The following is a 230,686-nucleotide window of genomic DNA, read 5'->3' as shown; positions in this document are numbered from 1 at the left end:
TTCTATGAATGCAACATCTATTACACAATCGGTTCAGACGCTAAAATCTAATATTCTTCAGCATGTTCATCATAGAGCATTACTTCAAAATGTTGGACAACCGACCTTACAGGAAGAACAGCTTTTTTTCATTCAGCTCCCTTTTTTAAATGGCGCTCTTATGACTGATGAACACCAAATAAGTGCGGTCACAGTCGGGATTGTACATGCTTCACTTACAGAGCACGAAAAAGTGAAGGAAGTGGAAGCGACGAGTAAAGAACAGCAGCTGCTTGTCCTTTCCGGTGATTATTATAGTGGTCGGTATTATCAGTTACTCGCAAAAACGGGCAATATTTTCTTAATCCATAAGTTATCGGAAGGAATCGTAAAGCGCTGTGAGCATCAAATCCGTATTTACGAGGACCAAAAACGGTCACTTGAACAGTGGATTGAGAGTTTAATGACGATAGAAAGCGAATTGATTGCCCAATATTATGATGTATACGGTTTCACATCCTATACAGAACTGATGCAGCAAACTTTAACATATATTCGATTGAAAAAAGAGCTGGATTTATTGAAAAAGGGGCAGCAAAGCTTTTTAAATAAGGCGTTTGCAGCTGATTTGACTATGATGAATTCTATTATTGAAGCCTTCCAGGATCATTTATATGACATGGAGCGACAATTGAGAGGAAATTTGACGAATATTGATTTAACAGATGAATTAAAACATTCCATTGAGCAATACATCACTTTTTAGTGGATTTAGAAAGGTCTTGAAAAAAATGGCGAAATCGAAAGAACAACATGTTCATGAAGTGTTTGAAAGCATTTCAGAGAGCTACGATAAAATGAACTCGGTCATTAGTTTCCAAATGCATGTTGGATGGCGTGAAGATACGATGAAACGTATGGCAGTAAAAAAAGGTTCGAAATGCCTTGACGTATGCTGCGGTACAGCTGATTGGACAATCGCTTTATCGAAGGCAGTCGGTGAAGAAGGGGAAGTAAAAGGGCTTGATTTCAGTGAAAATATGCTGAAAGTCGGTAAGCAGAAAACCGAAAATATCCCGAATATTGAACTGATTCACGGAAATGCAATGGAACTACCATTTGAGGATAATACATTTGATTATGTAACAATTGGCTTTGGCTTACGAAATGTACCGGATTATATACAAGTTTTGCGTGAAATGAACCGGGTCGTTAAACCAGGCGGAATGGTTGTATGTCTGGAAACTTCTCAGTCCGAAATTCCGGTATACCGCCAACTTTTCCGTTTTTACTTTAATCATATTATGCCGCTGTTCGGAAAGATTTTTGCGAAAAGCTATAAAGAATATTCTTGGCTGCAAAAGTCGGCGAATGATTTTCCTGGCATGAAAAAATTAGCGCAAATGTTCCGGGAAGCCGGATATGAGAATGTCACATATAAACCATATAGCGGTGGGGCAGCAGCTATGCACATGGGTTTTAAGAAGAAATAAAAGTGGGAGTAGGTTTTGACGCGTGGAAAAGATGAAAATCAAAATGCTATATGCCGATATTAAATCAGATATAGAAGTCATCGAAAACGAATTGGAACAAGCGTTGAATTCATCTTCACACTTATTGAATGATGCCTCAGTCCATTTACTGCAAGCTGGTGGAAAACGTATTCGACCAGTATTTACGTTACTAAGTGCCAAGTTTGGTGACTATAATATTGACCGAATGAAAAACATTGCCGTCCCCCTGGAATTAATTCATATGGGTTCATTGGTGCATGATGATGTAATTGACAATTCGGATATGCGCCGTGGCCGGGAGACGGTGAAAGCACAGTGGAACAACCGTGTGGCGATGTATACAGGTAATTTTATATTTGCACGTGCATTACAATATGTAACAAGCATAGAAAATCCAAGAGCCCATCAAATATTAGCAAAAACAATGGTTGAGCTAGTAAATGGTGAAGTCATTCAAATTGAGGATAAGTTTCGTTTAGATCAAAGTTTGAAAGATTACTTCCGACGTATTAAACGTAAAACAGCTTTACTGATTGAATCGAGTTGTGAACTTGGAGCAGTCGTAAGTGGTGCCGATGAAAAAACAGCAAGGCATTTAAAGCGTTACGGCTATTTTGTAGGAATGAGCTTTCAAATAGTAGATGATATATTAGATTTTACAGCGACAGACAAACAGCTCGGGAAACCGGCTGGCAGTGACTTAATGAACGGGAATGTCACATTGCCGATATTGTTGATGAAAGATGATCCGCAGCTTGCCCCTTATTTGACGAAAGTGGCAGAGGCAGGATTAACGGAAGAAGAGCGTCAAAGTATGCTGGCACTAGTTCGGAATTCGGAAGCAATAAAAGAAGCAACCCATATTAGTAATTTGTATTTAAAAAAGGCTTTAAAAGAGGTCGAGGCATTGCCGAAGCACCCAATGAAGAAAAAATTGCGTGATATTGCGCTGTTTATGGGTAAGAGAAAATCTTAAAATAATCTAGCCAATTTATGGGCAAATCTAATATTTGTTGCAGTATGAGTAGGATTTTGGTAATATTTATCGGTAGGTGTAAAACCTTTTACTCAAATTTAAGGAGTGTTTATAATGGCAATCGAAAAAACATTTTTAATGGTTAAACCAGACGGCGTAGAACGTCAAGTAATCGGAGATATCGTTGATCGTTTTGAGCGTCGCGGTTTCGTAATGCGCGGAGCAAAATTAATGGTACCAACTCGTGATTTAGCTGAAAAACACTATGCAGAGCACGCTGAGCGTCCTTTCTTCGGTGAATTAGTAGACTTCATCACTTCAGGCCCAGTATTCGGTATGGTTTGGGAAGGCGAAAACGTTATCCAATTATCTCGTATCATGATGGGTGCTACAAAGCCAGAAGAATCAGCTCCTGGTACAATCCGCGGTGACTACGCTGTAACTTTATCACACAACGTAATCCACGGTTCTGACTCTTTAGCTTCTGCTGAGCGTGAAATCGGTTTATGGTTCCCAGAAGGAATCGCTGAATAATTAAACTTACAGAAAAGCTATCACTTTTAAGTGATAGCTTTTTTTATATGGAACAGGAAAAAGATGGACTATTAATGGTATAATAAATCGGAATAATGAAACTATTTTTGGAATACATACGTATAAAAAGTACTGATTGAAATTAGGGGGATGTATATGTGGGTTTTGGCCGTTATTTCAGTTATGGCAGTAGGGGCGATTGCAGTCATCACCGATGCACGCAATGAAAGTAAACGGATTGAAGTAAATAAATTAACAAAAGAAATTGAGCTGGAACAATTACGTCTTGAAAATTACGATAAAGAAACAGAAAAAATGAGACTGGAATTGGAACATTCAAAGCAGATATTGTTGGAGCATAACCAAAAATAATTTTTCTTCTAATTTAACTATTCATAAGGGGTGACATCCATGTTCTGGGTAATGATTACAATAGTCGCTGTAGTAGGGATTTTAACGGATACGTACACGAAAAATAAAAATATTGAACTAAAACGCCTTGATAAAGAAATCAAGCTGGAAAAACTAAGACTCGAAACTTACGATAAAGAAACAGCGAAGATGCAGCTTGAATTGGAACAGACTAAGCAATTGCTGCTTGAAACACAATTGACAGATCGATCAGACAGGTAAAATAATAATTAGAGGAGCGTAATGAAACGTATGGAAGATATTATTATTATATGTATTATTTTCGGGTCAGGGGCTTTGATTGCATTAACTGCAATACTGACAGCACATAAACGATCGAGTATGAAACTGCAAATTAGAATGTTGGAGAAAGAGGCCGAACTTGAACAGATTCGTTTGCAGAGCTACAATTCCGAGACGGAGAAGATGAAGCTTGAACTTGAACAATCGAAACAACTTTTGCTGGAAAGACACATTGATTAACGTTTATGGACGAAATCTGTTTCGGGTTCTGAAATTTTCAGCTATAATAGGCATACGTTAGATGAGGGGAAAGATGAATAATGTCAGATTATGTACAATTTATTGATGGCATTAAGCGCAAAACGGGCATTGATTTAGCCCTTTATAAAGAAGCGCAAATGAAACGTCGGTTAACATCATTATATGAAAAAAAGGGATATCGGGACTTTGTTGATTTTTATAATGCATTGATAAAAGACCGTGAACTGATGAATGAATTTTTGGATCGCATGACGATAAACGTTTCTGAATTTTACCGAAACGGAAAACGCTGGGAAGTATTACAAAATAAAATTTTCCCTTTACTGCTTCAATCTAACAAACGCCCGAAAATATGGAGTGCGGCTTGTTCAACTGGAGAAGAGCCGTATAGTTTGGCGATGGTGTTGTCCCACCACTTACCGTTGTCCCAAGTGAATATACTGGCAACGGATTTGGATGAAAATGTTATCCAAAAGGCGAAGTTGGGTCTTTACCCGGAACGTTCTCTTGCAGAAGTGCCAAAACCTGTTCAATCAAAGTACTTCGTTCAAGAAGGTCCGTTTTACAAAGTGAAAGATGAGATTAAGCGTACGGTTAATTTTAAGAAACATAATTTACTGAATGATCCTTATGAATCGAATTTTGATTTGATTGTTTGCCGGAACGTGATGATTTATTTCACTGAAGAAGCGAAAGATCAGATCTATGCAAACTTCAGTAAAGCATTGCGTCCAGGCGGCATTTTGTTTGTAGGCTCAACTGAGCAGATATTTAATCCTGCAAAATATGATTTTGAAGTAGAAGATACATTTTTTTACCGTAAAAAATAATAGTACAATATTAGATGCTCTGTAGAACGTAGAAGCTTAAGTTGAGATATACTTTAAAAAGCTATATATGAATGCGCTTTTCGGATAATAGAGCGAAAAGCGTATTTTTGTTTCTTTTTGCTGATAAATGTGTCATTTTCTAGTTGGAACGTTCAGAATATTCTAAAATAGCTTATCGGATGGCGGAAACAGTACTGTTATTTAATTTGAAATATGTTATAGTGAAAAATACATACTTTAGCGAGTTGAAGGGAGAAAGTGTTTAATGCGTTATTTAACAGCAGGTGAGTCACACGGACCACAATTAACAACAATTATCGAGGGGTTGCCTTCTTTACTTCCAGTAACAGCAGAAAAAATAAATTATGATTTAAAACGTCGTCAAGGTGGTCACGGTCGTGGTCGTCGCATGCAGATCGAAACAGATACAGTGGAAATTGTATCAGGAGTTCGTCACGGGAAAACATTAGGCTCACCGGTCGCATTAGTCGTTACAAATGATGACTGGAAGCATTGGACAAAAATTATGGGTGCGGCAGAGTTGCCGGAAGATATCGACCCATCTGAAATTAAACGTCAAATCTCACGTCCACGTCCAGGTCATGCCGATTTAGTCGGAGGGATGAAATACGGTCACCGTGATCTGCGTAACGTACTGGAGCGTTCAAGTGCACGTGAAACGACAGTGCGTGTGGCAGTTGGCTCTGTTGCAAAAGCATTGTTAAACGAGCTTGGAATTTCGATTGTTTCTCATGTTACGGAAATTGTAGGGATTAAAGCAGACAGCAGTTTGTTGGAAGGTAAAACAGCAGATGAAATCCGTGCAATTATTGAAAACGATCCATGTTACTGTATCGATCCTGAAGCATCAGCAAAAATGGTTACAGCCATTGATGAAGCAAAGCAAGCTGGAGACTCAATCGGCGGTGTCGTAGAAGTCATCGTGGAAGGTTTGCCGGCAGGTATCGGATCTTATGTGCATTACGACCGCAAACTGGATGCGAAACTGGCATCTGCAATGCTGAGCATCAATGCATTTAAAGGCGTTGAGTTTGGAATCGGTTTTGAAATGGCACGCAAAAAAGGTTCAGAAGTACATGATGAAATTTTATGGGATGAAGAAAAGGGCTATACGCGCGCAACAAATCGTTTAGGCGGTTTGGAAGGCGGTATGACGACAGGAATGCCGATTGTCGTTCGCGGTGTGATGAAGCCAATTCCAACATTATATAAGCCATTGCAAAGTGTTGACATTGAAACAAAGGAGCCGTTTAAAGCAAGCGTGGAGCGTTCTGACAGCTGTGCAGTACCTGCAGCATCAATCGTTGCCGAACATGTTATTGCCTGGGAAATCGCAAATGCAATTGTAGAGCAGTTCCATAGTGATCAATTACCACAATTAAAGGCGCAGTTAGATGAAATGCGTCAGTACACGAAGGAGTATTAATATGGAGATTCCGGTTCGAACTCCTTCACACTCGTACGCTGTAACGATTGGGAAAGGTATATTACGTGATGCTTTGACAGCACAGCATGACTTGCTTACAAAAGCAGATAAAATCATCGTATTGACAGATGAAAATGTTTGGACAGCACAGCAAAGCTATTTTGAAGCGAACTTTCCATATACTTTCGAAGTACATGTTATGCCGGCAGGGGAAAAGTGTAAAAGCTTTGAAAACTATAACGACGTGCAAACATATTTACTTAAGCAAAAGTGTACTAGAAAATCGCTCATTATCGCATTTGGCGGTGGTGCAGTCGGTGATTTGGCCGGTTTTGTTGCAGCCACTTATATGCGGGGCATTCCGTTCATCCAAGTGCCGACAACAATTTTGGCGCATGATTCAGCTGTTGGCGGAAAGACGGCCATTAATCACGAATTAGGAAAAAATATGATCGGTGCTTTTTATCAGCCTGAAGCCGTAATTTTCGATACAGAATTTTTACATAGTCTTTCCGAAAAAGAAGTGCGTTCAGGGATGGCGGAAGTGATTAAGCATGCTTTAATTTCCGATGCACAATGGGTGGAAGAGCTGCTCGAGGGAGATCATGTAACGGAACTTCCGGAAGATCTGTTGGCAAATTATTTGGCGCATGGCATTCAAGTAAAAGCTACGATTGTTGAGCAGGATGAAACAGAACAGTCCGTCAGAAAGTATCTTAACTTAGGCCATACATACGGGCATGCGATTGAAGCTGCTGCAGGCTATGGACGTGTAGCACATGGTGAAGCTGTGATGATTGGCCTTATTTATTCACTTCTATTAAGCGAAAAATACGGTAAAGTCAATCATCAGTTTACAAAGCGCTTTTTACATTTTGCAATGGAAAACGGCTATCCGTTTGAAGCGGTTCATGAATTTACATTCGATCAACTGATTGAATATTTACTTAAAGATAAAAAAGCCGACTACGGACAATTGCAGTTCGTGCTGCTTGAAACAATCGGACAACCATTTGTCCAAAAAGTTGAACTTGAACAATGCAGAGAAATTGATCGTCAACTCAGAGCATTATTAGCGGAGGTGTAGCAATGATTCGTGGAATTCGCGGTGCAATTACGATTGCTGAAGATAAAGCCGAGTACGTATGGGGAGAAACGGCAAGACTAGTGAAAGAAGTTGCGAAACAAAATACTATTGAACCGGAAGATATTGCCTCTGTGACAATTTCTACAACACCGGATATTCATTCCGCCTTTCCTGCAAAGTCGGTACGGTCAATGCCAGGATGGCAGTATGTGCCGATTATGTGCATGCATGAGATGGATGTGCCGGGTGCGCTGCCATTATGTATCCGCGTATTATTACATGTAAATACGGATACACCACAGCATGAAATTCAACATGTATATTTAGAAGATGCGGTAAAATTAAGACCAGATTTAGTGAAATAATTGCGAGTTAGAGGAGACGTTGAGGATGAAGTGGAAACAACAGTTATTTGGAATGAAAGCTTACCAACCGGGAAAACCAATCGAAGAAGTTAAGAAGCTTTTCGGATTAGATGAAGTCGTGAAGCTTGCTTCAAATGAAAATCCCTTTGGCAGCTCACCAAAAGTAAAACAATTTTTACAAAAAGATGAATCCAATCATGCAATATATCCGGACGGTTATGCTCAAAGCTTACGAACATCATTGGCGAATTTCTACGGCGTTGCCGAGAATGAACTCATTTTAGGGAATGGTTCGGATGATTTAATCGCAATCATTACCCGTGCATTATTATATCCAGGTGTGAACACAGTCATGGCAGATTTGTCATTTTCTCAATACTGGCATAATGCAGAGATTGAAGGAGCAGAAGTGCGTAAAGTACCATTGAAAAATGGAGTCCATGATTTAGAAGCAATGCTGGAGGCAATTGATGAAAATACATCGGTTGTTTGGGTATGTAATCCGAACAATCCGACAGGTACAATCGTATCGGATGAAACATTGAGTGCTTTCTTGGCTAAAGTGCCTAAGGATGTTTTCGTTGTATTGGATGAAGCATATGTGGAATACATTAACGATGTCTCTTATAAAGATACATTGCATTATTTCCGTGACTACCCGAACTTAATTTTATTGCGTACATTCTCAAAAGCGTATGGACTGGCTTCTTTCCGTGTCGGCTACGGAATTGCCCAAGCAGACATTATTGCGAAGCTTGATCCGGTGCGTGCACCATTCAACAATACGATCCTAAGCCAACAAATTGCGCAGGTCGCTCTACAGGACCAGGAATACATTGCCAGCTGCCGTGAAGCGAATGAAATCGGCAAAAAGCAGTTTGTTGAATTTTGCGAGCAGCACGGTTTAAATTATTTCCCTTCGCAAACGAACTTTGTCATGTTTGAAGTGAAAGCTCCAAGTAATGTTGTATTTGAAGAAATGATGAAGCGCGGATTTATTATCCGAAGCGGAGCAGCGTTAGGATTGGAAGGCTATATTCGCGTGACGATCGGTACAGAAGCTCAAAATGCAAGATTTTTACAACTACTGGCAGAAGTCTTAAATGAGCAAGGAGTACTTGCATGACACGAAATGTCTTCGTAATCGGACTAGGGTTAATTGGTGGATCTGTAGCGATGGCTTTGCAGAAGGCACCACATACAAAAGTGTTCGGCTATGATGCTCATGAACAAACACGACAATTAGCGGATACATTACAAGTCGTTCATGAAGTAGTTAAAAATCCTGCTGAGTTTGCAAAAGAGGCGGACGTAATTATTTTTGGTACACCGGTAAATGTCACACTCGACTTTATGGAACAGTTGAAGTCGTGGGAATTAAAACGCAATGTCATTATTACAGATACTGGCAGTACAAAAGCGAAAATAATGGAAAAAGCATTAGAGCTGCGGCAACTGGATATTACCTTTATCGGCGGGCACCCAATGGCGGGTTCCCATAAAAGCGGAATTACAGCAGCAAAGCCATATTTACTGGAAAATGCCTACTATATGCTGACACCCCATGAAGGGGAAGAACTTGAAAAACTTGCTGCACTGGACGATCTGCTGAAATTTACGCTCGGGAAAATGGTCGTTGTCGATGCAAAGGTACATGATCATATGACAGCGGTTGTCAGCCATTTCCCTCATATTATCGCGGCATCTTTAGTACATCAGCTTAATAGTGAAAAACAGACATATCCAATGACCTCTTCGTTAGCTGCTGGCGGTTTCCGTGATATTACACGTATTGCTTCCTCAAACCCTGCTTTATGGCGTGATATTACTATGCAAAACAAGCAGGAATTAGTCGGACAGCTTGATAATTGGCTTACTGAAATGCAGCGTGTCCGTGATCTATTGGCTGATGGTGATGCGAAGGCAATCGAGAACTACTTCAGTGAAGCGCGTGATGTCCGGGACAGTTTGCCGGTTGCCAACGGTGCCTTGTATATGCCGTATGATCTTTATGTCGATATACCGGATTATCCAGGGGTCATTTCAGAAGTAACAGGCTTATTGGCGGAAAATAATATAAGTATTACAAATATACGTATAGTTGAAACACGTGTCGATGTATTCGGTATTTTGGTCATTAGTTTCCAGACAAACGAAGACCGTGAACGTGCCGCACAATGCATTGCACACAAGGCAAAGTTTGATACTTATATTTCATAAAGACGAATGGGATTTTCTTAAAAGGGGGTTCATATATGAGTACAACATTGCAATACAGTCAACCGTCATTACAAGGAGATATTACGGTACCGGGTGACAAATCGGTATCGCATCGCTCGGTGATGTTCGGCTCCATTGCAAAAGGAAAAACGACTGTCAGAGGCTTCTTATTAGGAGAAGACTGTCTGCGTACAATTGACTGCTTCCAAAAGCTTGGGGTAGATATCGAAGTTGACGGGACAGATGTAACGATTAACAGTCCGGGAATCGACGGTTGGACAGAACCGAAAGAAGTGCTTTACACAGGAAATTCGGGTACAACAACGCGTTTAATGCTAGGCCTGTTATCCGGGACGAAACTACATACAATCATGACAGGTGATGCATCGATTGGTAAGCGTCCAATGCGTCGCGTTGCAGACCCTTTACGTTTAATGGGTGCGCAAATAGCAGGACGTGACAATGGACAATATACGCCACTCGCGATTCAAGGTGGACCGTTAAAAGCGATCGACTACAAAATGCCTGTAGCAAGTGCCCAAGTGAAATCAGCTATTCTACTTGCCGGTATACGTGCGGAAGGTACAACGGTTGTGCGTGAGGAAGAGATTTCACGTGACCATACAGAGCGTATGCTGCGACAGTTCGGGGCAACGGTAACTGTTGAAGATGGTGTCGTGTCATTGCAAGGCGGCCAGACACTGACAGGAACACATGTAAATGTACCAGGTGATATTTCCTCGGCTGCATTTTTCCTTGTTGCTGGTGCCATTGCGAAAAACAGCAAAATTGTTCTGAAAAACGTGGGTGTCAATGAGACGCGTGACGGTATTTTGGAAGTGCTTCAAAAAATGGGTGCTGAAATGTCGGTTGCAATCGATGACGAGAATGCGGCAGAACCAACTGCTACTATTACGATTGAAACGTCCGATCTAAAAGGAACGACAGTGGAGGGCGCTATTATTCCTCGCCTAATCGATGAAATTCCGATTATTGCGCTGCTAGCTACACAGGCAGCTGGTAAAACAGTCATTAAAGATGCGGAAGAACTTAAAGTGAAAGAAACAAACCGTATTGATGCGGTTGTAAATGAGTTAAAGAAGCTAGGCGCAAACATTGAAGCAACAGATGACGGTATGGTTATCGAAGGTCCGACATCTTTACATGGAGGAAGCTTAAAAACATATGGTGATCACCGTATTGGAATGATGGGTGCAATCGCTGCCCTTATAGCGGACGGAGAAGTGGAATTGGATGATGCGGACTGTATCGCTGTTTCCTACCCAACTTTTTTTGATCATATCAATAATATTTTAAAATAATGATTTGCGGAGATGTAAAAAGAACTCACTTTTTACATCTCCTTTTCACTTTGCCAAGATGAATTTTATAAAACAACCAGATTCTTTTTCTTGTGATGCATTGCTTCGTCATGTAGCATAATATTGAGAACAAAAGAAAAAGGTGAACTACACATGGAACTATTACTACAAGCGATTCAAGAAGGAAATTTAGAGGAGATTAACCGACTTCTTGAATCTTTTTTAATGGATGCTGAACCCGCAGCACAATATGAAGTAGCAGAAGCACTTATGCATTACGGATTTTTAAATGAAGCAGACCGTGTATTTGAACATCTGCAATTTTTATTTCCTGAGGAAGCGCAAATTTCAATCGATCGTGCAAGCGTATTAATTGAGCTAGGTGAAGAGGATAATGCCCTTGATTTATTAATGGGGATCGCCGATGATGCACCAGAATATCCTCAGGCATTGTTAGTATTGGCGGACTATTATCAAATGCAGGGATTATTTGAAGTGGCGGAACAACGAATTAATGATGCGTTGCAAATTTTACCGCATGAGCCTTTACTGCAATTTGCCAAAGCAGAATTATTATTTGAAACAGGACGTTTTACAGAGGCTGTTCGAATTTATGAAGAGCTTTATGCAATCGATAAAAAGTTTGCTGGTATAATTTTAGCCCAACGTCTTGCGGAAGTTTATCGTGCAGGTGCAGGCTATGAAACTGCCCTGGATTATTATATGGAAGCACTTGAAGAAGAAGTTACAGCAGACTTGCTGTTTGGCTCGGCCTATGCAGCTTTCCAGACGGAAAAATATGAGTTAGCTATAAAACAGTTGGAAGATTTAAAAGAGTTGGACCCTGATTATTTCTCAGCGTATTTACTGCTGGCTGAAAGTTATGCAATGCTCGAGGATAATGAGCGTGCATTAAAAGTTATTAAAGAAGGTCTTAAACGAGACGAATACGATAAATCCCTCTATTTATTTGCAGGGAAAATGGCGATAAAAAATGGCAAACAACAGGAAGCGATAGAATTTTTAAGTGAGGCCATTGCCTTGGATCCGGAATATATGGAAGCGATTTTAGTATTGATGTCTGTTTACAATACGGAACAACGCTATGAAGAAATTATTTCACTATATGAACAATTGCATCAAAATGAATTCGAATGGGTCGCATTATATCCATTTGTAGCCAATGCTTATAATGAAGAAGAACTGTTCGAAAAAGCATACGAAATTTACAAAGAGGCATATAATGAATTTAACGATGATGTTGAGTTTTTAGAGAAATATTTCCTGTTTTTAGTTGAGGACGGCAAGCGTGATGAAGCAAAACAAATTGCCGAGCGACTTGTCCAATTACAGCCTTCTGAACAGCAATGGACTGATTTATTAGAACGCTTTGAGTAAAGGGAGGATTGCATGTTGACATATTCCGTACCACTGAATGACAAAAAGTTGTTTATCAGGTGGTTTTTAAAAAATTTCCAGTTAAAAAGACGTGAAGGTGTATGGATTTTAAATTACTTATTAAGTAATGACGACTTGTTGCAAAACGTTCATTTCGTTGATGAAGCACATTATTGCCCGCGCTCCATTGTAATGTCGACAATTGAGACAACGAGTATCCCATTCCGATTTTATAAAGAAAATATTATGACATCCGATGCTGAAAAAGCATTTCATGATTTACGAATCAATGCACATGAAGCAATTTACTTTCAGCTGAACTTCCCGAGTGTACCGCCTGATCCTCTGTATTTGGCGGTACTGGAGGAAAACCCGTATGTACCTGCTGATATCTTTATTAGTGAAAAAGACCGTCTAGCAGCAGAGCGTTTACTGGAAAATAGTGTACTAGAATTCCAGGAACAGCAACTGTTAAAAGAAATAGATGAAGCGCTGGACAGTGGAGATAAAGATCGTTTTTTCGAGTTATCTAATTTATTGCAAGCATTAAAGCATACGAAGTAATTTTGAACTTTATTAAAAAAATTACTTCTTTCCTATTTTCAGAAGTTTAAAGGTACTAGGAGGAAAGAATATGAACTTTATTGTAAAAGATGTAGAGCAGTTCCAGGCACAAAAGCAGTTTATAGATACGGCAATTGTCCCGCTCGTGCAATTGGATTTTTCTGATCAAGGGATAAAGCAGAGCAGTTCTGCTTCAGAATATTTAATGACGTTGACCAATTTCATAGAGCAGCAGTTTAAAGGTCGTCTTTTATTATTGCCCCCCTTTTCATATACGTTGGGAACCAAGTCAGATAATATGCCAGCAGCAATGGAAAAAGAATTGAAGGAAGCAGGTTTTAAAGCAGTGGTCTTTATTACCTGTGACCATTCATGGACTGAATTTAAAGAATATTTAAATATTATTTGGCTTCCGGCTATCCCCCTTGAGTCCATGGATCAGGGTGTAAAACAGAGAATTTTGGAAGACCAGTTAAAACAAGTCATCCCAACTTTTACGAAAATTTGGGTTTAACGAGCATATATGTGCGACATTTGTTTCATTAAATGTTCACAAACTACACTTTTGGAAATGAATGCTATATTGACCAACTTATTCAGTTGATATATCATAGATATGTCCTAGTTATTTACTATTTTTAAAAGTATATGTCCGTTGGACTGACCTTTTAGTAAGAGGGGGGAAAAGGATGAGTAGGAATCGAGTTACAAGACGTCAATTTTTAACTTATACAATTACTGGTGTAGGTGGATTTATGGCGGCAGGAATGTTAATGCCAATGGTACGTTTTGCTATTGACCCAATTCTTCAGTCAAAAGAAGATGGTGATTTTGTACAAACAAGCAAAAAAATTGCCGAGATTACAGAAGTTCCAGTCAAAGTGGATTTCTCGTATGAACAGACGGATGGTTGGTACAAATCAGAAGTAGCAGATGCTGCTTGGGTTTACAAAGAAGGCGACGAAATCATCGCAATCTCACCTGTATGTAAACATTTAGGGTGTACTGTAAACTGGGAAGGTAATCCAGAACACGCAAATCAATTCTTCTGTGCATGTCATGCGGGACGTTATGAAAAAACAGGCGTAAACGTAAAAGGTACACCGCCTCTTGGACCACTGGATATGTATGAAGTGTCAGAAAATGATGGTTTCTTAATGCTTGGGAAAAAAATCGCTAACACACACAGTAACTAAATAAGTTAGGGGGTACGACACAGTGCTAAATAAAATTTATGATTGGGTCGATGAACGTTTAGATATTACTCCTATTTGGCGTGATATTGCCGACCATGAAGTGCCAGAGCACGTTAACCCTGCCCATCACTTTTCAGCATTCGTTTACTGTTTCGGGGGATTAACATTCTTTATTACAGTAATCCAAATTCTATCAGGTATGTTCTTGACTATGTATTATGTACCAGATGTAGAGAATGCTTGGAAATCAGTTTACTATTTACAAAACGAAGTAGCATTCGGTGAAATCGTTCGTGGTATGCACCATTGGGGGGCATCTTTAGTAATTGTTATGATGTTCTTACATACACTTCGTGTATTCTTCACAGGTTCTTATAAAAAACCGCGTGAATTAAACTGGTTAGTTGGTGTAGGTATCTTTGCCATTATGTTAGGTTTAGGTTTCACAGGTTATTTATTACCATGGGATATGAAAGCGTTATTCGCGACTAAAGTAGGTATCGAAATTGCTGCATCTGTTCCGTTTTTAGGTGAAACGATAAAAATATTATTAGCTGGGGATTCTACGATTATCGGGGCACAAACTTTAACTCGTTTCTTTGCTATTCATGTATTCTTCTTACCAGCAGCACTATTTGCTCTATTGGCAGTTCACTTTATTATGATCCGCCGCCAAGGTATTTCAGGACCTCTATGATCCGAAACTAATTGTACTATTTTTTAAGGAGGGGACACTATGCAACGCGGAAAAGGTATGAAGTTCGTAGGTGATTCACGTGTAAAAGCGAGTAACCGTATGCCGAACGTGCCAAAAGATTATTCCGAGTATCCAGGGAAAACAGAAGCTTTCTGGCCTGACTTCTTATTAAAAGAATGGATGGTTGGTGCAGTTTTCTTAATCGGTTATTTATTATTAACTGTCGCACATCCTTCACCACTTGAAGGCCCGGCAGATCCAACAAATGCATCGTATATACCGTTACCGGACTGGTACTTCCTATCAATGTACCAACTATTAAAATACTCTTATGCGTCTGGTCCATATAACGTTATTGGCGCAATGGTTATTCCAGGTATTGCATTTGGTTCATTAGCATTGATACCATTTTTAGATAGAACACCTGAACGTCGACCATTTAAACGACCATTACCTACAGCATTTATGTTGTTGGCAATAGCAGCACTTATTTATACAACATGGGAATCTGTTCAGGCTACTAACTGGGAAGCAGTTCATGCTCAAGGTGAAATTACGGATAAACATTTAGGCTTACTTCCGGATGTTGAAGTAGATGAAACGTCCGAAGGATATGAAATCTATCAAGCTCAAGCTTCATGTATCGGCTGTCATGGTGGAGACTTGGCTGGGGTTTCCGGGCCAATGCTTCTTGGCAATGAGTTATCAGCTGAAGAAGTTCAAGAAGTAATTGTGAATGGACGTGGCGGTATGCCGGCTGGAGCATTTACAGGTACAGAGGAAGAACTTCAAGTTTTAGCTGAATTTATCGCAGGATTAAAAGAAGCTGAATAATTTTTACACTGGAGAGTCAGAATATTGACTCTCTTTTTTATTTTCATTTATTTGTATTTTTTAACGAAAGCTTGCGTAACAAATAAGAACATATATAATTAAAGACGTACAATATTTGGTTTAGTTGCACACACTACATAATAAGGAATAATGAAGAATGAGGAAGAAAAAGGTGAACAAATGAAAGCATATATGATGCAATTGTGGTACGTATTAAACCATCGTGCCTTTTTAACATTACTGCTTATTATTAACTTGCTTGGTACAGTTTACGGCTATTACTGGTATCGGGGGCAGTTGGCAGTAACAGACCCGATTTACTATATATTCGTACCGGATTCGCCCACTGCAAGCTTATTTTTCTGTTTTGCCATTATTGGTTGGCTGATCGGCAAAAACTTCAAATTAATGGAAGTGCTTGCCTTTATCACGTTAATTAAATATGGATTATGGGCAGTTGCGATGAATCTTCTAACATTTGCGGAGAATGGACAGTTGGGAGCAGACGGGTGGATGCTCGTTGCTTCACATTTTTTAATGGCAGTACAGGCTGTTCTGTATTTACCGAATTACCGATTTAAAATGTGGCACGTGATGGTTGCGGCTATTTGGACATTGCATAACGATATAATCGACTATTTATTTGGCCAAATGCCATTTTACAGAGTCATTTACCAGTATCCAAGCGAGATCGGCTACTTCACTTTTTGGCTTTCGATGGTATGTATAGTCTTTGCTTTTCTTGAAAGCCGTAAGCGTGAATATTTGCAACAAGACTAGAAAGCCTTTAAAATTAAAGCATAGAAAGAGATAGAAAGGGAGTTTGATAATAGTGATGTATATTATTTACTTTATCATCATTTTGCTGTTACCGTTGTATGCGCAAATGAAGGTAAAGAGTACTTACAAAAAGTTTGCTAAAGTTCCAGCTGAAAAAGGAATGACAGGTGCTCAAGTAGCACGTTATATTTTAGATCAACATGGTTTAACAGATGTTCGTGTAGTACCGACTCAAGGTTTTTTAGCTGACCACTATAATCCTGCAACTAAAACGGTTGCCTTGTCTGAAGACAACTACTACAATTCTTCAATCGCCGGTACATCTGTAGCAGCGCACGAAGTCGGTCATGCGATACAGCATGCGGAGGCTTATTCGTTCTTAACATTGCGTTCGAAATTAGTGCCGGTAGCTAATATTTCATCGAATATGTCTTGGATTTTTGTAATAATCGGTATTTTAGCTTCATCTTCAGGTTTCCTGTTGCTGGGTATTGCTTTATTATTAGCGGGTGTTGTGTTCCAAGTTGTAACATTACCGGTAGAGTTCGATGCATCCAAACGTGCGATGAATGAAGTCGTATCTTTAGGGATTATCAACAATACTGAAGAACGCTCAGCGCGTAAAGTTTTAAATGCAGCGGCAATGACATACGTGGCAGCAGCAGCTGTAGCAATAATGGAACTATTACGTTTAATCCTGATTTACACAGGCATGACTTCGGAAGATTAATTTTTAAACTAATAGAAATTAAAAAAGTCATTTTCTCATTAGGGAAAATGACTTTTTTGTTTGAACATTATTCAAGCATTGAATGTTCTTACTAAGTTGTGTCCGTTAAACGGATACTGTAGGAGAGGGCAAAACGATTAGATAACTTAATTAGCCTAATGAAGAGGCTGTTTTTTATCGTCCAATGTGAAACCTTCACCAGTTACATCGCGGACATCCATGACGGATACGAATGCATGCGGATCGATGCCGTGGACAATATTTTTTAGACGGACAAGTTCATTTCGTCCGATTACACAGTACAGAACATCCCGGTGTTCTTTTGTAAAATGACCATGACCGTCAAAAACGGTTACGCCACGGTCCATATTATTCGTAATTAGGTTTGCGATCTCATCGGACTTCACCGAAATAATAAATGCACCTTTTGCTGAATAGGCGCCTTCCTGCACTAAATCAATGACACGGCCGCCAACATATACGGCTACTAATGTATACATCATCGAACGGGCATCCAAAAATGTCATCCAGGAAAGGATAATGACAAAGAAATCAAAGCCGAACATCGTTTTACCCATACTCCAACCAAGATATTTATTTGCAAGTCGGGCTAAAATATCGACCCCGCCGGTTGTCCCGCCGAATCGAAACACAATCCCTAAACCGATCCCGACGAATACCCCTGCAAACAACGATACAAGGAATAGATCATCCTGCAAGTTCATATCGACTTCGTATATTTGGAAGATTTTTAAGAATACCGATACGCTAAGTGTACCGATGATCGTATAGATAAATGATTTTTTCCCTAGTAAACGCCATCCTAGAATAAACATTGGAATATTTAATAACAAATTCATTAATGCTGGGTCCCAATTTAGTGTAAAATATAAAATAAGTGTAATACCACTAAATCCACCTTCACCCAGTTGGTTTTGCATATTGAAGTGGACAAAACCGAAACTGAATATTGCGGAACCGATAAGAATTCCGATGATATTCTGTATTTTTATTCCTTGCATAGTAATCCCCCTAAAATCAGTTGAGTAAGAATATATGTGTTGGAGCAGAAAAAAGGTTACATTGTTTATTATGTTTGATTTTGTCGTATTTGACAACAATATGGATGAACGCAAAAATGGCGCATCTTATTACTCAAGATTATTTAAATAAGGATAAAAAGCAACTAACAGTAAAAAGGAGTTTTTTTAGTATGACAATCAGAGTAGCAATTGCCGGTGCACGAGGCAAGATGGGAACAGAAGCAGTACATACAATCATGAATAATGACGGAATGGAGCTTGTATCAGCACTTGATTATAAAGAAGTCGGTACATCACTAGCCTTACTTGAAGAGTTTCCGAATCATTATGAAGTTCCGATTTATACTAATTTTGTTGAGCTTGTGCGTGAAACAAAGCCGGATGTACTTTTAGATTTAACAAATCCGCTTTGTGTTTATGAACGAACAAAACAGGCATTATTACATAACATACGTCCAGTAGTTGGGACGACCGGTTTTACCGACGAACAACTTGAAGAACTGCAGCAAATGGCAACAGAAAAACAATTAGGCTGTATTATTGCGCCGAATTTCGCGATTGGTGCAATATTAATGATGAAGTTTGCCAAAGATGCCGCAAAATATTTCCCGGATGTGGAAATTATCGAAATGCATCATGATCAAAAGCTAGATGCGCCATCTGGTACTGGTATTAAAACAGCACAAATGATCAGTGAAGTTCGAAAAGCGAAAAAGCAAGGGCATCCGGAAGAAAAAGAAACACATACTGGTGCAAGAGGCGCAAACTTTGACGGCATGCATATCCATTCAGTAAGACTTCCGGGTTTAGTTGCGCATCAACAAGTACTGTTTGGCAGCACAGGTGAATTATTAACGATTCGTCATGATTCATTAAATCGCGGAAGCTTTATGAGCGGTGTTACATTTAGTATTGAAGAAGTAATGAAAACCAATACATTAATCTACGGATTAGAGAACATCATTTAGAAATGGGTTGATAATTATGAAAATAGCATTAATAGCACATGACCGGAAAAAAGATAATTTAATTCAGTTTGCGATTGCGTATCGCGATATTTTAAAAGAGCATGATCTATATGCGACAGGCACTACGGGTACGATGATTGAAGCGGAAACAAGACTTCCGATTACGAAGTTTCGCTCAGGTCCATTAGGGGGAGATCAGCAAATCGGTGCGATGATCGCCAATAATGATATGGATATGGTATTTTTCTTCCGTGATCCATTGACAGCACAGCCACATGAGCCGGATGTCATGGCATTAGTGCGGTTATGTGACTTGTATCATATACCGCTTGCGACAAATATGGGAACAGCAGAAATTCTATTAAAAGGGCTTCAGGAAGGTTTTGTTGACTGGCGCATTTTAGAAGAACGCAGAAAATAAAAAGGCAGTCAATTTTACTTTGTTTCATTTTTGAAGAAAGTTAAAATCGTATAGTTGAAAGGATGGGGAGCCGAATGAAAAAATTAAAAATTGGTATTACATGTTACCCGACAGTGGGAGGTTCGGGTGTAATTGCAACAGAGTTAGGCAAAATGTTAGCAGAACGAGGACATGAAATTCACTTTATTACTTCAAGTGTGCCATTTCGACTTAATAAAATTTATTCAAACGTTTTTTTCCACGAGGTGGAAGTGAATAATTATTCGGTATTTCAATACCCACCATACGATATTGCATTAGCAAGTAAAATGGCTGATGTTGTTAAAGAGGAAAAACTTGATTTATTACATGTTCATTATGCGATTCCTCATGCGGTTTGTGCGGTTTTGGCCCGCCATATGAGCGGCGAGAACTTTGGCATTGTCACAACACTTCACGGAACAGATATTTCTGTTTTAGGCGAAGATTCTACATTGGCACAGGCGATCAAGTATGGGATTGATTGTTCCGATGCAGTAACGACTGTTTCGGAATCATTGAAACAGCAGACATATGCTATGATCGATACGAAAAAACCGATTGAGACGATTTATAATTTCGTTGATGAGGACGTATTTAAGCCTGTGGATCCCGGCAATTTAAAAGAGCAATTTGGTATTTTGCCGCATGAAAAAGTAATTATCCATGTCTCGAATTTCCGTAAAATAAAAAATCTGCCTGACGTGGTCGATTCATTCCTGAAGATTCGTGAGCGCATGCCGGCCAAATTATTATTAGTCGGGGATGGACCGGAAAAGCATCGTGTCACAGATATTGTTAAAGATTCACCTTATACGGATGATGTATTGTTTTTAGGGAAGCAGGAAAACATTACAGAACTTTTTGCAATCAGTGATTTAAAGTTATTGCTTTCAGAAAAAGAATCGTTCGGGCTTGTATTATTGGAAGCTATGGCATGCGGTATACCTGGCATAGGTACAGCGATCGGCGGGATTCCTGAAGTGATCGAACATGGTGTGAACGGCTATTTGGTTCCGCTTGGAGATACGCAAGCTGTCGCGGATTATGCGGTCGAACTGCTGCAGGATGAGGAAAAACATAAAGCTTTCAAAGAAGCCGCACTACAATCGGTACGCGAACAATTCCATGAATCAAAAATGGTTGAACAATATGAACGTATATATGAAAGTGTGGTTGAAAAAAAGAATGATTCCGCAACAATGGCAAGCGGCAAAGGAAGTCATTAAAAAGATTGAACATGCCGGTTTTGAAGCTTTTATTGTAGGAGGAGCGGTGCGGGATTATTATTTGCAAAAAGAAAATAATGATGTCGATATCGCAACGAGTGCATTGCCAGAAGAAATTCAAACAATCTTTTCCCAAACAATTGATGTCGGCATCGCTCACGGGACGGTCATTGTACTGGACTGTGGAGAACCAATCGAAGTAACAACTTACCGGACAGAGTCTACTTACAGTGACCATCGTCGTCCAGATACAGTAGAGTTCGTTCGAAATTTACAAGAGGATTTAAAACGCCGGGATTTTACAATGAATGCAATGGCCCTAAGTCAAACGGGAGAGTACATCGATTATTACAATGGCCGCCACCATATCGACAGCAAAGTTATTTGTGCTGTAGGGGAGCCTGATCAACGTTTTGAAGAAGATGCTCTCCGAATGCTGCGGGCTGTCCGATTTGCTGCACAGCTTCACTTCTCAATCGAGGAAAACACTTTCGAAGCAATCCGGAAAAAAGCAGCATCGATTGAATATGTTGCAATCGAGCGCATTCAAGTAGAACTTTCAAAGATTTTTATCTCTGCTCATGCTGCATTCGGTATTGAATATATGGAAAAAACGAATTTGGGTAATTTTCTATATGGCGATTTTACTTCTTCTGATTGGGCATGCTTTTATTCGGAAGACCGACAAGTTGGCTGGGCATATTTCTGTTTAGTAAACGGCAGTGAATTGACGCTCCTTACGAAGTATCGCTGTTCGAATAAGGATAAGCTCTTCGTGAAAACGGTGTTGGAAGCTTATGAAAGCCTGCTCAGTGGGATGAGCCTTGGTGATCTAATGCGCTTTGATACAACGATTCTTAAAACAGCCCACCAATTTACTATTTGGCAAAATCATAAACTTGAATTGAGTTATGAAGAATTAGTGGCACGAAAGAGCGTATTGCCGATTCAGCATGTGCATGAGCTTGCGATTACAGGAAAAGACTTGTTGGAGTGGTCCCCGAAAAAACGCGGCAGCTGGATTAAACAGACGCTTGATGCAGCAGTGGAAGTGGTCTTAAATGGGAAAGTCCAAAATGATAAACAACAATTAAAGGAATGGTTTTATGCATTTCACGATGAAGGATGAAATTTTGAAACGATTTTTGACTGCGGATGGAGAACCGATTTCCGGCCAAGTGTTGGCGGATGAGCTTAACGTCTCCCGAACAGCAATATGGAAGCATATGCAAACATTGAAACAGGAAGGCTATGAGTTTGAAACGGTAAAAAAACGCGGGTATAAACTGTTATCTGTACCGGATAAAGTGGATATGGGTCAATTACAGCAATTTTTGACAACGGAACGCTATGGCCGACAAGTTCATTGTTATGAAACGGTTGAGTCGACACAGCTTGTTGCGCATGAACTTGTCCGAGCGGGTGCACCGGATGGCACGGTTGTTATCGCTGAGCACCAAAAGGCAGGGCGAGGGCGCATGATGCGTGAATGGGAATCGACAGAAGGACAAGGGATTTGGATGACTGTCATCATACGCCCGGATGTTGCCCCGCACCAGGCCCCACAATTTACTTTAGTTACTGCTGTGGCCATTGTTGAAGCGATGAAGTCGAGTTTTAAAAATTTCACACCTGAAATCAAATGGCCGAATGATATTTTAATTAACGGCAAAAAAACAACGGGAATTTTGACTGAAATGGTAGCTGAGGCTGATCGTATCCAGGCTTTACTCATTGGTATTGGGATTAATGTCAATCAGCAGAAGAGTGATTTCCCTGAACAGCTGCAATCGATTGCAACTTCGATTGCGATTGAAGAAGGAGAGCCGATTGAACGTGTGCATTTCGTCGCCGATGTGCTTGAATCATTGGAGAAATACAGTGATGAATACGTGAAAAACGGTTTCGGTCAAATTAAACAACTATGGGAACAGTCTTCGGGGACAATCGGAAAACAGGTGAAAGCAACAACACTCCGTGAAGTCGTTGAAGGGGAAGCTGTCAGTATTACTGAGAGCGGTGTCCTGGAAATTCGTAAAGAGAACGGAGAAATTATTGGTATTTATTCTGCTGATATTGAACTTTTATCGTAAAGGCCTCGTTAAAAAAAGTTTTTACAGTAATTATTTATTCTGTACGTTTTCTTCCAAACTTGTTATAGTAGCTTTAGGACAGTATCTTAATAGAACTGTACCTGCAACTGCTAGTCAACATTAAAAAAATCTGCTTTGATCTACACAAGACAGAGACGGAAGAAAACGCGCATAAATTAATTCATTTTATACTGGTAATTCGATTCTATTTCCACTTAAAGTATGAAATGTGTTGAATTTACGTATGGTACTACCCTTCTGTCTAATTTTAGATAGAAGGGTATTTTTGTTTTCTTTCCACTTAAGGAGGAAGAATATGAAAACAACTGCACAGTTTTTAAAAATGAAAGAGCAAGGCGAAAAAATTGTCATGATTACCGCCTATGATTATCCCGCAGCGAAATTTTCCGAAGCGGCAGGTGTTGATATGATACTTGTCGGGGATTCCCTCGGGATGGTTGTACTAGGCTATGAATCGACAATGCGTGTAACTGTGGAAGATATGATTCACCATAGTAAAGCGGTTCGCCGAGGTGCACCAGATACGTTCATCGTCGTCGACATGCCATTTGGTTCTTATCACGGAGATGTGAACGAAACATTGAAAACGGCTGTGAAAATGATGCAGGAAACGAATGCAAATGCCGTAAAAGTAGAAGGGGCCGATGATATCGTACCTGTTATTAAGAAGTTAACCGATGCGGGTATCCCGGTAGTGGCACATTTAGGATTGCTGCCACAATCGGCAGGAGTTCTTGGCGGTTATAAAGTGCAAGGCAAAACAGCCGAGCAAGCGGAAAAATTAATAAAAGATGCTCTACTTGTTGAACAGGCAGGTGCATGTGCTGTCGTGCTGGAATGTATTCCACATCAGTTGACGGAAGTTGTCTCGCATAACTTAACGATCCCGACAATTGGCATCGGTGCAGGTGTAAAAGCTGATGGGCAAGTACTTGTATACCATGATTTATTACAATACGGAAAACATCATATACCAAAATTTGTTGAAGCATTCGCACAAGTCGGTGAAGAGGTAGCGAAGGGGATTACGAATTATACAAATGCTGTAAAATCAGGTACATTCCCGACCTTACAACAAAGTTTCACAATGAAAGAGACAGAGCTAATCGAGCTCTACGGAGGCGTAAAATAATGAACGTATTAACAACAATAGCCGAGTTGCGGGAAGTAGTTCAAATGGCAAAATACAATCGCCAATCAATCGGTCTTGTCCCGACAATGGGTTATTTACATGAAGGCCATCTAACATTGGCTGCAAACGCACGCAGCGAAAATGAACTTGTTATCATGAGTATATTCGTCAACCCAACACAATTTGGTCCAAATGAAGATTTTGAATCATACCCAAGAGATTTACCACGCGATACAGAATTGGCAAAATCGGTAGGGGTAGATTATATATTTGCACCGTCTGTAGAGGAAATGTATCCACACAATGGAGGGATTTCTATTCGTGCAGGACGGCAGGCGCATATTTTATGCGGAGCGACCCGTCCTGGTCATTTTGACGGAGTTTTGCAAGTCGTGGCGAAGCTCTTTAATTTAGTACAGCCGGACCGTGCTTATTTCGGTCAAAAGGATGCCCAGCAAGTGGCGATCATTCAAACAATGGTACGCGATTACAATTTCCCGGTGACAATCCGTGTTGTTCCGGTTGTACGCGAAGAGGACGGTTTGGCAAAATCAAGCCGCAACGTTTATTTGTCTGCTGAAGAACGTTCACAGGCACCTGCAATTCAGCAGGGACTACAACTGGCGAAAAGAGAGCTGTTGGAATCCGGAAGTGTGGAATCGGCAATTGCACTCGCAAAAAGAATCATCCATGACAACACGGATGGCCACGTTGATTATTTAATGATTTTATCTTACCCTGATTTACAGGAAATTGATGATCGGACAGAGCAAATCGTTGTTGCAGCTGCCGTTCAAATTGGTAAAACACGTTTAATCGATAATTTAATTTTTTCATTAAAAGGGGAAGTAATCCATGTTTAGAATGATGATGAACAGTAAAATCCACCGTGCCCAAGTGACACAGGCAGATTTGAATTATGTTGGATCCATTACAATAGATGAAGATATTTTGGATGCGGTTGGAATGCTGCCGAATGAAAAAGTTCATATTGTCAATAACAACAACGGAGCACGCTTTGAGACGTATATTATCGCCGGAGAGCGTGGTTCAGGAGTTATTTGCGTAAATGGAGCAGCAGCTCGTCTTGTTCAAAAAGGTGATATTGTCATCATTATTTCTTACGTGTATGTGGATAATAAAGAAGTTGCCGAACATACTCCGACTGTTGCGATTATGGGTGAAAACAATACAATTAAAGAAATAATCGAATACGAACCGGAAGCAACAATTATGTAAAATTTATATATGAAAAGCTGTCATGAAGGATTATTCCTATATGCTTATATTACATTTTTGGTTTAAAAAGGATATTTTTGTAATTTTTATATCATCTCCTTGTAATCTTTTTGAAATATTAAATGTGTAGACTTGGATTTAGCTTTATTTTACAAAATAGACAAAAGATACAGGGGGAAATAATTAATATGTTTCAAAATAAACTATTATTTAGCTTTGCCTTCTTTGTGGTCACTGCCTTATTCTTCACAAGCGCGGCAATTGCAGCAACGCATACTGTGAAGAAAGGTGAGGAATTGGATGAAATTGCAGATCTTTATGACACATCAGTATATACATTGCTTGAATTAAATGAAGTTAACGACATAGAAGAAGTAACGGAAGGCTTCGTACTGAAATTACCGGATCATATTCAAAATAAGAAGGTTCCGGTTGAAAAAAAGGAGAAAAAGGAAACAATTGATGACTTTGAAGTTGTTAAAACTTTAACAGTTGAAGCAAGCGCTTTTACAGCATACTGTAAGGGATGTTCGGGAAAAACGGCGTCGGGAATTGACTTGAAGAAAAATCCGGATATTAAGCTGATTGCGGTTGATCCAAAGATTATCCCGCTTGGAACGAAAGTATGGGTGGAAGGGTACGGAATTGCAGTTGCTGGTGATACAGGCGGTTCGATTAAAGGAAACCGAATTGATGTTTTTGTTAAAACAAAAAAAATCGCGCTTAATTGGGGACGTAAAAATGTAGAAATTAAAGTATTAAAATAACGAATAAATGGGCGGCGAATGCGATGGGCATTTCGCTGCTTTTTATTTGTGTGAATATTGGGAATTGAAAGAATATCGGTGGCCGAATTGTTGCATTCACCACACTGTAATGCTAATGTGAAAAATGAGGTGGTATATATGGAAAAATTTGATTTAGCCGTCATTGGTGCAGGGCCTGGTGGATATGTAGCGGCAATCCATGCCGCAAAAAGCGGGTTAAAAGTAGCGCTTGTCGAAAAAGATAAAGTTGGTGGTGCCTGCTATAATGTCGGCTGTATTCCATCAAAAATTATGCTTGAGCATAGTAAGCTGGTGCAGGAAATTCGGCGCGGAACTGATTGGGGTGTGACGGTACCAACGATTAATATTGATTTTCCGAAGTTAATGCAGCGAAAAGATCAAGTGGTTGATGAACTGTTATCTAATATTGAAACATTTATCGGAAATGCACAGATCACAATGTTTCGGGGGAAGGCGACAGTGACCGCAGAACGAAAAGTGATTATCGGTAATGAGGCGTTTACAGCAGATCATGTCATTTTAGCAACAGGCAGCCGTCCGTTCGTTCCGCCATTTAAAGGGCTTGAAAACGCCAATTATCATACGACGGATACGTTTTTTTCGATCCAGGAGCTGCCGAAACAATTAACAATCATCGGAGGCGGGGTCATTGCAATTGAAATGGCATTTGCTTTAGCGCCAATGGGAACAAAAGTAACCGTATTAAACCATAGTAAAGATATTCTGCAAACAGAAGAACCGGATGCACGACCGATTATTAAAGAAAAAATGAAACAACTGGGAATTGAACTTGTGACCGACTTTACATTTGAAGAAATCCATGCTGACCATGTTCAAACATCAATCGGCAATTTCCCGTTTGAAAATTTACTGTTTGCTACAGGGCGCCGACCAAACACTGAAATTGCTGAAGCGCTGGAAATGCAGATGGATGGCCGTTTAATTAAAGTAAATAATCACTATGAAACGAGTATTCCCGGTATTTATGCGATAGGTGATTTAGTCGGCGGATTCCAGCTTGCCCACTCTGCAAGTGCAGAAGGTGTACATGCAGTAGACTATATTTTAGGAAAGCATCCGAAAGTGATCAATCAGCAGGAAATCCCGCGATGTGTATATACACATCCTGAAATTGCGACTTTCGGCATGCTGGAACACGAAGCACCTGCAGATAGTATTGTAACGAAGATGTATTTACCTACGAACCCTAAAGCATTGCTTGAAGGAAATACACAGGGCTTTATGAAGTTTGTGGCGAGTCCTGAAGGTGATATTTACGGGGCATGTGTCGTTGGTGATGGCGCGACGGAAATGATTAACTCTATGCTTGCGGCAAAAGTATTAGGAGGATCAGTAAAAGATTTGGCAAGGCTTATTTTCCCGCATCCGACGGTCAGCGAGCACGTCGGCGATGCGGCACGTTCTGTTTTCGGAAAAGCGATTCATGCAAAATAACTTGTTGCTACGGTGCAGTTGAGATGTACCGTAGCTTTTTTCAATCCAATTTCTTTTTTATTGTGCTGAATTCTACTATACTTGTTGTATACAATTCCAACATGAGGTGACATATGAAAAATCAGTCAATGGAGCTTGTAGAAAAAGAAGTGGAAAACACATTATATCAATGTATTGATTTTAATATAGAAGAAAACTATATTGCGATGGGACAAGAGTTTGCTAAGGTGCTCGCGCTACTGCAGGAACATGGTCTTATTAGTCCGGCATTAAAAGTGATTACTGACCCGGAACAATGTCTGACGGAAACGCGTATATTGCTCGAAAGTCTGCAGGAAGCGCAAAAAAGGCATGCTTCACGGAGAAAACTGCTGACACATCGGCATATTTTAAATGTATGGCTTAGAAAAAATCAGTATTTTCAGCGAGAGGTTTTACCGGGTTTTTTCTAATCTATCTCTTTGTTTATGTATAAGAAATATTCAGATAATGATAAAATGTTATTGCTTTTTCTTTTTTTATTGTTTAAAATAAAGCTAATCTTATACGAAGCACGGCATGGTGGAGTCAGTCAAATCTGGCTCCTTCATGCCTTTTTGTATGGAAAAGGGGGATATTATGTTTATTTTTCAAATTGTTATCGTACTATTGGCTACTAAACTCGCAGGACATTTATCAGTACGTTTAGGCCAGCCTTCAGTACTCGGTAAAATTCTGATCGGTATCATTATCGGTCCTGCAATGCTTGGCTGGATTACTGACAATGAAATTATGCAAACATTCAGTCAAATAGGGGTAATTTTATTAATGTTTTTAGCCGGTTTGGAAACAGACCTGGAAGATTTAAATGCAAATATGAAGGGGGCAATTTTCGTAGCAATTGGCGGTGTCATTTTACCGATTGCAATGAGTTATCCGTTAGCATTGGCATTTGGCCTTACACAAGGTCAGGCGATTTTCATCGGATTAACATTAGCCGCTACATCTGTAAGTATTTCGGTTCAGACATTAAGTGAAATTGGTTGGCTGAAGAGTAAGGAAGGTTCTACTTTGCTAGGAGCTGCTGTACTGGATGATATTATCGTCGTTGTGTTAATTGCAATTGCAATGAGTTTCCTTGTAGGGGATGATGTTTCGATTCCAGCATTAATCGGCGGAAAAGTATTCTTTTTTGTTCTATTGGCTGTTGTAATGATATGGGTGATTCCGACATTCTTAAAACTGTTTAGCCGCCTGAAGGTAACGGAGGCCCTGTTAAGCGGAGCACTTGTTGCATGTTTTGCTTTAGCTTACATAGGAGAACATTATTTTGGTATTGCTACAATTATCGGAGCGTTCTTTATCGGTATTGCGATTGGACGTACTCCATTTAAAGATACAGTCGAACATAAAGTAGAACCGATTGCAAACGGGTTATTTGTGCCATTCTTCTTCGTAAGTATCGGATTGTCCGTTACATTCGCTGGAATTACAGGAAATATCTGGTTCTTAGTGATTTTCTCGATCGTGGCAATTATATCGAAGCTTATCGGTTCTGGTCTTGGTGCAAAATTGGCAGGCTTCAGCTGGAAATCTTCAACAGGTATCGGTGCCGGGATGATTTCTCGTGGTGAAGTTGCACTGATTCTCGCGGGTATGGGATTATCAAGCGGATTGCTGCCGGCGGAAGATTATACACCAATGGTAATCGTAATTATTATTACAACGTTGGTTACACCACCAATGTTAAAAGGTATTTTCGGAAATCGTTCAAATTTAATTGATTAATCTAGTTGAATGATTCCTCAAATTGTTGTATTCTATGTTTTAGGTGCCAAAACCTCGGTGAAGATTTAGTCTTCACAACAAAAGCCTCCACCAACAGCACGGATTTGCTGGGAAGCTTTTGAATTGTGCAGGGAGATGAGCCCCTGCACACCTATACATAGTATATTAACCTAGTGTTGTCCTTGAGGCGGCACTAGGTTTTTTTGTCGCCAAATAAAGTAGAGGTGCCCTTAAATTTTATTAGAACATTTAGGGATATATTAGAAAACTTGGATGGATATTCGAATAACCGGAAAGGATATTAGCACAAACGGGACTTATTTTAGAACAGTTAGCGGTTATATTAGAAAATCGTGGCTTTATTAGAATAAATAAAATTTTATTAGATGATTTTAAAATATATTAGAACTTTTAGAACGTTCATATATCGGCTCTAACTCTATATTTACGAACGCAGCATTCCACCTCCACGTTTCAGCCGTTCTATCCAATTACATGACCTCATCACCTCCAGTATGATAAAATGCCGTTATATTACTTGAACTGTGAGTTGAAGAAAAATGAAGGAAAGTCAAAAATATGCGATTGTCGACATTGAAACAACAGGGCATTCCCCTGCAAGCGGCGACCGTATGATTCAAATCGCCATTGTCATTATGCAAGGTTGGGAAATCGTTAAAAAATATTCTAAATTTATTAATCCGGGAAAACCGATTCCGTTATTTATACAGGATTTAACTAATATTACAGACGAAGATGTAAAAGATGCTTTACCATTTGAAGCGCATGCGGATTATATTTATGAGCTGCTTGAAGGGGCTGTATTTGTAGCCCATAATACAGATTTTGACTTGAACTTTTTACAGGCGGAGTTTAACCGTGCCGGAATATCGAAATGGCACGGAAAGAAAATCGACACGGTTGAATTGACTAAAATTTTGTTCCCGATGTCGTTAAGCTACAAATTATCGGATTTAGCGAATGATTTTCATATCGAGCTGCAAAGTGCACACCGCGCGGATGACGATGCACTCGCGACAGCGTACCTGCTTAAACATTGTTGGGAAGAGCTGTTAACATTGCCGCTCGTTACTTTGGAGCAATTGCATAAACGTTCTTTCCGTTTGAGAACAGACTTGTCCCAGCTGTTTTTTGATGCGCTTGTCATTAAACGCAATAAAGCATTAACGGATGAAGGGCATGTCTTTTACCGTAAAATCGCCATCCGCAAAATGGCACCGACGCCAAAAAGTGATGGAGATGAACTTGTTTACCCGCAAACGACAGATGAAAAGATGGCCTTATTATTAAAAGGGATTCCCGATTTTGAAGAGCGCCCGCAGCAGTTTCAAATGATGGACAGCATATGGCATGCATTCAACGCAAAGGCGGAACATGTCATTGAAGCATCAACGGGAATCGGAAAAACAATGGGTTATTTAGTGCCGTCGATTTATTATGCTAAAAAAACAAATCAGAAAATAGGAATCAGTACGTATACTTCCCATTTGCTGGATCAGCTTATGCAAAATGATATTCCGATATTGGAACAGGCGCTTGGGCAGCCGATTAAAATGACCTTGTTAAAAGGGATGAATCATTATATCGACGTCGAAAAGTTCGAGAAAGAGCTTAAGACACAGGATGTTTCATATGATCAGACATTTACAGTACTGCAAACACTTATCTGGCTTTCGAAAACGGAGACGGGTGATTTAAGTGAACTGAATGTGTCGGGTGGTGGCCAGCTGCTCATTGATAAAATCCGAAAGACCGCATTGCCGAAAACGACAATGCCACTTTATGATTTTTATTCACGTGCAATTCAAAATAGTCGCCAGGCGGACATTATTGTGACAAACCATGCGATGCTGCTCAGTGATCTTGTACGCAATGAACAGATTTTTAATTCATTAGGCGGCTGGGTAATCGATGAGGCCCATCAGTTTATACAAGCTGCAATCAATCAGCACGAAAAAATATTCACTTATATGAATTGGAAATATTTATTTGGACAAATTGGTATACAGGAAGATGAACAGCTATTTTATAAGATCCGTCGAGTAGCAATAAAAAAACAGTTGTTGAATTATCAAACACTTGATCAGCTGGAAAAGCGCTATATTCAAATGGTCAATGCATTTGATACGGCAATGACGGCATTGCTTCGAGGAGTGAAAGAAGCGCATCATCACCAGACTAAGCAACTTCAGAAAATCGAAGTGTTCATTTCTGAATTGAAATTAGGTCGTGAAGTTTTAATAAAAGTTTCACTCACTGTGCAGCAATGGGTGGATGAAGCGACCGAGCTTATCCGGAAGTTTACTTCAAGTGTGGAAGAGCTTGCACCGGAGCATGAATATTTAATTGAGCAATGGCAGTATATCGTCAATGAGTTTACAATAAAACTGGCAGAATGGGATGATGTATTTTTAAGTGAAAATCCTGACTATTCATGCTGGCTTGAGTTGGACCAGCGCAGTGTACCTGGCAGTATCCAGCTCTATAAAAAACCGATTGAAGTGACATCAACAATCAGGAAACTTTTTGATCCGATCCGTGAAAAAAGCGGCATTGTCTGGACATCCGGTACGTTAACAGTACCAAGTAATGAGCGTTTTATTACGAACCAGCTTGGGATCAATCCGATGATCCCGATTGAAAAGCTGCATGCGGACCCGAGTTATTATGACGGGGCAGAAGTGTATATTGTCAATGACATGCCTGACATTCAGGCCGTTTCACAGTCTGAGTATATCGAAGAGGTTGCACATGCCGTTACAAATACAGTGCGCATGACGAATGGAAGATGCTTTGTTTTATTCACGTCACAGGACATGCTGCGTAAAACAGTCAACCTTATACAGGAAAGTGAATTGTTAAGCGACTATATGATTTTTGCACAAGGTGTGACATCCGGAAGCCGTATGCGATTATTAAAGTCTTTCCAAAAGTTTAATCATTCCGTATTATTCGGAACGAACAGCTTCTGGGAAGGGGTCGATGTACCGGGCGACGGTCTGTCTGCGGTCATTGTTGTAAGGCTGCCGTTTTCTTCACCGGAAGAACCAGCGTTTAAAGCGCGGGCTAATTATATAACGCAGCAAGGGCGCAATTCCTTTACAGAACTGGCCCTGCCGGATGCCATTATCCGGTTCAAGCAAGGATTCGGCCGATTAATTCGTTCCAGCCATGATAAAGGGGTATTTATCGTTTTGGATCGACGGATTGAAACGAAATCATACGGACAACAGTTTATCGAGTCATTACCGCCAATTTCTATACAAAAACTGCCTCTACACAGTATGGTGCAAAGCTTAGGAAATTGGTATAATGAAAAACGATGAGGAAGGAAAGCAGGTTGACAAAAATGAAACAAAACTTTAAACAACATACAAATACATCGGATTGCAAGGTGCAGTTATGAAAAACTGGATTATCTTTTCGGTTGTCTTTATTTTATCTTTGTCGCTTGTTATTTCAGTGTTCGTATTTTGGAAGGCCAATGCACCGTTTAGTGAAATAGAACAAAAGGCGGAAAGTTTTGCGCTGGATACGAAAGCACTTGCTGTTGTTGATGATTCCTATGTTTACAATGGGAATAAGCCATATGTCACTGTTTTCGGAGTGGATGAGTATGGGAAGGAAAAGGCAGTCTTCGTCCCGATGAGTTTAGATGAGAATTCAATGCAGGAAGTATTTTTAGCAGATGGCATCACTGAAGAAAAGGCGTTGTCTGTTTTTCAGGAAGATACTGCTGCGAAAGAGATTCTTCATATGAAGTTAGGATTCGAGGAGCCGGGTCCAGTATGGGAAATTACCTATAAAAATGAATCCGGCAGCTTGAATTATGTCTATCTTCTATTTGAAGATGGGCAATGGTGGAAACGCATATTGAATTTGTAGAGGAGAGAGCAACATGAAACAATTGTTGGCAAATCGTGTAAAAACTTTAACACCATCTTCTACTTTAGCGATTACAGCTAAAGCGAAAGAGTTAAAGGAGCAAGGTATTGATGTAATTGGTTTAGGTGCAGGGGAGCCGGACTTTAATACACCGGAGAATATTTTAAATGCGGCAAAACAATCGATGGATGCTGGACTGACAAAATATACACCGGCTGGAGGTTTACCTGCTTTAAAGAAAGCAATTATTGATAAATTGGCTCGAGACAATAATCTTACATACAAAGCAAATGAGATAATCGTTGGTGTCGGAGCAAAACACGTTCTGTATACATTGTTCCAAGTTATTTTAAATGAGGGCGATGAAGTAATTATCCCAATTCCTTACTGGGTATCTTACCCTGAACAAGTGAAGCTTGCTGGCGGTGTTCCTGTATATGTGGAAGGAACACAGGAACAGAACTTTAAAATTACAGCACAGCAACTACGTAATGCCATTACAGAGAAAACAAAAGCGGTGATTATTAACTCACCGTCCAATCCTTCCGGTATGATTTATTCGAAGGAAGAATTGGCTGAGCTTGCACAAGTGGCAGAAGAAAAGGATATTTTAATCGTTTCAGATGAAATTTATGAAAAGCTTGTTTACAATGGAATAGAGCATTATTCAATTGCGGAAGTTTCAGACGCAGTGAAAGCACGTACAATTGTTGTGAACGGTGTTGCAAAATCTCACTCTATGACAGGATGGCGCATTGGCTACGCAGCTGGTGACGCGACAATCATTAAAGCGATGACGGATTTAGCATCTCACTCTACTTCAAATGCAACAACAACAGCACAATATGCAACGATTGAAGCATATAACGGCTCGCAGGATGCAGTAGAAAAGATGAGACAAGCGTTTGAATCACGTTTAGAAGCGATTTTCCCGAAATTAGCAGCAATTCCTGGTGTGAAAGTATTAAAACCACAAGGTGCTTTCTACTTATTGCCGGATGTTTCGGAAACAGCCGAGAAAACAGGCTATACTTCAGTGGACGATTTTGTATCGGCACTATTAACAGAAGCAAATGTTGCGGTCATTCCAGGTTCAGGATTTGGTGCCCCAGCGACAATACGTTTATCGTATGCGACATCTTTAGAATTATTAGAAGAAGCAGTTCGCCGAATCGATGCCTTTGTTAAAGCAAAATGGCAAGATTAAGCGTCCTTGCAACATAAGCTTTGGAGGACTTTATGAAAAAAATTATGATTAAAGATATGCCAAATCATATTGGCGAAACAGTAAAAATTGGTACATGGTTAGCTAACAAACGTTCTAGCGGTAAATTAGCTTTCCTACAGTTACGTGATGGCTCAGGCTTTGCGCAAGGTGTAGTTGTAAAAGCAGAGGTGGGCGAAGAACTATTCGCAGTAGCTAAAGGCATGACACAGGAAACATCGATGTATGTTATTGGTGAAGTTAAAGCGGACGAGCGTTCTTCTTTCGGTGCTGAGTTAAATGTTACAGGTATCGAAGTAATCAGTCCTGCTAAAGACTACCCAATTACACCAAAAGAGCATGGTACAGAATTTTTAATGGATAACCGTCACTTATGGTTACGTTCTCGTAAACAACATGCAATCATGAAAGTACGTAACGAAATTATTCGCGCAACATATGAATTTTTCAATGAAAATGGCTTTACAAAAATGGATCCGCCAATCTTAACAGGTTCTTCACCTGAAGGTACGTCAGAGCTGTTCCATACAAAATATTTCGATGAAGACGCATTCCTATCTCAATCTGGTCAGCTTTACATGGAAGCTGCTGCAATGGCATTAGGAAAAGTATTCTCGTTTGGTCCTACATTCCGAGCAGAAAAATCTAAAACACGTCGTCACTTAATCGAATTCTGGATGATCGAGCCTGAAATGGCATTTGTTGAGCATGATGAAAGCTTGGAAGTACAGGAACAATACGTATCTCATATCGTACAATCTGTACTGAAAAACTGTAAGCTTGATTTAGAGCGTCTAGGCCGTGATACATCAAAACTTGAAAACGTGAAAGCACCATTCCCGCGTATTTCTTATGATGAAGCGATCGAGTTCTTACATGAGCAAGGCTTTGATGATATCCAGTGGGGTGATGACTTCGGTGCACCACACGAAACAGCAATTGCCAACCATTACGACAAACCAGTATTTATCACATGCTACCCGATCGGTATTAAACCGTTCTACATGCAGCCACACCCAGAGCGCGATGATGTCGTTTTATGTGCAGACTTAATCGCTCCTGAAGGCTATGGTGAGATTATCGGTGGTTCTGAACGTATTTATGATTATGAATTAATGAAATCTCGTTTAGAACAACATAACTTATCGATGGATGCATATGCATGGTATTTAGATTTATGTAAACAAGGTGCAGTACCTCACTCAGGCTTCGGTTTAGGGTTAGAGCGTACAGTTGCATGGATTTCCGGAACAGAACATATCCGTGAATCTATTCCGTTCCCACGTTTATTAAACCGTTTATATCCATAATTAATTTTAATTTATACAACGAGAAAACGTCCGGAATTTTGCCGGGCGTTTTGTCGTTACGAGCGCACAAAGGGGGATTCAACTATGTCTAAAAATTTTAATCGAATCCGCGTTTGGACGGAGCAATTACAAATTACTATTCCACAATTATTTTTTAAACATTATAGCGAACTAAATATACAAGATGACGAAGCATTAATCATTCTACATTTATTAACGTTCGAACAGGAAGGAATCGACTTTCCGACACCAAATGATTTAATGCAGCGGACAAATTTTCAATTGACGGCTATTTCTCAAATAATTCAACGCTTAATGCAAAAAGGATATGTCGAAATTTCTCAAAGCACTGATGAGTCTGGACGCCTTGCCGAGAAATATTCGATTTATCCTTTATGGGAAAGACTGCTGGATCTGCTGCAATCAAAAGCACAACAACAGGTTTCAACTGCCAACAAATTGGACGAGGCGAAAATTTTTCAGCTGTTTGAACAAGAGCTGGGACGCCTGCTTTCTCCAATGGAAATTGAAACAATCGGTATGTGGATGGACTTGGATCAGCATAGTCCTGAAATTATAAAAGCTGCATTAAAAGAAGCGGTACTTGCTGATAAAGTGAACTTACGCTACATTGACCGTATTTTGATCGAGTGGAAGAAGCGCAACATAAAAACACTCGCACAAATTGAAAAACATAGTGAGCAATACCGGAAAAATACGATGGCCGCAGCACCGATTCAACCGGTACATCAGCAAGAAACAGTTCAGAAAACGGAAAAAGTTTCTTTCTATAATTGGTTAGAGGAGCGAGAATAGGAGGACACCAAAACTTTTATGTTAACAAAAGCAAAATGGAATCACTTTTTAGATGAGATGGATCGCATGTTTCCGGATGCACATTGTGAATTAGTGCATGACAATCCGTTTGAGTTGACGATTGCGACATTATTATCTGCGCAATGTACAGATGTCCTCGTCAATAAAGTGACGAAACAATTATTTCAAAAATATAAAACTCCGCAGGATTATTTAAATGTTTCGCTTGAGGAACTGCAAAATGATATTCGTTCAATTGGCCTTTACCGGAATAAAGCGAAAAATATTCAATTATTATGTGCGCGTCTGTTAAATGAATATGGCGGGGAAGTTCCGGCATCTCGTGAAGATCTTGTCACATTGCCAGGTGTCGGCCGTAAAACAGCGAATGTTGTCTTGTCGGTTGCATTTGATATTCCTGCGATGGCTGTCGATACGCATGTAGAGCGTGTCTCGAAGCGATTAGGGCTTTGTCGTTGGAAAGACAGTGTGCTGGAAGTAGAAGAAACAATCATGAAAAAAACGCCGATTGAACGATGGAGCCGTGCACACCATCAAATTATTTTCTTTGGCCGTTATCATTGTAAAGCGCAAAATCCCGGCTGCGGGTCATGTCCGTTATTGGATGACTGTCGAGAAGGGCAAAAACGTTTGAAAAAAGGTTTGGTAAAAATAGGATGATTTCAGTTCAACAAGAGGCAATTTCAAAAGAAGTGGTGGACGCTTGGTACGGTGAATGGGAGACAATGCGTGAAACGATTCACGCAGCCCATGAACGACGTGACGGATCAGCACTGCAATTCATGGTAGAAGGAATCGAACATTTTGAACAGTTTATTGTAAACGGTTCTATTACAGATATACCGTTTTCAGTGCAAAGCGAGTATGAGCTCATGCCAATCAACGGGATGGAACGTCTGCAGTTTATAAAAGCTCGTCCAGGGCAATATGCATGCTATCGTCAATTGGACGAACTTTATAAAGAAACGAAAAAGCGCTGCGCAAGGCTGAGAATGAAAAAGTAAAATAACCGAACAATCGTTATTTTTCAACTTAAATAAAAAAGAAAAAACATCAATTTTTCTCCTTGTGAGAAAAATTGATGTTTTTTAGTTTAATCTTCTTCTGAGTCTTCAGGCCTTGTTTCGCCGCCCGAAGTAGGAGGGTTTGGTTGGTTCGGTACTGATGGATCAGGGTCGGACTCATCCGGCTCTACAGTATTACCGCTGCCATTGCCGTTGCCGTTATTTCCATTGCCATTGCCGTTTCCATTGTTTCCATTCCCGTTCCCGTTGTTGCCATTGCCATTGCCGTTATTCCCATTGTTGTTCCCGTTACCAGGCTGTTCCGGTTGTTCTGCTTCATTCGGATCTTCAATGGAGTCATTCGGATCTTCTGGCTCTGTTGTCGCATCGCCTTCGACGAATAATGCAACGCTTGCCGGATCACTTCGTAAATCACCCGAAATGGCTGTAACTGTAAATGTATATTCTTTACCTCGTTCGATGTTAGGTACTTGAATTGCGGTTGCGCTTGTCGTAGAAATGACCGTTGCCGGACCGCCATCAACTTTCATCGATACTTCAAATGTAACAGGATCTGTATCTTCACCGGAACCGTCAAGTGATGAATGTGACCAGGAAACATCTGCTAGTTGTGCTGCTTCATTGTATGCCGCTTGTAAACTAGTAGGTGAATCTAGATTTTGAGGTACAAATTCCTGCGTATACTCAGTTGGCTCGGTTCCTTTAACAAACAGCTCTGTTGCTTTTTGTGTAGCTGGTGTATATTCATTCGCCAGTTTTAATGGATTCGATCCGACAACAATCGAAGCCGATACGACACTGCTTGGCTGTTTAAATGATGACGACGGGTTATGCTGATTTAAATCCGTCATGATCGATTTGAACAATGTTTGTGGCAACCAGCGCTCTTCCCATGTTGTAATGGCATCTTTCCGCTGTGAATAACCGCCCCAAATAGCGATTGAGTAGTTTGTTGTATACCCGGCAAACCATGTATCCGGTACTGAGCCACTCTTTAAATTGAACTTTTCAAATTCATCTGAGCCATAGTTTGTTGTACCTGTTTTACCGGCGATATCAACGCCTGATACTATCGCACGTGTCGCAGAGGCATTGCGTTTGTTACTAACTACATCACGTAAAATATCCGTTACCATATAAGCGGTATAATCACTCATTGCTTTTTTGGATTCCGGTTTAAACGATTTTGATGTTTTTCCATCACGGAAAACAATCTTAGTAATGGCATGCGGACTATTATAAGTACCGTTGTTGCCGAATGCTGCATAAGAAGCGGCCATTTGGACAGGAGAAATATTGACGCGTCCTCCACCTAAAGCCTCGGATTCTGTTAATCCGCTTGACTCAATACCTAAATTGCCTAAAAACTCTTTAGCACGTTCCGGACCAACTTCACGGAAAGTCTTCACTGCCGGAATATTTCGTGATGTATAGAGTGCTTCACGTACTGTCATCGTACCTAAATAGCGGCCGTCCCAGTTCCCGATAACTTGATCTGAACCGGAATACGTAATTTTTTCATCGACCGTTGTTTGACCAGTCGACCATTTTAAATATTCAATGGCAGGACCATAATCAATTAAAGGTTTTAAAGTCGAACCAGGCTGGCGGGTTGTCATATCGTAGGCGAAGTTATAGTTGAATTCACCTGTATAATTGCGTCCGCCGCCAATTGCACGAATTTCACCTGTTGGTGTATCGATGACTGCAACACCGGCCTGCATCTCTTCAGTAGGGAAGTTGCTGTCATTGTTCATCAAATCTTCTACAATCGTCTGTGCTTTTGGATCTAGCGTTGTATAAACTTTGATCCCTTCGGAAGTCAGTTCGCTATCACCATTTTTTTCGAGTTCTGCTAAAACGACATCCAAAAATGCAGGATATTTCGTTGTACTGTTTGCTACACGCTCTTCTTCAGGAATGAGCCCGCCAGTAATAGGTTCCTTTTTCGCTTTTTCCGCTTCAGCTTCGGTAATTTTCCCGTGCTGAACCATTAAGCCTAAAACGATATTACGGCGTTTTTTTGCACGGTCCGGCTTTTTGTATGGGTTATAATTGTTCGGACTTTGCGGCATCCCTGCTAATTGAGCATATTCAGCCAATGATAATTCACTTAATTCTTTTCCGTAAAATTCTTTTGCTGCTGTACCAAAGCCATGAATTCTACCTGACATTAGGATTTTATTAAAGTACATTTCAAAAATTTCTTCTTTACTATATTGACGTTCCAGCTTAATTGCGAGCCAAGCTTCCTGCGCTTTACGCTCCAGCTTTTTCTCATTGGTAAAGAATGAGTTTTTTACAACTTGCTGTGTAATTGTACTCGCACCTTGAGCACCAAATCCATCACGGAAGTTGGCAAGTACGGCACCGCCAAGGCGCCACAAGTCAACACCGAAGTGATCAAAAAATCGTGCATCTTCTGTTGCGATAATCGCGTCAATCATTTGCTGTGGAATATCTTCATATTTTACATAATTTCGTTTTTCTGCACCAATTGTTGCAAAAAGTTCTCCATTTATATCATAAAATTCCGATGAAATCGGATCCTTTAATGCATCCTCATCCAGTTCAGGTGCTTTGCTTACATAGTAGCCAAACAATGCGGCACCACTTAAGAAACCAATTACCCCAATTAAAACGATTGCTAAGACAATGCGCTTAATCCATTTCCCTGCAGAAGTTTTCGGTTTTCTGGATTTTTTGTTTTTTTGTTGACGTTCGCGCTTAATTTGTTCGCGTGTTTTTCTATTTTCCGTCACGATGTTTCTCCTCACTTTCACAAACATTATTGTTTGCGATTAACTTTTTTACCGCCTGTAAGTAATCGAGCCTTGGCAAATAGCCTTCGGATATTTCGATGGCATCCTGCTCAAAAACGGCGATTGGTATAGATTTTCTTCCCCCTTCATCCATTGCTGAAAACCATTTTGCCACAGCATGATACGAAATGACAAAATTACGGTTTAACGTGCTGAATCGTACAATGAAAAACGCAACTCCTCGTTGATTTGTCACGGAATGCATATGATCCATTTGGTGAGGGTGAATGTTTTTTAATGGAAAGGATGTTTTACTATCCGTTTCTTTTGCTTCAAAGTCAATGTAATATCCATTCCATACGCCATTATAATCCGTCGTTGAAGGGGTGCGGAAATAAGCCTCTTTAATAACAGCAGCACTTCTAGCCGGATAATCTACTTTGACGATTTGTATAGGAACAGGTTTCTTGTGTATATTTGCCATATTCCTATGTAAATAAAACATATTTGTTTCATTTAGGTCATCTTCTAAGCTTTTTCCACGGTTACTGTAATTGACGGCTCTTTTATTTTTTTCTTTAGCAACCGATTGAGATTTAGCGGATTCCTTTTTTTTCTCAATCTTTGGCGCACTTTCATAGAGTTTCCCGTTTGGATAACGAATCACCATGGAATCACCTTCTTTCCTGGAAGAAATAATACTTTAATAGTGTATCACAAACAATGTACCCGTTAATAATTTTGTAAAAGCTATGCAAAATATAACTTCTTTTAGCGAATGGACACTATTTTTGCCACATGACAAGGATTCCGTGGAAAAAGAAAGAATCATTGTGAAAAGGGGGCATTATATGTCGAAATTATCACGCTTAATCGAACAAGTAGAAATGGCACAAACATTATTATCATTGCAAATGGAACGCGAACAATTAAGAATGAAAGTGGAGCATTTAACCAATCTACTCACAGTTTATCAAAAAGTTAGCTTAGCAGAAACAAAGAGTCAAGTAAAGAATGCCTGTTCGCATATGAGTAGTACAAACGATGAGAATTTGATACACTTAAGAACAAATATACTTTAGCCTGAATGGGCAAAGATGAATAAATTAATAAAAAAGTAGCTGTTGTAGCGAACTATGATATTTTACGCTACAAGGTTAAAACAGATGAAATTACTCGAGGTGCTCTTTATGCAATTAATAGATGAAACATACCAATTAATAGAAGAATGTGATGCGTGTTTACACCGTTTTCATGAAATGCGACGTTTAGACAAGGAGCCGGATTTCTTTAATGAGGTCAAGCCACATGTCGATGAAGTCCATACACGTATTCACGAATGGCAGCAGCATGCGACAAATTGGATAAAAAGCCAGCACCCAAAAAATTTATATGTACAACAAATTGACCACGCAGCCGATGCAATGGAGCAATTTGTTGTACAGTCTTTCTTTAAAGGAACGAGCAAAAAACGGTTTATTCAATCGATCCAATCTGCCCAATATACATTAAAGCTACTCGCAACAAAGGTTGAGGAAGGTGAAGACGATGCTTAGCAAAAAAAGAACCATTTCGCAGCTTGTCGACGAGTGGCAATATGATGAGGAAATGAAGCAAAATATTGTCGCCATGCATACGATTGATGAAAAGCAGGCCCAATATGCAGATTTTCCGTCTAATTTACACCCATCGATCATTAAAGCATTGCATGGGCGCGGTATTGAGCAGCTTTATATCCATCAGCGCCAAGCATTCGACTATGCACAACAGCAAAAGCATTTTACTGCGATTACACCGACTGCTTCGGGAAAATCGTATTGCTACCATCTGCCGGTTTTACAGCAAATTTTAGAAGATCGCTCAAGTCGCGCTATTTATTTGTTTCCTACAAAAGCGCTTGCACAGGACCAGAAATCAGATCTTAATGAATTGATTGAACTGATGGATGAGGATATTTTGAGTTACACATATGATGGAGATACTGCACCAGGCATTCGCCAAAAAATCCGGAAAGCCGGCCATATTGTCATGACAAATCCCGATATGCTGCATTCAGGCATTTTACCGCACCATACGAAATGGGTATCCCTTTTTGAAAACTTGAAGTATATCGTCATTGATGAGTTACATACGTATAAAGGCGTGTTCGGTTCACATGTCGCGCATGTTATAAGAAGACTTCAGCGTATTTGCGAATTTTATGGAAGCAATCCGATTTTTATTTGTACGAGTGCCACAATCAAAAACCCTAAAGAACTGGCGGAAAGCCTGACAAACAGTAAGCATGAGCTGATCGAACAATCAGGTGCGCCTATCGGGAAGAAGACATTTATTTTTTACAACCCGCCGATCGTCCATCCGACATTTGGAGTTAGACGGAGCGCAGTGCTCGAAGTACGCGATATTTCGAAGCGCTTGTTTGAAGCGGGCATACAAACGATTATTTTTGCGAAATCAAGAGTTCGTGTGGAAATGCTCGTGACGTATTTAAAGTCGTTAACATCGAAAAAAATTATGGACGAATCGATTCAAGGATATCGTGGCGGTTATTTGCCGAGTGAACGGCGGGAAATCGAAAAAGGCTTACGAACAGGATCAATACAGATGGTCGTTAGTACGAATGCACTTGAATTGGGTGTTGATATCGGTCAATTACAGGCATGTATTATGACAGGCTACCCAGGGAATATCGCGAGTGCGTGGCAGCAAGCGGGCAGAGCAGGAAGACGTCAGGACGAGGCGCTCATTGTTTATGTTGCGCAATCAACGGCATTGGATCAATATGTTGTCCAAAATCCTAGTTATCTATTAGGAAGTTCACCAGAAGAAGCGCGTATTAATCCGGAAAATCTGTTAATTTTAATGGAGCATTTAAAATGTGCGGCATTCGAACTGCCATTTTCGATGGAAGATACGTATGGGGAATATGAAGTTCAGGAACTATTAGCCTATTTAGAAGAAGAGGGTGTTCTTGTCCGTACAAGCACGAAATGGCATTGGATGAGCGACAGATTCCCGGCACATGAAATTTCACTGCGTTCAGCTGCACAGGAAAATGTTGTCATTATCGATATTTCAACACCTGCCAATACGAAAGTAATCGGTGAAATGGATACGTACAGTGCAATGACTCTTTTACATGAAGAAGCCATCTATTTGCATCAAGGTATTCAGTTCCAGGTCGAAAAGCTCGATTGGGAAGAGAAAAAGGCATTCGTTCGTGAAGTGGATGTCGACTACTTTACAGATGCAAATTTGGCTGTCGAGCTGAAGGTGCTAAGTGAAGATAAATCGGCCCCATTTAAAAACTCGACAGTAAGTTACGGAGATGTCAGTATCTTAGCTATTCCGACCATTTTTAAGAAAATCCGTTTTAATACCCATGATAATATCGGATCTGGTCCGATTACGATTCCTCCAATGGAAATGCATACAAATGCGACATGGATGAGCTTTGAGTTGCCGAATAACTGGACGGAAGAACAACTGACCGATGCGCTGACAGGAGCTGCCTATGCAATGGGAAGCTTTATCCCGTTATTCATTCACTGTGACCGGTCGGATGTGTCGGTAGTCCCGCAAGTGAAAGCGGTTCATAATGAAAAACCGACATTGTTTATTTATGACAGTTATCCTGGTGGTATCGGTTTAAGTGAACGTGTGTACGATGTTTTACTGTCGCTGCTTGAAAGAACAGCTCAGCATGTGGAGAACTGTCCGTGTCAGCAAGGTTGTCCTTCATGCATTGGTGCGCAGGATAGTTTGGGAGAAAACAAAAAACAAGTTATGAAAGTGTTAAATATTTTAATCAACGAAATGATGTGAGAACATGTCGTATGAAAATAAGCTATTGCAAATGAAGAAACTGCTAGGCAAAAAAACGGAGCAAAAAAAAGAGAAACCAAAATTCATCAAACCTGAACCGCCTTTATATAGCGAACAATGGCAACAGGAAGGGCTTGAACTGGTAGAAAATGAATTCGGCATGCTTTTTAAACGGGAAGTGCATTATCCATTTGATTATCAGCACGGTGACTACAAGCTTGGGGAATTGTTTCCTTCCTTAAAGCGCTGGAAGTCCCAAGCTGAGGATCATCCGTTTGCCATTAGCGGTGATGAAACGATCGTGTTTTTTGATACAGAAACAACCGGTTTAAAAGGCGCGGGTACCCATATTTTTTTACTTGGTTTCCTGGAAGCAAATGATGAAGGTTTTACGCTCACACAATATGTATTGGCGGACCCTTCGAATGAAGCGGCACTACTGTTTGAATCAAAGCTATGGCAGCGAAATGTAACGATTGTTTCCTATAACGGAAAAAGTTTCGACTGGCCGCAGCTTCAAGTGCGCTGGACATTGAACCAGCAATTTTTGCCGCCGCTGAAATCACAGCGGCAAATTGATTTGCTGCATAGTACGAAACGACTTTGGAAAGACGATTTATCACGCATGAAGCTTACCCAAGTTGAACAGGATAAGCTTGGGTTTTACCGAATCGGGGATATACCGGGTCATTTGGCTCCGATTATATATTTTGATGCGGTCAAAAGCGGGAATGCGGAAACGCTGATGAAAGTACTGCTGCATAATGAATGGGATTTACTGTCGCTGATTACATTGTATATTCATTCGACGAATTTATTGTTTGATGATATATCAACGGAGTCGGCAACAACGTATACGAATATCGGAAAATGGTTTGGCGATTTGAAAAAGCGGCAAACAAGTACGGAAATACTTCAGGCAGTGACGGCACATTTCGAAACAAAAGATACCGGTTATGCACATTTTTATTTGGCATTTGAATTAAAGCGGATTGGAGAAACGGATTTAGCGATCCAATCATTCCAAACAGCACTTCCGGCCATCCCTGTCAGAAAACAGCTGCAGGCATACGAACAACTGGCAATGCTATATGAACATAAATTAAAAGACTACGAGCAGGCATACATTTATACGGAAATAGGGAATAATTTACTTCCTGAAATCCCTTTTCAAAAAGAATCACAGCTGCAAAATCAGCAAAGAAATTGGCAGAAAAGGCTTAGTCGTTTGGCCAATAAAAGAAATAAAAATTTTTTCGACAAATAATGAAAAATTTTTCGACAACTAGAACATATGTAGTCGTCCCATTTGTCAGACCTATGCTATAATAAATCAAAGAAGTAGCGTGATGGAAGGACGAGGAATAATGGATATTAAATTAACAGCTGACCATATATTGGAAAAAGAATTTAAAAAGAGTATGAAAGGTTATAACATTGACGAAGTGGATCAATTTTTGGATCTGATTCGTGAAGATTATGACACATTTACTGCAAAGATTGCTTCTTTAGAAGAGGAGAACGAGCGCTTAAAGCAAGAGCTGGCAAACTCAAGCCGCAAATCGGCGGTAGCTCCTGCTCCAACAGCGAATAGTACAAACTTCGATATTTTAAAGCGACTTTCAAACTTGGAGAAGCATGTTTTCGGGAGTAAGCTTTACGAATAGTTAAACTATTCATGGGAATATTGTTTTTTTTCTATTATTGCAGTATACTTTATTCATACATCAATATTCGAGTAATCGCTGCGACTTTTAAGGTCGTAGAGGAAAGTCCATGCTCACACGGTGCTGCGATGCCCGTAGTGTTCGTGCTTACTGAAAAAATAAGGTAAGGCAAGAGAATTTCTCTTGACGGCGGAAGGAACTCCTAAGTCTTTTAGATATGGACGAAACTTCCTGAAAGTGCCACAGTGACGGAGCTTATAGTGAAAACTATGAGGTGGAACGAGGTAAACCCCATGAGTGAGAAACCCAAATTATGGTAGGGGCACTCTCCTGAAGGAATTGAACGGATGGAGGGACGGTCAGCTTGGCCGTAGATAGATGATTACTACCTAGTCGTACGAGGCGCAAGCTGCTTGAGTACTTAGGAACAAAACATGGCTTATTGATTATTGATGCTTTTTTTTGAACATATAAAAGGGCTCTCCATTCTTTTGTGGAGAGCCTTTCTTAGTAGAAAAAATTATTATAAATATAAAAATAAAGGTTCATGACGGGGAATTAGGGAACTAAATCAATAAAACAATACCTCCTTCTGTCGGAGTGAATATATAAAAACTGTTCTTTATATAAGGGTGAGATGTCTTGAGCGAATTGAAGTCTAATAAATCCATCATACAAGAGCTGGCATTGTCACAGTTTCCAAAAGAATTAATCGAAAGAGTTTTTGAAAATATTGCGGAAGGTATTATGATTACCGATCGATATAGAAGAATTTTATCGATTAATGTTGCTTTTGAGTTTGTTACAGGCTTTAAATTGGAAGAGGTACAAGGGAAGAAACCGTCTATTTTGCAGTCTGGCGTGCATGACAGAGCTTTTTATATTGATATGTGGAAACAAATTGGCAAGGCAGGCATGTGGCAAGGTGAAATTTGGAATAGACGCAAGACGGGTGAATTATACCCCGAATGGCTGACAATACTAGCAATTAAAGATGAAGCAGGTAAAATTACAAATTACTGCGGCATTTTTACAGATTTATCTGAACGTAAAATCGTGGAAGACGAACTTGAAAAAAGGGCTCTTCATGATTCATTAACAGATGTGTGCAATCGTTTTGCCTATATTGAACGTATGAATGCACTTCTGGAAGTGACAGAGAACAAGGTGATGCCGATACAGCATGCGGTTCTTTTTATGGATTTAGACCGCTTTAAGCAAGTGAATGATTTGCTCGGACATGCCATTGGTGATCAGTTATTGGTAGAAGTATCCAAACGCGTGAAAACTTTAGTGAGAAATAAGGATATTTTAGCGCGCTTTGGTGGGGATGAATTTGTCATTACATTAGCAAATATCCAACATCCAAGAGAAGCTGCAAAATTTGCTGAGCAGGTGCTCCGGGTTTTTGAAACGCCGATTAAAATTCACGATCAGGATATTTATATATCGACAAGTATGGGAATCAGCATTTACCCGGCGGACGGTATGACAACAGAACAACTATTGAATCGTGCTGATCGGGCCATGTCATTTTCAAAAGACAATGGGCGCAATTGCTACTCATTTTACTTTGACGATTTGGAAACTGATTCGAATCGAGTGCTGACACTTGATAGTGAGCTCCGTAAAGCGATTGAAAACAGGGAATTTACGCTTGCCTACCAGCCGAAAGTTAGTACCGAAAACAACGAAATTATCGGAATCGAAGCATTAGTACGTTGGAACAGTGAGAAACTTGGCTTTGTATCACCTGCTGAATTTATCGAACATGCCGAAGAATCGGGTTTAATTATCCCACTGAGCGAAATGATTTTCGAGCTTGCATGTGAAGGCTATCATCAGCTAGTTTCTGCCGGGTACCCAAATGTACCGATAGCAGTAAATGTTTCGAGCATTCACTTCCAGCAGCAAAGCTTCTTAGATTCGGTTCAAAAAATTTTAGAGCGGAATAATGCTTCGGCACAGAGCTTTGAAATCGAAGTGACTGAGCGAACAGTAATGAACAGTGCGCAGGAGACAGTGAGTAAACTAGTAAAACTGAAGCAATTAGGTTTTAAGCTTTCGATCGACGACTTCGGGACAGGGTATTCTTCATTAAGTTACTTAGTGCGATTCCCGCTCGATGTGCTGAAAATTGACCGCAGCTTCATTCAGCATATTTGCTCGCTTGATGATAAGCAGGCAATTGTCGATGCGATTATTCAAATGGCGCATCGCCTGCAAATGAAAGTAGTAGCTGAAGGTGTGGAAACAAGCCAGCAAGTCGATTTGCTTAAATCGATGGGCTGTGATTATATACAAGGGTATTACTACAGTAAACCTTTGCCTATGGAAGAATTAATCGACTTCATCCAATTTTGGGAAATCGAGCATCAAGGAAGGATTTAAACGCATGACAAAATTTAATTTAGTTGCAACAGCTGCGATGGGCCTAGAGGCAATTGTAGCAGAAGAAGTACGTGATCTAGGATACGAAACACGTGTCGATAACGGCAAAGTATATTTTGAAGGCGATGAGATGGCGATTGCTCGCACGAATCTATGGTTGCGTGTAGCGGACCGTGTGAAAATCGTCGTTGCCCAATTCCCGGCTAAAACATTTGACCAGCTATTTGAAGGTGTAAAAGCTGTTCAATGGGAAAAATACTTGCCGGTGGATGCAAATTTCCCGGTGTCAGGTAAATCGGTCAAATCAACATTATTCAGTGTACCGGATTGTCAGGCAATCACGAAAAAAGCGATTGTTGAACGAATGAAGCTTGCTTATAAACGTTTAGGGTTTTTAGATGAATCCGGCCCGACATTTAAAATCGAAATTTCGATTTTAAAAGATATGGCAACATTAACGATTGATACATCGGGTGTAGGCTTGCATAAACGCGGATACCGCACGACACAAGGTGAAGCCCCATTAAAAGAAACACTTGCAGCAGCATTAGTGAAAATTTCAAAATGGTCACCAAGCCGTCCGTTCGTAGACCCATTCTGTGGTTCGGGAACGATTGCATTGGAAGCGGCTATGATTGGCCAAAATATCGCACCAGGCTATAACCGTGAATTTATTTCGGAATCATGGCCGTGGATGAAGCAGGATATTTGGGATAAAGCGCGTGATGAAGCGGATTCTTTAGCGAATTATGATCAGGAATTAACGATCATCGGTACAGATATTGATCATAAAATGGTTGCCATTGCGCAAGAAAATGCACTTGAAGCAGGTTTTGGCGATTTATTGACATTCAAGCAAATGCAGGCGACGGATTTCACAACGAAGCTGACAGACGGGGTTATTGTTACAAACCCTCCATATGGTGAGCGTATCGGTGAAGTAGAAGAAATCGAGAAAATGCTGCGCCAGTTTGGTCAAGTTATGCAAAACTACCCAACATGGTCAGTATACATGCTGTCATCAATGGAAGACTTTGAAGTACATTACGGTAAAAAAGCGACGAAAAAGCGTAAATTATTTAACGGATTCATCCGCACAGATTTATACCAGTATTGGGGTCAAAAATCTAAGCGCGAAAATTAATAACGAAGAGCGTGTCCGAGAAGACATTCCGGAGAGCGCTCTTTTTGTTGCATATTATTAGTCTTTTTTATGTGAATCGTTGTATAATGATAAGTACGGAATTTTTTAATATAAATTGTAAATTGTTAGTATTTGCGGGAGGAATTGTATACGTTCCTTCCGCCTCATATTGAGGGGGAACATCCATTTGAGAAAATCTTTACCTTTTGAATTATCGAGAGAGAAAACTTTCTTCGACTCTTTAGGCGATTGGTTAGGCGATGTCCTGTATGACGAATTGCCTGAACGAGGATTTGAATGCCGTGACGAACAAATTTTCATGGCTTACCAAATAGAGCAAGCTTTAAAAGAAAAGAACGTGTTATTTGCGGAAGCTGGAGTAGGAACAGGAAAAACAATTGCCTACTTATTACCGGCAGTATCTTATGCACGTTATACAGGAAAACCGGCACTTATTGCCTGTGCAGATGAAACTTTAATCGACCAGCTCGTAAAAGAGGGCGGCGATATTCATAAACTTCGTGATGTATTAGGACTGGATATTGATGTCCGTCTTGCAAAATCACGTGACCAATATTTATGTTTAAAACGCTTTGAAGAAGCGGAAAAAACGGAAACAGAAGAGTGGATTGATGATATTGCATTTTCAATTCCGGATGGGGTATATGCACAGGGCAGTATGATTGCCGTGCAGCCATACGGGGAGCGCTCGGATTATCCGTTAGTGACGGATGAAGACTGGGAGAAAGTAAACTACAATTCAATCATGCAATGTGCGGTTTGTGATTTACGTAATCGTTGCGGCCAAACATTACACCGTGCACATTACCGTAAATCGACGGATCTTATCATTTGTTCACAAGACTTTTTAATGGAGCATTTGGCGACAAAGGAATCACGTGAACGTGAAGGGCAATTACCGCTATTACCGGAAGTTTCAATGATGGTGCTTGATGAAGGACATTTACTTGAATATGCAGCCCAAAAAGCATTAACCTACAAAGTTCAGGCGTATACGATTGTAGAGTTATTGGAACGATTAATGGTAGATGGTGTTCGTGAGCGTACATTATATGCGATGGAACATTTACAAGATCACCATGAACTGTTTTTTGACCAGTTGCGTGAAGATGTCATTAAATCAGAAGAAGACCGTAAACGTATTGTGAAATCAGAGCGACTGATCCACTTAGGCGAGCGCGTCATTGCATATGTCGATCAGCTGCTGGAAGAATTCGTTTTTGAATCGGAACTCTATATGATTCCGGAATATGAGCTGAATATGGCGGAAGAGTTTTTAGAGCATTATGTAGCGGCAATTCGTATTTTTGTTGCACAAGGCGATGCTGTTGATTGGCTGGAGGATAATGATGGAGAAGAGACGCTCGTCATTATGCCACGCCTGATTACAGATGTTCTTTCTGAAACGTTATTCTCGAAAAAAATGCCAATCGTGTTCTCATCGGCTACACTATCGGTAAATAAGGATTTCAGCTATATCGCATCAAGCTTAGGCATTGAACAATACCAAAGCTTCAGTGTACCATCACCGTTTGATTACGAAGAAGTAATGAAAATTTATTTACATGAACTTTCGCAATCCGAAAAAACTGCAAAAGTAGAGCAGCTTTTGAAAGATGGTAAACAAACATTAATTTTATTTAAATCAAAACAGGCAATGAATCACTTTAAATCTAATGTTGGTTTAATGGAACGCTTAAATATCGCATTTGAAGGCGACCGTGAGCTTTCGGCAATTGTCCGTGAGTTCCAAAACGGTGAAGTGAAAACATTATGTTCGTATCATTTATGGGAAGGCTTGGATTTACCGGAAGAAGCGTTAACGCGCGTCATTATTTTCGACTTGCCATTCCCGCCGCATGACCCATTATTTGATGCAAAACGTTCATTTGCACAAAATCCATTTGAAGAAGTTGAGTTACCATTCATGCAGCTTCGTCTTCAGCAAGGAATGGGCCGTCTAATTCGTACATCGAATGATCATGGTGACATTCATATTTTATTAAATAATGAAGAAGCAAGCGTGAAATCACACTTCACAGATATTTTAGCAGTGGATCCACAATAATGTTCAACCCCGTTCGAGTGTTTCGAGCGGGGTTTTCCTTTTGGATTTGTAGGGGCGCGCTATTTTCTAATAAGTAGTAGCGATGTTCTAATTTAATAAAAAATCTTCTAATAAAATGCTGATTTTCTAATAAGTGAATCATTTCTTTTTAATATGAAGATGAAAAGTTCAAATATAGTAGTGAAATCTTCTAATAATTATTAGGGTTGTTCTAATATCCGTAAATTTCTTCAAATAAAAAAACCTTTCATTGAAAGAATCAACAAAAGGCAAAAATGATTTACTCTTCTTCTTCAGTATCAATTGTATATAGAATAATTAAATCCCCGATACCTTCTAAAGTAGCAGGTATTTTAAATGCTTGCTTAAAGCCGAATAATTTTGTATGACCAACCATCACGGTAGGTGGCGTAATATCAAGTTCCAAATCATGTTGGACTGTGTATGTACATAAATTACCGGCAATCATATTCCCGAGTTCGCCTGTAAAGGACTCAAGCATAGCACCTTCTAAAGGCATTCCGAACATCGCAGAGCCGATTGCACTAAAACTTTCCGGTGTGCCGTCAATGATAATGCGTCCTTTAACATCACCAACTAATCCTATAAGCACACCCATCTCAAGTTGTTCGTACGGTTCATTTATGATGGAAGGAGATTTCACATCTATAATCATAGGTAATATAGTTTTTAGTGAATGGATTGTCCCGTTTAAGATAGTTTGAATATGCGTCGAATTACTCAATAATAATTTCTCCTTCCTAGACTTTTAATTCATATTAACATGTTGCTTCGGTATATGTATAGAAGAAAATTAAAAGACACTGTATTGACAGAAAATTTCGGAGCATATATAATGAAAATGATAATTATTATCAACAAATGGGGCGGTGTTTAAAATGTTGTATGCTTTTATTGGAGCAACAGTGATCGTTTATGTGGCAATTGGAAACTATGTTATGAAAAATACAGCAAATTAAAAATAAAATATTAAAAACTATTCATCGCATTGTCACATTGACAATGCGATTTTTATGTAATAGAGTAGAAATTTCATGAAATATGTTCCAAAATAGGAAGTATAGATATTTGATAAGTGAGGTCATCACATTGGTCAACGTTGTAAAGAGAAATAATATTTCGATCAAGGGTAAGGGAGAGCAAGTTTTATTATTTGCGCATGGGTTTGGCTGTGATCAAACTTTATGGCAAAGTTTGATTTCTTATTTTGAGGAATCGTACAAAATTATTCTTTTTGATTATGTAGGTGCTGGTAACTCCGATATAACGGCATATGATAGGGTGAAATATAATAGCTTAGATGGTTATGTACAGGATGTCATTGACATTATTGAGGCATACGATCTTAAAAATATTATTTTTATTGGTCACTCTGTAAGTTCGATGATCGGTATGCTCGCTGCTATAAAAATGCCGCAATACTTTTCAAAGCTTATTATGATAGGCCCTTCCCCTTATTATTTGAATGATGGAGATTATAAAGGGGGATTTGATCGAAGTGAAATTGATGAACTGCTTGTAACAATGGAAATGAACTTTGAAGGTTGGGCAAGCTATATGGCCCCAATTGCAATGGATCAATCAAGTGATGCACCATTAACAAAGAGACTTGAAGAAACATTTGTATCAACGAATTCAAGTATTGCGAGACAGTTTGCAGAAGTCACTTTCTTTAGTGATTCACGATATCGATTAGGGGAGACGCAAATTCCTATATTAATCCTGCAATGCGCGAATGATAGTATTGTACCGATTGACGTAGGCTATTATTTAAGCGCTCATATTCCGAACAATGAATTGGTAATATTAGATACTAGAGGTCATTATCCACATTTAAACGACCCGAAATTAACAGCAGAAATCATATTAAACTATATAAAATAAGAATAGGGGCGTATGCATTGATGGAGAGACGTCTAGCTCAATTGCCTTGTGGATATATTGTTACAAACGAGCAATATACAATTATTGATGTAAATGAAACATTTTTGCAATGGACAAATTACAGGCTTGAAGAGTTATATGGACAACATCTTGAAAAGTTGTTTTCATCCAGTAGTAAATTAATTTTCCATTCGTATTTTTATCCTAATATGGCAATGTATCAATTTGTAGATGAACTTTTTATTAATATACAGAATGCTGTTGGACAAACAATGCCATGTTTAGTCAATGCAAAACAAGTAAATAAGGAAGGTAAGAATTTTGTCGATATTGTCATGATGCCAATGAACAAGCGAATTGAATATGAGCGTGAAGTTCGACAAGCGAAACTATTATTGGAAGAAGCATATAACGAAAAAACAACCGCCCATGAACATTTGCAGCGAATTAATAAAAAAATTGAAGAGAAACAGCAGCAATTAATTCAACTGAACGATTAACCGGTATTGGCAATCGCCGTTTTTTTCAGCAAAAGCTTCAAATCCATATTGAGCAGTTTGATAAACATGGAATTCCATTTTCCTTGCTCGTAATGGATATTGACCATTTCAAACAGGTGAATGATATATATGGACATGCAATAGGAGATTTGGTTTTAGCACAATTAGGAGTTCTATTGAAAACAGCTGCTCGTGACCAGGATATTCCTGCACGATTTGGGGGCGAAGAATTTATTTTACTGTTAGGCCAAACAGATGAAGAGAAAGCGTTTGAAATTGCCCAACAGTTGATTAAACAGTTTGAGAAAACAATATGGCCATCAGTTGGTCGGTTAACGGTAAGTATCGGCTGTACAACATTTAAAAAGGGTGATACTGAGAGCTCTGTTTTTGAACATGCGGATGATGCACTCTATGAATCAAAGCGAAATGGACGCAACCAGGCAACACAGTATGAAGCGATGAAAAGGATGTAGCTTTCTTTTTTAGTTTTAGGATAATAGATACATACAATAAAAGGCTATTGAATTAATTACTTCATTAGCCTTTTTAATGTCGATGAAGTTTTCGTACAATTACATTTTCTTAATAGCTAAAGCCAATGTTCAATACAAGTAATTGATTGGTTGATCGTATCCAGACGGATTTTTTTGCCGATCGCCAAAGGGAACATCGGGTGGGTATGGGCACAGTCGATATCGGCAAGAATAGGAATAATTTTATCATCCAGCTGTTCCAATAACAGGTCAAGCGGCAGCTTGCCTGTCCCTTCATCATCAAAGAGCTCGTGTTTTCCAAGGATAATACCGCCAACTTTGTCGAATATCCCGTGCAATTTCAACATCGCAAAATTCTTTTCTACAGTTGACGCACACTTCAATGAATCCTCAATGAGTAATATATCACCGGTATTAATAACAGGAAAATAAGCTGTCCCGATGAAACCGTACATTGTATTATTATTGCCGCCTATTAAACGTCCTTCAACAACACCTTCATGAACACTGATCCATTTATTTGAGTAGAGTGTTTTTGGCTTCTCATAATCTAGCCAGTTAATCATTTCATCTGACCAAATTCGTGGCATTGGAATCGAGTACGGAACGCTTGGTTGACAAAAATAGCGGTCAAAATAATTGTATGTTTCATGGACAAGCGGCTCAAATTCTCCGAACGAAGGGATGAGTGCCGGACCGTAAAATGTAGGAATATTCGTTTTGGCAAAAAGAGCCAATAAAATTGCAGTAGTATCAGAGTAGCCGACCACAATTTTCGGGTCATTTTTAAACGCATCGTAATCTATATAGGGGAGAAGGCTATTCGAATTCGTGCCGCCGATTGAGGACATGATCATTTTAATTGATGGATCTCTTAGTAGCTGATTAAATTCTTCAGCACGTTCCTTTGGCGTCCCTGACCGATATCCATCTTGTTTACCTGTAAGATTTCCCTCGATAATTTGAAATCCTTTTTCCTCCAAAAATTCTTTACCGCGACTGTATCGCAACTTTGCGGTAGTAGTTGCCGGTACAGAAGATGAGAAAATGCCGATCTTATCTCCACGTTGTAATGGATGAAACATATAATCACCTATCTTTGCTAATTTATAGTTTCGGGTATATGTTAAAATTATACAATATATTCGAGCAGAAAAAAGGAAATAATAAATGTAGAGTATATGATAGAAAATGAGGAGGTGAGCAGCTAGTTACGGCAACTAGTGTCCAATGAACAAATTACAAAAAATTTATGATCAGGCAAAGCAAATGACAGCAGGTGGTAAGGTCGCCTCATATATACCAGCACTTGCTGCAGCAAATAGCGATTTGTTTGCGGTGAGTTTACTAAGTGCAGAACAGGAAATTGAATTAGGTGATTGTACAGAAACTTTTACACTTCAAAGTGTCGTGAAAGTAATCAGTTTTATGGTTGCTGCAAATCATCACGGTATTGAGGAAATCATGCATTATGTTGATGTGGAGCCGACAGGAGACTCATTTAACTCAATTGTGCGATTGGAAGGGCATAATAATAAGCCTTTTAACCCGATGATCAATGCAGGGGCGATAACAATTGCTTCGTTACTTCCGGGTGAGACAATGTTCGAAAAAGTGAAATCTGTGACGACTTATTTAGAACGCATGATCGGAAAGAAAGTGCATATTAATAATGAAATCTATTTTTCGGAATACCAGTCAGCTGATTATAATCGGGCAATCGCCTATATATTACAGGCGAACGGTTTCCTGAAATCTGATGTTGAGGAAGCTCTCCAAGTCTATTTACAGCTTTGCTCGATTTCAGTAGATGTGACCGACTTAGCGAAAATGGCATTTTATTTTGCGACTAATGGAAAAGATAGTGAAGCTTGCTGCAATAAAGAGGTAATTAATATTGCAAAAGCTTTAATGCTCACATGCGGCATGTACAATGCATCCGGAAAATTTGCAGCGTTTGTAGGGTTGCCGGCAAAAAGCGGTGTATCCGGTGCAATCATTGCCGTAGTCCGTAATGGTGAAATAGAACAACTGCAAGGTCCGATTGGAATTGGCATTTATGGACCAGCCATTGATCAAGTCGGCAATAGTGTAGCGGGTATCGAGTTTTTGATGCACCTGTCAAAGGAATATGATTTGTTTTGTTTATAACAGGAAAAGGAACATTCTCTCAAAAAAATGAAGGAATGTTCCTTTTTTAATTTAACGATAAGGAAGGAGCTCAATAACTTTCGTTGCTGTGTTTTTTACAAATGTGGCATCATGCTCCACAAATAACAAAGTTGGTTTAAATTGAGCAATCATTTTTTCAATCTGTTGATGGTTAAAAACATCTAAATAGTTCAGCGGTTCATCCCAAATATAAAATTCTGCTTCGAGTCCGAGCGACTTTGAAAATTCGACTTTCTTTTGCTGACCCATGCTCATCTTTTCAATTGGTACTTGAAAAACATCACGGTTAAATCCGAAAATACGCAAATTGTTTAAAAATAATGTGTAGTCGATTTGCTGCTCAAAGGCAAAGTCTTTTAACATCCCTTGATTATCCTCATAATTTTGGCGGATAACACTTGTGCTCAACCCTTGTGGCATAATCATTTCGCCGTCTACAGTACCAGGAAATGTACCCTGTAAATATTGAACAAGTGATGTTTTACCACTGCCATTCGGACCGACAATGGCAACTTGCTCCCCTTGGAAAATTTCAAATGAAATAGGTTGGAACAGAGGTCGATCATTGTAGCCCAACGTAAGGTTTTTCACGCGAAGTACAGGATTCCGATGCTTCAATTGGCAGTTAATCGTCAAATCGCTTATTGTTTCAATATTTTTCAGCAGCTTCGTTTTATCCTCAATTTTTTCCTGTGTGCGTTTTTCAATTGCTTTTGCTCGTTTATTCATGCGCTTTGCAATTGCATTTCCGAATGGATCATTTCCTGAAGGCTTTTCACGTTGCGCGGCCCAGTTAGACTTTTCGCGAGCCGTTTTTTGCAGGCGGTTGATTTCAGCGTTTAATGAGCGATTTTGCTCGAGTTCAAACTCGTCCTGTAGCTTCTTCTGCTGTTCATAAACTGAAAAGTTTCCTTTGTATACGCTAATTTGATTTTTTTCAATCGCCAAAATATGTGTGACAACTTCATCGATAAATTGACGGTCATGACTGACAACGATAAAGCCTTTTTTCTTTTTTAAATAGTTTGCAACGATGGACCGGCCTTTCAGATCGAGGTGATTCGTAGGTTCGTCAAGCAGAAGAAAACGGTTTTCTTCACCGAAGACAGCAGCAAGCATTACTTTTGTTTGTTCGCCGCCCGACAATTGTTCAAAAGGCATCCATAACAACGATGAGTCAAGCGACAAAAGCTGGCATTCCCGCTCGAGCTTCCATAACTCAACGGGCATGACCTCATTAATCGCATAATACGTAGTAACCTTTGGATCACGAATGGCAAAGGGAAAATAATGAAATTCTTCATCACTTATTACTGTTCCGCTATATGGTAATTTATTTTGCAGTAAATGAAGTAAAGTTGTTTTTCCGCGACCATTACGTCCTATTAGACCAAGCTTCCAAGTATTATCGATCGTTATGTTTATATTTTTAAATAATGGTTCTTCGAGTAAATCATAGCTAAATGATACGTTTTTCAATTCTATTGGCATATAGCATACCTCCAAATTTTGATTTGAAAGTATACGCATTCACAAAGAATATTTATATATAAAAAATCCTTCTGAAAGTGTCAGAAGGATTAGTAATCATACGTAAATAAGCCTTTAAGTTCGCTAAAGGAGTATAAATGGGCAGACTAATCCTATTTTATGTGAAAATGCGTATACATTTTTACGTGTAAAATAGAATTACTTATCCATCAGCCATTCATCTTCCTTTCCAGTAAATTATTAGTAGTATGCCATAGATTGTTCGGAAATTCAACCCCCTAATTCTAGAGGAAACAACTCCTATAGAAGATCCTGTTGTTCTCTGGAGAAAATTATAAAATCAGAATGGCCCAAAATAGTAAACATAAAATAAAAATGTTTACAAATATAGTAACGTATATTATAAATGTTATAGAGGTGATATTTTTTGGAAATTCAAAATATTTCAACGGAAGTACTTATAAAAGGATATGAAATGAAACAGGAAAGGTATCAATGTTTGTTTTGTAAACAGTCCTATCATTTAGATGAAGTCTTTCCATATAACAATCGTTTTCTGACAGCGAATGGCATGATTAAAAAACACATTGAGCTGGTACATATTTCACCATTTCACGCATTGCTTGCTTTAGATAAAAAAGTAAGCGGGTTATCAGATGTTCAAATTGAAATGTTGCAGCATTTTTTCGAAGGCAAAACCGATCAGGAAATTGTAAATGATAGCAATGTATCGAGTGTATCGAGTGTATCAACAGTTCGCCAGCACCGCTTTAAATTTCGCGAAAAGGAAAAACAGGCGAAAATTTTTGTTGCTCTCATGCAGCTAATGAAAAACCCTGAACATTATCAAATACATAAAGGGGCGAGACAAGTGGACGAACGTTATAGTATTGAACAGAAGGAACGAGAAAAAGTATTGACTACCTATTTTAAAAACGGGTTGGATGCGGGGGTTGAAACAATTCCTAGTAAGGAAAAGAAAAAGATCATTATCCTCCAGCATATTTTAAATCGTTTTGATGCAGGCAAGCACTACCATGAAAAAGAAGTAAATGAAATTTTAAAGACTGTCCACGATGATTTTGTATCACTGCGCCGTCATCTGATTGAGTATGGCTTTATGGAGCGGAGTGACGATGGTTCAGAGTACTGGGTGAAATGATAGGGGGTCTTTCAATGAAGGTAGAGCTGACACGATATCGTGTAAAAGCCGGGAAAACTTCTAAAGTAAAAGAATGGATGGATTTTTTAAATGATCATATGGAAGATGTACTTGTAACACTTGAGGGAGAGAAAATGTTTGTGGAAACGATTTTCCACGAACATTTGAATGGTGAAGAATATTTATACTGGTATTCGGTACAAGGAAGCGGTGGGGTGGATGTAGATGATTCTACCCATTGGATTGATAAAAAGCATTTGGAATACTGGGAGGAATGCATCGATGAAAATTTTGGTTCTATCGATTTGAAAACAGAAGTCGTAATGATTCCTGAAAATGTACGGGCTAGTATGAACTGATAAAAGTATAATTTGTAATATTAGGAAAGTAAATTTGCTGAAAATAAATTTTACTCTGTAGGATTTCAATAAAATACATTCATTTTCGTCCTTTAAACCATAAAACCAACTAAATTTATACGATTATCTTAATCTTAAACAAAATACTTGTATTATAGTAGTAAAATATTATATTATATCCCTATTGATAAACTTGGTTTTAATAATAGGAGGAATTATTTTGTTGCAAATGGCAATTACGGGTATCCTTTGTGGTGCTCTTTTAGGCTTTGTGATGCAACGTGGACGTTTCTGTTTAACAGGCGGTTTCCGTGATATGTACATCGCTAAAGATAATCGTATGTTTTATGCTTTACTAGTAGCCATTGCAGTTCAAGCGGTAGGTGTATTCCTACTAATTGAGGCAGGGGCGTTTGAATATACAGCAGGTCAGTTCCCATTATGGGCAACGATTGCAGGCGCATTTATTTTCGGTATCGGGATTATTTTTGCAGGCGGTTGTGCTACAGGTACTTGGTATCGTGCAGGTGAAGGCTTAATCGGAAGCTGGATAGCATTAGCATTTTACATGTTGATGGCAGCTATTATGAAGTCAGGTCCATTAGCACAATTTACAGTTGATGCACGTACACCGGTAGTAGGTACTGATTCAATTGCCGATACATTTGGCATTAATGTCTGGTTTTTAGTCATTCCATTTGTTGCATTGGTGGCGTTCATTGTTTACCGTGAATTACGCAAACCACGTGTGAAAATTCCAGGCTTGAAACCTAAGAAAACAGGCTTGGCACATATTTTATTCGAAAAACGCTGGAATCCTTATGTGACAGCAACTTTAATCGGTTTGATCGCAACATTGGCTTGGCCGTTAAGTGCGGCATCAGGACGTATTTTCGGTTTAGGGATTACAACACCTTCAGCAAATATTCTACAGTTTTTAGTAACTGGGGACTTAGACATCATTAATTGGGGAGTATTCCTTGTAATGGGTATTTTATTCGGTTCTTACTTCGCTGCTAAAATGAGCGGTGAATTCCGATTACGTACACCAGATACAAAAACAGTTGTCCGAAGCTCTGCCGGCGGTATTTTAATGGGGTTCGGCGCAAGTCTTGCAGGCGGCTGTTCAATCGGGAACGGTCTTGTAATGACATCAATGATGACTTGGTCAGGTTGGGTTGCTTTACTATTCATGATTTTGGGTACTTGGACAGCATCGTACTTCGTATTTGTGCGTCCATCAAAAAAACGTGCAACAGCGCGTGCTTAAGGAGAGAATTTAAATGAAAAAAACATTAGAAGTATTAGGAATGGTTTGTCCGTTTCCGTTGATCGAAGCAAAAGAAGCAATTAAAGAGTTAAACACAGGTGATGAGCTGGAAGTACAATTCGATTGTACTCAAGGCACGGAATCAATTCCGCGCTGGGCAGCAGAAGACGGCCATGAAGTAACAAACTACGAGCAATTAGGCGAAGCTTCTTGGACAATTACAATTAAGAAAAAATAATTTATGAGTTACGGGCAGCATCTCGATTTATGAGGTGCTGTTTTTTTAATGGGGTGACAGGATAGATAGGGATTACATATTACCCGACACTATAATTTGTGAGATTTTATTTATTATGAAGCTATTAAGGCAAATTAAATTTAAAATAAATTTAGGCTATGGCAGAGCTTTTATTAGAACATTTAGGGGAGTTATTAGAAAAAAACGGAGCGATGTTAGAAGTTTGAACAACGATATTAGAATATAGCGTGCCAAAATTTATTTGAAGATTTCCGATTATATTAGAAGAACTCCCATCATCACAGCCCTTCATCTTTTAATAAATGACAAAAGGGACTATTGTATAGCCCCTTACAATGAATTAGCAGACAATGACAACTGATAATTTGTCAGCGCAGGTTTCAATAAATCAAGAAACGCTTTAAAAGCTGGTGATTGCTGGCGCTCCTTCTGATAGATCAGCAATGTTTCTCTTTCCAGTATAGGGTGCTGAATGATATGAGCCTGCAGTTTGTCCGACGCATGTAAATCAAACAATGTTTTGGCTACAATCGTTCCGCCAAGGCATTGCTCGACAAACTGAAAAATAGCCGGAATGCTGGAAGTTTCAAACTTTGGCTCAACCGTTAATTTGTCCGATTTAGCTGCAGCATTTAATATCCGCCGGCAAAGATGCGCATTTGGAAACAAAACAAGTGGTTCTTTTAAAATATGGCACAATTGCACGGGTTCTTCAAGTCGTGTAGCAGAGTCTTTGCTTTCTACATAGCAGAACTTTTCAGTGTATAAAGGAATCTCCACAAACTGTTCATCGTAGTTTTCAATTAGTGGTGAAAAAGTAAATCCGAAATCGATGGTATTGTTTTTTATTAATGAATGAATATCTTCACCGGAAGTAACCGTTACTTGTATATGCGGATATTTATGCATGAACTTTAAAACTAAATCTGACACAATATTAGTCAATTCACCAGGCAACGCGCCTACACGAAGAATCCCTTTTTCAAGTGAAGCCAATTGTTGCATTTGCATTTTAGTTGTATGCAATGTTTGAAATATCGTTTGTGCTTGGCGATAAAGAATCTGACCAGCTTCCGTAAGGGTGATTTTCTTACCAATCCGGTTAAACAACGGGGTATTCACTTCATTTTCGAGCACTTTAATTTGCTGGCTTAAAGTTGGCTGTGCAATATTAAGCCGTTCAGCAGCTCGAGTAAATTGCATCTCCTCACATAACATTAAAAAGTATTCTAAATGCCGTAATTCCATAGAAAACGCCTCACTTTTATAGTTATAAACTATTATATGTACTGTTTATATAATTAATATCTATTGTAAGGTAGAACCATATAAATAGAAAGGGGGTTTAATATCCCTATTCGACTGGCAGCTGCTTGAATAGAAATTCCCTTTTATTCATAACGTGAATATTGAGGTGAATTTTTTGAAGTGGATTTCAACTATTTCCAAAAAAAGATTGAGATTAATCTTTTCTGCTTTTATTCTTTTCGGAGTAATTGTTTTTATAAGACTGTTTTATGTGCAAATTATTCAGCATGATAAACTAACGGAACTTGCCAAGACGAATTGGGATCGGGAAATCCCGTTTACTTCAGAGCGCGGAAAAATTACGGATCGAAACGGTAAACTTATTGTTACGAATGAATTAGCGCCAACGCTTTATTTCATGCCAACACAGAATGAGAATATTGAAGAAGCTGCAAACCAGATTGCAGAGGTGCTTAAGTTGGACGCCAAAAATTTATACGAAAAAATGAATTCTAAAAGCTATCTAGTCAAACTTGCACCGGAAGCGAAAAATATTTCATACGAACAAGCCGTTAAAATTCAAGAATTGAAAATTGACGGACTATATAGTGGTGTAGATTATGACAGGAGTTATCCGTACGGGAATTTGTTATCACGACTAGTCGGATTTACAGGGTATGATTCGCAGGGACTTGCAGGAATTGAATATCAATATGATAAACTTTTGACTTCTAAAGATGCAGCAATTAAGTTGTTTACTGATGCAAAGGGGAAGGCATTACCCCATGTGAATGATGAATGGCGGGAAGGGAAGCAAGGGGCAACGGTAGGCTTAACAATTGATGTGGAAGTTCAGAAAGTAATTGAACGAGAACTGTCTCAAGCTATGACAAAATATAACGCAGAACAGGCACTGGCCATTGCGATGAATCCTAAAACAGGTGAGATTTTAGCTCTTTCTTCATATCCTACATACGATCCTTATAAGTTTGAAGAAGTAGAATCATCTATTTATAACCGGAACTTGCCGGTCTGGATGACATATGAGCCGGGATCAACCTTTAAAATTATTACACTGAGTGCTGCTGTTGAAGAAAATGTAGTGGATCTCGAAAAAGATACTTTTTTTGATAAAGGTTATACGATGGTGGAAGGTGTAAGACTTCGCTGTTGGAAACGTGATGGTCATGGAGAGGAAACGTTTTTACAAGTAGTGGAAAATTCTTGTAACCCGGGATTTATCGAACTTGGTCAACGAGTAGGTGCTGACAAGTTAATGAAGTACATTAAGGATTTTGGGTTTGGTAAAACAACTGGTTCTAATATTGCCGGAGAAGCGTCAGGTATATTATTTTCCGAAGAGGCATTTGGACCGGTTGAACATGCCACCACTTCTTTTGGGCAAGGTATATCTGTGACACCTATTCAACAAGTGCAGGCAGTTTCTGCAGCTGTAAATGGCGGTAAACTCTTTACGCCATATGTTGTTTCAAAAGTATACAACCCGGAAAGTGGAGAAGTGGTTATAGAAAATAAGCCGACCTTAAAACGCAATGTGGTCAGTGAGGAAACTTCCAAAATAGTAAGAGACGCGCTGGAGTCAGTAGTAGCAAATGGGTCGGGGCGGGCTGCTTACCGGGATGGACTTCGCATAGGCGGGAAAACGGGTACTGCTCAAAAAGTAGAAAATGGACGCTATAAAGATGGGGACTATATCGTATCATTTATAGGTTTTGCACCGGCAAATGATCCTGAAGTTGTCGTATATGTAGCGGTTGACAGTCCTAAAGGCGAATTAGTATTCGGCAGTACAATTGTAGCGCCGATTGTTGGACAGATTATTGAAGATATTGCACCTATTTTAGGGATCGAAAAAGATCGAGAAGGCCAATTGGAAAAGCAATATCGCTGGGGTGATGAATTGACGGAGCGCGTACCTGATTTAGTAGGTGTATCTGTTAATGAAATTATGGAGTTGGAATATCCTTATCAAATTAAAGTACATGGAGAAGGCGAGACAGTAAAAGCGCAGTTACCTGAGCCGGAAAGTGTATTAGAACTAGATGGCACTATTCATCTTTATTTAGAAAAATAATATTAAACTTTTTGAAAAACAACCATTTGCTCAATGAGCAAATGGTTGTTTTTGTGTACACATTTTTAATGTGCTATCATCTCGTGTGCAATCTCATGGCCCTCCATATTTGAAGGGTAATAGGTTGGCCAATTCGTTATTTCTTTTAATAAAGCTTCACGATCATCCCCCCAGTAGATGTGGTAATGCCCTGATTTTTGAGGTGCGATTATATGGTCACTGAACTGAATATAAGCCGGGACGCCTGTTTCTTCGCCGACATGTTTGAAAATAAACCGGACCCCACGATTACCTTTTTCATAGGTTAATATTTCATAACCATCATATGTGTATTCTCCTTTATGCGCGTGACCATGATCATAAAATGTAATAAAACGATCTTCAATGACAATACGGTCCGTAGTAGTCTTATAGCCAGTTTCATAATAAGATTTAATATCCTCAAATGTTTGGCTGTCATCATGGGAAGCCTTATGTTCAAAAACTTCATCCAAAGTACCATCCTGCAAATAAGGGTAGACCGATTGCCAGTCGCCGCTCCAATCGCTTAATGGCCGGTCCTGTACTTCTTCGTCTTCAAAATAACCGTTATAAATTTTTTCCTGTTTTTCATTAATTTCATGTTGATGATCATGCTCATGAGCCTTTTCTTCTGTTACAACATCCGCAGTTGCATTGACCTCTTCTTTAGAATTTTCAGCACAACCAACCAGCATGATGCTAAACGCTAAAATACTTAAACAATTTAATTTCCTTTTCATACCTTACCTCCTAAATAGTAACTGTTACGATTTATAATATTATATAGTTGTGCCTTGCTTGTCAATACAAATCGTAATTATTACTATTTGAGAAGTTAATTCCACCTAAAATACTTCCCATGACCATCAGTATTTTCTAGTATTTTGACGGTTCTAGTTATACCAGCATCAATGAAATCCACATGTAAATCCTTATCATACATATTGTTGTAGATGTGATAAATGCTATGAATATGGCTTAGTTGCTGAAGCAGTACCAATAATTCTGACTTTAATGTAGCGGAAAACTGATTTGCTACATGTGTGTGGAAAATAATAATTTGGCTATTTTGAAGTTCATGGTTTTCAAATAGTGGGGGAATAAGATTTCTAAAATCTCCGGTTAGTAAAAGCTTTGAATATTGCCGGTGAATCACCATTGCTTTCGCTAAATTTTCTTTCCGTATAATTTGTTCGGGCCAAATTAAACTTTTCAGCCATAAATATTCATCAGAATCTTGTAGATCAATAATATTTAAATCAATTCCAAATCGGTGTACAATGTTCAGGCTTTTCACAGAAGTTATAGGCGTGCCGTAGTTTTTCGCAAAAAGAGTGAGAGGGCTATTTTCATTGCCAAATGAAATCGGCGGTTCTTGTTCAATTTCATATCGATACCCATCCAAATTAAGCAAAAGTCCTGCACTTGTACCGATTTCCAATAATGATAATGGTAGTTTCGCCTCTTCGGCAATTTCCGAGAAAATCGGGTAAAGATAGCTGGCACGTTGGACTTCATTTGTTTGAACGGATTTTGTCTGAAACAACTGCAACAGTTCATCCGAGTGTTGTGTACAGAAACCGATGAGTAATTGAAAGCTTTCTTCCAGATTTACTTCATAAGGATTTTCGAATATTCGTTTTAGAGGGGTTTCTTTTTGGGCTGATAAATACTGGACAGACCCAAAAAATAAATTCGGCTTTGGCTGTGTCTCCGGAATATGCATAATGAGATGCAATAGTTGCTCATTTGTTATAATCCTTTCACACCAATATCGTAAAGTGGGCTATTGTTTTTCGCTTCCTGTTTGGCAAAACGTCTAAAAACTGCGACTAGTTGTTCCATTTAAAACACCTCATTTCATGTATTGCTTACAGTGTATAATAGACTTACAATTAATAGAATTAATGAGTTTTAATGTATTTGATTAATAATATTAATAAGAAGGTGATAAATATGGATATAAAATGGTTGAAATCATTTATAGCGGTTGTTGAAGAAGGGAGCTTTCGAGCGGCGGCAGAAAAACTGTATATTTCCCAGCCCAGTATTACTGTACATATGAAGTTATTGGAGGAACATTTACAAGTTCAATTGTTTCACCGGGAACATACAAAGGTAAAGGTATCTGCAATTGGTGAAAAATATTATCCTATGGCCAAAAAACTTGTGGCTGAAATAGAAGCAAGTACGAAAGAAATTCTCCTGGAATCTCTACATCCGACTGTTCCATTAATAATTTCGGTTTCACCCGCTTTGCTTCATACGAATCTATTAGAGCGAATACATAATTTTATTGAAGTACATCAACAATACAACGTGGAAATTAAAATGGAAGATCAGATGCAGTTAGAGAGTGCAATAAAAGAACAACGAATAGATGTAGCACTAGGTTTACATAAATTCATTTCTAAAGAATTTCATTCGGAGCGAATTGACCGTTCCCCGTTGAGAATAGTATATTCTTCAAAATTTCAGCTTGCGGAAAAGGAGCTTGATTTACAGCTTAAGGCGCTTTTTAATGAGCATCCGCTTTATATAGGTTATTTAGATGAACATACCCCGTTAGTTGAATGGTTAAATAATGAGTACGATATAAAGAAATTCAACAAAATAAATGATGTTATTTTTGCTATAAAATTGATTAAGGAAGGGTTAGGTATCGGGCTATTGCCTGAAAGTTTGATTTCAGAGGAAATTGAAGCAGATTTATTAAGGGTGGTGGATATAGGTCCGATCGGGACTATTTATCCAGTTGATATTTATATGAGCCACTTAAGAAATTCTACTAAAATTATTCCTCTGACGAGTTTCATCCGAAAAAGCTCAATAGATTATTGAGGAAAAAGGGGGGAGCATAGTTAAGTTTTTTATTAGTGAATTTAAATTTAATAAAAAAAGGTGAAGCAATAATTATTGCTTCACGCATTTATTTAAAATAAGGTCAATGCTGTACGAGGGTCATTATGATCCGTAATGTAAGCTATATTTTCGTACCCATTCTGAACCGCTTTTCTATAAACACGTTCAGTTACATGTTGATCTTTTACATAAATTGTTATATAGGAACTATCAACAATTAAAAGGGCGATTTCACACTGGCTATTAAGGAAATCTTCATATGTAGCAATACCCTGTATATGTGTGTTTTCCTTAAATGCTTTTAAGTCTGCAAATAAAACATAATAGTCTTTTGCAGAGATTCGGTTGTAAAGGTCTTGACCGTTATATGTATAAGGCTGCGGGAACATTGCTTCGCCTATCTGTTTATTATCAATATAATATGCCTCTCCGTCACCTGATTTCCAAAAGTAATTTTTGATGTTGATGTCTTCTAAAATGTCATATAAATAACGGCCGTACCGGTTCGGTATTTCAAAGGATACCCCTCTCATTGCTTCATCATCTCCTCCAGTAATTTAATTGTAAAATAAGGACCGCAACTCTCCTCGTGAGTAACGACATACGTCCAAGTAAAATTTTTATCTACTATATAAATATCTTCTTCCTCTAATAAATCTTCTGCTTTTAATGAATTAGCGTCCTCAACATCGAAAACTTCAGGGAAATGTTCATAAAAAATATAGCACTCTGTTTTTTTAAGTGAATTAAAAGCTTCTTCGGCTTTAATCTGGCTCAGATGGGGAATCATTTTGTAACTGAACAGATGCCACAAGTAACCACTAAAATAATGGTCTCCAATAAGAAAAATTCTTTCTTTTTCTTCCTGAAGTAAATGATGGGCAAATGCATTTTCCCATTGCTTTTTAAAATATATCCCCCAGTGAAGATTCTCGGTAAATTTCATGTTTTTTCTACTCAATCTTTTAGATAAATCGTCCATTAGCTGCTCCAATCTTTTTATTTTCTCATTATACTGATATTATGTTGGGTAATGATAAGATTTTTTATATCTTTAGACAACAATCATAAAAATGCTTTCAAATGCGCATAATAATCTGGTTATTCCGAAATAGCAATTTCATAAGATAAAAGTTGATCTTTAATGGGAAAATAATGAAATAATAATTTTAATAAAATACTAGCCGATTTTCTTGACTGGTCATGGTACTATAGAAATATGGCGAATTTAAGGCAAAAAGATATAAATTGATATAAAGGGGTAGTAATATGACGATGTTTGACGAGAAAATTCAGGGATTGTTACAGCAATCGGCATTACAATACATAATTTATAAAGAAAATGAAGATACAGAACGAATTGAAAAGCTTCATTTATTTGCACGCAAACTTTTACAAAAGGAATTTGTTATCGGGTTTGCCGGTCACTTTTCTGCAGGTAAATCGAGTATGATCAATGCACTGTCGGGGGAAAACATTTTAGCGACAAGTCCAATTCCGACAAGTGCGAACATTGTTAAAGTGCATAAATCGGATGAAGATTATGCGATTCTATATTTGCACAATGAAAAGCCGGTAAAATTTGAAGCGGGCTATGATATTAAACAAGTAAAAGAATTGAGCAAAAACGGCGAATTGGTATCACAAATCGAAATTGGACATAGTACATCAAGCTTACCTGAAGGGGTTACTGTGATGGATACTCCGGGTGTTGACTCAACGGACGATGCGCATGCGATGAGTACGGAATCTGCGTTGCATATTGCCGATATGGTGTTTTACACAATGGATTACAACCATGTGCAATCAGAGTTGAATTTCCAATTTACAAAGCAATTGATGAAATACAATCCGAACGTGTATTTGATCGTCAATCAAATAGACAAGCACCGTGAAGCTGAACTGTCATTTGAAGATTTCAAGCAGTCAGTTCATAACTCATTTGCTGCTTGGGGTGTTTACCCGAAAAATATTTTCTTCACATCACTGCGTGAAAAAGAGCTTCCGAACAACGATTTTGAACAAGTGAAGAAAATCGTAATGGATTCAATGAATGACTGGCAGGAACAATTAATTTCAACTGCAGAAAATACATTGACGAAGCTACAGCATGAGCATGAAGCGTATTTGGAAGAGGAGAAGCAGGATCGCTTCACTACGTACGCTGAACTCGTTTCTGAAGATGACTGGCAGCATCGCGATGATATTTTAGAGCAATATGAAAAACTGACGCGTCAAACAGAACTATTCTCGTTTGATGTATTTGATAAGCAGTTCGATGAAAAACGTAAAGACTTGCTTGCAAATGCTGCGATTATGCCGGCGGATGTTCGTGATAAACTACGTGCCTATTTAGAAAGTCAGCAAGAGGACTTTAAAGTTGGCGGACTGTTTACTGCGAAAAAGAAAACAGCAGAAGAGAAAGCGCGACGTCAGGAAGAAGCATATGCAAGCTTTAACCATGTTGTCCAATCGCAAATTACCGGTCATATAAAAGCATTGATGAAGCAAGCGTTAAAAGATGTCGGTGCATTGAATGACGAACGTGCCGCAAGCATTGACAAGAAGGAATTTAATTTCCCGTTCTCGATTATTGAAGATCAAGTGCAAAAGAGCGCGATAATAACGGGAGATGCGGTATTAAACTTTGCAAATCGTGTTTCAGATGCGACAAAACGTTACTTTATTCAAACAACGGATGCATGGAAGCTAGAGCAAAAAGATACATTGGAACAGGTTGCGCGTGAAGCAGCAGCACCTGTTAAGCTTAAAATTAATGCAATGTCCGAAAAAGTGCATGCGCTTCAGCATATACTGCAAATTGAGATATTCCAGGCTTTCAGCAATACATTAATGAAACAAGTTTCCAATGAAGTTCGCGCGGAATCCAAAATTCATTTGGAAAACTGGAAGCGTGAGCATGAGCAGGCATTGAAAGATATTCGTCCATTTGATGAATCGATGCTGCAGTTAAAGGGTCAAGAAACAGAAATTGCTGCTGAACAAACGCAGGAAAAAGTGGGTTCAGGTTTGAATGTTGATAAAGTAACTGAAAAAGCATTGAAGACGGCGCATATTATTAAAGATGTTCAAGGCTTCAAAGAAGTTTCCAGCTTCTTGACGAAAAAAGTGGAACGTCTGCAAAAACGCGACTTTACGATTGCCTTATTCGGAGCATTCAGTGCGGGTAAGTCAAGCTTTTCAAATGCATTGATGGGTGAGCGCGTATTACCTGTATCACCAAACCCGACGACAGCAGCGATCAATAAAATCCGTCCTGTCTCACCGGAACATCCGCATGAAACAGCCGATGTTCATCTGAAAAATGAAGCGCAGCTACTTGAAGATATTCAAGGTTCGTATGCAGCGATTGGCCTTCAAGTATCTTCACTAAAAGAAGCGTATGATCGTGCAGATGAAGGGCTGGCTGTTCCATTAACAGATGAGCGCCTGAATGTTCATAAATCATTTATCCGTGCGTATTCGGAAGGTTATGAAACATTCATCACAAAATTGGGAACGACATTACGTGTTAACCGCCATGATTTTGAAAAGTACGTAGCACAGGAAAACCGTTCTTGTTTCGTGGACAATATCGATTTCTACTTCGATTCACCACTAACGCGTATGGGTGTAACATTAGTAGATACGCCGGGTGCCGATTCAATCAACGCACGTCATACTGGTGTAGCGTTCGATTATATTCGAAATGCCGATGCCATTCTTTTCATTACGTACTACAACCATGCATTTGCAAAAGCGGACCGTGAGTTCTTAATCCAGCTAGGACGAGTAAAAGATGCGTTTGAACTGGATAAAATGTTCTTTATCGTAAATGCGATTGACTTGGCTTCTACAATGGAAGAAGAGGAAGAAGTAAAAGGCTATGTTCGTTCAGAGCTACAACGCTTCGGTATCCGTTTCCCAAGACTGTACGGAGTATCGAGTTTACTGGCCTTAAAAGAAAAGCAGGATCAGCTCGAGCATCAGTCAGGTATGGCACCATTTGAAGATGCATTCCATCACTTCCTGAATGATGAACTGATGGGAATTGCGGTACAGGCACTTCAAGAAGAAGTGGATAAAACAGAAGCACGTCTGAATGATTTAATTACACAAACTGAAGAAAACCTGAAACGTAAAGATGAGCGTCTTGAAGAATTGGCTCATTTGGAAAAGCTAGTGCGCTCCAAGTTCCAGTCAACTCAGACAGCCATGCTTGAAAGTGAAACAAAGCAAGAGCTGGATGAACTGTTATACTATGTACTGCAACGTGTGTACTACCGCTATCCGGACTTCTACCGTGAAAGCTATAATCCGTCCACTTTCGCGCAAATGCCTGCACAGCAAGCATTGCAAACAGCATTAAAAGAAGTGCTGCAGGCGTTAAGCTTTGACTTCGCTCAGGAATTACGTGTAACGAACTTCCGTTTAGCGCAATTTGTTGAGAAGAAAATGAAGGAACTGTTTAAAGATGAGTCACGTGAATTAAAAGAACTGAACCCAAGCTTTGCATTTTTAAGCTATGAATCAAAAGAGCCGGAAATTTTGGATTTTACAGGTCCATTTACAGATTCGGCGCCATATGAAGGGGTAAAATCCCACTTTAAAAATGTAAAAGCATTCTTTGAAAAGAACGAGAAAGAGCAATTGCGCGATGCATTGGAGCAATTAACAAAACCAAATGCACAAAATTATCTGGATGCTGAAAAAGCCAAAATTATGGAATGGGCGGGAAGCTACATCGCCATTGAGGCAGAAGGATTGCGCCAGCATATGCTTGAACAGGCAGTCGAGCAGATTGAAACAGAACGTTTATTACTTCAAGAAGAAAGTCGCTTAGCTGTTTGGAAAGATATTTACGCGCAACTACAAGCGTAAGGAGGATCTTTTTAATGACGAATATTTTTGTGACCGCAAATCGAATGGAAAGAACAGGTCGTTTAATCGATACAAGATTTGATATGAACAATTTAGAGTCAGGCAGAAAGATGTATGAAGAGGGCCATATTGAAGGAGCTGTATACTGGGATTTAAATACCGACCTATCAGATTTAACGAAAGAAGAAGGCCGACATCCGCTTCCGGAAAAGAAGCAACTTCAGGCTTTGTTTCAAAAACATGGTTTAAATTACAATGATGCCATCTATATTTATGATCAAGGTGCTGCAGCTTTCGCAACTCGTGCATGGTGGATATTGCATTATGCTGGCTTCAAGCATGCCTATGTTGTAAATGGCGGTTTTGAGGCACTGAAGGAAGCTGGATTCCCAGTTTCGACAGAAGTACCTGTATTTAAGGAAAGCAAGCTTGATTTGCAGTGGAATGATGATATTTTAATAAAACGTCAGGATATTATGCATATTATTGAAGGTAAGCGAAAAGCGACAATAATTGATGCCCGCGCACCGGAACGTTACCGTGGTGAATTAGAGCCGTTTGATAAAGTGGCAGGACATATTCCGACAGCGAAAAACTATGATTGGGAACAGTTGCGTAATGGCTCAGAACTGGTTATTACGTCTTCTCTTCTCGCGCAAGTTCCAAAAGAAGAGGAAGTAGTTGTCTATTGCGGATCAGGTGTTACTGCTACACCGGTCTATACAGTATTAAAGGAAGCAGGCTATCAAAATATAAAAATCTATATGGCAGGCTATAGTGATTGGGTAAATCATCACTCTGTCGAAAAATAGATTGGAACTGCTGAATAGGCCGTTATGTAAATTAATTTTACATAGCGGCTTTTTGGCGTCCGGAAAATTTAACGAAAGTATGGCCTTGATTTCCAATATTTACAATAAAGTGGTATTGTAGAAAAATAACGGTCAAAGGAGTGAGAAATGTGTTATTGAAGAAAAGAATTGAGCTGAGTGAAAAGAACGGAGTAAAAATGATAAATGGATCTGTTCAATTTCAGGCAGTTTATTTAAATGTTCATTGCTTTGAAGTGGACGGTATATTAATTGATACGGGTTCTGCCTCACTTCTTAAGCAGTTTATGCCTTTTTTTGAACAGATGGACGTTGATCAGATTATGTTGACCCATTATCATGAAGATCACTCCGGAGGCGCGCATTATTTGCAGAAAACATACAACTTGCCGATATTTATGCATTCGCTCAACATTGAAGAATGTGCTAAGAAGGCAGGCTATCCTTTATATCGCAAACTTTTCTGGGGGGCAAGGCAGCCGTTTCTTGCACAGCCGGTCGGAGATGCTTTTTCATCAAGAACAGCAGATTGGAAAGTGATTGAAACTCCCGGACACACAGAAGACCATGTAGCCTATTTAAATGAATCGACAGGTCAACTCTTTACAGGTGATCTGTATGTGACGCCGAAAACAAAAGTCGTCTTGCGAGAAGAAAGCATCCCTCAAATTATCCGATCACTGGAGAAAGTATTAACGTATGATTTTCTTGAAATATATTGTAACCATGCGGGATATATCGAAAATGGTAGAGACGCTTTAATGCGAAAACTTAATTATTTAAAAGAGCTAAGTTATAAAATAGAAATGATGAACGAAGAGGGTTTGACAGCTGCCGAAATTACAGCGCAGCTTTTCAATAAAAAGTATCCGATTACAAAACTGTCTTTAGGTGAATGGGATGCGGCACATATCGTATCTTCTGTCTTAAACAAGTAAATAATATATGTTTACCGTCTAGTAAGTAGGAACTTACTAGGCTTTTTATATTTGAAATTGAAGCGGAAATAATAACTATTACGAAACTTAAAATTTACATTAGCTTTACAATTAACATTACTTAATAATGGGTATGGAAGAATAAAAGTTAACTTTTGTAGAAAATGCTGAAAAAAAGGCTGAATAAAAGCATTAAATCAACAAATAGTGATTGACTTCAGAATATTTCATCAAAAAAGGGCTAAAATTAACAAGATGTGTTTATAAAACTATGTTTCACAATTGTAAAGCTTTTGTAAATAACATAAATTAATGTTGAAGATATTGAAAACTCGGTGTTATGATTACCTAGGTTTTAATTTACAAACTTTATTTTAGGAGGATTTTATTCGATGTTTAACTCTAAAAAGCCGGATCCATTTTTTGAAGGATTATTAAATATTGCAAAAAATGTACAACAAGGTGCCAACTATGCAAAAGAATCGACAATTACTACAGTATCAGAACTAAAACAAATTCAAATTAAAATGAAGTCCTATGAAACAGCTGGGGACAAGCTGATTCATGAATTAATCGTGAAATTAAACGATTCGTTTATGACACCAATTGAACGTGAAGATATTCTATCATTAGCCATTAAACTGGACGATATTCTGGATGGCATTGAAAATACAATTGCCCACTTTGAAATGTATTCATTTACAGAAGTAAATCAGTATATGCGTGACTTCGTAGACTATATTGCCAAATCATCAGATGAAGCAGTAAAAGCAATGGAGTTATTGAATAAAAAAGATTTAATCGGAATGCGTCAACATGCCATTCTGATCAAAGATTATGAGCGTGAATGTGATGAAATTTTCCGTAAATCCATTACTGAACTATTCCAGACTGAGAAAGATCCAATTCGCTTAATCATCTTTAAAGATTTATATGAGCAGTTAGAAGAAATTGCGGACTACTGCCAAAATGTAGCGAATACAATCGAATCAATTATTATGCGAAATGCATAATGAAAAAGGAGTAAATTATGGATACGTTATTAATCATTACCGTACTCGTTGTCATCTTTGCGCTGGCATTCGACTTTATTAACGGTTTCCATGATACAGCCAATGCGATCGCCACATCTGTTTCGACGCGTGCTTTAAAACCTCGAGTAGCTGTTCTTTTAGCGGCAGTGATGAACTTCGTAGGTGCGATGACGTTTGTAGGCGTAGCAAAAGCTGTAGCATCTGGAATTGTGGATCCTTTCTCTTTGAACGCGTTTGAAGGGGATACAACAGGATCTGTAGTTATTTTGGCAGCATTATGTTCTGCCATCACATGGAACTTACTAACTTGGTATTTCGGTATTCCATCAAGTTCTTCACATACATTGATCGGATCAATTGCTGGTGCAGCAGTTGCATCGGCAGGTATGAATATTTTAAACTATGAAGGTTTCTTTAAAATATTGCAGGCGTTAATTATTTCGCCGATTTTAGCATTAACTCTTGGTTTTATCGTAATGAAGTTATTCAAATTTATTTTCCACCGCTCACCACTGTATGGAACAACGAAAGCGTTCCGTTTGACTCAAATCGGTACAGCGGCTTTACAATCGTTTACACATGGTACGAACGATGCCCAAAAAGCGATGGGTATTATTACAATGGCTCTAATCGCAGCAAACTTGCAATCAACAGATGAAGTACAGAATTGGGTACGTTTTGCCTGTGCATTGGCGATGGGTCTTGGGACATCAGTAGGCGGATATAAAATCATTAAAACAGTCGGCGGTAAAATTATGAAAATCCGTCCGGTCAACGGGGTAGCGGCGGACTTAACTTCTGCATCAATCATTTTTGGTGCAACAGTCATCGCATTACCGGTTTCGACTACACATGTAATTTCTTCTGCAATTATGGGTGTTGGTGCAGCACAGCGTGTGAAAGGTGTTAAATGGGGAATGGCGCGTAAAATTGTAGTTACGTGGTTTATCACATTGCCAATTTCCGCATTAATGGCCGCATTATTCTACTTCTTAATTAGTCTTATTTTCTAATTTTAAAACGGCGCTCAATAATTAATATTGAGCAGCCGTTTTTTGTTTGTGGGTGGAGGGTAGATTTTCTAATAAAGTTGCGAGTTGTTCTAATATAACCTGAAAAGTTCTAATATATCGCAGATCTTCTAATAAAGTGCACGTTTGTTCTAATATGAGCGCTCGATCTTCAAATAAACTATATGAAAGTTCTAAAATAGCATTCAATTCTTCTAATATCAGTCATAAATGTTCTAATATACAATACGCCGCGCTCTCACCACACCGTAACACGAGTTTTTCACTCCCCAGATCATTTCAAATATGTCTGAAACAGCGCATGCACATTTTCAACCGGAATAAATAATCCGACTTTCCCGTGCCCTTCACGAGTTCCTGTTGCAAACACAACACCAATTACATCTTCGTTTTCATTAATGACCGGGCTACCACTATTTCCGCGATAAACAGGTGCGTCCATCATAATGATATCTGGCTGAATGTCTGCGGCAGTTGTATAGCCGATAATCGTTCCTTTATTGGCAATCCCGCTAAATGCAAGCGGATTTCCGATAAAAAAGACGGCCTCATTTTTACGGAATTCGCTCGTTGTGGCAAGTGGCAGGAACGGCAAGTTTTCAGCATCCACTTTCAACAATGCCAAATCATAATCTTCATATGATTCTACAACCTCAGCTTTATAAAGCGTATCATCCGGAAATACAACGGTAATCGTCAACGCATCCTCAATTACATGATCATTTGTTATTATGTAGCCATTCTCTGATACCGCAAACCCTGTCCCTTTCCCTGAGTCGGTATTAATTGTGACAACAGATTGTTTATATGTTTGAATATTTTCCTGATTAGATAATTGTGATGATACTTTTAAAAATTCAATCGCAGGAATGGAATATACATTGAAAATCACGGCAAACGTACTAAAAGCTAATGTTAATGCCATCAACCATACTACAATTCGAACAAATGGTTTTTGCTTTTTCGTTTTTTTCGGCTGTGGGTTTAAACGTTCTTCTCGTGCTTTTGCAAGCGCCTTTTCCTGTTCTTCCAAAACAAGTTCCAAAAATTCTTCTTCTGTCAGTTCCTCAGTATTCGTTTTCTCTGTCATTGTGTTCCCTCCGATATGTATAAGTGTAACAAAAGTACACGAAATTTGAGACAAAAAGAGCAGATTCAAAATTTTTTTTGGAAGTTTGTGAATTATTTCATATTACTAAATTGAAAATACTTCGTGCAATCCATCACATACTTTAGCTTGATAAAGCAGGATTTTAAAAATGACAGCCCTTACATTTATTATTTAGAAATAATAGATTGTGTTTGAAATCACAAATGGAACAAGCGGTTGGTAAATGATATAAGTATTGTTATATCAACGTTTTCGGCTTGTTTTTAGTAATTCGAACGATTTATTAAAGCTATCGTTGACAAAGTAAAAATTAAAGGTTAACATTCGTAATTACAAAGGATTTCAAAAATTAGAAGGGGATGGTAAATATGGATTTAATGAAAAAGTCACTTGAAATGCACGAACACTTTGGCGGGAAAATGGAAATTCGTGCAAAAGTTCCGGTACAGGATAAATATGATTTGAGTTTAGCTTATTCTCCGGGTGTTGCTGCCCCTTGCCTTGCAATTGAACAGAATCCTTCAACCGTGTATGACTATACGATGAAAGGGAATTTAGTAGCGGTTATCACAGACGGAACCGCGGTATTAGGGTTAGGGGATATTGGTCCGGAAGCCGCTTTACCAGTAATGGAAGGTAAGGCGTTATTATTAAAGCGCTTTGCAAATGTTGACGCAGTACCGGTATGCTTAAACACTAAAGACGTAGACGAAATTGTCAACATTGTAAAAGCGATTTCGCCGACCTATGGAGCAATCAATCTGGAAGATATTTCAGCGCCGCGCTGTTTTGAAATTGAAGACCGGCTGCGTGCTGAATGTTCAATCCCGGTATTTCATGATGACCAGCATGGAACGGCAATTGTCGTTGGGGCAGGTTTAATCAATGCGGTGAAACTGGTGAAAAAAGATGTCAATAAGATGAAGGTTGTCATTAACGGAGCTGGGGCAGCAGGTATTGCGATTCTCCGTATTTTAATTCAAATGGGTTACACAAATGTCGTTATGTGTGACACGAAAGGCATTATTTATGAAGGGCGTCCTGAAGGGATGAATCCGGTAAAAGAACAGGTTGCTCATTTATCGAATCCGGATCAATTACGCGGTACTTTGGATGATGCATTAGTAGGAGCAGATGTGTTTATCGGGGTGTCCGCAGCAAATATTTTAACGGAAAAACATATTAAATCGATGGCTATAGATCCGATTGTCTTTGCTTTGGCAAATCCTGATCCTGAAATAACGCCGGATAATGCAAAAAAATGGGGCGTAAAAATTATTGGTACCGGCCGTTCTGACCATGCCAACCAAGTGAATAATATGCTTGCCTTCCCGGGGATTTTCCGTGGTGCACTTGATGTAAGAGCGACAGATATCAACGAGGCGATGAAGCTGGCGGCGGTTGAAGCTATTGCATCGCTAGTAACAGAAGAAGAGCTGAATGAAGACTTTATTATTCCGAGCTCGATGGATGAACGGGTTGCAGGTGTAGTTGCAAAAGCAGTTGGATCCGCAGCCATCGCATCAGGAGTTTCTGAATTGTTCCAGCAAGTAGATCTAATTAACACTTCGGTAGCCATTTAAAAAGGATGTGCATGAAGTTACATTCAGCACATCCTATAAAATAGTGAAGACGATCAATCAGTGGGAATCCAAAATCTCCACTGATTGCAGTGTCACTTAAACTGTTTGAAGCTCTGCAGTCAGTTGTTCCAATTGTGTAATTAAATCACCAATAAACGCAATTGTGTCATGTAATGGCTGTTCAGTCGTAATGTCGACACCTGCCATTTGTGCAAGTTCAACAGGTGTTTTTGTGCCGCCTGCTTTTAATACATCGATCCATTGCTCAACAGCTGCTTCGTCACCGTTTAAAATACGTTGTGATACTTGTGTTGAAATAGTTAAACCTGCAGAATACGTATATGGATATAAGCCCATATAGTAATGAGGCTGACGCATCCAAGTCAATTCTGCACCTTCAGTTACTTCAACTGCGTCTCCCCAGAATTGCTCAAGTACTTCACGTTTTAATTCATTCAGTTTCGGTGCGTTAACGCTTCCGCCTTCATCGATAATTTCGTACACTTTACGCTGGTAAGCTGCCTCAAGTAAATGAGTTACGAAGTTATGGTAGTACGTACGGCTAATAATCGTTGAGATGACCCAACGTTTAAAGCGCGCATCCGTAGAATTTTTTAATAAGTGGTTGGCCATTAGCATTTCATTCATTGTTGATGGTGCTTCTATGAAGTAAAGTGATGGTCTTGCATTGAAAATATTTTGCGCATCATTTGCCAAATAGAAATGACCTGCATGACCTAGTTCATGGGCTAAAACGAATACTTCATTCATTCGGCTCGTCCATGAAATCAATACATACGGGTGTACACCATAAGGGCTTGAACAGAATGCGCCAGTTGATTTTCCGGCATTTTGTGCAAAATCAATCCATCGCTCATCAAAAGAACGATCGATCATATTCGTATAATGCTCGCCCATAATCGATAAACCGTCTTTCATATATTGACGGGATTCTTCCACCGTAATTGTTGGCTCATATGATGGGTCCAGCGAAATTTTTAGGTCTGCAAACGTCATTTTGTCCAACTGATGTGTTTTTTGCAACAGTTTTGCATAGCGGCGCATATGTGGTGCAAGCTCATTCATAATTAAATCGATTTGGCGGATATACATTGAGCGGTCCACTTGCTGTGACTCTAATAAAGAATCAAAAATATTGTCGTAGCCGCGAAGGTCTGCTTCCGTTTTTTCAATTGCCAAGTGTGTATTATATGTTTTGGCAGTCGTATGCTGATAGTCGCGCAGTTTTTTTGAAAAGGCTTCAAATGCAGCACGACGTTTATTCGTGTCCGTTTCAAGCTCCCAATCGCCCTCAAACAAGTTATAGCTAAGCGGGAATGATTCACCATCTACTTCAAAGTTAGGGAACTGCATATCTACCAATTTTGTCGTATTGTACAGCTCATATGGCGCGTTGAATGTAGCACCGAATGCAGCCAGTGCTTTTTCCGCTTCAGGATGTAACTGGTGCGGTTTTTGTACGAGCAGTTTATCAATAAAATTAGCGTATTCCGGTTTAGCAGTTTGTGCTTCTTTTAAAACAGCTTCGTCCAATGCAAGTAAATCACTTTTTACAAAGGATAACTTTGTTGCAAGTTTTGCAGCGAAAGAACCGAAGCTTGCGGCACGCATCTGATTTTCAGTGCTCGTTTGGTCAACGCTATGTGAAAGGCTCGCATATGTGCCGATTACAACCATTTTCTCCTGAATTTTTTCCGTTGCTTCAATTGCATTAATCGCGCCTTGTACATCAGTAATTGTCCCTGCAAGCCCCTCTGCAGTTTTCTCTACAAGTTGTCTTAATTCTTCGATTGCCGCTGTGTAGGCTTGTTCTGTAGCAAATAAATCTTCCAAATTCCAAGTTTCTTCAACCGGTACATCACTACGATTCAACATTGACATAAGTAGCCTCCTAATATTACGATATTCGAAATAAATAATACCATATTTCTGAAAATTTAGGAAGTAGTGAAAATTTGGTCGATAAATATTTTTAATATTATTTAGAAGACATATAGTAAAATAGAGAAACGATGGAAATAGGGAAAGAGTGTGATAATATGCAAGAAGTGAAGGATTGTAGTCTAATTCTTGAAGGCGGGACATTTCGAACGGTTTTTACTGCGGGAGTGTTGGATGCCCTTATGGAGGAACATATAAAGATGCCGTATATTGCGGCGATTTCGGCAGGTGCCATCAATGCGGTATCCTATATGTCCAATCAGCCTGAACGGACTATGCGAGTTTTGACAACGTACCGCAATGATCCCCGCTATATGGGAATGCGTAATTTTCTGAAGGAAAAAAGTCTGTTCGGATTGGATTTTGCCTATAATATCGTGCCGAATCAGCTTGATTTGTTTGATTGGGACGCCTATTACAACTATCCGGGTGAGGTGGAGTTCGGGCTGACGAATGCATATACCGGAAAAGTGGAGTATAAAAGTGCGCATACAATGACAAAAGCATGTGATATTTTACAGGCAACATGTGCCATTCCTATACTGTTCCCTGAGATTAAAATTGACAATGTTCCGTATTATGATGGGGGACTATCCGATTCGATTCCAATTAAACGTGCCATCGAAAAAGGATATAACAAGCATTTGCTAATTTTGACGAGGGGACCCGGCTATATAAAAAGTGCCTCTAAAACGAATCAGTGGGCAACGAAGCTTTTCCAAAAACGTTACCCAAGACTCGCGGCTGCGATGAGACATCGTGCGGATATGTATAATGAAACAATGCAATATATTGCTCAAAAAGAGATTGATCAGGAAGCGTTTATTTTTAAACCGGACCGTCCGATAAAAAGTTTTGAAAGCAAAGTTGATCAAATGAAAGCCAATTATGAGGTTGGCTATGAACAGGCACAAAAGCAAATGCCTGAGTTGAAGGCGTTTTTGGGGATTATTTAAAGATAAAGCATAATACTGTAATAGTTTAATATAGAATATACTTGCAAAAGCGAGTGGAATTATATTAAAATAAAGCTAAGAACATTAAATTAAATAAAAAGTGCAAGACAAGGTGGAGCCATAGTCAACTATGGCACCGCCTTGTCTTTTTTGCATTGGAAGGAGAAATTTATGTTTATTTTACAAATTGTTCTAGTTTTATTTGCTACCAAACTCGCCGGACATCTTGCTGCGAGAGTCGGGCAACCATCTGTACTAGGGAAAATAATTGTAGGTATTATTCTTGGTCCAGCACTCCTTGGCTGGGTTCATGATACTGAACTTTTAACCGTGTTCAGTCAAATAGGTGTTTTACTGTTAATGTTTTTAGCTGGTCTTGAAACCGACCTACAGGAAATGAATAGAAACAAAAAAGCGGCAATCTATGTTGCTTTAGGTGGTATTCTCCTGCCGATTATTTTAGGGTATGCAGGTTCGCAATATTACGGATTGTCTGTAGGAGAATCCATTTTTATTGGATTATTACTTTCTGCAACATCTGTCAGTATTTCGGTACAGGCGTTAAGGGAGCTTGGTTGGCTGAATAGTAAAGAAGGGTCAACATTACTTGGAGCTGCGGTTTTGGATGATATTGTAGTTGTAATTTTAATCGCCATTGCTATGAGTTTCTTTGCCGGATCAGATACGAATATCGGTTTATTAATCGGTAAGAAAGTATTATTCTTCGCCATCTTGATTGTACTGGCAAAATGGTTTATCCCACACTTTATAAGAATCTTCAAGAAATTTAGAGTTACTGAATCAATATTGAGTGCCGGCCTGATTATTTGTTTTGGTTTGTCATATTTTGCGGAATTCCTTGGTATCGCTGGTATTATCGGTGCTTTCTTTGCAGGGATTGCGATTGCACAAACAGAATATAAAGATGAAATCGAACATAAGGTTGAGCCGATTGCCTACGGGATTTTTGTTCCGTTCTTCTTTGTTAGTATCGGATTAGCGGTTTCATTCGATGGAATTGGAGAACAAATCGGGTTTATTATCGTATTTTCAATAATTGCAGTTGTATCCAAATTTGTTGGTTCAGGATTAGGTGCGAAATTAGCCGGATTCAATACGAAATCATCGATGGGGGTCGGTGCTGGGATGGTTTCCCGAGGCGAGGTTGCACTAATATTAGCTGCAATGGGACTTGAAGGTGGCTTGCTGCCGGCTAATTACTATACATCGATTATTATCGTAATTATCGTAACAACAATCGTGACACCGCCTTTGTTAAAAGCAATTTTTGGGAAGAGAATAGTCGTATAAATTTAAGGGTTTAGATAGAAAAGATAGGCACATTTTCATGAGCCTATCTTTTTTTACGCCTTTTTTACTTTAAACCGGTAATAAAGAGACATAAACAATGTAATGAACGTTACAAAGACGGTTGCACCAATGACAGCAGCGGCTACGATTTGTACTGCTTTTAAGTCGGATTCAACTATTGCATAAACCGCCATAACTACTGCAACAGCGGGAAGCAGCTTTGTAAGTAGAACAAGCCCCTTTTTATTTTCTGCCTTCCATTGGTTACCGTAAGAAGTCAGTCCAGTCCACAGTAAAGGAATCGTAAGTATTGTCAGTAAAAGGGCTAAACCAAAGAAAAGTGTGTGTATGCTGTCAGTTGTTTGTAGTGAAATCAGCCAAGATATAATTGTACCTGGAACAAGTGTCACCATAGCAAGATTCAGCGGTTTTACTTGGTTTTTATACTTCTCAATCGTTGTATCACGGTCCGTGTAAATCGGCTTCGTGTTGGGAGAAGCACGAAATAAATGGATATCACCTGCAGAATCCACAAGTGACCAGCCTGCATCTTTGAAAAGTTCAAAGTATTCTTCATCCGTATTTTCCAGTGTCCGATAATCGATACTGTATACATAATCAGCATATTCACCTTTTTCAAGTGTGTAGCCTAAAAATGAAAAACTTCGGACATGCCAACCTTCAAGCGAAAGTTTATGCATTTTTTCCAAATCCTTTTGCTCAGAAAATGCTAATCCACCAGACATCATATACTTCGTTTTTGTCATACTTCATCCTCCATTCCTCTTTCAGCTAATTGAATCATCAGCTTTCTAATTGTTAACTCCTCTTTTAAAACGGTTTTGCCTTTTTGCGTCAGTAAATACACTTTACGCCTTGAATCCGTATCGTCGTATAAATAAATCCAATCATTTTGTAAAAGTTTTTTTATAATCGTGTACATTGAAGCTGGACCGATTGAAATATTCCCTTTAGATGTTTCTTCAATTAAATTCATAATCGCGTATCCGTGTTGGGGCGTTGTTAATGCGGCCATAATATGAAACATTGAATCGGTCAATTGCTCATTGTTTTTCACTATGTCACCTCCCGATATATCATAAAGTGATATATATGTCTGAAAACAATATATCACTTTATGATATATATGTAAACAGAATTATCGATTAATTTGATGGGGGAGTGGGAATGCGGGAAAATAAAAAGCCTGCTCGTTCTATAACGGAGCAGGCGATTTTTTAATTATTGGTGATTTTCGTAATCGTAATATTCAACCAGCCAAACAAAATCGTAATGACTGGACTTAACAGGCAAAAGAATGCGAACGGTAAATAGTCGATGACAGAAATGTTCAATGTAGAAGCAATGAACAGACCGCACACGCTCCATGGAACGAGCGGATTGATAACAGTACCTGCATCCTCAATTGTACGGGCTAAATTTTTCGGATGAAGCTGAACGGCTTTAAATTTTTCCTTAAATGCTTCACCTGTTAATAACAGCGATAAATACTGTTCACCGATTGTAACGTTAATTCCGATTGCGGTAAAAGCTGTTCCCGTAATAACAGATCCGACCGATTTCAACTGGTTTTGAAGCGCCTGCAACAAAGTTTGGATAATGCCGAGTGTAAAGAGCAATCCTCCCATAGACAGGGACAATACAATTAAAATAATCGTAAACAGCATACTGTTCATTCCGCCTCGAGTCAGTAATGAATCAATTGCTTCGACTCCTGTTTCCATTGAATAGCCGTTATATAAAATTGCAAACAGTTCGTTCAATGGAATAGAACTGTGGAAATATGATAGCACGATACCGGAAATAGCACTTATCGCTAATGTAGCAAGGCTTGGTAATTTAAAGATCGTACACACAATAAGAACGACAAGCGGAATGATTGCATACCAATGAATTAGATTTGTTGCGAACAGTGTTTCTTTAAAGCTTGTAATAAGCTCTGTGTCCATATACTGGCTTTTGGGAGAAATCCAGGCATATACGATTAGTGAAATAATAAATGCCGGAATGGTCGTGAACATCATATTTCTAATATGCGTAAACAAGTCAATACCGGCAACAGTCGCCGCCAAGTTCGTCGTATCGGACAACGGGGACATTTTATCCCCAAAAAAGGCTCCCGAAACAATTGCTCCTGCTGTAATAGCAAGTGAAGCGTCTATAGAACTCGCAACCCCTACCATTGCAACACCAACTGTTGCAACGGTAGTAAGAGAACTGCCGATCGCTGTGCCGATAATGCTTGTAATAAGGAAGACAACCGCATAAAAAAAGCTCGCAGTAATGATTGAAAGACCTATATACAATAGTGTAGGAATTGTCCCGCTTATTAACCAACTGCTGATTAAAACACCGATCAAAAGAAAAATATAAACTGCGCCGATACTTGTTGAAACAGAAGCAATCATACTTTGCTCCATGATGCGGTACGGTACTTTTCGCAGAACACCATACATGATCAGTATAATAATGGCTATGAAAATCGGAACATGCGGGACACTGCCGAGTTTCATAATGCTATAGGAGATGAGTGCAATAATAAATAAAATTAAAATAAGTGCTTCAAAAAAATGTGGTTTTACATGTTGTTTTGCATTCATGATGACTAGACCTCGCTATATAGTTTCGCGCTTCAACGCGTTGAAGTACAAAAGTTAGTGTAGCATTTTATTTAGAAAAAGGGAAGGGGGTAAAAATAAAAGGAACATACCGGAAAGTCCGAGATGTCCCTATAGTGCTTGATGAATGGCATTAAAAAAATAAAATTACTCAGCAAGCATAATCTTTTCTAATTGTAATGGTTCAATATATGTATCGCCTTGATATGCCCGCATATTACCGCCTGAAATTTCATCAATGAGTAAAATTTCACCTGTTTTTGCATCGCGGCCAAATTCCAATTTAATATCATAAAGCGTTAACCCTTTTTTCTCTAACTCTGCGCCAACAAACTTTGAAATTTCGATTGTGCGCTGTTTCAAGATGGCATATTCATCATGTGTTAAAATACCAAGCATTGAAAGCGCATCTTCTGAAATAGGAGGATCCAGGCGTTCATCGTCCTTAATAGTCACTTCTACAAATGAATCCAAATCCTGACCTTCTGTTGCATAAGCACCATAGCGGCGTAAAAAAGATCCGACTGCTTTAAAACGGCAAATAACTTCCAAACCTTTACCGAAAACAGTCGCGGGTTTAACCGTCATTGTCGCTTCATTAAAATTTGCCTCAACATAATGTGTCGGTACCTTTAATTCGTTTAATTTAGAATAAAAGAAAGAAGTAAGTTTCAATCCGGCAAGGCCTGCACCATCAATTGTTAAACCGACTGTGTTTGCGCCTGGATCAAAAACCCCGTTTTCTCCAGTTACGTCATCTTTAAATTTCAGCAAATATAATTCGTTTTCAAGTTTAAATACATCTTTTGTTTTACCAATATACATTAATTCCATGAGAGATACCTCCAAAAGTAATTTCAAATTAATTATAACACGAATGATTTTATAATATTAGTGTAAAAATGTTCGTATTTTAAAGAAAGACGTCTAACCTTTGATATAGTATGCTCTTTGTTACCAGTATAATGGTAACATTTGTTATACTAATCTTAGACAAGGAGTGATTTAGATGCTAAAAACGTATAATAATATTGTTGTAGCAATTGACTTTTCAGAAAAAGCAAAAATTGCTTTTGAGCGCGGTATGAACGTTGCTCGATTGACGGATGCGACATTGAATTTAGTGAGTGTAATTGATACACATTCATTCGGATCAGTGGAAGCATATGATTTAAAGTATGCAAAAGCTCTAAAGGAAAAAACACTTGATCAGTTAAAGGAATACAAGGTTATAGCAGAACAGGCCGGCGTTAAAAATGTACAAGTATCCGTTGAAGAAGGATCGCCGAAAGCGGTATTGACGAACCTGACCGATGCCGATTTAATCATTATCGGAGCGACCGGTTTAAACCGTGCAGAACGTTTCTTACTAGGGTCTGTATCGGAAAATGTTGTACGCAGCGCCAATTGTGATGTTCTCGTAGTACGTTAAAAAATAAACCCGCAATACTCCTTGTTCAAAGGGGATTGCGGGTTTTGTTAATTAATATACGCCTTCTACAAGCATACCGTTTGCTACTTTAATGAAGCCGGCAATGTTTGAGCCGACAACTAAATTGCCTTCATAGCCATATTTTTTCGCCGCATCCGAACTTTCTTTGAAAATTGATTTCATAATACCGTGAAGTTTTTCATCAACTTCCTGGAAAGACCAGTAGTTACGGCCGGAATTTTGAGCCATTTCAAGTGCAGATACAGCAACACCGCCTGCATTTGCTGCTTTACCAGGGCCGAATAAAACATCGCTTGCTAAAAACTCATTGATTGCATCTAAATTCGATGGCATATTTGCACCTTCTGCAACGACTTTCACGCCATTTGCAATTAAAGTACGGGCCTGTTCACCGTTAATTTCATTTTGAGTTGCACATGGAAGAGCGATATCACATGGAATTGTCCAGATGCCGTCACAGCCTTCTGTATAAATAGCATTTGGACGATAATTTACATATTCTTTAATACGCTTCCCTTCAACTTCTTTTAACTGTTTTACAATTTTTAAGTTAATGCCTTCCGGGTCGTAAATGTAGCCTGCAGAGTCGGAGCAGGCAACAACTTTTGCTCCAAAGTGCTGAGCTTTTTCAATTGCATAAATAGCTACATTACCAGAACCTGAAACGACAACCGTTTTATCATTAATTGAAAGTTTTGCTTCACGCAGCATTTCTTCAACAAAGTATACTAAACCATATCCTGTTGCTTCTGTACGCGCCAATGAACCACCATAGCCAGGTTTTTTCCCAGTTAATACACCTGCCTCATATGCACCGCGAATACGCTTGTATTGCCCCCATAAATAGCCGACTTCACGTGAACCTACACCAATATCTCCGGCCGGAACATCGACATCAGGACCGACATAGCGGTATAATTCTGTCATGAAAGCTTGACAGAAGCGCATAATTTCTGCATTTGACTTCCCTTTTGGATCAAAGTCTGAACCACCCTTACCGCCGCCGATCGGTTGACCAGTTAAAGCGTTTTTAAAAATTTGTTCAAAGGCTAAAAATTTCATAATCGATTCATTTACTGTAGGATGGAAGCGTAATCCACCTTTATATGGCCCGATAACATTGTTATATTGAACGCGGTACCCACGGTTTACTTGTACTTGGTTTTGATCATCTTGCCAAGCGACACGGAAAGAGATGATTCTGTCCGGCTCAATGATACGTTCTAAAATATTATGCTGAATGTATTCGGGATGTTGTTCGAATACTGGAACTAGAGAAAGGAAAATTTCTTCCGCGGCTTGTAAGAATTCTAACTGATGTGCGTTCTTAGCTTTTAATTTTTCAAACACTCCATCAACATATTGCTGTGCGTTACTCGTTGTTGTCATTGTCGTCATGTTAATACCCCCAAATGGATTAATAAGTATACATTAGTATGAATTATCAAACAATTCAATTATATTTTATGTGACATCACTGTGTGAAATCGATGTTAAAAAAGAGAAAACGTTTTCAATTATTATATCTATATAATAATTTGAAGTTGCTTTTGGAAAGGATGATTAACTATTTTACAACTATTAATTGATGCAGATGCATGCCCGGTTGTTGATTTAGCGCTGTTTATTTCATCTCGATATGAGATAAGACCGATCTTGTTCTGCGATACATCACATCGAATGGAACGGGATGGTGCAAAAACAATTATTGTTGACAAAGGACCAGATTCAGTTGATTTTAAGCTTCTAAGTGTCTTAAAGCGAGGAGATATTGTCATAACAGGTGATTATGGTCTTGCTGCAATGTGTATAGCAAAAGGTGGAATTGTTATTACTCATAACGGAAAAGAACTGACGTCTGACAACATAGATCAACTGTTGGCTTTTCGATTTGAAAGTGCGAAAATAAGACGTGCAGGGGGACGTACGAAAGGTCCCAAAAAGCGCACGGAAGAAAATAATTTGGCTTTTGAAACGAAATTTCGACAAATTTGTGAACGTGCGATTTTTGAGAAGGAGGAATCATAAATGAATCAGCAAATCTTAAATTTAGACGAACTAAAAGAACGCTTTCCGTTAATTGAAAAGCTGCAATCCGAACAATATGTATTTTGGGAAAATGAAAGTGTAGCTAAAGAAAGCCAAGTATCTGACCAAGTGACACCAGATATGATTCAAGACGCAGAAAATAGATTGAAGCGTTTTTCTTCTTATATAAAGGTTGCATTTCCAATCACGAAATTTTCAGACGGCATTATTGAATCGGAATTAAGAGAAATTGCCGCGATGAAAAAACTCATAGAAGGACGACGCGGTTTTAATATTCCTGGCAAATTAATGCTTAAAAGTGATCATGCATTACCGATCGCCGGTTCGATTAAAGCGCGTGGCGGTATATACGAAGTGTTGAGTCATGCGGAAAAGCTGGCAATCGATGCAGGAATGATAACAGAACAAGAGGATTACGCAAAATTCCATAGTGAAGAATTCCGGAATTTTTTCAGCAAATATAAAATAGCTGTCGGGTCAACGGGGAACTTGGGCCTAAGTATCGGTATTATTAGCGCACAGCTGGGTTTCCAGGTGACTGTGCATATGTCGATTGAGGCAAAAGAGTGGAAAAAAGAACTGCTGCGTGAAAAAGGTGTTGCAGTAATCGAATACGAATCCGATTACACTTCTGCAGTGGAAAACGGCCGCCAAATAGCAGAACAAGATCCTGCTTGCCATTTCGTTGATGATGAAAATTCAATCGATCTGTTTTTAGGATATTCGGTAGCGGGATCTCGCCTGAAAGACCAGCTTCAGCAAGCAAAAATTAAAGTTGATGCGAATCATCCGCTATTTGTTTATCTGCCATGCGGGGTTGGTGGTGCGCCCGGGGGAATTGCCTACTCTTTAAAACAAATTTACGGCGAACATATTCATATTTTCTTTGCGGAACCATTTGCATCTCCTAGTATGCTCCTAGGTTTGATGACAGGCATGCATGACAAAATCAGTGTGAATGATATTGGTTTGTCCAACAAGACAGAAGCTGACGGATTGGCGGTAGGGCGTCCTTCACGATTTGTCGGAACGTTGATGGAATCCGTAATAAGCGGATGTTATACTGTGGATGACAGCTTTTTATATAGAAGTTTAAAAGGTATGTTTGAGACGGAAAACATTTTTATGGAACCTTCAGCACATGCAGGTGTGTATGGTCCGATTGAATTAATGATGCAGGGGACTTCGTATATTGAAAAGCATGGGCTTACAGATAAAATGGAAAACGCCACACATATTATTTGGTCAACAGGCGGCGATCTAGTGCCTGAAGAATTACGACAGCAGTATTTACAATCAGAGATATAGAAGGGAAGTCGCTTGTGTTAATTGTAGTAGTCATTATCGCATTTTTTGGAGCAGGTTTACTCGATTTAAACTTACGCAAAAAATATAACATCCCAAAAAACGAGAAATTTATGGATCAGTATGTGGGGATTTGGCATTTCGTCTTGGAAATCCTTCTATGTTTCATGTTTTTATCGTATGTAACTATTAATCTATTTGACCAAAAAACATTATATTCGGTATTGTTTGCGTTCATTATGATTTTATTTATAGTCCGTGGATTATTGGAGTTTTGGTTTAGAAGAGAAAAGCGTCGTCATATAATTTCATTTACTTATGTAGTGCTTTGTGCAATTTGCAGTATCGCAATTGCCATTATAATGTAAGAAAAGAAGTGTGTTGGAGGGTATCCCTCAACACACTTCTTTTTAGTCTACCTGGATTTCTTCTACTGTTGCTTCAACTTCTGAGCGGGACATTTTTTCTCGTCCTTCTCTCATCGCCTGTAACGTTTTATGTGCCAATGCTAAAGGCAGTCTGCAGAACAATTTGATCGAACGTTTATCTAAATCCTTCATATAAAGGTCGGCCTTTGCCAGGTTTTCCTCCGCATAAGCAAATAGTTCAGCCCGTGTCCAGCCATCCGGAACGAAGCTGACACCGCGCTCATCCAAATCTTCCTGCTCATTTCGTAAAATGTTTACTGCCTGTAAGCCGCGACCATAGCCAATTGCCAGCTCACGGTCTGTTTTCGTACCGGCGCTCCATTCCCAAAGCTCCGAAAGCATGACACCGACCAAACCAGCCACATAGTATGTATAGTCGTCCAAGTCTTCCTTCGTATGCACCTGCCAATTTGCGAGTGCCCATTTAGCCATTCCCTCCGCCATTTCACTCGTCGCAGAAGTGACAATCGGGAATGCCCCTTTAGGACAAACTTCCAGCCAGTCAGCTAGACGAAGTGTAACTTCAGGCATTTTGTCCTTTACAGGTGCAAGTGCAGCAAGGTAAGCATCGTTATCAAAGGCAGGAGCTTTCAATAATTCCGCTACTTTTAATAATGTCGCATTTTTCATTTCATTGGAAACATCTTCGTGATCTTCAATTTCATCAATTGCCCGCATTGCTAAATATGCAGCAGCAACCGTTAATTTTAATTCTTTATCTAAAAAAGTAATGGGGATATAAAATGTACGGCTCGTCTCTTTTAAAACGCGCATCGCATCTTTTTGTAAAGCTTTGTTCGACATAAGGAAAACTTCCTCCATTCTAAATTGCATCCACTTCCTATCGTATCGCAAATCTGTGAAAAGGGAAAATAAAAGTTCCGGCTTTTGAAAATTTGTGGCCGGGAGTGATTAGTAGGGAGAAAGAGAGCGGCGTATTAGAACATAGGAGCTCAATAGTGGAACGAGTGGAGCGAAAAATAGAAAGTTTAAATGCTAAAGTAGAACCGCTTGCCATGAAAGTAGAAACCCTAGAGCCGCAACTCCCAATAAGAAAACACACACATTTCCAGTATGTACATATTAATTGAAATATGGTAATATTAGAACAATTCTAATTGACGGAGGTGAACGGAATGAAGAAGTTGGCGATCGAGACAGGTGTAAAAGTGGATACAGCTATGTATTTTGCACGTGTCATTACTTTTAAATTTGGGTCTAACGGGATAGGTGTGTCCTTTTTTAGACAATTTAAAAATAATGCGTAGCTAATTAACTTCATTCTTTTCACCACTACTGAAAAGGCTGCTCTCGTTAATGAGCAGTCTTTTTGTTATTTTAGCTGCGCCGGTGGAGGCGTAGAAATATGCAGTTGAAAGCAGAAAACATAACGAAAATTATCGGTGGCAACACCATTTTTAAGGAACTTTCTTTTGAAGTGAATGCCGGTGAACGTATCGCAATCGTCGGTCGAAACGGCAGTGGGAAAACAACATTATTTAAAGTGCTGGCAGGTATTGAACAGCCGGATGAAGGGCGAATCATAAAATCGAAAGGTCAAACAATCGGCTACTTGCATCAAATACCTCAATACACGGATATATCAGTTTTTGATGTATTGTCAAAAGCATTTGCTGAATTACATGATATTAAAGATCGTCTGTCTCAGTTGGAAATGAAGATGGTAACTGATTTATCCGAGAAGATTTTAAATCAATATGGAGAGCTGCAAGAGCACTATTTAGCAAACGGTGGCTACGAAACTGAAGCGAAAATTGCATCGATTGCCAATGGACTCGCGATTACAAAACTATTGGATCAACCTTTTCATGCGCTCAGCGGCGGTGAAAAAACAAAGGTAATGCTCGCTCAAATATTACTGCAGCAGCCCGATATTTTGCTGTTGGATGAACCGACAAATCATTTGGATCTTGCTGCAACACAATGGCTTGAAGACTATTTGCAATACTTTAAAGGTACCGTTGTTGTAATCTCGCATGACCGGATGTTTCTAAATAAAATTGTTCAGTATGTGGCAGAAATTGAAGACGGACAGATTTGGATGAGCAAGGGTAACTATGATCAGTACATTAAAAATAAAGAGGCAAAAATAGCGCAGCAGTTTGCAGCATATGAAGAACAGCAAAAAAAGATTCAGAAGATAAAAGAGGCAATTCGCCGATTACGTCAATGGGCGAATGAGGCTTCTCCTCCGAATCCTGATCTATACCGCAAAGCGAAAGTAATGGAGAAGATGCTGGCTCGAATGGAAATTGTCAAAAAGCCAAAAACCGAGCGCCAGATGAATTTACAGCTGAAGGCAGAAGACCGGACTGGAAAAGAAGTATTTATGCTGAAAAACATTTCCCACGGGTTTGAACAGGACTTTTTATTTATGGATGTTCAGTTATCGGTCCATTTTCAAGATCGGATGGCGATTGTTGGAAATAACGGAACAGGAAAATCCACGTTAATAAAAATTCTATTAGGGGAAATTGAGCCTGTTGATGGGGATGCAAAACAGGGCAGCAATTTAAAGATCGGATACCTTGCACAGCAGTTTGACCAATTTAACGGCAAACAGCGTCTTATTGATGCTTTCCGAGAGCAGGTGTCATTAACGGAATACGATGCGCGGCATATGCTCGCCAAATTTTTATTTTACGGTCATGACGTATTTAAAAAGGTGGATCAACTAAGCGGCGGGGAAAAGATGAGGCTTCGACTAGCTCAATTAATGGTTCAAAAATGCAATGTTCTCGTTTTGGATGAACCGACGAACCATCTTGATATTGAGTCAAGGGAAGCGCTTGAAGAAGCATTGGAAAACTTTGAAGGAACAATACTTGCGATTAGCCATGACCGTTATTTTCTGCAAAAACTATTTACGAGAACGGCATGGCTGGAAAATCAGCAGCTTATCGTACATGAAGGGCCATTTGAATGGGCACAGTCGAAACAAAAGGAGTTATGCAAATGAATCAAATCGAAGCATATTGGCAGCGTTTTTGTGAGTCAGAAGGTTTGCAAAATATTCGTTATAAAGAAGCATTTCAGTTTGGTGAAAAAGCGGATTGGCTTGCAGAACTTGTAGTAGATGGCGTTAAAAGAGCAACTTGCTCAAGTTTTCCGTTGTATGAACTTGAAGAAGAAAGTTTGCCGGAAGTGGGGGACTACCAGATTGTTTTAAACAGTCATGATGAACCTGTTGCGATCATCCAATCTTATTCTATTGAAATTTACCCATTCAATGAAGTACCGGTTGATTTTGCATTGGCAGAAGGAGAAGGTACTTATGAGGAGTGGAAGGAAGCACATGTCGCGTTTTTTAGCAGAGAACTTTCCAAACTTGGTCTGGAATTTACCGAAGAAATGCTGACAGTTTGTGATCGCTTTAAAAAAGTTTTTCCTAAATAAAGATTAGAAAGTTGCAATATTAATAGCTAAACTTATACAAAATGGAGGAATTTGTTTAAGCAAACCTCCATTTTTTCACTGTTTTCGTTCAATTTCAACACTTCCTGGCAACAATTGCTATCGAAAAACGTTACATAATAGTTGCATAGGTTAATGTTTTTTTGATATATTGATTCTTGTTTTTCTAAATAAAAAAGGAAAACGTCTTGAATAGAAAGAGTGATTACAAGGTGAAAAACTTAGTAAAAAATAAAAGCTTAATAAACAATTTTCTAGGGATTTTCGTTCTTGCGGTTTTAATGCTATGGGCGAAAACTTATATTACACAATTGACGCAGTTTAAGTTGGGTGTAGAGGGGCCACTTCAACAGTTTCTTTTATTAATTAACCCATTAGGTTCTGCGGTACTATTTTTAGCAGTTGCTTTTCTGTTTAAAAGAAAAAGAAGACTGACAGCATTGATCATCATTTATACATTGATGACATTTCTATTATTTGCGAATTCTGTATATTATCGTTTCTTCAGTGATTTTATTACGCTTCCAACGATTTCTCAAACACAAAATTTCGGAGATTTAGGCGGCAGTGTTTTAACATTATTAAAACCGACTGATTTATTATTTTTTGTGGATATTTTTGTACTGATATATATTCGTTTCTCAAAGAAAATTAATTTCCAATCCGGCAAAGTCGGATTCAAAATGCCTGCAGCTGTTATAGCAGCAGCAATTGTATTATCAATTGTTAACTTGCAATTAGCGGAAGCTGACCGCCCGGATTTATTGAGCCGTGGCTTTGACCGTAGTTATATCGTGAAATATTTAGGTATGTACAATTATACAATTTATGATTCTGTTAAAACGTTTGAAGCATCTTCAGAACGTGCTTCAGCAGACAGCAGTGATATTGCTGAAATTATTAACTTTACAAATTCATTTTCAGCCCAGCCAAACGAGAAGTACTTTGGTAAAGCAAAAGATATGAATGTAATTTATTTGCATCTGGAATCCATGCAGTCATTTTTAATTGATTATGAGCTTGAAGGCCAACAAGTAACACCGTATTTAAATTCGTTAGTTAAAAATGAAAACACAATGTATTTCGATAACTTTTATCATCAAACAGCGCAGGGGAAAACTTCCGATGCTGAATTCATGTTAGAGAATTCATTATTCGGATTGCCACAAGGTTCGGCCTTTATTACAAAAGGTCAGAATACATTTGAAGCTGCACCATCGATATTAAAAGACTATGGCTATACATCAGCAGTGTTCCACGGAAATAACGGTAGCTTCTGGAACCGAAATATTATTTACAACCAGTTCGGCTATGACGAATTTTTTGACGAAGGTTCGTATGATACAGCCGATTCGAAAAATATGGCGGAGTACGGCTTAATGGATAAACCTTTTTTCGAGCAGTCGGAAAGCTTGCTTGAAACATTGCCGCAGCCATTCTATACAAAATTCATTACGGTTGCCCATCACTTCCCTTACAAGATTGATCAGGATTTAGCGACGATCGGTAAGGCGACAACAGGCGATGCGAGTGTCGATAATTATTTCCAGACAGCTCGATACGCTGACGAAGCGATTGAACAGTTCTTTACGTATTTAAAAGAATCCGGGCTTTATGAAAATACAATGATTGTAATGTACGGAGACCATTACGGAATTTCCGATAACCATAATAAAGCGATGGAACAAATTATTGGTGAAGAAGTTACACCTGTTGTAAATGCAGATTTACAGCGTGTGCCGCTATTTATTCATGTACCGGGAATGGAAGGTGGCGTTAACCATACGTATGGTGGCCAAATAGACCTTCTTCCGACAGTGTTGCATTTACTTGGTGTTGAAACGAAAAACAATATCCATTTTGGGACAGACCTGCTTTCTGAAGAACATAGCGAAATCGTTCCGTTTAGAAACGGTAATTTTGTCAGCCCGACAATCTATTCGTTGGACGGCAAATACTACGATCCGAAAACAGGTGAAGAGCTCGATGAATCGAAATTGGAAACAGCAGATAAATTAAAAGCGACGGTAGAAGAAAAGCTTCACTATTCCGATAAAGTTGTAAATGGGGATTTATTGCGCTTCCATTCCAAAGACGGAAGCATAAAAGAGTAAGTAGATAGTTTAAAATTGAACATATTTTCTGAGGCATCATCTAATTTGATTAATTCAAATAGGTGATGCCTTTTTATTATGGCTTAAAAAATAATTAATAAAGATTCAGAGGAAGAAAATACTTTTCAAATTGCAGTGAAATAGTCAAGGAACTCTATCTGTTTCATAATAAATTACTATCAGGTAAGAAGTTCGATTTACATATAAAACCATGCATTCATCCTGTTAATTACCTTCTGAAGTAATGTGTTAACTTATAGTGAAAGTATAAATGAAAGCACGATTTGTTATTAAAACAATAACAATTAACGTCATAAAGGTGAATTTTACTATTTAAAAGTACTAATTTGTTGAGAATATTTTAGCAGCATTATCTATATAAATTAAGAGACAGATAATTAATTGCTTAATAGGTTGTAATCTTTTTGTATAAGCAACATATATTGTTTTTTGTGAAAGCGAAATGGTTTAGAGTTTTTAGGAGGCGATCTAAATGATTCGCCAACACCCAATTTATTAAGGGGGAATGAATGAATGAGAGAAGCCGTAATCGTTGCTGCAACACGAACACCGGTAGGCCGAAGAAATGGTGTTTTGGCAGAAGTACGGGCAGATGATTTAGCTGCAGATGTACTGGAGGATGTAGTAAAGCGAGCGGGAATTGAAAAGGCACTTGTTGAAGATGTTATTTTTGGCTGTGTCACCCAAACACTGGAGCAAGGCGGGAATATCGCACGAATTGCTGCATTGATGGCAGGCTTTCCGATTGAAGTGCCCGGTGTAACGATTGACCGGCAATGCGGCTCGAGTTTACAGGCAGTTCATTTTGCGGCGCAAGCGATTATAGCAGGTGATATGGACATTGTGATCGCGGGTGGTATTGAAAGCATGAGCCGTGTACCGATGGGATCGAATATGGAGGGCACGCGCAAAAGTGACCGTATCAAAAAATATGAGTTGATTCACCAAGGGTTATCCGCAGAGCGTATAGCTGAACAATGGGAGTTAACAGAGCAGGAAATTAATGACTATTCTGTGCTGAGCCAGCAGCGTGCCACTCAAGCAATTGAAGCAGGCTATTTTGATGATGAAATTGTAGCGATCGGTGATGTAGATACTGACGAGGGACCAAGACCGGGAACGACCGTCGAAGTTCTGCAAGGCTTAAGAAAGCTGTTTAAAGAAGACGGATTTATTTCTGCAGGAACTTCGTCACAAATGAGTGATGGTGCATCAGCAGTACTCATTATGTCGAGTGAAAAAGCGCAGGAACTTGGTGTGAAACCGATGGCGAAAATCATTGCGCGTACTGTCGTAGGTTCTGATCCGACACTTATGCTCACAGGTCCAATTGAAGCGACAAAACGTGTCCTTGAAAAGGCAAACTTAACGATTGATGATATGGATACGTACGAAGTAAATGAAGCTTTTGCACCTGTACCGATCGTTTGGGCAAAAGAGCTTGGTGCGGATCTGGAAAAATTGAATCCGGATGGTGGTGCGATTGCATTAGGTCATCCACTTGGCGCAACAGGAACAAAATTATTAACGACGATGCTTTACCGCATGGAGCGTAATAATCAGCGCTATGGCTTGCTTGCGATCTGTGAAGGGATGGGCATGGCCAATGCAACAATTATTGAGAGACTTTAAATAAAACTCTATTCATATTTTATAAAATCACGAAAAGATATGTAATCGTTTTCAATAGATAAGGTGTTAAAAATATGACGAAGAAAGAGTGAAATAAATGAATAAAACATTGGCGAAAACAAGAAAAGAGTCCCGTACGGTTTTTGATAATGATCATATTATGTTCCGGGAGTCTCTTAGAAAATTTGTAGAAAAAGAGATTGATCCTTATTTTACACAATGGGAGCATGATCGCATCGTTCCGCGTGACCTATGGACAAAATTAGGCAGTCAGGGATTTTTATGTCCAAGCGTAGAGGAAAAGTACGACGGAATGGGCTTGGACTTTATTTTTGATATTGTTTTATCTGAGGAATTGTCAAAAGTCGGTGGCGGTCTAAGTGGAATTGGACTGCATAGTAATGTCGTAACGCCGTATATCACTTCTTTTGGAACAGAAGAGCAGAAGATGAAGTATCTTCCGAAGTTTGTAAGCGGTGAATGGATTTCAGCCATTGCAATGACAGAGCCGGGTGCAGGTTCGGATTTACAGAAAATGACGACAACAGCAATTAAAGATGGCTCCGACTATATTGTGAACGGTCAAAAAACCTTCATTACGAACGGAATTCTTTCCGATGTTATCATCATCGCCTGTAAAACAGATCCTAAAGCGGTACCAGCCCATAATGGGGTAAGCTTACTAATTGTTGAAAGAGGGATGGAAGGATTCTCACGCGGCAGAAAATTAGATAAGGTTGGCATGCATAGCCAGGATACAGCAGAACTTATTTTTGAAAATGTACGAGTACCTGCAGAAAACCTTCTTGGTGAAGAAGGAAAAGGTTTCTTGTATTTAATGCAAAAGTTGCAGCAAGAACGCCTATTGACAGCAGTAGGGGCAATTACCGCTGCAAAAGATATGCTCGACTTAACGCTGCAATATGTTAAAGAGCGGGAAGCGTTTGGGAAACCAATTGGTAAATTCCAAAATACACAGTTTACTCTGGCTGAAATTGCGACACAAGTAAAAATCGGCCAAACATTTGTAGATGATTTGATCATTCGTCATTTAGAAGGACAGGATATTGTGACGGAAGTATCAATGGCAAAATGGTGGATAACGGATATGGCGCGGAAAATTTCGGTAGAATGTATGCAATTACATGGCGGATACGGCTATATGGAAGAATACAAAATAGCAAGACGGTTCCGCGATATTGCAGTTACACCAATTTTCGCCGGTTCCAACGAAATTATGAAAGTCATCATTGCCAAAAATTTAGGACTGTAATGAATCCGAAATTACTTCATCTAGTTAAAGCACATGATTCGTACTATGAATTTATGAGGTGAGATGAAATGAAAAATGCCGTAATAATAGACTCTGTACGTACAGCAGTCGGTCGCATGGGCGAAACATTAAAAGATGTGGAAGTAGATTATCTTGCGGCAAAAGTGTTGGATGAAATTACTGTCCGTACCGGTATCGACAAGAGTAAAGTCGATGAAGTCATTATTGGGCAAGCGAAGCAAAGTACAGACTCGCCGAATCTGGCCCGTTTAGCCCTTTTACGTGCAGGTTTTCCGATTGAAATTACCGGTTATACTGTTCACCGGCAGTGCGGATCGGGACTGCAGGCGATGAATAGCGGTGCTCAGCAAATCATGTGTGGACTGTCCGATATTATTATTGCGGGCGGAGCTGAAAGTATGAGCACTGCGCCATACTATTTACGAAATGTCCGATACGGTTATGGTGCAGGAAACGGTGAAATTCTCGATTCAAACACGGAAAGTCAACCCCGTGCCCAGCCGATTGAAACATATGGCGCATTAACGATGGGATTGACTGCTGAGAACTTGGCTGTAAAATACTCGATTTCCCGAAGTGAACAAGACGAGTTCGCCTTAAGAAGCCAGGAAAATGCGAAAAGAGCGATCGAGTCGGGATTGTTCACGGATCAAATTGTCCCATTTGAGGTAAAGACGAAAAAGGGAATCGTCGAATTTAAAGTAGACGAGCATCCAAGGGGAACAACATTTGAGAAATTATCACAGTTAAAACCTGTTTTTAAAGAAAATGGCACAGTAACTGCCGGAAATACTAGTGGTCGTAATGATGGGGCGGGTGTAATCTTGCTGATGTCGGAAGAAGCGGCTGCACAGTATGATAAAAAGCCTAAAGCAAAAATCATTGCGCAGGCTGTAGCAGGGGTTTCGCCTGATATTATGGGAATTGGCCCTGCGCCGGCAACTAGAAAAGCATTGAAAATGGCGAATTTAACACTCGATCAGATCGGGTTAATTGAATTAAATGAAGCCTTTGCAGCCCAATCTTTAGCCGTCATTAAAGAACTTGGCATGGACATAGACCGAGTCAATGTAAATGGTGGCGCAATCGCCCTAGGTCATCCAATTGGAGGCACAGGCGGTGTATTAATGACAAAGCTGCTTCATGAAATGGAAAGGCGCGGAGAAAAATACGGTTTAGTTACATTCTGTATCGGCGGCGGACTTGGTATTACAACAATTGTTGAAAATATGCAGTTGTAAATATGTACTGGAGCTGATCAAATGAACAATACCGATTGGAAATACCACTATACAAAAAAATGTACCACTGCTGAAAAAGCAATCCAGCTTCTTGAATCCTCTCAAACAATATTTTTGGCACCGATGTGTAATGAACCTCAAGTACTTGTAGAAGAATTAATTCGTCAAAAGGCACGGTTACAAGAGATTTTATTATATACCATCGTTTTAGGTAGTCCGTGTAAATATGCGGATATATCATGTCAACCACACTTTACAATCCGAACATTTTTAAATTCATCCTTATTGAAAAAAGCATACAAAAATAACCATTGTGATTACGTTCCTTTGAATTTCTCGGACATCCCTAGGTGGATCAAAGAAGAGAAAATCGATGTTGTACTTATACAGGTTTCAAAGCCAAATGCAGATGGTTTTTGCAATCTCGGTCTTTCGGTAGATGTTGTACAGACATTGATTAAGGAAGCGACGGTTGTGATCGCGGAAGTAAACAGCAATCTTCCTTACACATCCGGTGAAACACTGGTTCATGTATCCCAGATTGACCGTTTTGTTTCATCCGACAGACCGTTACTTACAATTCCAAACAGTCAACCTGCCAAAGAAGACATTACTATCGGCAATTACGTAGCAACGCTGATTCCTGATTATGCGACGATACAAGTAGGGGTCGGCAAACTCGCAGGCAGTATTGTCCGATCGCTTCGGTCAAAAGTGGGCTTAGGTGTGCATTCGGGTTCAATTTCTGATGACATTATGCAGCTCATCAATCTGGGAGTCATTACGAACGAACGAAAAGAAATCAATCGTCATAAAACCGTATGTACAACACTTACCGGAACAAACGAGTTATATGAGTTCTGTCATCACAATAAAAGTGTTGAACTGTATCCGGTCAGCTACACACATAATGCGGCAGTTATAGCGAAAATAAGCCACTTCTATTCAATTAACTCGGCGTTGGAAGTAAGTCTGTCCGGGCAAATCAATGCCGAGCAAGTTGAGGATTCCTATGTTGTTGCGGGAGTTGGTGGTCAGATGGATTTCATTCATGGATCAAAACTTTCTCCTGGTGGAAGAGCAATTATTGCCCTTCCTTCTACGGCAAAAAATGGAACGGAATCCCGGATTAAGGTTCATACAAAATACGTGACGTCGCTGAAGTCTGAAGTCGACTTCGTTGTCACAGAGTATGGTATTGCAAAACTGTTTGGAAAATCTTTAAGCGAACGGGCAGAAAGCTTGATTGCCATTGCGCATCCGAAGTTCCGGGCTGCTCTAACTGAACAATACAAACAATTAGTATAAATAGAAAATTAGCCAAATAAGAAAGGGTGTTAACTATGACGAATTTAAAAGATAAAGTTGCAATCGTTACAGGTTCCGGCCGAGGCATTGGACGAGATATTGCGTTACTTTTAGCAAAAGAAGGAGCAAAAGTAGTTGTCAATGATTTAGGCGGAGGATCTGACGGGCAAGGGAATGATACAAAAATTGCAGATGAGGTAGTGCGGGAAATACAGGAACTTGGCGGAGAAGCTGTAGCCAACTATGATTCCGTTGCCGACTATGAATCTGCTTCCAATATTATAGATACAGCACTTTCAAGTTTCGGGCGCTTGGATATTGTCGTAAATAATGCAGGTATTTTACGGGACCGCATGTTATTTAAAATGAGCGAGGAAGAATGGGATGCGGTTATTGCGGTTCATTTAAAGGGTTCATTCAATATGACGCGAGCAGCATCAACGATTTTTAAGGAGCAAAAAAGTGGGCGCTTTATTCATTTCACTTCCACTTCAGGGTTAATCGGTAATGTTGGGCAGGCTAATTATTCAGCTGCCAAATTAGGAATTGTAGGGTTAAGTAAAAGTACGGCGTTGGATATGGCACGGTATAATGTCACATCGAATGCGATTGCCCCGTTTGCTTGGAGTCGATTAATCGGGACAATCCCTGCAGAAACAGAGGATGAAAAAGAGCGCGTGGACAGACTGAAACAGCTTTCACCAGCACATATTGCGCCATTAGTTGCCTTTTTGGCATCGGATGAAGCTGCCGATATTTCCGGTCAAATATTTGGTGTGCGAGGAAAGGAAATTATGGTGTTTTCTCAGCCGCGCCCGATTCGTTCTGTCTTCAATGCGAAAGGCTGGTCTGTTGACAGCTTAAGTGCAATTAAAGGGTCGCTACAATCAAGTTTTACACCGCTTGAAGGTAGTGCACAAGTCTTCCCATATGCTCCGTTAGTGTAATTGTTTGGACTGCTAAATGGAAGGGAGAGAAAAAATGGACTTTCAGCTGCCACCCGATTTAATAGATATGAAAAAATCGATTCGGGATTTTATAGACAATGTAGTGGACCCACTTGCAGACCAGATTGACCGTGAAGACCGTATACCAGACCATATTATGAGAATGTCAAAAGAAATGGGCTTATTCGGTCTAAGCATCCCTGCAGAATATGGCGGTATAGGCATTGATATGGTCGGGAAATGTAGTCTCTTTGAAGAAATCGGCCGTACATCGAACGGATATATGACGGTAATTGGTGCTCACACAGGAATCGGGTCTGTCGGAATTGTGGAATTGGGGACGGAAGATCAGAAGCGAAAATATTTACCGCGCATGGCTTCCGGTGACATTATTGGTGCGTTTGCTTTAACCGAAACGACTGCAGGTTCCCATGCAGCGGCTTTAAAAACAACTGCCGTTCGTAAAGGGGACAAATATATTCTGAATGGCGCAAAGCAATATATTACGAATGCACCGATTGCAGGAGTTTTTACAGTGATGGCTGCAACCGATCCAACTAAAGGTGTAAAGGGGATAACCTCATTTCTCGTAGATAAAAGCGCTCCCGGTTTAATCATCGGAAAAACAGAAGAAAAAATGGGGCTTCGCGGATCCCATTCATCTGAAATCTTCTTCGAGGATTGTGAAGTTCCGGCTGAAAATGTGCTTGGTGAAGAAGGCTTAGGTTATGTCAATGCTTTAACTATTTTGGCAAATGGCCGTGCAGGACTCGCAGCGAGAAATTTAGGGTCTTCGCAAAAACTTTTTGAGCTATCCGTCAAATATGCGCATGAGCGTGAACAGTTCGGTAAACCAATTTTTGACCAGCAAATTATCCAACATTACTTGGCAGAAATGGCATTGGATATTGAAACGTTGAGAGCCTTTACGTACCGGGTAGCATGGATGGTGGACCAAGGGGTGAATGTCATGAAAGAAGCCGCGATGGCAAAGCTTTTAGGTTCGGAAATTTATAATCGCATAGCGGATAAAGCTGTTCAAATCCACGGTGGTCTTGGTTACATGAAAGATTTTCCAGTTGAAAGATATTACCGTGATGCCCGTATTACAAAAATATATGAAGGTACGTCCGAAATCCAAAAAAATATTATTGCTGCTCAAATTCATAAAGACTATTTGAAGAAAGCACCGCCGGCAACAATGAAATAATATGATTTAAATTATCTGAAAATAATGATAAATGAAGTTGGAGGAGGTGATTTTTTGAGTACTGGGCTTAAGGAAAAAGTTGGCCTGAAATTAGAATCCTACACTTTTAGAGTAGAAAAAGGAAAAATCAAAGAATTGGCACAAGCGATTGGCGATCTGAAAGAGGAGTTTTTGAGCGGAGAAGCAGTTCCACCTACATTCCCGACAGTGATCGACTTTTGGGGTGGAGGTGCCTCCTCATCCGAGTTATTGAATTTAAATATGAAAAAGGTTCTCCACGGTGAGCAGGAGTATGAATATTTCAGGGGAATTGTTCCCGATGAGGAAATTACAGTGCATGGTGTCATTGAAAAAGCTTATACAAAAGCGGCGATGAACTTCTATGTCATACGCAAGGACTACTTGGACAAACAAGGTAAAACGGTTTTAATCAGTCGATCCACGATTATCGAAAGGCATTAGGGGGGGCATTTTATGGAAGTCGGCCAGACACTGGAACCTTTACAGAAGGAAGAAATAACACATACACAGCTCATTCGATATGCGGGTGCATCCGGAGATTTCAATCCGATCCATACCGTTGTTCCTTTCGCGGAGGCAGCAGGTTTAGGCGGGGTCATTGCACATGGCATGTTGGTTATGGGATTTGTCGGCCAGGCAATTGGACAATGGTTCGAAGTGAAGAATCTGAAGAAATTCACAACGAGATTTAAAGCAATGACAAGGCCCGGAGAAAGAATAACAGTTCAAGGGCGGATTGTTGATGAAAATGATACTTGCTGGATTTGTGAGGCGGAAGCTGTCAATGAAGCTGCTGAAGTAAAGGTAAAAGCATTTTTTGAAATAAGAAAATAATTACTTTTACGGTTGTTCTAGAGAGATGGCTCGATACGTAAAATTTGTGATGTTGACTGCAATTATTACAGGAGAATCTCTTTAATACTCAAGCAGTTATAGATGAAGCTAACAAAATTTAAGGGGGAACTGGCAATGAGAGAATATGTAACGACGAAACAGGAAATCAACAAAAATTCACTACCGTATAATTTATACCAGAAAGCAAAAAAATTCGGAATCTGGAATCCGGTAGATATCGATTTTAGCCAAGATAAAGAAGACTGGAAGAAATTAAATGAAGAGCAGCAATTAGAGGTACTGACACAGTTTGCCCAATTTATTGGCGGTGAAGAGGCAGTCACACAAGATATTTTACCGATGATAATGGCAGTTTCAAAAAAGGGATGGTTTGAAGAGGAAACTTACTTAACAACATTCCTTTTTGAAGAAGCGAAGCATGCGGAGTTTTTCAGTCTGTTCCTGGAAGAAATCGGCGTAACGGAAGATTTGACACATTTACTTTCACCAGGCTACCGGAAGTTATTTGATGAAACATTGCCGGCAGTGATGGGTAAATTGATTGATGATCAATCACCGGAAGCAATGGTCGATGCTGCGGTTACTTACAACATTTTCGCGGAAGGTGTTTTGGCTGAAACCGGTTACTGGTTCTTCCATGAAGCACTTTCAAGATCAAATCTGTTCCCAGGGTTTATTTCGGGAATTCGAAATGTAAAGCGTGACGAAGGACGTCATATTGGTTTTGGTACATTCCTCATTCAGCGCCTAATCAGTGAAAATCCTGAGCTTGAGCTGTTTGAACGCGTACAACAAAGACTGCAGGAGCTGTTACCGATTGCGATGATGTTAACGGAAAGAAAAGAAGAAGTAACAAGCCTTGGTATCGAACGAGGAAAATCGATGGAATTTGCCATGAAGCAATTGCAGGCACGTCTGACAGTCCTTTCCCGAGCAAAAGGAAAGACTTTGGAAGAAATCTATAATACGGACATTGCTTTAGAAGAAGTGTAGGAAGTAATCAATCAGACGCTGTAACGAGACAGTTTGCTATTTAAAGGGGGATGAAAGATGACGACAGACGTACAAGTAAAGATCTTTCCGCAATTTATTAATGGTGAATGGACACCACCAGCTTCAGGTGAATTTTTTGATGTAATCAATCCGGCTACATCAGAAGTTGTGGCGAAAGTTTCAAAAGGGAACCAGGAAGATGTGAATAAGGCGGTTCAAAATGCGAAAGAAGTATTTGAATCGGGTGTGTGGTCAGAGAAAACGCAGGCGGAACGTGCACAGATCATGCTGCAATTTGCGGGGAAAATCAGGGAGCATGCACAGGAGATAATTTTCCTGGAGGGTATTAGTACGGGGGCGACACTTCGTAAACTGGGTGGCGCGGATATCCGACAGTTAATCCTTTCTCTTACTCAAACAGCAGATTTATCGCTGAAATATGAAGCCGTGACAGCGCTTCCTGTTAATGAGCAGCTCGGTCCGAACCGAAGCTTACTCGTTCGTGAACCACTTGGTGTAGTAGCGGCAATCACTCCATTTAATTTCCCGTTAGTTTTAGCAATGTGGAAAATCGCACCGGCAATTGCGATGGGGAACTCCATCATTATTAAGCCGGCTTCAAATACACCATTAGGTACATTGAAACTTGCACAATTAGCAGTTGAAGCAGGTATTCCACCAGGGGTCATCAATGTCATCACTGGTCCTGGAGCCGAAGTGGGGGATGCGCTTGTCACACATCCGGATGTATCGAAAGTGGCGTTTACTGGATCTACCGAAGTAGGCAGAAAAATTATGGCGCAAGCTGCAGGTACGGTAAAGAAAGTGACGCTTGAACTTGGAGGAAAAGCACCTGCAATAGTACTTCCGGATGTAGATCTTGAAGTGGCGATTCCGGGAATACTGCTCGGTGTATTTTTCCATTCAGGGCAAGTATGTGAAGCGAGTACACGCCTCATCGTCCATGAATCCATTTATGATATCGTCGTGCAACAACTAGTTGAAACAACGAAGAAAATTAAACTCGGCCAGCCGCTTGATATGACAACTGGAATGGGGCCGGTTATCTCTGAATCACAAATGAATAAAATCCTCGATTATATTCAGTCAGGCATTGATGAAGGAGCGAGACTTGTTAGTGGTGGTAAACGGGCAACAGGTCCAGGGCTGGATAATGGGTATTTCATCGAACCGACAATCTTCGCAGATGTAACAAATGATATGAAGATTGCGAGAGAAGAAATCTTTGGTCCGGTATTATGCGTGATTAAATATTCAACAGAAAAAGAAGCAATCGACATTGCAAATGATACAGAATACGGATTATCTGGCGGTGTCTGGGGTCGTGATGTGACAAAAGCAAATGAAATTGCTACGAAAATTAATGCGGGAACAGTTTGGATCAATGACTGGCATATTTTCCGTACTGATGCTCCATTCGGCGGCTATAAGCAAAGTGGTTTAGGTCGTGAACAGGGGGCTCAAGTGTTTGATGACTACACAGAGCTTAAAAATATTTGCACGTCCTTAACGACGGAAAATGCGCAGCGCCCAGCTTTAGGTTTAATCTTTTAATCGAAAAACGAATGGAGAGATACGATGAAAACGACTTCCTATTTTGAATTCACACATCGCCCTGAAATCCGAAGTGGTGCAGGTTCACATATTTTAGTGCCGGATTTAATTCAAGGTTTAGGCGGAAAGCGCCCTGTTCTTTTTTCGGATAAAGGACTAACAGATGCCGGATTAACGCAAAAAATCAAAAGTTTATTTGACATGGTACCAGGCATAAAGCTTGCTGGTGTATTTGATGATATTCAGCAAGATGCGAAATCAAGCAATATAAACAGAGGTCTGAAGTATTTTAAAGAATGCAATGGCGACTCCATTATTGCCATTGGCGGCGGGAGTGTTATTGATACAGCTAAAACGATCAAGTGGGCTCTTTACAATGGTGTTAACCAAGTTGAGTATATTTTAACCGGGAATGTTCTAGAGGTGTGGCCTGATGCAAAGCCATTCGGTATTCCGCATATTTCGATCCCTACTACAGCTGGAACGGGTTCTGAAATTTCCAGTATTTCAGTAGTGTTCAATGAAATGCTGAACTTGAAATGCAATTTAATGAATCCATATTTAAGTTCCGATATTGCTGTATTGGATCCTGATTTAACGGTCGGTTTACCGCCAAGAGTAACAGCGTTTACAGGTATGGATGCACTAACACATGCTGTAGAAGGATTTTTCTCAACAAAATCCACGAATTTCTCGGATGCATTTGCGTTGCATGCTGCAAAAATCATTGTCGAAAATTTGACTACAGTAGTACATGATGGGAAGAACGTTGCGGCACGTGCTAATATGCTACAAGCTAGCGCAATGGCTATTACAAGTTTCCAATCGGCGATGGCCAATATTCCAATTCATAACATAGCCCATACGTACGGTGCAAAATACGGCATTCCACATGGATTGGCAAATGCAGTTCTCATGCCGAGTGTTATGAAAAACATGCCGAACATGTATTTACCGAAAGTAAATGCATTTGCTTCTGCATTAGGGGTCATTCCGAATGCAGAAAATCCTCTAGAAACATTGGATGAGTGCATCAATGTAATTGTTGACTTAAGAAATGCAGTAAATCTGCCGCCAAGCTTTGACGAGTTTAATATTGATGCGGCAGATATTCCGCAACTTGTGCCTGCTGTTCAAAACGATCCTTCGTCGTTAAGTTTCCGTATACCTGATGACATCATTGTAAACGTTTCTAAAGAAGTAATCAGTTCTAAAGTAAGTATTTAACTTAAAGAAAGCGCTCTTGAGGAGAGGGGGGATCCTCCTTTCCTTTGATCGATAATTTGAAAGTAGGAGGTTACATTATGAACATTGTTGAATTGCTTACTTCAACAACTTCTCGTTTGCCAGATCAACCTGTCATCCACTTCAAAGGGGATCAACTTACTTATAAAGAATTGCAAGATAAAGTTTACAATATCGCTGCAGGATTAAAAGAACAAGGTGTCACAAAAGGTACAAATGTGGCGTTAATGATGACAAACCGCCCGGAATATATTATTACGTATTTTGCTGTTTTAGCAAATGGAGGTACAGTCGTTCCGATCAACCCTACATTTAAAGAGCAGGAAGTTACGTATATCCTGAACGACTCTGAAGTTGAATTGTTAATTATAGAAGATGCGTGTAGACAGGTTATCGAAAACGCACTGGCTCAATTTAAAACGGTTAAAGCAATTATTAATTACAGTGATACGGCTGATGAACAATTTTTATCATGGCATCAACTAGAGACATCCGCTTCTATTTCAGAAATTGTCCCCCTACATGAATCTGACGTCGCACAAATTATCTATACTTCCGGAACGACCGGAAACCCGAAAGGCGCCATGATTACACATGGAAATTTAAACTGGATGGCGATTACAGCAGCCGTCTACAATCAGTTAGTTCCGAGTGACCGTGTCCTATGTGTCTTACCATTGTTCCATGCTTATGCAAAACTTCAAGGCTTCCTTGCACCGATTGCCCACGGTTGCGCGATTTATTTGGAAGAACGGTTCCATCCGGTAGAAACATTAAAAGCGATTGCCGAACATGAAATTACAATTTTTTTAGGTGTACCGACAATGTATGCTTTCTTTGCCCAGGTTCCTCATTTAGTAGAGCAGCTGGACTTCTCAAAATTACGTACAGCCGGTTCAGGTGGGGCAAGTTTACCGGCGGAGCTATTGCATAAGACGAATGAATCGTTCGGTGTAAGTATTTCAGAAGGTTATGGCTTAACGGAAAGTACGGTCATGCTGTTGACAACACACCGTAGCTTACCGAAAAAAGTCAATTCAGTCGGGATGCCATTACCGGGAATCGATTTGAGACTGGTAGATCCTGAAGGCAATGAAGTAGCCAATCATGAAGTAGGCGAAATCTTATTTAGAGGGCCGAATATGATGAAGGGGTACTACAAGAAGCCGGACGAGACCGCAAATACGATTAGGGACGGCTGGTTGTATACAGGTGACATGGCCTATCGCGATGAAGAAGGCTATCACTTTATCGTTGACCGTAAAAAAGACATTATTATTCGCGGCGGGTTTAATATTTACCCTCGTGAAATAGAGGAAATGCTGTATCAGCATCCGGCTATCGTAGAATGCTCTGTGATCGGCAGACCGGACCCGGTTTTTGGTGAAAAGACGGTTGCGTATGTCGTATCGAAAGACACCGAACTTACAGAAGAAGATATTCGAGACTACTGCAAAGTGAAACTTGCCGAATACAAAGTACCGGATTATGTAAGTTTTATCGAAGAAATTCCGAAATCGGGAACAGGCAAGATTTTGAAGACAGCATTGAAAAACTTGGATAAGAATGCACTGCCTAAATAAGAAGCGGTCGGTTGGTCGGAGTTCTTAAACTTCAGTACATGAACTAGAACGCAGATCATGCCGTTATGGACAAGTCGCGAACTGCGAATGCCCAGAAACGGCAAATAGGTTAAAGATTGAACACGTATAAGGAGGGGTAAATAAATGAATTTTGACCAAAAGGCGATTATCGTTACGGGTGGAGGTTCAGGGTTAGGTGAAGCGACTGCACGAAAGATTGCAGCTGCTGGAGGCTATCCGATCATATTGGACTTAAATGAAGAAAAGGGTCAAGCGGTGGCTGATGAAATAAATGGCCTATTTTTTAAAACGAATGTAGTAAAGGAAGAAGACGTACAGGCAGCGATTAACGGTGCTGTAGAAAAGTACGGTTCCATCCAAGGTGTTGTAAACTGTGCCGGTCTTGGTACTTCGACACGTGTAGTAGGCAGAAAAGGTATATTTCCATTAGATGAATTTAACTTTATTATTCAAGTTAATTTAGTTGGTACATTTAATGTCATTCGTTTAGCGGCAGCTGCCATGATGACAAATGAACCAAATGAACACGGGGAACGCGGGGTTATTGTGAATACAGCTTCTGTAGCGGCATTCGATGGGCAAATCGGCCAGGCTGCCTATTCTGCATCTAAAAGTGGAATTGTAGGAATGACATTGCCCATCGCAAGGGACCTGGCAAGCTATGGCATCCGAGTTATGACGATTGCACCGGGAATATTCGATACACCTTTAATGAACAGTGCACCTCAAGCACTTAAGGAAGCGTTAGGAAAACAAATCCCATTCCCTTCCCGTTTAGGTGAAGCAGATGAATATGCACATTTAGTAAAGGCGATTTTTGAAAATCCAATGTTAAACGGTGAGACAATTCGACTTGATGGTGCGATTCGCATGGCCCCAAGATAAGGAGGAAAACGGATGAACCTTGAAACAATGACGATAGAGAAGTTGGATTACGGTGTACACGTCGTAACAATTAATAATCCGCCAGCCAATACATTAAATGCGGGAATTCAACAGGACTTATTGCAGCTGATTGAAGAAGTCGAGAAAAATCCGGCAATCCGGGCCATTGTGTTTAAATCTGCCAACCCGAAAATCTTTATTGCAGGTGCAGACCTGGGGGCAATGGGCAGCTCTGATGAAAACGTGGATTTTGCCGAAAGCTCAAAACATGTACAAGAGATTTTCAATCGACTGGAAGCATTAAGGGTACCAACAATTGCCGCAATTAATGGCCATGCATTAGGCGGTGGATGTGAATTCGTACTTGCATGCGATTTCCGTATTATGGGTGCCGGCACAATTGGGTTAACGGAAGCATCATTGGGCTTATTGCCAGGTGCTGGCGGTACACAGCGTATGACAAGGTTGGTGGGCGGAGCAAAAGCACGTGAATTAATGTATTTAAGCAAACGTTTAAAAGCTGACGAAGCTGCAGCAATCGGCTTAATTACAGAAGCGGTAGCTCCGGAAGAGTTGGAAGAAAACGCAATCGCATTCGCAAATAAGCTTGCTCAAAGTGCGGTAGGAGCGATCGGGCTCATTAAAGAGAGTATTTTGGCTGCAGAAGAATTGCCGTTGGAACAAGGTTTATTAGTTGAACGGGAAGCTTTTGCGAAAACATTTACTACAGGGGAAGTAAATGAAGGCATCCGTGCGTTCTTTGAGAAACGCCCTCCGAATTTTTTAAAAACAGTTACAAATCAATAAATAGGACAATTGGGGGCCGTGTTGAAAGTTCAGCTTTCAGTACGGCCTTAATTTATTATGGAAGGATGAAGAATTAATGCTGTTAAAAGGATTAAAAGTATTGGATTTCTCCACATTATTGCCAGGTCCGTTTGCGACGATGATGCTGGCGGATCTTGGAGCGGAAGTGATACATGTCACAAAACCGGTAGAAGAGGGCAAGCAATGGGGACCGGACGAGTATTTGCAGCGCTCTAAAAAATCGCTGGCGGTCGATTTAAAATCTCCGGAAGTTATCGCATCTCTGAAGGAGCTTTTAAGGGAACAGGAATTCGATATTGTTGTTGAACAGTTCCGCCCTGGCGTGATGGCGCGTCTTGGTCTCGATTATGAAACATTGAGAGCGATCAATCCTGGCTTAATATACTGTTCTATTACAGGCTACGGTCAAACAGGGCAGTACCGTGAACGCGGCGGGCATGATATTAACTATGTAGCCTTATCGGGGTTGCAAGGATATTCAGGTACAAAAGAAAATGGCCCGGCAAATATAGGCTTTCAGGTGGCTGATTTGGCGGGGGGATCAATGCATGCGGTAATCGGTATTTTATCGGCTGTCATTTATCGTGGAAAAACAGGACTGGGGCAGCATCTGGATATTAGTATGACGGATTGTGCTTTAACGTTAAACGCCTTATTTGCCCATGACTATTTAGCAGAAGGAAAACCGCTTGCGCGTGAAGAACTGATCTTAAACGGTGGATCATTATATGGTTATTATGAGACGTTGGATGGTCGGTACCTTTCTATCGGCAGTCTAGAACCGAAATTCAGGCAGCAGTTATGTCAGGCAATCGAATCCCCGGAATTACTCCGATTAGCAATGAGTAATAAACCAGATGATATTGCCACGCTGAAAGAACAGCTGCAAAGTACTTTTATGCAAAAGACATTGGAAGAATGGCAATCTATTTTCTCCGAAGTAGATGCTTGTGTGGAGCCGGTATTGACCTTTGAAGAAACAGTTGCCCATCCACTTTTCAAGGAACGGGAAATGTTTGTGGAAGTAGCAAAGCCGGATGGAACGACACAAAACCAGATCGCATGTCCGATTAAATCCAATCTTTTCAAGGCATCTTATGGGGAAATCGGGGTAAAAGCAGGAACACATAATGACGAAATTTTTGGGAGCCTATTAAAGAAGTCATAAGGAATGGAGTAGGTATAAATAGGTATCCTGAACTTCCTGTAAGCAGGGAAATAAATATAAAAATGTAAATAAAATTATGTTTTATTACGTTCATATTAAAAAAACTTAACATTTGTAAGAGTAATTACTGTCTTTTTATTGAAAAATATTTTAAGATATAAACGAATTACAAGATTGTTGAGCAGGTGAACTATGAAAAACTTAAAACTTAGTGTTTTCCTTCTATCCGTTCCACTTTTACTGGCAGGCTGTGAAAGTGTTGAAAACAAAGAAGGCTTCTTCTATTCAACATTTGTACGTCCGATGGATTGGACGTTAAACACATTTGGTGAATTATTTAACGGCAGCTATGGTTTGGCTATTATTGCTATTATTTTAATTATTCGTCTCGTACTAATGCCGTTTATGCTTAAAACTTACCGCAGTCAAGCTACAATGAAAGTGAAAATGGATTTTGTCCGTCCACAAATGGAGGATATCCAGAAACGTTTAAAAGCAGCAAAAACTCCGGAAGAAAGAACGGCGGTTCAGCAGGAAATGATGTCGCTCTACAAAGAACATAATATTAATCCGTTAAATATGGGCTGCCTGCCAGCGCTTATACAAATGCCGATTATTATGGGCTTATACTATGCGATTTTATATTCGACTGAAATTAAAACACATTCATTCCTATGGTTTGATCTTGGCTCTACAGATATTTGGATGACTGCAATCGCAGGTATCGTTTATTTTGTACAAGCGAAAGTATCGCTTCAAACCGTACCGGATGCTCAGAAGAACCAAATGAAACTGATGATTTATGTATCACCAATTATGATTGTCATTATTTCATTGTCTTCGATGGCTGCACTCCCACTGTACTGGGCAGTCGGAGGGTTATTCTTAATTGTCCAAACCTTTATTGGACGCAAATTTTTTTCAAACATCCCTGAAACTAAGGGAAATGAATAGATGTAACTTATGCCTCTGCTAAAGGCTTACTGAACTAAAACTACTGAGACGATGATTTCAGTAGTTTTTTTGTTTTCCGCTCATGGTAAATGTTGAATTTTCTAGGCGAAACAGGTCCATATGTACACAGCGGGAAAACCGTCTACAGCTATGTTTTGCAGTGGCAACCGTATTAAAGGATGGATATAAGTTACTTGGAATCCAACACCGGAAAGTATGTAATTAGATAAAGGCTAGTTGGAGACCATTATTCAAAACAAAAGGATTCGTAAAGGAAGTCCTTTTGTTTATTTATGGTCGATGCAAATTCAATAATTTTAACTAAAAACTTTACATTCTTTTAGAAGTTTACCTTCACTGATCCATAATTCAACCATGTGATTAAAGAAATCTGGCATTGCTAAAGAAACACCATGTCCGACTTCAGGTAAAATAACACCAATACAATTTGAATTGGCTTTTACAATATCTTTTGCAGATTTTTTCATAATAGCTTTTTCCTTTTCACCTACTGTAACTAATATTTTTGCGGATGCCTTTCTAAAGTCTTCAGGTATTGTAAAGGACATGTTTTCTTCAAGTACTCTAGCAAGGGTGTCTAACTTTATTTGACAACTTTCTTCATAATATTTCTCGAAATTGTCATTACTTATATACATGGACTTTGCTTGAAGTTTAGAAAACGATTTCTTTTTTATTAATGGAAAAGTTAATCTAAGAGCAGGTTTTATTAATTTTTTAATATGAGAAAGGGGTCTGACAGCAGCACTATTTATAATTGCAACATCAACTAATTCTGGGTTTGAGCTTAATAATTGGATAATTACTTGTGCACCTAAAGAAAAACCTATTAGAATTACTTTCTTACCATCGGCTTTTGCTTCAATTAATTTAATTACCTCTTCTGCGCTTCTTTTTATAGAAAAGTGAATTTCATTATTGTTTAACCCATGTTCGGGCATGTTTGGAACTATGCAATGATAATGAGTAAAATATTGAATTTGTCTACCCCACATCCAATTGCTTACTCCGCCGCCGTGTAAAAAAATTATGAGAGAAGCACTTTTATTACCGTATTCTTGATAATGTAATGACAATTAGTTCAACCCTTTTCTATATAACAATTTATTTCTTACTATTTAATAATTCTTCCAATGTATTATAAAAACCTTCCCATTAGTGTTTTTCAAAGTGATTTATCAATATTACTAAAGAAAAATAGTTAAATATTAAATCGCCATTGTATCCACTCATTAACTATGCGAAAATTTATTAGAATATTGGAAAAATAAGGAGTGGGATTATGTGGGAACAGCAGCTAATTGAAACAACGCGAGGAGTTTTCGAAGTTTTTACAAAAGGCGAGGGGAAACCGCTCTGTGTGACGCATTTATACAGTGAATTTAACGAAAATGGTAATCGGTTTGCGGAAATGTTTACCCCGTATTATAAAGTGCATTTAGTGAATTTGCGTGGCTGTGGAAAATCAACGGATGATGTGTCTGTCTTTAATTATGGTATGCAGGATAGCGTAGAAGATCTGGAGGCTATCCGCGCAGCATCAGGTTATGACGCATGGGGCTTTGCGGGGCATTCAACAGGAGGGATGCTGGCATTAGATTATGCTATTTTGCATCCGAAAAGTGTGGAATTTATCGTCGCTGGCGGTCTTTGTGCTTCTGCGGAATATATGCATCATCCTGCGAGCATTTACTGCAAGGAAAATCCGAACAACAAAAGAATACTTGAAATTTTAACAATGCTGGGTGATCCAACATCAACAATCGAGCAAAGAAGAGCTGGCTCTAAAGAATGGGCGCTTATGTCGTTATATAAAGAACAGAGCTATGAAAATATGATAAGCCGTCCGAACAGCGGGAAAACCGTTTCGAAAAGACTGGATTATTTTTCGTATAAAGAGCTGCCAGAATTCGATTTGCGACCGGAATTACCAACAGTGAAAACAAAAGCTTATATTTATGGCGGGTTATATGATGCGCAATGTCCATATGAATTTGCAGTGGAAGCAGCGGATTTATTGGCGAATGCGACATTGACGACCTTTGCAGAAAGCAACCACAATCCGTTTATTGAGGAAGAAGAAAGGTTCTCGGAATTTGTGCGGAATCTATCTCAGGTTCATTCCCTGCGATAAATAGCGGGAATATTCGTTCAAATACAGTGAAAAGGGAGAATCATATGGAAGAAATAATATTAGAAAATGACATCATCAAGTTAAGACCAGTCCAATTAAGTGATATCGAAGCGATCACAAATGCCGCGAATGATGAGCGGATTTGGGAGCATATGTCGGTAACATTGCTTTCAAAAGAAGGGGTACAAAACTATATTGAAAATGCGATTAAAGAGCGGGAAAAAGGGATTTCGTATATGTTTGCGATCATCGATAAAAAAACAGACGAAATTGTAGGCTGTACATCTTTTCTTGATATTTCATTTCCCCATAAACGGCTGGAAATAGGGGCTACTTGGTATAATACGAGTGTTTGGCGTTCTGCGATTAATACAAATTGCAAGTTTCTATTGTTTCAATATTGTTTTGAAGTCCTTAAATTAAATCGTATTCAAATAAAAACAGGGCACGAAAACTACCGTTCACAGAAAGCCATCGAACGCATTGGCGCAGTGAAAGAAGGCGTTTTGCGCAATCATATGATTCGAAAAGAAGGAAGCATTCGTCATACCGTTATGTATAGTGTCATTTTGGAAGATTGGGAAAAACTTAAAGATATGTTCATCGATCGCTTATTAAAATATTGAAAATTTGCAGGACCATCAATAGTATTGATAATAATTTATAATAAAATCACATTTTTTCAAGCCATTTAACACGAATTGTGTGGAATAAACGAACATTATCGTGTCATATCCCATATTTTCATATACAATGAGAGAAGTTAATCTTTAATGGGGAATTCTTATCCTGTTAAATTTAGATAGATTCGGTGTAGGTGAAAAATTTGGAACGAACGAAAACATATATAAGTATAGATATAGAAGCCGCTCTTATACGCGGTAAACAGTATATTATTGAGATTGGTGCTGTTAAGTGGTTACCGGATGGTACGACAGAAACGTTTACACAGCTAATTCAGCCATATAAATTCAAAAAACTGAATGCGCATATTCAAAAGTTAACAGGTATCACTACAGAACAGCTAGTTGATGCCCCTTCTTTTAAAGAAGCTTTTAATAAGTTTAAACGCTGGTGCAAGCAGGATTATGTATTTTTGACATTTGGCGAATTTGATCGGAAAGTGCTTGAAGAAGAGCTGTCGCGCAATTACTTAAAAAATGATTGCTTATATCCAATGATCGATTTTCAGCAAAAATATATGATTGCCAATGGTTTAAAAGAGCAGCCTTCATTAGGAGGATTAATGGCACAGCTTGGTTTGGAAAACGAAACACAGCACCGTGCTTTAGCCGATGCGGCAAGTCTGCTCTCAATCTTTGTTAAAGTTGATGGAGATCAGCTAATTGAACAGCAGCAAACAAATGATTTTATTTTATTGCTGACAAATTTTAGAATGCTGGAAACGACATACGAACTAGTCATTTCTGCGACAAATTGCAAAGTCGAGGGTGATTGCATAACGGTTGAATCAATGAAAACTTTCCGTGATGAGCTTCCATTTACTGTTCAAATGATTGAACGTCAAGGGGAAGACGGGGAAACAACGATAATGGAAAAGATTTCGATTAAACCGAATGCGCAGGCAAAACAGTTCTTGCAGCAAATTTCCGAGAATATGAACGGGAAAATCTTAATTTCACGAACGGCATTACGTTCAATGTCAAAAATATTGAAATTACATCAAGTAACTTTACCAAAAACAGAAGTAATGACATTAGTAAATTTATTGAAAAAAGAAGAGATTATTGCAAGATTTAATTTGGATGATGAACCAACCAATACATATGAGGCAAGGGTTCTGCATTTGCTTAATAAGTATGAGCATATGTTTGTTGCTGAGTTTTATAAACGGGCATTAATCGAGAAAAATATAATACAAGTATAATAAATTCTCCGTTTTTAGGAGAATTTTTTCTTTAATGCCGACTCCTATTACGTTATGATAGGGGGGTACGAATCACTCGTGGGATAATAAAGGAGATTAATTTATGTCAGCATGGATCGGAATTGATACAGGGGGTACGTTAACGAAGCTTGCCTATTTAGATGAACGTCAGGAGCTTAAATTAACGGTCTTTCCATCTAACGAAATGCATTTAGTAAAAGAATGGTTGGAAAATCATCCTCAAGTGGAAGAAATCGGCTTAACTGGAGGACGCACAGAGCAATTGCTGGACGTTTTAAAGACGATGAAGTCGATTGAATATATTGTAGAATTTGAAGCAACTTTAAAAGGTGTGCGCTATTTGCTGGAGAAAGAAGGCCACACAATAGATCAAAGTATCATTACAAATATCGGTACGGGTACATCGATTCATTATATGGATGGCAATACTCATGCCAGAGTTGGCGGTACTGGAGTAGGCGGTGGTACCCTGATTGGACTATCAACGATTATGACCGGAATTTCAGATTTTGATGAGATAAAAGCAAACGCTTTCAAAGGAAAGCGGGAAGGCATAGATTTACTCGTAAAAGATATCTATCAAGGAATGGATACACCGATTGACGGGAATTTAACAGCCAGTAATTTCGGAAAGGTCGGGATTACCGATCAACGTGAATTTGAACAAAATAATGTACTGGCAACAACACAGGGTCTCATCGGTGAAGTGATTTCCACGTTAAGTATTCAGCTTGCCGTACAGCATGAGACAGAGCATATCGTATATATAGGATCAACGCTGATCGACAATGAACAGCTTGTAAAGGTAATTGAACATTATACTATATTAAAAAAACATAAACCTATTTTCTTAGAGGATTGCGGATTTTCCGGTGCAATTGGTGCATTGTTGAATATTCGTGAGCACAGCAGAAAATAAAGGACAGCATTTAGGCTAGCAACATAGTTTAAATGCTTCTTTTTTGCCATTTTTATCTCAATTACTTTACTTAGGTTTTTAGGAAGCGTAGAATGGGAAAGTAAATTATTTAGTTAGGTAAATAAGGAGTGATTGCGATGAATCCGTTATTTCATATATTTTTTCAGCAAAATCGTTATTTAGTAAATCAGTTAAATGATGTTTTAAAACAGCATGGACTATTCAGCTCACAATGGACGGTTCTTTTTTTATTGCATCAAAACGGACCAATGACACTCACAGCTATATGGAAATACCTTGATGTAGAAGCGCCAACTGTTACGCGAACAGTCACTCGTCTGGAGACGCTTGGATGGGTGGAGAGAGTTCACGGAGCGGATAAACGTGAAAAAATGATTGATTTAACGACCAAAGCAATTGAACAATTTCCTCAAATAGAAGCATCCGTCGTTTCGTTCGAGAAAAAAATGACTGATAATCTGTCTGAGGAAGAACAGGTGCTCCTAATTCACTTACTAAAAAAGATGGAAGGTTAGAATAAATGGAGCTTCAAGAACAAACAAATAAAATTTTCACGAAACGATTTATTAGTCTATTCTTTACAAATATGTCCATATTCCTTGTGTTTTACGGATTAATCACAACATTGCCATTATATGCTATCGGCGAGTTAGGGAAATCGGATGACGATTCCGGACTCCTTGTCACGGTATTTTTAATTTCAGCGATTATCGTTCGTCCATTCAGCGGAAAACTGCTAGATCTCTTTGGCAAGAAGCGATTGTTGATTTTAAGTCTTGTACTTTACTTTGCATGCACAGTGTTGTACTTATTTTTTAAACCTTTTCTGCTTTTGCTTGCACTTCGTTTTTTCCAAGGGATATGGTTTAGTATTGCAACGACTGCATCGGGCTCTTTAGCAGCCGATATTATTCCGAAAAGACGTAAAGGAGCAGGATTGGGCTATTTTGCAATGTCTACGAACTTAGCTGTCGTATTCGGTCCTTTTATTGGGTTGCTCATTATTCAATATTCAGGATTTGATATGCTATTTATCGTATTATCTGTATTGGTGGCAATTGGTGGTTTACTGGCATTGACTATTCAAACAAAGGACTTGCCAAAACCAGTAGTAACAGACCGCAGCTTTAAATTTTCATTTAATGATTTATTTGAACGAAGTGCCTTGCCACTTGCCGCGTTAGCTAGCTTGATCGCGTTTTCTTATGCGAGTGTTCTGTCGTTTCTATCTCTGTATGCCGAGCAGAAAGACTTGCTGAGTGTTGCAAGTTATTTCTTTGCGGTATTTGCAGTTGCAATGATTTCGGTTCGTCCGTTTACAGGAAGAATCTATGATACAATAGGCGCAAAATTTGTTATTATTCCGTCCTTCTTTATTTTTGCATTAGGGCTGATTATTCTAGGGAATGCAGATCAGGAAATACCGTTCTTATTATCGGCGATCTTTATCGGTGCAGGGTACGGTACGTTAACAACAAGTTTCCAGTCACTCTGTATCCAGTCAACATCGATCCAGCGCAGCGGCTATGCAACGGCCACTTATTTTACGCTGTTTGACATAGGGATTGCTATCGGGTCATATTTATTGGGGATGGTAGCAGTGAAACTTGGCTATGAATTTGTATATTACATTGCGGCATTCATCATCATTGTCGTATTTGCGCTTTATATGCTGGTACTTAATCGTCAAAAACACAAAATTGAACAATAATAAAAACGATTCATCGTTCCATTAGTGGGATAGATGGATCGTTTTTTGCCACAATTAGTTTTAGAAGTTTTCGGTTTAAAATATGGATCGAATAGCGAATGTAGAAGGTAAATTATATTACGTTCTTTCCAGTGGTACACGTATCTAATTATTTTTTAAAATCGCTTCACGTGCAAGAACGTCCGCTGCTTTGTTTTCTTTATCGGGAATCCACTTTATGAAAAATAGGTCAAATTGTTCGATTAAAGCGAGTGCCTGCTCTAAATAAGGTTTGAATTCCTCGTTTTTCACATATGCTTTGTCGATTGAGCTTACGACTATTTTTGAATCCGAGCGCATTGAAACAAACGATGAACCGATTTTCAATGCTTCTTCCAAACCACGTAAAAGCGCAGTAAATTCGGCTTGATGATTATTTGTGATGCCGATTGGTTCACTGATTTTTACTTGCTGACCTTCACCTTTTATAAAGATCCCAATTCCGCTTGGACCGGGATTGCCGGCACTGGCGCCATCTATATAGACTTCTAACATAATTTCGCTCCTTTTATGTTCTGTTCGTTTAAGTATAACAAATACATGTAAGTTGGAGAAAATAAAAAAATAGCGTACAATAGTAAAACAAATTATCGGGAGGTACATGACTTGAATAAAGTAGATGTTATGAAAGATATTGATGAATTAATGGATATGTACTGCGCTGATTGTCTAGTCATTCAGGACCTTCGCAAAGAACGCGGTAAACATGGTGCACACCGTTTCTGCATTGAATCTTGTACGGTAGGGGAACAGCTTCAGTTTCTTGGTAAAGAAATAATGAAAGTTTCCGAAAAATAATAATTTTAGAACATTGTTCTTACTATTGAATAATAATGTTTTTTTGATATAATAATTAAGTATTTCTTATTTACCTAGTATAAATCTCTGGTACAGATTTATTTTATAATAGGTAAATGACTTCAGCGGAGTGGTTACCGTTGAAAAATTTCTTTATTTTTAAATCCTTTTTATAGCTGAAAAGGGGGAGACAACTTGTAATGTGTAGCGCATAACTACTATATTACAAGTTGTTTTTTTATTGTCTTATTTAGATCAGCGCAAAATAAAAAGCTACTTTCGACGTCTCGAAAGTAGCTTTTTGCATTTATTAACTATTAACAAGTTGCTTTTCATTATAGAAAGCATTTAATTCTTGATAATATTTATTTAAAGATGATGGAGAAACACTAAAGCTTTCGCCGATTTCTTTAACAGTGAATTTTTGATCGAATAAATCATTATCCTGACCGAATCTTACAGCACCAGCTGCGATAGCGCCTGCCTTACGAGCTGTAGGCTGCTTTTCGACTAAGTAATCTTCAACGATTGCTACGAAGCTCTCGTTGGTGATTGCTTTTTCCGCCATAAATGCTTTTAACTGTTCCACGACTTCCTGCTCGAAAGGTGTAAACTCTTCCCCTTCATAGCCGTTTTCAACTAGACCTTCCCATAATAATAAATGGTTTTCTTTTGTGAATTGCTCAACAGGTAAACGGCTTGCTTTGTAAGCTTCTGTAAACTGTTCAAAAGAAATCGCATGTTCTTTATGGAAGAAGATTAGTGTAGAGACAGCTAATACGTGGTTTTCCTTGTTTGAACCATCCGGTAATAAAAAGGCGAACACACGCATTCCTAGAGGGATTGATTTGTGGCTTTCACGTTGAATATGATATGTTGTGCCAGTTAATGCAGAGATAGCTGTAAAGTAATCATCTTTCACATCATCAACAGTACCGATGAAGAAAATCGGCTGTTCCCATGATTTCAATAATTCCATCATAGATGGGCGAAGCACTTTTTTAGCTGTTTTTGCTAAAAAGTTCTGCCAAATATCAGGTCGTTGATGGAAGAAATATTCGTCCAAAGCAACGGCTTCCACTAATTCCTTGTGTAATTTCTTTTCTAATTTCGGTGCCCAATTTCGAACCAATTCCATAAATTCACGGATATCTTTTCGTTCTGGGTAATTACTATAGAAAGTTTGTAATACGTTTTCAATTTCTTCCTGGAAAACGTTTTGTGAAGTTACTTGATTTTTTCCTTCACAACATTTTTTGTATTTTTTTCCACTACCGCATAGACATGGGTCATTACGTCCAATCATTGTAACACTTCCTTTAATACAACTTTTAAATACTAATGTCGCAGTATTGCTACTAATAATAATAACGTCAGATTGTTATTATGAAAACTGATTATGTTTTTAGAACTATCAGAAAAATTGTTGCATTTTACATTATATTAAACTTTACATAAAAATAGAACAATAATAGAGTTAATTCTATCAATAATTTATAAAAAAAGAGACATGGCACGCTCGATGCGATGTCTCTTCCTATTATAACGTAGTTTCAGAGTGAGTAGGTGCTGGGATTTTTTTCATTGCTATAAATTGTTCGAGTTGAGCAACACTATTCCCGATTAAAATAAATGCGCCACCAATCACAAGTTGTGCAGTTAATCCTTCCCCTAGGAAAAGCATCGCGAATATGGCTGCAAAAATAGGTTCAAGAGAAAAGATCAGCCCTGTATGTGTAGGTGAAGTATATTGTTGTACAACAGCTTGCGCGATAAAACAAAACGCGGTACAAATAATACCTAACCCAAGTACAGCAATCCAACTAGAAGAATTGGACGGGAACATTGGAGATTCGAACATTATTGTAAATACTGCTCCAAACAATCCGGCAATACCTAATTGATATACTCCATAAGAAATGGATTCAACGTTTTTAGTAAACTTACTATTTAATATTAAATAGATTGAATAGCAAACTGCTGCGATCGCAACCAATATATCTCCAGTCTGAAACGTCATAGAGTCTTTCATTGTCAAAACGGTAATTCCGATCATTGTAGCAACAACAGCGAAGCTCACTGCTCGTGAAGGGAGCCGTTTTTCAATAAAGCTTGTCATGATCGGTACTAAAACAACTGTTAAACTAAGTATAAATCCTGCATTACCAGCTGAAGTTGTTTTTAGACCTAACAAAGATAAGGCGAAAATTGTAAACAATAAGAAGCCTTGAACCGATGCATATAAAATCGTTTTAATATTCACATGCAACATCTTCGGTAAAAAGATTAGCCCTGCAATGATAAATGCGATTAAGCATCGAAGTGCTACAACATTAAAAGCTTCTAAACTTTCCAGTCCCATGACCATAAACGTATAGGAAAGCCCCCAAAACATTGTAACAATCACCATTAAAATATTTGCTTTACCTTGTAAACTCAAAGATGTCACCACATTTCTAAAAAGTAAGTTTTAAATAATCAGTAAAAATATGTATAAGATTAATAGATTTAAAATATCGTATCATCTATAAATCCGATCTGTTATAAAACAGTATAAACAGGAAGTTGTGATTAGTAAAACGAATGTTTATAATGAATGATATGAAAAAAATTCATGTTTAAAATTGATTAGTGGAGTGAATTATCATGAGTTTAGTCAAGTACGAAATTTTAAATAAAGTGGCGGAAGTACATAGCTTTACAAAAGCGGCCTCGGTTCTAGGGCTTACACAATCAGCTGTAAGTCATGCAGTATCAAGTTTGGAAAAGGAATTTGGTTTTAATTTAATTCACCGTAACCGTACAGGAGTAACATTGACAGAAGACGGTATAAAAATGCTTTATGAAATGCGCAAAGTATTATTGGCGGAAGAACATCTGCAACAGACTGCGTCGAACATTTTAGGGGTCAGCCAAGGGACAGTGCGAATTGGGCTAATTTCGACGATTTCTACACATTGGATGCCAAACATCATTCATATTATGGATTCAGAATATCCGGGAATTCGGATTGAATTGCGTGAAGGGGATTACTACGAAATAGAACAGTGGCTATTACAAGGTGAAGTCGACTGCGGATTTTTAAACCGGACAAGCTCCAAGCAGTTCGAATTTATGCCGTTAAAACGGGATCCTTTGTTATGTATTGTGTCGTCGCATAGTCCGCTATATGATAGAGAAGAGATCGATTTATTTGAAATTGAAGAAACGCCGATTATAATGCCTTCCTATAAAGGGACGAATGATGTGATGACGACATTTGAAAAATATGGTGTATATCCGAATATACGTTTTGAACTTTATGACGAAAAGGCCATAGTATCAATGGTGGAACATAATCTAGGCATTAGCATACTGCCTGAAATGGCGATTTCAATGTTGCCGGATACTGTAAAAGCGCTGCCTCTTGTACAGGAAAGTTACCGAATCCTCGGGCTGTCGACAAAGCAGAAGCTGTCACCGGCATCGCAAAAATTTGTAGAAATATTAAAACAGTGGCTGGAAAACGAAGAACAGTAAAAGGGGAAACAACTATGCTAACAGGGAAAAAAGTTTTAATTACGAGTGGCGGGACATTTGAGAAATGGGATAATGTTCGAGGCCATACGAATTTATCAAAAGGAACGATGGGGTGTTATTTAGCAGAAGCAGCGCTTGAAAAAGGTGCGAACGTCATTTATATGCACGGCGTATTTACACAGCTGCCGGAACACCAAAACGAAATGCAACTCATTAAATTTGAAGGGATCGAGGATTTAGGCGATAAGCTGAAAACAATTCTTGAAACCGAGCAAATCGATTATGTCATTATGGCGGTGGCAGGCTCTGACTGGCTTATTGACAAAGTGTTCGATCAGCAAGGGAATGAACTGACTGAAAAAGGGAAAATGCCTTCGGATGAACCTCCGATTATCCATTTTAAAAAAGCGCCGAAAATTTTGGCCCAAATTAAAAACTGGTCGCCAGGTACGACATTAATCGGCTTTAAATTGGAAGCGACAGAAGACGAATCGTTTTTATTGGAAAGAGCTTCTGCAAGAATGGAAACTGCAAAAGCGGATTATATGGTCGCAAATAGTTCCAAATCTTTGTACGGTGCAATGGAGCCTCATTATATTATTCATAACTCCGGGAAGACCGTTAAAGTTGACGGAAAAATGGCAGCTGCAACGGAATTAATTAATGTCATCTCTTAAATAATGATTGCTCATTTTTCAAATGCCTTTATATGTTATGATTTAGAATATTTAATTTATTTAATAGTGAAAAGGGGTTGAAGCATGTACCAGTTCGATCATCTCGTCCATTTTGTCCCTTATCCAGAGCAGACATTGTTAAAACTCAAAGAAGAAGGTCTCCATGTTGTCAATGGAGGAAGTCATGAAGCGTGGGGTACATATAATACACTAAGCTATTTTGATTTGGCTTATATTGAATTAATCGGCATTGAAAATGAGGAAAAGTTTCAGGAAGCAGCCAAAAAGAAGTATTCACTACATGCGAGCTACAAAGAAAATCGCCGACGTGATGGATTGACACGTTTTGCTGTTCGTACAACGACAATCGAAGAAGACGCGAAGTTATTCGCTAAAGCCGGTTTGGAAGTAGTTGGACCGGAGCGTTATTCCCGAATACGGGAAGACGGCTCTGAAGTAAGCTGGCAACTGCTTTATATTGGTCATCCGAAATCGAAAATTGAATTTCCTTTTTTCATTCAATGGGATGAAGCGGATACACTTCGACGCAAAGAACTGACGGACCGCGGTATTATAGCGCAACATCCGTTAGGGAATTTAACGCTTCAGGCTGTCCATTTTGTTGTACCGAATTTTGATGCAGTGGAGCAAATTGCCCAACTATGTGGTGCGACAATTTTAAAAAAGGTCAATGAGGAAGAGAATGTAGAATACTCGATTATTCTGCTTGATGAAGTGAAGCTTATATTTGTCAAGCCAATCGGTGAAGGAGTCGTCTGGGATTATATGCTCGAACAAGGCTACGGCATAAAAAAGGTTGTCATATCAGGCGCGACAGAGCAAAAGTATTTTACAATTGATGGCGCACAATACGAAATTAATAAGAAATAAAAAAAGCTGTAAACGATGAAAATCTTTCGTTTACAGCTTTGTCTATTTTTTTATAACATTCGCTGCCTGTGGACCCCGGATACCATCGACTAAATCGAATTCAACCACTTGTCCTTCATCCAGTGAACGAAATCCTTCTTCTTGTATGCCAGTAAAGTGTACAAAAACATCTTCACCATCTGCAGATTCTATAAATCCATAACCTTTTTCATTATCAAACCATTTTACAGTGCCTTGGTGCATCCGCTTTCTCCTCCGATACTGTCAAAATCAATTGATGAAACATAAAGATTCCAGAATATTACGAATAAACTATATCCTATAAAGATAAGAACTGTCAATAATTTGTCGATTTACATCGCTTTTTATATTTATTAATTCAGACAAAACAGACTATAATAAAGTGACTACATATAGAAAGCAGGGCAAAGCATGACAACAACTACGAAAAAACCATTATCAGATATTGAAATAGCCAACAAAGCGACAATGAAGCCAATTTTGGAAATTGCTGAAGATGCACAAATTCCATTAGATGCGGTTGAACAATATGGTCGCTTTAAAGCAAAAATTGATACAAGTAAAATTAGTGGTGAAGCAACGGCAAACGTGGTGCTTGTAACAGCGATTAGCCCTACACCAGCAGGAGAAGGAAAATCAACGGTAACTATCGGTTTGGCGGATGCATTGCACCAATTGGATAAGCGAGTAATGGTCGCTTTACGGGAGCCTTCATTAGGTCCGGTAATGGGTGTGAAGGGCGGCGCTACTGGCGGCGGATATGCACAAGTATTGCCGATGGAGCAAATCAATTTGCATTTCAATGGCGATTTCCATGCGATTACGACTGCAAACAATGCATTATCTGCATTGATTGATAATCATATCCAACAAGGGAATGCATTGAACATTGATCCAAGACGAATTGTCTGGAAGCGTGTACTGGACTTAAATGACCGTGCACTGCGCCATGTAACGGTCGGGTTAGGTGGTCCGATGCAAGGCGTACCTCGTGAAGACGGATTTGATATTACAGTAGCTTCTGAAATTATGGCCATTTTCTGTTTAGCAACAGGCATGAAAGATTTGAAACAGCGTTTGGCACGTATTGTAATTGGTTATACGTACGACCGGAACCCGGTAACAGTTGGTGACTTACAAGTAGAAGGAGCACTCGCCCTTATTTTAAAGGAAGCAATGAATCCAAACTTGGTTCAAACAATTGAAGGCACACCGGCCCTGATCCATGGAGGACCATTTGCCAATATTGCCCATGGATGTAATTCGATTACAGCTACGCAAACAGCACGTAAGCTTGCAGATATTGTTGTAACAGAAGCAGGATTTGGTTCCGATTTAGGGGCGGAGAAGTTTTTAAATATTAAAGCACGTGAAGCAGGATTTAAACCGAGCGCTGTTGTTATTGTTGCGACAATTCGTGCACTGAAAATGCATGGCGGTGTAGCAAAGGCTAACTTAGTGGAAGAAAATGTGGAAGCATTAAAACAAGGTATTGCCAATTTAGCACAGCATGTAGCCAATGTTCGTAACTTTGGACTGGAGCCGGTAATTGCTTTAAACCGATTTATTACGGATACTGAACAGGAACTGAAAGCTGTTTTACAATGGGCCGCAGCAAATGAAGTTCGGATTGCCCGTACGAATGTTTGGGAAGAAGGCGGTAAAGGCGGTATTGAGCTTGCCGAAAAAGTACTCGAAGTAATTGAACAGCCGAATACTTTCCACCATTTATATGATTTGCAAGAAACCGTGGAACAAAAATTAACGAAAATTGTACAACAGGTGTATGGTGGTGCAGGTGTGCAATTAACGGATGCTGCGAAAAAACAGTTAGCAGTCATCGAAAAAAATGGGTGGGACACTTTGCCGATCTGTATGGCGAAAACACAATATTCATTATCGGATCAACCAAGCTTAGTAGGCAGACCAACCGATTTCGTTGTTACAATTCGTGAAATTCTTCCAAAGTTAGGTGCGGGATTCCTTGTTTGCTTAACTGGGGATATTATGACAATGCCAGGCTTGCCAAAACAGCCGGCAGCACTGAATATGGATGTGGCTGACGACGGAAGTGCACTTGGATTATTTTAAAATGAAAATATATAGCGACCGACAAGAAATTTCTGTCTGAGGACAAAATAACGCAGGAGCGATTAGTAAAAGTAAAAAGAAACGTATTCGTTTGATTATTCATTCGAATACGTTTCTTTTATTTGCTGTGAATATTTAGTTTGAATTTACGTTCGTCCATTAAAACATGATTTGTAGAAGGTTAGTCGCAATCATAAAAGTGGCACTTAATCCGTATGCAACCGATCCAATTAAAATTGGTGAAATAACAATTAGTCCCTTACGTTGACTTTCATTCATATTTGGTGCTACAGCTTGCATCATTCTTTGCATAATTAACACTCCTTTTTCCTGTTTTATGTTTTCTTATTTCTAGTATATGTCACAAATTTGTAAAAAACAAGCATTTAGTTCACATTTTGGACAAAAATTATCTCCGCATAATGAAGGATACTTGATTTTTCGTGTAAAAGTTGCTAAGAGGGGGTTAGGGCAAGAGTGGGGAAGTCGAATCTTTTAGCAATAAACATGTCAAATAACTGAAGTCATCCCACTTCTCGTGGTAATATAATTATGTAAACTATAAAAAGAAAATGGTGAATGTAACATGTCCGAAGTAATCGTACGTTGTGAACAATTAGTAAAAGGAATTTATGAAACAATGGATGCAAGCCATGATTTTCAACATATTGAGCGTGTCTATCAAAACGCTATGACAATCCTGAAATCAGAACCTTTAGCAAGTGGAAAAATCGTGAGTTTAGCCGTGCTGCTGCATGATGTCAGTGACGAAAAATATGCTGTTGATAAACAGCAGGAGCAGCGAATCCTGGATGAACTTGATTTAACGGATGAGGAAAAACAACATATCCAAACGGTTATTGCAGAGGTTTCATTTAATGGGGGCAATGAACGGGATATTACAACAGTAGAATCAAAAATCGTTCGCGATGCAGACCGGTTGGATGCAATAGGTGCGGTTGGGATTGCGCGTACGTTCGCTTACGGTGGTGCGAAGGGACGTAAGTTATATGATGATGCTGAAGAAGTGCGCGTAAATATGACGAAAGAACAATATCGCAGTCAATCCACAGCGTCTGTTACGCACTTTTATGAGAAGCTTTTATTATTGAAGGATTTAATGGTAACTGCAAAAGGGCGCGAAATGGCTGAAGAACGTCATGCCTTTATGGTACAATTTTTAGAGCAGTTAAAAAAAGAAAGAGACGGGATTTCATGAGTCATTTAATCGTATCAAATCTAACAAAAACAGTTGGCGATAAAACGCTATTTCAAAATATTGAATTTACCATTTATGAAGGCGAAAGAGCAGGCTTAATCGGGATAAACGGGACAGGGAAATCAACTTTATTATCGATTATCGCTAAAAAACAGGATGCGGATACAGTGGAATTTGACCATCCGAATAAGTACCGCATTGCCTATTTGGAACAAGATCCGCAATTTCCACAAGATTTAACGGTTTTACAAGCGGTATTTAGTGGAGATTCACCGATCTTACAATTAAACCGTGCGTATGAAGAGGCGGTAGCAGCATTGTCTCAAAATCCGCAATCTGAAAAGCTGCAAAATGAACTGTTTCGATTACAGCAGCTAATGGACACAGAAAATGCCTGGGACGTCAATGCATTGGCAAAGCAAGCATTAACAAAGCTTGGAATCGATATGTTTGATCAAGAAGTGACGAGTCTTTCAGGTGGACAGCAAAAACGTGTTGCATTGGCAAAAGTATTAATCGAACCGGCAGACTTGTATTTACTGGACGAGCCAACGAACCATTTGGATGTTACATCGACAGAATGGCTGCAAGAAATGGTATCACGTCTAAAAGGGGCCGTTATCTTTATTACCCATGACCGTTATTTCCTGGATGAAACAGCGACACATATATATGAATTGGCAGATAAAACGTTATACCGTCATACAGGATCGTATGGTGATTTTCTTGAATCAAGAGCAATTCGTGAAGAAATGAATGCAGCATCACAGGCCAAATTACGAAATCGTTATCGCTCAGAACTAAAATGGATTCGTCGCGGGGCAAAAGCGCGAACAACAAAGCAAAAGGCACGTATTCAGCGTTTCGAAACTTTGGATGAATCTATTGATCGCTCGAATGACCAGTCGGATCTTGAATTGGGATTGGCCACAACACGTTTAGGAAAAAAAGTGTTGGAATCAGATGGAATTTCCAAAGCTTACGGAGACCGTGTCATTATTCAGGATTTCGAATTTTTACTGCAGCACGGGGACCGTATTGGCATAATCGGTGCAAATGGCTACGGAAAATCGACACTCCTTAACATGATTGCAGGTGAAATTGAACCCGATAGTGGCGAGGTAATTGTCGGAACAACAGTAAAACGTCTTCATTTCAAGCAGGCACTGCCACCAATGAATGAAAATGCGCGAATGATCGATTATATTCGTGAAGCTTCGAATGATATTACCGATTCTGACGGGGTTTGCTACTCTGCATCTCAAATGCTCGAACGTTTTCTATTCCCGCTTAATACACACGGTACACCGATCAGCAAATTATCAGGCGGGGAACGCAAAAGGCTTCACTTGCTTCGTCTATTGATGGAACAACCAAACGTTTTGCTTTTAGATGAGCCGACGAATGATTTGGATATTGAAACATTGGGTGTACTTGAAGATTTTATCGAAAACTTCCCTGGCGTTGTCATTACAATCAGTCACGATCGTTTCTTCCTTGATCGTATTGCGAAAAAGCTGTGGATTTTGGACGGAAAAGGCGGCGTATCGGAAAGCTTGGATGTCTATACCGATTATTTAGCAAAACGCGATTCTGAACTGCAGCAGGAAGCGAAAGAAATGAAGCAGGAAAAGCCAAAAATTGAAAAACAGAAATCAGATAAGAAAAAGCTATCATTTAAAGAGCAGAAAGAATGGGAAACTATTGCTGATAAAATTGCTCAAGTTGAAGAAAAAATTATGACGGCAGAAGATGAAATTTCAACAGCAGGTTCGGATTTTACAAAACTTCAGCAACTGACGTCGGATTTAGAAAAGCTGAATCAGGAATATGAACAATTAATCGAGCGATGGAGCTATTTAGACGAAATTGCAAATGGATAGGAGCATAACAATGAAAATTTTATCTATTGAACCAACACCAAGTCCAAATTCAATGAAAGTAATTATTGATCAGGATTTACCATTTGGTAAAAGTTTTAATTATACGAAAGACAACATTGGTGATGCATCGCCTGAGCTGCAAGCCATCTTTGGAGTAGAAGGTGTAAAAGGCATTTATCACGTATCGAACTTCCTGGCGATTGAACGTAACGCAAAATTTGCATGGGAAAATATTTTAGCTGATATTCGTCGCGCAATTGGCGGAGAGGCAACTGAAAGCACGGAATATGAGATGAATGACCATTATGGGGAAGTAAATGTGCATGTTCAAATGTATAAAGCAATTCCATTGCAGATCAAAGCATTCGATGGTGAAGGGGAAGTGCGAATAAGCGCAGGAGACCGTTTCACAACAGCTTTCAAACGACTGCAATTCAGTGTGACTGACGAAAACTATATTTTTGAACGAAAATGGGTCGATTTCGGTGTTCGCTACGGTGATAAAGAACAAGTTGTACAAGAAGTGCTAAAAGAGGTGGATGCACTATATCCGCAAGATCGTGTTGAAACAATTGTTCAGTCAGCAAATGAACAAGTTGTCACAGCAGCTCAAGAGCGTAAAGAAGTGACATTGGAACAATATGAGCAGGTTGAAGATTGGCAGCAACGTTTCCAGTTGTTAGATCAATTACCGGATCCGGAAGTGAAGGATATACCGTTGTTCGAAAAAGCGCTGGAAGACGAGCAAATGTCTATCCGACGTCTTGCAACCGTTTATTTAGGAATGATTGAAGACATCGCGGTTGTACCAGCTTTAACGAAGGCATTGAATGATAAAAGTGCAGCCGTTCGCCGTACAGCGGGCGACTGTATGAGTGATTTAGGCTTACCTGAGTTTGAGCCAGCGATGATCGCTGCATTAGGTGACAAAAATAAACTTGTCCGCTGGCGTGCCGCTATGTACTTGTATGAAGTAGGTACGGAGCAAGCAATTGACGCATTAAAAGCAGCGAGCGAAGATAAAGAATTCGAAGTAAAGCTGCAAGCAAAAATGGCACTTGCCCGTATTGAAGGCGGGGAAGAAGCAAAAGGTTCTGTGTGGAAACAAATGACAGAAAGCCGTAAAGCTTAAAATTAAGCTGCTAACGTAAATAATCGTTAGCAGTTTTTTTATTTTAATTAAACATTATTTTTTAATCGAATGGCATAATTTGATAAAATGGTATATATTTAGGAATATACAAAAGAAAGGTGGGTCCATAATGGAGGAGCTATTGTTGAAAAATCCTAGCTCATTAAGTGATGAGCGTAAAGAGGCACTGTTAAATTTACTTTACTCCGAACATTGTAATGACTCCATACTATTAGAAAGTGATGATTTTTATTTATTTTTTCATGATATTTGGTCACTTTTTGAAATTGGGGAAGAGTACGAAAGCGAAATTGTAGAAGAAGATATTAGGCTGAAAGAATGGCGAATTTTCATATTGGAATTTTTCTCAGCTCGAAATTTAGAAAAATTGCACTTTGAGTACTTAACGAATTCCTCTGTAAAAAAATTTTTTGTAGCACTATACATATGGAAAAAAATTAAAAAAGATTATTTTTATGATATGCGTAAAGCGTTGAAAATCGAAAAATTAAAAACTGAATATGAAAAGGATGCTGATAATCAAGATATTAAGGATATTTATCATGAAATCCATTTAAAAATACAAAGCTATTGGTATATGAATTTATTTAAATTCAATTCCATTTATGACAGGATTTTAGAAGAAGTATTAGAAGAAACGAAAGCGGTTGAATTGCTCTTCGGTGACAATATATGGGAGACAATCAGCAATGATAATTTAAGAAAATTTATGAGTTATATTGAATCAAGACACTTTTCCGAAGTTTTGTTTTGGAAATCCAAATTTCAGACAGAACAATTTTTAGAAGTTGGTCTCGATCCGAACAGTACATATGTATTTTGTGTTCAAAAAGATATATCGATGAAACGTAGCCTTACTTTACAAAATGGATTGGCATTGGCCGTTTCGGAATTTTCACAACAACATGAGCACAATTTTGTTTTTTTATCATTCATTAAAGCAATCGATCAGGAAATGATTACACATAAAGAGTCGATAGATTTTAATCATTACTTCGAGCTGGATAAATCATTTGGACTTAAAACGGAACCGATTAATTATAAAGGCGTTATCAATTATGCCTTTACGATGTTAAAGTTAGAATTATCTCATAGCAATAGCGGTAAAATCTATTTAATCTGCAATGAATTACTATTTGACGATTTTCCTAATGAAGAAGATTGGATATCAGCCGTTACGCATTACAAAAAGTTGAAAAAGATTGAAATTGTCGTAATTTATATGGGCGATAAAACGAAACTCCAGCAAATATGGTTTGCAGATAAAATACTGATACCAAAACAACTGGCTCAGTTTAAATAGAAAAAAATAAACTCTAAATAGTGTGCGGATTTAAATCGCTCCTAGTTAGAGTTTTTTTCGTTTTTATATAGTTTATTGTGAACTACTTGTTTTTAGCTTCTTCACGGTTTGTTCAGGAGCAAAAACGGTATACAAAATACTACCGAAAATCAGGGCAATTCCGAGCACTTGCAATAAACTTGGTCGGAATGATAGAAATACAGCATCCAATAATATCGCTACTACGGGATCGACAAATACGAGTACCGAAACGATGACAGTAGGAAGATCTCGAACACTGTCAAAAAATAAGTAGTAGACAAATCCTGTATGAATTAAACCTGTACCAAGTATGTAAAGCCAGTTTGAATTTGTTAAACCTTCAAATGCTGCAAAATCGCAAAACGGGAGCAACAGTATTATTCCAGCGATCGTTTGAATAAAAGTAAGAGCATACGATGACATACCGTGAATCGTTTTACTCGTAAACATTGTCAGTGCATAGCAAATGGCCGAAAGTAATGCCCAAATAAAACCAGAATTCATAAATTGTGAAACGCTTGTAAAGCTTTCAATTCCGATAATGAGGATACTACCAAAAAAGCAAATAACGGTTGCACAAATTGCGCGTATTCCCATTTTTTCTGCCAAAAATACCGAACCTAATATTAATACAAAAATCGGTGCCAAATTATAAATTGAAATGGCGATAGAAATCGACATTACTTCGAACGCTTTAAATAAAAACACCCAGTTTAAGACAAGAAATACACCGCAAATGACCGTTTTCATCACTTCGCTTTTGTTCCAAACTTCAGTTTTATGACCGCCTGTAACGAACCATAATCCGCCTAAAAAGAGTGTGGCACAAATACAACGAACAAAAACGAGCTCTACTGCAGGCAAGCCGGTTTGCGTAGTAAAGAAACCGATAGAGCCGAAAATAGCCATGGAAAGAGTAAGTTTAAGCATCGAGCGTGCATTCATATGGTGAACCTGCTTTCTATATCCCGCAATATCGGGTAGTAATTTTTCTGCCTCGAAAGCAAAGCGGCAGAGGCAAAAGGAAGATGAATACTATTCACGAATCTGACCGTTGCCATGTATATAGTATTTCGTAGATGTTAATGCTGGTAAACCCATTGGACCGCGAGCATGAAGCTTTTGAGTTGAAATACCGATTTCAGCACCATACCCGAATTCAAAGCCATCTGTAAAGCGTGTGGATGCATTATGATACACAGCTGCCGCATCAACCGAATTTAAAAAGATTTCAGCGTTTTGCAGATTGTCAGTGATAATAGCTTCCGAATGATTAGTTCCGAACTGATTAATGTGATGGACCGCTTCGAATACATCATCCACTACTTTAACACTTAGTGTCAGAGCCAAAAATTCTTCAGCATAATGCTCTTCTGTTGCCACGATTGCTTCTGGCAAGACGGTACACACATTTTCATCGCCATAGATTTTTATTTCAAGTTCATTCTGTAAGTAATGCAAAAATTCTGTACCATGATTTTTGAAAAATTCCTGATGAAGTAATAAACTCTCAGCTGCATTGCATACAGATAAACGCTGTGTTTTCGCATTTTTTACAATTGATTTTGCCATCTCTAAATTAGCGAATTCGTCCAAATAAATATGGCAATTCCCGGCACCGGTTTCGAGTACAGGAACCGTCGATTCACGCACGACTAAATCAATCAGTTTTTTTCCTCCGCGCGGAATTAGCACATCCAAGTATTCCGTCAATGTAAATAAAAATTTCGCTGTTTCACGGCTAGTATCTTCGATGAGCAATACGGAATCTTTTGGATAGTCAACAGCGTCCAATGCGCGGTGAATCGATGCAACGAGTGCAATATTTGAGTATTTTGCAGATGAGCTGCCACGTAAAAGTACCGCATTACCAGTTTTAATTGCAAGTGTTGCTGCATCAATCGTTACATTCGGGCGTGCTTCATAGATCATGCCAATTACACCTAATGGTACACGCTTTTTAGTAATTTGAAGGCCATTTTCTTTCGTAATTTGTTCGACTACTTCACCGACAGGATCCTCTAATTCAATTAGTTGCATGATTGCATCACTCATCGCTTGAATGCGGTTCTCATTCAGTAAAATGCGGTCCAGTGTCGCTTGGTCGAGTCCGTTTGTTTTTCCATCAGTAATATCTTTGTTGTTTTCCGTCAGTAATATGTCCATATCGGCAAGAAGTTGTTGTGCAATACTTCTTAATGCTTTATTTTTTTCTTCTGTAGATTTGATATTCGTCATATAGCTTGCTTTCTTTGTACGCTTGCCTTTTTCAATAACTTCATTTGTAATTGTTTTCGTCATATAATATAACCTCCCTAAATTTTGACCCATTGATTACGGTGAATAACTTCAATCGGGTAATGCATGAGTTCTGTCGTCCGTTTACCCATTGCATGCTCCAATTCAGCTGAAGAATAAAGAATTTCTCCACGACCGATACATGTATGTCGGTCAAAAACTTCTACAACATCGCCTTTTTCAAATTGTCCTTCATAGGCGTAGACACCGGCTGGCAGTAAACTTTTTCCTCCATACTGCAATGCTTGGACTGCACCCTCGTCGATAAAAATCTTTCCGGAAGATTTTGAAAGTTGGACCCACTGTTTATTTGTTGGAACATACTTTTCATTGCGTTCAAAATACGTACCGTCACCATTGTTTTCAAGGATTTCAGTCAGTTTTGTATGGCCGGAACCTGTGCCGATAAATACTTCGACACCTGTATTAATCGCATAATTGGCTGCGGCGAGCTTTGACTGCATGCCCCCGGTACCGACTTTTGAGCCTGATCCTGTAGCAAATAGAAGCATCTCTTCTGTGATTTTTTCTATTCGATCAATTCTAATTGCATCTGTGTTTGTTAATGGATTTGCCGTATAGAGCCCGTTGACATCCGTTAAAATAATTAACTGATCTGCATGAACAAGACCACTTACTAAAGCGGAAAGCATGTCATTATCACCAAAAGTCAATTCAGCAACAGATACAGTATCATTTTCATTTATAATGGGGATTATTGAACGTTCCAATAACTCTGTTAATGTTTCATAAGCATTTCTGTAACGTTGCTTATCGTTAAAATCAGAGCGAGTCAGTAAGATTTGGGCGGACGTCTCATTATATGTGGCAAATTCATCTGCATACGCTTGTATTAATATGCTTTGACCAACTGCAGCGGCCGCTTGTTTTCCTTTTAGCGTAATCGGTCGAGAAGGGTAGCCGAGCTTTCTGAAACCTGCTGCTACTGCGCCTGAAGAGACTAAAATAACTTCATGACCAGCTTGTTTCAATGTAGCAATGGCAGCAACATGGTCATGAAATTTCTCATGATCAAGCTCCCCTTTATTATTTGTTAAGGAACTGCTTCCGATTTTTATTACAACACGTTTTCTTTCCACCCAAAAATCCTCCTCAATAGAAATATTGAAATTACACCATAAACGGGTAGTAATTTATCTGCCTCGAAAGCGTCACGGCAGAGACAAGACTTCCGCCTCTATGCGGAAGGTCAACTACCCGTAAAAGCCCGATTGGTTCAACTAACACTCAGTGGGATAAAGCACCCCACTGAGTGAAGTTTCACTTTATTACATTAAAAAAGCACATTTCAATCCTATTGATTAGGACGAAATGTGCTATTTCCGTGGTACCACCTAAATTGAATGCCAATACTTGCATTCCACTTCATCTCATAACGCTGAGTCTGCGCCTATTTTTGTAGGAGCTGTTGAAGTAGGTTCGGCAGGTTTTGCTATGCCATCCTTTCAGCCTGTGGAATGTGCTCTCTTGTTTAGCCAATTGCTGCGTACTCGTCTTCAATATGCCTTTATATTTTCTAATAGCATGCATGATAGCTCATTTTTTGTCAATATCATTAAGTCTGATTTATTTGAAAACTATGCGAAAATCTTCTTTTTGGACCGATTTACCGCATAAAAGTGTGAATTTTACGACTATTTACTATTCAAATTTAATTTTTCATGATAAATCCGTACTTTGTCTCTTTTTCAGCTATTTATTAAATTTGTAGTACCTAGGAATAATCAGTTGTGCACAGCTTAAAGGATTTGTAGAAATGCAGGATGTAGAACAACTTATTTTTGAAAATGAGACATTAATAAAAAAGGTCATCTATAAACTGAAAATTTATCGAGATTTGGATGAATATATGCAAGTAGGAAGGATTGCTCTATGGCAGGCATTGCAGAAATTTGATGATACTAAAGGGGATTTTGCGATGTTTGCTTACATGACCGTAAAATATGCTATTATTCGAGCATTAACCAAAGAAAATCACGTATCAGAGCATGAACTAGCAGTGGAAGAAGATGTAATTATCGTTAATTCGCAGCAACACTTTTTGGATACAGCAAGTTTAGAATGGCCCGAATGGTTTGAGGAATTAAATAAAGAAGAGCAATTTCTGTTGATCGCCTTGTATGAAAAAGAGCTTTCGTTAAAGGAGATTGCTGACAAGTATATGCTGAGCTATGAAACAATAAAGAAAAGACATCAACGGTTATTGTCTAAGTTAAGGGGTTTGTTATTATAGATTTTTTGGGATAAAAAAAGTGGAAGCTTATGAAGTTTCCACTTTGTAATATCTTATTGGATTATATTCAAAAACTCTGTTCGCTGCTCTTCGGATTGCTGTTCGCCATTAACAAGCATTGCCCCAATACGGTAATCTTTTTGTCCTTTTTCAACAACATACTGTAAATTAACAGGCTGTACTTTGTTATCAACTTTGCATTTCCCTTTAAATTCCACAACATGCTCCATCATTTTTGTTTGGAAATACTCCCAGCTGCTTTCTTCACAATAGTTTTTGAGGGCTTCTTCTATTGTAGTATCGCTATTTTCCATGACGGGTGTAGCATGAACATATGTAATATAGTCATTATCTGTTACGGCTTTTTGTGGACCGAAAAAGTAAAAAAATACACCAATTACCCCGATTGGTATGATCCATAATATCGTCCGCTTTCTTTTCACCATTAAATAAATCCCCCTTTTTGTATCATTAGTATAACATTGGAATGTTAATATTTTCTACATTGAGATAATATTTATCTCGAAAGAGGGAGACAGTTGGTCAACAGCGCTGTTAATGGTTTCAGATGACGTTTGAACATATATTTCAAAGCAGCATATCTTCAAAGGTGTAACCTTTTTCATAACGTTGCTCCTAATCATTGTTTAGGAACCAAAGGGATTATTACGAACATTATAGAATATTAATGATTAAGTGGTTTAAAATTTCCAATGAAAGGAAGGAGAGAAATGAAAAAAACTCTTGTAATAGGAAATGTAATTATCAGTGGATTTGTTGTTTTATTGATTTCCTGGTTCTTTGCAGCAGGAGCATTAGGAGAGACGGATTCAATAACTCCCGAATTCTTTTTAATTATACCGCTATGGATTTTTAGTGTACTTATCATGTGTCATTCTGTTTCTATAAATAAACTAAAAAATTCTTCCTATTTAAAAATAATATTAAGCAATATTTTGCTTTGGTTAATGATTCCTGTAGGATTAATCGTCGCATTTTTAATGATATAAAATTTGAAAGAGGTGAGTAGCAACTGAAAACCAAATGGCAATATATAAAACATATAAACAACTGAAAGGAGTACACAAATGAAAATGAAACAAATAATTGCGATGGGCGGTGGGGGTTTTTCAATGGAACCTGATAACCCGTTATTGGATCGTTATATCTTAAATCAAGCGGATACGGCAAAACCGAAAATTTGTTTTCTTCCTACAGCTAGTGGAGATTCTGAACAATACATATCCAGGTTCTATAATTTTTTCAATCAACAAAATTGCGACCCATCACATTTATCTCTATTTAGCCCGCCAACACGGGATTTGGAAAATTTCATTTTAGAGAAAGACATTTTATATGTTGGCGGGGGAAACACGAAAAACCTTTTAGCTGTGTGGAAGGATTGGGGATTAGACATTATTTTTAGAAAAGCTTGGGAGGAAGGGGTTATTTTAGCTGGGTTAAGCGCAGGGGCAATCTGTTGGTTTGAACAGGGGGTGACAGACTCCTTTGGGGATGGACTTGAACCAATAACCTGCCTGGGATTCTTAAAGGGGAGTAACTGTCCGCATTATGATGGAGAAACGGAAAGAAGACCTGCATATCATAAACTGATTGAGTCCAAAAAAATACAATCAGGAATTGCTGTTGATGATGGGGTTGCGATCCATTATAAAGGGCATGAAATCCATAAAATTATAAGTTCCAGACCTGATGCTAAGGCCTACAGTGTGTTTTGGGAAAAGGGCATAATTGAAAGGAAACTCCCAACAGAATATTTGGGAACTTAATAGTTTAATAAAATTACGAAAAAAGTGAGTTGTTAAACATGTTTTTCATACAAATGTCCGGATTCCCGGGGACCGGCAAGTCCACGCTTTCTCGACATATTGCAAAGAGAACAGGGGCAGTCGTAATAGATCATGACATTGTAAAATCTTCATTATTATCGTCATTTGAAGAAATTTCAATAGAGAAAAAATTTGTTGGTAAAATTGCCTATAATGTTGATTGGTCATTAGTGGAATTTCATTTATCACAAGGACAAAATGTCGTTTTAGATAGTCCTTGTCTTTATCAGGAAATGGTGGATCGAGGCATAAGATTGTCAAAAAAGTATAATGTCACATACAAATACGTTGAGTGTTATCTGAATGATTTTCAAGAAATTAATAATAGATTAAAAAATCGAAATAGAATGGTTAGTCAAATTGAAGCGGCCAGCTCAGAAGAAACATTTAAATTCACTATTGAAAATAGTAAGAAACCTAATGAAGGTTCATATATTGTTGTAGATACTAATGAACCTATAGAGAGTTACATAGATCGAGTGATTGGTTTCATCAAGGAGTAAGCCATACTGAGATCTGGACTGTGGAGGTGTTGTATTGAAACTCGTTAGTTGGAAAATAGGAATACTAATATTGTTTAGTGCTACTCTTTTATCTGCCTGCATACAAAAAGATTATGTGTTTTTTGGTGAAAGTGAAAATTGGAGAGTTCAATATGCAGTGACAGATGATAATGGCTGCAATTCTACTAAAGGCTATATAAAATACCTAGGTAATGATCCGATGCCAGAGCAATTGGAGTTTAGTGTTGACAATAAAGAAGGGGCCTCCATCTCTTTAGATGAAAATGGAATGTTTTTTATGCCTTATGGCTGTTCTAATGCAACGGAAGGATCAGAGCTTAAAGCGACTATTAATTGGGATACTCAATCGGAAACAATCCAATTACCTTTAAAATGATAGTTGTAATAGATGCCTTATCAAGTAGAAAAATAGCGTTTTCACATTGTATTTAAGTAGGAGGCACTGATTTGAGACAATCAACATATTTAATTGGGATAGTACTGTTGGGATTATCCATCATAATAGCTGCTTTTATAGTAAATAATACAGCTTCGAACACAACTAATATTGATGAAGGTACAGAAATTGCCACCAGTTCTATACCTGATTTAATGACAATAACTCAGCTTGCTGAATATCTTCAAATAAGCGAACAATCCATTGACATTATTATCTCGCATGATGATTGGCAAAGGGAGGGATTAAGCAGCTATGATACTTATCAGTTTATCCCGTACCTTTTGCTCGATAATCAGAAAAGATTTATTAAAACAGAAATAGATGCGTGGTTAAAATACAGGAATGATAACAGGTTAAATTATTGATTAAGAGATAAGAAATTACCCCGAAAGTTAAATGTTCTACGCTAACTTTCGGGGTGTTATCTTTTAAAGGGAGTTGATTACTTTGTATTTGTAAACTTGAAGCTTGTCTTTCGTTCCTTCTCATCCCAAATGAGGTGGGCGTTGAAGATTTTACCGCCTTTTTTAAATCCTTTAATCAAGTCTGTTTCACCGGAAGCCAATAATTTCTTCAGATTCGTTTGCGTAATTGTTTTTCCGAGTATTTTTTTGGAAACCGAAAATTTACAGCTGGCTTTCTTATAATTCGAACAACCGTAAAAAGTACCGTGGTCGACAATGGATCCATCACAAAGGATGCATTTACCGACAACAGTTTTCACTTTGTTATACTTTTTCGTATATGGATTGTTTTCGGTGATTTTCTCCACATCGTTTTGATTGAATGCCCATTCTTTTTCCCGCTCGCCGGCATCAACTATCAACTTATCTGTCAGTTTTTTCACCTGTTCCATAAATACTTGTGGGGAAGCGTTCCCTTCACCAATTTCAGAAAGGCGCTGCTCCCATTTAGCTGTCATTGAAGCGGACGTTAAAATGCTTTCACCTAGTGCTTCAATGAGCAGCATTCCTTTCGTCGTTGCAAACACTTGGTTTTTCCTCACTTCGATATAGTTCCGGTCTTTCAGTGTGCCGATAATTCCGGCGCGTGTCGCTTCCGTACCTAATCCTTCTGTTTTCGATAAAACCTTTTCCAGTTCCGCATCTTCCAAATGTTTGCCTGCTGTTTTCATGACAGTAATTAAATTACCTTCAGAATAGCGGTTTGGCGGCTGGGTTTCACCTTTCTTTACATTCGCTTTTACAACTGTCCCTTGCTCATTTTCCTGAAGAAGGGGGAGCAGTTCATCTTTGTCAGCACTATCTTTTGAATGATGAATGACTTTGCGCCAACCTTCCTCCAGCAATACTTTCCCTTTAGAAATAAACTCAGCACGATTATCGACAAGCGAGTGAATCGTTGTATAGGAGAATACGGCATTATTGTAATGTGCCGCAATGACTTGCCTTGCAACTAAATCATAAATTTTTGCTTCCTCGGCACTGAGCTTTGCCATATTCGGAACTTGTTCAGTAATAATAATGGCATGGTGATCGGTTACCTTTTTTTCGTTCACGAACCGTTTATTGTTCATAAGTGAAGTTGTCGGTGGAGGCAACAGATTTTTATATTGATCTAACTTACCTAGCTGACCGAGAATGGCCGGCAATGTTTTTGCTTCCTCATTCGTTAAAAATTGGGAATCTGATCTAGGATAGGAAACGACACCTTTTAAATAAAGCTTCTGTAAAATATCGAGCGTCATTTGTGGTGAAAATTTAAACGCTTTGTTTGCTGTTGCCTGTAGGGCAGACAGATTGAACAAAAGAGGTGGCGCATATTCCTTCGTTTCCTTTTTGATGTTCGTAATTTCTATGTTTTTATTGATGCAAAAATTGGCGGCAGCAATTGCCTGGCGTTCCTCTAGAAGCCTTGTCACGCTATTTTTATGCCATTTCGCTTTTAGTATTTTGCCGTTAAAATTAAATTCCGCTTCCACTTCCCAGAACGGTTCAGGTTTAAAGTTCGCAATTTCATGTTCCCGTTTTACGATGAGCGCTAATGTCGGTGTTTGTACTCTTCCAATGGAGAAAACATCTTTTATTCCATTACGTTTAAGGAGCACCGTGTACAATCTGGATGTATTAATACCGATTAACCAATCAGCACAGGAGCGGCTTAATGCTTCAAAATAAATGTTTTTAGTTTTTTCTTCCGGCAATAAGTTTGCAAATCCGTTTTTTACCGCATTTTCCGTTAAAGAGGATATCCATAATCGTTTCATCGGTTTATTCACACCGCATACTTTTAAAATCGTACGTATTATAAGCTCGCCTTCGCGCCCCGCATCCCCGCCAATAATAATTTCCCGAATGTCCGGTCTTTTCACGAGTGTTTTTATAATATTGAATTGCTTATATTTTGTTTTAGTAACTTTATATTCGAAACGGTCTGGGATGATCGGCAATGTTTCCAACGTCCATTTCTTCCAGGAAGCGTTGTATTCTTCCGGGGCCTTCAATTCACAGAGGTGACCGATCGCCCATGTAATGAGAGCACCTTCTGGAAAGTAAGTGTTTTGCTTAACTTCAAAATAACCAGCCTTTTTAGTGAATGAAAATGGGGCAGCCAATTTTGCTGCCTGATCTGGTTTTTCTGCAATTACTATTTTCATATATCCTTCTCCTACCAATAATAATTACAACTCCTATTGTAGTAATTATAGATTAATTTACAGTCGAATGGGGGAACAAACATTTATTCATTACTATGGATTGTAGTGAAGGTTGTTTAACTATTTGGTCACTTCATTTGCCTAACAGGATATAATTATTTTTTTATTGTAAAGATGCTCTAAAATTGAACAAATAAATATCATTTTTTATAAAAATCTCATATAATATATTGACAAAATGACGAATTATTCGTATTTTGACTAAATAGATTAATGAATTTACTGAATAGTCTTGACTGAAATAGGATAAATTTGTACACTGTGTAAAGTCAAATGTTTTTTCGGTGAGTACAAATATCAATTTTGAGAGTAAGGATATGATGAGATGATAGTATGTAAATTTGGCGGCACATCTGTCGCGAGTGCAGAACAAATCAAAAAAGTAGCAAGCATTGTGAAGTCTAATCCTGAAAGAAAGATTGTCGCTGTTTCTGCGCCTGGTAAGCGTTCAGGTGATGATATTAAAGTTACGGATTTATTAATAGATTTAGCAAACACCGTGATTAATAAGGGTGATGTTGAATCAAAAATTAAGGCTGTAGTAAATCGTTACCGTAATATCGCTGAAGATCTTGGTTTAGACAATACAATTTCAGATATTATTGAACAGGATATACGCGGGCGTGTGACAGAAAATTGGTCAGACAAAGACTTATTCTTAGATAATATAAAAGCAAGCGGTGAGGATAACAACGCAAAACTAATTGCGTGTTATTTTAATGCAATTGGTATGCCGGCAAAATATGTAAGTCCAAAAGATAAGTTAATTTTAAATGACTTCCCGGAACGTACGTATGCACTTCCAGAAGCATACGAAAACTTAAGTGTATTGAAAAATACAGAGGAGATTATTATTTTCCCTGGATTCTTCGGTTATACAAAAGCAGGCGTATTACGTACATTTGACCGTGGTGGATCGGATATTACAGGTTCAATTTTAGCATCTGCCGTTGGGGCAAAGCTTTATGAAAACTTTACGGATGTAGACTGCGTTTTCGCTGCTAATCCTAAAGTCGTAAATGATCCAGTTGATATTAAGGAAATTACGTATCGCGAAATGCGTGAATTATCGTATGCAGGTTTTTCCGTATTCCATGATGAAGCACTAATGCCGGTCTATAAACAAGGTATTCCGGTCAATATTAAAAACACAAATAACCCATCTGCATCCGGGACGTTAATTTTACCAACTCGTCCGGCAACAAATCGCCCGGTTACAGGGATTTCAGCAGACAGTGGTTTTTCAATTCTATATGTATCAAAATATTTAATGAATCGAGAAGTTGGCTTTGGCCGCAAGCTTCTTCAAATTATTGAAGAAGAAAACATTTCTTATGAGCATACACCATCTGGTTTAGATGATATTTCAGTTATTATGCGTTCAAGCCAGCTGACAACTGAAATTGAAGAGCGTATTGTAAAACGCGTTAAAAATGAACTATGTGCAGATGATGTTCAATTCAGCCATAACTTTTCAATGATTGTCATTGTCGGGGAAGGCATGCGCCATAATACAGGCTTGGCAGCACGTGCTGCAACTGCTATTTCTGCAACAGGTGCGAATATTGAAATGATTAATCAAGGTTCTTCGGAAGTTAGTCTTGTGTTTGGCGTTCGTTCGGAATTTGAAGATCAAATTTTAAAGGGACTTTATGAAGAATTTTTTGCAGCAATTACTTCATTTTAGATAATATTTAGTCGAATCCATGTTGGGTTCGGCTTTTTTCTTTGAATTTTTGGGTATTGTATAAAAAAAGCCATAGAATAGAGGGATAAATACATAATTATTAGGGGGAGAGAATATGAAAATAGAAATTTTTTCCGATTTTGCTTGTCCGTTTTGTTATATCGCAAAAACGAAATTATTCCAAGCAATTAAGCAGTTAAATTTAGGTGAGGAAACGGAAGTCGTTTACAGGGCGTTCGAACTAAATCCTACTGCTTCAAAGACGGAAACAATACCTTATGTCGACACAATCTTTAAAAAGAAAAACAATGATCTCCGTAAAACGGAAGAATTTATGGAAGCGTTGGAGATGCATGCACAGGATGCAGGAGTCTTATTCAACTTTGATAAGGTAGTGCTGGCCAATACAAAAAATGCCCATCGTTTATCTAAGCTCGCAAAACTTTATGAAAAAGAACTGGAATTTGTAGATATTGTGATGGAACATTTATTTTCGGAAGGTCTTAATTTAAATGACAGCGCGGCACTGTTGGCCATTTGCGAACAGATTGGCATCGACCGAAACATGGCACAAAAAATAATAAGGGAAGGACAATTCACTCAAGAGCTAATGCTGGATCGATATGAGGCACAGCAGCTGCAAATATCAAGTGTTCCTTTCTTCGTCTTTGAAGACCATTACGGAATCAGAGGGGTGGAGCCAATAGAAGTATTTACAAATACATTGCTTCAAACGAAGGAATATATAAAGAAAAACCAAAAATAGAGATAGAATTTAATAGTCGGAGGAAGTCTTGTGGACAGAATTAAACGAGTTATTAAACTAATTTTCAGAAATCTATATTATTATCGAGTCGATTATATACGGACGTTTGCGATATTACGGATTGTGCAGGCTTTTATTCTACTGCCGCTCATCTGGCTGATAACAGCGATTGTCATGGATATCACAGGGGTGCAGGTAATTACGCAAGACAGTATCCTTTATTTACTGACACATCCGTTTGCGTTATTTGGGATAGGGATCATTTTTTTTATTGGAATTCTATTCATCTATTATGAATTAGGATTTTTAATTCTACTGGCATACTATCAGCAGCGTGCGATTCCATACACATGGAAAGAGCTCTTAAAACGATTAAATCAGAAGGTTGTCTATTTTATCAGTTTGCAGACCTTACTGATTGTTGTATACCTACTATTATTAATCCCGCTTATTTCATCATTATTACCAGTTTCATTGATTCAAAATATAAATATACCAAGCTTTATTATAGATGAACTTTTGAACTCTCGTAATGGCACGATTTTATATGTTGTGCTAATAATTATATTGAGTTTTATAAGCTTACGCTTTATTTTTACATGGCCATTTTTTACGGTTTACCAAGAGGTTACAATATTTAAAGCATTAAAAATGAGCTGGCAGTTTTCGAAAAGAAAATTATTTGAGACAGTCGGTATGATAGGGCTTATTGTTATCGTCAATTTAACGCTTTTATTGTTCGCGTTATTCATAATATTGACACCGCTATTTATCATTGAAAGTTTTAAACCGAGCTGGGGACTTGTTACCGCAAGCTTTACATTAACACTCGCACAGGGGATCATCATCCTGTTTTTTACAATATTGCAAGTTTTCTTTACTCAGTTAATCGTTATGGTAGCATTTCAGTTAACACGCCATAAACCGTTAATTGTTCAGGAAGAACCATTTAGACAAACGATTCGTCAATGGACCTTTATAATTGTTGTATTCGCGTTTTTCCTTGTGAGCGGTTTTAATTTGATCAATTTGGAAAAAACGATTTACGAACCTGATACAAATATCGTTGCCCATCGAGGTTTTATGGATGGTGGTGTGGAAAACACATTGAATGCGATTGAGGCGGCAAAAGAAGCAGAAGCGGATTTAGTGGAAATCGATATTCAGCAAACGAAGGATGGGGAGTTCGTTGTTTATCATGATAAATCTTTATCACGTTTGACAGGTGAAGACGATATTGTCTATGATTTAACGCTGAATGAATTAGTCACAACAACTGTTTTGGCGGATGGGTTTAGCGACACGATTGCTTCATTTGAGGAAGTGCTTGAAATGAGTCGTGATTTAAATATAAAATTGCTTATTGAGCTGAAAACACATGGTTTTGAAACAGAAGACTTTCTGCAGCGCTTTGTTGATCAGCTTGATGAATATGATGCCTTGGATTATCATTATGTTCAATCACCGGATTTACCGACAATGGAACTGCTGGAAGAACTGGAACCCCGGATTCATACCGGTCATATATACTCTATCGCATACGGTAAGTTACCGGAATCAAATGCCGACTTTATTTCGGTAGAACAGTCCTTTGCAACGAAAAATATTCAAAAGCAGGTTGAAGAGCGCGGTATGGAGTTGTTTGTATGGACGATTAATGATGAGTCGGATATGCAGAAATTTTATGAGAAAAATGTAAATGGCGTCATTACCGACCATCCGGATGAGGCACTAGCTAAACGTGAAAAATTTGATGAAAAGCAAAATTTTTTACAACGGATACTCAATAAAATTAAGATTATTTATTAAGGGGAAATCAATGCAGACTTATACGTACGAAGTATTAGGGGATATTAAATCTACGGAACAGCAGCATGTTTATAATGAAGCGGGGGAGCAAATCCTGAAAGTTCAGCGTATTTATGATAGCGGTTTGAAAAAACTGCTGGACGGCTATTTCGATCATCGCTATTTTTTGAAATACGCGGTGCTTCGTAATGATGGACAATCATTGTTCGAGGTGAAGAAGATTTTCAGACGCGGAAAAGTGTGGTTTGAAGGGAAAGATTTTGTTCTAAACGAAAAATATATCATTAATTATGAAAACTGGCGTATTGGCGTTCCCGAACTTTTTATTTCAAGCGATAAATTTAAAATGAAAATTGATAAAGAAATGGAAGACTGGTCCAACTTTATTATAAATGACGAGGTTATCGCAAGGTGGCTTGCTGTTTATAATGAACAATCGGATATGTTTTCAGTTAAGCTGGTTGTTTGGGATGAAGCACCGGTACAGGACCCGGCGTTTTACATTGCCATTGCGCAGGCGACACTATTTATAGGGGTATAGGAGAGTAAAAAGATGAATGTTGTATTTGTATTAACAGAAACGGCTGAAGAAGTATTGCAAATGGTCAGTAATGATGTTGCGGGACTGCTCGCTGCTGTAAAAGGCGAAAGTGTTTCGTTCCCATTTGGCGGTTATCAGTATGACAGCCACACATTAGATCATTATTTACTGGAAAATGGTACATACCAGCAAGAACTTGTCATTTATTTAAAGCCAGAGCAGAAAAATAATGAAACGATTTTGCCATTACCAAAAATGCAGGATTAATGTAGCTGATTTGCATCAATTTTATATACATTTCACCTAAATAAAGGAAATTAAATTCACTTGTCGAATGTAATTGTTGAATACATGTTGGCAGGTGAATTTTTTTGCGGCAGCTAAATTTATTTAATCTGGAGTTTGAACAGCATCAGCCGAAGTTTCAATTGATGGATACTGTGAAGGTAATCTTAATCGATGAACAACTGGATAGTGAAACTTATCATTATCGCAAATTTTATGAAGCCCATATTATCAATAAAGTAGGGGAAATTACAAATATTCATATAAGTACAGCTGGAATCATTACCTATGAAGTGGAAATATACGGATCAAAATATTATTTGCTTGAAGAGGAACTTATTTAAATAATGAATATGCAAATGGAAAAATCCCGAGTACATAAAGTGGTACTCGGGATTTCCTATTTATTTTTCCGTTCAAGTTTCATACCGATAATACGGATGACGATACCAATTAGAATGAACACCCATCCGATGCCGATAAATACATAATTCAATGTTTGGTTAGTGTTAGGTAGGATGCCAAACAAACCTAAACAAACGACTATAATGCCGGAAAATGATACAAGCATTCCTGCTGTTACAATATTCACGAACTTCACCTCTGAAAGATTCTATCATGACTCACTTTTGAACACAATCTCTCCATCGATTATTGGGTAAAAAGGAATAATTTTATTAAATAAACAATATATTGAAACTATTGCCAATAATTAGGCGTATAATAAAGAGAACATAAAAGGAGGAATTTATTATGAAAAAATGGACAACCGCTTTAGGCATGTCGATTGTTTCACTAGGATTGCTTGCCAGTCCTGCTCTTGCAGAGGCATCTGTGAACCCTAAAGAAGAAAGGGTACCCATCTATGTAGCGATGACAGATGAGAGTGTAACAAAAGAACAACTGATCCAAGTTTTAAAAACGAAATTACCAGATATGTTTGCTGGATATTCCAACAGTGATTTCCAAATGACATCAATGAGTTATCATTATGCCGATGATTTGACGACGCGCTACGAGTTAACATTCCAGAAAAAAGTTAATAAACAAATGGAAAGCGGCAGTGTTTCATTCAGGTCGGACAATCTTGAAATAGAGTATTTATATTTCAGTCCTGCAAGTGTGAAGGATGCTTTATTCCCAGGTAAAATAACAGAAGAACAAGGACGTAAAATTGCGGAAGATTTCGTTAAAAAGGTGGCCTCGTCATCCAATTACGTGATATCAACTGAAACACCTAGTTATTTCAGCCGCTTAATTACGGAACCAATCACGTATAACTACAGCTTCACTTCAACTGAAAAAAATATTCCTATCCAGGATCAATCAATTGTAGTGAGTGTACTTGGCGACGGCAAAATCCAGTATTTCACACAAATGAGCCCGGATCAAAAACGCATGTCGTTTGAAGAGGCGACAAATGTTGTGACAAAAGAAAATGCGCTTGAAAAAATGAAAGATCAGTTAAATCTGACATTGCAGTACTCGCTTGATTATTCACTAACATCTTCAAAACCTTCTGTAAAACTTGTTTACTTGCCAGCGCCAAATGTAATTGGATTGCATGCAACATCGAATAAATGGGCAACAGCTACGGGCAAGGTGGACTCTTTAAATGGCAAGGTTGCATTACAACCGCTTGCTCCTAAACAATTAAAAGCACCATCGCCAATTACAATTGACGACGCTAAGGGAATTGCAAAACAGTTAGTAGAAAGCCAGGGGAACACAACTAAATTCACAATCGACCATGCTTATGAACATGAAATGAATGACCAAGCCGTAATCAGTGTTTCTTATTCATACCGTTACCGAAACGGTTCATTCGGTTCATCGATTGAATTCAATAAAAATACAGGGGAACTCATTTCATACTCTGACTTCTATAGCCCAATGCCGTTTGAAGATGATGAAACGGAAAACACAGTACCAAGGCTGGATAAAGATAAAGTCCTAGCAGCAGCGGAAAAATATGTGAAGGAACTTGCTCCTACATCCGTACATGAATATGCAAAGGCAAATACAGATCCGGTTTATGATAAAGAATCGAAAGTGCACTATGTGAATTTCCCTCGAATTAAAAATGGACTGATTGTAAATGGGGACAGTCTATCGGTAACAATTGATGATGAAGGGAAATTAAAATCATTCTACCGCTATCCATTAGATATTGAGGAATGGCCAGATGCTGCTGCATCAGTTTCAAGCGAAGAAGCGAAGAAACTGTTTGCTGATGCATTGGATGTTAAGCTTGTTTACCACAGACTGCAAAATGAAGATGGGAAATACGAGCTTGTTTATGTGCCGACGGTTAATGGACAAGAGTACTACCAGATTGATGCCAACAGTGGCGAGATTATCAGCCCATATGCACAAACTGAAAAAGCGAAAGTTACTCATCCGACTGCCGAAAAGGAACTGAACTATTTAATCCAGGCAGGTGCAATTGAAGTGAAGGATCCGAAAACTTTCAATGCGGATACGGCCATTTCACAAGGGCAGGCGCTTCAAACAATTATAAAATCCATCACTTATTTCTATGAGGATTATTATGCATATCGCCAGGAGCAGCCACCAGTGTCGTTCGATGATATCAATCCGGATCACCCATACTATAATGTAGTGGAAACAGCAACACGTTTAGGCATTTTAAATCCGTTGGAAGACGAATTGAACATCGACCAAAAAGTAACAAATGAGCAATTAGCCGTTTGGTACATCCGTGCACTTGGACTTGAACAAGCAGCAAAGCATCGGGATATTTATCAGTTAACGATTAAAGATGCGGCTGATGTCGATCCTAAAAAAATCGGATATGTGGCGATTTCCCATGTGTTAGGACTTCAAGGTGCGGAACAATCGATGTTCCAGCCGAAAAAGGAAGTAACATATGCACAGCTGGCTAAATCTGTTATTGAGCTTGCTTACGTAATTGCAGAAAAGCGAAATAGTGGTTCGTATTACTACTAGGCTCTATTATATTTTTAAACTCGTGAAGTTTTAAAGACTTCACGGGTTTTTTTATATTTTTTTCGAAAAACAAGGAATATATGTTCTCTTTTGTGCAATAGTTAGTGGTTTAACTGTACCGACTTGTGATAAAATAATTTAAAGTGCTAAACTGAAAAAAATCGCGATAATTTTTTTAAAACGTTGTAAGATAGTACAAGTAACGAATCAATAATGGAAGTTGGGAAAAGAATGCAAAAAAATAAATACCGAATTCATAGTAATGTTCTATTTGAAATTGCGCAAAGCCGTTCATTCACAGAAAAGGATAATATCGATGAACGCTTTGATGAAGAGGGCAAAATTAAATTATTAAGTGACCGTGCTGGAGCGGACTTATCACTATCTATTGTAAAAACTGAAGATGGGATCGCTTATTCGGTGAAATGGGACGACTCTGAAGAAGTTTTCAAAGGTTGGAACATGGCATGGGAAGAATTTATTTGGTGCTTAGGTGTTGTCAACAAACCACTTGAAGAAGCGGCAAAAAAAGCAGCGGAAGAAGCAAAACGTCGTGCAGCTGAAGAAGCATTGCTTGCAGAAGAAAATGCAGAGCTTGATGAAGCTGTAGCAGAAGAAGCTTCGACTGAAGAGGCTGCTTCAACTGAAGAATCATCTAAATAATAATGGGAAACGCCTTCGCAAAAATTGCGGAAGGCGTTTTTTCGATTCTGCCGTGCAAGTGTAAGTGCTAATGGTTTCCGACAGCAAAAAAACATCCAGCTCCTCATTAGGAAATGGATGTTTTTTTCATGCTATTTATCTGAACCAACAATCGCATAGCGTTCCCATTTTCGACTGCGCCAGCGGAAAATAACGAGCACTGCACGAATCCATTCATCACATGCAATAGCTAGCCACACACCGACAAGACCTAAATCAAGAACGAAGACGAATAAATAACCTAGAGATAAACCGATGACAATCATGGAAACGAATCCAATACGGACAGGATAAGCGGCATCCCCTGAAGCACGCAATGAGTTAATGATTGTAATGTTAATCGTACGTCCTGTCTCCAGGAATATACTTAATAACAGTACACTCGCCCCGATTTTAATAATTTCTTCATTATCAGTAAAGAGGCCCAAGAATGGTTCTCTGAAGAGGATGATGATTACGACCATTGACAATGTAAAAATTAACGCCGATTTTACACCAAACCATACTTTATTATAGGCAAGTTCTTTCTCGCCTGCTCCGACATACCGGCCGACCAAAATAGCTGTTGCCATCCCGATAGCCATTGCGAAAAGATAAGTAAACATCGAGATATTCACGGCATACTGACGCGCTGACAATGCCTCAGCTCCTATAAATGTTACATAATAGAGAAGGACGATTTGATTTGTCTGGTAGAGCACCTGCTCAAGCGCAGATGGAACCCCGATTTTTAGGATTTTAGAAATATAGTTTTTAGACAATCTATAATAATCTGCCCATTCGATACGGACTTCTAATGCCTGGTATAAAATCCAGAAAAATACAGCCACGGCGAGCACACGACTAATAACAGAAGATATCGCTGCACCTTCCACACCAAGTTCCGGCATTCCGAATTTACCAAAAATTAAAATATAGTTTAAAACAACGTGCACAATATTCATCGCAAGCGACACATACATCGTTTGTTTCGTCCAGCCTTGTACACGAATAATTGAAGACATGGAAGTAATTAAAGCCTGAACGAATATAAATCCTCCGACTATGACTAAATAGCTTTGGGCTGCTTCCAATACAGCACCCTGCAGATTCATCATCTTCATTAAAAAATCGGAAAACAAAATAAATAACCCGCTAATGACTAAACCGACGAGTAGGTTGAGTGTTACCGATAATGCTGCGATTTGTGATGCTTCTGCAATTAGGCGAGATCCTAAATATTGCGAAACAACAATGGATGCACCTGTACCGATTACCCCCAATATTAAAATTGCTATTTGTATATATTGATTGGCTGTTCCTACGCCTGCTACTGCATCATCCGACACAGCACTTAACATAAATGTATCCGCTAACCCCATCAGCATAAATAGGAACAACTCTAAAAATAATGGCCAAGTTAACTTAAATAAACTTAATTCCTTCGTGCTTTTTTCCAATCAGTTCACTCTTTCTATTGTTTAAATCAAAACAAAAAATATATTAGCATAAATTGTTACTGTAGGATAGTTTTTTACTCTTAGGTTTAAAAGGGTAAAAAGTCATGAGAAAATTGTAAAAAAATAGGGCTAATTAAGTTGGACTATTAAGTTAATTCAGATATTTGTAATATATTATCGACATAATTCGACTTTTTGTTATCGAATTGTAATATAGGCGGCATGAAGTTGTCATGTTACTGAAATATTGAAAGGTTATGCTAGTTCATGTTGAATCAAAAAGATTTTTCACGACACTTTTTCTGGAGGGAAATATTCAAGTATGATCAAGAAATTAGTAGCATTTATTGCAGTTATGATCGCAAGCACATTTATTTTTGCAGGAACGTCAGAGGCAGCTTCACATACAATTAAAAAAGGCGAGAATTTAACAATGCTTGCAAAGAAATATGATACATCAGTAAAAGAACTCATGGCATTGAATGATTTAAAGACAACAAAAGTACAAGTTAAACAAGTCCTTAAATTACCAAGCCATATTAAAAATAAAACCGCTGTAAAGAAATCAGCAACAACAACAAAAAAATCTGCTACACATCCATCTAATGTAAAAAAGACGATTAAAATGTCAGCAACAGCCTACACTGCTAATTGCAAAGGCTGTTCAGGAATCACTAAAACAGGTTTAAACCTACGTAAAAACCCTAGTTTGAAGGTTATTGCAGTTGATCCGAAAATCATTCCACTTGGCTCTAAAGTTTGGGTGGAAGGCTATGGAATTGCAGTTGCAGGTGATATTGGCAGTGCCATTAAAGGAAAGAAAATCGACCTCTTCATGAGTAAAAAATCGACAGCTAAAAATTGGGGACGAAAAACAGTTACGGTTAAATTATTAAAATCATAAAACAAAGCCTATTGCGAAGAAACTTTTACTTCCCGCAATAGGTTTTTTTCATTTTAAGTTATAATAAAAAAAGATTTTGCGGAAGGAATGAATCAGAAATGTTTTTTTATGAGACAACTTGCCGATATTGCCGGAAGCCATTCAAATTAATGGAAGGCACTAAAAAATATCAGCAATTTAAGATAAATCGACAAGCGAGCATAAATTGTGATGATTGTGAACGACGGATTGAAGCAGATTCAAGAAAGTATTTGTTTAATCGGGATTAGGGTGTACCCATCATTTTCCTTATTTGCCGAAGTTCCCGAATTAATTTATCGATTTCATCTTGCATTTGCTTAAAATCAGATTCACTGCCATAGGAAGCCGAAGCCTGCTGTCCGTTTTGCTCCTCAAGCAGCTTTAATGAAATTCCTGTAGAAATCATAGACAATACATCGCCAATCGTTGTAACAGCAGCACCTGCATAGGCAAGCCTGGCTGCGATTATTTCTAAAGAGGTGTAGAATCCGAACCATTTTTCAATTATATTCCTCCTATTCATAGGCAGATGCCTTTACCATATGTATATACGCCTGAAAAATTTTCATTACAGGTATCATTGCGTTAAGAACGAAATAAAAGGAGTTGGTAATCATGGATGGCAAAAAGGTAGAAATTGAATGTAGAAATTGTCAAGAACGAATGATAATAGACTTTTCTAAGGATCGTTTTTCGTCGCAAATACAAATATTTAACGGGAGAAAACAACAGAAAAGAACATATATTAAGGAGTGTCCGAATTGCCGTACAGTCAATTCTGTCACGAGCGATAAAAAAGAAGAGTGGGGCAATCGGAAAGGACCGAATATTAAACTGTTTATGTTTTCCGGATTATTTGGCTGCCTAGGATTTATTGTTGTTGGTCTTCTTTTACTTTATTTTGCGTTTAAAGGATTCGGTTTTGTGGTAGATTGGTTATTTAATTAAGGAAATAATAAACTTTCGTGCTATAATAAATAGCTTGTGGAGGTGTAGTTAATGTCAAAAAAATGGACAATCCATTCTATTCGTGAATATGTAGAAAAGAATACAGATACAAAATTATTATCAACAGAATTTAAAGGTTTTTCACAAAAATTAGATTTCCAATGTGCCTGTGGGAACACATTCCAAAAACCTTGGAAAAAGTTCAAAGAAAACAAGCAGCAAAAATGTGAAGTGTGCCAGCCACCGAAAGAATCACGCTAATCGAATAATCGATTTGTATGTAACGCCAAAACGCTGTCTAGTTTATTGCTAGACAGCGTTTTAATTGAAGCGGCTTTATTTATGACCGACGATTAATAGATTCAGTTCACTATATAATCCGTAAAAACTTCTTTGTTCGGTATTTTCTGCAGAACCGATATAAATTACACTATTTTTAAAGTGCCTATTATCCATCAGTACATTTTTATATTTTTCTGTTGTGATCAGTAAAAACTTCTGTTCACTGTAAGGGTAGATAATGAGCTGATTGTTGGCAGATTCACTGTCAATCAAGTTAAATAATTCCCTGAAATTCATTTGACCTTTAAGCTCTAATTTATACATTGAAATAAGGTTATTTTCTTTAATATGCTCTGTAAAAAAAATGTTGGCAAGTTGATAAAACTGCCTTGAGTTATAAATCAAAACACTTTGAGTCATTTTCAGTTCAGCAGGAATATATGACTTATGACGTTCAATTATTTGTTCGCAAAATGTCAATAGATCGCTATATAGCAAGTTCGCCTCAGGATGTTTCTTGATAATCCGATAAAAATGCCGTGCTAAAAACGACGTATACATAATTTCGTTTGATTCGTTAAATCTCTTTAACAACGAAGACATTGCAAAAACGGCCATTTCGTAATTTTGCTTTAAGAAGTTAGTACTTGCCTGAATAGAATGGACAAAAACAACTTCCGTATCGTTTTTACAATGCTCAATATACCAGTTGAACTGGTCGATATATTTTTTAGCTTCTTCAAAACTCCCGCTTTCCAATAGAGCGGTCACGAGCTGTAACTGGGCATTACATTCATAAAATAATCGGTCCTCTTTCATTTCCAAAGCATAAAAGTATGCACTTTTAGCATATTGAACCGCTTCCTGATTGTTATTGTTTTCAAGTGCATGGATGCTCAATAAATAGTGGCACATAGACAAATTTTGAGGGAAAGAATCTGTATCAATAGTGTGAGTGATTGAGTTGATCAGCATATCGCTTTGTGGAATAGAAGAGACGATGGAAGCAAAATTAACACAGCAAACTAGAGCTTCTGTCACATGTTCCGGGGAGTTGGATCTTTCTATGACTGCCAAAATAAATTGAAGCTGCTCAAATGCTTCATCAAACTGTTTGTTTGCATAAAAAGTTTTAAATTGCTTTATGCTCCGTGTGAATGAGCGTTCGATCAATCGCAATTCGTTGTTCAAACTATGATGTAATGGTGTATCGGAACGAGTATGCATATTAAAACTCCTTTTGATGTATTAAATAATACCGATTTGTACGGTCAATAGTATCTTTTATCAATTGACTGAAGTAAGTGCCGACAAAAATTTGTTCTTTTAATCGTTGAAGGAACTGAATATGAATATGATTGATGGTCTGACTGGATGGGGATGTAATGGGATTATTGTCGTAAAAGTTTATTAACTCCAATGGCAATTCCGATTCGAAACCGGTTTCCTCAACAATGTTTTGTATTGTCTGCTTTAATTTACTTTTTAGAAGAACAGAAAATATTAAACAAATTAATGTATCATTGCTTTTTCTCATTTTAAATCTCTGTAGCCCGTATTGCTTAATGATTATTTCATGAAGATAAGACTGAAAAGGATAGTGAAAACGTATGTGATCATCCATTATTAATACGTAATCTTCCGTAGTTAAATATGTATACAGATTATAAACAAATTGATAATAAAAATTATAACCTTGATTATAATCTTCTAATTGGACGTCCAGAGATGGGTTATTTGACAGGAGCTGCTGAAATTCTGAATATTTACCTTCTGGAACAAAATAATAGTTGTGGAAATTCAACGATATCAGCCTCTCTAATATGAAAATTATTACAATATAAATTGTACAGAAACTTTGACAGTATATCAAACTTATATAGGCTCAAATCAAATAAAAAAAAGAGCTAACATAGAAAATTAGCTCTAATTAGAGAAAATATATATTATTCAGTTACTGGTTCTGTTTCTAGCTTTACCTTTTTAAGTTCAGGGTGAGCCATTTCTAGTATTGAAGGGCGAAGTAATAATAAAACAAAACCAATTAAGATCAGCCCGCTGACGATTAAAATATATTGTGCCGGAATGAATTCATATAAAATTCCAAAGACTAGTGTACCGACAGGCATAGCACTCATCGCCATCATTTCGATTATCCCAAAAACACGCCCCCGATACTCTTCTTCAATTGAAGTTTGCATCAACACGCCAAGAGGAGTATTTGTAATAACACCCAATGCTCCGAATAAAAACATGATGATTAAATAATAGACGAAATTCATCATTGCCGAAAATGATATCATGAGCGGCAGTGCCGATAAAATGACAACAACAGACGAGCCGAACACGGATCGTTTAACTGTAAGTAAAGGAAATTTGACGTTTGCTCTTGATGCAAAATAAACCGATGTAACTAAAACCCCGATTGCACCACCAGCCTCTGTAAAACCGATATATTTTGGATCTAACTTCAAAATCGTCAATAAAATATAGTCACCGCCAACATTGATTGCTGTGAAAAATAAATTTAACCAAAGTGCAGTCCATAAAATTGCTTTTATAATCGGTTTTGAATTGACATAACGAAAACCGGCTTTGAAACTTTCAAACATCGATTCGTTTTCAGCATTCTCATTTACTGTTTCTTTCTTATAAAGAACAAAATTCATCGTAGATTCCAACATAAGTGTGATTACAGCAGCACAGATGAAGATTATGAGGAACATTTCCATCGATACAAAACCAAATAACATCCCGCCGAAGATCGGTCCGCCAATTCCCGAAATAGAATAGGACAACTGATTAAAGCTCATCGCCTTTTGCAGTCGAGCTTCATCGACCAGATTGGCAATCGATGCGGAAAACGCTACACCGGAAAAAGTACTGAAAATACTATTGAACACTGTTGCGATATAAATTGCGATTAGTGATAATCCAAATTCATGTGTGTAAAACAATAAGCCGCTTACTGTCAGGATAACTCCGGCTTGCCCGCCGAGTACAAGCCACTTTCTTGGTAAACGATCCCCTAAGAGACCTGCAATCGGTGAAAATATTGTTCGCGGCAAGTAGCTTAAAATAATATTTGTCGCAAAACTAAGCGAAGAGCCTGTCATCGATAAAATATACATACTGATTCCAAAGCTGTAAACATGTGATCCAAGCGCACCAATCATTTTACTTATTAGAAACGTGTATAAATGGTACGTTGCTTTTTTTAATTTCTGCTGTTCATTCATAAATAAAACCCCTTTGTTTAATTTAATTAAACTTATTATAGGGTGGGATTTTTTAAAATGCAATACAAAAGTTTAATTTAATTAAAATAAATTCGAGGGATTAAATGTAAAAATATATAAAATGTTTAATTTGGTTAAATCATTCGCCTTTTATATGATTTTTGGTAAACTATATTTAATGAGGTGACGACGTGTTAAATATTGGTGCCAAAATAAAAGAACTAAGAAAAGAGCGTAAAATGACGCTTGCCCAAGTAGCAGGAGACCGAATTACAAAAGGGATGCTCAGTCTGATTGAAAACGGGAAGGCACAGCCATCTATGGAAAGCCTTCAGCATATTGCAAAACAGCTCGACATCGATGTTTCCGAGCTCATGCAAACCGAAAATCATCAGCAAATGAAAGATTTATACCGGGATGTTGAAATAAAACGCTTAGCTCTTAATAAGGAGCATGATGATAAAAAAATAAACGAAAAAGTTCTCGAACTGTATCATCTTATCCATCCATTTTATGAAAACGGCAGTCTTAAAGGAGCTACTTTTGAGGAAGTACGCATTTACGAAGTGTATTTAACAATGCGCTACTTTGCGAAAATGGATTTATCGGAAAAACCTTTTGCGAAGTTAATCAAAATGTATGAGCAAGTACATGGCTACTCAAAAATATTGAAGATTTATGCCCGCATGGGAAACATTAAGTTTCTGGAAAATGATTATGTGGAAGGGCTTCGCTATTTACATGAAGGGGAAAAGTATATCGAGAAATACGGTGATTTGATAGACGACCTTGAAAAACTCGATTTATACTATAACATTACGGTTTCCTATGCAGCATTGAATGATGATTTGCAAATGGAGAACTACTTGGATAGAGCATTAAAATTAGCAAAAGAAAAGAAAATCGTCTATCGGTTAAATGATTTTTACCGCTTTTTGTTTTTCATTCACTGTTCAAAAGAAGAAGGGGAAAAGGCTTATTATTATTTAAAGAAAATACGGGCATTTGCAGAAATTATGGAAGACCCGAATGAAACACTCATGGAGCAGCTAGTTACGCTTCTATATACAAATCAAATCGAAAAAGATTACGAGAAAACGGTTGCGACCAGATTTGAAAATAGTTTTGTATTAGAAGGCTTTTCATACAGCGCGGACATTTTCTTTAATGGTCAATATGGCTATGCCTACTACATGCTTGAGCGGTATGAAGAAGCATTGCAAACTTTGAAAGATATCGTAATAATAGAATACAATCAGCACCCGCTTGATTTGTCGATGATGTACATGGCGTTTGCAGTAAGGGCATTATGCTACTTCAAGCTAGGGGACAAAGAAAACGCAAAGCGCGATATTTTATATGCAATGGATGGTGTAAAAGATTTAAAAGTCACAAGAGAAATCCGGTTCATTATCGATGCGTATGAGGAAATAATGAAATAATACAAGTACACGGATAATCCTGGAGATTATCCGTGTTTTTCTTCGATATTAGTTTAAATTACTCCACTTGATTCAAAATATATTCCATACCATATTCATCTACAAGAATATGTTCTTTAAACTTCATAAACTCCATTGAAAAGCCTTCAATTAAAATAGTGTATATATTATTTTTTGTTGTAATTTTAACGTCATCGTATTCTTCAAATACAGTATCACCGCCTTTTTTCCCCTGATCGATTAGGAAATCAGTCAGGATGGATTCACTGTTTTCTATACTATAAGGGAGCCGCCCCGTAATAAGCATGTGATGATCGTTTAAGTAAATTTGATATTCATTGTTCGCAAAAGAGTATCCATGTAAGTCCTTCGCTTCAACCTTTAAATCGGATTGATAGCCGTTCGTCTCTTCTGAACAACCTGCTAAGATTAAAGAAAATAACAAAATAAGAGTAGTGGAAAATAAATACTTTTTCATATGAGATCACCCCCTATATGTGTATTAACTCATTTACGATTGGTTATGGGAAAAGTTTCAAATTTTGTTTTAAGCAGCAATTTTCAAGGTTACTGAGTTCTATTCATTTAATTAAACGAATAGATTAGTAGGGTGAGTTTAATTTTTGAGACATGGAGGAATGAAGATGATCAAACGAGTAAATCCAGAATTTTTAGCCGGTTTAGAATCATTTACGGACTTTGATTTTAAAGTAGAACACTTGGAATCAATGCGTGAAGGTATGGCACAGGCGGTACTACCTTTAACGAGCACTGAAACAGTGAATATTATCAATAAAACTATTACTGGCATTGATGATAATGAAATTCGCGTTCGTATTTATAAACCAGCCCACCAGCATCAGGAATTACCGGTTTTACTATGGATTCATGGCGGGGGTTATGTATTAGGTTCCATTGAAGAAAATGATCATCTTTGTGTACAAGTTGTAGAGACAGCAAACTGTGTCGTTGTTTCCGTTGATTACCGTTTAGCTCCGGAACATCCTTATCCTGCACCGCTTGAAGATTGCTATAGTGCGCTGGCATGGATTGCAGACAATGCAGCAGAACTGCAAATCGACAAAAATCGTATTGGCGTAGCTGGAGCAAGTGCTGGTGGTGGTTTGACAGCCGGTTTAACATTGCTAGCGCGTGACCGTGAGTATCCTTCAATTTGTTTCCAAATGCCGCTTTACCCGATGATTAATGACAGCAACGATACACCTTCTGCGAACGAAATTACAGAAGGTATGATCTGGAACCAAAAAACGAATGATTTTGGCTGGAAATGCTATTTAGGCGACTTGCACGGGCATGATGTACCGATTTATGCTGCACCGGCAAGAGCAGAGGATTATCGTAATCTTCCATATACGTATACATGTGTTGGGCAATTGGATCCATTCCGTGACGAAACAATTACGTATGTATCTAAATTGGCACAGGCAGGTGTTGATGTGGAATTCCACTTATATCCTGGCGCATACCATGGTTTTGAATCATTGAACCCTCAATCAGAACTTGCTCAGAAAGTGATTAAAGAATATGTGAATGCGATTAAGGTAGGCTTTGAACGCGTGAAAGCAACTGTTGATCAAGTGGAAGAAGTAAAATAAATTCTTAGCTTCAGGTGGACGTATGCTCGGTTCTAAATTGAACCGAGCATTTTTATATTGAATACTGTTAATGAATTTAAAGATACGCTTTAAACGAGAGCGCATTATAATTCCGTTTTTCATATAGATCAATTATAAGAGCGGCTAATTGCTGAATACCGAGATGGATTTTGTTTTCGTTTACTTGTGAAATACTTAGACGAATTGCTTTCTGTCTGTTTTCGCTTAAGAACATCCTTGAAGCATTATCTACATAAACATGTTTTTCATTAAGCATGTAGATCAATTTATCGACATCAATAACGGAAGGCAAGAAGATGGTGAGGTAAAAACCGCTTTTGGGCTTTGTAAATTGTACATAGGAAGGTAAATACAAAGAACAAGCCTCTAATAATAGATTCATTTTAGTTGAATATAAATTTTTCACTTTTTCTAAATGGTATTGAAACATCCCGTTTTTTAAATAGATTTCCAAAGCCCCCTGTGAAAGAGGCGATGTATTGAAATCTGCACTGAATTTACTGTGCACAAAGGAGGGAATCATTTTTTCAGGTAGAACTGCTGTTGCGATTCGCAGTCCAGGCAAAAATACTTTGGAAAAGCTCTTAACATAAATGACTCTTTCATTAGGTTCATATGCAAACAAAGGATCGGACTTTAAATCTGTATCAAGTTCTGCCAAGAAATCATCTTCTACAATATATACGTCGTATTTTTCTGCAAGAGCTACGATTTTTTTCTTTTCCGCATTCGTGTAATGATGACCTAATGGATTGTGGCATCTTGGAATGATGTAAAAAAATTTAATGTCAGCGGAGCGAAATAACTTCTCCAGTTTTTCAAAATCGATTCCTTCCATCGTCACTTCTATTCCGAATGTTGTAATCCCGTTTACCTGTAAGGCATCGATCATCCCAAAATATGTAGGCTGCTCAATTAATACATTCTTTTTTCCGTTTGGAAACGGCATGGCTGAAAGAATATGAAGTGCCTGCTGTGATCCGGACGTAATGACCAGTCGATCGGGTTTCGCAAATACTTGTAAATGTTGCAAATACTTCGCAAGCTCCTTACGTAAAGAAAAAAGGCCCTGTTGATCACTATAAGTAAATAATTGTTCTTTATAATGATCGATTGCCTGGTTAATGCAATGCTGGAAATCTTCATACGGCATAATCCTTTTATCCGGACCGGCCGATAAGAAATCAATATCACTTTCCTGATTGTCAAATGTTTGACGATCATCCACTACATAATAGCCGCTTTTAGGCTTCGCATAAATAATATGCTGTTTTTCCAATTCAAGTAATGCTTTCACAACCGTATTTTTACTGCATTGAAATTGTTCAGCGAGCCGTCTGATTGACGGTAACTTACTTCCTGTCTTTAAGTTCTCATCCATAATTTGTTGTTTAACCCATACCAAAATGCCAATATATTTAGTTGTCATCTAGTTCTCCTTTGCTATCTGTCCCATGACAGACGGGAAATTCCCTTATTTTAAAAAGAGCAGATTTTCAATACAATCTATTTAATTAGTTTATTCGTATTAACTAATTATGGAATATTTTTTTACAATTGTGAAGGGGGAACGAAATGGAGATCAGCATGAAAAAAGGGATGCTATTAGGCTTTATTGGAATCGTTTGTTTCAGTTTTACATTACCGGCTACAAGCATTGCTGTCCCTTATTTTGGTGAGACAATTGTCGGATTAGGCAGGACAGTTATTGCAGCAATTATTGTCGGAACAGTATTTACTGTAAAAAAACAGTCTTTACCGAGTAAAGCCCAATTTAAAAGTTTACTTATTGTCGCTGTGGGAGCTGTACTGGCTTTTCCGTTATTTACAACTTATGCGATGAAGTCATTACCAGTTTCACATGGTGCTATTGAATTGGCTTTACTTCCGCTTGCGACAGCTGGATTTGCGATGTGGCGAGGTGGTGAGAGACCTTCGAAACGCTATTGGATTGCGAGTGTAACCGGGGCAATAACAGTTATTATGTACGCTGTTTTTTTAGGATTAGGACAGTTGCATAAAGGGGATTTTGCGCTGATTGCAGCGGTCATATTACTTGGATTTAGTTATGCGGAAGGCGGCAAACTTTCTAAGGAACTTGGCAGCTGGCAAGTAATTGCTTGGGCCATTTTAATTGGAGCCCCCTTTTTTATTATTCCTGTAGGCCTCGGCATATCTGACAGTATGCTGCAAGCACCTATCGAAGCTTGGATCAGTTTGTTCTATTTAGGGATAGTCAGTCAGTTTTTAGCTTATGTAGCATGGTACGGTGGTATGTCTTTAGGCGGCATTGCGAGAGTAGGACAGATTCAATACTTGCAGCCTTTTTTAATGATCGGCTTTTCTGTATTATTTTTAGGAGAATCGGTCACTTGGATCACAATTATTTTAGCTATGGTCGTTGTGCTTTGCGTTATAGTAGGAAAAAATGCTGACAGCAGACAAAGCTTGAAACAGAAATAGAGAGAGGCAAAATTTAAAGTTCAGATTAAGAATGATTTCCGTATTGGATTTCATTCTTTTATGTGGTGAAAAAAGGGTAAAAAATGTTTTTTGTTGAAGTTAATCACATAGATCAGCCTGTACATATGTTTGTGATAAATGATTAAGAATGGTATAAGTGTAAATGTGTTTAAATCTGGAATTCCAAACGTTATAAGGGAGTGAACGCATGTCAAAAATCGTTATTATAGAAGATACGGAAACGATAAGAGAAGAACTGAAAACCTTTTTAATCACATATGGATTTGATGCTGTTGCACCGACAAACTTTGAAAATATTATTCAGGAAACGCTAAACGAAGCGCCGGATCTTATTTTACTGGATATCAATTTACCCATTTTTGATGGTTACTATATTTGTAGAGAAATAAGGAAACAATCGGATGTGCCGATCATTGTCGTGACGAGCAGGGATAACGAGATGGACGAACTGATGAGTATGAATTTAGGCGCGGATGATTTTGTCACAAAGCCTTATAACACTCAAATTCTTTTGGCGAGAATTGAAACCATTTTAAGAAGAGTCCAGGGGTCGAGCATGCGGGATACTGTTGTCTATAATGATTTAAAGCTCAATTTATCCAACGGTTCTGTTACATATAAAGGGGAGAAGGCAGAGCTCACTAAAAATGAAATTAAAATACTTTCCTGCCTTTATAAAAACAAAGGAAAAATCGTATCAAGGGACGATCTCATGGATTTTATGTGGAACGCAGATGTCTTTGTAGATGATAATAACTTATCGGTCAATGTTACGAGATTAAGAAAAAAACTGGAAGCGTTAGGTATGGAGAAAAATATTGAAACGAGACGCGGGTTAGGATATATACTTCCATGACACTAAAAGAATATGTTAAAGACAGAACCGTTTTCCTGCTCATTAATTTCATCTTATTTATCATTATTAGCGGGATTATGATACTTGTCGGGGTGAATATCCAAATTGTTTTTCTTATTTTCTGTATTTGGTTTTTCCCTCTCATCATATATGTACTGATCGAATATTTTAAGCAGAAAACATTTTATAACGAAATAACTAGCATTACGGAAAATTTAGATCAGAAATATTTGCTGCCGGAAGTAATGAAAGAACCTGAAACTGTGGAAGGTAAGGCATTGTATGAGGTATTGCGTCAGGCAAACAAAGATATGCATGAGCATGTAAAGAGTTATCGGGACCGGGAAAATGAGTATAGGGAATATATTGAAACATGGATTCATGAAATTAAAACACCCATTGCCTCAACACGGCTGATTATTGAAAATAATCATAGTAACGTTACCCGAAATATTAAAGAGGAAGTAAAGAAGATTGAAGAATATATTGAGCAGGTTCTCTATTATTCAAGAAGTAACAATGTGAGCAAGGATTACCTCATAAAAGAGGTGTCTTTAGCAGGTCTTGTAAGAAGTGTTATAAAGAGAAATTCAAGGGACTTTATTAGTAAAGGGATTTCGATTGATCTTGAAAAAGTTGAAGGGACCGTTTTCAGTGATGCAAAATGGCTGGAGTTTATCTTAAATCAGCTGATCGGGAATGCAATTAAGTATATACGTGAGCGTGATGGAAAGGTAATCATCCATACGGTCCAGAATGAAAATAATATTGTCCTTACGATTGAGGATAACGGGATAGGGATAACAGAAAAGGATATACATCGGGTTTTTGAAAAGGGGTTTACCGGGGAAAATGGACGAAAATTCGGAAAGTCTACCGGTATCGGTCTTTATTTATGTAAAAAACTTGCAGATCAGCTTGGTCTAGGTCTTACCATCACTTCAAAAATTGGCGAAGGAACAAAGGTGAGTATTATTTTCCCTTTAGGCAGTGTAGTCTTCATGCAGTAATTCAACTTTAGAATAGCGGATTTATAGCGATTGTACATTACAATTGCTATAAGTCCGTTTTTTTATCTTGCAAAAATGTCACTTTAATAAAATATAAAGCAATATGTCTTCCCGATAGCTATTGATAAGATACAGTTAGAAATCAATTAGGGGGAATAAAAAATGAAAAAAGCAATTCCAATAATATTAGGAATCTTTCTGTTAGGTCTTGGAATTTTCCTGGTGTATGAATATGCAACAGAACCAAAAATTGTAGAAGGTGTCACGTCAAAAGCGATTGATGAAAAGGGCAAACCTTCTGATATAACGAATATATTTACACAAGGGGATACAGTTTATTTTTCCGCAAAGAGAAACCGATTCTGGACCAATGAAGCCGAAGTGGTTTGGTATAAAGGCGAAATAAAACAAGAGAATCGATTTTTAGTGGAAGAGGAAGTACTTGTGAACGATGCGAAATATTTCACTGCCGAGCTATCCGTTCCGGAAGGTCTTGAAGAAGGGCATTACGGTGTCACGATATATGTAAAAGGGAAAAAAATTATGGAAACAAAAGCCGAATTTGATGTGAAAAAATAGATGTATCTTGGAGGAAAAGCATGCAACCGATATTAAGTGTAGAAAAAATTGAAAAATACTACGGAAACAAAGGTAATATTACAAAAGCAATAGATAATATCAGCTTTAAAGTAAATGAAGGTGAATTTTTAGGAATTATGGGTCCTTCAGGGAGCGGAAAGACAACGCTCCTGAATTGTATTTCGACAATTGATCATGTTACAACTGGCAAAATAATTATCAATAATCAGGATATTACAACTTTAAAGAAGAAAGGGCTTGAAGCATTCAGACGGGACGAGTTAGGTTTTATCTTTCAGGATTTTAATCTGCTGGATACTCTGACAGCTTATGAAAACATTGCTTTGGCTTTGACGATTCAAAAAAGAGAAGCAATGGAAATCGATCAACTCATTAAAGCCGTTGCGGAAAAGCTTGATATTTCGGGCATCCTTAGCAAATTTCCATTTCAATTATCGGGAGGCCAAAAGCAAAGAGTCGCTTGTGCAAGAGCGATTGTAACTGAGCCTTCCCTCATTTTAGCCGATGAACCAACGGGTGCACTTGACTCAAAATCATCACGATTATTGTTGGATTCCTTTGAAAAGCTGAATAAAGAATACCAGTCAACAATTTTGATGGTTACCCATGACTCGTTTACGGCAAGTTATGCCAATAGGATCTTGTTTATAAAAGATGGTCGGATCTTTAATGAGCTCGTGCGCGGAAATGATACGAGAAAGGAATTCTTTAATAAAATCATTGAAGTAGTGACTTTACTTGGAGGCGATGTTAGCAATGTTCTCTAAAATCGCAATCAACAATGTTAAAAGAAGCTTTAAGGATTATTCAATCTATTTTCTGACATTAACTCTGGGAGTGTGTATATTTTACAGTTTCAACTCTCTTGACTCGCAATATGCTATCCAGGAAATGAATAAGAATACGATTTTTCGTGAATCATTGGAATTGCTTATGTCTGGAACATCAGTGTTTGTATCAGTTATTCTTGGAGGTTTGATTGTATACGCCAATAACTTTTTGATTAAAAAGCGGAAAAGAGAACTTGGCTTATACATGACATTAGGTATGTCAAAAGGGAAAATCTCGAGAATTTTAATTGTCGAAACTCTCCTAATCGGTGTAGTCTCTTTAATCGTAGGTATTGGACTTGGGATTATTGTATCGCAGGGTCTGTCAGTGCTGACGGCAAACATCCTGTCTATGGATCTTGATAAATATAAGTTTGTTTTTTCATTTGGCGCCATGATGAAATCGATTGTCTACTTTGGCATCATCTATTTACTTGTCATGATTTTCAACCAGTTTACGATTTCCAAATACAAACTGATCGATATGTTAAATGCTTCAAAACGTAATGAAGAAGTAAAACTGAAAAATCCTTTCGTATCAGTGCTAACCTTTATTTTATCAGTAGCATTTCTGATATTCGCATATATGAGAATCCTAGAGACAGGCTTAAATGCTGAAGATACGGATCTGATAATTACGATCTTAATGGGGGTCTTTGGAACGCTCCTATTCTTTTTCAGCCTATCGAGCTTCTTTATACAAATTGCGCAAAAGAATAAGGGGTTCTATTTTAAAAATATAAATATTTTTGTCTTAAGACAAATAAACAATAAGGTCAACACGAACTTTCTTTCGATGACAATTATCAGTCTAATGCTTTTTTTAACTATTTCACTCATCTTTACCGCGTTTGATTTAAAAGGAACGATTGATAAAAATACAGCAAATACAACTCCTTTTGATGCTTCGGCATTTCTTGTTGTTAATCAAGAGGAAGAGGATCCTGCGGTAAATGATATTGAAGCTTACTTAAACAATATAGACTTTACATTTGAAGCATATGAAAAACATGCCTTCTTTGATGAATATCTTCTTGATTTAACGATTGAGGATCTGTTAGCACAGTATTTAAGCGACGAGGAAAAGATTGCTATACAGGAAAATTACATGTATGGTCCGGTATCTGCACTAAAAATATCGGATTATAATGCAATTATCAATCTGACGGGGCAAGAGTCTGTTGATTTAAAGGAAGACGAAATACTCGTTGTATCAACCTATGGCAAGATGATTCAAGCTTTGCCTGAGTATATGAAAAATGAAGAAAATATTATCATTGAGGATAAAGCATATAAAATAAAAAATGATGCGCCTATTGAAGAAAATATAAAAATTAACAGGGGCAGTAACTTCTTTTATCTTATTATTCCTGATAATTTTACAGGAAACCTTCAATTAGAGTATACAAGTTTTAATGTAATATATGAAGATCGCTACATTGAAAAATCAGAAGAGAAATTTACAACCCTGTTTAATGACCTTGATGAAAATAAATATAGATCCATTAATCCAGGATTAGTCATTGGAAGTACAGAAAATCAGATTAAAGAGCAAGAAAAGGGTTCAGCAGCATTATTTATATTCCTTGGCCTGTTTTTAGGGCTCATCTTTATTATATCGAGCGCAGCTGTAATGGCATTGCAGCAGTTATCTGACGCAAGTGACAGCTTGGAACGCTATAAATCACTGAAGAAAATCGGTGTCACGGATAAAATGATAAATGGGGCTATATTAAAACAATGTCTCATCTATTTTTTACTCCCTTTAGGACTGGCTGTCATTCATTCCATTGTCGGAATCAAGGCGGTAAGCGGAATGTTCCATTTCAACTACGAAAGCGTCCTAATCAGTTCAATAATTCTTGTCATTATATATGGCGGGTATTTCTATGCAACGTATGTCGGTGTTAAGAACATTGTTAAAGGAAGTAACTAGGTAACAGGAAGAGCTTTAATTAAAAGAAGAGGTTAGGTATGTTTGATCATTGTAGAAACCCTTACTAAGAAATGGGGATTTTTACCGCTTAGCAAAAAAATGCTATTTTTCCCAGAGGAAAATAGCATTTTTGGTTTATATCCTAGCTTCTTTCATATTGTTCTACACCGGTTATGAATTAATATCCTGAATCACTTTTTCCAAGAATTCACCCATTCGTTTTACAGTTGACTCTGAAAAGTCAAAATCAACGCCAGTCTCTTTGTAAACCGCTGCAATGGATTGATTGTAATCGGCACTTGCACCTTTTTTATAAAATTCGACAGCCTGCTGGGGATTCTGTTGATATTTTTCAAGTAATTGAAGCGCACCGAGCATTGACATCGAGTATTCAATATCATAGAAAGGGTATTGAATAAAGTGCAGCGTACCGATCCAGCTCATGCCAATTTCCTCTTCATATCCATTAGTGTCGACTGGGTTCAAGCCGTAACGTTTTGAAATTTCATAGAACATTTCATCACGTTCCTGCGCAGTATGCTGAGGATTTGTATACATCCAGTGCTGGAAAAGGTCTCCTGATAATGGACCGAATAACATCGTAAATGCCCGTCTCAGCTCTTCACGTTGCGCGCTTTTGAATTCCTCTTCTTCCGGATAAAACAGGTCAAACTTATCCAATAATAACAATTCCATTCCGTGTGAATACAATTCAGCTACTTCCGCCCGCCACTGGAATTCTTCAATCGGGCCTTGCTCTGAAGCTTGGAGGTAACCATTCACCGCATGGCCCATTTCATGAATTAATGCAATGAGCGAGAAAAAGGAAGGACTAAAGTTTGCAAAAACGAATGTATCCCCGGATACAGGTAAAGGGACACAGAAGCCACCCGGACTTTTACCTTTACGGTCTCCAAGATCAAGCAATCCATTTGCTCTCATGTACTCCAAACGGTCAGAAAAATACGGGTCGGTCTTTCCTAACATTTCAGCAACACCGTCCAAAAGCACGGACGTTTCAGCGTAAGGCGGATTTTTCAGCAGTTTTGCGGTGTTATCCCATGGGCGATATGTATCGACACCAAGTTTAGACTTGAAAACATCTGCAAGCCTGTTCCAAGCCGGAATAATATGCTTTTCAACATTTTCATGAAAGTCATAACAATCCCGGATAGTGTACTCACGGTTTTTTGCGACAAACATATAATCACGGTAATTATCAAAGCCAGCATTGATTGCGATTTGGTGGCGTAGCTGAACGAGCTCATTCATGAGTGCATCCGTTTCAGGTTTAATTTGACGGTAGGCAGATCTAATTAAATGATAAGCTTTTTCCCGAACGCTTCTGTCCAAATTATCCAGCTGGGATTCGATAAACGGAAAAGGTTTTTCTTCTCCATCCCATTCAACTGTCAGTCCGCCCATAATTTCACTATACTTTGTGCTTAGTTCTTGTTCCTTTACAAACAGCGGGATATTTTCTTCTCTAAACAGTTTCACTTTTGATTCCCTAAAACGTCGCATTAAGCCGTAATGTTTTTCATCTAATTCATTGAAATAAGGTGATTCACAGCATTTTTCATTCAGCTTTGCCTCGTATTTCATTAACAGAGGCTGAATGATTTGCTGATCGTGAAGGTAAGTGGATTTAATATCGGGATCTTCTGTATTTCGGTAGAAGTCGACTAGGTGGCCTGTCAACGCTTCTTCAATTTCAAAACGTAACTTCTTTTCATCCTCAATCCAATTTTCCAGATCAGTTATGGATTCAATTGAAACATCAAGGAAACGTTGAAACCGGGCTTCGATTCCTTCGACATCTTTCAAATCAATTAATTGTTTATAATAGTTAACACTCTTCGCATGAGACATGAATAATTCTCCCTTTACCTTCAGATTATTTTGACTAATGAATTAATTATATTATAGTTTGCTGGTCATTCATTCTTTTTTTGAAAATAAATTACTAAATAATAAGAGGATGAAGAGAACAGTTTGTAAATGAAGAAATAAAAGGATAACATGTTCTCGATGGAATTCAATCGGATAAAGGAGTTTTTGTCATGATTTCAAAAGATAAACTGGAAAAGAACCAAGTAACAATATATATCATAACTTTATTATTGGCGGGATTTATAGGATTGAATTTTTCACAGTTCCAAAGTCAACTGGAAAATTTAATCCCGATTTTCCTTGGCATCTTAATGTACAGTATGTTTGTTCTAATTCCTTTTGCTGCTTTGAAAGAATCTTTATCAAACCGACGCTTTTTTTACGCCCTCTGTATAGTGAATTTTATTGCGGTACCGATTGTCGTATGGGGGCTGACGTTCTTTATTCCAGATTATCCGCCACTATTATTAGGTGTTTATCTAGTTTTACTCACCCCATGCATAGATTACGTAATTGTATTTACAGCGCTTGGCAAGGGGAATGAAAAAGCGATGCTCAGTGCGACACCTTTTTTATTTGTTGCACAAATGCTGTTACTGCCGTTTTATTTATGGCTGTTTATCGGCGAACAGGCGGCAAATGTAGTAGAGGTCGCGCCATTTGTTAAAGCATTTGTCACATTTATTGTATTGCCATTAAGTGTTGCACTGATTGTACAGCTCTTATCGAAAGAGGGGGGGCGTGTTTATGAGATGTCTTCCTGGCTTCCGGTACCATTCATGGCTTTCACTCTTTTTGTAATAGTTGCTTCACAAATTGGCAGATTGGCGGGTTCATTTGAATGGATACTAAAAGTGATACCCATTTACATAGTATTTATGATCATTATGCCTTTTATCTCAAAGATGGTCGGGAAATGGCTGAAGCTTGATATCCGTACTGGCCGTGCACTGATCTTTAGCGGATCGACACGTAATTCACTTGTTGTATTACCGTTTGCACTTGCATTGCCTGAAGAAATCCGTTTGCTCGTTGTAGCGGTTATTGTAACCCAGACAATTGTTGAGATTATAGGGGAGCTTATATATATTCGTATTATTCCGCAATTTGTTTTGCGTGATAAATAGAGTATAAGCTCTTTACTGGCTATTGCTCCTGGGCTGCTTTACAATTTTGAAAAGAAGGACCAAACTGCGCGTTTTGTGTAGTATAATCTTCATTACTATGTATTTTAAATAGAAAAGGAGTTTTAACATGAAAATCGAGGACTGGTTAAATAAAGAAACATCAACAATCGCAAATAAGTTAATCGACTATAACAAAAAACATATTGAAGTTGAAAAATCGATTGGATTCACGGGCCGTGATCAAATCCATCATATATTGGATAGTTTTTATGAGGTTTTCTTCCCGACGATTTATAATCAAGGAGTTGTCGATGAAACACGTACACTGATGAAACTGAATAATAACCTTCGTCAATCAGCATTGGATTTGCGTGATATTATCGAAAAAGTATTAGTTTACCAAAACTTTGATAATTGTGATGGCCAATGCCGAGAAAAAGCGGATCATGTTGTGATGAAGTTAATGGACCGTTTCCCGGAAATCCGTGAAACGATTCAAACAGATATCCAGGCTGCTTATAACGGAGATCCGGCTGCTACATCGACAGAAGAAATCATGTTAAGCTACCCGTCAATCCGCGCTGTATTTATCCACCGAATCGCACATGAGCTATATAAAATGGATGTTACAATCGTACCGCGTATTATGTCTGAATATGCACACCAGTTAACAGGAATCGATATTCATCCAGGGGCGAAAATCGGCCATTCATTTTTCATTGACCACGGTACAGGTGTTGTTGTTGGTGAAACATGTACAATCGGTAACAATGTTAAAATCTATCAAGGTGTAACGTTAGGTGCTTTAAGTTTCCCGCTCGATGAAAACGGAAACCCGATAAAAGGTGTCAAACGTCATCCGAATATTGAGGATAATGTTGTCATCTACGCTGGTGCCACAATTTTAGGCGGGAAAACGACAATTGGTCATGACACGGTGCTTGGCAGTAATATTTGGCTGACTTATTCGGTTCCGCCATATTCACGTGTTTATAATTCGCAGCCATCACCGAATATTAGCAATAGTAAAGAAGTTGTTATTGAATACGAAATCTAATCGGAAAATATATGTCTAGCTAATAGGATGGATTATATTAGTGTCATATAACTTCATCACATTTTTAAAAAGTTCTATTTCGTGAATGACCGATATTATGGCGTACTACAGAAGACAAGAAAGCAGGTGTAACCATTTAAAAGGATACACCTGCTTATTTCATTACTTAATATATATATTGCTTACAAGCACGTCTTGAAGCAACTTTGTTGGAATTTCAACAGTGACAAGTCCCATATATCCCGGAGCTATTTCAAATTCATCAAACGACAGCACAAGTTTACCATCTTCGGTAATATAGAAGTTTTGGTCAGGCGTAATGCCTACAAACACACCGAATGATTCATCATGATACTCTGTTCCACCAATCCAGTACATGTCAGACCCTTCTGTTTCAATCATTCTATTGCGCAGTTCTTCCTCTATATAGCGACTAATAATTTCGATGTAGCGATCATTTTTAAAAAGACTGGGTAATGTAATAACTGTTTCAGCATTTTTATCAATCGTCGTATACTTCATAACAGTAGAAGATGATGCGCCAATGACTTCTACATAGCGTCCAAATGACAGTATTTCATCTGTATCCGTTTCAATAACATAGCCGCTACTTAGTGACATATTTCCAGCTTCCATTTCCTCTATATCCGCCTTAAATTGCTCATAAAGTGTTTTACCTTCCTCGGCATATTTTTCATTCAATGCCTCGATGTCAGCAGAGGAACCCGAAATTTTAGGTACTTGAATTTCTGCAGTATATGCATCTTTTTCCATTTCATATTTAGTAAATGTAAGTACTTGTACGACTTGACCGATAACTGGTATATCTACCAAACTTTTTGCCATTGCTGGATTTGTATTCAGGCCGACTGTGAATAGTACTGCCGCCGCGACAACTGATGTTAAAAAAATGGGCAGTTTGCGTTTGCTCTTCTTAGGAGGATACTGCAGATTTTTTTCGATTAACGACTCTAGCTCCTTTGGAATTGGTACATTGTTATATTGTTCTTTTAAATTTACTAACTTATCATTCATTACTCGGATTCTCCTCCGTCTCTAGCTCAATTTTTAATAGTTTTAATGCTTTATAAAGCCTGGATTTTGCGGTGCTTAGAGGAATCGCCAAAATATGCGCGACGTCTTCGATTTTCAAATCCTCAAAATAGCGCAGCACGATTACCTCACGCAGCTGCAGAGGTAAATGATGTAAAGCCTGCTGTAAATCAAGATTGCAGTATGTATCTTGCTCTGATAATTGCAGTAAAGACTCGTCTCCAATGAGCTCGATCCGCTTTTGTTTGCGCAGTAAATCAATTGCCGTTCGCACTAAAATCGTATAAAACCAGCTTTTCAATTGATCCCGATTTGTCAGTCTCTCAAGTGCGAGCCAACCTTTTTGAATGCTGTCTTGCACCACATCGAGCGCATCCTGCTCGTTTTTTGTATAGCTATACGCGAGTCTATATAGCGAATTTTTCTGGGTACGGATAAATGTAATAAATGCATCTTTTAATTCTTCCATCATTCCTTGAAGCTCCTTTTTTACTCTGTCGACAATTATAAGACGACGGTATGTGGTTGGAAAGTTTAAAAAGGGAGAAATTTTTTTATAAAAAAGCATTCTCGCCGAGATAAGCGATAGCAATCATTAAAACATAAATTAATTAAAATAAAAAAATTAAATAAATACTCTTGACGTTGAGTAAAACCTTTGTTATATTTATCTCAAGTTCGAGATATTTAATTTCGAAATTTTATTTTGGGTATATATCTTGAAATCGAGATAAATTGGAGGAGAATATAAAATGTCAACATTTACAGTCGATCAAACACACTCAACAATCGGTTTTGAAGTAAAACACATGATGGTATCAAAAGTTAAAGGTCAATTCAATAACTATACGGCAAACGTGGAAGCCGCAGACTTAACAGATTTAACTACCGCATCAATCAGCTTTGAACTGGATGTAGCAAGCATAAATACAAACAATGAAGATCGCGATAATCACCTAAAATCAGCAGACTTCTTCAGCACAGAAGAGTTTGGGGAAATCAAGTTTACGGCAACAAATATTGAAAAAGATGGCGATGACTACAAAGTAACTGGTGACTTAACAATTAAAGACGTAACAAAGCTGGTAACATTTGATGTTGAATACGGTGGTAAAGGTACAAACCCATGGGGCGTAGAAGTTTATGGTTTTGAAGCAGAAACAAAAATCAACCGTGAAGATTTCGGATTGACATGGAATGCTGCTTTAGAAACAGGCGGCGTACTGGTAGGAAAAGATATCAAAATTAAAGTAGAGTTAGAATTAAACCCTGCTGCGTAATAATATTGAAGGTATTTATAAGGATAAATTGTCAGCAAAACGGAAATAATGATTTACGTTACTGATAAGAATGCATAAAAGTACAGTCGATATCTCGAATCCGAGATAATTGAAGGAGTGTAAGAAATGGGATTCATCAGTAAACTATTTGGAAATAAGAAAGTGGAGGAAACTACAATGGAAAAATTAAACATCGGTATTATTTTAGGATCAACTCGTGAAGGTCGTGTAAGCCCTCAAGTCGGTGCATGGGTGAAAGAAATCGCAGATAAACGCGGTGATGCTAACTATACAATTATTGATATTGCGGATTTCAAATTGCCATTACTAGGAGAACCGGGTGGGGATGCATCGGGTGCTGCAGGCTGGTCTGAAGCAATCGCAAAACAAGACGGATTTGTATTCATTGTTCAAGAATACAATCATTCTATTACAGGTGCACTTAAAAATGCATTAGATTACTTACGTGATGAATGGAACAACAAAGCAGCGGGTATCGTATCTTACGGTTCTGTTGGTGGAGCACGTGCTGCTGAACATTTACGCGGTATTTTAGGTGAACTACTTGTTGCGGATGTGCGTGTACACCCAGCTTTATCATTATTCACTGATTTCGAAAACGGTACAACTTTCAAGCCGAAAGATGTGCAGGCAGATTCAGTAAACCAAATGCTGGATCAAGTAATTCCATGGTCAAAAGCTTTAAAAACAATTCGTTAATTAACATATCATCGATCTAGCACATGTTATGGCATGTGCTAGATTTATTACATAAAAATTGGACAGAGTGTTTTATCAAATGGAATGTTGTGTTCAGTTTTTACGAATGGAGGAAATGTACATGAAAAAACATACAACAGGAATTCATCACATTACAGCAATCGTTGGTCATCCTCAGGAAAATGTCGATTTCTATGCGGGTGTTCTTGGATTACGTCTTGTAAAGAAAACAGTCAATTTTGACGACCCGGAAACATATCATTTATATTTCGGGAATGAAGGCGGAGAGCCAGGGACAATCATTACATTCTTCCCTTGGCCGGCAGCATATAAAGGCAGAATCGGCGATGGTCAAGTTGGTGTGACAACATACGTTGTACCAATGGGAGCAATGGATTTCTGGAAAGAACGCTTAACAAAATTCAATATACTATTTAAAGAAGAAACAAGATTTGAAGAGAACTATCTACAATTCGATGATCCACATGGTTTGCATCTCGAAATTGTCGCACGTGAAGGGGGTTCTCTAAATGGCTGGACGTTTGGTGGAATATCTGCTGATGTAGCGATTAAAGGCTTTGGCGGTGCAATTTTATATTCATCAAAGCCGGAAGAAACGATCAATACATTAGTTGACGTGATGGGACTAGTTGAGATTGCCCGTGAAGGAGATTTTGTAAGATTAAAAGCAACAGCATCAATCGGCAATATTGTAGACGTGAAAATGACAGTCGGTAATCGAGGAGCGATGGGTGTCGGAACTGTACATCACATTGCATGGCGTGCAAATGACGAACAGGATCATAAAGAATGGCAGCAATACGCGATGGATAAAGGTCAGCATGTAACGGATATAAAAGACCGTAATTACTTTAATGCGGTTTACTTCCGTGAGTCGGGAGAGATTTTATTCGAAATCGCGACAGACCCACCAGGATTTGCGCATGATGAAACGCCGGAAACAATGGGCGAGCAGCTAAAGTTGCCGGTACAATATGAAGATTACCGTGACCGTTTAGAAAATTCGCTGTTCCCGATTAAAGTTAGAGAGTTAGATTAGTAGTGTGATAATGAAAAGGGGTTACTCAGTTTTACTTGAGTAGCCCTTTTATAATTAAAGCAATTTCGCCATGTATAGTTCATTTACATATTGTCCGTCAATGAGTAAAGAATTTTTTTTCACGCCTTCAACTTCAAACCCCATTTTCTTATAAAGATGGACAGCTTGTTCATTATACTCAATGACCGTTAACTCCAGGCGATGGAGCTGCGACTTCTTTGCCCACTGAATCATATAGTCGAACAAAGCGGTACCAACGCCTTTACCACGACTTTTACTATGTACACCGACAGCAATTTGAGCTCGGTGAGAAGTACGGGATAACGTTTCCGCTTTTAAAAGGAGATACCCTAAAATCTCATCCTGATGCTCTGCGATAAAGAAACCGGATGTTGGTGTCTGATTTATGGAATGGATTAACTTGCTTAAAGCAGCTGGTGCCATGTTTCTTTCATCCGGTGCAAAGAGCATAAATCCGGACTGTTCTGCATCTTTCATCACTGCAAGTATTTGTGAAGTATCATTTTCGTTCGCTTTTCTGACTATACTTTTTTCACCAATTGTGTTCATCGAATTCACCTCATTCTCATTGTAATAAAATTATATCATTTCCAGAATATTTAAATTAAACTAAAATTTAAGATAGCGATAAAATTTAAAGGGGTTTGAAAATGAAACTATTAAAAAACGGGTTTGTAGTAAATATGGAAACAGGCGAGTTTAGTAGACAGGATGTTTATATTGAAAATAATAAAATATTAAAAGTGGCTCCTAATCTTCAAATAGATAATATTGAAGTATTGGATTTTACGGATAAATGGCTGATTCCAGGATTGATTGATATGCATGTCCATATAAAAAAACACTTTGCCAATTACTTCACAGCAGCAGGTATTACAACGGTTCGTAATACTGCGGGGAGCATTATTGAACTCAAACCATTTATCGATGCGAATGGAAGTGAAATGGAGCCGCGCGTTATTTCTGCAGATTGTATGATTGATGGACCCCCAGGCTTGTGGGGAGACGATACTGCCTATAACATCAATGTCGACAATACAGATCTTGCGAAACAGGAAGTAGCGCGGCAACTAGAGCTTGGAGCACATTTTATTAAAGTTTACGGCTGGCTTGATCCAGAATATATGGAAGTAGTAGTGAATGAAGCACGAAAACATAATTTAGAAGTAAGCAGTGATATATTATATTCCAAAAAAGTAGATGCATTGCTTGCGGCAGACATAGGGATTGATTGACTGGAACATGGCTCTGGTATTATTCAGGCGATGTATCCAGAATGGTCAATGGATGCACCGAAAGAAATCTGGGATGCAATACCTTGGGAACAGCCGGATGAACAATTGATAGAAAGCGTATGTAAAGAATTGTTGAAAAAGGATATTAAGCTTTGTCCAACTATCGTTTTGTATGACCAGATGCGATTAGCAGAGCACTATTGGACAACAACACATGAAGTTGTTCATCATATGGAAAACAGTGACTACTTATTTAAGCATTGGCCACAAGCTGTACAGGCAAAACAAGGACAGGTTACGTTTGGAACACAAACGAAAATGATTCAAAAAATTGCCTATATCTATTACAAAATGGGTGGAACTGTTGTAACAGGAACAGATACACCTGCAGGAAATTATACATATCCAGGCTTTGCATTGCACCGTGAGCTTCAGCTGTTTATTGATGCCGGATTCACACCATTAGAGGCCCTTCAGCAAGCTACAATTAATGCAGCAAAAGCTTTGAAAGTAGCGGATTTAGGTGATATAAAAGAAGGTTTTACTGCGGATCTATTAGTACTGGATGAAAATCCCCTTAGCGATATAAAAAATACAATGAAAATCGATCGGATAGTAAAGGATGGAAACCTGTATACGATTCCTGAGCTGCTTGAAAATATTCCGACGGAGCAAGAGATAAACGATTATATGAACGAATTGATTAAAACTTTTGAAGAACAAGGATTAAATGCAGGAAATTAGGTTTAGTCAATAAGGTAAGAGGGGAACTTCTATTATCGAATATGTTGTGATGTATTTGGAGAGATTAGATGTAAGTAATTACACGTAAAGGAGCTCTGAATTGACATGAGAAATAACAACGACATAGAAGTTTCGCGCCGTAACATGTGGTCAGGAATCCTGTTTGGCGTCGGTTTGATTGCCTTTATTGATGAAACCGTTTTTCACCAGCTGTTAAGATGGCATCATTTTTACGACAAATCGACAACGGATATCGGGTTAATTTCCGATGGTATTTTTCATGCCTTCAGCTGGTTTGCTACGATAGCAGGGTTATTTTTATTTGCTGATCTGCGTCGGAGAAATGGTCTGATCTTTCAACGATGGCTTGGCGGAGTATTATTAGGGGTTGGTGTATTCCAATTGTATGACGGCATCATTCAACATAAATGGATGCGAATTCATCAAATTCGATACGTGGACAATGTCATTGTGTACGATATTGTGTGGAATGTCGGTGCTTTGATTATTTTACTAATCGGTATTTATCTAATATTCCGCACATCAAAAAACAGTACTTTAAAAGAGAAGAATGCAAATGAATAGCCAATACTTACTGCACAGTCATGGACATAATGCTATGAATCATTCAGTACCTGGTATAAACCTTCAATTAGTGCTTGGGGTCGTTTTCATATTTTTATTAGTAGCATATATAACCGCTGTCCTCATAACGAATCAGCGCTATAAAAAATGGCCCATTTTCCGTACAATTTGCTGGACAATTGGTATGGTTATTGCACTTGCTGCAGTTGTCGGTCCGTTGGCAAACATTGCCCATTCTAACTTTACAGCACATATGGTGAGCCACTTATTTTTAAGTATGGTCGCACCAATTTTTTTGGCAATTGCTAAGCCGATAACTTTGCTGCTCAGAACAGCAAATACAACATTAGCACGTAAGCTGACTTCCATTTTAAAAAGTCGCTTGCTAAAATTCGTTTCGCACCCGATCACTGCTGCAGTTTTAAATGTGGGGGGACTTTGGCTGTTATATACAACGAATCTATTTGTTTACATGCATGAAAATGCGTTTTTTGCTTTATTTGTACATTTGCATTTTTTTATTGCTGGCTATGTATTCACGATCTCCATTATTTATTTCGATCCGGTCTACCATCAATATTCCTACCGATTCCGGGCGGCAGTTTTAATCATTGCAATTGCCGGCCATGATATATTGTCGAAGTATATGTACGCGAATCCGCCTGCAGGAGTATCACAGCAAGAGGCGGAAATGGGAAGTATGGTCATGTACTATGTAGGAGACTGGATAGAAGTTGTGATCATTATTATTTTTTGCTGGCAATGGTACAAATCAGCAAAGCCGCGACGAAATGTTACAGTGGGGTTCAATAGGGAACAGGTTAGTATGCATGGAAAATAAGGTAGTTGTTACGGCTTAACTTTAAATAGCAGTAAAAATTTCTTCAGAAAAAAAGCGTCGCAAATTTGCGACGCTTTTTTTGGGGAGCATGTCAGCTCTCTTTCTTGTGAGCATTCGAAGGTGGCTGTTTTTTCGGTCGGATGTAGAGACCTAATTTCTTCCTCTCAGCCATTAATGATTTGTAGAGCGAAAGTATCATCAGCAAAATGATAAACGAGAATGGGAAGGCGACAATTATCGCGGCATTCTGCAGTGCGGTCAAACCACCGGAGAATAATAAACTTGCTGCAATCGCAGCCTGTAATATTCCCCAAATCAATTTTATTTTAAATGATGGGTTCATCGAGCCAAATGTTGTTTGCATCCCTAATACGAATGTAGCAGAATCGGCTGAAGTAATGAAGAATATCGCTACTAGTAAGAGCGCGATAATCGATAAAATAAAGCCTAGCGGCATCTGATCAAATACACCGAATAAAAGCTGCTCTGTCGGTAAATCAACAAGCCCTTTATCTTTTGTCAAATATGTTTCAATCGCCGTCGTACCAAACGTAGCAAACCAGAAAATACTAACAAGTGTTGGTGCTAAAATAACACCCATTAAAAATTCACGGATTGTTCGTCCTTTTGAAATACGCGCAATGAAAATGCCGACAAATGGAGACCAGGACATCCACCATGCCCAATAGAAAATCGTCCAGCTGTTAATCCAATCACGGCTGCCCGCATCACCCGGTTCCATACGTAAACTCATTTGTACGAAGTTTTGTAAATAACTGCCGAGTCCTGAAGTAAAGTCGTTCATAATGGCAACAGTAGGACCAATAAATAAAGTCAATATTAATAAGACAGCTGCCAAATAGAGGTTCCAATTACTTAACAGTTGAATTCCTTTATCAAGACCGGTTGAAGCGGAAATGATAAACAATACCGTAACGATAACAATGATGATTAATTGAACAGTAAAGTTGATTGGAAGGTCAAATAAATAGGAAAGACCGCCATTAATTTGCTGTGCACCTAAACCGAGTGTTGTGGCAACACCGATTACTGTAGCGAAGACCGCGATAATATCAATTATATATCCAATAGGACCCTTTGTTTTTTCACCGAAAAGAGGAAAAAGTGTGGAACTTATTAAACCGGGTGCCCCTTTACGGAAATTGGAGTAGGCGAGTGCCAATGCGACTACACCATAAATGGCCCAAGCGGAAATTCCCCAATGGAAGAACGTGTATCGAAATGAATCTTTCAATGCTTGCTGGGAACCTTCAGGAGCCTGTGGGGAACTAATAGCAAAATGTGATAATGGTTCCGCTGCCCCCCAGAACACTAAACCAATTCCCATTCCCGCACTAAATAGCATCGCAAACCATGATGCATTGCTGTAGTCCGGCCGGTCAGTCGGCTTACCAAGACGTATGGCTCCAACAGGACTCAATATAAGGAAAACACAAAACGCAATAATGATTGCAACGACTAATAAATAATACCAGCCAAAATTATAAGTAAGTAAATTTTGAATGTTCTTGGTGACATTTTCTAATGTCTGTGGAGCAATTATCCCGACTAGAACAGCCAGCATTACTAACGTAAACGAGCTCCAAAAAACAATGCCTACTTTTTTCATTTTATAACCCCCGTTCAATAACTGATGAATTCATTTCCGAATTTGAAAAATAAACACTTTTTTTCATTTATTAATTGTAAAAGTATAATAAGTAATTCAATTTTTACAATTTGCTCTGCTTTAAAATGTTTATACACAAATGAAGCCAATCTTTCTTTATTTTTCCCCCGTTTTTGCTCCTTAAACAAAAATGAATAACTCTTTTAAAAATATCCTATACTTGTCAAAAAAGGGGGGAGTCGTATTGACACAAACAATGGAAATAAAGCAGGAAATTAAACGACTTAATAAGCAATTCCTCCATTCATCGGACTTTGTTGCAAAAGAAATTAAGCTTGGTAAAGAAGAAAACGTCATTTTATGTTATTACTCATCACTTGTTAATAAAAAGGATGTCGAACAAAGCCTTATTAATCTGAAGCAGTTGAATCGTTCTTCCTCGCAAGCAGATCAGGAAAAGAACCAACATACTGACAAACCGAAACAAAGTGATACAGAAGATAACGAAATTGATAAAGATGATGCACAAAATAAAGAGATAAGTGGTACACAAATTAATAATGATTATGCTGCAAAAAAACAACTGGCTAAAGATGAATCGGTAATAATCACTACTGAAAAATATGATGAGCAAAAACTGGTTGATTATGTTTGTAACGGTGAAACGTTAATTATCCTATTGCAGTCAAACCAAATGATACGTTTGAACAATGCAGAATTTGCCCACAAAACACCTGAAGAGCCTGAAAATGAGCAAATTCTAAGAGGATCGCATGAAGGTTTTGTTGAAAATTTTGAAGTGAATATGCAACTGATTCGAAAACGTATAAAAAATAATAAGCTTGTTGTAAAACAAATCACTCTCGGAAATGAGACTAAAACAACGGTTTACTATATGTTTGTGGAAAATGTAGTTGACAACGAGGCGCTTAAAACGGTAGAAAACAGATTAAATGCGGTTGATGTCGATATGTTTTATAGCATCGGGCAGCTTAGTGACTATTTGGAAGATCAAGTATGGTCTCCGTTTCCACAACTTTTGAATACAGAACGCCCAGATCGTGTTGTAGCAAATATTTTGGAAGGCAAAATCGCCATAATGACCGATTTATCACCAAATGCTCTCATTGGGCCTGTAACATTTTTTTCTTTTTATCAAACACCGGATGATTTTAACGCACGCGTATTTGTCGGAACATTTTATCGGCTGATGCGACTATTCAGTGTCTTTTCCGCCATTTTTTTGCCGGCATTTTATATAGCCATTGTAAGCTTTCATTTTGAAATTTTGCCGCTTGAACTTGCAAATAAAGTGAAGACGGATATTAACCAGATTCCATACCGGCCGCTTATAGAAGCGATGATTATGGAAATAACGATTGAATTGATTCGTGAGGCGAGTGTTCGACTGCCGAAATCGATTGGACAGACAATCGGTATTGTTGGGGGGCTTGTAATTGGGGAGTCGATTGTGAGCGCGGGGCTTGTATCAAATTTAATGGTAATTGTCGTAGCATTTACAGCAATATCAAGCTTTGTAGTCCCATCTGTCGAACTCAACACAACTATTCGAATGCTTCGTTTCCCATTTATGTTTTTAGCATCACTTTTTGGTTTCTTTGGAATTGTAATCGGAACATTTTTATTAGTTGTTCATTTATTGAATTTAAGCTCTTTAAAGCATCCCTATTTTTCACCCATTATTCCTTTTGATCCAGTTGGAGTGAGAAAGATTTTTTTCCGAGGACCTTATTATGGAGCAAATAGGCAGGCAAAAGATTTTTCAATGAAAAAGGAAGATAAAGCATGAGTGTACAGTTGACAAAGGCTCAATTATTTCTTCTGATGTTCGTTATACAAACTGGCTTTGTCTATATATCCGTTCAACATCAAATTATCGAGTATGCACATCGGGATGCTACAATTCAATATTTAATAATAGCTGTTGTTTTTTTCCTGCAATTATTATTTTATGAACGAATGCATCAATACCTCTATTTAAATAGTTTTGTAAAAGCGATTTATCTGATTTATTGGACGATTTATATTACGGTTTTTGTCAGTTATATTACGTATGTATTAACGATATGGGTGTTTCCAAATACACCTACATTGGTTTTAATAACAATATTTTTATCTGTATGTCTTTATGCCAGTATCAGTAGACCTGAAACTGCCGTTAATATAGGTGTTGTACTAATTCCAATGCTTTTATTGTTTTTAATATTCATGTTTTTAACAGTGCCGAGTTTGAATGTGACCAATTTGCTTCCTCTTTTTTATGATCGGTCAAATACTTGGTTTAAAGGTTTTATTTATTGTACTTATGCATTTGGCGGTGCGGAAACGTATATAATTCTTCGAAAGTATTTGGCGAGTAATGGGAAAATTTCCAAAAAGGCAATTTCTATTTATTTCATTATCTTAACAAGCTTTTATTTATTATCGATATCTTTTACTTTAATGTATTTTTCACTAAATGAAATTACACTCATTCCTGAACCAATTTTGTATATATTACACTCTGTTGAAGTGACATTTGTAAAACGGCTGGATTTGTTTTTTGTATATATTTGGCTTTCTTGGTCATTGGTTACAATTGTCAATTATGTACTTGTGATGCGCCTCGTATATTTTGAGAAAAAAATAAAATCACCTAAAATAAAGCTATTTATTTTTTTTACTGTTGTTGCCATAACAGCCAATTTACTTATCCGTTTTTCAATAATTGATTTTTTTAAAGTTTACTTAGTTTATGGTACTATTCTTTTCACCTTTTTGTTGCCGATGATTATTATTCTTTTCAATAGAGTGAGGGGGCGAACTTTATCCGAATCGGAAAAATCATCTTAATAATAACACCACTTATACTAGCGGGATGCTGGGATGAGAGGCTTTATAAGAATTCATCCGTCGTATCGCTTACAGGTATAGAAGGTGAAATAGGAGAATTGACTGCTTATTATGCCTATCCGGAAGCTACAGCAACAGAAATGAAAACCATTGTTATTACCGGTGAGGGGGTTTCACCTCGTGATGTACGTCAGGATGCAGAGCTAAAAGTTGAGCAGACGATGGATTTATCTGTTTTATCAACAGTTCTTATATCAGAGGATACCGCAGAACATAATATTTATGAGTATTTGGATATTTATTTTCGGGATGCAAATAGTCCGATAACATCAAAAATGGCAATTATACAAGGGGATTTAAAACCGTTTTTTGAACTAAGCGAAAATAAGCAAAGTACCGCAGGAGAATTTTATGACCGTTTTATTACAAGTCTGGAAGATAACTCTTTTGTTATACCTTATACATTGCAAACCGCTTCTACTGTAATTTTCGAAGATGCTCAGGATTTGGCTTTGCCCTACTTGAAAATGGGTGAGGATAATCGTCCCAAAGCAGAAGGGGTTGCCTTATTTTCAGGTAAATCATTTACTGGCAAGACTTTAAACGCTGATGAAGGAGTATTATTAAGTATTTTAAATGACTCACTTGGTTTTTCAACGCGTATTGCTCATTTATATAAAGATAGTCCTTTAACTGTCCGGGTAAATAAATTAAAAAGAAAGCTTAATATAACAGAAAATAAAATTGTAATTGATTTGAAAATCGATTTTATACTTTCTGAATTCCCTCAGGATAATATAGATAATGCAAATATAAGAAAAGAGCTGGAAAAATTTCTTCAGGAAAAGATTGAGCAAGATTTGAACGAAGTCATTAAAAAATTGCAAGAAGCAAAGAGTGATGCCATAGGACTTGGTCGCAGTGTTCGAGCATTTCATCCGGAATGGTTTAAAAAAGATTGGAACGAGCGTTTTTCAGAATGGGATATTTCGGCTAAGCTAAAAGTAGAAATTGTGAAAACGGGTATATTGGAGTAACTGTAAACAACAAAAACACAGTTGAATATTTGAAAAGGAGTGTCATCGATGGAAAAAAATATGAACTACGGCAACGATTATAAATTTATTCCTGCTACATCTGTACAAAGTGGTGTGAGCCAGGAATTATTGCCAGACTTGTACGCACATACAATTCAAATCGCCAATATTGCTTTTTACAGTTGTCCAGGAAGTAACGACTTTGTCTTAATAGACGCGGGGATGCCGAAAAGTGCAGAAGAAATTATTTCTGTAGCGGAAAAAAGATTTGGCAAAAATGCAAAAGCAAAAGCAATTATTTTGACACATGGACATTTTGATCATGTAGGCGCAATTATTGAACTTGTTGAGCACTGGCAAGTACCGGTTTTCGCTCACAAATTAGAACTGCCGTATCTAACGGGCTTAGAAAATTATCCGGAGCCGGACTCTACTGTTGATAGTGGGTTAGTTGCTAAAATGTCACCGATGTTCCCGAATGAAGCGATCGACTTAGGGGAATCTGTCCAGGAACTTCCTCCAGATGGTACCGTACCTTTTATGGAAGGATTTAAGTGGATTCATACACCGGGACATACACCTGGACATGTTTCGTTATTTAGGGAGCGCGACGGAGCACTTATTGCAGGGGATGCATTTGTTACGGTCAAGCAGGAATCCTTATATAAAGTATTTACCCAGGAAAAAGAAGTGAATGGACCACCGAAGTATTTGACGCCGGACTGGGTCGCAGCTTTTGAATCAGTAAAAAAGCTGGCAGCGTTAAATCCTTCTGTAGCGGTTACAGGACATGGGGTGCCGATGAGCGGGCCGGAGCTAAGCAAGGGGCTGCGTAAACTTGTCGATGATTTTGATCAAATAGCATTGCCAAAGAATAAGAAATAAGATAGTTTAATACAAAAAAATCATCCGTTTACTCAGCTAATGAGCAAATGGATGATTTTTTAAAGTATATAGATAGTGGGGTTCAAATTAATTATTCAAATCATATAACCCAGGGCTATGTTCATTTGGCATGTCCGGCATTAATGGCACAGGGAAACCTACTGGGGGCGGTGTTACTTGATATTGTCCGCCATTTCGGCTTGGAGATTGTCCTTGGAGAATTTCACCTATTCTTGTCGGATCCAGACGGAAGTTAAATTGACAGTTATGGTAACCCATATCGACAAATTTCCGGCATTCCGGATATTTGTTGATATCATAATTCGGTACCGGGAATAGTTTGCCCCAATTTACACCTAATGTTTCGAGTGCTTTGGCAAAAGCGTTTTGATGTGCGTTATCACGAACAATCAAAAATGCGAGCGTTTCACGGAACGTTTGGTTTGAGCTCATTTCATAAATTCGAGTTTTTTGCAGTACTCCTGTAGATTCCAATACGAGGTTATTCAGTAAATCGGCGATGAGGTTGCCGTGTGAGTAAACCCATGATCCATTCCATGGATTTCCTGCTGCATCTACAGGCAATGATGCTTGTGCGCCCATAATGAAATGGTGGGGATTTGCATGGCGGACCGCTTCATCTAATGGGGATTGGTCCATTCCATTGTTACCCGGAGCTGATGACTCTCCGGAATCGTTCAATAGCTGATTGATTGTATTTTGAACAAGCTCGACGTGGGCAATTTCTTCTAAGAAAATACCGCGCAGCAAGTCTCTAAATTGAGTATCTTTTCCTCGGAAATTGGAACTTTGGAAGAAAAATTGCATCATTGTGCGCATTTCCCCATAATGTCCGCCTAAGATTTCCTGTAAAACGCGGGCAGCTGCCGGATCTGGTTTATCCGGTTTAATAATATTGATCAGTTCTTCTTTGTAGTAGTACATAGTTTCCCTCGCTTCTTTCATGGTATTTCATAAAGAATGCATTTTTCACATCCTTCTGAAAGTAGTATGTTCAATTCAAAGGAAGGCATGCCAATTTTTTTATAATTAAAGTTAGAAGGTACTAACTTTAAAGAATTAAATATTACGATTATATTTCATAGGACTACTTTTCGGGAAATAGGGTAGAAAAGTAACAGAGATGGTTGAGTATAACTAATCTTGTGGAACTTGCTATTTTGGAATTAGGAGGATGTAAATTGGAGAACAACAATAAAAAAGCCGAGCAATTGAAACAGTTTACTACGAAAGATGAAGGTCAGCCGCTAACAACGAATCATGGATTAAAGTTAACGAATGACGAGCATTCATTAACGATAGGTGAACGTGGCCCAACAATTATGGAGGACTTTCATTTTCGTGAAAAAATGACCCATTTTGACCATGAACGTATTCCGGAACGAGTAGTACATGCCCGAGGTTCGGGGGCGCATGGTGTATTTGAAAGTTATGGCGATGCATCAGATATAACGATGGCTCATTTTTTAGGAGAGAAAGGTCGCCAAACACCTGTCTTTGTTCGATTTTCAACAGTAGCAGGATCACGAGGTTCAGCAGAAACAGTTCGTGATGTACGAGGATTTGCGACGAAGTTCTATACAGAAGAAGGGAATTATGATTTAGTAGGAAATAATATACCCGTTTTCTTCATTCAAGATGCGATTAAATTCCCTGATTTCGTTCATGCGGTAAAACCGGAGCCGCATAATGAAATTCCTCAAGCGCAAAGTGCTCATGATACATTTTGGGACTTTGTTGTCAGTAATGAAGAGACTGCACATATGACCATGTGGCATTTGTCGGATCGTGCAATTCCAAAAAGCTATCGAACAATGGAAGGATTTGGAGTCAATACATTCCGCTTTGTCAATGCCAAAGGGGAAGCCCACTTCGTAAAATTCCATTGGAAACCTGTATTCGGCGCTCATTCTTTAGTATGGGATGAAGCTCAAAAAATTGCGGGGAAAGACCCGGATTTCCATCGCCGTGACCTTTACGATAATATTGAAGCCGGAAACTTTCCTGAATATGAACTTGCTGTTCAGCTAATTTCACAAGAAGATGAGTTCAAATTTGATTTCGATATTTTAGATCCGACGAAAATTTGGCCGGAAGAATTGATTCCTCTTCGCAAACTCGGAAAAATGACATTGAATCGAAATACTGATAACTTCTTCGCAGAAACAGAACAAATTGCTTTCCATGTAGGGCATGTTGTACCGGGAATCGATTTTTCAAACGATCCTTTATTACAAGGCCGTTTATTCTCTTATACAGATACACAACTGATTCGATTAGGCGGGCCAAACTTCCATGAATTGCCGATTAATCGTCCTGTATGCCCATTCCATAATAATCAGCGTGATGGGTATGGTCGAATGACGATCAATAAAGGACGTGTGGCATACGGGAAAAACAGTTTACAAAACAATACACCGCATGTAGTGACGCAAAAGGAAGGCGGCTATGCTCATTACCAGGAAAAAATCGAAGGACGAAAAGTACGAGCTCGAAGCTTATCGTTTGAAGACCATTATAGCCAAGCGCGTCAATTCTGGTTAAGCCAAACGGATGTGGAAAAACAGCATATTATAAATGCTTTCAGTTTTGAACTTGGGAAAGTAGAAACAATCGAAATCCGCAAAGCAGCAGTCGATATGTTTGCTCGTGTTGACCGTGCAATGGCTGAGCAAATTGCACAAAATATCGGGGTTACACCACCAGATGAATCAATCCAGCAAGTTGCGGATCAACAGCCATCTGATGCTGTGAGTATCTTAAAAAATCAGGTACCATTTTTAAAATCGAAAAAAGTCGGTATTATTGTTGATACAAGCAGCAATTTGGAAGAACTGATAACTCCTTTGGAAAACGAAGGCGTTACAGTTGAGTTGATCAGTGATAAACAAGGAAGAATTGGTGAGCGTGAAATTGATCACACGCTGGAAACGGCAGATCCTGTACTTTATGATGGTCTAATTGTTGCTGCAAATTTTGAAAGTGTCGTGCCTAAACGTAAAGTTCAACGATTTGCTGATGAAATTTTCAACCATTATAAAGCATTAGGGTATGCTTCAACTGAAATTTTAGATAAAGACTATGCAAATGCACCTGGTGTCGTAGCAGGTATTTCAGAATTTGTAGAAGCATTGAAAAAAGGTCGCCACTTTGACCGAACAAATGCAACGGGTTGATTATTCTTAGAAGATTTAAGAATTACAAAGACCCAAAAAACATTTTTCTCATTGAGAAAAATGTTTTTTTATTGAACTATGTTTCAATCTATACCTCTATTTTCCTACTCACTCTCTAAAAAATGAATATTTTGAATAATAAAATATCGTAATAAAAGTATGCTATAATATTAAAATTGTAATTAATTTTGTGTCGGAGGAGGGATAACTAGGGAGAAATTTGAAAAGGGCTATAATAATCGGAAAAGTCGAAATGGGGAACATGGCCTTAGTAATTATTTTAAGAAAATACATATTGATCGAAGGATTAAAAGGGGAGTTAGACGTGTGAAAAATATATTGAAAATTGCAAGCGCTTTTATTGGCGTGATCGTAGGCGCAGGATTCGCTTCAGGACAAGAAATACTGCAATACTTTACGAGCTTTGGAATACTCGGGATATTCGGAGCTATTTTATCAACGGTACTGTTTTCGGGTATTGGTATGCTTTTAGTATGGCTTGGCAGTTATACAAAAACGACATCTCATAAAGACGTTATTTACAGAATTAGCGGGCGATATCTTGGAACTGTAATCGATTTTATTCTTATTTTTACGTTGTTTGGTGTAGGTGTCGTGATGCTGGCTGGAGCCGGTTCGAACTTAAATCAACAGTTTGGTTTACCGGTCTTTGTAGGTACGACTCTTATGACAATACTCGTATTACTAACAGGTTTTTTGAAAGTAAATCGGGTTGTTGCCATTATAGGAAGCATTACGCCGATTCTCATTATTTTTGTTATATTTATTGCGATCTACAGTTTTCTAACGATGAGTGGAACTTTTACATCGTTAAACGATGTAGCGCAAGCAACACCGACTACTTTACCAAACTGGTTTATTTCCAGTATTAATTACGTTTCATTTAATATCGCGGTTGGAGCTTCAATGTCAATTGTAATGGGCGGAGCTGAAAAAAATCCAAAAACGGCAGCGATAGGCGGATTGGTTGGAGGACTTATTTTAGGAATTCTCATATTATTAATTCATTTAGCTATTTTCTCGAAAATCGAAGAAGTTGGCACGTTGGACATGCCGATGCTAGGAATTGTGAGTAATTTATCGCCGACACTAGGTATTATCATGTCATTAGTTATTTTCGGCATGATTTATAATACAGCGGTTGGAATGTTCTTTTCTTTTTCAGCACGTTTTGCGGAATCAGGAACACAGAAATTTAAAACTTTCTTTACGATTACAATGATTGTTGGTTATTTGGCAAGTTTTGTAGGCTTTACTGGTCTAGTGAGTTATTTCTATCCTCTGATTGGTTATTTGGGGATTATCCTCATCCTTGCTTTAGTGGCAGCACCCTTTATTATTAAGAAACAAGAAGCACGATAATTTTCTATCTATATATGCAAAAAGCTACCTTTTTCTGATAAAGAAAATTGGTAGCTTTTTGCTGTATTAAAAATTTGATTTTCATTTTAGTACCCACAGTTTTAACGGATTAAGTGTCATATATAATTGACTAAGTTAATTTATATGTTACAATATTAGGTGAAAGGTATTTTTTTCCTGACTTTATCATGACAGCAGTTTCAACAAAGTGACATCGATTTTAGGAAGGGAGGGTGTTGAATTGAAAGATATTCAAATACAAAACTGTGTAAAATTAAGAAGAACTGAATTGGGCAATTTAACACAAAGTGATTTAGCAAAGCAAATTGGTGTCACGAGACAAACGATGAATTTAATCGAAGCACAAAAGTATAATCCTACAATTAAAGTATGTTTGCTGATTGCGAATGCACTGGATACTTCTATTGAAAAATTGTTTTGGATGGAGGAAGAATCATGACAAAGTTATTCACCTATATCCCGGTTCTTTGCTGTATTATTGTTATTTTATTTATTGAAAGTTCATTATTGAAATGGATTCTGTTAGCGGGAATCGGTTGTTTAATGATATTTGCGAAGTATAAGCGAGGTAAATTAATGAACGACGAGCTCGAATTTGATGATCGCGTAAACGCAAATATTTCGAAATGGTCATTACGAAGCATGATTATGTTAAATACACTGCTCATACTGATATTAGTGATTGGAAGTAAAGGGGACATGAATTGGACGATAAATATAGAATTGATTTTGGTGTATTTGGTAGCTACACTTTGCATTCCATTCTATATTATTCCAGCAGTTATAAAAAACTTTTAGGGGGACTGGGAAATGGAGATGAATTTGGTTTTAATTGGCGTAGTATTTTTAGTGCTGGGTTATTTAGTCGGAGTTAAAAAATTAACATGGCTATTAGCGGGGTATAATGAAAAGCGAGTAAAAGATAAAAATAAATTGGCTCTACTTGTCGGTGGAACATTTGCTTTACTAGGCATAGGAATCGCCATAAGCGGATTTGCAGGCATACAACAAGCAGAAACGATTATGTATGTTACAGTGGGCATCATCTTACTTGAATTGGTATATGTTAATGTAAAAATGGTTGATTAAATTTTACCCGGCCCCTTTATTGTACTTAGGAAAGCCGGGTATTTTTATTTTTTCCGTATTTGATAATCAATATGTAAAAACTTCATACCAAACAGTTTCATCTCATGGGTTGCGGTAAGGGTTCCTTGTTGTTCTTTAATCACAAAGTACTCATGTAACGGCAATTTGAATACATAAGAGCCGATCGCCAAATACGTACCGGCATCGCCTTGTCCATCACTTGTTAAGTACAGTGCACAGTCTTTTACGGAAAGCTGCAATATACCGTGCATTGTAGAGAAGGGCAGGGGCAAAGCAATATTCATATAGGTATTGGAGGCATCATGATGCTTCGAATATATCGCGTTGAATACCGGGTCACCATTAATCGATCTTTGCCAGACGCGCGGCTTTTCTCGGCCGTCATTTTGCGGATCAACTTGCCAAATTTTTCCGTCCATCACAATCGATTTTGAAGAGAACGGTAAATTCAGCTGTCCCATTTTCCTGCTAATGAACTGATACACAAAAGCAAAAGGTTTAAACCAAGCAGCCCATTTAACAGACGCTTTTAATTCAAAGTTTGTAGTACGTTCATAAAACTCACTAACCAATTCAGGAATGTTCTCTTTATTAACATAAGATGCCATATCATCGACCAATCCACAAGCCGGTTTGTTTGTTGGAGAAAATCGCCCGCGAATTTTACTTATTGGAAATGTATAGTCACGATGTTTTGAAGGTGGCAGCAATAAGCTCCAAGCGATCAATACAGAAATACCAAACCCTAAACAATTTAAAAGACCATGGAAGTCTAGCATATCCGGAATATCAACAAGATTCGTTCCTGTTAAATTGCTGTATGCGTATAAAAGCGACCAAATAATTGTAAAGCATAATGTCAAAAATGCCAGTCGGATAAACAGACGCTGCACACGCGGCAATGGCCATTTCATAACAAAAAAGCTAATGCTGAAAATGGCGACTACATATAGGCTAACAAAAATGATTTCAACAATCCTTGAAAAGGTAATCCCGACAGCTACTAGCATTGGTCCTGCAGCGATTACGGCGCAGCAAAACTTGTAATAGCGGGTCATATGAAGACGCCCAATCAAACCGACTGTAATGCATAGCAGAAAGGCCGAGTAATGAAAATGAATAGCGGTCAGCCATGTAATAATCGGACTGAACCCTGTATTCAGCTGCAGATGAAATGCCAAAAACCAAAGTCCACCCATCACAATATATATTAGACCGATATCTATCATCATTTCAGCTGTATTGACAAAGCCTCTTCTCAAAAATCGTTTGACCCCATGGGAGGCAATAATAAGGGTACTTAGTAAGTAGGTAAGTACACAAAGCAGGATGAGGAAATCGTTTTGTGTGAAATATAGTATTGTAACTGCAAACTGACCAGTTGCAATAATGAATTTTTGCCAATTTTTCAGTAAAACTAACTGTTCCAGTATGACTGGAACAAAGATTAGTTGAGCTAGCGTCAAATAATAATGCATAGATGTTGGTGCGTTAAATAATAGAAGCCAAGCCATACTAACAAGGCCAATGATTGTTAAAGGTCTACTGAGCACAAGGCGTAAATTGACCAGCATACATCATCATCCTTCCAATAAGATCATTATAAATGGAGACATGAATCGTATACACATCGAGCACATCATCATACCCTTCCGTTACAACAACTCGGCCTGTCAGTTTCTTCGGCAAGCCAACTTCTTTTTGACCGATTACGGCACGCTGTTCTGCGGAGCGGATCATTAAGGAACCGTCCTTTGTAACATCCATTTTTAAATCGGAGTAGAATAATGCCGGATCCCCTAAATAATCTTTTACGATTTGCCGTTCCAAATCGACTGTCATCGTTGCATTGAATTTGCGCATTGCCAGTGGAAAATGGAAAGTGCGCTCCCAATAGACTTCGGCTTCCTTTTCATTGTTCATTCTTGCGGTATTCGTTATTGTAAAAGGAATTTCCTTGCCGTATTCGGGAAAAAGGAAATTTGTTTTCGTAAACAATTGATACATCGGTCGTAAAAAACGTGGTCCGGAATGAATAACTTGCATTGTTCCTTGTGCATGAAATGGTTTGCCTAATGGAAGGCGATATCTTTCCTGCAACTTTGGATGCAACCTGTTAAAATCATTGGCAAGCAATGTTTCGTAAATCATATTAAGCACCTCTTTTTCGTTTGCAAAATCTTGCTGTCGGTAATTCTTTTGTCAGCAGTAAAGTAATAATTGAAGCAACCCACAAACCAATGTTAAATGTAACGACATTAAATGGAGCTGTTGCAACAGAAGGTGCGGCAATAATTGCGCTTAATGTCAGCAATGGGAATAATAAAATTTGCGCCTTTATTAGCAGCGGTTGCAATTTCGGGATCAAAAAGAGTAACCCGATGATCATCTCCAAAATACCTATCCAAATAATGGCCGTTGATGCTTGACCTAACGTTAGCGGTGACAGTTTCATCAGCATATCAATTTCAAGCGGATGCTTCATCCATACTTTCGGAATGAGACCTTGGTAGAGCCATGTAAAACTGAACAGGAAGCACAGTAAATAATAGCTGAAAAATCGCCGGTATTGGGTTGCCGGTTTTTCTCCGATTTCAATCCACCTAGCCAGTACATTAAAACTAAGTGCAGTTGCCCAACCGATAACAGGGCGGAACAGTAGATCAAATAATTGCCCGAATCGACCGAACCGGCCGTCATAGTCGTACTGGGTCAGAAAGGTTACGCGGTCGCCATTCGGGATATATTGCCAATAGCCGCGTCCTTCCTTAATAGGGGAAATCAGTTGCGGTGTCCCGAAATGGAGAGATGAGGTTCTAACACCACTTGCTTTTTCATGTGTACCTTTACTTTCACCCCAACCTGCAACTGACAGGCCCGGCATTATTTTAGTTGTATATGTAAAAGTTTGAGGCGCGTCCACATGCTGTTTTTCATTGTAGATGATGGATGTAAAACGTAAATCCCATTGTTCATGCAGGTCGGGCTGTTGTGTATAATGCCATACTTCTTCAATCGAGCTGTCTATTACGGTTTCCACATAAATCGGCTTTTTCTTCAAGACATTCAGCTCCTCTATCAAAATGTATTTACTTATTCATCATACCTTAATATCTTTACTGTGATTAGTCAGAATTTAAAGGGAATGAATTTACCGGAAAAAATGTTAATCTATTACTTTATCAAGTATTATAAGAGTGGATAGATCAAGTAACCGATTTTAAGGGAGGAAGCAATGGACTTTATTTTGGATTATAAGTGGTTTTTCCTCATTACTGCAGAAGTTGTATTCTGGGTATGTGCGATTGCCTTTTTGCTCTTGCGCTACTGGTTTCAGCTAAAAAAGCTGAGTTTATTCGTTTTTATTATTTTTATCGTAAATGATTTATGGATTGCGCTTTTGGCTTATTTTGATTATCAGCGAACAGGTGAATTTTCGATTTATCAAATTATTATTGTCATCATTATTGTGTATGCGATGACATTCGGGAAATCCGACTTTAAAAAGCTCGATGCCTTTATAAAAAGGTGGGTTGCTAAAAAACGAGGGGAGCCGATCAATGAATCACTCCAACCTGTTAAATTGTATGGTAAGGCTTATGCGATACAAGAATGGAAGCAATTTGCGGGGCATTTCGTAGTTTTTGTCCTTGTTCATATAGGATTTGCTATTGCGGTCGGCTTTTCAGACAGTTTGCAGCAAACGCCCCTGAATGAATTATTCGGAATGTGGTTTGATGACGAGAACGGTAATTTCCCTTTTAACAATGAAGGGATCAATAAATTCAGTCAAGTATGGCTGCTTATTCTTACCATTGATTTTGTAATTACATTATCGTATACATTATTTCCGAAAAAAAAATCATAAAAGTGATATTTTAAATCCGGCGAACCAAACATTTTAAATTTAACAAATAGCCACTTGTATAAAACGAGGGTCAATCAAGGAATGGGGACTTAACTTGAGAAAACTATTATCATTAATGTTTGTTTCAGCAATAATATTAGCAGCTTGTAGTTCATCAGAATTGAGTATTACGGAAGTGCAAAAAATTCCTACAAAAGTGCAAGAGATTATTGATACCGATTACACATTGCAGCTGATTAATGACAGTAAAAGCGATGAGAAGTATATTATTTATCAATCTGCAGGAACAGTAACAGCTGAAATTGAAGAGAGGGGTAACATATTAGATATAAAGTTGGAGACTGAAAACGAAGAACATAGTGAGTTAAAACAATACGTCTATAAAATTACTCGTGGTGATGCACAGTATGATTCAATTAATGTAAAAATAAACGGTCAAGATACACCTATAGGTAATTCCACAGGTTTTTAAAGAGTCGGCTAGGTTAGATGGAGGAAATTTTGAAGAAATTATTAATAGTGTTTGTTATACTAATTTCATTTTTTATTGTAAAGGGATTTAATAGTAATTCCCCTAATCAAATCAAAGCGGATTACTTCGATATCGGTTATGGGCAGAGCTTGTATGAGGGTCTAAACAAAGTAGATAAAGAAACGGTCCAGTCACTTGTGAAGGCTTACAATCAAATTGAAGATAGTGGACAGACAAACGTGGAAATTGATTATGATAAGGCGTTAACGATCCATTTTATTTATAATGACCAAATATCAGGGACTTTAGTGATCGATGATATGGGGATTTTCCATCTGGGAGATCGTTCTGGAAATTATCAAATCGATGCAAATAATGATATTTATGAAAATGCATTAGACATTTATAATGAAGTGAAGAAACAATATTAAATTTTCGTTATAGAGACTTTATAAATTAAAACTATTACTATGCAATAAAAATCCCTTTTGATTTATTCAAAAGGGATTTTCTAAACACTTTTTATGGGAGAAGATATATTGGCTATATTATCGCTTAAAAATTTCAGTCAATGCTCTGCCATCTGTATTTCTAAAGTCCAAATCTAAAATATGCGCAATTGTCGGACCGATATCAACGACACAAGCTTCGCCAATGTGAGAACCGGCTATAACACCGTTGCCGGAAATAATAAGGTTGCTCGTATAATCGGGTTTGTTTGGTGAGTAGCCGTGTGTCGCATACTTTTTGCCGAGTGCATGTAAGTCGATGATAGCTTCCTGTAAATGGTCATCTTCAAAGGCATACCCTTCTTTTGCTTCAATCATATATCGGAATGTACTGGCTATATGAAATTCCTGCAATTCCTGAGTACCTAAAATGGCTTCGATACCGAAAGATTCTTTCCGTGCAGCATCCTGTAAAATGGTAAGGGCTATTTGTTCTGCTTCCGTATCGTCTTGCTGTACATGTAAATAAGCGGCTCCACCTGCACCTTGAACATATGCGCGCCAATGCCATTTTCCGTTTTTCTCATAAATAAGACCTTCTTCGTATAAAATCCGATTCAAATACACTTTGTACTGAACATCGAGCTGACTATGGTCTCCGACGATTATAAAAGTCGTTTCTTCATAAATATCTGCATCTTTTGTCGCCTGGACAAGCTCTCCTATCCGGCGATCCATCCGTTCAATGACTTCTTCAATATGAGGTCCAATTGTTCCATGTAAATGCTTCGTATCATCGAGATCAATTAAATGCATTAAAAGTAAATTCGGCTTTTTCTTTTTAATCGTATCTACTGCACATAGGGTTGTGAAATCATCCAAATAAGGCTGCTGAATCCCTTGCCGAACTTTTCCGTACTTCATTTCCATTTGCAATGTAAACAATTTACTGCCGCTTTTCAGTATTTTTAATGCCTGATTTTCATTTTTTATCGCTTTTATTTCAGGGATATTAAAGTTAATATCAGCTTTTCCTGATACTGGCCACAAAAGCCCGGCTGTCGTTAGTCCTTTTTCTCGAGCTGCTTCATATACAGTTGGAGCTTGGATATCACTGCGGAACCAGTGCCAGTTTTGCTCGTTTTCAGGGACGAAAGGCTGAAACGGATTATTATGGAAAACCCCGTGCCGGTCTGGATAGACACCAGTCACATAGGAACTGTGTATGACATACGTGAGGGTTGGGTACACACTTTTCAGTAAATTTGTAGAGGCCCCTCGTTCAATCAGTTTGGCTAAATTCGGTTTAGACGCTGCACTTTCCCAATTATCCTTAGAAAAGGCGTCATACGAAACAACAATCACATAATTACTTTTATTCTGCATCTGATCACCTTACTAATTTAGTTTGTTCATGCGCATCTTTTGGCAGCATTAAAAAGACTATGAGCCCAATTATGAATAGAGGGATAATCGATAAAATGCTATATCGGGCATCACCAGTCATCGTTGTTGTCAGTGCCATTAGAAAAGGTCCGATAATTGCAGCAAATTTACCGAAAATATTATAGAAACCGAAAAATTCGTTGGAACGCTCTTTCGGAATAATTTTACCATAATAGGAACGGCTTAATGCCTGAATACCGCCTTGAGCAGATCCAATCATAATCCCTAAAATAAAGATATGCCACATTTCCGAAATGAAAAATGCTGCGATACAGGCGATGACATAAGTCGTTATCCCGACAATAATTAATGCCCGTGTCGAATATTTTTTAGCAAGCGACCCATAAAGCAGCGCAAACGGGAACGCTACAATTTGAATGACGAGTAAAATGGCCAAAAGCATAAAGGTATTTAATCCATCGGAACCTAAAACACTTGTCGCGTACGGAACAACCATTTTTATAATTGTATCGACACCATCGATATAGCAGAAATAAGCGATTAAAAACATGAATACTATTTTATAGTCTTTAATATTTAAAAAGGTTTGACCTAGACGTTTGAAACTATTGCCGATCGGATTTGGTTCGGGTTCTATATAGTGGCGCTGTTTGACGTCTTTAATCATCGGAATCGTCAGTAATCCCCACCATAGCGCGGTAATACAAAATCCGATTTGATATCCGATCGCTGCATCCATCCCCATGATTAAGATGACGACTAAACTAATCCCAAATGGAATGACACTTGAAATATAGCCGAAAGCAAAGCCGGATGACGATACTTTATCCATTTTCTCATCTGTCGTCACATCGACCAAGAAAGAATCATAGAAAATATTGGCGCCGGCAAAGCCGATACATGAAAGAATGTACATGACGATTAAAAGCTGCCATTGCCCGCTATCCGGTGAAATAAATGTAAAGGAAAGAGTAGAAATAATGCCGACTAACGCAAAAAATGTGAAGAAACGTTTCTTCTTGTCCTTATAATCAGCAAAGGCTCCTAAAATAGGACTAAGAACGGCGACAAATATACTTGCGAGTGAATTGAAATAGCCTAAATCCATGTTGTTCACACCTTGAAACATCCCAAAGACAATGGGGAAAAGGGCGGTCGTGATCGCAATGGAATAAGCAGAATTCCCGCAATCGTATAAAATCCAGGACTTTTCTTCTTTTGTCAGCTTCACTTACATAAAACCTCCCAACCTACTATTTTCAGTCATTATACCATTATCTTGAAATTAATAAGTGGAACCAAACAGAAATTTCATATTAAAGAAATATTCTTTACGCAAACTCTGTATAATGGAAGTTATCTCTAAAAATTTACAGGAGGCGGGCTATGGCAAGAATTATTAACTATTTTCATCCACTTGTATGGATCATATTAAGTGGGACGATTTTTGTACGGACTGCGAGCTTTATGGCAATCCCGTTTTTAGCTTTATATTTACATAATGAACTTCAAGCCTCGCCTTTATTAATCGGGGTTACTATTGGGATTGCCCCTCTGTTTTCAACATTCGGCGGATTAATCGGCGGCTATTTAACCGATCGATTCGGACGAAAAGTGGTTATTGTTATTACGGTCTTTATATGGAGCCTTACATTCGTTGGGTTTGCACTAGCTCCTTCAGCTGGTTACTTTGTCGTGTTGAATGCGGTGAATGGGTTATGCCGCTCATTTTTTGAACCGGGTACTCAAGCTTTGATGATTGATTTTACGGAAGATCCGAAAAAAAGACGGTTATTTTCTGTACGCTACACGGCCATTAATATTGCGGCCGTTATGGGTCCATTGCTTGGTGTATGGGTCGCAAGCTTATCAAGCCCGGCGACACCTTTTATGATTACCGGAATAATGTATGCTTTGTATGGCATATTTTTACTCGTCGTGTTAAATCGATATGAAATGAAACAAAAAAGACTTGGTTCAAAACAACAAATCCGATCGGTACTACAAGCAGTTTTCCATGACCAGAAACTGTTATTGTTTATCGCGGGAGGCATTTTGATTACGGTCGGTTATTCCCAGTTCGACTCGACACTGCCGCAATTCATTAATATGAATGTGGAGGATGGGGTGAAGCTCTTTTCCTATGTGATTGTCGCAAACTCCATTACAGTGCTGGCATTTCAGCTGCCATTAACAGTATTAAGCGAAAAAATTTCAATTTACAGTTCGCTGAAAATTGGCGTCGTCATTTTTGCTGTCGGATTATTTCTGTTTGGTGTTTCCGATAGTTCTTGGATGTTCATTGCGAGTATGATTGTGTTTTCAGTTGGAGAGATTTTCTGTTTTCCGATGATGAACGCGGTTATTGAGGAAATTGCACCTGAGGATCAGAAGGGAACATATCTTGGTGCGTCACAGTTTAAGAATATAGGAGGATTTATCGGACCAATTATCGGTGGCTGGCTGTTAACGGTTTATATAGATTATATGTTTGCGATTATTTCATTAATCATGCTTTGCAGTATTTTTATATATAACCGCGCTCAAAGACTGGCTTGAAATGTTGAACAATCGGTAAGTAATAAAACAAATGGGCAGCTCATAAAGTAAATCAGGTTCCTATAATGAAAAAACTTGATTAATAGAACTTCGTTAAGTACAATGAACACTTTGAATACATAAGAAGTTCGCGGTATATTCCGTTAAAAGACTTTACAACAAAGAGGTGACAACATGAAAGGTCGAACACATTTAACAATTGGTTTAGGAATCGGAGCAGTCGCATCTGTCAGTCAAGAACCAGAAATGATCCCGGTCGTTTTAGCTGTATCCGCTGTGGCTTCGCTTGCTCCGGATCTGGACGGAAACAACTTGTTGAATAAACATGTAACGAAGACGGCGAAAAAAATAAAAAAGGGCGGACAAATGGTCGGTGGAATCATAATGCTTCTGTCCTTGGCAGCCTACTTAAATCTTTTGCCTTTTCTGGATGGTGAATGGTTTACCCAACAAAATAAACTGCTGTTTTTAGCACTGGGTGCAATTATTATCGCATTGTCCATGAGAAGTCAGGAAACGCTGAAAAATATTTTAATGACCATTTTAAGTTTATTCCTTCTGTATTATGCAATTACCGATGAGCTGTGGTGGCTCGTACTGTTTGCTGTATACATAGGGGCAGCTGGATGGTTTCCGCATCGAGGGTTTACCCATACAATTTGTGCAGTGGTCTTTTGGGCATATATGTCCCATCTGCTGGAAGTGAGTACAGGCGCGGAAAATTTAGCAATCATCTCAACGATGGCGTATTTATCTCATATTTTAGGTGATATGATGACGGTAAAAGGGGTTAAATTTCTCGCTCCGATTACGAATAAAGTATTTAAAATACGAATATAGATTTTAGGGGAGGTCTTTCATCAGTTTCAATGAACTGTCGGGAGATCTTTTCTTTATTTAGTTAATTATTATTCAACTGCATAAGCTATAATAAATTAAATGTTTACAATAATTTCTGCCCAATACGGATGTTAGAGGAAGGTGAATTATGATTGAAATGCATCGGAGAAATTCATTATTGCTTCTATTAATAAGTATTTTTTATTTTACACATATAATAATTAATATTTTTATTGAAGGAATAGAGAGTATATTTCCTCCAGCAATGTTTTTTGGAGTATTTGGGCTTATCATGATATTGCTGATTCAAAAGAAAGTGAATGCCAGATTTACAATGTATGTAATGATCGGCAGTATGTATATTTATTTTTATTACTTGCTTAATGAATCTCCGTATTTAGTAAATTATTTCTTCATGTGGCTCGCACTTCCGCTAAGTGCCATTTATCAACAGATAAAAGCCGTATTGATGGCAGGGGTCGCTTCGATTATTCTTACATTCTATTCATTTTTTTACCTTCACGATGATATTTTTCCGAATGTCATTCAGGAAGACTTTATTTATTTAGTACTGTTTGGAATATTTATAACCATTTTCCTCATTGTTTTCATTCTTAAAGTGAGGGAGGCCAACGACAAGTTACAAGATTTAGCCTACCACGACCCTTTAACCGGAGCAGCAAACCGTTCAATGCTTAAGGAAAAGTTTGATTTGATGAAGCATGAAAATGTCGACTCACTTGCAGTATTGTTCCTTGATATGAACGGCTTTAAAAAAATAAATGATACATATGGACATGAAGTTGGGGATCAATTACTGCAGATTATTGTTTTGAGGATAGATGGCGTATTAAGAGAGACGGACTTACTTTGCCGATTGGGTGGAGATGAATTTGTCATTTTAACGGCTAATATTAATCAATCGATCGTAAAAAAGATTACCGATAGAATAAAATCTGCACTTGAGAAACCAATGATTTTAGATCAATATATAATTCATGTTTCGGCAAGTATTGGATCATACTTTACAATAGAAGTTTTAGATGCAAATTTAGATGAGATGATTAAAGAAGCCGATCGAGCGATGTATAAAGAGAAAGAATTAAGAGGTTTGCCAGACGATACGATTAACTAATTCAAAATCAAAAGCCGTTCAAATTTGAACGGCCTTTTTTGTGTCTGCTTCGTTGCCGTTGTTCTTCATTACGGCGGACGTTTTCCCAAGGGGCAAGAGGACAATTCGCCATTTTTACTCCGAACAAATAATTTCATTTAGCAGATGTTTATTTCCTCGTTATAAAACTAAATTAATTTGAGTATTTTTCGACTTCTGTCTCTAAAATAGAAAGCAAATCGATCTCATCTAAAGCTTCTAGCATATTCATCCCTTTATTTCGCCAATATAATCCGCAATGGCCCAAATTATTTAAACAAATTCCCTTACGTATATAACATATGGACAGATTAATAAAAAGCTTTTCTATTTTACATAGTTCGATAGAATTTTCTAATTGTTTTAAAGCCATATTATAATCTTGTTTTTTTAGATATAACAAGGAAAGATTAATTAAAAAATTTATTTTTATACGGTTTATATTCTGGAAATTTTTATACTTTTCAATATGCCGAAAAGCAAATTTTTTCATTTCGACAGCGGTTTCAATTGGAAAAATATAAAGTATAGAATTTAGTAAAAAGATATCGGACAAGTACAAGTCGTCTCTGCGAGATAATTCTATCCAAATGGGCTCGGCAAGTAATTTTGCATGATGAATGTCGTTAGTATTGGCTAATATTGCTAAACTTTTTATAATGATAAATATTTTATTAATTAATTTATCCTCAGGAAATTCCTTTAAGAATGAAATACAACTCCTCTGTAATTGCAATAAATTTTCCGAATTATTATATGTTTGATTATAAAAATTGTTAATGATTTCATCCCTTAAAGGCATGGTATAACCATTATCAATATATCTAAATTCTTCATATGAAGTTTCTATTCGTACTAGAAATTCACTTAAGGTTGAATGTTTAATATCTTTATTTTCACCTAGTTCAAATTTGGAGAAATTACCTTGTGTACAAATATTGTTGGAAACATATTTCTGTGAAAACCCTTTGCCAACTCTAATTTTTTTTAATGTTTTCCCGTAATTGTTCATAATACCCTCCAAATATTCATTTACTAATATTATAAGTTGGCAGAGAGTAATTTATGTAAAATAAGTAAAAAAAGGGGGGTGGGAAAATGATTGAATTAATTATTATCGCTCTGGATTTATGGATAGTAGGAATTGGTGGGGGTTAAAAAGATATTTTCACAGTAACATTTGGTGTAATAAAATGATGGCACCAGTCGTAATAAGATTCCAACTCCTACGCCTGGTGCTCCTCTTTTATTAATGCATTGTATATTTGGAAGTAATTTTAATATCCCTATAATTTTATATTCTGGTTGTATTATTCTTTAGAAATTCCCCTTTATATAATAAGGGATAAGCATTCTATTCGGTCTTTTTAATTTAAAAACGAACAGAGGTTCATGTTTTATAACTAAAAAGATAAGGGGTATGACGAATGAAGATTTTAAATCCTGATGTCGTGAATAGTAATGTATTTAAAAGGTTTTTAGAAATTGAAGAATATAACAAACTGTATAATGCATACTTACAGGAGCCGACAAGTACTAATGCGGATTCTCTAAATGAACGATTTAAATATTTTGAAAAACTGATTATACGTATCGCCTATATAAAAAAAGCAATTATATATGAATCCAAAAAATTTGATTCAAAGGTAAGAGAGTACAATAAAAAATACGAATTAAATTTGGATGCACCTATAAATGAAAGCCTGGCAATGGTAGACACAGTTCAAGATGAAAATTCTTATATACAATTCGAAAGTATTTTTGAGAATGACTTAGAGAGCTTGTTGAGTGATGAAATGTTAATAACTTTGTTAAAACGTTTAAATACTAAGCAAAAACAAGTTTTGTATTACCGGTATGTAAACGAGTTAACTGAGAAGGAAATTGCGAAGATTTACAACGTCTCCCAACAAGCGATTTCTAAGATGATTCATAAATCAATAAATATATTAAGAGAAGGGAGGGAGGGGAATGATTGAGGGCCAGCTGTTTCAAATATTGGGGAATTTCGGGTTTCCAATTACTATTGCGGTTTATTTATTAATGCGATTCGAAGGAAAAATTGATTCATTACGAAATTCAATTGACTTATTATCGAACGACCTCACTAAGACAAACCATGAAAGGAGTAAAAAATAGAGGGGAGGTTAACTATGGTCGAGCAATTTGATCCAAATGAAATTATTCAATTATTAAAAAGAATTGAACCTGTCATTTCTTATTCTTCACTGCAAACGAGAATGGAAAATCGGGATGACCTTAAGCAGCACCTTTATGAAGTTACCATTAAAACTTTAAAAAATACGGTTTTTGTACAACCAAAAGGATTGTTTAAATGAATAGAATAGCTGGCGAGGCATTTTGATATCTAAGGAGTTAGTTTCATCTTTGGATTATTAAAATGCCTTTTTAATTTATATGGACTTGGATGTTGTAAAGAAACTCAGGTATTACAAGAATGTAAAAATGCATGATACATAATAAATAAGGTATGTTACCGGATAAACTCTATTATTTGATAGTACTTTAACTTTTATATTTTTCTGTCGGTAATAATAGGGAGAAAAATGTCTTAATTGTTTAGACAATTTTTACTGTCTCGTGATATATGTAAAATTATTTCACCACGTTAAACAGTAAAGGAAATTACATGAAATATCTAGAGCACAAATATGGAAGCGTAACCATTCTATTAAAAGAACTTGATTTTGGCTGAATATATTATTTCTTATATTGCAAAATTCGAAAAATTCGTAACGGAGACATCAACTATTTTAATCAGAGTAAAACAATATCGTAATATAATTTTGTTATATTCTAGACAGGCAGTAGATGGTGCTGCCAAAAAAATTGAGGAATCATTTTACTCGGTTCAATCAGAGGTGAAACGATCAATACCGGGATCAATGAAAAATCCATCCTATCAGTAAAAATACGAATTAGGAGCGATCAAGTAATGAATAAAAAACAAATGGACTCTAAAACAGCAAATAAAAATTTTTCTAAGAAAGTAGCGCCACTCGTGATGTCAACATCATTTATAGCCGCATCATTTTTAGCTGCTGGTGCACCTATTTCTGCAGCGGAATTGGATGCAAAGGATGTAAATCCGGAAATTACTGAACACGCAAAAAATCATGGACAGAAAGTGTCTGAATTTGCAAAGAGCCTGCCAGGTTCTCCTGAAAAAGGGAAGCTTATCAGCCAAGTTGCCCAGCAGAAAACTGAAACTACGGATGAATTAGAAGATAATGATAATATAGATGATACAACGAATGATGTTGTTGAAGATGGTGTAGCAGAAGAGCCGGAGACACCGGCGACTGAAGATGATGTAACAGTAGATGCACCAGTAACTGACGATGATCAAGCACAAGATGTAACAGAAGAACCGACAGCACCAGTAACTGATGATCAAGCGGGAGAAGGTGAAACTGAAGAAAAAGAAACACCGGCAACTGAAGATGGTCAAACAGAAGAAGTTGTAACTGATGAGACAGAAACACCGGTATCTGAAGAAGAGCAAGCAGACGAGGATGTAACAGAAGAATCGGCAGTACCAGTGTCTGAAGAGGATCCAACAGAGGAGGTTGAAACTGAAGAAACAGAAACACCGGTATCAGAAGATGATCAAACGGACGATGTAACAGAGGAACCGACAGGACCAGTGTCTGAAGAGGAACCAGCAGAAGAAGATGTAACTGACGAGACAGAAACACCGGTATTAGAAGATGATCAAACGGACGATGTAACAGAGGAACCGACAGCACCAGTGTCTGAAGAGGAACCAGCAGAAGAAGATGTAACTGATGAGACAGAAACACCGGTATCTGAAGAGGAACCAGTAGAAGAAAATGTAATCGAAGAACCGACAGCACCAGTAACTGATGATGATCAAGTAGAAGAAGGTACACCAGATGATGATTTTACTACATGGGTAGAAGAATCTTATCAATTTATCGATAACAGCTACCAAAGCTTAATTAACTACTACCAAACTCATATTGAACAATATTTAAGTGATGCCGATTCTGAACAAACTAATGAACAAACTGAAAATATTCCACTAATTGATGAAGCAACTGATGTTTCATCTGATGTTGAAGAAACAGTACCAACAACTGTAGAGGAAGATACAGCTCAAGATATCGCGGCTGAAAATACAGCTCTACCAACTGAAACTGAAGAAAATCTGGAAACTCCAGTAGTTGAAGAAACTGAGGAGCTACCTTCAACTGTTGAAACTCCAGAGCAGGTAACTGAAGTGGAGAATATTGTTTCAGAACCGGTACAAGCACCCGTACAAACTGATACGGAAGAAATTAGTGTAGATCCAGAACCAGAACAAGATCAAAGTGAAAAAATCGTATTAAAAGATAAAGTGGTTGGTTACTACAAAGATCTTGTTGCATCATTCTCTAGCTTTTTAAGCTTCCTAAAATAAGAGGGGCAAATTGAAAATAATTAAATAGCAATAAGTAAAAGCTTGGAAAGCCTTAATTATTAAGGTTTTTCCAAGCTTTTTGTTTGGGATAACGAAATTCATTCCGAATAAAATTGCTATTATGCAATAAAAAAGTCATGAAATTTAATATATATTTATTGATTTACGATAAATTATGTATTAAGATCAAAAGTGAAAATAAATAAGTGAGGTGCGATTTATGGAAAAGGTAACTACGTTGTTTTTAAAAGTTGCTGTTATTTTTTTAGGAATTCCTGTTTTAGCGCTATGTATGTTTTTAGTACCTGAACTGGCAAATGTAGCAGCAAAAATGCTTCCGGAGTTTGCTTTCGTGAAATATTATGTTTACATCGTTTTCGATGCTTCGGCAATTCCTTTTTTCTTTGCTTTGTATCAGGCATTCCTACTTTTACGCTATATCGACATTAATAAAGCGTTCTCCGATTTAGCTGTGAAACCTTTAAAGAAAATAAAGTTTTGTGCCATAACAATCAGTGTTTTGCATTTATTAGTTTTGCCGCTGTTTTATGTGTTTGCGGAATTGGATGATGCGCCGGGAGTTATTTTTGTCGGATTAATTGTTCCTTTTGCTTCATTGGTAATTGCGGTTTTTGCAGCTGTTCTTCAAAAACTTTTACAAGAAGCAATTAATATTAAATCTGAAAACGATTTAACGGTCTGAGGTGAATAACAATGGCAATTATAATTAATATTGATGTGATGTTGGCAAAAAGGAAAATGAGTGTAACAGAACTATCGGAAAAGGTTGGGATCACGATGGCAAACCTTTCTATATTGAAAAATGGAAAGGCGAAGGCAATTCGGTTAACAACATTAGAAGCCATCTGTAAAGCGCTGGATTGTCAGCCTGGAGATATTTTAGAATACAAAAGTGATGAAGACAGTTAACTATTACAGCGGAAATATTGTATGACAATAATTAGGGGAGGGAAGGCAATGGAGAGTAATAATTTGATTATTAAAAACATTACTAAACCCGATGTACTTGAGAGAATGTATCGAAAAGACCCGAAAGCTTTTACCAAGTCATTCAAACAGGCATGGGAACAAAACTCTGATTCTCCAATTTTGAGTGTTTGGTATGAAAGATTGAATTTCAGCGAAACGGAAAGTACAAAAAAGTCTGCATCATTTCAAAATGGATTTATTTTCATGGGTATATTAGCGATCATGGCAGGGGTAATCACAAGAATTATATTCCATTTTGTTGAACAGGAAGCAATTGCTCCGATTAATCTGGCATTTGGTATTATTCCCTTTATTGCTGCCTACTTTGTTTACAAGCATAAACCTAAAAAAAGTGTCATTTATTCGTTAGTGGCAATGTTTTTAGTTTCAGGAATTTATTTGAATATGCTGCCATTAAATTTCAACGACGATAGCATTATTTTAGCGTATTTACATTTCCCGATTTTCTTATGGGTACTATTAGGGCTTGCATATACAGGAAATGATTATTTAAATAGCAGTACAAGATTAGCTTATATCAAATTTAATTTAGAATATGGTATTCTTTACGTAAGTATGGCTGTTAGCGGGATGGTTCTGGCACTTTTAACAATGCAGTTATTTAGCTTTATCGCCTTGGATATTGGGGATTTCTATTTTAGCAATGTCGTGTTATTTGGTGCAGCGGCACTTGCAGTTGTAGGTGTACACCTCGTTTCAATGAATTTGAAGCTTGCCAAAAATATAACCCCATTTATAGCAAAAATTTTCAGTCCATTAGTATTAATCACTTTGCTTGTATACCTTGTAACGGTCTTATCGGTCGGAAAAAATCCGTTTTTGGACCGCAATTTCCTGATCGCTTTCAACGGCATACTACTTGGCGTACTGGCTGTTACAATATTCTCCATTACCGAGAAAGACTCGGACGATAAAAAGAGCATCTTCGACTATGTCAATTTCGCTTTAATCGTTGTTGCGCTAATTATTGACAGTGTCGCATTATCAGCGATCATGTTCAGACTGACATCCTATGGTATAACACCGAATAGGCTTGCGGTTTTAGGGGTAAATATACTAATCTGTGCAAATCTACTATGGATTATGATTTCCTATATGCGTTATCTGCAAAACAAATCCGGACCTAATGCTATCCAAAATGCCGTTACGAAGTATCTGCCGGTATACGGACTATGGGCAGCTTTAGTTATATTTACATTTCCGGTAATTTTTAATTAGTAATATAGCAATTTCAAGCAAAATATAAACGACCTATGCTTTGTGAGCAAGGTCGTTTTGTTTTTTCTACCTTTACATATATAAGTGGATATCCAATAAAGCGACTAGTCATCATTCTAAATATATCAGCGAATGAATATTTATTAATAATAAATATTAGAAAGAAAGGTGATGGAGATGGAACCAAAAGTATTATCGATGTCCCAACAACTGTTGATAGGGGAAGCGCTTAAATATGCCGCGCATAATGTTCCTGAAAGGGATGCGTTCATTTATGGAGATCGTCGAATAACCTATCGGGAACTTTTGTTGCGTTCGAGGCATTTAGCAGGATGGCTACAAGCGCAAGGGATTGGTGTAAATGACAAAGTAGGGTGTTTGCTGAAAAATGGGCTACCATTTGTCGAGCTATATTTTGGTGTCTCATTAAGTGGTGGCGTTTTTGTCCCGGTCAATTACCGTTTAGTTTCTAAGGAGATTGAATATATTCTTAACCAATCCGATGTAACTATATTATTTATTGAAGAAGAATTCATAGAAAGCATTCGCTCGATTAACTTGCCTCAAGTTAAGCTCATTGTTCCAATTAAATGCGGGGATTCCGAACTTCAAACAAAAATGATTCCATATGAGGCAATATATAGTACTCCTGCTGACTACGAGGAAGTAAATGTCACTGACGAACATGCACATGCAATTATTTATACATCGGGTACAACAGGTAAGCCAAAGGGAGCAGTATTAACCCATAAAAATTATTATATGAATGCGATGAATAAACTCTATCATTCTCCACCTAGAAAGGGAGCAAAGCAACTGATTATTCCTCCTCTTTTTCACGTTGCGGCTCTATCCTCTCTTCTACAAAATTGTCTAATAGAAGGCACAATTATTTTGCATCGTGAGTTCCAGCCGGATGTTGTTCTAAAAACGATTCAGGATGAAAAAGTTGAAACAATGTTTATGGTTCCGGCGATGTGGAATTTTTTGTTCCAAGTGCCAAACTTATTAGAGTATGACTTAAGCTCGATGACAAACTGTGCTTTAGGTGGAGCAATCTGTCCTATTGAAATAAAAAGGAAAATTTTGCAAGTGTTTAAAAATGCAAGTATTTTAGAAGCGTTTGGACAAACAGAAATGAGTCCCTCCACAACTTATTTGACCGGTGAAGACGCACTTAGGAAGACTGAATCTGTTGGAAAACCTTCCATTAACGTAAGAGTAAGAATTGTCGATAATGAAATGAACGATGTGCCTGTTGGAGAAGTGGGAGAAATTGTGTATCAGGGACCCACTACAATGAAGGAGTATTATAAAAATGAAGAGGCAACCGAAGAAGCATTCATAGGGGGCTGGTTTCATAGCGGCGATTTAGTGAGAATGGATGAAGAAGGCTTCATTTATGTGGTAGACCGGAAAAAGGATATGATTATTAGTGGCGGTGAAAACATTTATCCGAAAGAATTGGAGGATGTTTTATATTCTCATCCGGATATTTGGAAGCTGCCGTAGTGGGAATTCCTGATCCTCAATGGGGTGAAGCTGTCAAAGCATTTATTGTCTTAAAGCCTGGTAAACAGATGACTGAGGAACAGGTAATTCGATTTTGTCATAGTAGCATTGCTTCTTATAAAAAACCGCGGGCGATTGAATTTATGGAATCTTTACCTAGAAATGCAACAGGAAAGGTACTTAAAACGGTTTTACGTAAGGGAGCTTATCAATTATAACTACAGAAATGTACAGAATCTAGTTTTAATTTTAAGAATAGTCATATTTTTACAGGAAATAATGAAGGAGGCAGAAGCGGCTTGCTTAACAAAAGGATACAAGTGACAATTGCAGAAAATGGTGTTTGTACCGTTAAATTAAATCGCCCTCATGTGAGAAATGCGCTAGACCTTCCAATGCGGGAAGAATTAAGAGATTTCTTTACGGAAGTTAAAAACAATGATGATGTGAAAGTGATTATTTTAACAGGTGAAGGAAATACGTTTTCTGCGGGCGGGGATTTAAGTGCGTCAAAAGATGTTGATGGGGCAACCGGACGGAAGAGACTGCAATCGGGACACGAGATGATTTCTTCCATTGTAAATCTTGAGAAACCTGTTATCGCTGCTGTAAACGGAGCGGCAGCTGGAGCAGGGGTAAGTCTGGCATTAGCTTGCGATATGATCATTGCAAATCAATCTGCTGTATTCATTCAAAGCTTTTCAAAAGTCGGGTTAATTCCTGATTTAGGTGCCATCTATTTTTTACCTAGACTCATAGGAAGACATCGGGCACTTGAAATGATGTTTTTGGGTGAAAAAGTATCAAGCGAGCAGGCTCTAGAACTTGGGATTGTTAATCGAGTAGTTGAAGACGAGTTGTTGACAAATGAAATTTACAAATTAGCTAAACAGCTTACAGATGGTCCACAGATGGCTCTAGGATTAATGAAGAAATTAGTAAATAGAAGTGTTCTTGATGATCTGTCCCAATCTATGGAGCTAGAAGGATTTGCACAAGCAATGTGTTTTGAGTCGGCCAATTTTAAAGAAGGTGTCGAAGCCTTCTTTGAAAAACGAAAACCTGTTTTTAATAAATCTTAGATTGAAAAAATTGTTTTCATGAACAATGTACCGGGTGCATTACAATCCTAATTTCTCTGCACCAGGTACATGATGAAATAGAACGATTATGGAAGCGCAATCGCAAAAGGTTTAATTAATAATAGAGCTCCCAGCAAAGAATGAGTACGACGAGCAATAGTGCTGACATATATGAACATACATAGCGAATTTTTATACCACCTGCAGGTTTTATTTTTCTCCAGTTTAAAAATAACGTTACTAGACAAATAGCTACGAAGGCGATATATGCGAAATTCACCCAAAAATGAATTTTTAAGGCTGAATAAGAAACATAATTCAAAGTTCTATAGGCTAAAATCATGACATTTATAAAAGGTATAATATTAGTGGAAAGTAAAAGCAATTCCCATTTATCGATAACTGTCCCTCGGATTGCTTTTTTTCGATGGATGATTTTTTTGATGAACAAAATCACTATAACTATGAGCGTATACAAACCACTAAAAGCTGCCGCTATGATACTAAAAATATGAATGATTTTCATACTTTGAGAGACAGGCAAAAAATCACTTGTCGGCATTGAAATCTTTTCCACGTTACCACCATTCAGCGTAACATGAAAATATATACGGTAATCATCTAAAGATCTATAAAGATAAGGCGCGATTTGTTCAATTTCCATCCCAAAAGCATTCACTCTGTTTGTTTCTGTCGCTTCAAAATGACCAATACTAAGGGCACTGTACAGTTTAGTGAAACCTTTATAAGGTTGCCTTGCCATAAAGTAACTTCCATCAAGCTCATGCGTATTTGGCATAGTTTGCTTGCCAACATCAGCAGAATACTCCCCGTACACAAGGGTTGGCAAACCGTAACTCAGTCCTGCTTCACCCGCCTGATTAGTAAAAACAATTACGCCCAAATCTTTATCTTTTGAAAAGGTAAAATTACTCGAAAAACTATCTGTATTTCCCGCATGTTCAAACACTTCAACTGTGTATAGCCCTTTCCAAAAACCATGTGCATTACGTGGTACGCCATCGTCATAAACATCACTTGTCGTCAGCATTTCATCTAATGTACGGTTATCTTGAAACAACGGGCTGTTCTCGCCGTCTGCCGGCATAAGGGCCAACATGAATTTAGCTGCATCCTCGATTGTTCCAATTGCACTTCCGGCGGGATATAAACCGATAAAGATTCGTTCATTTTTAGAAATAGTAAATTCATCTTTGCTGCTCATAATATATCCATAAATGTCATCTCTTTTTACTTTTACATTTTCGTTATCTTCCTGTGTCGGATGAATCGTTGTGTCCTTCATACCTAAAACAGAAAATATATGATCGTTTACATAATCATAAAAAGGCTGTTCTGTAAGCTGTTCCACAATAAAGCCTGCGAGTGCTACACCATAGTTTGAATAGGCAACTACACTTCCTGGTTCGCGCACCTGATAAGGCTCAGTAATTTGAAGCATTTCTTCTAAAGGCTTTATTTCGTTTGCTGACATATAGAATAGATCTGTAAATTTTTCTTCCCAGCCAGCATTATGGTGCATCAGGTTTAACATTGTGATAGGGGTATCATGCCGTATTTTTGTCAAAAATCCTTCCGGTAAATACGCACGAATATCTTCATCTAATTTCAATTTCCCTTGCTCTACAAGCTGCATCACACTGGTCCACACAAGAAGCTTCGTAACGGAACCCCATTCAAAAACAGTATCCGTTGTGACTTTTACCTGATTTTCAACATCAGCAAAGCCATATGCCGTATTCAAGAAAATTTCTCCGTCCTTTATAATCAGTACATTGGCTCCAACTGTAGAAGTCCCGATGTATTTCGAAGCATATTCATTCACACGGTCCTTTAGCTCGGTATAAGCAATCCCTGAAGGTGTAGACATAAGTTCTTTTGCAGAAACAACGGGTACAAAACTTAGCACCAGTACAACTACCGATAAAATTATTTTTCTTATTATTTCTCCCCTCCTCTTATATCAATACATACTAAACAATTGAAATATTACAATTTAAAGAAATTACCTATGTTTTTAAGCGAAGCTATCTCTATACAAATAGTAATTTTTCTAATATTCTTAATACAATATAGATGATGGGGTGAAGTTAGTGAAAACGATAAGAATCAATCAATTTGGTACTTCAGAAAATTTAGTAGTAGAGCAGGCCAAATTGCATACGCCAGCTGAAAATGAAGTACTGATAAACCTTCATGCAGCAGGTGTGAATCCAAGTGATGTTTATACTTCTACAGGTACATATGCGATAAAACCGACTCTTCCGTATACGCCAGGCCTAGACGGTGCTGGGATTGTGGAAGAGATCGGCGAGCACGTGACAAACGTAAAAGTAGGGGACCGAGTATTTATCGCGAGCTTGCCGAATGGTAAGGCGACTGGTACATTAGCACAACAGATTGTTTGTGAAAGCCGCTTTGTTCATCCGATTCCACAGCATATTTCGTTTGAACAGGGAGCAGCATTAGGAGTTCCGGCATTGACTGCATACAGAGCAGTATTTGGAAGAGCAAACGTGCAGTCAGGGCAAACAGTTTTCATTCATGGAGCTAGTGGCGCTGTAGGTTTACAGGCTGTTCAAATCGCAAAAGCTTTAGGTGCAAAAGTGATTGGTACAGCAAGCCGTGATTCCGGGAAACAACTGGTAAAGGAAGCAGGCGCGGATGTCGTGCTTGATCATATTAAAGAAGAAACAATCGAAACTGTACTTGATGCCAATGACGGCAAAGGTCCGGATGTCATTATCGAATTTCTGGCAAACGAAAATCTGCAAACTGATTTGCAGATACTTGCCAAACACGGTGTCATCGTAATTGTCGGGAACCGCGGGGAAATTGAAATTAATCCCCGTCTAGTGATGCAAAAAGAATGTGATATACGTGGGATGGTACTGTTTAATGTATCGGCCGAAGAACACCAGGAACTGATATACGGTGTGTCAAAGCTGCTTGAAACAGAACAGCTAAAACCTGTTGTAGGTTACAGTTATCCATTGGAACAGGCTGGCAAGGCATTTGATGCAGTGATCAATGGGGAGCATAACGGGAAAGTAGTTATAAAAACTCAATAATTCATTTTGGGACTAGTATTTTTACTAGTCCTTTTTATCTGACTATTCTCATAAATAAAATAAATACTTGTGATATTATTTTATTAGTTTGCAACTATTTAACAAATAGTTAACAAAAGTTGTTATGATAGTTGTATAGAAACGAGAGGGATAGGTAGCAAGTAAATGGGATTTAAAGAGGAATTTAGGCGGGAAATGCGCAATGCTCAAAATGATATTGCAAATGAGGTAGAAAAGCAATGGGTCCTGGAGTTTGAAGGTCATCAAATAGAAGTCATGAATGGCATGATGGAAGAAGTGTTAAAGGTAGATGGCCAAATAATTGCACAAAATGTACGGAAATCAATCTGGTCGCATATAATACCATTTTCAACAATGAAAGGAACTTTTCAGTCAAAAAGCGGTAAGACACATAAAGTGGATGTGAAAATAGGCGGCTTTGTTAAATTGAATATAACGGTGAAAGTGGATGGAAAACAGCTGCTCCATGAAGCGATGAAACTGCAATTTTTACCATGGGCAAATAAGGAGTTTATAGTTCCGTTCCTTGAAGAGCAATTCAAGCAAAATCAGCAGCTTATAACAAAAGATTTGCCGGATGACGGGTTTTTATATGATGAGCATCATCCGAAATTAGCGCCAGGTTTTGCAGACCAGCTTCATCAGGAGGCAGTAACACCATTTTATACAAAAAAGCTTATAAAGTTATTTTTGGAACAAGTCATAAATCCGAGTGATCGAACGCGGAAATCAACGTACGAAAAAATTAAAGATGAAAAGGTCATCAGCTATTTCCATGAATTTCTGGAGCTGTTTTCTGAAGCTGATAAAGATGAAGACCGAGTGAAAAACGAGGCGATTTGGCTGCTTGAACATGCAGCACATCGCGAAGTTGTGAAATTCGCGCTTCTCGTGTTAGGAACAGTTAAATGTGAAGAGTATAAGGAACGCTTGAAAGTGATTGCCTTGCATGAAGAATTCACCGGAGTAGCCTTATTTACGTTAACAAACGGCACAACAAACAGTAATGAAACGGTGTGGCATATTGCGCAAAATGTTTCGGACTGGGGTAAACTTGAAGCACTGAATTTCCTGGATGCCTCAAATGAAGAAATCCGACAGTGGATATTGCAAGAAGGACTGAATAATACCGTACCGGGTAATGCGTCAGCATTAATGTGTGCTGAAAAAGGAAAGCTTGATATCGAACTGCACGAGAAAATTATTTCCGGGAAAATATTTGACAGTGCAGGGTCAATAATATTAGCTCTTTTATACGAAGGGGCTTATCAAACGTTGGATGAATATGAGTATTCAGGTCAAGTACTGATGCGCTATACACATCATGCAAAAACACATTGCCTGACATTCAATCAATTTTTTGTTTTGACACAAATTAATGAGTACTTGCAATATGATGAAGAAACATGGGAAGATCGTTTTTCTTCTAACTGGAAACCGCATGAAAAGCGTACAGTAGAAGAAAACATCGAAGAAATTGCCCAAAACCCGTTATGGCTGCAGGAAGCGTTGGAAATACTGCAAAATGACCAAGTGAATGAGGAAAAAGCGTTAGCAGTAGCCAAATTTTATAAAGCAGATATTACGGACATCGTATTCGAAAAATTAAAGAATAATCCGGAAAACGTACAATATTATTATTCATTATTTGCCTCGAAGGATTCGCAAATTATCGAGCAGCTTATAGAAATTACGAATACTTTTGGAAATTTCAATGAACTGACGAACGAACAGAAAGTTGTTGTTTTATCGCTTATTGAAGAATTGGATCAGTATAATGGGGTTGGTATGGATTTCATTGGGCAAGCACTAAAAACTACTGACGACCATTTGCAGTATATGGCGATTCAGACATTGCATTCATTCGAGCGTTCACATTGGCAAGGTACGGAAATCGAACTGCTTGTTGTGCGTTATGCAAAAGAATCAAAAGATCCGGATGTGAAGGAAATCGCAAAGCAACTACTTGCAACAAATGAATAGAAAATGCTGTTTGAAAATTCGAAGTGCTACAACAGGCTTCGAATTTTTTTGCTTTAATAGTGAACTTCAAATGTTTACTGACAAGCACAGAGGGAATATTTTTAATAAGTCGATTTATAAAGGAGTTTGATTATGCTAAATCATACAAAACAATACATCAATGGGGAATGGATTGATTCTACTGGAACAGATACAATTGAAGTAATTAACCCTGCGACAGAGGAAGTGGTTGGTAAGATTAGCAGCGGAACTAAAGAAGATGTGAATCGAGCAGTCAAGGCGGCGAAGGAGGCATTTCCTTCCTTTTCAAAAATGTCAGTGGACGAGCGAATAAAGCTTTTGGAAGCTATTGCTGAAGAATATGAAAATCGTAAAGACGATTTAGTGAAAATAATGACCGCTGAATTAGGTGCGCCTATTACGAAATCGGAGGAAATCCATTATAAGATGGGGCTAACGCACTTTAAAGAAGCGGCAGAACAATTGAAAACATTTAAGTTTACTGAAGAACGAGAGAAGTCATATATTCAAAAAGAACCGATTGGTGTAGCGGGACTTATTACACCATGGAATTTCCCGACAAATCAAATTTCCACGAAGCTTGCCAGTGCATTGGCAGCCGGTTGTACAATGGTAGTAAAACCTGCTTCCCAAACACCATTTGCAGCAGTCATTCTGGCGGAAATTTTGGATAAAGCGGGTGTTCCAAAAGGTGTCTTTAATCTTGTCAACGGTTCGGGTTCAACAGTAGGTGAGGCAATCAGTACTCATCCGGATGTGGACATTGTATCGTTTACCGGTTCAGGTGAAGTTGGCAGCGGATTAATGAAGAATGCTGCAGAAGATATTAAAAACATTTCATTAGAACTTGGCGGCAAATCGCCTTTCGTTATTTTAAAAGATGCGGATGTAAAAGAAGCAGCGAAAACAGCATTAGGTCAAATCGCTATGAATACAGGGCAAGTATGTTCAGCTGCAACACGCATGATTGTACCGGAAGAAATGCATGATGAATTCATAGAAGCAATGAAAGGAATAGTCACGGAATTTCCGGTAGGGGATCCACAGGACGAAAATACATTTATGGGTCCTCAAGTTTCAAAAGACCAATGGGAGACCGTTCAATCCTACATTAAAAAAGGTGAAGAAGAAGGTGCAACCATTGTGATCGGAGGCCCAGGCAGACCAGATGGAATCGATAAAGGATTCTTCTCCAAAATTACGGTATTCACCAATGTGAAAAACGATATGACAATTGCACAGGAGGAAATCTTTGGTCCGGTTATGTCGGTCATCACTTATAAAGATTTAGACGAAGCAATCGATATAGCCAACGATACAATTTATGGACTTGCCGGTTATGTATTCGGAAATGATAAAGAAGAACTGAAGAAAGTCGCTTTATCTATCCGAGCAGGACAAATCCGTATTAACAATAGTGAAACGGATCGTTCGGCACCATTTGGCGGCTTTAAACACTCTGGTATTGGCCGCGAATGGGGCGATTATGGGATCGAGGAATTTCTTGAGCCAAAAGCGATTATGGGAATGCCACTTTAATTGGAAAGCTGTCCAAGTATTAGGAACTTGGACAGCTTTTTTATGTATTGGTGGAGCGGCCCTTGGATTTTATTAGAACAATTGGGAAGTATATTAGAAGAAGTGCGCTGGTTATTTGAAGATCTGAGTGGGATTTTAGAAAAGTAGACCCTCATATTAGAAGAAACATGAAATATATTAGAACTTCAAGAATTTATTAGAACAAATGAAAATATATTAGCAGATTTCCGGATTTATTAGAAAATCGGGACCCGACCCATTCGCCATATCGCAAAATATTATAAGTTATCCACAAGTAAGTGACCATTTTTAGAATTATTGCGCGGGAAATTTTTGAATTATCAGATATTAGATGAAAGGTTATTCGTATTTTGCAGTTCTGCCTCTCTTCTATATAAAAGGCATCGAGATTATATTTCTCGATGCCTTAGCTAATTATAATACTATTCTTTTGCAGCTAAATCTTCAATGGAATCAATATCCATATATGCCGGGACAACAAAACCAAGCCGTGCACCTTTTAAGTTTTCCCCTAAATCAATAAAGTCATCTTTGTGCTTTTCATAAAAGGACTCATGTGTAATCGGCAGCCAAGGGGCTAATGAAATATCACCATTTCCTGTTGAAATAGCCTGGAACATAATCGCCGGGTCAACAGGAGTGATTTCGGCTTCAAAACCATGCTGTTCCAAAATGGCTTCAATGACATGTGATGAAGCATCCTCTGTGTCCCAAGGAGTAGAAATAATACTAATTTTTTCTCCGTTACCTTTTTCAACTCCAGAAGTCCATTCTGCGATCGTTTCCGAATTTTCCTCAACCCATTTGTTCGCAGCATCTTTAAAATCCGAATTTTGGGCATCTGTCATGACCGTTTCCATATCTTCGGGCTCCCAATAAAAGCGGTCCACTATTGTGTAGGCATTCGGTAAATCTTCTTTAAAACCTTTACGAACAATTGTATTAATATTTTCGATTTCACCTAATGATTTTTTAGGATCCTCTAAATATTTCAAATCATATTTTGCAAACATCCAGTGAGGGTTCCAGCCTGTAATAATAATTGGTTCTTCATTTTTAAAAGCCTTATCTAATTCACCTAACATACCGGCTGTTGAACTTTCTGTAAGGTTCCAGTTATTTAGATTTTCATAATCTTGTAAAGCATTGTTTGCCAATTCCATTGTGCCGCTTCCCGGTTCAATGCCATTGATCGTGTAATTTAATTTTTCTTCAATTGTAGCACTGCTTTCCTCCTGGCTATTACAACCAACTAAAAGTAGGCCCGTTACTGCTACTGAAAATAATCCCATTTTTTTAAAATGCATAGTACTCTCCTTTTATCTCTTTTATAAAGAGACAACTTATAAAATTTTTAAAGTTGTTACTTATTTTATAAATTATTAACTAAATCTTTATTTTTGTCAATTCAACATTTACTTAAAAAGGTATTTGCATAAAAAGAATTTACACTATATTTCAAAATAGGTGTTTTTTATTCTTTTGGGAATAATTTGAAATAAGACTCTTAATAACTGCTATTGTTTTCGAAAAGAGGTAAAAGGGAGGAATTAATTTTTTATGTTATTGATAAAACGATTAGACATTTGGCTGATCGGCATTGGAGATTTATAATATTAAGTTAAAATATTACATATTATGAAACTTATTGTAGTTGTAATTCGTAATATGTAAGTGTAAACAGTTGTTTTACGAAAAAGAGATAGGGGGATGAAGAGTGGTAACTTTAAAAAAGGCGGGTGCCATGTTAACTGCAACAGCGCTGTCTGTTGGGTTATTAGCACCAATTGCTAGTGCTTCAACAATTGGAAATGAACGGATGGAGACATTGCCGATTCAAGTTGCACAAACGAATACAACGGTAACAAAAGATGATTTAATGAAGCGTTTCCGAGCATTATTTCCAAATGAGTTCTTACATGTATCTGAAAAAGATTTTCGTACAGGTACAGGATATTCACATCCTACAGACTCTACGGTGCGTTATGAACTTTATTTCTCAAAGAATATTGATGACCAATATGAACATGGAAGCTTTGTTTTTGCGGGAGATACGTTGGAGTTAGAACAATTCTACTATCAACCAGTAAACACAAAGGATGTATTGTTCCCGGCAAAATATTCAAAAGAAGAAGCGCAAAAATCTGCGGATAAATTTATGGAAAAGTTCAATAAAGGCGAGGGGTATGAGCTTGTGCCAAACGCACACGATTATTACTCGCCATCTATTTTAACGCGGCCTGTTGAATACTCATTTATTTATGAGAAGAAAAATTCAGGGATTCCAATTTCAGATCAAACTATTAATATTCGTGTGTTAGGGGATGGCACAGTATCATCATTTTATAGAACAACCTCTCCAAAAAATAATTTCACGTATGATGATCCGTCCAAAAAACAAGATGAATCTTCCATTGCTAACCGCGTGCAGGATGCTTTAAAAGCACAATTGTCCTATACAATTATACCGGATTATTCAACAGGGGATCACAAGGTTAAGCTTGTTTATGAACCAAATAGCCAGATTATTTCAGGTATCCATGCACAAACAGGGGATTGGTTAACTTTGGACGGACTCTCTTCAACATTATCCGCTAAATCAATTACACCGATTGTTTCTGCACCATTAGCGGCAAAACAGCCAAACATGACAGCTGATCAGGCGCGAGCATTGGCTGAGAAATTGCTTGCAACAGATATAAAAGGTGTTCAACTGGAGATTGGAGCGGTTGAAGAAACGACATCGGAGACTGGTAAAGAAGTCTTCAACATTCAATATATGTATAACTATCGTAATGGTGGAACAGGAACTGTGCTAACAATTGATAAAGCAACAGGGGAATTCATTCATTACAGTGATATTAAAAGTCATCTTGAAGAAGATAATAATGACGCCGAGGCAGAAGTGAAATTAACACAGAAACAGGCATTGGATAAAGCGATCGCTCTTGTAAAAGAATGGATACCATCATCTGCTCATAAGTATGCATTGCCAGTTAATGAAGGCTACCACGAAACTTACAATAATAGTTATAACTTTACGTTCCCACGCATCGTGAACGGCTTATCAGTAGTGGGAGACAACATTTCAGTAGGTGTCGATGCTAAAACTGGTGCTTTATTGAGCTTGTATATGAGCGATTATGGTGATTTGGAGTGGCCAGCAGCAACTGATCTTTTATCTGAACAGGAAGCAACAAAAATGTTGAAAGATGAGTTGAAACTGAAGCTGCAATATGTGAATCATCCAAAGGTCGGGAATGAGCAGCATTACAGTTTAGCATACCAACCAGTCTTCAAAGAAGGGGCTTCCGCGGGCATTGATGCCAAAACAGGTGAATGGTTAGATTCTTATGGAATGGCCAATTCGGACAAGCCGAAAATCGAGCATCCAAAAGCTGCTGAAGAATTAAATTATTTAATTCATGCGGGTATTTTAGAAGTGAATGAAAAGTTTAACCCAGATGCCCCTATTACTAAAGAGGAAGCATTAAAAGTATTACTTAAATCGGTAACATACATGTATTATAGCTCTAGTTACAATGAGTTTGAAACGGCGGCCGAATCATTTACTGATATAACGCCAGACGATGCCTCATATGCATTTGTCACACGTGCATTACAAATGGGAATGCTTGATGCATCTACTAAAACATTTAATCCGAAGACAGCTCTTACAAATCAGGAACTGGCAAAATGGGTAATTGGTACATTAAAACTAAATAAACCTGCACAACTGAGTGATATATATGAATTGAAATACAGTGATGCCGCACTTGTGGATAAGGAATTACGTGGTCACGTGGCATTAGCATATGCAATGGGATTACTTGAAGCTGAAAATAATCAGCTGAAGCCAACTAGTGAAGTTACGTATGCACAATTAGCTCAAGTAACAATTCGTTTAGCTCATAAAATGAACGAATATCAGATTAATAATTATTAATAGCAGGTTTGTTTTTAACACATTGATTTAATGAAATATCCCTTGCCATTTAAACGGCAAGGGTTTTCATATTTAAATATTTAGTTGCACGATTCATCCGTTGTGAAAACCGGATGACTAATACATAAAAGCATTTATACAAATGAAGAAGTCAAATATAACTAGGTGACATTAAGGGATCTTATATTGAAAATAGAAAATCAGATTGTCCACCGAATTATGCAATTTGCTTAAAAAAGGGGTAGTAATATGTTTCCAAAATTAGAAACCGAACGACTCGTTTTAAGAGAAATTCTACCTGCCGATGTAGAAGCGATCTATTCAATTTTTTCAAGCGATGAGGTAACAAAATACTATGGATTGGACACATTTAAAACAATGGAACAGGCAGAAATGTTAATACAGGCATTTACTAGTAATTTTCAATCTGAAAAAGGAATACGCTGGGGAATTGAGAGGAAGGGCGTTCAGGGGTTAATCGGTACAATTGGCTTTAACTCATGGTCAAAAGCACATCGACGTGCAGAAGTTGGATATGAAATTCATCCAGAATTTTGGCGTAATGGCTATGCATCAGAAGCAGTAGCTAAAATCGTTGAACATGGATTTCAAGAGATGGAGTTAACAAGAATCGGTGCCATCGTTTTTGTTGAAAATGATGGTTCCAGTCAATTATTGATGAAACAGGGATTTGAAAAGGAAGGCATTTTAAGAGAGTATATGTACCAAAATAACGAGGCTTTCGATGTAATTATGTTAGCAAAGTTTAATCGGCAAAATGGAGGAGATGAATAATGGATATTAATCGAAATGAAATTTACTTTAGAAAGTTGAAATTAGAAGACTTCAATGCTGTAGTTGATTGGAGTAGGGATGAGCATTTTTGTGAAGCAAATGGATGGCAGAAAAATAGAGATCATATGGAATTATTTAAATGGTGGGAACGTTGTGTAGCCAACCAAGAAAAAGATATGATCCGTTTGGGAATTGAATATAAAAATAGACTTATCGGTTATGCTGATTTAGCCGAAATTAAAAATAATAGTGCTGAAATTGGTATTGCTATAGGAGACAGTACTCTTTGGAATGTTGGTATTGGGACACAAATGGTAAAAAAATTAATGGATTATGCGAATGAACAATTCGGAATTACCACATTTTACGGAGAGACACACGAAACAAATCATCGCTCCAGAAAAATGATGAAGAAGATCGGATTCACTGAAGAGAGCCGTGAAGGAACTGAATTATACATAGGTAAAGAAGTTAAATTAGTACAATATAAGTTGTTTTTGAAAGATAGATAAGTTTTTTTTCATAAAATGATTTCATGTACCGGAACAATAGCTATTTGAAAGCACCATAATACATAAGAACGAAAAAAAAGGTGGTACGAATCAAAATGCATTCGTACCACTTTTTCTGTAATATCTATTTATTGTTTTCCTTCTTATTCGCTTTTGATCCCCAATATGTAGCAAGAATCGGTCCCGAAATATTGTGCCAGAAACTGAAGATAGCACTCGGAACGGCTGATACTGGGTCGAAGTGGGCCATCGCTAATTGCGCTCCTAAACCTGAATTCTGCATCCCAACTTCGATCGATACTGCTTTTTGATCATCGTATTTCAGTTTAAATAGTTTTGCTACTAAAAATCCTAGTAAGTAACCTAAACCATTATGTAAAATAACAATGGCAAAAATGATTAATCCTGTTTCTAAAATTTTATCGCGGCTTCCGCTTACTACAGCAGCAACGATCATCACGATTGCCACAACTGATACTGTAGGAAGAATATCAACACTTTTTTCTACAAGTGGTCTAAATAAGAACTGTGCAAGAATCCCTAAAATAATCGGAATTAACACAACTTTAATTACTGACATAAACATGGCCATAAATGAAACTGGTAACCATTCACTTGCTAATAAGTAGATTAGAGCAGGTGTTACAAAAGGTGCTAATAATGTTGTGAATGAGGTAATCGTAACAGATAATGCCGTATTTCCTTTTGCGAGGAATGTCATAACGTTTGATGACGTACCCCCTGGACAACAACCTACTAATATAACCCCAACTGCAATTTCAGGTGGCAAATTGAAAACTTTGGCTAACGCAAATGCAAGTAACGGCATAATGACAAACTGGGAAACGATCCCGATAATAACACCTTTCGGATGTTGAAGAATTAATTTAAAATCATCTAATTTTAATGTCATCCCCATACCAAACATGACAATTCCTAATAATATGGTGATGTAACTGCCAATCCATGTGAAATATTCAGGTATCCAAATCGCTAAACCAGCTGCAGCGAGTACCCAAATCGCAAATGTATTTCCTGCAAACTTACCTATCTTCTGTAAAACTCCCATGATGATGTAACCTCAGCTTTCTATTGAATTCATGTTATTGTAATTTATTAAATTTCTAATTGCAATAATTTTCAGAATTTTAAGCAATTTCTTTATTATTCTAGTTAATAGAGTCGAAAAGTTATGGGGAAATGGGGAAAAGTAAATTTCATAAAAAAATGGGTGTGCAGCAAAAAACTGCACAACCCATTAACTAACACTTTATCTATTCTTTAATTTTGCTACTTCCTCACGTACAATTGGTGCAACTTTCGTACCTAACAGTTCGATGGCATGCAGCACTTGGTCGTGCGGCATAGAACCGACCGGCACATGTAGGAAAAATCTTGAAATGCCGACATGTTCGTAAAGATAAATGATTTTCTTAGCAACCGTGTCAACATCGCCTACATAAAGAGCGCCTTCCAAGCTTCGGGCCTCATCAAATGCTTCGCGTGTGTACGGAGCCCATCCACGTTCACGGCCAAGTTTTGTCATTGCCGCTGCTGTTGAAGGGAAAAATTGTTCTGCTGCAAGTTCTGTCGTATCCGCAATAAAACCATGTGAATGGGAAGCGACACGCAGCTTCGAAATATCATGGCCTGCTTTTTTCGCTACATCATAATACAGTTGAACGATGCGTGCGAAATACAGTGGACTTCCTCCGATAATGGCCAATGTTAACGGCAAGCCCAATGTGGCAGCACGGATGGCAGATTGTGGTGTACCGCCGCTCGCCACCCAAATCGGTAATTTTTCCTGCACAGGGCGCGGGTAGATGCCGCTTCCTGGAATAGATGGACGGAAATGGCCAGTTGATGACACAATCTCATTTTCCTGAAGATTTAATAATAGATCGAGTTTTTCTTCAAAAAGCGCATCATAATCATTCAAGTTATTGCCGAACAGCGGGAAGGACTCAATGAATGAACCGCGTCCAGCCATAATTTCGGCGCGGCCGTTCGATAGTCCGTCAAGTGTTGCGAATTGCTGGAAGACACGTACAGGATCGTCAGATGAGAGTACCGTTACAGCGCTCGTCAATCGAATTTGTTTTGTTTGCATAGCAGCTGCCGCGAGTACGACAGAAGGAACTGATGCTGCATAATCTTCGCGGTGATGTTCTCCGACACCATACACATCCAGTCCTACCGAATCCGCCAGCTTAATTTCTTCGACGATTTGTCGCAGTCGCTCGGCATGACTTACTGTTTCACCTGTTAACGCATCCGGTGTAGTTTCTGCAAAAGTTGAAATACCTATTTCCATGTGATGACCTCCAAATAATTAATGGCTCGTTTCCTTTTCTTACTATCATTACCATAAGGATTATTTTAGTGCACATCGGTTGGAAATGAAAGAATTGTATCTTTCGTAAAAAGCTTGTGAAATCATACTTCAATTAATGCGGTATCTTTTATCTCTATAATTCTTGTAGCCACTTGCTTCACAAAATAGTCATCATGGGAGACAAAAAGAATAGTGCCGTCATAGCCTCGGATAAAGTTTGCCAATGCCTCTTTTGTAGCTATATCAAGGAAGTTGGTCGGCTCATCAAGCAGGAGAATATTATATTGACCTAAAAACAGCTGACTTAAAAGCAATCGAATCCGTTCACCGCCGCTTAAAACAGTGATCCGCTTTTGTAAATCATTCTGTTCAAACTGCATTTGATGCAAAATAGTGCGAATAAACGCATCGCTGTATTCGCTTCGTGTTTTTATAAAACCCCAAACGGTCTCATGCGGTAAGTTTTGATAAGCAAGCTGTGAAAAGTGACCGATTTTTACTTTCGGTGAAAGATCTATATTTGGATGCTTTCCGACAATCGCCTGAAGCAATGTTGATTTTCCGCTGCCGTTCGGACCTGTTATAGCTATTTTTTCCTGTAGCCGAATTTGAAGCTGGCATTGATTTAAAAGGATCTTCTTTCCGATTGCTAAAGTAAGATCTTGCATCATAATCGGCACTTTATTATGAAGTTCCAGTGCTTTCGATTGTTTGAAGTGAAGTGGCAAGTTTTCTTTTACTTTTTCGACAACAGAAAGCTGTTCAATCCGTTTTTCCATTGCTTTAGCCGAGCGGTAAACCGATTTTTGACTCGTTCCTTTAGATTTTGTTTCAAACATACGATTCGCTTTGGCCTTCGTTTCTTTTTTCGACATCTTCTTAGCCTCGGTAATTTTTTCGGCTTTTTTCATTTTTTCAGCAACAGCCTTCTCCAGATGTGCCTTTTCGCGAACATATTTTTCATGGGCAGCAGCTTGCTCCTGTTTTTCCCGTTCTTTTTGCGCTGCATAATCGGAATAATTCCCGCTATAGACCGTAACATGCCCATCATTGACTTCCCAGATTGACGTAACGACGCTATCCAACAAGTTTCGATCATGACTAACTATGACGACTGCTCCGTAATAATAGCGGAGTTGCTCCTGCAAAAATCGTATGCCGTCCTGATCTAAGTGCGTTGTCGGTTCATCGAAAAGCATTGCCTCGTAGTAATGGCTGAATGCCTGTGTTAACTTCAACCTCGTTTGTTCACCACCGCTATGAGGATCGACAGCCTTCAATTTATGGGCTAGCGCAATATCAATATTGTCCTGTGTAACGGCAGGGGATGTTTGTTCAAAATAGTAATAATCAACATGTGCGTTTACATTCCCTTGTTGTGGAATGAGCTGACCGGTTAATAATTTTAATAAAGTACTTTTACCGGCACCATTTTTACCGACAATCCCAATGCGGTCAAATTGATAAATGGCCAGCTGCGGGATTG

The 230,686-nt window shown here is 38.2% G+C and carries 229 protein-coding genes and 1 other RNA gene (1 of these 230 cut by a window edge); 174 read left to right on the top strand and 56 right to left on the bottom strand.

Annotated features, from left to right (window positions below; genetic code table 11):
- The first annotated feature begins 4 nt into the window (after window positions 1–4).
- The 22 genes from M3166_RS07670 to M3166_RS07565 all read left to right on the top strand — a co-directional run bounded on the left by M3166_RS07670 (window position 5) and on the right by M3166_RS07565 (window position 17,388).
- Entirely contained in the window at window positions 5–745 is a 741-nt protein-coding gene (locus M3166_RS07670) for a heptaprenyl diphosphate synthase component 1 (protein ID WP_251688876.1), read from the top strand.
- 25 nt (window positions 746–770) lie between these two features.
- Window positions 771–1,472, top strand: a complete 702-nt coding sequence (locus M3166_RS07665; protein ID WP_251688873.1) for a demethylmenaquinone methyltransferase — start codon at window positions 771–773, stop codon at window positions 1,470–1,472.
- A gap of 22 nt (window positions 1,473–1,494) precedes the next feature.
- Entirely contained in the window at window positions 1,495–2,469 is a 975-nt protein-coding gene (gene hepT, locus M3166_RS07660) for a heptaprenyl diphosphate synthase component II (RefSeq protein ID WP_065216960.1), read from the top strand.
- A 114-nt stretch (window positions 2,470–2,583) separates the two neighbouring features.
- Window positions 2,584–3,003, top strand: a complete 420-nt coding sequence (gene ndk, locus M3166_RS07655) for a nucleoside-diphosphate kinase (RefSeq protein ID WP_008404915.1) — start codon at window positions 2,584–2,586, stop codon at window positions 3,001–3,003.
- A 156-nt stretch (window positions 3,004–3,159) separates the two neighbouring features.
- Complete coding sequence (locus M3166_RS07650) at window positions 3,160–3,375, top strand: hypothetical protein (protein WP_008404914.1); 216 nt, start codon at window positions 3,160–3,162, stop codon at window positions 3,373–3,375.
- A 39-nt stretch (window positions 3,376–3,414) separates the two neighbouring features.
- On the top strand, window positions 3,415–3,636 hold the full coding sequence (locus M3166_RS07645; RefSeq protein WP_251688871.1) for a hypothetical protein: 222 nt from the start codon (window positions 3,415–3,417) through the stop codon (window positions 3,634–3,636).
- 21 nt (window positions 3,637–3,657) lie between these two features.
- Window positions 3,658–3,897: a hypothetical protein gene (locus M3166_RS07640; RefSeq protein WP_251688869.1), complete on the top strand. Its 240-nt coding sequence runs from the start codon at window positions 3,658–3,660 to the stop codon at window positions 3,895–3,897.
- Between the two features lie 80 nt (window positions 3,898–3,977).
- A complete protein-coding gene (locus M3166_RS07635) occupies window positions 3,978–4,748 on the top strand; it encodes a CheR family methyltransferase (RefSeq protein WP_251688867.1) in 771 nt (256 codons plus the stop codon).
- A gap of 265 nt (window positions 4,749–5,013) precedes the next feature.
- Complete coding sequence (gene aroC / locus M3166_RS07630; RefSeq protein ID WP_079525863.1) at window positions 5,014–6,195, top strand: chorismate synthase; 1,182 nt, start codon at window positions 5,014–5,016, stop codon at window positions 6,193–6,195.
- Window position 6,196: 1 nt separating this feature from the next.
- Window positions 6,197–7,282: a 3-dehydroquinate synthase gene (aroB, locus tag M3166_RS07625; protein ID WP_251688865.1), complete on the top strand. Its 1,086-nt coding sequence runs from the start codon at window positions 6,197–6,199 to the stop codon at window positions 7,280–7,282.
- Between the two features lie 2 nt (window positions 7,283–7,284).
- Entirely contained in the window at window positions 7,285–7,647 is a 363-nt protein-coding gene (aroH, locus tag M3166_RS07620; protein WP_251688863.1) for a chorismate mutase, read from the top strand.
- 25 nt (window positions 7,648–7,672) lie between these two features.
- Window positions 7,673–8,773: a histidinol-phosphate transaminase gene (gene hisC, locus M3166_RS07615; protein WP_251688861.1), complete on the top strand. Its 1,101-nt coding sequence runs from the start codon at window positions 7,673–7,675 to the stop codon at window positions 8,771–8,773.
- On the top strand, window positions 8,770–9,867 hold the full coding sequence (locus tag M3166_RS07610) for a prephenate dehydrogenase (RefSeq protein ID WP_251688859.1): 1,098 nt from the start codon (window positions 8,770–8,772) through the stop codon (window positions 9,865–9,867). The genes hisC and M3166_RS07610 overlap by 4 nt, the downstream gene beginning before the upstream one ends.
- A gap of 35 nt (window positions 9,868–9,902) precedes the next feature.
- Window positions 9,903–11,189, top strand: coding sequence for a 3-phosphoshikimate 1-carboxyvinyltransferase (gene aroA / locus M3166_RS07605; protein WP_251688858.1), 1,287 nt, complete (start codon window positions 9,903–9,905; stop codon window positions 11,187–11,189).
- 153 nt (window positions 11,190–11,342) lie between these two features.
- Window positions 11,343–12,587 (top strand): tetratricopeptide repeat protein, encoded by a 1,245-nt coding sequence (locus M3166_RS07600; RefSeq protein WP_251688856.1) that lies wholly within the window; start codon window positions 11,343–11,345, stop codon window positions 12,585–12,587.
- A 15-nt stretch (window positions 12,588–12,602) separates the two neighbouring features.
- Window positions 12,603–13,151 carry a ReoY family proteolytic degradation factor gene (locus M3166_RS07595; protein ID WP_079528701.1) on the top strand — a complete coding sequence of 183 codons (549 nt, stop codon included), beginning with the start codon at window positions 12,603–12,605 and terminating at the stop codon, window positions 13,149–13,151.
- A gap of 70 nt (window positions 13,152–13,221) precedes the next feature.
- The gene (locus M3166_RS07590; protein ID WP_251688854.1) at window positions 13,222–13,665 is read left to right on the top strand and encodes a YpiF family protein; all 444 of its coding nucleotides are present in this window, start codon (window positions 13,222–13,224) and stop codon (window positions 13,663–13,665) included.
- A gap of 175 nt (window positions 13,666–13,840) precedes the next feature.
- Window positions 13,841–14,347, top strand: a complete 507-nt coding sequence (locus tag M3166_RS07585; RefSeq protein ID WP_251688852.1) for a ubiquinol-cytochrome c reductase iron-sulfur subunit — start codon at window positions 13,841–13,843, stop codon at window positions 14,345–14,347.
- 22 nt (window positions 14,348–14,369) lie between these two features.
- Entirely contained in the window at window positions 14,370–15,044 is a 675-nt protein-coding gene (qcrB, locus tag M3166_RS07580) for a menaquinol-cytochrome c reductase cytochrome b subunit (RefSeq protein ID WP_008404891.1), read from the top strand.
- Between the two features lie 39 nt (window positions 15,045–15,083).
- Window positions 15,084–15,878, top strand: a complete 795-nt coding sequence (locus M3166_RS07575; RefSeq protein ID WP_251688850.1) for a menaquinol-cytochrome c reductase cytochrome b/c subunit — start codon at window positions 15,084–15,086, stop codon at window positions 15,876–15,878.
- 180 nt (window positions 15,879–16,058) lie between these two features.
- Window positions 16,059–16,658, top strand: coding sequence for a DUF1405 domain-containing protein (locus tag M3166_RS07570; RefSeq protein WP_251690031.1), 600 nt, complete (start codon window positions 16,059–16,061; stop codon window positions 16,656–16,658).
- 55 nt (window positions 16,659–16,713) lie between these two features.
- Window positions 16,714–17,388, top strand: a complete 675-nt coding sequence (locus tag M3166_RS07565; RefSeq protein WP_251690030.1) for a zinc metallopeptidase — start codon at window positions 16,714–16,716, stop codon at window positions 17,386–17,388.
- Window positions 17,389–17,543: 155 nt separating this feature from the next.
- Here the strand turns inward: M3166_RS07565 and M3166_RS07560 are convergent, their stop codons facing one another.
- Window positions 17,544–18,410 carry a YitT family protein gene (locus M3166_RS07560; RefSeq protein WP_251688848.1) on the bottom strand — a complete coding sequence of 289 codons (867 nt, stop codon included), beginning with the start codon at window positions 18,408–18,410 and terminating at the stop codon, window positions 17,544–17,546.
- 191 nt (window positions 18,411–18,601) lie between these two features.
- Here M3166_RS07560 and dapB point away from each other — a divergent pair, with 191 nt between their 5' ends.
- From dapB to M3166_RS07460, 19 genes are all read left to right on the top strand, one after another.
- Complete coding sequence (gene dapB / locus M3166_RS07555; RefSeq protein ID WP_251688846.1) at window positions 18,602–19,399, top strand: 4-hydroxy-tetrahydrodipicolinate reductase; 798 nt, start codon at window positions 18,602–18,604, stop codon at window positions 19,397–19,399.
- A gap of 16 nt (window positions 19,400–19,415) precedes the next feature.
- Entirely contained in the window at window positions 19,416–19,820 is a 405-nt protein-coding gene (mgsA, locus tag M3166_RS07550) for a methylglyoxal synthase (RefSeq protein WP_251688844.1), read from the top strand.
- A 74-nt stretch (window positions 19,821–19,894) separates the two neighbouring features.
- Entirely contained in the window at window positions 19,895–21,067 is a 1,173-nt protein-coding gene (gene bshA, locus M3166_RS07545; protein WP_251688842.1) for an N-acetyl-alpha-D-glucosaminyl L-malate synthase BshA, read from the top strand.
- Complete coding sequence (locus M3166_RS07540) at window positions 21,027–22,196, top strand: CCA tRNA nucleotidyltransferase (RefSeq protein WP_251688840.1); 1,170 nt, start codon at window positions 21,027–21,029, stop codon at window positions 22,194–22,196. The genes bshA and M3166_RS07540 overlap by 41 nt, the downstream gene beginning before the upstream one ends.
- Complete coding sequence (locus tag M3166_RS07535; RefSeq protein WP_251688838.1) at window positions 22,174–23,160, top strand: biotin--[acetyl-CoA-carboxylase] ligase; 987 nt, start codon at window positions 22,174–22,176, stop codon at window positions 23,158–23,160. The genes M3166_RS07540 and M3166_RS07535 overlap by 23 nt, the downstream gene beginning before the upstream one ends.
- A 316-nt stretch (window positions 23,161–23,476) precedes the next feature.
- Complete coding sequence (panB, locus tag M3166_RS07530) at window positions 23,477–24,313, top strand: 3-methyl-2-oxobutanoate hydroxymethyltransferase (RefSeq protein ID WP_251688836.1); 837 nt, start codon at window positions 23,477–23,479, stop codon at window positions 24,311–24,313.
- The gene (panC, locus tag M3166_RS07525; RefSeq protein WP_251688835.1) at window positions 24,313–25,176 is read left to right on the top strand and encodes a pantoate--beta-alanine ligase; all 864 of its coding nucleotides are present in this window, start codon (window positions 24,313–24,315) and stop codon (window positions 25,174–25,176) included. The genes panB and panC overlap by 1 nt, the downstream gene beginning before the upstream one ends.
- The gene (gene panD, locus M3166_RS07520; protein ID WP_251688834.1) at window positions 25,169–25,552 is read left to right on the top strand and encodes an aspartate 1-decarboxylase; all 384 of its coding nucleotides are present in this window, start codon (window positions 25,169–25,171) and stop codon (window positions 25,550–25,552) included. Before panC ends, panD begins: the two co-directional genes overlap by 8 nt.
- Window positions 25,553–25,740: 188 nt before the next feature.
- Window positions 25,741–26,319: a 3D domain-containing protein gene (locus tag M3166_RS19370; RefSeq protein WP_285848801.1), complete on the top strand. Its 579-nt coding sequence runs from the start codon at window positions 25,741–25,743 to the stop codon at window positions 26,317–26,319.
- Between the two features lie 138 nt (window positions 26,320–26,457).
- Window positions 26,458–27,795: a dihydrolipoyl dehydrogenase gene (lpdA, locus tag M3166_RS07505; protein ID WP_251688833.1), complete on the top strand. Its 1,338-nt coding sequence runs from the start codon at window positions 26,458–26,460 to the stop codon at window positions 27,793–27,795.
- Window positions 27,796–27,908: 113 nt separating this feature from the next.
- Window positions 27,909–28,247 carry a transketolase gene (locus tag M3166_RS07500; RefSeq protein ID WP_251688832.1) on the top strand — a complete coding sequence of 113 codons (339 nt, stop codon included), beginning with the start codon at window positions 27,909–27,911 and terminating at the stop codon, window positions 28,245–28,247.
- A gap of 166 nt (window positions 28,248–28,413) precedes the next feature.
- Entirely contained in the window at window positions 28,414–29,562 is a 1,149-nt protein-coding gene (locus M3166_RS07495; protein WP_251688831.1) for a cation:proton antiporter, read from the top strand.
- 560 nt (window positions 29,563–30,122) lie between these two features.
- Window positions 30,123–32,909 (top strand): ATP-dependent DNA helicase DinG, encoded by a 2,787-nt coding sequence (dinG, locus tag M3166_RS07490; RefSeq protein WP_251688830.1) that lies wholly within the window; start codon window positions 30,123–30,125, stop codon window positions 32,907–32,909.
- Window positions 32,910–32,985: 76 nt separating this feature from the next.
- Window positions 32,986–33,468, top strand: coding sequence for a DUF5590 domain-containing protein (locus tag M3166_RS07485; RefSeq protein ID WP_251688829.1), 483 nt, complete (start codon window positions 32,986–32,988; stop codon window positions 33,466–33,468).
- A gap of 13 nt (window positions 33,469–33,481) precedes the next feature.
- Window positions 33,482–34,675, top strand: a complete 1,194-nt coding sequence (locus tag M3166_RS07480; RefSeq protein ID WP_251688828.1) for a pyridoxal phosphate-dependent aminotransferase — start codon at window positions 33,482–33,484, stop codon at window positions 34,673–34,675.
- A gap of 32 nt (window positions 34,676–34,707) precedes the next feature.
- The gene (asnS, locus tag M3166_RS07475; RefSeq protein ID WP_251688827.1) at window positions 34,708–36,003 is read left to right on the top strand and encodes an asparagine--tRNA ligase; all 1,296 of its coding nucleotides are present in this window, start codon (window positions 34,708–34,710) and stop codon (window positions 36,001–36,003) included.
- Window positions 36,004–36,087: 84 nt separating this feature from the next.
- A complete protein-coding gene (locus M3166_RS07470; RefSeq protein ID WP_251688826.1) occupies window positions 36,088–36,819 on the top strand; it encodes a DnaD domain-containing protein in 732 nt (243 codons plus the stop codon).
- Between the two features lie 18 nt (window positions 36,820–36,837).
- Window positions 36,838–37,500, top strand: a complete 663-nt coding sequence (gene nth / locus M3166_RS07465; protein WP_251688824.1) for an endonuclease III — start codon at window positions 36,838–36,840, stop codon at window positions 37,498–37,500.
- Window positions 37,497–37,844: a YpoC family protein gene (locus M3166_RS07460; protein WP_251688822.1), complete on the top strand. Its 348-nt coding sequence runs from the start codon at window positions 37,497–37,499 to the stop codon at window positions 37,842–37,844. Before nth ends, M3166_RS07460 begins: the two co-directional genes overlap by 4 nt.
- An 89-nt stretch (window positions 37,845–37,933) precedes the next feature.
- Here the strand turns inward: M3166_RS07460 and M3166_RS07455 are convergent, their stop codons facing one another.
- A complete protein-coding gene (locus tag M3166_RS07455; RefSeq protein ID WP_251688820.1) occupies window positions 37,934–40,627 on the bottom strand; it encodes a PBP1A family penicillin-binding protein in 2,694 nt (897 codons plus the stop codon).
- Window positions 40,614–41,297, bottom strand: coding sequence for a Holliday junction resolvase RecU (gene recU, locus M3166_RS07450; protein WP_251688818.1), 684 nt, complete (start codon window positions 41,295–41,297; stop codon window positions 40,614–40,616). The genes M3166_RS07455 and recU overlap by 14 nt, the downstream gene beginning before the upstream one ends.
- A gap of 181 nt (window positions 41,298–41,478) precedes the next feature.
- Between recU and M3166_RS07445 the strand changes: the two genes are divergently transcribed.
- From M3166_RS07445 to M3166_RS07405, 9 genes are all read left to right on the top strand, one after another.
- Entirely contained in the window at window positions 41,479–41,709 is a 231-nt protein-coding gene (locus M3166_RS07445; protein ID WP_251688817.1) for a molecular chaperone, read from the top strand.
- Between the two features lie 108 nt (window positions 41,710–41,817).
- Complete coding sequence (locus M3166_RS07440; protein WP_251688815.1) at window positions 41,818–42,183, top strand: YppE family protein; 366 nt, start codon at window positions 41,818–41,820, stop codon at window positions 42,181–42,183.
- Window positions 42,176–44,452: a DEAD/DEAH box helicase gene (locus M3166_RS07435; protein WP_251688813.1), complete on the top strand. Its 2,277-nt coding sequence runs from the start codon at window positions 42,176–42,178 to the stop codon at window positions 44,450–44,452. Before M3166_RS07440 ends, M3166_RS07435 begins: the two co-directional genes overlap by 8 nt.
- 4 nt (window positions 44,453–44,456) lie before the next feature.
- Window positions 44,457–45,719, top strand: a complete 1,263-nt coding sequence (locus tag M3166_RS07430; RefSeq protein ID WP_251688811.1) for a ribonuclease H-like domain-containing protein — start codon at window positions 44,457–44,459, stop codon at window positions 45,717–45,719.
- Window positions 45,720–45,819: 100 nt separating this feature from the next.
- Window positions 45,820–46,119 (top strand): cell division regulator GpsB, encoded by a 300-nt coding sequence (gene gpsB / locus M3166_RS07425; protein WP_079528712.1) that lies wholly within the window; start codon window positions 45,820–45,822, stop codon window positions 46,117–46,119.
- Window positions 46,120–46,182: 63 nt separating this feature from the next.
- Window positions 46,183–46,566: RNase P RNA component class B (gene rnpB / locus M3166_RS07420), an RNA gene on the top strand.
- 195 nt (window positions 46,567–46,761) lie between these two features.
- Window positions 46,762–48,510, top strand: a complete 1,749-nt coding sequence (locus M3166_RS07415; protein WP_251688809.1) for a putative bifunctional diguanylate cyclase/phosphodiesterase — start codon at window positions 46,762–46,764, stop codon at window positions 48,508–48,510.
- A gap of 4 nt (window positions 48,511–48,514) precedes the next feature.
- Complete coding sequence (locus M3166_RS07410; protein WP_251688807.1) at window positions 48,515–49,654, top strand: THUMP domain-containing class I SAM-dependent RNA methyltransferase; 1,140 nt, start codon at window positions 48,515–48,517, stop codon at window positions 49,652–49,654.
- Between the two features lie 187 nt (window positions 49,655–49,841).
- Window positions 49,842–51,743 carry an ATP-dependent DNA helicase gene (locus M3166_RS07405; protein ID WP_251688805.1) on the top strand — a complete coding sequence of 634 codons (1,902 nt, stop codon included), beginning with the start codon at window positions 49,842–49,844 and terminating at the stop codon, window positions 51,741–51,743.
- 280 nt (window positions 51,744–52,023) lie between these two features.
- Here M3166_RS07405 and M3166_RS07400 read toward each other — a convergent pair whose 3' ends face one another.
- Window positions 52,024–52,488: a chemotaxis protein CheX gene (locus M3166_RS07400; protein WP_251688803.1), complete on the bottom strand. Its 465-nt coding sequence runs from the start codon at window positions 52,486–52,488 to the stop codon at window positions 52,024–52,026.
- Window positions 52,489–52,853: 365 nt separating this feature from the next.
- Between M3166_RS07400 and M3166_RS07395 the strand changes: the two genes are divergently transcribed.
- The 3 genes from M3166_RS07395 to M3166_RS07385 are packed head-to-tail and all read left to right on the top strand — an operon-like array spanning window position 52,854 to window position 54,624.
- Window positions 52,854–53,648 carry an alpha/beta fold hydrolase gene (locus tag M3166_RS07395; RefSeq protein WP_251688801.1) on the top strand — a complete coding sequence of 265 codons (795 nt, stop codon included), beginning with the start codon at window positions 52,854–52,856 and terminating at the stop codon, window positions 53,646–53,648.
- A 20-nt stretch (window positions 53,649–53,668) separates the two neighbouring features.
- On the top strand, window positions 53,669–54,148 hold the full coding sequence (locus tag M3166_RS07390; protein WP_251688800.1) for a PAS domain-containing protein: 480 nt from the start codon (window positions 53,669–53,671) through the stop codon (window positions 54,146–54,148).
- Complete coding sequence (locus M3166_RS07385; protein ID WP_353056573.1) at window positions 54,127–54,624, top strand: GGDEF domain-containing protein; 498 nt, start codon at window positions 54,127–54,129, stop codon at window positions 54,622–54,624. Before M3166_RS07390 ends, M3166_RS07385 begins: the two co-directional genes overlap by 22 nt.
- 116 nt (window positions 54,625–54,740) lie before the next feature.
- Here the strand turns inward: M3166_RS07385 and M3166_RS07380 are convergent, their stop codons facing one another.
- Window positions 54,741–55,730 carry a S66 family peptidase gene (locus M3166_RS07380; RefSeq protein WP_251688798.1) on the bottom strand — a complete coding sequence of 330 codons (990 nt, stop codon included), beginning with the start codon at window positions 55,728–55,730 and terminating at the stop codon, window positions 54,741–54,743.
- Window positions 55,731–55,875: 145 nt separating this feature from the next.
- Here M3166_RS07380 and glsA point away from each other — a divergent pair, with 145 nt between their 5' ends.
- The gene (gene glsA / locus M3166_RS07375; protein WP_251688796.1) at window positions 55,876–56,796 is read left to right on the top strand and encodes a glutaminase A; all 921 of its coding nucleotides are present in this window, start codon (window positions 55,876–55,878) and stop codon (window positions 56,794–56,796) included.
- Window positions 56,797–56,847: 51 nt separating this feature from the next.
- Here the strand turns inward: glsA and abc-f (M3166_RS07370) are convergent, their stop codons facing one another.
- On the bottom strand, window positions 56,848–58,308 hold the full coding sequence (gene abc-f / locus M3166_RS07370; protein WP_251688794.1) for a ribosomal protection-like ABC-F family protein: 1,461 nt from the start codon (window positions 58,306–58,308) through the stop codon (window positions 56,848–56,850).
- Window positions 58,309–58,735: 427 nt separating this feature from the next.
- Here abc-f (M3166_RS07370) and M3166_RS07365 point away from each other — a divergent pair, with 427 nt between their 5' ends.
- From M3166_RS07365 to M3166_RS07350, 4 genes are all read left to right on the top strand, one after another.
- Window positions 58,736–59,470 carry a DUF2087 domain-containing protein gene (locus tag M3166_RS07365; protein ID WP_251688792.1) on the top strand — a complete coding sequence of 245 codons (735 nt, stop codon included), beginning with the start codon at window positions 58,736–58,738 and terminating at the stop codon, window positions 59,468–59,470.
- A gap of 14 nt (window positions 59,471–59,484) precedes the next feature.
- On the top strand, window positions 59,485–59,829 hold the full coding sequence (locus M3166_RS07360; protein ID WP_251688790.1) for a DUF6176 family protein: 345 nt from the start codon (window positions 59,485–59,487) through the stop codon (window positions 59,827–59,829).
- Between the two features lie 220 nt (window positions 59,830–60,049).
- Window positions 60,050–61,099 (top strand): YeeE/YedE family protein, encoded by a 1,050-nt coding sequence (locus tag M3166_RS07355; RefSeq protein ID WP_251688788.1) that lies wholly within the window; start codon window positions 60,050–60,052, stop codon window positions 61,097–61,099.
- Window positions 61,100–61,112: 13 nt separating this feature from the next.
- Entirely contained in the window at window positions 61,113–61,337 is a 225-nt protein-coding gene (locus M3166_RS07350; protein ID WP_008404823.1) for a sulfurtransferase TusA family protein, read from the top strand.
- 351 nt (window positions 61,338–61,688) lie between these two features.
- On the opposite strand, the gene M3166_RS07345 is transcribed toward M3166_RS07350, so the two are convergent.
- Window positions 61,689–62,606, bottom strand: coding sequence for a LysR family transcriptional regulator (locus tag M3166_RS07345; RefSeq protein ID WP_251688786.1), 918 nt, complete (start codon window positions 62,604–62,606; stop codon window positions 61,689–61,691).
- A gap of 175 nt (window positions 62,607–62,781) precedes the next feature.
- Between M3166_RS07345 and M3166_RS07340 the strand changes: the two genes are divergently transcribed.
- A complete protein-coding gene (locus M3166_RS07340; protein ID WP_251688784.1) occupies window positions 62,782–64,701 on the top strand; it encodes a penicillin-binding transpeptidase domain-containing protein in 1,920 nt (639 codons plus the stop codon).
- Window positions 64,702–64,766: 65 nt separating this feature from the next.
- On the opposite strand, the gene M3166_RS07335 is transcribed toward M3166_RS07340, so the two are convergent.
- The 3 genes from M3166_RS07335 to M3166_RS07325 form a co-directional block, all read right to left on the bottom strand.
- On the bottom strand, window positions 64,767–65,417 hold the full coding sequence (locus M3166_RS07335; protein WP_435368073.1) for a ZinT family metal-binding protein: 651 nt from the start codon (window positions 65,415–65,417) through the stop codon (window positions 64,767–64,769).
- 140 nt (window positions 65,418–65,557) lie between these two features.
- Window positions 65,558–66,460, bottom strand: coding sequence for a DUF2332 domain-containing protein (locus M3166_RS07330; RefSeq protein ID WP_251688780.1), 903 nt, complete (start codon window positions 66,458–66,460; stop codon window positions 65,558–65,560).
- 14 nt (window positions 66,461–66,474) lie between these two features.
- Entirely contained in the window at window positions 66,475–66,567 is a 93-nt protein-coding gene (locus M3166_RS07325; RefSeq protein WP_251688779.1) for a DUF2332 domain-containing protein, read from the bottom strand.
- A 78-nt stretch (window positions 66,568–66,645) separates the two neighbouring features.
- On the opposite strand from M3166_RS07325, the gene M3166_RS07320 reads away from it, so the two are divergent.
- On the top strand, window positions 66,646–67,563 hold the full coding sequence (locus M3166_RS07320; RefSeq protein ID WP_251688777.1) for a LysR family transcriptional regulator: 918 nt from the start codon (window positions 66,646–66,648) through the stop codon (window positions 67,561–67,563).
- A 92-nt stretch (window positions 67,564–67,655) separates the two neighbouring features.
- Here the strand turns inward: M3166_RS07320 and M3166_RS07315 are convergent, their stop codons facing one another.
- Both M3166_RS07315 and M3166_RS07310 read right to left on the bottom strand, forming a co-directional pair.
- Complete coding sequence (locus tag M3166_RS07315; RefSeq protein ID WP_251688775.1) at window positions 67,656–68,117, bottom strand: DUF2691 family protein; 462 nt, start codon at window positions 68,115–68,117, stop codon at window positions 67,656–67,658.
- The gene (locus tag M3166_RS07310; RefSeq protein ID WP_251688773.1) at window positions 68,114–68,566 is read right to left on the bottom strand and encodes a DUF4275 family protein; all 453 of its coding nucleotides are present in this window, start codon (window positions 68,564–68,566) and stop codon (window positions 68,114–68,116) included. The genes M3166_RS07315 and M3166_RS07310 overlap by 4 nt, the downstream gene beginning before the upstream one ends.
- Before the next feature lie 287 nt (window positions 68,567–68,853).
- Here M3166_RS07310 and M3166_RS07305 point away from each other — a divergent pair, with 287 nt between their 5' ends.
- The 5 genes from M3166_RS07305 (at window position 68,854) to M3166_RS07285 (ending at window position 76,280) form a co-directional block, all read left to right on the top strand.
- Complete coding sequence (locus M3166_RS07305; RefSeq protein WP_251688771.1) at window positions 68,854–72,465, top strand: dynamin family protein; 3,612 nt, start codon at window positions 68,854–68,856, stop codon at window positions 72,463–72,465.
- A 14-nt stretch (window positions 72,466–72,479) separates the two neighbouring features.
- Window positions 72,480–73,277 carry a sulfurtransferase gene (locus M3166_RS07300; RefSeq protein ID WP_251688769.1) on the top strand — a complete coding sequence of 266 codons (798 nt, stop codon included), beginning with the start codon at window positions 72,480–72,482 and terminating at the stop codon, window positions 73,275–73,277.
- Window positions 73,278–73,426: 149 nt separating this feature from the next.
- Window positions 73,427–74,233, top strand: coding sequence for an MBL fold metallo-hydrolase (locus M3166_RS07295; RefSeq protein ID WP_251688767.1), 807 nt, complete (start codon window positions 73,427–73,429; stop codon window positions 74,231–74,233).
- Window positions 74,234–74,625: 392 nt separating this feature from the next.
- Window positions 74,626–75,246 (top strand): DUF47 domain-containing protein, encoded by a 621-nt coding sequence (locus tag M3166_RS07290; RefSeq protein ID WP_079525974.1) that lies wholly within the window; start codon window positions 74,626–74,628, stop codon window positions 75,244–75,246.
- Window positions 75,247–75,263: 17 nt separating this feature from the next.
- A complete protein-coding gene (locus tag M3166_RS07285) occupies window positions 75,264–76,280 on the top strand; it encodes an inorganic phosphate transporter (RefSeq protein WP_251688765.1) in 1,017 nt (338 codons plus the stop codon).
- A gap of 292 nt (window positions 76,281–76,572) precedes the next feature.
- Here the strand turns inward: M3166_RS07285 and M3166_RS07280 are convergent, their stop codons facing one another.
- Complete coding sequence (locus M3166_RS07280) at window positions 76,573–77,388, bottom strand: S1C family serine protease (RefSeq protein WP_251688763.1); 816 nt, start codon at window positions 77,386–77,388, stop codon at window positions 76,573–76,575.
- A 389-nt stretch (window positions 77,389–77,777) separates the two neighbouring features.
- Here M3166_RS07280 and M3166_RS07275 point away from each other — a divergent pair, with 389 nt between their 5' ends.
- Complete coding sequence (locus tag M3166_RS07275; protein ID WP_251688761.1) at window positions 77,778–78,992, top strand: NAD(P)-dependent malic enzyme; 1,215 nt, start codon at window positions 77,778–77,780, stop codon at window positions 78,990–78,992.
- Between the two features lie 96 nt (window positions 78,993–79,088).
- Here the strand turns inward: M3166_RS07275 and pepF are convergent, their stop codons facing one another.
- Window positions 79,089–80,894 (bottom strand): oligoendopeptidase F, encoded by a 1,806-nt coding sequence (pepF, locus tag M3166_RS07270; RefSeq protein ID WP_251688759.1) that lies wholly within the window; start codon window positions 80,892–80,894, stop codon window positions 79,089–79,091.
- Between the two features lie 158 nt (window positions 80,895–81,052).
- Here pepF and M3166_RS07265 point away from each other — a divergent pair, with 158 nt between their 5' ends.
- A complete protein-coding gene (locus M3166_RS07265; protein ID WP_251688757.1) occupies window positions 81,053–81,910 on the top strand; it encodes a patatin-like phospholipase family protein in 858 nt (285 codons plus the stop codon).
- Between the two features lie 171 nt (window positions 81,911–82,081).
- Window positions 82,082–83,221, top strand: a complete 1,140-nt coding sequence (locus M3166_RS07260; protein ID WP_251688756.1) for a cation:proton antiporter — start codon at window positions 82,082–82,084, stop codon at window positions 83,219–83,221.
- 53 nt (window positions 83,222–83,274) lie between these two features.
- Here the strand turns inward: M3166_RS07260 and M3166_RS07255 are convergent, their stop codons facing one another.
- The 4 genes from M3166_RS07255 to M3166_RS07240 form a co-directional block, all read right to left on the bottom strand.
- On the bottom strand, window positions 83,275–83,988 hold the full coding sequence (locus M3166_RS07255) for a DUF2812 domain-containing protein (protein ID WP_251688755.1): 714 nt from the start codon (window positions 83,986–83,988) through the stop codon (window positions 83,275–83,277).
- Entirely contained in the window at window positions 83,985–84,299 is a 315-nt protein-coding gene (locus M3166_RS07250; protein WP_014824262.1) for a PadR family transcriptional regulator, read from the bottom strand. Before M3166_RS07250 ends, M3166_RS07255 begins: the two co-directional genes overlap by 4 nt.
- Window positions 84,300–84,459: 160 nt before the next feature.
- Window positions 84,460–85,842, bottom strand: a complete 1,383-nt coding sequence (gene nhaC, locus M3166_RS07245) for a Na+/H+ antiporter NhaC (RefSeq protein ID WP_251688754.1) — start codon at window positions 85,840–85,842, stop codon at window positions 84,460–84,462.
- A gap of 165 nt (window positions 85,843–86,007) precedes the next feature.
- Complete coding sequence (locus M3166_RS07240; protein ID WP_251688752.1) at window positions 86,008–86,694, bottom strand: phosphoribosylaminoimidazolesuccinocarboxamide synthase; 687 nt, start codon at window positions 86,692–86,694, stop codon at window positions 86,008–86,010.
- A gap of 175 nt (window positions 86,695–86,869) precedes the next feature.
- Between M3166_RS07240 and M3166_RS07235 the strand changes: the two genes are divergently transcribed.
- Complete coding sequence (locus tag M3166_RS07235) at window positions 86,870–87,292, top strand: universal stress protein (protein ID WP_251688750.1); 423 nt, start codon at window positions 86,870–86,872, stop codon at window positions 87,290–87,292.
- 51 nt (window positions 87,293–87,343) lie between these two features.
- Here the strand turns inward: M3166_RS07235 and gdhA are convergent, their stop codons facing one another.
- Complete coding sequence (gdhA, locus tag M3166_RS07230) at window positions 87,344–88,711, bottom strand: NADP-specific glutamate dehydrogenase (protein ID WP_251688748.1); 1,368 nt, start codon at window positions 88,709–88,711, stop codon at window positions 87,344–87,346.
- Between the two features lie 171 nt (window positions 88,712–88,882).
- Here gdhA and M3166_RS07225 point away from each other — a divergent pair, with 171 nt between their 5' ends.
- Genes M3166_RS07225 through M3166_RS07215 form a run of 3 tightly spaced genes read left to right on the top strand, consistent with a single transcriptional unit; the run spans window position 88,883 to window position 91,035 of the window.
- Window positions 88,883–89,341, top strand: coding sequence for a YaiI/YqxD family protein (locus M3166_RS07225; protein WP_353056572.1), 459 nt, complete (start codon window positions 88,883–88,885; stop codon window positions 89,339–89,341).
- On the top strand, window positions 89,342–90,670 hold the full coding sequence (locus M3166_RS07220; protein WP_285848793.1) for a D-serine ammonia-lyase: 1,329 nt from the start codon (window positions 89,342–89,344) through the stop codon (window positions 90,668–90,670). It begins immediately after the preceding gene.
- A gap of 14 nt (window positions 90,671–90,684) precedes the next feature.
- A complete protein-coding gene (locus M3166_RS07215; protein ID WP_251688744.1) occupies window positions 90,685–91,035 on the top strand; it encodes a DUF4181 domain-containing protein in 351 nt (116 codons plus the stop codon).
- 42 nt (window positions 91,036–91,077) lie between these two features.
- Here M3166_RS07215 and M3166_RS07210 read toward each other — a convergent pair whose 3' ends face one another.
- Window positions 91,078–91,899: a squalene/phytoene synthase family protein gene (locus M3166_RS07210; protein ID WP_251688742.1), complete on the bottom strand. Its 822-nt coding sequence runs from the start codon at window positions 91,897–91,899 to the stop codon at window positions 91,078–91,080.
- Between the two features lie 332 nt (window positions 91,900–92,231).
- On the opposite strand from M3166_RS07210, the gene M3166_RS19365 reads away from it, so the two are divergent.
- The 21 genes from M3166_RS19365 (at window position 92,232) to M3166_RS19500 (ending at window position 114,651) form a co-directional block, all read left to right on the top strand.
- Window positions 92,232–92,363: an RAxF-45 family protein gene (locus M3166_RS19365; RefSeq protein WP_008404783.1), complete on the top strand. Its 132-nt coding sequence runs from the start codon at window positions 92,232–92,234 to the stop codon at window positions 92,361–92,363.
- Between the two features lie 98 nt (window positions 92,364–92,461).
- Complete coding sequence (abc-f, locus tag M3166_RS07205; RefSeq protein ID WP_251688740.1) at window positions 92,462–94,075, top strand: ribosomal protection-like ABC-F family protein; 1,614 nt, start codon at window positions 92,462–92,464, stop codon at window positions 94,073–94,075.
- Window positions 94,072–94,512: an ASCH domain-containing protein gene (locus M3166_RS07200; RefSeq protein WP_251688738.1), complete on the top strand. Its 441-nt coding sequence runs from the start codon at window positions 94,072–94,074 to the stop codon at window positions 94,510–94,512. The genes abc-f (M3166_RS07205) and M3166_RS07200 overlap by 4 nt, the downstream gene beginning before the upstream one ends.
- Window positions 94,513–94,742: 230 nt before the next feature.
- Window positions 94,743–96,644 (top strand): LTA synthase family protein, encoded by a 1,902-nt coding sequence (locus M3166_RS07195; protein ID WP_251688736.1) that lies wholly within the window; start codon window positions 94,743–94,745, stop codon window positions 96,642–96,644.
- 534 nt (window positions 96,645–97,178) lie between these two features.
- Complete coding sequence (locus M3166_RS07190; RefSeq protein WP_251688733.1) at window positions 97,179–98,297, top strand: thiolase family protein; 1,119 nt, start codon at window positions 97,179–97,181, stop codon at window positions 98,295–98,297.
- Between the two features lie 97 nt (window positions 98,298–98,394).
- A complete protein-coding gene (locus M3166_RS07185) occupies window positions 98,395–99,570 on the top strand; it encodes an acyl-CoA dehydrogenase family protein (protein WP_251688731.1) in 1,176 nt (391 codons plus the stop codon).
- 68 nt (window positions 99,571–99,638) lie between these two features.
- Window positions 99,639–100,832, top strand: a complete 1,194-nt coding sequence (locus M3166_RS07180; RefSeq protein ID WP_251688729.1) for a thiolase family protein — start codon at window positions 99,639–99,641, stop codon at window positions 100,830–100,832.
- 21 nt (window positions 100,833–100,853) lie between these two features.
- Window positions 100,854–102,140, top strand: a complete 1,287-nt coding sequence (locus M3166_RS07175; protein ID WP_251688727.1) for an acetyl-CoA hydrolase/transferase family protein — start codon at window positions 100,854–100,856, stop codon at window positions 102,138–102,140.
- Window positions 102,141–102,175: 35 nt separating this feature from the next.
- The gene (locus M3166_RS07170) at window positions 102,176–103,087 is read left to right on the top strand and encodes an SDR family NAD(P)-dependent oxidoreductase (protein WP_251688725.1); all 912 of its coding nucleotides are present in this window, start codon (window positions 102,176–102,178) and stop codon (window positions 103,085–103,087) included.
- A 34-nt stretch (window positions 103,088–103,121) separates the two neighbouring features.
- Window positions 103,122–104,297, top strand: coding sequence for an acyl-CoA dehydrogenase family protein (locus M3166_RS07165; RefSeq protein WP_251688723.1), 1,176 nt, complete (start codon window positions 103,122–103,124; stop codon window positions 104,295–104,297).
- A 54-nt stretch (window positions 104,298–104,351) separates the two neighbouring features.
- Entirely contained in the window at window positions 104,352–104,759 is a 408-nt protein-coding gene (locus M3166_RS07160) for an FAS1-like dehydratase domain-containing protein (RefSeq protein ID WP_251688721.1), read from the top strand.
- A gap of 12 nt (window positions 104,760–104,771) precedes the next feature.
- Window positions 104,772–105,152, top strand: a complete 381-nt coding sequence (locus tag M3166_RS07155; protein ID WP_251688719.1) for a MaoC/PaaZ C-terminal domain-containing protein — start codon at window positions 104,772–104,774, stop codon at window positions 105,150–105,152.
- Window positions 105,153–105,287: 135 nt separating this feature from the next.
- Entirely contained in the window at window positions 105,288–106,166 is an 879-nt protein-coding gene (locus tag M3166_RS07150) for a R2-like ligand-binding oxidase (protein WP_251688717.1), read from the top strand.
- Window positions 106,167–106,223: 57 nt separating this feature from the next.
- On the top strand, window positions 106,224–107,741 hold the full coding sequence (locus tag M3166_RS07145) for an aldehyde dehydrogenase family protein (RefSeq protein WP_251688716.1): 1,518 nt from the start codon (window positions 106,224–106,226) through the stop codon (window positions 107,739–107,741).
- A gap of 24 nt (window positions 107,742–107,765) precedes the next feature.
- Window positions 107,766–108,968: an iron-containing alcohol dehydrogenase gene (locus M3166_RS07140; protein ID WP_251688714.1), complete on the top strand. Its 1,203-nt coding sequence runs from the start codon at window positions 107,766–107,768 to the stop codon at window positions 108,966–108,968.
- 77 nt (window positions 108,969–109,045) lie between these two features.
- The gene (locus M3166_RS07135; protein ID WP_251688712.1) at window positions 109,046–110,569 is read left to right on the top strand and encodes a class I adenylate-forming enzyme family protein; all 1,524 of its coding nucleotides are present in this window, start codon (window positions 109,046–109,048) and stop codon (window positions 110,567–110,569) included.
- 144 nt (window positions 110,570–110,713) lie between these two features.
- Window positions 110,714–111,475, top strand: a complete 762-nt coding sequence (locus M3166_RS07130; RefSeq protein ID WP_251688710.1) for a 3-hydroxyacyl-CoA dehydrogenase — start codon at window positions 110,714–110,716, stop codon at window positions 111,473–111,475.
- A gap of 12 nt (window positions 111,476–111,487) precedes the next feature.
- Window positions 111,488–112,282, top strand: a complete 795-nt coding sequence (locus M3166_RS07125; protein WP_251688708.1) for an enoyl-CoA hydratase/isomerase family protein — start codon at window positions 111,488–111,490, stop codon at window positions 112,280–112,282.
- Window positions 112,283–112,358: 76 nt separating this feature from the next.
- The gene (locus M3166_RS07120) at window positions 112,359–113,471 is read left to right on the top strand and encodes a CaiB/BaiF CoA transferase family protein (protein WP_251688706.1); all 1,113 of its coding nucleotides are present in this window, start codon (window positions 112,359–112,361) and stop codon (window positions 113,469–113,471) included.
- 192 nt (window positions 113,472–113,663) lie between these two features.
- Window positions 113,664–114,425, top strand: a complete 762-nt coding sequence (gene yidC, locus M3166_RS07115; RefSeq protein WP_251688704.1) for a membrane protein insertase YidC — start codon at window positions 113,664–113,666, stop codon at window positions 114,423–114,425.
- Between the two features lie 82 nt (window positions 114,426–114,507).
- Window positions 114,508–114,651, top strand: a complete 144-nt coding sequence (locus tag M3166_RS19500) for a DALR anticodon-binding domain-containing protein (protein WP_353056556.1) — start codon at window positions 114,508–114,510, stop codon at window positions 114,649–114,651.
- A 91-nt stretch (window positions 114,652–114,742) separates the two neighbouring features.
- Here M3166_RS19500 and M3166_RS07110 read toward each other — a convergent pair whose 3' ends face one another.
- Window positions 114,743–115,522, bottom strand: coding sequence for an alpha/beta fold hydrolase (locus M3166_RS07110; RefSeq protein WP_251688702.1), 780 nt, complete (start codon window positions 115,520–115,522; stop codon window positions 114,743–114,745).
- A 206-nt stretch (window positions 115,523–115,728) separates the two neighbouring features.
- Between M3166_RS07110 and M3166_RS07105 the strand changes: the two genes are divergently transcribed.
- The 6 genes from M3166_RS07105 to M3166_RS07080 all read left to right on the top strand — a co-directional run bounded on the left by M3166_RS07105 (window position 115,729) and on the right by M3166_RS07080 (window position 121,140).
- Window positions 115,729–116,580 carry an alpha/beta fold hydrolase gene (locus M3166_RS07105; protein ID WP_251688700.1) on the top strand — a complete coding sequence of 284 codons (852 nt, stop codon included), beginning with the start codon at window positions 115,729–115,731 and terminating at the stop codon, window positions 116,578–116,580.
- Window positions 116,581–116,624: 44 nt separating this feature from the next.
- Complete coding sequence (locus M3166_RS07100) at window positions 116,625–117,206, top strand: GNAT family N-acetyltransferase (protein WP_251688698.1); 582 nt, start codon at window positions 116,625–116,627, stop codon at window positions 117,204–117,206.
- A gap of 200 nt (window positions 117,207–117,406) precedes the next feature.
- A complete protein-coding gene (locus tag M3166_RS07095) occupies window positions 117,407–118,468 on the top strand; it encodes a 3'-5' exonuclease (RefSeq protein ID WP_251688696.1) in 1,062 nt (353 codons plus the stop codon).
- A gap of 103 nt (window positions 118,469–118,571) precedes the next feature.
- A complete protein-coding gene (gene coaW / locus M3166_RS07090) occupies window positions 118,572–119,408 on the top strand; it encodes a type II pantothenate kinase (RefSeq protein ID WP_014824241.1) in 837 nt (278 codons plus the stop codon).
- 137 nt (window positions 119,409–119,545) lie between these two features.
- On the top strand, window positions 119,546–119,944 hold the full coding sequence (locus M3166_RS07085) for a MarR family winged helix-turn-helix transcriptional regulator (protein ID WP_014824240.1): 399 nt from the start codon (window positions 119,546–119,548) through the stop codon (window positions 119,942–119,944).
- 5 nt (window positions 119,945–119,949) lie between these two features.
- A complete protein-coding gene (locus M3166_RS07080) occupies window positions 119,950–121,140 on the top strand; it encodes an MFS transporter (protein ID WP_251688694.1) in 1,191 nt (396 codons plus the stop codon).
- A gap of 144 nt (window positions 121,141–121,284) precedes the next feature.
- Here the strand turns inward: M3166_RS07080 and M3166_RS07075 are convergent, their stop codons facing one another.
- Complete coding sequence (locus M3166_RS07075) at window positions 121,285–121,674, bottom strand: reverse transcriptase-like protein (RefSeq protein WP_251688693.1); 390 nt, start codon at window positions 121,672–121,674, stop codon at window positions 121,285–121,287.
- Between the two features lie 111 nt (window positions 121,675–121,785).
- On the opposite strand from M3166_RS07075, the gene M3166_RS07070 reads away from it, so the two are divergent.
- Window positions 121,786–121,977 (top strand): zinc-finger domain-containing protein, encoded by a 192-nt coding sequence (locus M3166_RS07070; protein ID WP_008404740.1) that lies wholly within the window; start codon window positions 121,786–121,788, stop codon window positions 121,975–121,977.
- 310 nt (window positions 121,978–122,287) lie between these two features.
- Here M3166_RS07070 and M3166_RS07065 read toward each other — a convergent pair whose 3' ends face one another.
- Together M3166_RS07065 and M3166_RS07060 are read right to left on the bottom strand one after the other, a co-directional pair.
- Window positions 122,288–123,283, bottom strand: a complete 996-nt coding sequence (locus M3166_RS07065) for a YecA family protein (protein ID WP_251688691.1) — start codon at window positions 123,281–123,283, stop codon at window positions 122,288–122,290.
- A 234-nt stretch (window positions 123,284–123,517) separates the two neighbouring features.
- Entirely contained in the window at window positions 123,518–124,426 is a 909-nt protein-coding gene (locus tag M3166_RS07060) for a DMT family transporter (protein ID WP_251688689.1), read from the bottom strand.
- Between the two features lie 197 nt (window positions 124,427–124,623).
- On the opposite strand from M3166_RS07060, the gene M3166_RS07055 reads away from it, so the two are divergent.
- The 3 genes from M3166_RS07055 (at window position 124,624) to M3166_RS07045 (ending at window position 127,064) form a co-directional block, all read left to right on the top strand.
- Window positions 124,624–125,496: a LysR family transcriptional regulator gene (locus M3166_RS07055; RefSeq protein WP_251688687.1), complete on the top strand. Its 873-nt coding sequence runs from the start codon at window positions 124,624–124,626 to the stop codon at window positions 125,494–125,496.
- A gap of 14 nt (window positions 125,497–125,510) precedes the next feature.
- Entirely contained in the window at window positions 125,511–126,173 is a 663-nt protein-coding gene (locus tag M3166_RS07050) for a phosphopantothenoylcysteine decarboxylase domain-containing protein (protein WP_251688685.1), read from the top strand.
- An 84-nt stretch (window positions 126,174–126,257) separates the two neighbouring features.
- Window positions 126,258–127,064: a VOC family protein gene (locus M3166_RS07045; protein WP_251688683.1), complete on the top strand. Its 807-nt coding sequence runs from the start codon at window positions 126,258–126,260 to the stop codon at window positions 127,062–127,064.
- A gap of 42 nt (window positions 127,065–127,106) precedes the next feature.
- Here the strand turns inward: M3166_RS07045 and M3166_RS07040 are convergent, their stop codons facing one another.
- Window positions 127,107–127,307, bottom strand: coding sequence for a cold-shock protein (locus tag M3166_RS07040; RefSeq protein WP_008404734.1), 201 nt, complete (start codon window positions 127,305–127,307; stop codon window positions 127,107–127,109).
- Between the two features lie 189 nt (window positions 127,308–127,496).
- On the opposite strand from M3166_RS07040, the gene M3166_RS07035 reads away from it, so the two are divergent.
- Window positions 127,497–129,176 (top strand): formate--tetrahydrofolate ligase, encoded by a 1,680-nt coding sequence (locus M3166_RS07035; protein WP_251688681.1) that lies wholly within the window; start codon window positions 127,497–127,499, stop codon window positions 129,174–129,176.
- A gap of 159 nt (window positions 129,177–129,335) precedes the next feature.
- Here the strand turns inward: M3166_RS07035 and M3166_RS07030 are convergent, their stop codons facing one another.
- Window positions 129,336–129,488 carry a hypothetical protein gene (locus tag M3166_RS07030; protein WP_008404730.1) on the bottom strand — a complete coding sequence of 51 codons (153 nt, stop codon included), beginning with the start codon at window positions 129,486–129,488 and terminating at the stop codon, window positions 129,336–129,338.
- A 274-nt stretch (window positions 129,489–129,762) separates the two neighbouring features.
- Between M3166_RS07030 and M3166_RS07025 the strand changes: the two genes are divergently transcribed.
- From M3166_RS07025 to M3166_RS07010, 4 genes are all read left to right on the top strand, one after another.
- On the top strand, window positions 129,763–130,395 hold the full coding sequence (locus M3166_RS07025; protein WP_251688679.1) for an HD domain-containing protein: 633 nt from the start codon (window positions 129,763–129,765) through the stop codon (window positions 130,393–130,395).
- A complete protein-coding gene (locus tag M3166_RS07020) occupies window positions 130,392–132,278 on the top strand; it encodes an ABC-F family ATP-binding cassette domain-containing protein (RefSeq protein WP_251688678.1) in 1,887 nt (628 codons plus the stop codon). Before M3166_RS07025 ends, M3166_RS07020 begins: the two co-directional genes overlap by 4 nt.
- A 10-nt stretch (window positions 132,279–132,288) precedes the next feature.
- A complete protein-coding gene (locus M3166_RS07015; RefSeq protein WP_251688676.1) occupies window positions 132,289–133,410 on the top strand; it encodes a virulence factor in 1,122 nt (373 codons plus the stop codon).
- A 130-nt stretch (window positions 133,411–133,540) separates the two neighbouring features.
- Entirely contained in the window at window positions 133,541–134,734 is a 1,194-nt protein-coding gene (locus tag M3166_RS07010) for an aldehyde dehydrogenase (RefSeq protein WP_251688674.1), read from the top strand.
- Window positions 134,735–134,806: 72 nt separating this feature from the next.
- Here M3166_RS07010 and M3166_RS07005 read toward each other — a convergent pair whose 3' ends face one another.
- The 3 genes from M3166_RS07005 to proB all read right to left on the bottom strand — a co-directional run bounded on the left by M3166_RS07005 (window position 134,807) and on the right by proB (window position 138,153).
- Window positions 134,807–135,700 carry a DMT family transporter gene (locus M3166_RS07005; RefSeq protein WP_251688672.1) on the bottom strand — a complete coding sequence of 298 codons (894 nt, stop codon included), beginning with the start codon at window positions 135,698–135,700 and terminating at the stop codon, window positions 134,807–134,809.
- A 90-nt stretch (window positions 135,701–135,790) separates the two neighbouring features.
- Window positions 135,791–137,056, bottom strand: coding sequence for a glutamate-5-semialdehyde dehydrogenase (locus tag M3166_RS07000; protein ID WP_251688670.1), 1,266 nt, complete (start codon window positions 137,054–137,056; stop codon window positions 135,791–135,793).
- Window positions 137,057–137,070: 14 nt separating this feature from the next.
- Window positions 137,071–138,153 carry a glutamate 5-kinase gene (proB, locus tag M3166_RS06995; protein ID WP_251688668.1) on the bottom strand — a complete coding sequence of 361 codons (1,083 nt, stop codon included), beginning with the start codon at window positions 138,151–138,153 and terminating at the stop codon, window positions 137,071–137,073.
- Between the two features lie 677 nt (window positions 138,154–138,830).
- Between proB and M3166_RS06990 the strand changes: the two genes are divergently transcribed.
- Window positions 138,831–139,307, top strand: a complete 477-nt coding sequence (locus tag M3166_RS06990) for a sigma-70 family RNA polymerase sigma factor (RefSeq protein WP_251688666.1) — start codon at window positions 138,831–138,833, stop codon at window positions 139,305–139,307.
- 53 nt (window positions 139,308–139,360) lie between these two features.
- Here the strand turns inward: M3166_RS06990 and M3166_RS06985 are convergent, their stop codons facing one another.
- A complete protein-coding gene (locus M3166_RS06985; RefSeq protein ID WP_251688664.1) occupies window positions 139,361–139,753 on the bottom strand; it encodes a glucosamine 6-phosphate synthetase in 393 nt (130 codons plus the stop codon).
- Between the two features lie 285 nt (window positions 139,754–140,038).
- Here M3166_RS06985 and M3166_RS06980 point away from each other — a divergent pair, with 285 nt between their 5' ends.
- The 5 genes from M3166_RS06980 to M3166_RS06960 all read left to right on the top strand — a co-directional run bounded on the left by M3166_RS06980 (window position 140,039) and on the right by M3166_RS06960 (window position 142,485).
- Window positions 140,039–140,317 (top strand): hypothetical protein, encoded by a 279-nt coding sequence (locus M3166_RS06980; protein ID WP_251688662.1) that lies wholly within the window; start codon window positions 140,039–140,041, stop codon window positions 140,315–140,317.
- Between the two features lie 84 nt (window positions 140,318–140,401).
- On the top strand, window positions 140,402–141,097 hold the full coding sequence (locus tag M3166_RS06975; RefSeq protein WP_251690027.1) for a Type 1 glutamine amidotransferase-like domain-containing protein: 696 nt from the start codon (window positions 140,402–140,404) through the stop codon (window positions 141,095–141,097).
- A 38-nt stretch (window positions 141,098–141,135) separates the two neighbouring features.
- Window positions 141,136–141,660 carry an AAA family ATPase gene (locus tag M3166_RS06970; protein ID WP_251688660.1) on the top strand — a complete coding sequence of 175 codons (525 nt, stop codon included), beginning with the start codon at window positions 141,136–141,138 and terminating at the stop codon, window positions 141,658–141,660.
- A gap of 34 nt (window positions 141,661–141,694) precedes the next feature.
- Window positions 141,695–142,057: a hypothetical protein gene (locus M3166_RS06965; RefSeq protein WP_251688659.1), complete on the top strand. Its 363-nt coding sequence runs from the start codon at window positions 141,695–141,697 to the stop codon at window positions 142,055–142,057.
- A gap of 71 nt (window positions 142,058–142,128) precedes the next feature.
- Complete coding sequence (locus tag M3166_RS06960; protein WP_251688657.1) at window positions 142,129–142,485, top strand: helix-turn-helix domain-containing protein; 357 nt, start codon at window positions 142,129–142,131, stop codon at window positions 142,483–142,485.
- A gap of 77 nt (window positions 142,486–142,562) precedes the next feature.
- On the opposite strand, the gene M3166_RS06955 is transcribed toward M3166_RS06960, so the two are convergent.
- Window positions 142,563–144,737 carry a DNA topoisomerase III gene (locus tag M3166_RS06955; RefSeq protein WP_251688656.1) on the bottom strand — a complete coding sequence of 725 codons (2,175 nt, stop codon included), beginning with the start codon at window positions 144,735–144,737 and terminating at the stop codon, window positions 142,563–142,565.
- A gap of 385 nt (window positions 144,738–145,122) precedes the next feature.
- On the opposite strand from M3166_RS06955, the gene M3166_RS06950 reads away from it, so the two are divergent.
- The 6 genes from M3166_RS06950 (at window position 145,123) to M3166_RS06925 (ending at window position 150,229) form a co-directional block, all read left to right on the top strand.
- Window positions 145,123–146,484, top strand: a complete 1,362-nt coding sequence (locus M3166_RS06950) for an aspartate kinase (RefSeq protein WP_251688654.1) — start codon at window positions 145,123–145,125, stop codon at window positions 146,482–146,484.
- A gap of 115 nt (window positions 146,485–146,599) precedes the next feature.
- Window positions 146,600–147,250 (top strand): DsbA family oxidoreductase, encoded by a 651-nt coding sequence (locus tag M3166_RS06945; protein WP_251688652.1) that lies wholly within the window; start codon window positions 146,600–146,602, stop codon window positions 147,248–147,250.
- Between the two features lie 30 nt (window positions 147,251–147,280).
- Complete coding sequence (locus M3166_RS19495) at window positions 147,281–149,059, top strand: glycerophosphoryl diester phosphodiesterase membrane domain-containing protein (protein WP_251688649.1); 1,779 nt, start codon at window positions 147,281–147,283, stop codon at window positions 149,057–149,059.
- A 10-nt stretch (window positions 149,060–149,069) separates the two neighbouring features.
- On the top strand, window positions 149,070–149,600 hold the full coding sequence (locus M3166_RS06935; protein WP_251688647.1) for a tubby C-terminal domain-like protein: 531 nt from the start codon (window positions 149,070–149,072) through the stop codon (window positions 149,598–149,600).
- Window positions 149,601–149,612: 12 nt separating this feature from the next.
- Complete coding sequence (locus M3166_RS06930) at window positions 149,613–149,867, top strand: thymidylate synthase (protein ID WP_251688645.1); 255 nt, start codon at window positions 149,613–149,615, stop codon at window positions 149,865–149,867.
- 104 nt (window positions 149,868–149,971) lie between these two features.
- Window positions 149,972–150,229, top strand: coding sequence for a hypothetical protein (locus tag M3166_RS06925; protein ID WP_251688643.1), 258 nt, complete (start codon window positions 149,972–149,974; stop codon window positions 150,227–150,229).
- A gap of 56 nt (window positions 150,230–150,285) precedes the next feature.
- On the opposite strand, the gene M3166_RS06920 is transcribed toward M3166_RS06925, so the two are convergent.
- Window positions 150,286–150,477, bottom strand: a complete 192-nt coding sequence (locus tag M3166_RS06920) for a hypothetical protein (protein ID WP_008408460.1) — start codon at window positions 150,475–150,477, stop codon at window positions 150,286–150,288.
- 161 nt (window positions 150,478–150,638) lie between these two features.
- On the opposite strand from M3166_RS06920, the gene M3166_RS06915 reads away from it, so the two are divergent.
- On the top strand, window positions 150,639–152,855 hold the full coding sequence (locus M3166_RS06915; RefSeq protein ID WP_251688641.1) for an S-layer homology domain-containing protein: 2,217 nt from the start codon (window positions 150,639–150,641) through the stop codon (window positions 152,853–152,855).
- A gap of 231 nt (window positions 152,856–153,086) precedes the next feature.
- Window positions 153,087–153,518 carry a homoserine dehydrogenase gene (locus tag M3166_RS06910; protein WP_251688640.1) on the top strand — a complete coding sequence of 144 codons (432 nt, stop codon included), beginning with the start codon at window positions 153,087–153,089 and terminating at the stop codon, window positions 153,516–153,518.
- Between the two features lie 131 nt (window positions 153,519–153,649).
- Here M3166_RS06910 and M3166_RS06905 read toward each other — a convergent pair whose 3' ends face one another.
- Entirely contained in the window at window positions 153,650–154,996 is a 1,347-nt protein-coding gene (locus tag M3166_RS06905; protein WP_251688638.1) for an MATE family efflux transporter, read from the bottom strand.
- A 322-nt stretch (window positions 154,997–155,318) separates the two neighbouring features.
- Here M3166_RS06905 and M3166_RS06900 point away from each other — a divergent pair, with 322 nt between their 5' ends.
- The gene (locus M3166_RS06900) at window positions 155,319–155,900 is read left to right on the top strand and encodes a 3D domain-containing protein (protein WP_251688636.1); all 582 of its coding nucleotides are present in this window, start codon (window positions 155,319–155,321) and stop codon (window positions 155,898–155,900) included.
- Window positions 155,901–156,165: 265 nt separating this feature from the next.
- Here the strand turns inward: M3166_RS06900 and M3166_RS06895 are convergent, their stop codons facing one another.
- Window positions 156,166–156,444 (bottom strand): hypothetical protein, encoded by a 279-nt coding sequence (locus tag M3166_RS06895; RefSeq protein ID WP_251688634.1) that lies wholly within the window; start codon window positions 156,442–156,444, stop codon window positions 156,166–156,168.
- A 92-nt stretch (window positions 156,445–156,536) separates the two neighbouring features.
- On the opposite strand from M3166_RS06895, the gene M3166_RS06890 reads away from it, so the two are divergent.
- Together M3166_RS06890 and M3166_RS06885 are read left to right on the top strand one after the other, a co-directional pair.
- Entirely contained in the window at window positions 156,537–156,869 is a 333-nt protein-coding gene (locus M3166_RS06890) for a redox protein (RefSeq protein WP_251688632.1), read from the top strand.
- A 51-nt stretch (window positions 156,870–156,920) separates the two neighbouring features.
- Window positions 156,921–157,130: a hypothetical protein gene (locus M3166_RS06885; protein WP_241368462.1), complete on the top strand. Its 210-nt coding sequence runs from the start codon at window positions 156,921–156,923 to the stop codon at window positions 157,128–157,130.
- Window positions 157,131–157,205: 75 nt separating this feature from the next.
- On the opposite strand, the gene M3166_RS06880 is transcribed toward M3166_RS06885, so the two are convergent.
- From M3166_RS06880 to M3166_RS06870, 3 genes are all read right to left on the bottom strand, one after another.
- Window positions 157,206–158,378, bottom strand: coding sequence for a hypothetical protein (locus tag M3166_RS06880; protein ID WP_251688630.1), 1,173 nt, complete (start codon window positions 158,376–158,378; stop codon window positions 157,206–157,208).
- Window position 158,379: 1 nt separating this feature from the next.
- A complete protein-coding gene (locus tag M3166_RS06875; RefSeq protein WP_251688628.1) occupies window positions 158,380–158,688 on the bottom strand; it encodes a hypothetical protein in 309 nt (102 codons plus the stop codon).
- A 409-nt stretch (window positions 158,689–159,097) separates the two neighbouring features.
- Entirely contained in the window at window positions 159,098–160,390 is a 1,293-nt protein-coding gene (locus M3166_RS06870; RefSeq protein ID WP_251688626.1) for an MFS transporter, read from the bottom strand.
- A gap of 191 nt (window positions 160,391–160,581) precedes the next feature.
- Between M3166_RS06870 and M3166_RS06865 the strand changes: the two genes are divergently transcribed.
- Window positions 160,582–161,832 carry a helix-turn-helix domain-containing protein gene (locus tag M3166_RS06865; RefSeq protein WP_251688625.1) on the top strand — a complete coding sequence of 417 codons (1,251 nt, stop codon included), beginning with the start codon at window positions 160,582–160,584 and terminating at the stop codon, window positions 161,830–161,832.
- Between the two features lie 58 nt (window positions 161,833–161,890).
- Here M3166_RS06865 and M3166_RS06860 read toward each other — a convergent pair whose 3' ends face one another.
- A complete protein-coding gene (locus tag M3166_RS06860; RefSeq protein WP_251688623.1) occupies window positions 161,891–162,310 on the bottom strand; it encodes a hypothetical protein in 420 nt (139 codons plus the stop codon).
- Between the two features lie 166 nt (window positions 162,311–162,476).
- Here M3166_RS06860 and M3166_RS06855 point away from each other — a divergent pair, with 166 nt between their 5' ends.
- Window positions 162,477–163,448: an alpha/beta hydrolase gene (locus tag M3166_RS06855; protein WP_251688621.1), complete on the top strand. Its 972-nt coding sequence runs from the start codon at window positions 162,477–162,479 to the stop codon at window positions 163,446–163,448.
- Between the two features lie 76 nt (window positions 163,449–163,524).
- Here M3166_RS06855 and M3166_RS06850 read toward each other — a convergent pair whose 3' ends face one another.
- A complete protein-coding gene (locus tag M3166_RS06850; RefSeq protein WP_251688619.1) occupies window positions 163,525–164,898 on the bottom strand; it encodes a PLP-dependent aminotransferase family protein in 1,374 nt (457 codons plus the stop codon).
- A gap of 146 nt (window positions 164,899–165,044) precedes the next feature.
- On the opposite strand from M3166_RS06850, the gene M3166_RS06845 reads away from it, so the two are divergent.
- From M3166_RS06845 to M3166_RS06820, 6 genes are all read left to right on the top strand, one after another.
- Window positions 165,045–165,932, top strand: a complete 888-nt coding sequence (locus M3166_RS06845) for a DMT family transporter (RefSeq protein ID WP_251688617.1) — start codon at window positions 165,045–165,047, stop codon at window positions 165,930–165,932.
- Between the two features lie 208 nt (window positions 165,933–166,140).
- Complete coding sequence (locus M3166_RS06840; RefSeq protein ID WP_251688615.1) at window positions 166,141–166,809, top strand: response regulator transcription factor; 669 nt, start codon at window positions 166,141–166,143, stop codon at window positions 166,807–166,809.
- Window positions 166,806–167,819, top strand: coding sequence for a sensor histidine kinase (locus M3166_RS06835; RefSeq protein ID WP_251688613.1), 1,014 nt, complete (start codon window positions 166,806–166,808; stop codon window positions 167,817–167,819). Before M3166_RS06840 ends, M3166_RS06835 begins: the two co-directional genes overlap by 4 nt.
- A 162-nt stretch (window positions 167,820–167,981) precedes the next feature.
- Window positions 167,982–168,398, top strand: a complete 417-nt coding sequence (locus M3166_RS06830; protein WP_251688611.1) for a hypothetical protein — start codon at window positions 167,982–167,984, stop codon at window positions 168,396–168,398.
- Window positions 168,399–168,418: 20 nt separating this feature from the next.
- Window positions 168,419–169,186, top strand: coding sequence for an ABC transporter ATP-binding protein (locus M3166_RS06825; protein ID WP_251688609.1), 768 nt, complete (start codon window positions 168,419–168,421; stop codon window positions 169,184–169,186).
- Between the two features lie 166 nt (window positions 169,187–169,352).
- The gene (locus M3166_RS06820) at window positions 169,353–171,185 is read left to right on the top strand and encodes an FtsX-like permease family protein (protein WP_251688607.1); all 1,833 of its coding nucleotides are present in this window, start codon (window positions 169,353–169,355) and stop codon (window positions 171,183–171,185) included.
- 171 nt (window positions 171,186–171,356) lie between these two features.
- Here M3166_RS06820 and M3166_RS06815 read toward each other — a convergent pair whose 3' ends face one another.
- Window positions 171,357–173,057: a M3 family oligoendopeptidase gene (locus tag M3166_RS06815; RefSeq protein WP_251688605.1), complete on the bottom strand. Its 1,701-nt coding sequence runs from the start codon at window positions 173,055–173,057 to the stop codon at window positions 171,357–171,359.
- Window positions 173,058–173,248: 191 nt separating this feature from the next.
- Between M3166_RS06815 and M3166_RS06810 the strand changes: the two genes are divergently transcribed.
- On the top strand, window positions 173,249–174,205 hold the full coding sequence (locus M3166_RS06810; protein WP_251688603.1) for an arsenic resistance protein: 957 nt from the start codon (window positions 173,249–173,251) through the stop codon (window positions 174,203–174,205).
- A gap of 127 nt (window positions 174,206–174,332) precedes the next feature.
- Window positions 174,333–175,262, top strand: a complete 930-nt coding sequence (gene epsC, locus M3166_RS06805) for a serine O-acetyltransferase EpsC (protein ID WP_251688601.1) — start codon at window positions 174,333–174,335, stop codon at window positions 175,260–175,262.
- A gap of 162 nt (window positions 175,263–175,424) precedes the next feature.
- Here the strand turns inward: epsC and M3166_RS06800 are convergent, their stop codons facing one another.
- A complete protein-coding gene (locus M3166_RS06800; RefSeq protein WP_251688600.1) occupies window positions 175,425–176,297 on the bottom strand; it encodes a DUF3298 domain-containing protein in 873 nt (290 codons plus the stop codon).
- Window positions 176,290–176,787: a sigma-70 family RNA polymerase sigma factor gene (locus M3166_RS06795; protein ID WP_251688597.1), complete on the bottom strand. Its 498-nt coding sequence runs from the start codon at window positions 176,785–176,787 to the stop codon at window positions 176,290–176,292. Before M3166_RS06795 ends, M3166_RS06800 begins: the two co-directional genes overlap by 8 nt.
- 280 nt (window positions 176,788–177,067) lie before the next feature.
- Between M3166_RS06795 and M3166_RS06790 the strand changes: the two genes are divergently transcribed.
- The 3 genes from M3166_RS06790 (at window position 177,068) to M3166_RS06780 (ending at window position 179,375) form a co-directional block, all read left to right on the top strand.
- A complete protein-coding gene (locus M3166_RS06790; protein WP_251688595.1) occupies window positions 177,068–177,595 on the top strand; it encodes a YceI family protein in 528 nt (175 codons plus the stop codon).
- Between the two features lie 126 nt (window positions 177,596–177,721).
- Entirely contained in the window at window positions 177,722–178,315 is a 594-nt protein-coding gene (locus M3166_RS06785; protein WP_251688593.1) for an NADPH-dependent FMN reductase, read from the top strand.
- Between the two features lie 121 nt (window positions 178,316–178,436).
- The gene (locus tag M3166_RS06780; protein WP_251688591.1) at window positions 178,437–179,375 is read left to right on the top strand and encodes a ring-cleaving dioxygenase; all 939 of its coding nucleotides are present in this window, start codon (window positions 178,437–178,439) and stop codon (window positions 179,373–179,375) included.
- Between the two features lie 54 nt (window positions 179,376–179,429).
- Here the strand turns inward: M3166_RS06780 and M3166_RS06775 are convergent, their stop codons facing one another.
- Window positions 179,430–179,945 carry a GNAT family N-acetyltransferase gene (locus M3166_RS06775; RefSeq protein ID WP_251688589.1) on the bottom strand — a complete coding sequence of 172 codons (516 nt, stop codon included), beginning with the start codon at window positions 179,943–179,945 and terminating at the stop codon, window positions 179,430–179,432.
- Between the two features lie 101 nt (window positions 179,946–180,046).
- Between M3166_RS06775 and M3166_RS06770 the strand changes: the two genes are divergently transcribed.
- The 4 genes from M3166_RS06770 to M3166_RS06755 all read left to right on the top strand — a co-directional run bounded on the left by M3166_RS06770 (window position 180,047) and on the right by M3166_RS06755 (window position 182,801).
- The gene (locus M3166_RS06770) at window positions 180,047–180,631 is read left to right on the top strand and encodes an amidohydrolase family protein (RefSeq protein WP_251688587.1); all 585 of its coding nucleotides are present in this window, start codon (window positions 180,047–180,049) and stop codon (window positions 180,629–180,631) included.
- Window positions 180,632–180,661: 30 nt separating this feature from the next.
- Complete coding sequence (locus tag M3166_RS06765; RefSeq protein ID WP_251688585.1) at window positions 180,662–181,375, top strand: amidohydrolase family protein; 714 nt, start codon at window positions 180,662–180,664, stop codon at window positions 181,373–181,375.
- Between the two features lie 105 nt (window positions 181,376–181,480).
- Window positions 181,481–181,960 (top strand): DUF2243 domain-containing protein, encoded by a 480-nt coding sequence (locus M3166_RS06760; RefSeq protein WP_251688583.1) that lies wholly within the window; start codon window positions 181,481–181,483, stop codon window positions 181,958–181,960.
- Window positions 181,953–182,801: a cytochrome c oxidase assembly protein gene (locus tag M3166_RS06755; protein WP_251688581.1), complete on the top strand. Its 849-nt coding sequence runs from the start codon at window positions 181,953–181,955 to the stop codon at window positions 182,799–182,801. The genes M3166_RS06760 and M3166_RS06755 overlap by 8 nt, the downstream gene beginning before the upstream one ends.
- 91 nt (window positions 182,802–182,892) lie before the next feature.
- Here M3166_RS06755 and M3166_RS06750 read toward each other — a convergent pair whose 3' ends face one another.
- On the bottom strand, window positions 182,893–184,431 hold the full coding sequence (locus tag M3166_RS06750; RefSeq protein WP_251688578.1) for a glycine betaine uptake BCCT transporter: 1,539 nt from the start codon (window positions 184,429–184,431) through the stop codon (window positions 182,893–182,895).
- A 244-nt stretch (window positions 184,432–184,675) separates the two neighbouring features.
- Between M3166_RS06750 and M3166_RS06745 the strand changes: the two genes are divergently transcribed.
- Genes M3166_RS06745 through M3166_RS06730 form a run of 4 tightly spaced genes read left to right on the top strand, consistent with a single transcriptional unit; the run spans window position 184,676 to window position 189,206 of the window.
- Window positions 184,676–186,241, top strand: coding sequence for a spore germination protein (locus M3166_RS06745; RefSeq protein WP_251688576.1), 1,566 nt, complete (start codon window positions 184,676–184,678; stop codon window positions 186,239–186,241).
- The gene (locus M3166_RS06740) at window positions 186,238–187,284 is read left to right on the top strand and encodes a GerAB/ArcD/ProY family transporter (RefSeq protein WP_251688574.1); all 1,047 of its coding nucleotides are present in this window, start codon (window positions 186,238–186,240) and stop codon (window positions 187,282–187,284) included. Before M3166_RS06745 ends, M3166_RS06740 begins: the two co-directional genes overlap by 4 nt.
- Window positions 187,260–188,321: a Ger(x)C family spore germination protein gene (locus tag M3166_RS06735; protein ID WP_353056571.1), complete on the top strand. Its 1,062-nt coding sequence runs from the start codon at window positions 187,260–187,262 to the stop codon at window positions 188,319–188,321. The genes M3166_RS06740 and M3166_RS06735 overlap by 25 nt, the downstream gene beginning before the upstream one ends.
- Window positions 188,322–188,369: 48 nt before the next feature.
- Window positions 188,370–189,206 (top strand): MBL fold metallo-hydrolase, encoded by an 837-nt coding sequence (locus M3166_RS06730; protein ID WP_251688572.1) that lies wholly within the window; start codon window positions 188,370–188,372, stop codon window positions 189,204–189,206.
- An 87-nt stretch (window positions 189,207–189,293) separates the two neighbouring features.
- Here the strand turns inward: M3166_RS06730 and M3166_RS06725 are convergent, their stop codons facing one another.
- Window positions 189,294–190,151, bottom strand: coding sequence for a manganese catalase family protein (locus M3166_RS06725; RefSeq protein WP_251688570.1), 858 nt, complete (start codon window positions 190,149–190,151; stop codon window positions 189,294–189,296).
- Between the two features lie 257 nt (window positions 190,152–190,408).
- Here M3166_RS06725 and M3166_RS06720 point away from each other — a divergent pair, with 257 nt between their 5' ends.
- The 5 genes from M3166_RS06720 to M3166_RS06700 all read left to right on the top strand — a co-directional run bounded on the left by M3166_RS06720 (window position 190,409) and on the right by M3166_RS06700 (window position 194,896).
- Complete coding sequence (locus M3166_RS06720) at window positions 190,409–192,403, top strand: catalase (protein ID WP_251688568.1); 1,995 nt, start codon at window positions 190,409–190,411, stop codon at window positions 192,401–192,403.
- A 327-nt stretch (window positions 192,404–192,730) separates the two neighbouring features.
- Complete coding sequence (locus M3166_RS06715; protein WP_251688566.1) at window positions 192,731–193,786, top strand: YkvI family membrane protein; 1,056 nt, start codon at window positions 192,731–192,733, stop codon at window positions 193,784–193,786.
- 241 nt (window positions 193,787–194,027) lie between these two features.
- Window positions 194,028–194,246: a helix-turn-helix transcriptional regulator gene (locus M3166_RS06710; protein ID WP_251688564.1), complete on the top strand. Its 219-nt coding sequence runs from the start codon at window positions 194,028–194,030 to the stop codon at window positions 194,244–194,246.
- Window positions 194,243–194,605 (top strand): hypothetical protein, encoded by a 363-nt coding sequence (locus M3166_RS06705; protein WP_251688562.1) that lies wholly within the window; start codon window positions 194,243–194,245, stop codon window positions 194,603–194,605. Before M3166_RS06710 ends, M3166_RS06705 begins: the two co-directional genes overlap by 4 nt.
- 12 nt (window positions 194,606–194,617) lie before the next feature.
- A complete protein-coding gene (locus M3166_RS06700) occupies window positions 194,618–194,896 on the top strand; it encodes a DUF3784 domain-containing protein (RefSeq protein ID WP_251688560.1) in 279 nt (92 codons plus the stop codon).
- 44 nt (window positions 194,897–194,940) lie between these two features.
- On the opposite strand, the gene M3166_RS06695 is transcribed toward M3166_RS06700, so the two are convergent.
- Genes M3166_RS06695 through M3166_RS06685 form a run of 3 tightly spaced genes read right to left on the bottom strand, consistent with a single transcriptional unit; the run spans window position 194,941 to window position 197,978 of the window.
- A complete protein-coding gene (locus M3166_RS06695; RefSeq protein WP_251688558.1) occupies window positions 194,941–196,491 on the bottom strand; it encodes a YndJ family protein in 1,551 nt (516 codons plus the stop codon).
- Window positions 196,460–197,068: a DUF4166 domain-containing protein gene (locus M3166_RS06690; protein ID WP_251688556.1), complete on the bottom strand. Its 609-nt coding sequence runs from the start codon at window positions 197,066–197,068 to the stop codon at window positions 196,460–196,462. Before M3166_RS06690 ends, M3166_RS06695 begins: the two co-directional genes overlap by 32 nt.
- A 1-nt stretch (window position 197,069) precedes the next feature.
- Window positions 197,070–197,978, bottom strand: a complete 909-nt coding sequence (locus M3166_RS06685) for a DoxX-like family protein (RefSeq protein ID WP_251688554.1) — start codon at window positions 197,976–197,978, stop codon at window positions 197,070–197,072.
- 174 nt (window positions 197,979–198,152) lie between these two features.
- On the opposite strand from M3166_RS06685, the gene M3166_RS06680 reads away from it, so the two are divergent.
- The 3 genes from M3166_RS06680 to M3166_RS06670 all read left to right on the top strand — a co-directional run bounded on the left by M3166_RS06680 (window position 198,153) and on the right by M3166_RS06670 (window position 199,688).
- The gene (locus tag M3166_RS06680) at window positions 198,153–198,785 is read left to right on the top strand and encodes a hypothetical protein (RefSeq protein WP_251688552.1); all 633 of its coding nucleotides are present in this window, start codon (window positions 198,153–198,155) and stop codon (window positions 198,783–198,785) included.
- 94 nt (window positions 198,786–198,879) lie between these two features.
- Window positions 198,880–199,257, top strand: coding sequence for a peptidylprolyl isomerase (locus tag M3166_RS06675; RefSeq protein WP_251688550.1), 378 nt, complete (start codon window positions 198,880–198,882; stop codon window positions 199,255–199,257).
- 29 nt (window positions 199,258–199,286) lie between these two features.
- Window positions 199,287–199,688: a hypothetical protein gene (locus M3166_RS06670; RefSeq protein ID WP_251688548.1), complete on the top strand. Its 402-nt coding sequence runs from the start codon at window positions 199,287–199,289 to the stop codon at window positions 199,686–199,688.
- Between the two features lie 117 nt (window positions 199,689–199,805).
- Here the strand turns inward: M3166_RS06670 and M3166_RS06665 are convergent, their stop codons facing one another.
- Window positions 199,806–201,092 carry an alkaline phosphatase family protein gene (locus tag M3166_RS06665; protein ID WP_251688546.1) on the bottom strand — a complete coding sequence of 429 codons (1,287 nt, stop codon included), beginning with the start codon at window positions 201,090–201,092 and terminating at the stop codon, window positions 199,806–199,808.
- Window positions 201,093–201,096: 4 nt separating this feature from the next.
- The gene (locus tag M3166_RS06660) at window positions 201,097–202,344 is read right to left on the bottom strand and encodes an MFS transporter (RefSeq protein WP_251688544.1); all 1,248 of its coding nucleotides are present in this window, start codon (window positions 202,342–202,344) and stop codon (window positions 201,097–201,099) included.
- A gap of 155 nt (window positions 202,345–202,499) precedes the next feature.
- Between M3166_RS06660 and M3166_RS06655 the strand changes: the two genes are divergently transcribed.
- The 3 genes from M3166_RS06655 (at window position 202,500) to M3166_RS06645 (ending at window position 205,647) form a co-directional block, all read left to right on the top strand.
- Window positions 202,500–203,672, top strand: a complete 1,173-nt coding sequence (locus M3166_RS06655) for an MDR family MFS transporter (protein WP_251688542.1) — start codon at window positions 202,500–202,502, stop codon at window positions 203,670–203,672.
- 174 nt (window positions 203,673–203,846) lie between these two features.
- Entirely contained in the window at window positions 203,847–204,512 is a 666-nt protein-coding gene (locus M3166_RS06650) for a metal-dependent hydrolase (RefSeq protein ID WP_251688528.1), read from the top strand.
- A 292-nt stretch (window positions 204,513–204,804) separates the two neighbouring features.
- Window positions 204,805–205,647 (top strand): GGDEF domain-containing protein, encoded by an 843-nt coding sequence (locus M3166_RS06645; protein WP_251688527.1) that lies wholly within the window; start codon window positions 204,805–204,807, stop codon window positions 205,645–205,647.
- 172 nt (window positions 205,648–205,819) lie between these two features.
- Here the strand turns inward: M3166_RS06645 and M3166_RS06640 are convergent, their stop codons facing one another.
- Complete coding sequence (locus M3166_RS06640) at window positions 205,820–206,677, bottom strand: XRE family transcriptional regulator (RefSeq protein ID WP_251688524.1); 858 nt, start codon at window positions 206,675–206,677, stop codon at window positions 205,820–205,822.
- Between the two features lie 415 nt (window positions 206,678–207,092).
- Between M3166_RS06640 and M3166_RS06635 the strand changes: the two genes are divergently transcribed.
- From M3166_RS06635 to M3166_RS06585, 11 genes are all read left to right on the top strand, one after another.
- On the top strand, window positions 207,093–207,644 hold the full coding sequence (locus tag M3166_RS06635) for a sigma factor-like helix-turn-helix DNA-binding protein (protein WP_251688522.1): 552 nt from the start codon (window positions 207,093–207,095) through the stop codon (window positions 207,642–207,644).
- Window positions 207,637–207,804 (top strand): YvrJ family protein, encoded by a 168-nt coding sequence (locus M3166_RS06630; RefSeq protein WP_251688520.1) that lies wholly within the window; start codon window positions 207,637–207,639, stop codon window positions 207,802–207,804. Before M3166_RS06635 ends, M3166_RS06630 begins: the two co-directional genes overlap by 8 nt.
- A gap of 14 nt (window positions 207,805–207,818) precedes the next feature.
- Window positions 207,819–208,004 carry a hypothetical protein gene (locus M3166_RS06625; RefSeq protein ID WP_251688517.1) on the top strand — a complete coding sequence of 62 codons (186 nt, stop codon included), beginning with the start codon at window positions 207,819–207,821 and terminating at the stop codon, window positions 208,002–208,004.
- Between the two features lie 369 nt (window positions 208,005–208,373).
- Window positions 208,374–208,595, top strand: a complete 222-nt coding sequence (locus tag M3166_RS06620; protein ID WP_251688515.1) for a hypothetical protein — start codon at window positions 208,374–208,376, stop codon at window positions 208,593–208,595.
- Window positions 208,596–208,621: 26 nt separating this feature from the next.
- Window positions 208,622–210,109, top strand: coding sequence for a hypothetical protein (locus M3166_RS06615; protein WP_251688513.1), 1,488 nt, complete (start codon window positions 208,622–208,624; stop codon window positions 210,107–210,109).
- A 220-nt stretch (window positions 210,110–210,329) separates the two neighbouring features.
- On the top strand, window positions 210,330–210,812 hold the full coding sequence (locus M3166_RS06610) for a DUF2975 domain-containing protein (protein WP_251688511.1): 483 nt from the start codon (window positions 210,330–210,332) through the stop codon (window positions 210,810–210,812).
- An 11-nt stretch (window positions 210,813–210,823) separates the two neighbouring features.
- Window positions 210,824–211,039 carry a helix-turn-helix domain-containing protein gene (locus tag M3166_RS06605; protein ID WP_251688508.1) on the top strand — a complete coding sequence of 72 codons (216 nt, stop codon included), beginning with the start codon at window positions 210,824–210,826 and terminating at the stop codon, window positions 211,037–211,039.
- 48 nt (window positions 211,040–211,087) lie between these two features.
- Entirely contained in the window at window positions 211,088–212,338 is a 1,251-nt protein-coding gene (locus tag M3166_RS06600) for a DUF4153 domain-containing protein (RefSeq protein WP_251688506.1), read from the top strand.
- A 177-nt stretch (window positions 212,339–212,515) separates the two neighbouring features.
- Complete coding sequence (locus M3166_RS06595; RefSeq protein WP_251688503.1) at window positions 212,516–213,850, top strand: class I adenylate-forming enzyme family protein; 1,335 nt, start codon at window positions 212,516–212,518, stop codon at window positions 213,848–213,850.
- Complete coding sequence (locus M3166_RS06590; protein ID WP_251688501.1) at window positions 213,850–214,068, top strand: AMP-binding enzyme; 219 nt, start codon at window positions 213,850–213,852, stop codon at window positions 214,066–214,068. The genes M3166_RS06595 and M3166_RS06590 overlap by 1 nt, the downstream gene beginning before the upstream one ends.
- Window positions 214,069–214,149: 81 nt before the next feature.
- On the top strand, window positions 214,150–214,932 hold the full coding sequence (locus M3166_RS06585) for an enoyl-CoA hydratase/isomerase family protein (protein WP_251688498.1): 783 nt from the start codon (window positions 214,150–214,152) through the stop codon (window positions 214,930–214,932).
- A 115-nt stretch (window positions 214,933–215,047) separates the two neighbouring features.
- On the opposite strand, the gene M3166_RS06580 is transcribed toward M3166_RS06585, so the two are convergent.
- Complete coding sequence (locus M3166_RS06580; protein WP_251688496.1) at window positions 215,048–216,862, bottom strand: serine hydrolase domain-containing protein; 1,815 nt, start codon at window positions 216,860–216,862, stop codon at window positions 215,048–215,050.
- Between the two features lie 184 nt (window positions 216,863–217,046).
- Here M3166_RS06580 and M3166_RS06575 point away from each other — a divergent pair, with 184 nt between their 5' ends.
- The 3 genes from M3166_RS06575 (at window position 217,047) to M3166_RS06565 (ending at window position 221,588) form a co-directional block, all read left to right on the top strand.
- A complete protein-coding gene (locus M3166_RS06575) occupies window positions 217,047–218,024 on the top strand; it encodes an NADPH:quinone reductase (RefSeq protein WP_251688493.1) in 978 nt (325 codons plus the stop codon).
- Window positions 218,025–218,189: 165 nt separating this feature from the next.
- On the top strand, window positions 218,190–220,028 hold the full coding sequence (locus M3166_RS06570) for a hypothetical protein (protein WP_251688491.1): 1,839 nt from the start codon (window positions 218,190–218,192) through the stop codon (window positions 220,026–220,028).
- 132 nt (window positions 220,029–220,160) lie between these two features.
- Window positions 220,161–221,588 (top strand): aldehyde dehydrogenase family protein, encoded by a 1,428-nt coding sequence (locus M3166_RS06565; RefSeq protein WP_251688489.1) that lies wholly within the window; start codon window positions 220,161–220,163, stop codon window positions 221,586–221,588.
- A gap of 443 nt (window positions 221,589–222,031) precedes the next feature.
- Here the strand turns inward: M3166_RS06565 and M3166_RS06560 are convergent, their stop codons facing one another.
- Window positions 222,032–222,916 carry a glycine betaine ABC transporter substrate-binding protein gene (locus M3166_RS06560; RefSeq protein WP_251688487.1) on the bottom strand — a complete coding sequence of 295 codons (885 nt, stop codon included), beginning with the start codon at window positions 222,914–222,916 and terminating at the stop codon, window positions 222,032–222,034.
- Window positions 222,917–223,326: 410 nt separating this feature from the next.
- On the opposite strand from M3166_RS06560, the gene M3166_RS06555 reads away from it, so the two are divergent.
- The 3 genes from M3166_RS06555 (at window position 223,327) to M3166_RS06545 (ending at window position 226,862) form a co-directional block, all read left to right on the top strand.
- Window positions 223,327–225,555, top strand: coding sequence for an S-layer homology domain-containing protein (locus M3166_RS06555; RefSeq protein ID WP_251688484.1), 2,229 nt, complete (start codon window positions 223,327–223,329; stop codon window positions 225,553–225,555).
- Window positions 225,556–225,804: 249 nt separating this feature from the next.
- Complete coding sequence (locus M3166_RS06550; RefSeq protein WP_251688481.1) at window positions 225,805–226,350, top strand: GNAT family N-acetyltransferase; 546 nt, start codon at window positions 225,805–225,807, stop codon at window positions 226,348–226,350.
- Window positions 226,350–226,862, top strand: a complete 513-nt coding sequence (locus M3166_RS06545) for a GNAT family N-acetyltransferase (RefSeq protein WP_251688479.1) — start codon at window positions 226,350–226,352, stop codon at window positions 226,860–226,862. Before M3166_RS06550 ends, M3166_RS06545 begins: the two co-directional genes overlap by 1 nt.
- 124 nt (window positions 226,863–226,986) lie before the next feature.
- On the opposite strand, the gene M3166_RS06540 is transcribed toward M3166_RS06545, so the two are convergent.
- The 3 genes from M3166_RS06540 to abc-f (M3166_RS06530) all read right to left on the bottom strand — a co-directional run.
- Window positions 226,987–227,931 carry a bile acid:sodium symporter family protein gene (locus M3166_RS06540; protein WP_251688476.1) on the bottom strand — a complete coding sequence of 315 codons (945 nt, stop codon included), beginning with the start codon at window positions 227,929–227,931 and terminating at the stop codon, window positions 226,987–226,989.
- Between the two features lie 201 nt (window positions 227,932–228,132).
- Window positions 228,133–229,179 carry an LLM class flavin-dependent oxidoreductase gene (locus M3166_RS06535; protein WP_251688474.1) on the bottom strand — a complete coding sequence of 349 codons (1,047 nt, stop codon included), beginning with the start codon at window positions 229,177–229,179 and terminating at the stop codon, window positions 228,133–228,135.
- Window positions 229,180–229,301: 122 nt separating this feature from the next.
- Window positions 229,302–230,686, bottom strand: the 3' portion of a protein-coding gene (gene abc-f / locus M3166_RS06530; protein ID WP_251688472.1) for a ribosomal protection-like ABC-F family protein. It continues 64 nt past the right edge of the window; only the last 1,385 of its 1,449 coding nucleotides appear in the window; its start codon lies beyond the right edge, outside the window; it ends in the stop codon at window positions 229,302–229,304.

Origin of the sequence: Solibacillus isronensis, from assembly GCF_023715405.1 — a bacterium.
Taxonomy (GTDB): Bacteria; Bacillota; Bacilli; order Bacillales_A; family Planococcaceae; genus Solibacillus; species Solibacillus isronensis_B.
Note: the sequence above shows the minus strand (reverse complement) of the source record. Positions and strands in the feature narration are given on the sequence as shown.

What these genes read in the sequence shown, in the direction of transcription:
- M3166_RS07285 (WP_251688765.1), top strand. Translation starts at nt 75,264, where the DNA reads ATGGATACGTTATTAATCATTACCGTACTCGTTGTCATCTTTGCGCTG.
- M3166_RS06615 (WP_251688513.1), top strand. Translation starts at nt 208,622, where the DNA reads ATGAATAAAAAACAAATGGACTCTAAAACAGCAAATAAAAATTTTTCT.
- M3166_RS07055 (WP_251688687.1), top strand. Translation starts at nt 124,624, where the DNA reads ATGAGTTTAGTCAAGTACGAAATTTTAAATAAAGTGGCGGAAGTACAT.
- M3166_RS07345 (WP_251688786.1), bottom strand. Translation starts at nt 62,606, where the DNA reads ATGGAATTACGGCATTTAGAATACTTTTTAATGTTATGTGAGGAGATG.
- M3166_RS07150 (WP_251688717.1), top strand. Translation starts at nt 105,288, where the DNA reads ATGAGAGAATATGTAACGACGAAACAGGAAATCAACAAAAATTCACTA.
- M3166_RS06725 (WP_251688570.1), bottom strand. Translation starts at nt 190,151, where the DNA reads ATGTACTACTACAAAGAAGAACTGATCAATATTATTAAACCGGATAAA.
- M3166_RS07325 (WP_251688779.1), bottom strand. Translation starts at nt 66,567, where the DNA reads ATGGAACAACTAGTCGCAGTTTTTAGACGTTTTGCCAAACAGGAAGCG.
- M3166_RS07240 (WP_251688752.1), bottom strand. Translation starts at nt 86,694, where the DNA reads ATGGAATTAATGTATATTGGTAAAACAAAAGATGTATTTAAACTTGAA.
- M3166_RS19365 (WP_008404783.1), top strand. Translation starts at nt 92,232, where the DNA reads ATGAAGAAGTTGGCGATCGAGACAGGTGTAAAAGTGGATACAGCTATG.
- M3166_RS06700 (WP_251688560.1), top strand. Translation starts at nt 194,618, where the DNA reads ATGGAGATGAATTTGGTTTTAATTGGCGTAGTATTTTTAGTGCTGGGT.
- M3166_RS07305 (WP_251688771.1), top strand. Translation starts at nt 68,854, where the DNA reads ATGACGATGTTTGACGAGAAAATTCAGGGATTGTTACAGCAATCGGCA.
- M3166_RS07430 (WP_251688811.1), top strand. Translation starts at nt 44,457, where the DNA reads ATGTCGTATGAAAATAAGCTATTGCAAATGAAGAAACTGCTAGGCAAA.
- M3166_RS07645 (WP_251688871.1), top strand. Translation starts at nt 3,415, where the DNA reads ATGTTCTGGGTAATGATTACAATAGTCGCTGTAGTAGGGATTTTAACG.
- M3166_RS06915 (WP_251688641.1), top strand. Translation starts at nt 150,639, where the DNA reads ATGAAAAAATGGACAACCGCTTTAGGCATGTCGATTGTTTCACTAGGA.
- M3166_RS06855 (WP_251688621.1), top strand. Translation starts at nt 162,477, where the DNA reads ATGATCAAACGAGTAAATCCAGAATTTTTAGCCGGTTTAGAATCATTT.
- M3166_RS07025 (WP_251688679.1), top strand. Translation starts at nt 129,763, where the DNA reads ATGTCCGAAGTAATCGTACGTTGTGAACAATTAGTAAAAGGAATTTAT.
- M3166_RS06790 (WP_251688595.1), top strand. Translation starts at nt 177,068, where the DNA reads ATGTCAACATTTACAGTCGATCAAACACACTCAACAATCGGTTTTGAA.
- M3166_RS07190 (WP_251688733.1), top strand. Translation starts at nt 97,179, where the DNA reads ATGAGAGAAGCCGTAATCGTTGCTGCAACACGAACACCGGTAGGCCGA.
- M3166_RS07570 (WP_251690031.1), top strand. Translation starts at nt 16,059, where the DNA reads ATGAAAGCATATATGATGCAATTGTGGTACGTATTAAACCATCGTGCC.
- pepF (WP_251688759.1), bottom strand. Translation starts at nt 80,894, where the DNA reads ATGTCAATGTTGAATCGTAGTGATGTACCGGTTGAAGAAACTTGGAAT.
- M3166_RS07125 (WP_251688708.1), top strand. Translation starts at nt 111,488, where the DNA reads ATGAACCTTGAAACAATGACGATAGAGAAGTTGGATTACGGTGTACAC.
- M3166_RS06990 (WP_251688666.1), top strand. Translation starts at nt 138,831, where the DNA reads ATGCAGGATGTAGAACAACTTATTTTTGAAAATGAGACATTAATAAAA.
- M3166_RS07265 (WP_251688757.1), top strand. Translation starts at nt 81,053, where the DNA reads ATGCAAGAAGTGAAGGATTGTAGTCTAATTCTTGAAGGCGGGACATTT.
- M3166_RS07460 (WP_251688822.1), top strand. Translation starts at nt 37,497, where the DNA reads ATGATTTCAGTTCAACAAGAGGCAATTTCAAAAGAAGTGGTGGACGCT.
- M3166_RS07310 (WP_251688773.1), bottom strand. Translation starts at nt 68,566, where the DNA reads ATGGACGATTTATCTAAAAGATTGAGTAGAAAAAACATGAAATTTACC.
- nhaC (WP_251688754.1), bottom strand. Translation starts at nt 85,842, where the DNA reads ATGAATGCAAAACAACATGTAAAACCACATTTTTTTGAAGCACTTATT.
- M3166_RS06560 (WP_251688487.1), bottom strand. Translation starts at nt 222,916, where the DNA reads ATGCATTTTAAAAAAATGGGATTATTTTCAGTAGCAGTAACGGGCCTA.
- M3166_RS07175 (WP_251688727.1), top strand. Translation starts at nt 100,854, where the DNA reads ATGAACAATACCGATTGGAAATACCACTATACAAAAAAATGTACCACT.
- M3166_RS07390 (WP_251688800.1), top strand. Translation starts at nt 53,669, where the DNA reads ATGGAGAGACGTCTAGCTCAATTGCCTTGTGGATATATTGTTACAAAC.
- M3166_RS06935 (WP_251688647.1), top strand. Translation starts at nt 149,070, where the DNA reads ATGCAGACTTATACGTACGAAGTATTAGGGGATATTAAATCTACGGAA.
- M3166_RS07500 (WP_251688832.1), top strand. Translation starts at nt 27,909, where the DNA reads ATGAAAAATCAGTCAATGGAGCTTGTAGAAAAAGAAGTGGAAAACACA.
- M3166_RS07165 (WP_251688723.1), top strand. Translation starts at nt 103,122, where the DNA reads ATGGACTTTCAGCTGCCACCCGATTTAATAGATATGAAAAAATCGATT.
- M3166_RS07435 (WP_251688813.1), top strand. Translation starts at nt 42,176, where the DNA reads ATGCTTAGCAAAAAAAGAACCATTTCGCAGCTTGTCGACGAGTGGCAA.
- M3166_RS06595 (WP_251688503.1), top strand. Translation starts at nt 212,516, where the DNA reads ATGGAACCAAAAGTATTATCGATGTCCCAACAACTGTTGATAGGGGAA.
- M3166_RS06835 (WP_251688613.1), top strand. Translation starts at nt 166,806, where the DNA reads ATGACACTAAAAGAATATGTTAAAGACAGAACCGTTTTCCTGCTCATT.
- M3166_RS06810 (WP_251688603.1), top strand. Translation starts at nt 173,249, where the DNA reads ATGATTTCAAAAGATAAACTGGAAAAGAACCAAGTAACAATATATATC.
- M3166_RS06890 (WP_251688632.1), top strand. Translation starts at nt 156,537, where the DNA reads ATGGATGGCAAAAAGGTAGAAATTGAATGTAGAAATTGTCAAGAACGA.
- M3166_RS06640 (WP_251688524.1), bottom strand. Translation starts at nt 206,677, where the DNA reads ATGAACAATTACGGGAAAACATTAAAAAAAATTAGAGTTGGCAAAGGG.
- M3166_RS07540 (WP_251688840.1), top strand. Translation starts at nt 21,027, where the DNA reads ATGATTCCGCAACAATGGCAAGCGGCAAAGGAAGTCATTAAAAAGATT.
- M3166_RS07335 (WP_435368073.1), bottom strand. Translation starts at nt 65,417, where the DNA reads ATGCTGGTTGGTTGTGCTGAAAATTCTAAAGAAGAGGTCAATGCAACT.
- M3166_RS07640 (WP_251688869.1), top strand. Translation starts at nt 3,658, where the DNA reads ATGAAACGTATGGAAGATATTATTATTATATGTATTATTTTCGGGTCA.
- M3166_RS07665 (WP_251688873.1), top strand. Translation starts at nt 771, where the DNA reads ATGGCGAAATCGAAAGAACAACATGTTCATGAAGTGTTTGAAAGCATT.
- M3166_RS06910 (WP_251688640.1), top strand. Translation starts at nt 153,087, where the DNA reads ATGCAAAAAAATAAATACCGAATTCATAGTAATGTTCTATTTGAAATT.
- M3166_RS07480 (WP_251688828.1), top strand. Translation starts at nt 33,482, where the DNA reads ATGAAACAATTGTTGGCAAATCGTGTAAAAACTTTAACACCATCTTCT.
- glsA (WP_251688796.1), top strand. Translation starts at nt 55,876, where the DNA reads ATGAACAAATTACAAAAAATTTATGATCAGGCAAAGCAAATGACAGCA.
- M3166_RS06800 (WP_251688600.1), bottom strand. Translation starts at nt 176,297, where the DNA reads ATGAATGATAAGTTAGTAAATTTAAAAGAACAATATAACAATGTACCA.
- M3166_RS06985 (WP_251688664.1), bottom strand. Translation starts at nt 139,753, where the DNA reads ATGGTGAAAAGAAAGCGGACGATATTATGGATCATACCAATCGGGGTA.
- M3166_RS06730 (WP_251688572.1), top strand. Translation starts at nt 188,370, where the DNA reads ATGGAAAAAAATATGAACTACGGCAACGATTATAAATTTATTCCTGCT.
- M3166_RS07670 (WP_251688876.1), top strand. Translation starts at nt 5, where the DNA reads ATGAATGCAACATCTATTACACAATCGGTTCAGACGCTAAAATCTAAT.
- M3166_RS07015 (WP_251688676.1), top strand. Translation starts at nt 132,289, where the DNA reads ATGAAAATTTTATCTATTGAACCAACACCAAGTCCAAATTCAATGAAA.
- M3166_RS06565 (WP_251688489.1), top strand. Translation starts at nt 220,161, where the DNA reads ATGCTAAATCATACAAAACAATACATCAATGGGGAATGGATTGATTCT.
- yidC (WP_251688704.1), top strand. Translation starts at nt 113,664, where the DNA reads ATGAAAAACTTAAAACTTAGTGTTTTCCTTCTATCCGTTCCACTTTTA.
- M3166_RS06600 (WP_251688506.1), top strand. Translation starts at nt 211,088, where the DNA reads ATGGAGAGTAATAATTTGATTATTAAAAACATTACTAAACCCGATGTA.
- M3166_RS07200 (WP_251688738.1), top strand. Translation starts at nt 94,072, where the DNA reads ATGAATCAAATCGAAGCATATTGGCAGCGTTTTTGTGAGTCAGAAGGT.
- M3166_RS06655 (WP_251688542.1), top strand. Translation starts at nt 202,500, where the DNA reads ATGGCAAGAATTATTAACTATTTTCATCCACTTGTATGGATCATATTA.
- M3166_RS07360 (WP_251688790.1), top strand. Translation starts at nt 59,485, where the DNA reads ATGAAGGTAGAGCTGACACGATATCGTGTAAAAGCCGGGAAAACTTCT.
- M3166_RS06775 (WP_251688589.1), bottom strand. Translation starts at nt 179,945, where the DNA reads ATGAACACAATTGGTGAAAAAAGTATAGTCAGAAAAGCGAACGAAAAT.
- M3166_RS07075 (WP_251688693.1), bottom strand. Translation starts at nt 121,674, where the DNA reads ATGTTAGAAGTCTATATAGATGGCGCCAGTGCCGGCAATCCCGGTCCA.
- M3166_RS07040 (WP_008404734.1), bottom strand. Translation starts at nt 127,307, where the DNA reads ATGCACCAAGGCACTGTAAAATGGTTTGATAATGAAAAAGGTTATGGA.
- M3166_RS07590 (WP_251688854.1), top strand. Translation starts at nt 13,222, where the DNA reads ATGAACTTTATTGTAAAAGATGTAGAGCAGTTCCAGGCACAAAAGCAG.
- M3166_RS07050 (WP_251688685.1), top strand. Translation starts at nt 125,511, where the DNA reads ATGCTAACAGGGAAAAAAGTTTTAATTACGAGTGGCGGGACATTTGAG.
- M3166_RS06900 (WP_251688636.1), top strand. Translation starts at nt 155,319, where the DNA reads ATGATCAAGAAATTAGTAGCATTTATTGCAGTTATGATCGCAAGCACA.
- M3166_RS07020 (WP_251688678.1), top strand. Translation starts at nt 130,392, where the DNA reads ATGAGTCATTTAATCGTATCAAATCTAACAAAAACAGTTGGCGATAAA.
- M3166_RS06695 (WP_251688558.1), bottom strand. Translation starts at nt 196,491, where the DNA reads ATGCTGGTCAATTTACGCCTTGTGCTCAGTAGACCTTTAACAATCATT.
- M3166_RS07035 (WP_251688681.1), top strand. Translation starts at nt 127,497, where the DNA reads ATGACAACAACTACGAAAAAACCATTATCAGATATTGAAATAGCCAAC.
- M3166_RS07575 (WP_251688850.1), top strand. Translation starts at nt 15,084, where the DNA reads ATGCAACGCGGAAAAGGTATGAAGTTCGTAGGTGATTCACGTGTAAAA.
- M3166_RS06765 (WP_251688585.1), top strand. Translation starts at nt 180,662, where the DNA reads ATGTATCCAGAATGGTCAATGGATGCACCGAAAGAAATCTGGGATGCA.
- panB (WP_251688836.1), top strand. Translation starts at nt 23,477, where the DNA reads ATGAAAACAACTGCACAGTTTTTAAAAATGAAAGAGCAAGGCGAAAAA.
- M3166_RS06955 (WP_251688656.1), bottom strand. Translation starts at nt 144,737, where the DNA reads ATGAAAATAGTAATTGCAGAAAAACCAGATCAGGCAGCAAAATTGGCT.
- M3166_RS06840 (WP_251688615.1), top strand. Translation starts at nt 166,141, where the DNA reads ATGTCAAAAATCGTTATTATAGAAGATACGGAAACGATAAGAGAAGAA.
- M3166_RS06780 (WP_251688591.1), top strand. Translation starts at nt 178,437, where the DNA reads ATGAAAAAACATACAACAGGAATTCATCACATTACAGCAATCGTTGGT.
- M3166_RS07610 (WP_251688859.1), top strand. Translation starts at nt 8,770, where the DNA reads ATGACACGAAATGTCTTCGTAATCGGACTAGGGTTAATTGGTGGATCT.
- M3166_RS06845 (WP_251688617.1), top strand. Translation starts at nt 165,045, where the DNA reads ATGGAGATCAGCATGAAAAAAGGGATGCTATTAGGCTTTATTGGAATC.
- M3166_RS06795 (WP_251688597.1), bottom strand. Translation starts at nt 176,787, where the DNA reads ATGATGGAAGAATTAAAAGATGCATTTATTACATTTATCCGTACCCAG.
- M3166_RS07485 (WP_251688829.1), top strand. Translation starts at nt 32,986, where the DNA reads ATGAAAAACTGGATTATCTTTTCGGTTGTCTTTATTTTATCTTTGTCG.
- M3166_RS07300 (WP_251688769.1), top strand. Translation starts at nt 72,480, where the DNA reads ATGACGAATATTTTTGTGACCGCAAATCGAATGGAAAGAACAGGTCGT.
- M3166_RS07045 (WP_251688683.1), top strand. Translation starts at nt 126,258, where the DNA reads ATGTACCAGTTCGATCATCTCGTCCATTTTGTCCCTTATCCAGAGCAG.
- asnS (WP_251688827.1), top strand. Translation starts at nt 34,708, where the DNA reads ATGAAAAAAATTATGATTAAAGATATGCCAAATCATATTGGCGAAACA.
- M3166_RS07440 (WP_251688815.1), top strand. Translation starts at nt 41,818, where the DNA reads ATGCAATTAATAGATGAAACATACCAATTAATAGAAGAATGTGATGCG.
- M3166_RS06930 (WP_251688645.1), top strand. Translation starts at nt 149,613, where the DNA reads ATGAATGTTGTATTTGTATTAACAGAAACGGCTGAAGAAGTATTGCAA.
- M3166_RS06645 (WP_251688527.1), top strand. Translation starts at nt 204,805, where the DNA reads ATGATATTGCTGATTCAAAAGAAAGTGAATGCCAGATTTACAATGTAT.
- abc-f (WP_251688794.1), bottom strand. Translation starts at nt 58,308, where the DNA reads ATGCCAATAGAATTGAAAAACGTATCATTTAGCTATGATTTACTCGAA.
- M3166_RS06705 (WP_251688562.1), top strand. Translation starts at nt 194,243, where the DNA reads ATGACAAAGTTATTCACCTATATCCCGGTTCTTTGCTGTATTATTGTT.
- M3166_RS07100 (WP_251688698.1), top strand. Translation starts at nt 116,625, where the DNA reads ATGGAAGAAATAATATTAGAAAATGACATCATCAAGTTAAGACCAGTC.
- M3166_RS07105 (WP_251688700.1), top strand. Translation starts at nt 115,729, where the DNA reads ATGTGGGAACAGCAGCTAATTGAAACAACGCGAGGAGTTTTCGAAGTT.
- M3166_RS06540 (WP_251688476.1), bottom strand. Translation starts at nt 227,931, where the DNA reads ATGGGAGTTTTACAGAAGATAGGTAAGTTTGCAGGAAATACATTTGCG.
- M3166_RS07260 (WP_251688756.1), top strand. Translation starts at nt 82,082, where the DNA reads ATGTTTATTTTACAAATTGTTCTAGTTTTATTTGCTACCAAACTCGCC.
- M3166_RS07535 (WP_251688838.1), top strand. Translation starts at nt 22,174, where the DNA reads ATGCATTTCACGATGAAGGATGAAATTTTGAAACGATTTTTGACTGCG.
- M3166_RS06550 (WP_251688481.1), top strand. Translation starts at nt 225,805, where the DNA reads ATGTTTCCAAAATTAGAAACCGAACGACTCGTTTTAAGAGAAATTCTA.
- gdhA (WP_251688748.1), bottom strand. Translation starts at nt 88,711, where the DNA reads ATGACGACAATGACAACAACGAGTAACGCACAGCAATATGTTGATGGA.
- M3166_RS06880 (WP_251688630.1), bottom strand. Translation starts at nt 158,378, where the DNA reads ATGCATACTCGTTCCGATACACCATTACATCATAGTTTGAACAACGAA.
- M3166_RS07155 (WP_251688719.1), top strand. Translation starts at nt 104,772, where the DNA reads ATGGAAGTCGGCCAGACACTGGAACCTTTACAGAAGGAAGAAATAACA.
- M3166_RS07140 (WP_251688714.1), top strand. Translation starts at nt 107,766, where the DNA reads ATGAAAACGACTTCCTATTTTGAATTCACACATCGCCCTGAAATCCGA.
- M3166_RS19370 (WP_285848801.1), top strand. Translation starts at nt 25,741, where the DNA reads ATGTTTCAAAATAAACTATTATTTAGCTTTGCCTTCTTTGTGGTCACT.
- M3166_RS07410 (WP_251688807.1), top strand. Translation starts at nt 48,515, where the DNA reads ATGACAAAATTTAATTTAGTTGCAACAGCTGCGATGGGCCTAGAGGCA.
- M3166_RS07585 (WP_251688852.1), top strand. Translation starts at nt 13,841, where the DNA reads ATGAGTAGGAATCGAGTTACAAGACGTCAATTTTTAACTTATACAATT.
- M3166_RS07010 (WP_251688674.1), top strand. Translation starts at nt 133,541, where the DNA reads ATGGAGGAGCTATTGTTGAAAAATCCTAGCTCATTAAGTGATGAGCGT.
- M3166_RS07495 (WP_251688831.1), top strand. Translation starts at nt 28,414, where the DNA reads ATGTTTATTTTTCAAATTGTTATCGTACTATTGGCTACTAAACTCGCA.
- M3166_RS06850 (WP_251688619.1), bottom strand. Translation starts at nt 164,898, where the DNA reads ATGACAACTAAATATATTGGCATTTTGGTATGGGTTAAACAACAAATT.
- M3166_RS07005 (WP_251688672.1), bottom strand. Translation starts at nt 135,700, where the DNA reads ATGAATGCACGCTCGATGCTTAAACTTACTCTTTCCATGGCTATTTTC.
- ndk (WP_008404915.1), top strand. Translation starts at nt 2,584, where the DNA reads ATGGCAATCGAAAAAACATTTTTAATGGTTAAACCAGACGGCGTAGAA.
- M3166_RS06650 (WP_251688528.1), top strand. Translation starts at nt 203,847, where the DNA reads ATGAAAGGTCGAACACATTTAACAATTGGTTTAGGAATCGGAGCAGTC.
- M3166_RS06750 (WP_251688578.1), bottom strand. Translation starts at nt 184,431, where the DNA reads ATGAAAAAAGTAGGCATTGTTTTTTGGAGCTCGTTTACGTTAGTAATG.
- M3166_RS06605 (WP_251688508.1), top strand. Translation starts at nt 210,824, where the DNA reads ATGGCAATTATAATTAATATTGATGTGATGTTGGCAAAAAGGAAAATG.
- M3166_RS07445 (WP_251688817.1), top strand. Translation starts at nt 41,479, where the DNA reads ATGTCGAAATTATCACGCTTAATCGAACAAGTAGAAATGGCACAAACA.
- M3166_RS06690 (WP_251688556.1), bottom strand. Translation starts at nt 197,068, where the DNA reads ATGATTTACGAAACATTGCTTGCCAATGATTTTAACAGGTTGCATCCA.
- dinG (WP_251688830.1), top strand. Translation starts at nt 30,123, where the DNA reads ATGAAGGAAAGTCAAAAATATGCGATTGTCGACATTGAAACAACAGGG.
- M3166_RS06630 (WP_251688520.1), top strand. Translation starts at nt 207,637, where the DNA reads ATGATTGAGGGCCAGCTGTTTCAAATATTGGGGAATTTCGGGTTTCCA.
- M3166_RS06830 (WP_251688611.1), top strand. Translation starts at nt 167,982, where the DNA reads ATGAAAAAAGCAATTCCAATAATATTAGGAATCTTTCTGTTAGGTCTT.
- M3166_RS07565 (WP_251690030.1), top strand. Translation starts at nt 16,714, where the DNA reads ATGTATATTATTTACTTTATCATCATTTTGCTGTTACCGTTGTATGCG.
- M3166_RS06875 (WP_251688628.1), bottom strand. Translation starts at nt 158,688, where the DNA reads ATGAGAAAAAGCAATGATACATTAATTTGTTTAATATTTTCTGTTCTT.
- M3166_RS07065 (WP_251688691.1), bottom strand. Translation starts at nt 123,283, where the DNA reads ATGATTGGACGTAATGACCCATGTCTATGCGGTAGTGGAAAAAAATAC.
- M3166_RS06740 (WP_251688574.1), top strand. Translation starts at nt 186,238, where the DNA reads ATGAGTGTACAGTTGACAAAGGCTCAATTATTTCTTCTGATGTTCGTT.
- panD (WP_251688834.1), top strand. Translation starts at nt 25,169, where the DNA reads ATGTTTAGAATGATGATGAACAGTAAAATCCACCGTGCCCAAGTGACA.
- coaW (WP_014824241.1), top strand. Translation starts at nt 118,572, where the DNA reads ATGTCAGCATGGATCGGAATTGATACAGGGGGTACGTTAACGAAGCTT.
- M3166_RS07130 (WP_251688710.1), top strand. Translation starts at nt 110,714, where the DNA reads ATGAATTTTGACCAAAAGGCGATTATCGTTACGGGTGGAGGTTCAGGG.
- M3166_RS07290 (WP_079525974.1), top strand. Translation starts at nt 74,626, where the DNA reads ATGTTTAACTCTAAAAAGCCGGATCCATTTTTTGAAGGATTATTAAAT.
- aroC (WP_079525863.1), top strand. Translation starts at nt 5,014, where the DNA reads ATGCGTTATTTAACAGCAGGTGAGTCACACGGACCACAATTAACAACA.
- gpsB (WP_079528712.1), top strand. Translation starts at nt 45,820, where the DNA reads ATGGATATTAAATTAACAGCTGACCATATATTGGAAAAAGAATTTAAA.
- M3166_RS06815 (WP_251688605.1), bottom strand. Translation starts at nt 173,057, where the DNA reads ATGTCTCATGCGAAGAGTGTTAACTATTATAAACAATTAATTGATTTG.
- M3166_RS06535 (WP_251688474.1), bottom strand. Translation starts at nt 229,179, where the DNA reads ATGGAAATAGGTATTTCAACTTTTGCAGAAACTACACCGGATGCGTTA.
- aroH (WP_251688863.1), top strand. Translation starts at nt 7,285, where the DNA reads ATGATTCGTGGAATTCGCGGTGCAATTACGATTGCTGAAGATAAAGCC.
- M3166_RS07275 (WP_251688761.1), top strand. Translation starts at nt 77,778, where the DNA reads ATGGATTTAATGAAAAAGTCACTTGAAATGCACGAACACTTTGGCGGG.
- mgsA (WP_251688844.1), top strand. Translation starts at nt 19,416, where the DNA reads ATGAAAATAGCATTAATAGCACATGACCGGAAAAAAGATAATTTAATT.
- M3166_RS06570 (WP_251688491.1), top strand. Translation starts at nt 218,190, where the DNA reads ATGGGATTTAAAGAGGAATTTAGGCGGGAAATGCGCAATGCTCAAAAT.
- M3166_RS06625 (WP_251688517.1), top strand. Translation starts at nt 207,819, where the DNA reads ATGGTCGAGCAATTTGATCCAAATGAAATTATTCAATTATTAAAAAGA.
- M3166_RS06610 (WP_251688511.1), top strand. Translation starts at nt 210,330, where the DNA reads ATGGAAAAGGTAACTACGTTGTTTTTAAAAGTTGCTGTTATTTTTTTA.
- panC (WP_251688835.1), top strand. Translation starts at nt 24,313, where the DNA reads ATGAACGTATTAACAACAATAGCCGAGTTGCGGGAAGTAGTTCAAATG.
- M3166_RS06635 (WP_251688522.1), top strand. Translation starts at nt 207,093, where the DNA reads ATGAAGATTTTAAATCCTGATGTCGTGAATAGTAATGTATTTAAAAGG.
- abc-f (WP_251688740.1), top strand. Translation starts at nt 92,462, where the DNA reads ATGCAGTTGAAAGCAGAAAACATAACGAAAATTATCGGTGGCAACACC.
- bshA (WP_251688842.1), top strand. Translation starts at nt 19,895, where the DNA reads ATGAAAAAATTAAAAATTGGTATTACATGTTACCCGACAGTGGGAGGT.
- hisC (WP_251688861.1), top strand. Translation starts at nt 7,673, where the DNA reads ATGAAGTGGAAACAACAGTTATTTGGAATGAAAGCTTACCAACCGGGA.
- M3166_RS07000 (WP_251688670.1), bottom strand. Translation starts at nt 137,056, where the DNA reads ATGACGAAAACAATTACAAATGAAGTTATTGAAAAAGGCAAGCGTACA.
- M3166_RS07380 (WP_251688798.1), bottom strand. Translation starts at nt 55,730, where the DNA reads ATGTTTCATCCATTACAACGTGGAGATAAGATCGGCATTTTCTCATCT.
- M3166_RS06945 (WP_251688652.1), top strand. Translation starts at nt 146,600, where the DNA reads ATGAAAATAGAAATTTTTTCCGATTTTGCTTGTCCGTTTTGTTATATC.
- M3166_RS07220 (WP_285848793.1), top strand. Translation starts at nt 89,342, where the DNA reads ATGAATCAGCAAATCTTAAATTTAGACGAACTAAAAGAACGCTTTCCG.
- M3166_RS06760 (WP_251688583.1), top strand. Translation starts at nt 181,481, where the DNA reads ATGAGAAATAACAACGACATAGAAGTTTCGCGCCGTAACATGTGGTCA.
- M3166_RS07145 (WP_251688716.1), top strand. Translation starts at nt 106,224, where the DNA reads ATGACGACAGACGTACAAGTAAAGATCTTTCCGCAATTTATTAATGGT.
- M3166_RS07235 (WP_251688750.1), top strand. Translation starts at nt 86,870, where the DNA reads ATGCTAAAAACGTATAATAATATTGTTGTAGCAATTGACTTTTCAGAA.
- M3166_RS07350 (WP_008404823.1), top strand. Translation starts at nt 61,113, where the DNA reads ATGAAAAAAACATTAGAAGTATTAGGAATGGTTTGTCCGTTTCCGTTG.
- aroA (WP_251688858.1), top strand. Translation starts at nt 9,903, where the DNA reads ATGAGTACAACATTGCAATACAGTCAACCGTCATTACAAGGAGATATT.
- M3166_RS06975 (WP_251690027.1), top strand. Translation starts at nt 140,402, where the DNA reads ATGAAACAAATAATTGCGATGGGCGGTGGGGGTTTTTCAATGGAACCT.
- M3166_RS07135 (WP_251688712.1), top strand. Translation starts at nt 109,046, where the DNA reads ATGAACATTGTTGAATTGCTTACTTCAACAACTTCTCGTTTGCCAGAT.
- M3166_RS06770 (WP_251688587.1), top strand. Translation starts at nt 180,047, where the DNA reads ATGAAACTATTAAAAAACGGGTTTGTAGTAAATATGGAAACAGGCGAG.
- M3166_RS06885 (WP_241368462.1), top strand. Translation starts at nt 156,921, where the DNA reads ATGTCAAAAAAATGGACAATCCATTCTATTCGTGAATATGTAGAAAAG.
- M3166_RS19500 (WP_353056556.1), top strand. Translation starts at nt 114,508, where the DNA reads ATGGTAAATGTTGAATTTTCTAGGCGAAACAGGTCCATATGTACACAG.
- M3166_RS07185 (WP_251688731.1), top strand. Translation starts at nt 98,395, where the DNA reads ATGAATAAAACATTGGCGAAAACAAGAAAAGAGTCCCGTACGGTTTTT.
- M3166_RS07080 (WP_251688694.1), top strand. Translation starts at nt 119,950, where the DNA reads ATGGAGCTTCAAGAACAAACAAATAAAATTTTCACGAAACGATTTATT.
- M3166_RS07170 (WP_251688725.1), top strand. Translation starts at nt 102,176, where the DNA reads ATGACGAATTTAAAAGATAAAGTTGCAATCGTTACAGGTTCCGGCCGA.
- M3166_RS07085 (WP_014824240.1), top strand. Translation starts at nt 119,546, where the DNA reads ATGAATCCGTTATTTCATATATTTTTTCAGCAAAATCGTTATTTAGTA.
- M3166_RS06665 (WP_251688546.1), bottom strand. Translation starts at nt 201,092, where the DNA reads ATGCAGAATAAAAGTAATTATGTGATTGTTGTTTCGTATGACGCCTTT.
- M3166_RS07120 (WP_251688706.1), top strand. Translation starts at nt 112,359, where the DNA reads ATGCTGTTAAAAGGATTAAAAGTATTGGATTTCTCCACATTATTGCCA.
- M3166_RS06950 (WP_251688654.1), top strand. Translation starts at nt 145,123, where the DNA reads ATGATAGTATGTAAATTTGGCGGCACATCTGTCGCGAGTGCAGAACAA.
- M3166_RS07210 (WP_251688742.1), bottom strand. Translation starts at nt 91,899, where the DNA reads ATGTCGAACAAAGCTTTACAAAAAGATGCGATGCGCGTTTTAAAAGAG.
- M3166_RS06825 (WP_251688609.1), top strand. Translation starts at nt 168,419, where the DNA reads ATGCAACCGATATTAAGTGTAGAAAAAATTGAAAAATACTACGGAAAC.
- M3166_RS06870 (WP_251688626.1), bottom strand. Translation starts at nt 160,390, where the DNA reads ATGAATGAACAGCAGAAATTAAAAAAAGCAACGTACCATTTATACACG.
- M3166_RS07180 (WP_251688729.1), top strand. Translation starts at nt 99,639, where the DNA reads ATGAAAAATGCCGTAATAATAGACTCTGTACGTACAGCAGTCGGTCGC.
- M3166_RS06820 (WP_251688607.1), top strand. Translation starts at nt 169,353, where the DNA reads ATGTCTGGAACATCAGTGTTTGTATCAGTTATTCTTGGAGGTTTGATT.
- dapB (WP_251688846.1), top strand. Translation starts at nt 18,602, where the DNA reads ATGACAATCAGAGTAGCAATTGCCGGTGCACGAGGCAAGATGGGAACA.
- M3166_RS07650 (WP_008404914.1), top strand. Translation starts at nt 3,160, where the DNA reads ATGTGGGTTTTGGCCGTTATTTCAGTTATGGCAGTAGGGGCGATTGCA.
- M3166_RS07635 (WP_251688867.1), top strand. Translation starts at nt 3,978, where the DNA reads ATGTCAGATTATGTACAATTTATTGATGGCATTAAGCGCAAAACGGGC.
- aroB (WP_251688865.1), top strand. Translation starts at nt 6,197, where the DNA reads ATGGAGATTCCGGTTCGAACTCCTTCACACTCGTACGCTGTAACGATT.
- M3166_RS06680 (WP_251688552.1), top strand. Translation starts at nt 198,153, where the DNA reads ATGGACTTTATTTTGGATTATAAGTGGTTTTTCCTCATTACTGCAGAA.
- M3166_RS07315 (WP_251688775.1), bottom strand. Translation starts at nt 68,117, where the DNA reads ATGAGAGGGGTATCCTTTGAAATACCGAACCGGTACGGCCGTTATTTA.
- M3166_RS06970 (WP_251688660.1), top strand. Translation starts at nt 141,136, where the DNA reads ATGTTTTTCATACAAATGTCCGGATTCCCGGGGACCGGCAAGTCCACG.
- recU (WP_251688818.1), bottom strand. Translation starts at nt 41,297, where the DNA reads ATGGTGATTCGTTATCCAAACGGGAAACTCTATGAAAGTGCGCCAAAG.
- M3166_RS06755 (WP_251688581.1), top strand. Translation starts at nt 181,953, where the DNA reads ATGAATAGCCAATACTTACTGCACAGTCATGGACATAATGCTATGAAT.
- M3166_RS06545 (WP_251688479.1), top strand. Translation starts at nt 226,350, where the DNA reads ATGGATATTAATCGAAATGAAATTTACTTTAGAAAGTTGAAATTAGAA.
- M3166_RS07255 (WP_251688755.1), bottom strand. Translation starts at nt 83,988, where the DNA reads ATGACAAAAACGAAGTATATGATGTCTGGTGGATTAGCATTTTCTGAG.
- nth (WP_251688824.1), top strand. Translation starts at nt 36,838, where the DNA reads ATGTTAACAAAAGCAAAATGGAATCACTTTTTAGATGAGATGGATCGC.
- epsC (WP_251688601.1), top strand. Translation starts at nt 174,333, where the DNA reads ATGAAAATCGAGGACTGGTTAAATAAAGAAACATCAACAATCGCAAAT.
- M3166_RS06895 (WP_251688634.1), bottom strand. Translation starts at nt 156,444, where the DNA reads ATGAATAGGAGGAATATAATTGAAAAATGGTTCGGATTCTACACCTCT.
- M3166_RS06785 (WP_251688593.1), top strand. Translation starts at nt 177,722, where the DNA reads ATGGGATTCATCAGTAAACTATTTGGAAATAAGAAAGTGGAGGAAACT.
- M3166_RS07470 (WP_251688826.1), top strand. Translation starts at nt 36,088, where the DNA reads ATGTCTAAAAATTTTAATCGAATCCGCGTTTGGACGGAGCAATTACAA.
- M3166_RS07560 (WP_251688848.1), bottom strand. Translation starts at nt 18,410, where the DNA reads ATGCAAGGAATAAAAATACAGAATATCATCGGAATTCTTATCGGTTCC.
- M3166_RS07280 (WP_251688763.1), bottom strand. Translation starts at nt 77,388, where the DNA reads ATGACAGAGAAAACGAATACTGAGGAACTGACAGAAGAAGAATTTTTG.
- M3166_RS07600 (WP_251688856.1), top strand. Translation starts at nt 11,343, where the DNA reads ATGGAACTATTACTACAAGCGATTCAAGAAGGAAATTTAGAGGAGATT.
- M3166_RS06860 (WP_251688623.1), bottom strand. Translation starts at nt 162,310, where the DNA reads ATGAAAAAGTATTTATTTTCCACTACTCTTATTTTGTTATTTTCTTTA.
- lpdA (WP_251688833.1), top strand. Translation starts at nt 26,458, where the DNA reads ATGGAAAAATTTGATTTAGCCGTCATTGGTGCAGGGCCTGGTGGATAT.
- M3166_RS07030 (WP_008404730.1), bottom strand. Translation starts at nt 129,488, where the DNA reads ATGCAAAGAATGATGCAAGCTGTAGCACCAAATATGAATGAAAGTCAA.
- M3166_RS06980 (WP_251688662.1), top strand. Translation starts at nt 140,039, where the DNA reads ATGAAAAAAACTCTTGTAATAGGAAATGTAATTATCAGTGGATTTGTT.